We start from the raw sequence: 230,686 nt of genomic DNA, 5'->3' as shown, positions 1-230,686 counted from the left end.
ATAAAACAATATAGAAGCATGTTTGTGCCAACGGAGGAAAGGATATGCAGATGGTCGCTCATCGCCACCTTGCGTCGAAAATAGTTTCTATGATTGCAGCGAGTGCAATGTTAATAACAGGTTTTGCTGTTGTTGGCAATGCAAGCGCTAGTAGTGAGTCTAGTAATTCTCAATCTAGCAATCTAACTCTTAACCGTAAGGGTGTTATTGTTACTGCATTTCAGCAAAATTGGAAGAGTATTGCTCAAGAGTGCAAAACAACTTATGGTCCTGAGGGCGTGAGTTATGTGCAAGTGTCTCCTCCAAATGAGCATGTAAGGGGTGCTCAGTGGTGGACTTCTTATCAGCCTGTTAGCTACAAATTAAAGTCAAAACTCGGCGATGAAGATGGCTTTAAGAAGATGATTACTACTTGCAAGGATGCAGGTGTTGGAATTATTGCTGATGCTGTTATTAATCACATGACTGGTGCTGGTGACACTCATACAGAGGGTGTTGGTGGAAGCCAATATAGCGCTAAAGATCAGTCTTTCCCAGATGCTGGATATGAAAAGGATGATTTCCATCAAGATGCTAGGAATATTGAGCACTATAACAATGCGGAGGAAGTGTGGAATCGCAGGCTTGTTGGCTTGCTTGATTTGGATACATCAAAGCAGAATGTGCGCGAGACTTTAGGTAAGTACTTTGCTCATTTGCTAGAGCTAGGTGTTGCTGGCTTCCGTATTGACGCAGTAAAACATATTTCTCCAACAGATATGGCTGCGATTAAAGCTGAAGCTGCAAAACAATCTGGTAAAAATGCGGATGAGATTTGGTGGATGCAGGAGACGATTGGTGATCCTTCTGAAGCTAAAGAAATACAGCCAGATCATCATTTGAATGAAGGTGAAGTCAACGAATTCCAATATTCGTACCGATTAAAGAGTGATTTTTATGGCTCAATATCGAATCTAAAGAATATTACTGATGGACTTGTTACAAGCGATAAAGCTTCAATTTTTGTTACTAATTGGGATACTCCTCGAGAAAATTATGTGCGCACGCTTACATATAAGGATGGTCCTCGCTACGAGCTTGCAAACGCGTTTATGCTTGGCTACCCGTATGGGAATCCAAACATTTACTCGGGGTATAGGTTTGAGAATGGTCGTAAGGATGATGGTGCGCCTGGAGCGACTGAAGATAAAGTTGAAGATGTAGATTGTTCCCCAACAACTGGTTGGCAGTGCACTCAGCGTTGGACTTCTATTCGTGGAATGGTCGGTTTCTTTAAGGCTGTAAATGGTGCTCAAGTCACTAATTGGCAAGATGACGGCAATAATAACATTGCTTTTAGTCGTGCAGGCAAGGGATTCTTAGCAATAAACAATACGCCAAACGCAAAGAAAGTTTTGTATAAGACTGATTTGCCTGATGGTGAGTATTGCAACGTTTATGAGGCTGGAAATTGCTCTAAGACTGTTAAAGTTACAGATGGCAAAGTTGCTGCGACTATTGCTCCTTATTCTGCAATTGCTTTGCATGTGGATGCGCTTAAGGACAATATTTATGAAAAAGTAAAATCTAATACAGCACGTGACGAATCTGATCCAAAATACAATGTTGACGATGCTAAAGACCAGTCAACAACTGTCTATTTTAATGCTAAAAATAAAGCAGGTAATCCAAGCTCAGTAAATATTCATTATCAAATCGGCAATGATTCTTGGACTGCAGTTCCCGGTAGACCAATGCGCAAAGTTTGCGATGATTGGTTTGCAAGAACAATTCCTAATAATGGAAAACAAATTACTGCTGTATTTAACGACGGTGGAGATAGGTGGTATCACTTAAATAATTCAAATAATGGTAATTTTACTATTCCAGCTGGCGCAAAGAATTATGTAGTAGATGCAGATTTGAAAGGTTCTGAATCTGCTGAAATTCCTTGCAAAGCAGAATCTTCAAAACCTTCTGCATTAAAGACGAAGATTGTTATTCACTACAATCAAAAAAACACGAATAAAGGTGTCTATATTTGGGGTCTTAAAGATGCTCAAGGTAATGAAATAGATGGTGCTTGGCATAAGTTCAATGGTCAAGACGCTTTTGGTAAGACTTACACAGTTGAGGCTGATGGCACTTACGAGGGTGGAAAAGTTGGATTTATTATTACCACTAATCCAGGATCTGATAATAAAAATTGGCATAAGGACGGAGACAAAGATCGTAAGATTTGGCAAATCGAAGATGGTGTTGGCGAAGCTTGGGTTTACGGAGGAGATTCGAATACTTTTGCCGAACCTCCATCTGAAGTTGCTAACAAGCTTAATAACATTAAAACGTTAAACGTTACTGTTCACTACCGCAGAACAAACAAGGATTACAATGGTTGGAATCTTTGGACTTGGTATGGTAGTAATGATGGAGTAAAGCAAGATTTTACGGCTCATGATGATTTCGGAAAGATTGCAGAATATACGTTCCACAATGATTCTGGTGTAAAAGATCCGAAGTTTATTGTGCGCTATTCCATGCAAGGCAACGATTGGGTTTATAAAGATCCTGGCGAAGGCGATCGCCCAATTCCTGCAAAGGCAATCACTTTAAGCCAAGATGGTCAAACTGGTAACGCTGAAATCTGGCTTATGCAGGGAGATAGTAGAGTTTACTTAAGCCCAAACGTAATCAACACAAAGGCTAATGCTTTTAACGCTGATATTACGTCTTTTAAGGAATTTACTGTAAATGTGAGCGGCGACCCTTCAGAAGTAAAGAAGGAAAATGTTACTGTAACTGATGTTACAAGTAAAGATGCCAATAGCCACAAGCCAATAGATATTTCGCAAGTTGCTGTTGTAGATAATAAGATTGTAATCACTGCAAAGAACGAATTAGATCTTAAGAAAATGTATGAAATCAACATTAAGGGTGTTGGTGGAATGCCTAAGACAGTTTCTGCTTCAACTGCTAAAGGCTCTAAGATTGTTCGCACTGATGAGTTTGATCAAAAGTATGCGTACACAGGCGATGACTTGGGTGCTGTTGTAAAAGATGGTTCTACGACTTTCAAGCTTTGGGCTCCAACTGCTACAAAAGTGGAGTTAGTAACTTATAAGTCAACTGATGAAAAAGCACAAGAAGATAAAACGCAAGATCTGACTCTTGGTACAGAAGCTGGAAAGCTTGGCGTTTGGAGTATTACTACAGGTGATGCAAAAGCTGGCACTGCTTACACATACAAGGTTCATTTTGCAGATGGCACTGTAAATAATTCTCCAGACCCTTATGCAAAAGCTGCCGTTAGAAACGGAATGAGATCCGTTGTATTCGGTGGCAATATGGCAACACCTGTATCTCGTAAGGCATCGTTTGATAAGCGCCCAACTGATGCGACTATTGCAGAGATGAATATTCGCGACTTCTCAATTCACGAAAGTTCTGGAGTAGATGTTGCAAAGCGCGGAAAGTATCTTGGTGTAATCCAATCTGACACTAAGAATGGGAACAAGCCAACTGGTTTGGATTATTTGAAGTCTCTCGGCATCACTCACGTGCAAATCATGCCAATGTATGATTTTGGTTCTGTGAATGAAGATTTTAAAGTTGACTATGTAGAGAAGAACGACAAAAATAGTCCTCACCAAAACTGGGGCTACGATCCAATTAATTACAATGTTCCAGAAGGATCGTATGCATCTGATTCAGCAAATCCTGCTACTCGTATTACGGAGCTAAAGCAAATGGTTAAAGGCCTGCATGATGCTGGCTTGCGTGTGATTATGGATGTAGTTTATAACCATGTTTATAACGCGCAAAAGAACGCTTTTGGCCAAACTGTGCCAGGTTACTACTTCCGTTACAACGATGACGGCAGCTTGTCTAATAGATCTGGTTGCGGAAACGATACTGCTTCAGAGCGCAAAATGATGCGAAAGTATATTGTTGACTCTGTAAAGTATTGGGCTAAAGAGTACGGTATTGACGGCTTCCGTTTTGATTTGATGGGATTGATTGACCTTGAAACCATTAAGGAAGTGCGTGAAGCTGTTCATGCAATTGACCCGAACTCGATTATTCTTGGCGAAGGCTGGGATATGAGCCAATTGCCTTATGGAAACCGCACTATTCAGCCTAATGCGTATAAGCTTGCTGAAAATAATGGTGTTGCGTTCTTTAACGATTCCTTCCGTGATGCTGTAAAAGGCCAGGGAGATGATGGTGTTACTGGATTCGTGTCTGGAAACAGATATAGCGACAATCTGGTAATGCAAAATCTTTATGGCTGCCAGCCTGGAAACGCAAGCTGCACTGGTAGGCGCTACGCGAATGCTGGTCAGACTGTGCAATATGTTGAAGCTCACGACAATCTTAATCTTTACGATAAGTTGAAGAAATCCTTGCCTAATGAGACAGAAGAGAATCTTAAGAAGCGAGTAATGCTTGCTAATTCGCTTGTAATGTTTGCGCATGGTATGCCATTCTTCGAGCTTGGTCAAGAGTTCTTACGAAGCAAGAATGGTAATGCTAATAGTTACAATGCTGGCGACGGCGACAATTCCGTTAAGTGGGATTTGGTTAATAAGAATTCCGATGCTGTTGAGTACTTCAAAGAGTTGATAAAGCTAAGAAACGAGATTCCAGCGTTACGCGATTCCGAATATTCTGATGTTAATAAGAATATGCATTGGATTAAGAGCAGTGATGGAATTAATGCGTTTAGCGTTGATAGCAACAATAAAACGTATGTGTTTATTTTCAATGCTAATAGTAGTGAATCTACTGTGAATATTGGCAAAGGAAAGTATCGTGTGCGCATTGCCGATGGAAAAGCTAACAGCGATGAAGTATCAAAGTGTCCTGAAATTACTGTAGATGACAATGGAAATTACAAGGTTTCTGCTCTTTCTACTGCTGTGCTTGTGAAGGATGCTGAAAAGAAGGACGATAATCCTTTTGCAAATCTTAAGGCTGATGATGTTCTCAAATATAAGATGAATCCTTTAGATATTAATAAGTTGAAGGATGAATCTAAGCCTGGTACTCAGCCTGGTACGCAGAATTCAAATCCATCTACGCCTGGGCATGGGCAAACTCCTGGTACTGTGACTCCAACTCCTGAGCCTGGTCCAAAGCCGGCTCCTCATCCAGCGCCAGCTCCGGCACCTGGGCATGGGCAAACGCCTGGTCAAGTGACGCCTGCTCCTGCTCCGTCTCCTTCACCAACGCCTCAGCACAATCCGTCTGAGCATGAAACTCCGACTAAGCCAGGTCAGACTAAGCCAGGTCAGTCTAAGACTGAAACTCCAGCTGAGCATTCTGCACCAGCTAAATCTGAACAGTCTGAGACAGCTAACTCAAAGCAAACTCGTCAAGATAAGCAAAATCATTCTGCACCAGCTAAACCAGCAGAATCTGCTCCAGTGCCTGTTGCTCCACGAACAGTTCAGCAGCTTAATCCAGAATTAAAGGGAACTCTTAGTGTTGGTAACAATAACGTTGCAACTGCTGGAGTTGTTAACAGTGTGAAAATTAAAGTTGTGAACAGCGAGTTTACTGAGCGTTTGAAGCGTGATGGAGTAGTTTATGCTTACGCGTACATTTACTCGTCTCCACGCTTGCTTAAGGGTGCCGATGGCTCAAAGTTTGTTGCTGTTCGCATGGTGAATGGCAAGCCTCAATTTGATGCTCAATTCCCATCTGGGTACTCTGGTAAACACACTGTTTTGCTTGTAGACGAGCATGGAAAACAGTTAGCGTGGACGGATATTACTGTTGTTAACAATAGTAATTCGATACGTGATGGTTTCCATTTGAAAACTGGTAGTAGCGTTCTTACTGTATTTGCGGTATTTATTGTGCTTGCTTTTGCTGCAGTTATTGTTCGCTATAAAGTTGCATTTAGATAGATTTGTGACTTTGGGTTTTATGTTGTGCGGGCGCGACGACCTGCCTTTTCGCTTAAAGCGTAGCGCGAAAAGGCAATTCGGAGCGCTGAGCTTGCTTAAGGTTGAAAGCACGGTGTGCTTTCAACGCAAGCGAAGACGTTCGCGCGCTTAGACCGCGCGAACGACAGAGCCTGTCTTGTAGTGCGATTGTACTTAAAATACGGCGTGTCGCTATACAATCGCACTACAAGACTCCCGACTTTGTAGTCCGATATGCTATTTTGAGCTACAAAGTTTGGAAAATCGTTCGCGCAGATTAGCCGTGCTCTAGAGCAGTTAGGAAGTGAGTTCAATGATTGCAGGCATTGGTTCCGATGTTGTTAATGTTGCGGATTTTGCGCAACAAATGCAAGATGGCAATGGGTGGCGCTCGCTATTTTCTACGCGTGAGCTTAGGCAGTGCGCTATGCGAGCACACTTAAAAAACGACGCTGAGGCGATTCATGTTGCGGCTCGCTGGGCTGGTAAAGAGGCGGTTATAAAAGCGTGGTGCGAAGCGATGAGCACTCTTGGTTTGCAATATCCTTACACATTAGACAACACTCCTTGGGCAAGTATTGAGATTTTAGACGATTCGCATGGATGCCCAAGCGTTCGACTTAGTGAAGACGTTAATCAAAAGCTTCTAGAGTCATTACACGCGCCAGAGGCGACTAATCCGCATGAATCCGACAGCGCTAATGTAAGCGTTAATGGTGTAAATCGCGTAAATCACCCTAATTGGCATGTGTCTTTAAGTCACGATGGCTTAGTGCAAAATTCTTCTGCTATTGCACTTGCGTTTGTTGTTTTAGAGTTACGCGAGTCTTAATCATAAAACCTTAATCATGCGAACATGCAGCGAATTTTACGCATGAATGTGTATTCAATGTGCACTAAATGTGCAAATTTTCCGAGAATTGTACAATTTAGCGCGAGTGTCGAAAGTTGCTTTAGGTCTAAACAGTCTGTATAATTAATCGAGTTGCTGTTTTGCAAGGTAACTAATGGCTTGCAAAATTTGCATATTGCGGATGTAGCTCAATGGTAGAGTATCAGTCTTCCAAACTGATGACGCGGGTCCGATTCCCGTCATCCGCTCCACTTTTATTCTTACTTTTATTCTTATTTGATTCCATTTTGTTTTCATACACACATGTTTTAAGCTGTTTGCGCATGTTGGTATTGTTGTAACAGTTAAACACGTAAAACATGTGTCTGGAGGGATTTTGGGACAGTTTATTGTACGTGTAATTGCAAGTTTAGTTTCTATAGCAACAGCTCTTGTTGTAAATTCTGCTCCTGCGTTTAAGGTAGAAAATCGTTGGGATTTTAAGAATGTTGCTTCCAAAGTCGCAGATGTTGCAGATGGTGCAAATAATGCGGAATTGTCAGATAATGGCGCTAACACTGTTGAAGAAGATCAATTAAATGCGCTTTCTAATGGCGATTCAAGTAATGCATCTAAGTTGCCTAAAAAAGTGGCATCTTCCTTTACAAACAAAGACGAAGTTGTTTCTTCAAAGTATGCGATTGCAGATAATGGAGAATTAAAGTCACTTAAAACTGGCCAAACTGTTACCGACTCTAAGCTTGTTGGAACTAAAGATAAGCAGCCAGATCCACTCGCTAAAAGTAACGGTGAGCGTTTTACGCCTATAACTGTTGGCGATTTGCGAAAAGAGATAAAGCGCGAGAATTCGAGCAGTACTAATGCTGATTTTTCTACCACCAATAACACTCCGATTTCTAGCAAAAAGCGTGTTGAAAATAAGCGTTCTCTTAGAAGAAACAAGGTTGTTCTTATAAGCTCTAATCAAAAAAATCCCGAAGAAACTGACTCAAGCGAAAAGAGCCAGGAGTCACAAGCTTTAGAATCTAGAACCTCCACGTATACAACTTATGGCTCTGTGCGTAAGATTTCTTTGCCAACAAACGGCTTTGGCACTAGGTGGGGAGACTACAACGGAACTCAGGCATTCTATGATGGCAATGGAAGCCTGTTTGCGTACAACGCCAGTGGTGTGATTGATGTTTCCGAACATCAAAAAGAAATTAACTGGGCTGCAGCTAAGGCAGCTGGCGTAGAAGGCGCGATTATACGTATTAGTTACGGCTGGGAAAACGGCTACGATAAATACGCTTTGCGAAATATTAGAGAATGCAAGCGTTTAGGTATTCCGTTTGGAATCTACATGTATTCTTACGCCGAAAAACCAGAAGATGGTGCTAACGAGGGCGCAGACGTTGCAAGTCTTCTTAGGCGTGCAGGCGTTAGCCCAGGCGACCTTTCTTATCCTGTTTACTACGATCTTGAAAAATGGGTTTGGGCTGGCCACACTGCTCCAACTAGCCCATACGTTTACCAAAACATTGTTTCGTCTTGGTGGAATCAGCTGTATAACGCAGGATACACAAATCTTGGCATTTACTCGTATGCAAACTATTTGAAAGGCCCGCTTAATTCGCAATACATTCACGATCGAGCAAGTTGGGTTGCTAGCTACGGCGCAACTCCGCTATTTAACATTAGAACGGCGTTGCGCGGATGGCAGTACACGTCTAAGGCTCGCATATCTGGTATTGATGGAAATGTTGACGTTAGCGCGTTTGGAACTGGTCCAAATTCTCCAGTAACGCAAACTAGCGTAGACTTTACGTGGATTATTCGCAATAACGATATTGCTGTTGGAGCTGCTGTTACAGGCAATTTGAATAGACACTTGGAATATCGTTGGCTTTCTTACGATTTATCCACTAAGCAATGGAATACAATCTCTGATTGGAGTGTTGGCAATTGGGCATCTTGGGTAACAAGCAATGGCGATTATTGGCTTCATTGCGAAGTTCGCGATGCTTACACTTATAAGTCGCTTGGAACTAAAACAATTGCCTTCCACTACCAAGTAAACAATCCTGTTGAGCCTGAGTTTGTTGAAAAAACGATTGTTTCTGGAACTTACGCAGCTTGGCAAGGAAGTAGCGTTCTCTTAGGCGCTGTAACGAATAATCCTAGTGGATATACGATTATTAAGATTTACGATTACAACGCTAAGCAGTGGGTGAGCCAATTTAAGGGGCCGTGGGCTTTGTGGAGTCCTCATCCTGGAATCTATTGGACTCATTTCGAAGCGTATTCAAAAGATGGTAAGCTTCAAGACACTAAGACTTATGCTTTTGGAGTGTGATTCTTAATCTTTATGTAACTTTATGTAAAGATAGAAAAAGTCAGTAAATAAAATAAAAAGACCGTGCGTAAACAGCTCGGTCTTTTTGTTAAATTAAGTTATTAATTTATTTTACTAATCTTCAAACAAATCTTTAGATATAATAATGCGATTTTCAGCAACCTGCTTTAAGTGCTTGCCATAATTGCTTTTACCATATTTTTCTGCAGACTCAAGTAAACGTTCGCGACTAATCCACTGATTTTCGTACGCAATCTCCTCAAGCACTGCGATTGGCAGCCCTTGCGCTCGCTCTATTGTGCGCACAAATTCGCCCGCTTCGTAAAGCGAGTCCATTGTGCCAGTGTCTAGCCACGCGTATCCGCGGCCAAGAGTCATAACGTTTAGAGAGCCATTTTCTAAGTACATTTTGTTAAGGTCTGTAATTTCAAGCTCTCCGCGCGCGCTCGGCTTAACTTGTTTTGCAAACTCTGTAACTCTGGAATCGTAGAAGTATAAGCCTGTAACAGCATAGTTTGATGCTGGGTGTTCTGGTTTTTCTACTATGCTAACGGCCTTGTGATTTTCGTCAAATTCCACAACGCCGTATCTTTCTGGGTCGTCTACGTAGTAGCCGAATACTGTAGCGCCGTGTTTTACGTGTGCAGCGCGCTTTAGAATTGCTCCCAAGCCATTTCCGTAGAATATATTGTCTCCAAGAACAAGCGCGCAAGAATCGCCATTTATAAACTCTTCTCCGATTATAAATGCTTGAGCAAGTCCGTCTGGCGATGGCTGAACTTTGTAAGATAAGTTGATTCCAAATTGCTCTCCGCTTCCAAGCAGCCTTTCAAAATTTGGCAAGTCTTGAGGAGTAGAAATCACAAGAATATCTCGGATTCCAGCCATCATAAGCACGCTAAGAGGGTAATACACCATTGGCTTGTCGTAAACTGGCAAAAGCTGCTTAGACGTTACTGTAGTAAGTGGGTATAGGCGTGTGCCAGAACCGCCAGCAAGAATAATGCCTTTCATCTTTGAAACATCCTTTACTTGTTGTTTTGTTCAATTCTATTTACGTAAGATTCAAGCAAATCTTCCCAATCGCCTGGCGTAAATCCAGTGGACTCGATTTTTTGCAAGTCAAGTGCGCACTTGTGTGGTCTAGAAGATCCATTAGATATGCGCGTGTAATCGTCTACGCGGTTTGCTTCGATTTTGCTTGTGTCTACATTAAGTTGTGTAAACACTTTTTTAGCAATATCGTGCCAAGACGCGATTTTGCCAGATCCTGTAAGATTGTAGGTTCCGTATTCTGCGTTTGTGTCTAAAAGATGGAATATTCCTTTAACTAAATCGCTGGCAAAAGTGAGTCTGCCAGTTTGATCTATTGGTGCTTGAACACTAACAGATTCGCCATTTTTGCAACGGTTTGCAAAGTCAATCATGCGCGTTACAAAGTTTCGTCCTTCTCCAACAATCCAGCTTGAGCGAATAATATAATGTTGTGGAACATTTGCTACTAGAGAATCTGCAGCTGCTTTTGTTTCGCCGTACACGCCTAGTGGAGCAAAGTCTTCGTTTTCTTTGTGATTTTCTTGAGTGCCGTCAAAAACGTAGTCGCTTGAGATGTGCACAAGAGTAATGTGGTGTTCTTGCGCAATTTTTGCAAGATTTGCCACTCCTTTAACGTTGCTATTCCACGCGGCTCTTCGCCCTTGTGGCGTTTGCGCGCCATCTACAGACGTGTATGCTGCAGTGTTAATAATCGTTCCGTACAAATCCCAGTCGTAGCTGCTGTAATCGTCTTTATTTGCTATATCGAAGCTATCTAAGTCTACGTACTCAAATCCTTCTAAATCATGCTCTTTAGCATAGTTTTGTATTGCACGACCAAGTTGACCGTTGCATCCAGTTACAAGAGTGCGTTTTGGCGCCATTGGCTTTGCATCTTTTAGCATTGGATGGTGTAAGTCTGCTTCGCTGCGCTCGGATTCTTCGAGCGGTATTGGCCAATTAATGTGTAAATCTGGGTCTGCAAGGTTTACAAAAGTGTATGTTTTCTTTTGCTCTAGCGACCAATGTGCGTTTACTAAATAAGTGTATGCTGTGCCGTCTTGCAGTGCTTGGAAGCTGTTGCCTACGCCTCTAGGCACGTAGATTGCTTTGCTAGGGTTTAGTGTGGTTGTGTACACTTGACCGAAGCTTTGCCCTGGTCTTAAATCTACCCATGCGCCAAATACTTCGCCAGTAGCAATGCTTATGTATTTATCCCATGGTTCTGCGTGGATGCCTCTGGTTACTCCGCGTTTTTCGTTGAACGAAATGTTGTTTTGCACAGGTCCAAAGTCGGGGAGACCTAGAGCCGTCATTTTGGCGCGCTGCCAGTTTTCTTTGAACCATCCGCGGTTGTCTCCGTGCACTGGAAGATCGAACACGATTAAACCTGGAATATTGGTTTTTGTAACGCTTAGTTCTTTTTCAAATTCCATAGCATCCTGCAAATTCTTTATTTTTATTAGATTTATGACTATTTTTGGCTAGATTTGCAAACTATTACATACAAGTTGCATGCAATCTTCGTACAAGCAAGCTTGACTTTTATGCGATTCACTGTCCTTGTGCTTTATATTTCGCTTCGGTTGCGCTTTTAGCGCCTTCCCACCATGCTCGATTTTCTGTGTACCATTTGATTGTTTGCTCTAAGCCTGTTGTAAAGTCTGTGTGCTTTGGCTTCCATCCAAGCTGCGTTTGCAATTTTGTGCTGTCGATTGCGTAACGGCGATCGTGGCCTGGGCGATCTTTTACAAGGTCAAAGTCGTCTGCATCTTTGCCCATCATTTCTAGAATCATGCGCAAAACTGTTATATTGTTTTTCTCGCCATTTGCGCCAATCAGGTACGTGTTTCCAAGTTCTCCCTTTGTTAGGATTGTCCAAACAGCGCTGCTGTGGTCTTCAGTGTGAATCCAATCTCGCACGTTTAATCCTTGGCCGTATAGCTTTGGTCGAATACCCTCTAAAATATTTGTGATTTGTCGAGGAATAAACTTTTCAACATGCTGGTATGGTCCGTAGTTGTTTGAGCAGTTGCTGATTGTTGTGTGCAAACCGTATGTGCGTGTCCATGCGCGTACCAGCATATCGCTTGCAGCTTTTGTGGAGCTGTATGGGCTGGATGGGTGGTATGGCGTTTCTTCTGTGAACTTGGCTGGGTCGTCTAATGCCAAATCTCCGTACACTTCATCTGTGGAAATGTGATGGTATCGAATGCCGTACTTTCTAACTGCTTCTAGGAGTCTAAAAGTGCCTTCAACATTGGTTTTAAGGAATGGTTCAGGGTCTGCAATGCTGTTGTCATTATGCGATTCTGCAGCGTAGTGCACAATCGCGTCGTGCCCTGGAACAAGCTTATCTAAAAGCTCAGCATCGCAAATATTGCCGTGCACAAAATCAACTCTGTCTTCTGGCAATCCTGCAATATTTTCAATATTTCCGGCGTACGTTAACGCGTCTAGTACCGTTACGTGCGTTTCTGGGTGATTGTTCACTACGTAGTGCACAAAATTAGACCCAATAAAGCCACATCCGCCAGTTACAATTATGTTTTTTGGTTCAAAGTTTGTTGTGTTACTCATGTTTTCCATAATATCCTCTTATATGCCTTTTGCTTTTTAATTTTGATTATTGTTTAAGATTTTTGTTTATGCTTTATTGTTTAAGTTTTCTCGCATTGCGTTAAATGCTGGCTCGGCTTCACCGTCGTAAATCATGTGTGAATGAGACAGCACTATGCAGCGAGAGCAAAGTTGCTTAATTTGATCTTCGCTGTGCGAAACAATTACCATTGTTTGCCCTCGTTTTTGCTGTTCTTTAAGCCTAGTAATGCACTTGTGTTGGAAAGCTTCGTCTCCAACTGCAAGAATTTCGTCGATTAAGAATATGTCTGGATCGCTGTGCGCTGCTACAGAAAACGCTAATCGTAAGAACATTCCAGAAGAGTAGAACTTAACTTCTGTGTCCATAAAAGGCTCTATTTCGCTAAAGTCTACTATTGATTGGTATTTATCGTCTATTTCTTCTTTTGTCATTCCAAGAATTGCGCCGTTAAGATACACGTTTTCGCGACCAGTTAAATCGGCAGCAAATCCTGCTCCAACTTCGATTAGTCCTGCGATTCTTCCGCGCGCACAAACTTCGCCTTCGTCTGGTTGCATAACTCCAGAAAGCATTTTAAGCATAGTGGACTTTCCAGAGCCATTCATGCCTATTAGTCCAACAGTTTCGCCGCGTTTAATAGTAAAACTAACATTGCTTAAAGCTGTAAAGTTTTGCGTCTCGTGCTTTTTAGACGGCGGTGTTAGCAAGTTTACAATCGACTCTTTAATTGAATGATTTGCTCGCAGCGAGAATCGTTTAGTAACGTTAGAAACGCTTAACACAACGTCTTCTGGAAGTGTGTTATAAGGCTTATTCATATATAACTCCTGCTGCTCTTAAAAGTAAAATCCACAAAATCTTAGTAAGCTTAAATTTCTTGAGCAAACTTGCCTTCAAGATGTCTAAATGTAACTTCGCCAATAAGTAGTACAGCAAATGCAACTACAAGGCTTTCGCAAAGTCTTAAAGACCAAGCTCCTGCAAATTGGAAAGTGCGATCTGTGGCATTTAGCCAGAATCCGCGGTGGAATGCTTCAACGCTTATTGCAATAGGATTTGCATAATACATCTCTAAAACCCATCGTGGTGCGTGAGCTGCAACCATCTGCCACGTGTAGAAGCACGGCGCAAGCCATACAGCAACCATTGCTACCAAGTCTGTAATGTTTTCTGCATCTCTATAAAAAACGTTTATTGCTCCAAAGAATAATCCAAGACCAAAGGCAAATGTGCACACGCTAATAAATCCGATTATTGCCACTATTACGCCTGCAAAATCTGGAATCCACCCCATGCATAAGGCTCCGATTATAAGCACGATTACTTGTGGGAAAAAGTGCACAAAAGCAACTCGTAGCGATGCAAGTGGGAATAGTTCTCTAGGAAGATAGATTTTTTGTATTAAGCCAGCATTAGAAAGTATTGATCTTGTGCAATTAGAGAATGCTTCTACAAAAAAGTTTGTTACTATGATTCCGCTAAAAAGGTACAGTGGGTAGGCTTGAATTCCGCCTCCGCGGCCAAGTCCTAAGAAAATTCCCATTGCAACGTAGAACACTACAAATTGTGTTATTGGCTTTACGTACGTCCAAGCCATACCGAGCCAAGAACCGCGATATCTTATGCGTACTTCTTTTTTTACAAGTAAGTCAAGCAAATAAAGGTATCTTGGAATGTCAATCAGACCTTTGCTTCTACCAGGGTGATAGATGGCGTCAGACTTTGTTGTCATCGCTGCCTTTCTTACAAAATTTGCAGTGTGCATGCACGTATAACTTTGTTAAGTTTACATTTGGGGATTGATTTGTGCTAATAACTATCACGTGTTTTGTATTAGGTTGCTTTTGTTTATAGCTTTACTGTGCTTGGCATGTTTGAAAGTTTTTATACGCTGCTAAACTGAAAAATTATGAGTAAGCGAATTCTTGTTACTGGTGCTGGTGGATATATTGGTCGTCACGTTGTTAAAGCTCTTTTAGATGCAGGCGCTAGCGTAATTGCTTCCGACTTGCGTTTAGATGGTGTTGATGAGCGCGCAACGCGTATTGAAGCGAATATTTTTAGCGATGATGCTGATTTGTTCACAAAGCTTGGTTCCCCAGACGTTTGCTTGCACATGGCTTGGCGCAACGGTTTTAAGCATGCTGCAGACACGCACATGGAAGATTTATCGAACCATTACCGCTTTATTCGTATTATGCTTCAAGGCGGCCTAAAGCAGATTGCCGTTATGGGCTCTATGCACGAAGTTGGCTACTGGGAGGGCGCTATTGACGAGAACACGCCTTGCAAGCCAGCTTCTATGTATGGCATTTCTAAGAACGCTTTGCGTGAAGCTACTTTGCTTTTGGGCAAAGAGTATGATGCCACTGTTCAATGGATTCGTGCGTACTACATTGTTGGCGACGACGCTCGTGGAAACTCTATTTTCTCTAAGCTTCTTCAAGCGTCTCTTGAAGGAAAGAAGACTTTTCCGTTTACTACTGGAAAAAACAAGTACGATTTTATTAATGTAGACGTGTTGGCTAAGCAAATTGCTGCAACCGTTTTGCAAGATAAAGTAAATGGCGTAATTAATTGCTGCACGGGTGAGCCTGTTTCGCTTGCAGATCGCGTTGAGCGTTACATTCGCGAGAATAATCTTGATATTTCGCTTGAGTATGGCGCATTCCCAGATAGACCATACGATTCTCCAGCAGTTTGGGGAGATAATAGCAAAATCCAAAAGATTATGAGTGATTTTCTAAAATAGTTATTGCAAATCGTCACTTTTCTGGATTTTTAATGCTAAATTATGGTTTTTAGAAAGGATTAACATTGCGTGAAACATTGCAAAACGGCAAGCGTCCATGCATATATTTTGTTCTTCCTTGCTACAACGAGGAGCCTGTTCTTCCGCAGACTTCTAGTATTCTTTTAAGCAAAGTTACTTTTCTTATTGAAAATAAGATTATTTCGGATTCTAGCCGTATTCTTTTTGTGGATGATGGTTCTAGAGATTCAACTTGGAATATTATTTGCGATTTACACCAGTCGAATCCTTCGCTTTTTGGCGGTGTAAAGCTTGCGCATAATCGCGGTCATCAAAATGCTTTGCTTGCTGGTTTAACTACAGCATATAAATCGGGTTGCGATGCTGCAATTTCCATGGATGCTGATTTGCAAGACGATGTTGATGTTGTTGATCAATTTATTGCAAAATATGTGGAAGGCTACGAGGTTGTGTATGGTGTTCGCTCGTCTAGAGAAACAGACACGTGGTTTAAGCGCAACACTGCATTAGCTTTTTACAGTGTTTTTAAGTGGATGGGCGCAGAAACCGTTCCAAATCATGCCGATTATAGACTTATGGGCAAGAATGCGTTGAAAGCTCTTTTGGAATACAAAGAAGTTAATCTTTTCTTGCGTGGTATAGTGCCATCGATTGGCTTTAAGTCAACAAAAGTTGAGTATGTGCGTGGTAAGCGCAAAGCTGGTGTGTCTAAGTATCCGCTTAAAAAGATGATTTCGTTTGCTATAGATGGCATTACGTCTTTTTCTACTAAGCCTTTGAGTTTTGTAACATTTGCAGGATTCGCGTCTATTTTAGTTTCGCTATGTGTATTTGTTTACGTAATAGCTTCCGTTTTGCAAGGAAAAGCAGTTGCTGGCTGGGGTTCTGTTATGTTCTCAATGTGGTTTATTGGCGGATTGATTATGCTTTCAATCGGCATTGTGGGCGAATACATTGGAAAGATTTACATGGAATCTAAGCATCGCCCACGTTACGAGATTGAAACTACTATTTAGTAATATCTAAATATCTAACTCCTACTTAATGCTTATTTTGCACTGGTTCAGAGAATTTTACGACTATATACTTGTTATCTAAAACAGTAGTGCATTTATTCGAAGGCCAAGAAGGCAGATTTTGTACGGCCTCTTCTGCGTTTATATAAGCGGATTCTAATACAGGAGTTTCCATCTTAAATCCAGTAGCTGAGCGTATAAAACCAGCTTTTACCCATGTGCCGTGAAGAGTTGAGAATCCAATCTCAAACATTGATCGCCCAATAAGTTCAAGCTGATCTGACTTAAATTCGCTAGGATTGTAGTCCGATATGTGATTGCCAACAAATATTACTTTAAGCGGATTTTTATGATTTGCTTGTAGTACTTCTATTCTTCTAGCAACATCTTGAGCAATGTAATAGTCTCGGTTGTAAGTCATGTATTCCGTGTAATACAAGCGATTTACTGTAAACGACTGACTTAATCCAATAATTGCAAGAAGAACGCACGCAATAATCGTTGTTAAAGTCTTTTTACTAAATTGCGTAATGTAATGTAACAAATACATGCATGCAAAAGCGCCAGCAAGCGGGTATGTTAGTTCCGTTCGCGCTATTCCAGATGTGCCAAGTATTACGCTCATCATCATAGGGCTTGCAACTATAGCAATAGCAAAAATAATAGTAAAAGCGTTAAGCTCTTTACGAATCACTTGAACAATAGTTAATAACACTAAAGAGATTAATGCAATTGTTATAAATGCGCTATGGAATATTGTTCTTCCTAGATACATGCTTTTTGCATGCGAAAGTATAGTATGAATGATTTTTGTTATAGGGTCTTTACCCCAACGCATTTGTTCTTTAATGTACGGATCTGTGAATGTGTGGTTGGCGGCTATAACAATTTTGTTCAAAATCACATAGCATGCATAGCTTGCTATAAACACGCAAATATACGTAAAAACGTAGCTTACTATGTTCTTGAATTTGCACGCATAGTCTCCTTTAACCATTAGTGCAATCATGGCTGTTCCAGCAACAAAAACAGTAGTCATTGCTAAGTAGAGAGTAAAACCAAAAACTGCAAAAACAAAAGCCACTAATGCGTATGCTAAAAGAGTTTTAAGTTCTTTACGATTTTGGTACGCGTTATGCGCACACATAAGCGATATGCTAACAAACATTAGCGCACAAGCTACGTCATCTCCCATAAGCAAGAATCCAAGCATTTCTGCAAGAATAGGAGCGCTTATAAACGGAATCATAAATAAAGCTGGGTGGAATTTTGCGCCTAAATTGTGCGCTTTGCTAAACAAATATGCCCATGTTGTTGCGGAGGCAAAAAGTGCAAGAATCATTAAGATTCCAGCTAATGAATTGTTATACCAGTACCTTCCTGTAACGTACTTAAAAGCTAGCAATCCAAAGCGTTCTAGGCGAATCCAAGAATTGTAAAGAGCCTTAGATCTATAGATCATCTCTTCTGTGTCTATAGAAAAAGTGTTAGAAAAAGCTTTTTGACCGTATGCAATAATCAAGAAAATCGCGCTTATTGCAAGTTCTGCAACATTAGATTTGCAAAAATCAAGAAAGCCGTTAAAAGAATACGTTTTTTCTATAATTGCTCTAGTTGTGCTAGTTGAGTTGCTTTTTTTGCCGCATTTTGCAAGTGTAGCTGAATCTTGTAGTTGATTAGTGTTTAATTCTTTAATGCAACTAGAGTCTGCTTGATTCATACTACAATCCTTCTATGCGTTTAATCTACATGCGCTACTTACAATTGTATTATAAGATTCTATACATGCTCAACAAGCTATAAGGATTACGTTTAGTAGTACAATAGATATGATTTGTGCTGTTTTACCGATTAGTGTGCAATGGAGACGATATGAATCCTGCAATTTCCATAGTGGTTCCTGCGTATAACAAGGAGCCGTATATTAAACAGTGCATGGATTCACTTGTTAATCAAACTTTTAAAAACATTGAGATTATTGTTGTTGACGACGCTAGTACAGATAATACTTTGCAGATTTTGCGCGATTACGAGAAAAAAGATTCTAGAGTAAAAATTATTGCTAAGGCTTTGAATGGCGGATTGCACATGGCTCGTAAAACCGCTGTTAAGGCAACTAGCGGAGATTACGTTCTTTTTGTTGACGCAGACGATGAGATTGAGCTTAAAACTTGCGAAGTTCTTTACTCGTACGTTAGTAGCCATCCCGCAGATATATTGCATTTTGGTGTTTCTATTCATCCAGAAGGCAAATCGGACGAAGATTTTGCATACAGTTACGATCAAATGTATGCGCAAACCAATGGGGATCAATCGGGAGACAATATTATAAAATCGTCGTTCTCTAGTGATTTTCCGCATTGGATGCCTTGGAATGTTATAACAGCACTTTTTAAGGGTGATTTAATACGCGCTTCTTTTGAAAAAACAGTTTCTGCTAGACTCACTAAAGTTGAAGACGCATACGAATATTTTGTAACGGCATCTTCTGCTAAGACTTTGAAGGACTTAACAGCGTTCCGCGCGCTTAAATACCATATTGGCAGAGGAATTTCTGGAAGATCTAAAATAAGCGTTGAAAGATTTAGCACGGAACAGCAATACATTAAAGATGTTGTGAATGCTTTTTGCGATTTTGCTGGCGATTTTGTTGACGATTCCAACGGTGCTTTTGTTAATGATTCTTTCGACGATTGCGCGCTGGAAAGTCGCAAGCAAACCGTTGAAGAAGCTGCACAATGGTTTGATAATCGCGCTTTGAAAATAGTAAAAGATGAATTCTTTACAAGACTAAAAGTCGAGGATTTTCAAGAAGCCATAAACGCTGTTATTGAAACATGGGGATTAGAGCGCGCGTGCTTGATTGTGCTCGAAGAGCTTGTGCACCTTATGAATCAAGTTGTAGAAAGTGATTACACAATAAAACACGGTTCAGCGTGTGATGCTCTTCTTAACGTTTACCGAAACATTAAACCAGATAGTTTTAATGATTCACAGAACACAACTTATGCTGAGCAAGTAGACTTAATGTCTTTGCATATTATGCAAGTGAGTAAACAAAAATACGAAGAAGAACAAAAACGTTTGCAAATTGAAGAGCAAAAACGTTACGATGCAATGCCAGCTTATAAGCGTTTTGCAAAAAAGATAAAAAAGTCAATTAAAAACTTAACTAAACCAAATAATGATAAGTAAAAGTTAAAAAATAAATAAATTTGCGATTAAACAAATTACAAAATTACACAATAGAATAATCAAAGATAATTAAAGGTAAATCAGGAGATAACATGATTTTGGAAAATCCAAAGCGCTTGGGCATTTTCTTCTTCTACGATGCGCAAGGTCACGCAGACCGTTATGTGTCTACGTTGCTTGACGGATTTAAGCCATTCTTTAACGAGCTTGCGATTGTAGTTAATGGCAAAATCGACGAGCAAAGTGAGTCGATGCTTAAAAGCTATGCGAATAAGTTTATTTTGCGCGAAAACAAAGGTTTTGACGTGTGGGCGTACAAAACTGCAATGGACTCTTACGGTTGGGAGAATCTGGAAAAGTTTGACGAAGTAGTGTTATTTAACGCTACGATTATGGGGCCTGTTTATCCGTTTAGCGAAATGTTTAACGCTATGAACGCAAAAGACCTTGATTTTTGGGGCATAACAAAGTTCCATAAGGTTAATGGAGATCCGTTTGGCTACAGTCCGTACGGATATTTGCCAGAGCATATTCAATCGCATTTTCACGCATACAGAAAAAGCTTTATTCAATCTAAGGATTTTCAGGATTATTGGAATAATCTTCCACCAATCAACAGCTACTTTGAGTCGGTTGGATTGCATGAATCTGTGTTTACAAAGCGATTTGCAGATAAGGGTTACAAGTGGTCTGTATACGTTGATACGAGTGATTTAGAAGGCTACTCTTACGGTCCAATAACGTATGCTGCAAGGCAGATTGTGGAATATAAGCGTTGCCCGATTTTTAAGCGCAGGTCGTTCTTCCACGATTACTCCGACGTTTCTACGCAATCTGTTGGAAACCAAGCATTAGACTTATACGAGTATTTGCGTGATCACACCGATTACAACACGGATTTGATTTGGGAAAATGCTTTGCGAAGCATGAATATGGCAGATTTGATGAAGAATCTTCATTTGCGATACATTTTGCCGCAAAATCAGATTGTAGAAAACTCATCAACAGCTACTGCTAAGCCAAAAGTTGTGTTGTGCATGCACTTGTATTACATGGATTTGCTAGATAAAAGTTTGCACTATATTCAATCCATGCCGCAAGGATGTGACGTTATTTTAACTGTAGGATCGAAAGAAAACCAGCAAATCGTGAAACAACGCGTGAAACAACTTCCGTATAACGTAGACGTGCGGTTGATTGAAAATCGCGGTAGAGATGTGAGCGCATTCTTAGTGGGCGGCGGCGCAGATCTTATGAAGTACGATTACGTATGCTTTGCTCACGATAAAAAAGTCACGCAATTATCTCCTCGAAGCATAGGCGACGGATTCGCATACAAGTGTTTTGAAAATATTCTTGCAAGTAAAGAGTATGTGCAAAACGTTATAAATCTATTTGAAACGCATCCGCGACTTGGAATGGCAATGCCAACGCCGCCAAATCACGCAGACTACTTCCCAGGATTTACATACACTTGGGGTCCAAACTTTGAAGGCACAAAGAAATTCCTAGAAAAAACGTTAGGAATCAGCGTTCCGTTAGACGAAAATAAAGACGCTATAGCTCCGCTCGGCACAATGTTCTGGTTCCGTACGAAAGCACTGCACGGGCTATTGGATAGAAAGTGGACTTACGAAGATTTCCCAGCAGAACCGCTAAAAATAGACGGAACGTTGTTGCACTTTATAGAGCGAGCATACGGGTATGTGCCGCAAGCCAACGGATATTACGACGCATACATATTCTCCGACCACTTTGCGCGAATAGAAATGACGAATCTAGAATTCGATGTTCGAGAACTATCAAAATCTGTTAGCACGCCGTGGATTAAGCACAATTTGGAAGAAACTTGTAGAGAAGTAATGCGCGGAAAGCGCTTCCGCTACACTGTTTTAAGAGTGCTAAAAAGTATTGCAAAACGCGTATTTTATAAGGCTTTGTACATAGCTCAAAGAATTGTACACATTGGTCGTAAAGGTAAAGAAGATGAGTGATATAAGCGCAGATACATCGTTGCCAAAACTCGCGCGTGCAAAAAAACCGCGACTTTTCTACTTGGATTGGATTCGCGCAATAGCTGCGATTTTGATTGTTGTAACGCATTTTAACAATCCGTATTTGGAGCCTACGCGATTCTTTGTAAATAGGCCGTTTGGAATTTACATTGGTGGATTAGGAGTATCGCTATTTTTGATTATTTCTGGCGCCGCTCTTATGTACAACTACGGGGATAGAGAAAGCCTGGATTTGCGCACATTCTACACAAAGCGCGCAAAAACGTTGTATCCAATGTTTTGGGTGGCATTTGTAGTGGCGAATATTTTACTGTTTATTCGCAATAATGGCTATATTTTTGTACCAAGGCATAAGATAACAGCAATTTTTTCGCTTTTTGGAATGGATGGCTACGCTTCTGCATTCGGCGTAGGAACTTTTTATGTTCTAGGAGAGTGGTTCTTAGGGTTCATAATACTGTTTTACATAGTGTTCCCGCTTTTAAGAGTTGGCGTAAATAAAATGCCAATAGCAACTGTTTGCATTGTGTTGGCTCTATATGTTGTAACAGTTGTGTTCTTTATGTTTTACCAGATTCCACGAGTGCCGTCTGATATTCTTTTAACAACAAGATTGCCAGAATTAGTATTTGGCATGATTTTTGTAAAGTTTATTAAAAAAGTGCCGTCTTGGCTTGCTGCAATATCTTTTGTGATTCTTGCAGCACAACAATTAACGCATGTTTTGCAAGGCAATATTGCCGTTACGGTTGTAGGAATATTAGCATTCTTATTGCTATCTTATATTGGTGAACTTGTTAAAAGTTTTAAGCCATTAAGCGCGTGTACAAAGTTTATATCCGCATATTCGTACCCGATTTTTTTGGTTCACCACGTGTTAATAATGCAAGTGTTTACAGTAATATACCCAGTGTGGCTTAATCGCTGGCAAGCGTACGGATTGCTAATTGCAGAGTTTGTGGTGATTCTTGTGCTTTCTGTAATACTCAAGCGTTTTACAAACTTGATTGTGGGTTTTGTGAGCAAATATTTAGTGAAAAGTAGTAGCAAGAATAATGTTGAAAGTGCTGTGATAAATCGCAGTGATAATAGCAGCACGAATCGCAGTTTGGACTAACATGCATATTTGTGCAGGAATAATCACCTATAATCCAACTTTAACAGACGTAAGCACGTGTTTAGAAGCGCTATGCAATCAAGTAGAGCGCGTAATAATCGTAGATAATGCGTCTAAAAATGTTAAAGGCTTGCAAGAAGTTGTAAGCAAATACGCAAACGTGACTTTAGTTAAAAACAGTCAAAATATTGGTTTTGCAAAAGCATTGACGCAAGTGTTTGAATGGGCAAAATCGCAAGGTTTCAACTGGGTTCTAACGCTTAACGACGATTCTGTTGTGCCAAGCAACATGATTAGCGAATACAAGAAAATCCTGGAAAATCAGGGAAGTCTTGTAAATCAAAAAAATGCAAAAAATGCAAAAATCGCAATTGTATGCTCTTTGCTAAAAAACCGTTTAGACGGCACGATTTTACACAGCAAGTGTCACGAAGACGAATGCATAACGTCTGGAAGCTTAACAAGCGTAGAAGCGTGGGCTAAGATCGGCGGATTTGACGAATGGTTGGAAATTGACGGAGTAGACTTCGACTTTTCAAGGCGACTAGTGCGCGCTGGGTGGAAAATCGTAGAGTGCCAAAACGTTATAATGGAACACCAAATCGGCAAAGCGCGCTCAATAAACTTGATTATAAAACACCCAATCGTGTGGAATCACAACGCAAATCGCAAGTACTACATAGCGCGAAATATGCAAGTAGTGGACTACAAAATGGGAACATACTCGTACGCTAAGTCGTTGCGTGCAGTTGTGCGAGATATGATTTTTGTTGCGCTGTGGGAAAAGAATAAATTTGCTAAGATTCACGCGATGATACGCGGATTTAAGGATGGGCAGCAAAAGATTCGTCAAATGCGCAAAATCTCATCTTGTAAAGCAGAGCAGAACGCGGTTTGAAAGGATAGCAATGATAGCAATGGAAAATTATGCTAAAAACGAAAATCCGCTAGTTTCTATAATCGTGCCAGTCTACAATTCTGCAAAATATTTGAGCGGATGCGTGGACTCGATTCTTGCGCAAACTTACAAAAACATAGAGCTGATTTTAGTAGACGACGGATCCAAAGACGACTCGGGTAAAATTTGCGATTCATACGCATCAAAAGATTCGCGAGTTAAAGTAATACACCAACAAAATGGCGGAATATCGCGCGCGCAAAACGCAGGGCTTGATGCAGCAAGTGGGGAATTTATAGCGTTTGCAGACAATGACGATATTCTAGATTGCAAAAATATTGAGATTTTGTTAAACGCGCTTTTGCAAAGCGGAGCTAGCATGAGCAAAGCAAAATGGCAGCAATTTGGGATAAGTAGCTTAGAGCAGATTAAAAGAGAAGCTGGCTTGGGTGCGCGTGTCTTGGGTGCGCGTGGATTGGGTGCGCGCGGTTTGAGCGCGAGCGGATTAGGTACGGAAAAATCGCAAGCAACCGCGCGTTTAGAGAGCGCGACTCAAATAAAAATCGTAGAAAATCCGCTAAAAGCGTATCAAACTGTATTTTGCAAAATATTTAGAATAATCGGAAACAAGCTGGGCAAAAACAGCGAAGCGCTCTACTTTAACGAAGCGAATTGGTGCAGGCTGTACAAGCGAGAGGTTTGGCAGGGAGTGCGATTCCCAGAAGGAAAGTTTGCGCAAGACACGGCGATGGCAAGCGTGCTGTACTCGCGCATGAATTGCGTGGCACATGTGGACGAAGTGCTGTATTACTGGCTGCAACGCACGGATTCCGTAACGCATAAAATGCGAGACGCGGGCTTTTACCACGATCATATAGACGCAGTTCGAGCAAATTGGGATTTGTGCTTAGAGCACAACGTTTTGCCAGCAAGAAGCTACTACACAATGGTTGGGAATTTGCGTTACGAGCGATGCGCGATGAAAAGCGGAGAAAATACGCTTAATGGCGGAAAAAATAGCGACGCAGAAATCCAAAAAATATACGAAAAAAATTATGCTAAAGACGTAGAATTTGCTAAATCAGCTGTTAAAAAGCTTACGATTTTACAGCGCGCGCAATGTTTTACGATGGCGTGTGTTAGGAATCTTGAAAAAATAATCTACGATTGCAAAATCAAAAATATGAAGTAATGCAATTAAAAATATGAAGTAATGCAATTGAAAATCGAAGAGTAAGTGCAAATCAGAAAGCAAGAAATGAGTGGGAAAATGAGCGAATACCCAGATTTAGTAGTTGTTGGAGCAGGATTGTTCGGCTTAACCGTAGCTCAGCAGGCTGCAGAACGCGCTGGCGCTCGCGTTGAGATTATTGACGTGCGTAATCATATTGGCGGCAATGCTTACTCGTATTTTGACGAGCGAACGGGAATCGAAATTCACAAGTATGGTGCGCATCTTTTTCATACAAGCAATAAGCGCGTGTGGGATTATGTGAACCGCTTTACAACGTTTACTAACTACGTGCATCGCGTTTACGCAACGCATGATGGCGAAGTGTATTCGTTGCCAATCAACTTGGGTACGATTAACCAATTCTTCCACGCGCACTACACGCCAGAAGAAGCAAAGGCGCTTATTGCAAGCCAAGCAGGGGAGTTTGCTGGTAAAGATCCGCAAAACCTAAACGATAAGGGTATTAGCCTAATTGGGCGCCCGCTTTACGAGGCGTTTATTAAGAATTACACGGCAAAACAGTGGCAAACGGATCCTTCTAAGCTGCCTGCTGGAATTATTAAGCGCTTGCCTGTGCGATTTAACTACAATAATCGCTACTTTAAAGACACTTGGGAAGGATTGCCAGCGGACGGATATACGGCTTGGATGCAGCGCATGATTGATAATCCGCTAATTCATGTTTCGCTTGGCGTGGACTTTTTCGACGAATCGCAGCCGTTTAACAAGCGCGCGCTGGCGGAAGCTGGAGTGCCAGTGGTTTATACGGGTCCAGTTGATAGGTATTTTGATTACGCGCTTGGCGAGTTAAAGTGGCGTACTGTTGACTTTAAGGAAGTACGTTACCAGGAGAGCGACCATTTTGGCTGCCCAGTTATGAACTATTCGGATGCTGATGTTACGTTTACGCGCGCGATTGAGTTTAAGAACTTTAATCCAGAGCGCGAGGAGGTTTCTACGGAGGCTAGCGGCGTTGCTAGCGGCGATGCTGATTTTGTGCCAGGTAAAAGCGTGAAAGCTGGGGAGACTGTGGTTTGGCATGAGTATTCTCGCGCTGCAACTCGAGAAGATGAGCCGTATTACCCTGTGAATACTGAGGAAGATAAAGCCTTGTATGCGCGCTATGCGGAGCTTGCAGCAGCTGAGACGAACACTGTTTTTGGTGGGCGATTGGGAACGTACAGTTACTACGATATGCACAATGTGATTGATATGGCTTTGCGCGCTTACGAATCGCAAGTAGCGCCACTTATTGCGCGCTAAGCGTAAGTAAGGCTGTCGCAAGTAGGACTGGCGCAAAGTATATAGTACGAAAAAGGGTTCCAACCACTCATATTGGCTAGAACCCCTACTCGCGGAGAATACGAGATTCGAACTCGTGAGGCTGTTACACCAACACGCTTTCCAAGCGTGCGCCATAGACCACTAGGCGAATTCTCCACATCAATCATTGCGCTAAACACACAACAAAAGACAACTTAAATAAGATAACATAGTGTGCGGATAATGCAAAATCGCGCGTTGCGCGACGACCTACCTTTTCGCTTAGAGCGTAGCTCGCTAACGACATTTCTAACGTTTTTGCGATTCTCAAATCACCTCAATAGATTTATTGCACATACACTCCTTGCAATTGAGCGTTGTTGATTATGTGCGTGTTGTTGATTATGTGATAGTGTAGATTTTTTATATGTAGTAAGCGATTTGCGATTTGTGATTTGCGACTTACTGCATACGCGCAAAACTACAAGATTATTAGCAAATACAGGATTTAAGTTTAGAAGGTGTTTAGCATGGATGTTGGTTTTGTAAAGAATATCCAAAAAATAAAGCCTAAAAAGACAAATCCTGCAGTTGATCATAGTCCGCGCACAATGATGATTGGCATAATCTTAACAATTCTTGGCGGCGCGCTTTGGGGCACAAACGCTACTGTTTCTAAGATTCTAATGTCTAAATACCTTGTAAGTCCGCTGCAAATCGCGTGCGTTCGTCAGCTTGCTGCAGGCGTGCTTTTTGTAATCGTTGCCTCAATTGTTAATCGCAAGCAACTCGTTGGCGCATTAAGCACAAAAAAATCATGGCCAATGCTAGTCGTAACAGGTATTGTGTGCGTGCTTTTAACGCAAGTTGCGTATCTTTTTACAATCGACTGGACTAACTCTGGAACAGCTACCGTTTTGCAAAGCCTCAATCTTCTTTTTGTGCTTGTTTACGTGTGTTTGCGGTCAAAAAGAACTCCGACTTTGCGCGAAAACATTGGTGTTTTGCTTGCGTTTGCAGGAACTGCGCTTATGGCAACGGGCGGCAATTTTAGCTCGCTTTCGCTGCCGTTGATGGGACTTTTGTGGGGATTAGCAGATGCTGCGAGTACGGCGGCGCTTGCGATTATGCCAGTCAAATTGATTGCAAAATGGGGAAATCTTACTGTAAACGGAATCACGTTTATTATTGCAGGTCTTATTATGCTGCCATTTGTGAAGCCATGGCAAACAATGCCGCCTTTGGATTTGAGCGCGTATTTGCTGTTTACTTTTACGATTGTTGGCGGAACTTTTGGCGCATATTGGATGTTTTTGGCTGGCATTATGCGAGTTGGATCTGTGCGCGGAACGCTTTTGGGCGCAAGCGAGCCTGTTATGGCTGCAATCACGGCTGTTGTATTTACGGGAGCTGTGTTCTCGTGGGCTGATTTTGCAGGATTTGCGCTTATTTTTATTATGATGATTTTATTGAGGTGATTATGACGAATATTCAAGATGCACAAAACACGGATTTACAAAACCTAGATGCACAAAACCCAGTCAATCGCGTAGAGCAGATGTATGAGTACGGCTACCGAAAGTCAAACTACGGCCCAGATGAGCTTGTAACAGACGCGCACGGAAATCCAATCAGCGTTATTGATGCCATGCTAAGCGCGCAAGATGCAAGCACTGCGCAAACTCAAACTCCGCACTTGTGCTTCTATTCGCCTAGAATCCCAGGAAACACAGGATCTGCGATTCGCCTTTGCGCTGTAACGGGCACAATTTTGCATCTTGTAGAGCCGCTTGGATTTAATCTTCAAGACACAAAGCTTCGTCGCGCGGGTCTTGATTATCACGATATGGCACACGTTGTTATGCATCCGAATTTTGAAAACCTTGTTGAGTCAATGCCAAATTCTCGCATAATTGCGTTTACTGCAAACGCCACAAAACTTTACACAGATGTTGAGTATAAGCCGAACGATATTTTGCTTTTTGGGCCAGAGCCAGGAGATATTCCAGACCCAATGGATATTATGGCAGGCCCGCATGTTGCGGAACAGGTTCGCTTGCCAATGCGACCTTCGCTTAGAAGCTTAAATCTTACGAATTGCGCATCAATCGCCATCTATGAGGCGTGGCGTCAGCTTGGATTTGAGGGCGGAAAATAGTCATAAATAGCTAGAAATCGCCATAAATAGCCAAAAATAGTCTTAAAACTACTCATGCATTACAATGGTTAATATGCCTGTGTTAAAACGTAAACCAAAGCGGAAGATTAGTGCTGCGCGCCGCCGCATGTACATTCGCCGCCGAATCGTAGTTTGCGTTGGGCTGTTGGCTGTTTTAGCATTCTGCATTTTTTGCATAGTCAGCATTTTTAAGGGCATTAGCGCAATCGGAACCGCTATAAACAAACATTCAGACGTTACTCTATCTAAACAGCTTGTACCAGATCCAAGGCCTGTTGGAGTCATAAAAAAATGCAGTGCAAAAGACGTTAGAATCGAGCTATCTTCTTCGTCTCAAGCGGTTCCAATGGGTGGAACTTTAGAGTTTAACGCTCACATTGTTTACGAAGGCGACGATTCGTGCAGGATTGACGCTTCGAGCGGAAGAATGGTGTTGAATATAGGCCAAAGCGCAGGCGGTTCATCGCAAGCGGCTGGCGATTCTTCTGGCGCAAAAGGCGATAAGTCAAATAAGCAAAATAAGCAAGATAAATCGAATCAGTCTAATAAGTCGAAAGACAAGTCTGCACAAGCAGTTGTTCCGCAATGGCAATCAGATATGTGCATAATTCCACTCAAGCCGCTACTTATGGCAAAAGGCGATTCGTACGATAAAAAGTTTACTTGGAATGCAAACGCTACGATTGGCACGCCAAGTGGAGAAAATTGCGCGAATGACTCCGATTTGCCTAAAGTTTCGCGCGGAACGTACATTGCGCAAATCGAGCATAAGGACGTAGCAGGGTTGCAAAGCAATCCCGTGGTTATTTCTGTTCGCTAGTGCCTACATAAATGGCGCAAAAAGTCGAAGCGAAGGGGTAAAATCGTTTCTTTGTACACGGTGTGTCATATAGCGGGCATACTCAAGGAACCGAAGAAGGCGCCCGCAAACCCAAAATCGTTGATTTTAAGCGCGTTTGCCGCGATTTTCTAAAGCTCCCAAGGATTAAGAAAACTAGCTAGCGATAAAGGAACGTCCATTGGCTGCTGAACAAGCTACGACGAACACCACCAAAGTCATCGCGCGTGCCGACGAGCACAGCATTAAGTTGCACAAAGCGTCGGATCGTGTGAATTTCGGCTCCATTTGTGAGCCAATCGATGTGCCATACCTCCTCGGTGTGCAAACCGACAGCTTTGACTGGCTGATCGGCTCCGAGCGTTGGAAGAAGCGCGTCGAAGAAGATGAGGCAAATGGCACTCACACTGTGCCACACGTCTCTGGTCTGGAAGAAGTGTTCCAAGAGATTTCTCCAATCGAGAATTTTGCTGAGACAATGAGCCTCACATTCTCGGATCCATATTTTGAAGAGCCACGTCACACTGTGCTTGAGTGCAAAGAGAAGGATTACACGTATTCCGCTCCTTTGTATGTAAATGCAGAGTTTGAAAATGGCGAAACTGGCGAGATTAAGAGCCAGACTGTTTTTATGGGTGATTTCCCATTACAAACCCCACACGGAACATTCATTATTGGCGGCACTGAGCGCGTAATCGTGTCTCAGCTTGTGCGTTCCCCAGGCGTGTACTTCGACCGCACGCAAGATCGCACTTCCGATAAAGACGTTTTTGGTGCAAAAATCATTCCAAGTCGCGGAGCGTGGCTTGAGTTCGAGATTGATAAGCGCGATGTTCTTGGCGTGCGCGTAGATCGCAAGCGCAAGCAGTCTGCAATCGTATTCTTAATGGCAATTGGCATGACTAAGCCAGAAATTGCCGAAGCATTCCAGGGATATCCTCTTGTTCTCGACGCTCTAGAAAAAGAGCCAATCGATACTCAAGACGATGCTCTTACAGACTTGTACAGAAAGATTCGCCCAGCAGATACCGCAACTGCCGACGCGGGCCGCAATTTGCTCGAATCCTTCTACTTCAACACAAAGCGCTACGATTTGGCGCGCGTTGGTCGCTACAAGATTAATCGCAAGCTTGGTTTGGAAGCGGATTACAACGATCGCAGCTTGAATCGCGAAGACATTATTGCAACAATCAAGTATTTGGTTACTTTGCATGCTGGCGAAAAGACCTTCCCAGGCAAGCGCGATGGCGAAGATGTGCAGTTGCGTGTAGACGTAGACGATATTGATCACTTTGGAAATCGCCGAATCCGCCAGGTTGGCGAGCTCGTACAGAATCAGATTCGTACTGGTTTAAGCCGCATGGAGCGCGTTGTGCGCGAGCGCATGACAACGCAAGACGCTGAGGCGATTACACCACAGTCATTGATTAATATTCGACCAGTTAACGCTACGATTAAGGAGTTCTTCGGAACTTCCCAGCTCAGCCAGTTTATGGATCAAAACAATCCTTTGGCAGGCGTTACAAACAAGCGTCGTCTTTCGGCTCTTGGTCCTGGTGGTCTTTCTAGAGACCGCGCATCTATGGAAGTTCGAGACGTGCACCCATCCCACTTTGGTCGTATGTGCCCAATCGAATCCCCAGAAGGTCCAAACATCGGTCTTATCGGTTCTCTTGCAACCTTTGGTCGCATCAACCCATTCGGCTTTATTGAAACGCCTTATCGCAAGGTTGTTAACGGTCATGTGACTAACGAAGTCGAATATATGACTGCAGACCGCGAAGCCGAGCACGTTATTGCCCAGGCAAACCAGGAACTCGACGAAAATGGCAACTTCGTAGGCACGCAGGCACTTGCTCGCGTGGACGAAGAAGAAGCAGTCGATGTGCCTGTAAGCACTGTTGACTACATGGATGTTTCTCCACGTCAGATGGTTTCCCTTGGCGCAAGCTTGATTCCATTCTTGGAGCACGATGAAGGCCACCGTGCTTTGATGGGTACCAACATGCAGCGCCAGGCCGTGCCTCTTATTAAGTCGGAGCGTCCACTTGTTGGTACGGGTTCTGAATGGCGTGCTGCAGTTGATTCTGGAGACGTGATTCTTTCCGAAAAGCCAGGCGTTGTAACATACGTTTCTGCGGATATTATTCGCGTTATGAACGATGATGGAACTCAATCTAGCTACAAGCTTTCTAAGTTCCAGCGTTCCAACCAGACTACTTGCTACAACCAGGTGCCGCTTATTAAAGATGGCGAGCGCGTGGAAGCAGGAACTGTTTTGGCTGATGGCCCTGCAACAGACAAGGGTGAGCTTGCACTCGGCAAGAATTTGCTCGTTGCGTTTATGCCTTGGAATGGCTACAACTACGAGGATGCTGTGATTATTTCTCAGCGACTCGTGCAAGACGATACGCTTTCTTCGATTCACATTGAAGAGTACGAGATTGATGCTCGCGAAACCAAGCTTGGTGCCGAAGAGATTACTCGCGATCTTCCAAACGTTGGCGAAGACGCTATTGCAAACCTCGACGAGCGCGGTATTATTCGCATTGGTGCCGAGGTTGAAGCTGGCGACATTTTGGTTGGTAAGGTAACACCTAAGGGCGAGACCGAGCTTACTCCAGAAGAGCGCTTGCTTCGCGCAATCTTTGGCGAAAAGAGCCGCGAAGTTCGAGACACTTCTTTGCGCGTGCCACACGGCGAAACTGGTACTGTGATTGCTGTTAAAGAGATTACTCGCGAAGACGCTGAAGACGATGGCGATGAGCTTCCAAATGGCGTAAACCAGATGATTCGCGTGTACATTGCTCAGCATCGTAAGATTACGCAGGGCGATAAGCTTTCTGGTCGTCACGGCAATAAGGGTGTTATTTCCCGCATTTTGCCAGAAGAGGATATGCCATTCTTGGAGGATGGTACTCCAGTAGACATTATGCTTAACCCGCTGGGTGTGCCTTCTCGAATGAACTTGGGCCAGGTGCTCGAGCTTCACTTGGGTTGGATTGCTCACGCAGGCTGGGATATTAACTTGGATCCAGACCTTGAGGCCGCTTGGAAGAAGTACGTGCCAGAAGGCGCCGAGCACGGCGATCCATGCACTCCTGTTGCAACTCCAGTGTTCGACGGCGTGCGCCCAGAGACCTTGAAGGGTCTTTTGAGCACTACGCTTGCGGACCGCGATGGCAATAAGCTTGTTGGCTCCGACGGTAAGGCAACACTGTTTGACGGCCGCACTGGTGAACCATTCCCTAAGCCAATTTCTGTTGGTTACATGTACATCTTGAAGCTGCATCACTTGGTTGATGATAAGATTCACGCTCGTTCCACTGGTCCTTACTCTATGATTACCCAGCAGCCGTTGGGTGGTAAGGCTCAGTTCGGCGGCCAGCGCTTTGGTGAGATGGAAGTGTGGGCCCTTGAGGCTTATGGTGCTGCGTACACATTGCACGAAATGATGACCACAAAGTCTGATGACGTTGACGGTCGCGTGCGCGTGTATGGCGCTATTGTTAAGGGCGATAATCTTCCACCTGCTGGTATTCCTGAGTCCTTTAAGGTGTTGCTCAAGGAAATGCAGTCACTCTCCTTGAATGTTGAGGTGCTTAACTCCGAAGGAGTGGCAATCGACATGAAGGATGAAGATGATGATCCGGTGTCGTCTTCTGAAAATTTGGGCTTTAATATTGGTGCACGACCAGATTCGTCTGCCAAAGAAGACCAAGTTATTCAAGAACCTGAATACCAGTGATACAAGTGTTACAAGTGTTTTAATCACTAATCACTAATCACTAATCACTTTAAGAAACTTAGAAAAACAATTTCATGAGACAGGACGATAATAGTGCTGGACGTCAACGCATTTGACAAACTGAGGATTGGACTGGCCACTGCCGAAGACATCCGTAGCTGGAGCCACGGCGAAGTTAAGAAGCCAGAAACCATTAATTACCGTACCCTTAAGCCAGAGAAGGATGGTCTGTTCGGTGAGCAGATTTTTGGTCCTACTCGCGATTGGGAGTGCGCGTGCGGTAAGTATAAGCGCGTGCGCTTTAAGGGAATCGTGTGCGAGCGATGCGGCGTGGAAGTTACACGCAGCCGCGTTCGCCGCGAACGCATGGGTCATATTGAGCTTGCGGCTCCTGTAACACACATTTGGTTCTTCAAGGGTGTGCCAAGCCGCTTGGGATATTTGCTCGACATTGCTCCAAAAGACTTGGAAAAAGTCATCTACTTTGCAGCCTACATGGTTACTAAGGTAGATGAAGAGCAGCGTCACCAGGATCTTCCAGACTTGCAAGACGAGTTTGATACCGAGATTGGCAATCTTCGCAAGCGCCGCGACAACGAGATTGATGCGCGTGCAAAGAAAGCAGAAGAAGATCTTCACGAGCTAGAAGAATCGGGCGAGGCAAAAGGTAGCGCAAAGTCTAAGTTGCGTGCTGGAGCTGAGCGCGAAATGTCTGCTATCCGTACTCGCTACGACGAGCAAATTCAGCGTTTGAACGCAGTTTTCGATCGCTTTAAGGGCTTGCGTGCAGGAGATATGGAAGGCGATGTTGATCTTTGGCGAGAGATGGAAGACCGCTATGGCGATTACTTTGAAGGATGCATGGGCGCGGAAGCAATCAAGAAGCGCTTGCAAGACTTCGATCTTAAGTCTGCTGCTGTAGAACTTCGCGAAGAGATCGACAATGGTACTGGTCAGCGCAAGGCGCGCGCTTTGAAGCGACTTAAGGTTGTGAACGCGTTCTTGACTACTGGAAACAAGCCAGAAGCAATGGTTTTGGATGTTATTCCAGTAATTCCACCAGACTTGCGACCAATGGTTCAGCTTGATGGTGGTCGCTTTGCAACATCTGATTTGAACGATTTGTATCGACGCGTAATCAACCGTAACAATCGTTTGAAGAGGCTGATTGAGCTTGGCGCTCCTGAAATCATGCTTAATAACGAAAAGCGCATGCTTCAGGAAGCTGTTGATTCGCTGTTCGACAACGGTCGTCGTGGCCGCCCAGTAACTGGCGCATCTAACAGGCCACTAAAGTCGCTTTCCGATATGCTTAAAGGTAAGCAGGGCCGATTCCGCCAGAACTTGCTCGGTAAGCGAGTTGATTATTCTGGCCGTTCCGTAATCGTTGTTGGTCCAAGCCTTCGCATGCATCAATGCGGTTTGCCTAAGCCAATGGCGTTGGAGCTGTTTAAGCCATTCGTTATTAAGCGTTTGGTAGATCAGGGCTTTGCACAGAATATGAAGAGCGCCAAGCGCCTTGTGGATCGCGGAGATTCCGAGGTTTGGGGCGTGCTCGAGGAAGTCATCTCCGAGCATCCTGTTCTTCTTAACCGCGCACCTACGCTTCACCGCTTGGGTATTCAAGCATTTGAGCCAATCTTGGTTGAAGGTAAGGCAATCCACTTGCCACCACTTGCTTGCGCAGCATTCAACGCAGACTTCGATGGTGACCAGATGGCAGTGCATTTGCCACTTTCCGCCGAAGCTCAAGCAGAAGCTCGCAGCTTGATGATGGCATCCGACAACATCTTGAAGCCAGCAGATGGTCACACCGTTACAATGCCATCTCAGGATATGATTTTGGGCTTGTACTACTTGTCTACCGTAATCGACGGTGCAAAGGGTCAAGGCCGAATCTTCTCTTCGCTTGCAGAGGCGCAAATGGCGCTCGACAAGCACGAGATTGACATGCAAGCTAAGGTGTTAATTCGCGTTCCTGCAGACTTTGTTTTGCCAAAGGATTGGCAGCCTGCAGAGCTTAAGGTTGTAGACCCAGAGCCAGGCAGCCCAGATGTTGTGCGTGAAGAGCGCTTTAAGGATGGAACTGTTCTGTTTGCAACGTCTTGCGGTCGCGTGCTGTTTAATAGCACTCTTCCAGAGGATTATCCGTTTGTAAACCAGCAGGTTCCAAAGGGTGTTCTTTCTAAGATTGTTGACGACATTGCTACGCGCTATTCCACCGCTCAGGTTGCCGCAAGCCTCGATGCTTTGAAGGATCTTGGCTTTACGCGCGCACCTTGGTCGGGCGTTACAATGGCATTCTCCGATATTGTGCTTCCTCCAAATCGCGAGCAAATTGCGCAAGATTACGAGGATCAGGCTGCAAAGATCAACTCCCAGTACGATATGGGTCTTCTTACAGACGAAGAGCGTCGTCAAGAGTTGATTAACTTGTGGACAGAGTGCACCGATAAGGTTGCAGACGCAATGCGCGAGAACTTCCACGACGACAACAACGTGAATATCATGGTTCAGTCTGGCGCACGTGGTAACTGGATGCAGATTCGTCAGATTGCTGGTATGCGAGGCTTGGTGGCAAATCCTAAGGGTGAGATTATTCCTCGTCCTGTTAAGTCAAACTACCGCGATGGCCTTTCCGTGTTGGAGTACTTCATCTCGCAGCACGGTGCTCGTAAGGGCTTGGCAGATACCGCACTTCGTACAGCAGAATCTGGTTATTTGACTCGTCGTCTTGTGGACGTTTCTCAGGAAGTTATTGTTCGCGAAGAAGATTGCGGCACAAAGCGTGGCCTTGTTATGAAGATTGCAGACCGCGACGAAAATGGCAATTTGACGCTTGTTAAGGCTGCTGATGGTGGTCCATACTCGCGCTTGCTCGCTGCAGACGTGCTCGATCCTGCAGACGGCACAACAGTTTTGGCAAAGTGTGGAGACGCGCTTTCTATGGACGTTTTGCGCGATTTGGTTGCGCACGGCGTTGAAGAAGTTAAGGCTCGCTCCGTGCTTACTTGCGAATCTAAGCGTGGTGTTTGCGCAAAGTGCTACGGCTGGTCTTTGGCTACAAGCCGACTCGTGGATGTTGGCGAGGCTGTTGGTATTGTTGCAGCACAGTCCATTGGTGAGCCTGGTACGCAGCTTACGCTTCGTTCCTTCCACTCTGGTGGCGTTGCTTCGGCAAGCGATATTACGCAGGGTCTTCCTCGTGTTACCGAGCTTTTCGAGGCTCGTACACCTAAGGGCGAGGCTCCAATCGCAGAGTTCCCAGGCGTTGTGAAGGTAGAAGATACGGATCACGGCCGTCAAGTCACTTTGACTCCAGACGATACAACCGTTGAGCCAATCGTTTACCCAGTAACTCGCCGCGCTCCAATGCTTGTTAAAGATGGCGACCACGTTGAGGTTGGCACGCAGCTTATTGAGGGTTCTGTGGATCCTAAGAAGATTTTGCGAATCCTTGGTCCGCGTGCAGCTCAGGTGAATATTGTGGAAGAAGTTCACAACGTTTACCGTTCTCAGGGCGTTGATATTCACGATAAGCACATTGAGGTTATTGTTCACCAGATGCTCCGCCGTATTACGGTGATTGATTCTGGAGACACTGAGCTTCTTCCAGGTGAGCTTGTGGATCAGGCAAAGTTCCGCGAGGCAAATCTTGCTGCTGTTAAGAATGGCGGTAAGCCTGCTGCTGGTCGACCAGAGCTTATGGGTATTACCAAGGCTTCTTTGGCTACGGATTCTTGGCTTTCTGCTGCATCCTTCCAGGAGACTACACGCGTGCTTACTGAGGCTGCTTTGAGCCAGAAGGAAGATGATCTTAAGGGTCTAAAGGAGAACGTGATTATTGGTAAGCTCATTCCAGCTGGTACTGGTTTGGCGCGCTACCGTAATGCGGATGTGTCTGCGGATCCAGAAGTTCGTGACGCTATGTATCCAAATCTTGCTGTGACTGCTGAAAATAGCACTCCATCAAACTTTGGTGAAAGCGACATGGCAGATGTTGACTTCTCCAACATTGATTTTGGAGACATGAAGCTCGGTGATGATTTTAATCCAGATGATTATCTTGACGATCAAGGTGGTCAGAGTGATTACGATGATGACATTGAGTAATCATGTGATTGCTTAATTGGGTGATTGCTTAATCAAGCAAATCCACTTCGACTAGCCGTTGCAAGTTGTTTTACGCATCTTGCAATGGCTTTTTGTTTTCTGCATTTTTTGCAGAAAATGTTGCTCTAATCGGCGTGTCGAGCAACAAAATGCGGAAAATCGCGTGCTACGCTTTAAGCGAAAAGGCAGGTACTGTCGTTCGCGCGGTCTAAGCGCGCTGTAACGCGCGAGCGATAACGACTCGGTTTATGCGACACGCCGATGGCTGCCGTTTGCCAAAAAATTTGGAAAGAATTTTAAAAAAATTTGAGCAATTTTTTATTCTTTATAAGTCACAAAATCCCAGTATTTCAATAATACCGGGGGGGGGGTACTAAAAGCTTATTTTAGTAAGCTTTTGTTAGTATATTTTTTATTTTATTAAATGATATTCTTTTACTTATAAATAATTACTAGACGCGTGCTCTTGCGTGCCTGAAAACCTGGTGAGATGAATCTGTGATTCGCATTATTTATGTAAATCACGCTGGGGAGTCTAATCACGTGGGCGATTATTTGAAACACAAATTCTAATAATGCTGATTCCATAGAAGAGGGGAAACATGCGTTTAAAAACAAATTCACTAAAGCGCACCGTTGCTGTTTTGGCTGCGGTTTGCACACTCGGAACTTGCTGCGTTGCAGGCTCCGTTGCATACGCTGGAAATGACGGTGCAGGCACTGTGGTTGATGCAGGTGCAAACACTGCTGACATTAGTTCAACTTGCGGTGCTGCAGGTAACAAGACTAACTGCACTTCTATTACTATTCACAAGTACAATAGCCCTTCCTTAACTGCTACTGCTTTTAAGCCTAACGGAACTGATATGTCAGCTGCTATTAAAAACGAAGGAGTTAATAAGCCACTTAAAGGCGTTGAATTTACGCTTTACAAGGTTCAAAAAGATGGCAAAGATATTGATTTATCTAAGCCAGAGGGTTGGAAGAGTATTGAGGATCTTAAAGACCTTACTAAGGGTAACGCGGCAAGCTTCTTCACAGCTCCTCAAGGTAAAACTGCTAAGTTCACAAAGGTTAAACTTGGCGATGCTAAGGAAACCAATGAAAACGGTGTAGCCAGTTTCACGGATCTTTCAGAGAGTCTTTACTACGTTGAAGAAACTAGCACAGCGAAGGCTCAGATGGATTATGCTACTGAAGAAGGCAAACATGATTGGAAGCCTATAACTGTTACTGTTAAGACTGATCCATTCTTTGTGACTACGCCTTTGTCTCACAAGACTGATGATTCATGGGAATGGCTGTACAACGTTCATGTGTTCCCAAAGAACGATGTAAACAAAGAAACTCCTGCTAAGACTGCAGGGGATCCAACCAAGTATTACATTGACGATAATGGTAACACTGTTATTCCATGGAAGATTTCTATTCCTCTGTCAGCTCCTTCTGAAGGTAAAACGTATAAGAAGATTGGTTTCGTTGATTCTCTTCCAGCAGGATTGAAGTATTCAAGCGTAACTAACGTAATGCTTGTTAAAGTTCAAAAGAAGGCTGATGAAGGTAAACAGCCTACTTCTGTAGATATACCGTTGAGTCCTAAAAATGGTACTCAAGAAGGAAATTATGAAGCTAAGAACGATAATGGCAAAGTTACCTTTAACCTTACTGCAGCCGGTCTTAAAAAGATTGATGACATTGACAATTACACGTACACGTTGAAAGTCACTTTAAACACTGGTGTTACTAAGGGAACAAAGAACTTCACTAACTTTATTACTGGCTGGATTGATGACAGCAAGATTGGTGATGGCGACGAAAACAACCCATGTGTTCCAACTGAGCAAAATCCATGCGATGATAATCCTCACGGATCTTCTCACTTTGCTACCTTGAAAATCACCAAGGTTGCAATCAATGCTAAGAAGAAAAAAGATGAGCAATTAACCAATCAAACATTAAAGGGTGCTGAGTTTGCCGTCTATTCCATGAAGGATCAGAGCGCTGAGTTAACTGGTGTAACTACTGATAAATTGGATAAAGTTATGAAGGATAGCAACACTCAGTTAACAATGGTAACTGGCGAAGACGGAACAGCATCTGTTGATTTGTTCATTGCTAATGACAATAAGACTCAAAGTAGGAAGTACTGCTTAGTCGAGACTAAAGCTCCTGCTGGCTTCAAGAAGGATGAAACTCCTCATTGCTATGCAGTGAATGTTGAAACTAAGGATAATGTAGGGCAAGACGGTGTAGTTGCTAGCAATTCTCAAAAGATTGGCAACGATCAGGCAACCGAGCTTGACAAAATCCTCGACGCACTGCCAATGACTGGTGCTCGCGGCTTGGTGTTGCTCACTGCATTCGGCATTGTTGGCTTGGGCGGCACGTTGTTCTACATCATCACTCGTCGTCGCAAGGAACAAGAAGAAGCATAAGACTTATCTTGGTTTTGTGATTGTTTTGTGGTTTAAGTTGTATGCGAGTGTTTGCGTATTCAAGTGAGTGAATTGCACGGATTCGCGAATACTCGCATCGGCTTACAAAATCGCAAGTCAATCGCAAGTCAATCGCAAGTCAATCGCAAATAAAATTGCAAGTCAAATCGCAAAGCAATAATGCTCAGGTTTTTATTCGTCAACAGAATTATTGCAGTTAGGCACAAGCGGCGCGATAAGCTCAAATGGAAGTTTTCAAGAGCTTCTATAATTCCAGCAATTTTGCTAACCGCATCGTTTGCCTCGCTCTTATACCCGCATGCAGCAATGTGGTTAAGTCAATACCACATGTCGGAAGTAGCAGCGGAATACGCTAAGCTAATCACGCATGCTGTTCCGGCTCCGCATGAGCAGCTGCAACGTGCACGCGAGTATAATCGCCAGCTATCCGTAGGCGCAATATATGAAGCGAATACGAATATTCCAACATCTCATGGTGAAACGTCGGACGTTAGTCAAAACTATTGGGATCAGTTGAAGGCGAATGACGATGGTCTTATGGCTCGCTTGAGAATAAAGAAGATAGACCTGGATTTGCCTGTGTACCACGGTACGCAGGACGATACGCTTCTTAAAGGACTTGGGCATTTGCGCGGAACGTCTCTTCCAGTTGGTGGCCCTGGAACAAGATCTGTTGTTACGGGGCATCGTGGTCTTGCTAGCGCAGAGATGTTCACTAGGTTAGACGAAATCAACAAAGGTGACACTTTTACTTTTGAGGTTTTTGGCGAGATTCTAACTTACAAGGTGACAGAAAAAATTGTTGTAAACCCAGACGAAACAAAGAAGATTGCTGCAGTGCCTGGCAAAGATCTTGTGACTTTGATTACTTGCACTCCGCTTGGAATTAACACGCAGAGGATTCTTGTTACGGGGGAGCGAGTGGTGCCGACGCCTGCTGCAGACAAGTCTTTGCTTGGTAAAAAGCCAGATGTTCCGCGATTTCCGTGGTGGGCAGTTGGGAGCATTGCAAGCTTAATCGTGGTTTGCGGCTACATTTACTGGGCTGGTCTGCCGATTGTTAAGAAGAAAAAGAAGAATAATGATAAGCAGAACGGTGATAATGAGCATATTGACTCAAAAGAGTCGCAAAGACTTAGTCAGCAATCCTTTGAGTCGATTATTGATGGTTTTGCGCAGGGCAAGCGTCCGAAGGCTTCAAAGCTTAGAAAACTGAAAAATTAAAAGTTGATACGTTAATAAGTTAATAAGTTAATAAGTTAATAAGTTAATAAGTTAATACATTGATTGGCATGTGGAAATTAGAACACGAGAGTTTAGGTGGAACAATGAGAAGTATTTGGACGATTTTGCTAAGCGTTATCGTCTGGATAGGGCGTTTAGCTCAGCAGGCGACTAAGGCTACGCTTATTTGCGTGATTTCGGTTGCTATGTGGTTGCCTGTTTGCTTGACTGCCGAAACTGCGGTTGCTGCAGATAATGCTAATGCTTCTAGCGTTTCTAATAACTCCAATAGATCCAATAACTTGTCTGCTAATACGTCTTCTGCTGACGATGCTCAGGTTTCTGCATTCCAAAGTTTCCCTAATTTCAGTACATCCGTTACTTCAGAAAATCCGTTTAAAAAGTTCGGCTCTAATTTAGGTTTGGGTCTGCTTTCGCAGTACGGTTCGCAGTACGGTTCGCAGTACGGCTCGCAATCCGTCTCAGCCTATAAAAACAATTCCCCTCTTGAGCGCGCTGCCAAAGAAGCCCAAGCCCAAAACCGCGAAGCGCAAGAGCGCAGTGGTGAACGTGATTCTTACGAAGTTTATCATCCTGGCTGCGGTAAGGATTATGCTCGTGGCGAATGCTTTACTGTCGAAGGCGATGGTGCTGGCGCTCGTGCTACAAACGGCCACGATTTGGATGTAAACGCTAAAGGTTACACGCACAATTCTGGAACAGTAAACGGTGCTGTTGATTATCCTCGTGGACATTATGAGAATGGCCCTGTGCCTGAAGATCCTTCCGGAACTAACCACTTTGGTAAAACGTACTTCACGCCGTACCCTAGAGGCACGTATATTATGAAGCGTTTGCGTGATATGACTATTAGCCCGCAAGGTAACGGCATGGATGTGTATAAGTTACCTTTGGATGATGTTGCAGACTTTGTGTTTGTAAAGCGCACGCCTAAGCTTTCCGGCGGCGGCTTCGTATGGGATATAATTTTCAACATGGGTGGCCGCACGCAGGGTGCAGCTGATGCTCTTAACTACTTTACGGTTCCAAAAGGTCAGACTTTGGACAAGGGTAGCGAAGGTGGAAGGCAGTACATTCAGCGAGTCCTGTACACGGGTAGGGAAGAAACTGCAATGTACAAAAAGGAGGTAAAGCATATTGCTAACCCTCCTCGCGAAACTTGCTCATTCTCGTGGGATAATCCTAACGGTTTGTGCAGCAAGGAAGTGAAGAGTAGCGATTTTGCTCCGGGTGATGATCTTACCGCAGCTTGGGATAAGATGAGCGGCAGTGACGACAGTCAAAACGGAAACTATTCTAGACTTCTTCCTCAATCCATAAGTAGTGATGACTTAAATAGCGATAAAGTTATTGGTTCTTGCCGAGATGGATCTGGTTTAGTTTGCATTAGTTCTTCGAGTTATGCGGCTCCGGATGATGGCGTCCACAAGATTGCACCTAAGACAGAAGGTAGTTACGGGCGAGGATACTCTCCTGCGTACATGGCTATCGTAAAAAATCTTTACAAGTCTATAGAAACTGATACTCAGCGCGTCTTTAGTTTTGTGAATGAAGTTCATAAGGAATCTGGCGATTATGAAGTTCCTTACACTTATAAGATTCATTTCACTACCAGTACTCAGCCTGGGCACGAGAACGATTCGTTCTTCTACGCTGCAGGATCTTACTACGGCAGAAGGAATAATACTGCTTTTTACGGTCGGACTGATCCGTTTGGGAATAATTCTAAGTATTCGTTAATAAGTTTTGGCCGTAATCGTGGTAAGTATATGTATACCACTATGTACCAGCAGTGGTATGGTGCGCCGCGAATTATGGATGTTCAGGCGCCAAGGTGGCACTTCCTTAAGGGAACTGGTTTGGGGCCGTATAACAGCAATAATGGTAACTACCTTTCTAATTACGGTATTACGTTCTCAAGTGTTCTTCTGAATTTAGTAAATAAGCCTTTATATGATTCTCCTGCTATTCAAGTGAATGATAATATTCGTCTGCTCCCAGATTATTATTCTCATAATAACGGTTACGCTCGAGGCAATCAGTGGTTCCGTACTCCTGGTGTGGGGGATCACAATACTGTTGATTCAACGCCTGGAAGGCATAAGCTGCAACTAAAGTACAGTAACGATTATTATCGCATTAGTGAAACGCAGGATTTGTGGTATAGGATTATTACGCAAACGGACGTGTTTAAGCCTTTGCAAACTGAGGAGTGGATTGACGATAAAACAAGTCCAACTGCTCCAAAGTATTACAATTACGATAAGCCGCTTCCGAATCCTAAGACTTTCGTGCAATTTGTGAAAAATAGGGCGCATTTATACAAGCAGGTAATGGCTTTTGATCCTAACTTGTTCCTTCCTGTAAATACGAATATGTACGGCACTAACATAAAGTATGGTTCCGTACGGCAAGATTCTGGCAAAACTACGGCGTATCCTATTGACGAAACTTACAAAGATTCTAAAGACAACGACGCTAACGATAATCTTCGTAAAAACGCTGTGTACAACGTTGAATGGACCGACCAATGGGGTGAGCAGCCTCGTAAAAACACGTTGGAAGATGCGGATGTAAAAATTGCTGCAAAAGTGCCTGTTGTAAGTGTGCTAAATCCTTGCGCTCACTCTAAGATTTTGGATGAGCATAAGGATGAAATGAATAGGGATAGGTCCGCATCTAACGGTGATAGGTCCGCTGTTGCCGCAAGCATGCGTTCGGCTAATACTGAGCGGTCTGCGGACGTTGAAAACCGTGACGCTGCAACGTCTGCGTGCTGGCCTACTCCTCAGGATGCTACGAAACGCAATATTTGGTACATAAGTAACGCTCCAAAAAATGCAAAGCAGGGGGATGAATTAACAGACGCAGACAAGCAGGATGTTATAAAGAAAATCAATAGGCAGTACGGCACTTGGATGCGCAACAAGTATAGTGCGCAGTTGCAAGATGGCCGGGAACCTACAGTTTTGCCAAATGTTGTGTTTGTAAAGTACGCGAAGATTACGTTCTGGGATAACTCAACTACTGTTATACCTGTTGTGTTTGCTTATGTTGACTATGAGGATCCAAAGCTTGATGTAAAAGTGAGCGTAAATAATGGCGATGCTGAAGAAGTGCCAGAAGATGGTATGAGAATTGCTGTTGGAAGCAAAATTAAGTTCTGGGTTAAAGGTCATGACGATACGAAAATACTGCTTGGCGTTATGAAGCAGGATACGGTTAAGAAGTATGTTGGAGATAAGTTCCGTAATGACTTCAAGATGATTAATGACCCTAAGGTTGACGAAGACGACGACCCTGATCATAAAGGCGGCGGACACTTTAAGACTATAGACTACGACGATTTTAATCATGGTAGTAGTATGCCTAACACTGATAAAGATCAAGAAGGCTGGGTTCTAAAGAAAAAGTTTGAAAATGATCGTAGAGCTCAAGGCTCGCCTACTGTTGGAGTATTGGATCAGTCTGACAACGGCGGTATTCACGATCTTATATTCCACGGTTGGGATGCTGCAGGAAACTCAGTATTTAAGAAGATTAGGCTGATTATTGTTTCTAAAGATTATGGTTTGCCAAACGTTTGGTGGGATAAGCGCACGAAGGAAGTTGGCAATGGCGTAGATAAAAACGGACGTAGGGACACGAGTAAAGACTACAAGTATTACGTTGGGCGCGTAAAGCCGTGGGATGGGGATAAGCGCGTGCGCTCGATTATGGTGAGAATTTGGCCGCGCGGTAAAAACAAGCCTGTGGTTGATCCTGTACTAAGTAAAACTCATAAGAGTTTTGATGAAAAGTGTCCTTCAGATGGTAGCTGCTACGGCATTATTATTCAGAGAGACGGCCTAGGGAAGCCGTGGCATCAGGTGAATACTGATGGTAGAAGTAATAAGCCGAAGCTTATAGGGTCTCGACGCGCTAGGTCGGTTGATGCGGATAGGGCTGCTTTAGAGGACAGAGATGCAGCTGGAGATAAAGCGGCCGACGGCAAGGCAGATGATGGAAAATTGGCTGGCGACAAGACGGCTGAGGGCAAGGATAAAGATAAATCTAAAGCTGATAAATCTAAAGCTGATAACAAAGCGAAAACTGGCAACGAAAAAACTGATAATGCCAAACCAGGGGAGAACTCTACCCAAAATCAGCAAGGTAAGCAGGAACAAGGTCAGCAGCAGAAGTCGCAGAATTCAGAAAATAAGCAGGGTAAGCAGGATGAGCAAGCTAATAAGCCGCAAGCTAGCAACAAGCCTGCTTCTTTGAAGATTTCTAAAGCGACTAAGAAGAGTTCTAAGAAGAATGCTAAGAATAAGACAGCTAAGAAGAATTCTAAGAAGCGCAATGTTCCTGGAAGGCGCGGTAGTGTAAAGCTTGCAGTGCTTAAGGAAGGTGACGGCAAGAACGCTGATAGTGCCGGTAATAAACCTGAAAATCCGCAGAATGCTGAGCAAAAGTCAGAGCATAAGGACGAGCGTAAGACTGAGCAAAAGGATGAAAAGAATACCGAAAAGAATGCTGAGCAGAAGCAGAACGAAAAGCAGAACGAAGCAAGCGATTCTAATGCACCTGAAGAAGGAAATAAAGACGCTGAAAAACAGGATCGCAGCATTGATGACGATCGTGCTACGAGAAATCCAAGTGATAAACAGCTCAAAGAAAAGTACGCTAAGCGAGTGATTACGGATCTAAAAGGCAATATTCCTGGTTGCGATCCGGCAAAAGCTCCGGACGGAAGCTGCGAAATTACGTTCGACCCTCAAACCGGCGATATTACGATTCCGGAATACTTTGCAGAAATTGGCTCCAGAATTTATGTGGATGCTGGCATAACGGGAGACTCGGCAAAAGCTATGGACGAGGTCAAAACCAGCCTTTGGCAACTCACCGGAGTTTCGGAAGAATCCGACCCGCTTCCGTTGAAAATTACGTGGCCAAATGGCTTAGTGCAAGTAAGCCCGTACGAGTTAAACGACGCAGAAAAGGGAGCATTGCTTACTTGGATGCGTCACGACCCTAAGAATTACAGGCTTTTTGTCTACCGCGAGGAAGAAATCGGCATTAAAGGCGAAGATAAGTACGATACTTACAACAAGTACGATAAGTCTAGTAATAAATTCACTTACGCTCAAGGAGATAATAAGCCTAAGTATTCTTGCAAGGCGGAGGGTAAGCATAGTAGCGACCTGCAGTGGAAGCTGTGTCTAGACGGAGTTAGGGAACGCGGTCCAGATCCTAAAATGGATAACATTTCTAATATGGAGTATGCGAAGAAAACGCTTGTTCTTGAAAAGCTAGAAACAAGCGATAAAACTGAGCTGAACCCTGTTATGAATAAGGTGACGCGCTTCGTAGACATGCGCAAAGATTATACGTGGGAACTTAAAGGTACAAAGGTTGGTGGAAGGGAAAGTGACCCGGGCCTCGAAATGCGAGGAAACCAACAATACGGTACGCAGTATTTAGTGTACAAGTGGAATATCAACACTGGTAAAAGGCTTAACACGGATGCTGTGCTTAATTTAATTAAAGGCGTACCAAAAGCTCAAGATCCAAATAAGCCGCAACCTTCGCTTAGCAAAGTTCTTGACGGTTCGAAGAATAAGCATGATATTCTGTATGGTCCAGAAGGTAACGGAGGCTGGGACGGTAAGTTGCCAATACGCGGATTGAGTTTTGGTTATGCTCCTAATGATGGTACGTGTACTCCAGGCGGGTATAGCGACGATAATGTTGGAAAATGCCAGTGGGAAAACGTGCTTGATTTAGTTAAGTATACCCCGGATGAGCATGGTGGAAATCCTGGCTCTTTTGCAGACAACGTTGATGTGAACATGATTGATGAGACTGAAGTTCCTATTACGGATAAGCTCATAGACGCCGGAACAAAAGATGAGCGTAGCGAGTACACAATCCGTAAAGACTTCCTTATGCCTGGAGGAAAGTATTTTAACGGTCAAGCAGATAACGAAAACATTGGCGACATTATAACCGAGAATAAAGGCGTTAATTCGGTGAATGATTACGATAATGTGCCATATGTGCCCGGAGAAGGTGATCAGGAAGCTGCAGAAAGATACTTCAACAAGCGACCATTTATGCACGCGCAACTGTTCGTGCGTAACGGCCTAATAATGAACGATCTGCTACTGAGAAATAATGATTTTGATAAAAATGATGTAATACAGGACGTTACCACGAACGTAATTAACGTGTGGTTCATGCCTGTGGACGGCAAAAAGCCGACGATTAGTGCGAAGAAGTATGACAAAAATGGTAAGCCGTGGAATATTCATGGTGATTGCCTGATGAATCAAAACAACCATGGCCAGTGCGGATTGAGAAGTGGCGAAGATCCGCTCGATTTGGACAGAGTATGGTATAACCCGGCTTATAAGAGAGATAGCTACGGTAGTGTAGATAACGCTACTATACACTTAATTGATAATTTGAAGCTGGATGATGACTTCAATGCGTACGACAAGACTATACAGCCTGAATCAAAATATGAGAATGATGAACCGAAACCAAAAGAAGGTAAATCAAGTAAAGTTCTTGAAGATAATTTGCGCGTGAAAATTCTCGTTTGCAAGAGCACGGGCGGTAATAGTTACAATTGCGACGGAGCTAAGAGTCTCGAGTTTGTTAAACGTGGAAAAGAGTATATTAAATCGCTTCAAAGGTTTATTGAATCTAACAGAGGCAATAAGCCTGGGGACACTATATTCAAGATGGTTGCTTCAACTACAGATAGCGCCGGTAAAAATAGCGATGAAACTTCTGTAGGATGCTTCAGAGTAACGTGGAAAGAAGCGCCGGGGCCTAGCGTAGTTGCGTACGATGGAAATACGCATGACAAGCCAACTACTGAGAAAAATTGGCTTTATCAAAATGAAGGAGCTAATACTTCAGAGTTAAATAATGGAGTATTGGTACAGCCGTCACAGCAAATGTATGGTCGTGAGTATGCTGCAAAACGAATGGTTATTTACTTCCATCCTAGGAAGGAATACACCGTTGCGGCCAGCAGTGCAAACGGAGGCGCAAACGGAAGTACCGGTGGAAGTAATGAGCACTCCTACGACATTGGTAAAAAAATTGTAATGTGCTGGAGGCATAAAGGTCCGGCTATTGGCCGTAAATACTGGTTGCCTTGCGATGGGTACGATCCTGCAAAAGAAATAAGAGGATGGCATGGTGAAGACAAGTATAATACAAAAGGCCCAGGTATATACATTGATGCGTCTAATGGTGATGTTCGCTTCACGCCTAATTACTTGGAACCGGGCAGCGTAGTCCGAGCGCGCAGCCGTACAGGTTGGTATGCAGGACCATGGTCCCAAATGCCAGGTTTAAGAGACGTTGAAGACTCTGACGACAACCAAGACGCTAGAACTGGTGAAAAATCAGGCAATGTGCGTTCAATAGGTAAGGATCGTGACGCAGGTAACACAGTGGAGCTTGCTAAACAAGAGGATGATGATAACGTCCTTCCAATGGAATTAGCAAAAGAAAAGCCAAGCGAAGTGTGCAGGCCAGATAATGTTTCTGTAGATGCATGGTCTGCCGGCCATCATCCTTCCGACTGTGTGTACTTCGGCGTAGCCATGCACAGGCGTATTGTGCAAGTGCACCCAATGCTGCTAAGCGGCGACGAAAAGCACGCAATCAAAACCGAATTACACAAAGAAAACGGAAGTGGAAACTGGATTAAAAGCGATAGCGAAGCTACGTCAAACGACGAAATAATGCTAAGCCCAGGTCAAGCAATGGTGACGTTCAAGGAAAACGACTACGATACTAGCCATAATCCACACGTAGCTAAGCCGAACAACTTCCCTGAAGATAACTACGGAGGCCGAGCCGGGAATATACAAGACGTAGCCGTATTGACGCGCGGTTGGCGAAGCCGCATACTTGTGCCACTGCCTAGAATCAAGCAGATTACGCGATTTGCTCGACTTCGTGCGCCTGAAAACGTTGACAATACGAATGGCGATAAAGATAGCGCAGCCGACTATTTGGTTACGTGGGATAAGAAGCATCCGTACGTTAATAATCGAAAAGACGACCCAGGATTTAAGCTGTCTCCAGACGGAAAATCGCTGTTCTATCTATTCAACCTCGGCACTAAAGCGCCGTTTACACTTAACGACCTGCAGTCGGGAATTGTGCTGAAACCTAATACCGAAAGACTTAAGAAAGAGTGCGGTAAAGGTTACAACTTGTACGACTGCCAGCCGTCACTGCGCGAAGTAAAAGGTAGCAGCAAGGTTGATGGCGAGTATAGAGAAAACGGCGTTACTGTTGGCCAAAACGGTTACAAGATGATTGAGAACAACTTCTTTGTGTATACGCCGGAAAGTAATGGCAATACTAGCGGAAGTGGTGGTACTGGTGGTGCCGCTAATAGTGCTGCTAATAGTGCTGCTAATAGTGCTGGTGGTAACGGCGCTCCTAGCGGTGATAGCGAGCATAACACTTCACACTTAACGTCATACGTAAACATTATCGACATGACTTCTGCTAATTGGAGAGGTGACAGTACAGGCCTCAGTGGTGGCGGTGGTGACCATATTTCTGGTGGCGAAGGCAAAACTTACGAAGACAATGGTAATAGAGATGAAATTAGCTTCAATGGCATAGCTGCATGGGGTAGCTCTGGAGCTATTGCAACAGGCAGAAACGACTTCCATATTACAAAGAACGATAAGGTGTTTGCTAATCCGCAAAGCACTCAGCTGATGACTCTAGGTGATAGCTGGGTGAATAAGACGCTGCTCAACACGCGCGGACGAGATAAAAACAAGTACAACGCGGAAGGTGACAGCACCGACGAAGCAGCAATGCGCGTATACGTAATACCTGTTGATAACGTTGCACCAACGGTGAAAGCGGTTGGTTCGCTTAAGGGAACTACTGTTAAGAGCCCTTACGGCATTGATGTTAATAACATTGACTTTACGTTCAATACTGTTTCTGAAAGCGAGGCGAACAAGCATTCCGACTCTAGTGTTTTGCAAGAGGGTGGCAAAGAGAAGCTTATAGATGCTTACGACGACTACGATACGCGCGCAACTGTTAAGAAAAATCTTAAGGTGTACGTGCGTAGACTAAATGACGGTAATCCGCAGAATCCTGAGTCGGCTATTACTAAAGACGACGGAAGTGTTGATGTCAAAGCACTTAAGAATTTGCTTTTGCAAAACCACAAAACTGCAATATATGCTGTGTATGCTCAAACTGAAGATAACTCTGGCAATAAGAGCGAAGGCTATGGTGATAAATCTGCAATACTGGGCTACATACGCCTCGGCGGTATAAACGTTAAGCCAGTTCCACTGCCATTTACTGGTGGGCAAGCCGCTGTTATATACACGTTTATGTTTGGTGTGCTACTTGCAATGTTTATAGCATCGGGTGCATTCGGAAGGCGCGGATGGTTAACGTCTGTGCTAAGCGGAAACGGATTTAGTGGCGAGCTAACGTACAGCAAGCATTGCAATGTTTCGGCAGAACCGTTGCGCTGCGGCAGATTGTTTGACAATATGTACAAAAATCGCCATTGAATTTTGCACGTTTTGCTATTTCTAGATTGGAGTCAAGTATAGTAAATCTTATTTATGTAAAACGAAACATGTTTATATAAAAACAAAATAATCGAAGAACATAAATAAGAATTACAACTTATTTGAAAGCGAGATAAGAATGAGCGAAACACTAGTCCTAACGCGCAAAGATTACGTTACAAGAACCATAATTCGAGTTATTGCAATAGTTTCGTCCATTTACGGAATGGCAATGTCTTGGGATTCAATGGCGCTAACGTATTTTACGAATCTTTCTAACTTGATGATTTGTGCGGCGCTGCTCGGCTCGCTGATTTTAGACACGCGAAGTGCGCTTAAGTCTAAAAGCGATGAGCAGGGTGTGCAGGGTGTGCATGCTGAGCGCGCTGGCGGCTGGGTAGATTCAAAGCCAAACGTATGGTACGTTTTTAAGTTTATGATGACGATTTCGATTGCCGTCACGTTTACGCTGTATCTGTGCTTTTTGGCTCCTACAAACAAGCTCGGATTTGTTGGCGCGTACATGAACAATGGGTGCTCAAGCTTATGTGTGCATTTTATAACGCCGTTGCTCGCAATTTTTGACTTTGTTCTTTTTGATTACAAGTACAAGTCCAGCCGTGCGCACGTTTATTTTGCTACGATTCCGCCGCTCACTTACGTTGCGTACGCTGTTGCTCTAAGCGAGTTTGCTGGCGTGCGATGGGGAGAGCATGCTATGGCAGCGCCGTACAACTTTTTGAACTACAAAGCGCCTGCAGGGTGGTTTGGATTTGCGCCAAACACATTTAATTCCACTGCGCTTGGAGTGGGCGTTGTTTATTTGCTTGCCATTTTTACGCTGATTTTTATTGGCATTGGAATAGCATTTCTTGCGATTAAAAACGCTCGCGCTAAGCGACTTTCTAATCAACAATAGCGCGCGCGACGACCTGCCGGAGCGCTTAAAGCGTAGCGCGAATCGACGATTTCGAGCTGCATAATGCGCGAGAAATCACCTCGATTCGCTGAGCCGCTCAAACGTAAAGTCCAGTGGACTTTACGTGCGGCGAAGACGTTAGCGCGCTTAGACCGCGCTAACGGCACGACCTGCTTTTCCGCGTTTTGTCGTCTATGTTAACTTTTGTTCAATGTTTTGTTCATTTTTTGTAGTGCGTTTGTACCTAATTTATGGCGTGTCGTGATACAAACGCACTACACAAACAAATGAAACTGTAGTGCGATTGTATCTAATTTGGGCATTTTTTGGTACAAACGCACTACAAAGTTACATACAAACGCAAGCCAGTTGGTAGAATTGTGTTTATGTGTACGGAAGAATCTGCGCTGGCTGCTGTTCAATCGTTGCTAAATGGCACTCTTAAAAACGCGCATGAACGCAACACCAATGTTTTGCTTGTTTTTGGAGCACCAAACGCTGGCAAGTCAAGTTTTGCGCTTAGCGCGTTGCTTTTGGGTTTGCGTTTTGATTGGAGCGCGGCATCTGATTCGCCTTGCTCGCTCAATAATCGCGCTGCGCAGCTTTTGCTAAAAAACGCTATTCGTGGTGATATAGCTGTTGCTGCTGCTCAAAATCGCTCTACAGCTGCACGAATGTCGGATTACGTGATTCAAAACTTGGGTGTTTCGCATCAATCGCGCCCAGTTGGCACACTTTCCGCGCTTGCGTTTAGTTTGATTTCCGCGCGAAACAAGCTTTTTGGCATGCCTGCACCTAAGTTGCTTAATGGCGCTGAGCAAGATGCTCTTCTTCGTGAAGTTGTGCGCGTACACGTTAATCACGTTTTGCAAGGCGATAGTGGCAATTGCAAAGTTTGCGCTCTTTTTAGTGAGTATTTTGCTAGCGACTATTCCAAAGATTCTTCGTCTAAAGATTCTTCTAGCGATTCTTCTAAAGATTCTTGGATTTACACAATTTCTAAATTACAAAACGCGCAAAATAGCGAGGATTCGTATGATTCGCATGATTTTAGCGATTCGCTCGATTCCAATTACATCTCTAACATCTCTGTAAATAGCGCTTTTATTCATCAACTTCGAGATATGCTCGCGCGCTTAGACGAGATGGGCATTGTAAGCGATTCTGCGGAAAAAAATATGCTGAACAGTTTGGACTCGCAGCTTAGCGTTAACTCGGATTTTGTATCGTCTATTATTGTTAGCCGCATTAGAACTCAATGGAATTTGGCTTTTGCTCTTAGAAGCGAGTATGCGGATTGCGTGCGCAAAAAGTATCCGAACGCTTTTAGGCTTGATTCTTCTAGGCTTTTGGCAAGTGGCGTTCAAATTTTGAACGATATTTTTAATAATTTACATTGCAATAGTGCTAATGAATCTTGCGAATCTTGCGATTCTTCCCTTGAATTTTACGCTCTTAAACTCTTCCTTCCGCGCATGTTAGTTGTTGACGATTTTCACGACGTAACGCTTGCTGGCTTGGCTTTTCTTGAGTCGCTAGCGCGCTTGGGAGTGAGAATTGTTTTAACGGCAAATCCCGACGAATCCGTTCAATCCTTCCGCGGATCGTACCCAGATTACGTTGTTGAATCAGCGCAAAATGGCGTTATGCAAGCTGCTGTTTCTAAAATTTGCGATTATAAAGTCGAAGGATTTGGCGAAGATTTTGCAACACAGGCGTCGCAAGATATAAAGCGCAAAGAATCGCAAAATATACACGATTTTCTAAACCATTCCAATCGCTCAATTGCGCTAAATCTTTTTTCTGCGCGCGTTTCTCTTTCGATTGCTTCGCTTATGCCAACGCAAACGCCAATGGCCCGCAGGGCTTGGAAAATGGCCAATATTCAAGGTGCTTTTCCTATAGAAAAAATCGAATCAAATTCGCAAAAAACAGAAAATTCTTCGGTTTCTGGCGATTTGTACAGAACTCCTAGCCAAGAGATGGATTGTGTTATTTGGCAAATAAAACGCTCTCATTTAGACAATAAGATTCCTTGGAAAAACATGGCAATAATTGCGCACGATAATGCAACAGTTCGCGCGTTTGGAGAGCGTCTTAGAAAAGACGGAGTTCCTGTGCGCTATTCGAGTGTTACGCGCGCGCTTAGAGACGAGCCGTTTATTAAAGCGCTTTTTGCGATTATTGAGTTAGCGCAATTTAGCCAAAAAAGCGTTGACGATTTAGCAAAAAGCGTGCATTCGGGCAATTACACGCTTTATTCGATTGCGCATTTTGTTCGTTCTAGAATAAAGACGGTTTTGGAAAGCCCACTTGTGGATTTTGGCGACTACAATTGCGCAAGTTTGGCTGCTGTTGACTCGCTTATGCGCTCAATTTGTTCGCTTAGTGAAGTGATTTCAGGCGAAAACGCAAGTGATGTAAAGGCGAACGGTGTAAATGCAAGCGAAGAAAATTCGCCATTACACGGTCTTATAGAGCAATGGAAAGTGCTTAGCAATCGCCTTTTAAGCGCAAACGAGTCATCTGCAATTGAAAGTGCAAGCGTTACGGTTGATAATCGCGTTTTTAGCGCGAAACCAAACGCAAATAGCACGCAATTTAGCATTGAGTCGTGTTATCTTTTGATTCTTAAGTCGCTTATTGACGGCTGCTCTGCGGATTCAGGTGATTTAGGTGATTCAGAAAACGAAGAGGCTCAAGGCGCAAAGTCTACAGAAATCTTTTCTGTTTTGCAAAAAATGCGCCCAAACAGTGTTCATATGCGTGCGTTGATGCGCGTGTTTAATATTGTTCTAAGACTTTCTAAAAATCTAAAAAATAACCTTGAAAAAGTTAAAAACAGCGGAGAAAATCAAGTTAGCTACGTTTTAGGCAAGGCTTGGAATCTTTGCAATTGCGCTAAAAAGTGGCAAATTCAAGCGCTTAGCAACAATGATGAAGGCCGCGCGGCAAACGATAGGCTAGACGCTGCAATGCGGCTTTTTGAGTATGCGAATTCATTCTCGTATACGGTTGCGCAAGGCCAGCAGATGCCTAATGGAGGTTCGGCTGGCCCAACAATCGCGGAGTTTATTGATCAAGTTCGCCAAATGGAAATTGAAGCGGATTCGCTTGCAAGTGTGGCGCCTCTTCCAGACGCTGTGACTCTTACAACGCCTTCTGGTTCGGTTGGAAGACTTTGGGATTACGTGTGGATTCCTGCGGTTCAGCAGCGAGTTTGGCCGAATACGGCCGCTAGAAGTACTATGTTTGCTTCGGAAACGCTTGTTGATATTGTGCTAAATAGCAGGATTTTGAGTGGAGAAAGTGGCGATAAATCCGATAGTAGCGATATTAACGATATAACGTACTTCTTTGATGCGTATTCTAAAAATCCTAATGGCATTTGCGTAAGCGATAAACAAGCGATTTTTACTGGCGAACAGCGAAGTTTGCTAATGGCAATTACGCGCGCTCGCAAACATCTTTGCATAAGCGCGGTTAATAGTGATGATTGCGTTCCTTCGGACTTTTTGTACTACTATTTGCCAGAGATTTATTGGAGAAATCAAGACGGAAGCTGCGATTACACAGATTTTTGTGGCGATTTTGCGGCGGTTGATGCCGATGCAAGAGGTCTTGTTTGTGCGTCTAGAATCACGCTTGCTAAAGAGGAGTGTGGCTCTAATAATGGCCATAAAATGGCAAAAAATTCTACGATTCAAGATGCGTTAGATGCGTTAAATCTGCTTAAAAACAACGGAGTTGATGCAGCAAATCCAAATAATTGGGATTTTATGCGTAAAAATTACGATTCTGCGATTGATTCTGCGAAGTCAGAATCGCCAGCAACCGCAGAATCGCAAGAAGAATCGCCACTAAAATCACAAGAAAAATCACAAGAAAAGTCACAAGAAAAAGTCTCCACTAGTAAAAATCTTGTAACTCTATCTCCTTCAATGGTAGATAAACTTTGGTCTTGCCCAGTTTGTTGCCTTTTGGAAAGTAAATTTGCGGGGCCTGCCGTAGGAAGCACGGCAGCACAATTTGGTACGCTTATTCACGAAACTGCAAGGTGGGCAAGTCAAGATGAGCATTTAGACAACGATTATTTGCGCAAAAACTACCCACAGCTTCAAGCGTTTGTTAGTGGGTTTGTTGGCACTCGTGCGCAGGAATCTGCGGACTTTGATTTTTCGTTTGATTCGTTTAGTGCTTTGCAAAAAAAGGCGATTGAAGACGTTGCAAATAAGATGATTGAGCATTATTATTCGATTTGCCCAAGTGATTCTAGTATTTCTAACGTAAAAGACCGCTACCGTTTTATAAAAAACGATTTGAATGTTCGCCGCGCGCTTTACACGATTTCTCAATATTTTGTAGGCTCGCTAAACGGGCAAAATTACCCGATTCTTGTGCAAAAAGACGAAGATGGTGTTGTAACAAAGATTCTGCCTGCGCCAGAAAAGTCAAAAACAGCTAAGCCGACTATTGCAGATGTTCCTTTGGGTAGTCTTGAGGAAGCTTATTGCGAGTGCCAAATAAACGCCACTTTTGGCTTTGACGATATTCTAAACGCGTACAATCTTGCTGCTAAATCGCAAACAAGCTTGGAAGATCTTTATTCAATAATGGGATTTTTGGTAGGCGGATGGCCTAATGGCGGCTCATGCGATTTGCGCGTTAGAATCCAGGGGCGAATCGACCGCATGGAACTTAGAAAGTTAAACGACAACACGCAACAAATTCGCCTAATCGACTATAAAACAGGAAAAGTTCCTAAAACACAGCAAGTTTTTAACGATTTGCAACTTATTTGCTATCAACTAGGAATTGTTTTTTGCTCCGAAAACAACAAAGATTATGAGCAATTGCTAAAGCTTAAGCACACAAAAATCGCGCGAAGTGCGCTGTTCCACGTTGTGTACAAGGATTCTCCTGCGCAAGATAATGGCGTTGCGGAGAATATTTGTCAGCCTTCGCTGTTTGACGAAGATGGCTCGCTAAGCGCTAGTGAAATCATAAGTCGTTACAGATATTCTAACAATAATCGACTTTACGATCTTCCAAGCATTGATGAGCAAAATCCTGCGCAAGGCGTAAGTCAAAGTGCGTGGGCAGATTTTGTGAAATTGCCAATGCGCGCAAAATGGTCGCTTATGATGATATCTCGCGTATTTTTTGCCGCTGCTGCTGTTAAGTCAACAAGTTTTGCTGTAGAGCCAAAAGCGGATCATAAAAATTATTGTAGATGTTTAGACGTTTGCCCTGCGTGTGCAGAAAAAGTGGACACTGTTTACGAAGTGATTGAAGGTAAAAATGAGCAATAACAACGTTAGCGCCGTAAAATCCACGCCTAATAGTGCTCCGAGTTTAGAGCAAAAAAACGTTATAGAAGCGCCGATTAATCAAGACGTGCTAATTGTTGCTGGAGCTGGAAGCGGCAAAACGTACACTATGACTCGCCGCGTAATACATTTAATTAAAAGCAAAGTTCCACCAGAGTCCATATTGGGTTTAACGTTTACAAATAAAGCTGCTGCGGAATTGCTAAGTCGCGTTTCTTCGGAGGTTAGCGCAAGCGGAGCAAAGTCATTCTTAAAGCCAGAAGTTATGACGTATGACGCGTTCTTTCAATCAATCGTAAGAAGATACGGGCTTTTGGTTGGCTTTAATCAAAACACAATGCCATTAAGCGACGCTGGCGCGATGGAAATCATAAAAAGTATAATCGGAAAATATTTAGATAATCCACAAAATAACGCTAAAAATTTAAGTAAGCTATATAATTTTGACACTTTGTGTGCTGATGTTATTAATCTTTGTGCCGAAATATCGTGCTCGATGATTGGAGTAGATAGTATAGGCGAAACGTGCTCAAGCGTGCCTCAAGCTGTTCAAAAAATACGCGAGTGGAATAATGAGTTTGCAAAACATTTAAAAAATGTTATTGCAGATAGAAAAGTAGAATCACCACTTGCGTCAAAAGCTCCAGCTATTCCAAAATACAAAAAAGTCAAAAAAACGGCTGGAATGAGTGAACAAGACGTAGCGAAAGCGTCTACAGAAAAATTTAAGAATGCGTGCAAAAATTACGAAAAATATTGGGATGATTCGTGCTTGCAATTTTGCATAAATCTATACAACGCTTGCCTAAAACGAGACATTTTGCTAGATCTTGTTTTGCAATTTGACGCCGAAAAAAAGCGCGTAAATATGGCGCAATTTAGCGATTTTACGATTGCAGCTTATTATTTGGTTACGCATTTTCCTTCGATTTGCGCGCAATACAGGAATCAATATTCGCAAGTTCTTTTAGACGAGTATCAAGATACTTCTACAACGCAAGCAATGCTTATAAATACGCTGTTTTATGGCGGTTTTGATGCTGTAGAGGGGGGTCGCACGCATGTTATGGCAGTAGGCGACCCATTCCAAGCAATCTACTCGTTTAGAGGTGCTTCAACTGGAGCTTTTTGTAAGTTTGAACAAGACTTTAACATAAGCGCGCAAAACAAGTATTCGCTAACTGTTACGCGCAGAAATTCGCTGTTTATACTAAAAGTTGCAAACGCGCTAACCGAGCCGATGCGTGCGGAAAATGGCGATAATTCAACGCAAAACGCAAGTCGTAGATTTAGCAGCATTGACGATCGCGAAGTGCAAGTGGAAACTTTAAAGCCAAAAGATGATGCGCCAAACGGAACTGTTTGCGCGTTATTTATGCCAAATCAAAGCGAAGAAATTGATGCAGTTGTGCGATTTGCTAAAAAAATCGTTGAAAAATATGGCGAAAATCCGCTCGAACCGCAACTTGCGATTCTTTTTAGAAGTAAAGCAAAAATGCCACAATATGCTCAAAAGCTGGAGGATGCTGGTATTCGCACGAGCATAGTTGGCTACTCTTCGATTATTGAAAAGCCTGCTGTTAAAGACGTTTTAAGTCTGTTAAGAGTGATTCAAGACCACAGCGACTCCAATTCGCTTATGCGTCTTCTTGCCACTCCTCGTTTTGCGCTATCTACCGCGGATTTGGGTGTGTTGGCATCAATCGCAAATAGTGCGAATACGGAATATCTTTACAACGTGTACGCAGCGGCTGGTCTTGTTGAGGAGGGATTGCCTAGAAGTCAGTGGGATTGTGCTGTTCGAAATCTTAGAAATAAGGCAAATAGTGGGGAAATATCGGCGCAAGTCATAAATATTTATGGCGGAGTGTATTTGGCTGATTTGATTATGCGCGATTTTGGGGATTTTGGTAAGTCTGCGGTTGCTGGCGATTATTGGGTTAGCCAAATGCGAGAAAAGCTGAGCGCGCATGCATTCGCTGCCGTAAGCCGACTTAGTAAAATCCTAAATAAAGTTGATCGCGTGCAAAGAAATTCGCTAACAAGCGTTATGCAATCAGCTGTTGAAGCGCTTAACGTAGACATTGATAGCGCTGTTGGAGCGGCCTTAAAATACAAGGATTTTAGCAATCAAACAATGCTTAACGACATGCACAATGTGCTAGATTCGCTAAACGCGATTGTAGAAACGTATGTGCAAGAGATGGGCGAGTGGCAAGATGTTAGTTTGCGCGGACTAATCAATTGGATTGACTCAGCAAAAACGCTTGATCTGCAAGCTTCTAGAACAGAGCAAAATAGCGCGCAAGTTGTTTTAATGACAGTTCACCAATCAAAGGGTTTGCAATGGCCAGCAGTTGCTGTAGTTGGGCTAAACGAGGGCGCTTTTCCAAGTAATCAAGGCGATTCGCTAAAAGTTGATGATAATGGGCAAGCCAGCGCTCGCATACCGATTGAGTTTGCCGCAAGCGTGCCTTCTGCGTTGCGCGTGGATGCCAATATTTTGCCGCATTTTCCGCATACAGTAACGCGTGCCGAGGCAATGCATCCCCAAAAATCCATGCAAAGTTTAGATAGTGTACAAAAGATTTTTGACGAGATTAAGCCAAATAGAATCAAAGCTTTGTGTGATTTCGCGGCTGCTGTTCAAGAGGTGGATGCTGGCTCTGCGGTTGCTGGCGATTTTTTGAGCGAAGAAACTCGCAGTGTGTATAATGCGTATAAATCCCAGCAAAGCGTTGATTTTATGCCATTTACGCAAAGTGAGGAGCGCGGAATCCAGCTTCACATGGACGAGCGCCATCTTATGTATGTTGCTCTTACGCGCGCAAAGTTTGCAGCGCTTTTAACTGGTTCAGCAAATTCGGGAGATTCGGAAGAAAATGGGCGTAAGCGCGCCGCTTCGGTGTTTCTTAAGGAGTCGATGGAAGCTATAAAGTCGCTTAATGGTGTGATTGAAGTTAAAAAATGCGAGGCGGAAAATGCTGGCGATTCTGTGGATTCTGGCGATTCTAGTAATTCTGATGACTCTAGTGAAGACGTTTCCAGTGAAGACGTTTTTGGCTTTATTGCAGGCGATTTTGCTCATGAGTTTGCTAAAGATTTTGGAAAAATTAAAGTTCAAAGCGATTCTCGTGCTAAAGAAAGCGTGCTTGAATGGCCTTGTGCTTTGAGTGAAGATGTAGAAAATGCACTTCAAGAATCTGCAAAGCTTGTTAAGAGTGAAGATTTTGATGGCGATTTTGATGGCGAATCTTCCTTAATGTCTTCTCAAAAATCGCTTTATTACCGCGCAAAAGCGTTTGTTCAAGATGCCGATTTAACTGCGCAAAATGCTGGCGATTATTCACTAGAAGACTTGGCAAAAAAGGTGGAAAAGATTTCCAACGGATCTAGGCTTAACGTAACGTCTTTGCAAAAAATAAGCAAAGTTGCGCCTGATGTAAACGGTGCAAATTCCACAAACGCAAAAGATAGCGCTAGCGCGCGCGCAAACGATCGAGTTTACAACAATCTATTGGCTTGCATTCGACCAATTCCTTCCGTTTCGTCAATGGATGCAAATCTTGGCACCAAGTTCCACGCTTGGGCGCAACAATTTGTAGACTCTGCAGTACCTTCTAGCGCATCCGAGTGTGCTAAGTGGCAGTCAGTTGTAAAAAGCGGAACTTTGTTAGATGAGCAATTTATTCCTCAAGATCGCAAAGATTTGCTTTACGAGTTTAATCAAAGTCGCAAGAATGCGGACTTCGCTAATGATTTGTCCAAATCTCAAGACGCTCAACTAGACGAATGGAAGCAACGGCTTATAGAATCGCGTTGGGCAAAACGAGTGCCGCTTGCTGCAGAAATGCCGATTTTAATGCAAATCGATAATACGGAATTTGCAAATAGAATCATCAATGGCACTTTGGATGCTGTTTTTGCAGGAGGATTAGACGCTAACGACGAATCAAAACTCTATACAATCGTTGACTGGAAGACGGGTAAGCGACCAAAAAGCGCGGAAGATATTCGCCTAAAACTTGAGCAGCTTGACTGGTATAGGCTACTGCTTGCGCGCGCAACAAACGTTGATTTAAGCTGCATTGATGCCACTCTTTACTACGTTAGCGAGGCGCGTGCGGAAAATCGCGAGATTCACGCGCTGAGCAAAACTCGTGACGAGATTTTGAGTGAGGCGTCTTTTTAGAATCAACGTATTTGGTAATCTAAAAGTAGGGCATAAGCCGATTTAAGTTAGTAGAAGTAAAGTTAGTAAAAGTAAAAGAAGGACAAAATGACGGTTGAGTTTCGTCCAGTTAAAATTAACGACATTGACGCAATCGTAGAAGAATACGAGCGCACATGGGGGATTGCGAATGCTGTTGGAGCAGATGCTTCGCGCAATCTTTCTAGGCGATTTGTGCTGCACTATTTGGAGCCTTCTACGTACGGAACTGTTGCAACAATAAACGGCAAATTTATGGGACTTTTGCTTGCGCGCGTGTACGGAGATAAGGTGCTGTTTAAGCAAGTGCAGAAGATGCTAGAAGAGCAAGAGGCAAAGATGTCTAGCAAAGACGATTCTTTGCACGCAAAAGCATTGGATTCTGCGATTGGCATGGGCCAGATTGAGCGCAAGTTAGAGGCGATGAGCCATATTAACGACTTGACTCAGGCAGAGTTGGAGCTTTTTATTGTTTCTCCAGACGCTCGCGGGCACGGAGTCGGCGGCGGATTGTGGAAGCGCACAATGCAACATTTGCGCAGCCGCGGAGTGAACCGCTACTTTTTGCACACAGATACGGCTTGCGATGTTAGTTTCTACGATTATCACGGGCTTAGGCGAGATGCTACGTGGGCTAAAAAAGATCACGAAAAGTATGCGGATCGCGTAAAAGATCTTGTTGAGGACTTGTACATATACTCGGGCGAGCCGTTTGTAAACCGCACAAAACGCACGCATCAATCGCGCTGATTAACTCCGCTTTTTGTACCAAATTTGGCCTATCGTTCGCGCGGTCTAAGCGCGCTATTCCTCGCGGCTATTAGTAGCCGCTCGGCTGATTTGGCATGTAAAGTCCACTGGACTTTACATTTGAGCCAAATCACGCTTTGAAGGAGCTTGAAATGCGTTATGCAATTTCAAGCTCAGTCAAAGCGCTTTGCAGCGCAGAAGCAATGCTTCTGCCTTGAGCGGCTCAGCGCTCCGAATTGCCCTCGCACGCTACGCTCTAAGTGCTCAGGCAGGTCGTCGCGCGTACAAAGTGCGGAAAATAATACGCGTATATTCACTACATGAAGCGTCGTTTTTTCCGCATTTTGTTGCTGATTTTCGTGTGTAGAGCTACAAAAAGCGGAAGCGTGCGTAGATACAAAAAACCGCGGCAGACGAGTCAGTTAAGACCAGTCAACCGCGGTTTTTGTTTTATTTAGTTTTGATTATGCGCGACGATGGCGAGCGAAGTAAGTGCCGCCTCCGATTGCTGCGATTCCAGCAACAACAGTCGCTATAGCTGCAACAATCTTAATCGTAGTGCTGTTGGATGCGCTTTGTGCTCCGTTTTGTGCATCGCCCGATGCCTGAGCGCTCTTGGAATCTTCCTTGGATTCGCTCTTAGATTCGTTCTTAGATTCGCTCTTTGCAGAATCCTTTGCATCGTTCTTTGCATTATCCTTATTGGACTCGCTCTTAGCAGCAGAATCCTTAGCAGCATCTTGTGCTTTAGCAAGATCCTTGACTGCGGCCTTAGCACCAGCGGCCGCAAGTGCTGCTGCGATGCGGTTAGCGTGCGCAGCTCCTGCAACATTATTCGCCGCAACGCCATTAGCGTTCTGAGCATTTGCTCCGTTTGCGCCGTTTGCACCGTTTGCACTTTGCGATTGTGCAGCTGGAATAGCAGCGTTAAATCCAGGTTGCTCGTTTCCAAACAGATTCTTAGCGTATCCTGCAAGATACTGGTTGTACCAGTTGGAGTCACTACTAGAATCATAACTATTGGAGCTGGAATCATTGCTAGAACTGGAGCCAGAGTTAGAACCAGGCACTGTTGTATCTCCGCTTGGCGCAGGAGCAGGGGATGGTGTTGGTACTGGCGCAGGAGCTGGTGCTGGAACTGGCGCAGGTGTTGGAGGAGTCACTGGTGGTGTAACAGACTCTGGTGAAACTGTTTGCAGCTGTTTTGTGAGTTCTGTTGCAGACGTGCTGAGATTTTTAGCAGTATCTTGCAGTGCACTAACTTTTCCTGTCATAGTTTCTATGAAGGTGTCAAACGGTTTATAGGCTGCCAAGAATATTGCGTTGAGCTCTTGTATAACTTTTTCATCCTTAGTAGTTGCAGTTAAAGTTGTCTTCTTGGTTTCAAGATTCTTCTTTATCTTTTCAATCTTGGTTTTAGCTTCTGCAACAACTTCTTTAGCATGCTTAACCTTAGCTTGAGCATTTGCTACAGCAGTCTGAGCAAGTTTAATCTTCTCAACAACAGCTTTCTTTGCGTCTTCAACAGCTGCTTTTTCCGTCTCAACTTTTTCAGCAGCCTTTTGAGCTTTTTGGGTTGCTGCTGTAAACGCTGATTTATCTTGCTCTTGTGTTTTTAGAGCGCCTTGAAGAGCGTTCTGAGCAGCTTGAACTTTGCCATTAGCTTCAGTAACTTTCTGATTCTCAGTTGCAATCTGCGTTTCAAGAGTCTGAATCGTCTGCTGCAGAGTAGATACCTTATCTTTAGCTTTTTTAAGCTCGGTATCAGCTTGTTTCTTTGCAGCTTCAGCAGTCGCAACAGCTTTAGTTGCTGTATCAACATTTTCTTGAGCAGCCTTAACATTCTGAGTAAGTGTGCCATTAACTTCAGCTTGCTTATTGTCGGCAGCAGTGCGAGCTGTTTCAGCGTCAGTCTTGGCTCTTTGAGCTTCTGTCTTCAAAGTCTCGGCTTTTGCTTCCAAGCCTTGAAGAGCGGTCTGAAGCTGCTGAATTTGCTGATCGCGCTTCTCTTTGCTTTCTTGAGATGCTTGAGTTGCAGCCTGTTCAGCTGTTTGGGCTTCTTGCTTAGCTTTTTGAGCCGCAGTATTTAATTCAGAAACTTTTTGTACTAGGCTTTCCTTAGCCCTTGTATCTTCAACTAATTTTGCGTTAGCATCTGCAATTTTAGTATTTGCGTCTTTAACGTTTTTTACAAGAGATGTTACAACATTGCCTTTTGCGCTAGAGGAAGCAATTTTTGCGTTCAGTCCTTCGAGTTCAGAGCTAATTCTGCTAATCTCTTCAGCATAATCACTAGACTGACTCTTAGCCCAAGGAAGATACGACTTCACATCATGCTCGTAATCTTGTTTTGCATTTGGCCCCCATGCGCCAGTAGGATTTTTTGCATATTCTTGAACAAACTTCTCTATCTTTTCTATTTCCTTATCTAAATCATTTTTAGCATTTTCTATCTTTGTTTTTTGAGCTTGTAAATCATCCTTTTCTCTAGTTTGCAAAGGAGTATTTTCTCCATCAGGAGTCATATTCAAATCATACTGAACTTTACGAAGCTCATACTTAGCGTCAAATAGCTTCTTATTTTTCTCAGTAATCTTTGCAGATAGAGACTTCAAATTTTCTGCATTTGATGGCTCAAGTTTATTTGCTGAATCTCTCGTACCAGTAAGATTGGCTATGTACTCATTGAGAGATTTTGTAAACTCTTCTACACTAAGCTGCGATTTTTCTTCGCTTCCATGCCATACAACAACATTTTCACCATCCTCATTCAATGCGACGGAATTATTGCTATCGGCAAAACCGCAAGAATTAATTTTATTATCAACAAAGTTTAGGTAATGGCCAACTGCTGATTCAAAATCACTGTCAACTGCATCAGAACTATATGTTTGATGCATAAAATCGTAGCGATGAGCCTTTAAAAATTCTATATCTCTCTCAGAAAAATTGTGTTCCTTGTTATTCTTATCTTTGCATTTGCCTGTATTAATAGCCTCATCATAAATTGCTTTTTCGGCATCATACCAGCCATCCATTGCATTCTGGGAATTAGGTTTTGATCCATGTGTTCGTTTATTAGCATCATAGTTATCGAATGGACCCCATGCAAGATTTTCGGACGAATCCAAATATGGATGAGTATTCATAGATGAAGCTGAATTGTAATCAGCATGTTTTACAGAATGTTCAATAACAGCTCCTGAGTAGTATGAATTCACAATACTCTCAGCAATCATGCTAAGGTTCACGTTAAGAGCATTTAGTCCTATGCTGGTTCGCTCTTCGTTAAGAGGCTTATAATACGTTGCAGCGTCTTGCAAATTCTTTAAGGAATCAGCGCCGCCTACTCGCTTAAGCTTCACCAAATCCTTATACCACATTGGTGCTTTAATTGTGCGTCCTTTATGTGTTATTTCTCCTCCATCTGCAGTTTTTGTAACCGTGTCAGGGATAACAACATCTTTTCCAGTAAGTATATCCTTTGCTCTTTGAGCATCCTCGTATATAGCTTTACCTTTTGCAGAATTATCATTCTTATATTTTGAGATTATGTAATCTAGGAAACCGTCGAAACCTTTTTGAACATTAGCATCGAGTTTTTCGGTGTTAGCTTTGTTATAGGCGTCTTCAGCTTCTTTTGCTTCTTTTTCCGCTTCTTCTACTTTATCTTGAGCGTCTTTAAACTTCTTTCCGTCTTCATTTTGCTCAAGAGCAGTTTTTGCATTATTTAGCTTTTCAGTTTCGCTTTGTATTGTATTGTTATCATTTGCAATGTCATTTGTTTTTTGATTTAACTCGCCTTGAGCTTTAGTATAAGCTTCATGAGCTTGCTCTGCTTCGCCCTTAAGCTTCTTTACATTTGGATCTTCGTCTGCAGACTTATGCTCTTGCAAACGCTTTATTTCTTTGTTCTTTTCTTCCTTCTGGTTTTCGTTATCCGTTACAGCTTGCTCTGCTTCTTTTTGTGCTTGCTCTTTTTGATCAGCCTCGCTAGAAAGCCTATCTGCTTCTTTCTGAGCGTTCTCTTTATTTGTCTGAGCAGTTTGAAGTTCAGTATTTGCAGTATTTAGTTTGCCTTGTTCGATAGTTACATTTCCTTCAGCAGTTTTCTGCTGTTGAGTTTTAGTAGTAACTTCTTCGTTTGCAGTTCCAAGCTCGCCTTCAGCTTTGCCTTTTTCTTCTTTAGTTGCTTTCAGCTTATTTTCAGCAGCAGTCTGCTTTTCTTGCTCTTGATCAAGCACAGCTTTCTTGTCTTTAACTTCTTTGTCAGCCTTATCTACTGCAGTCTGCTGCTCAGATAATTCCTTATCAGCTTTACCTTTTTCTTCTTCAGCTGTTTTAACTAACTCTTTCTTGTTGTTTAAGTCTTTTTGAGCAGTTTTTACATCGCCATTAGCTGTATCTGCTTCCCCTTTTGCTTTGTCAGCAGCGCCTTGAGCTTCATTAACTTCTTTTTCAGCTTGCTCTTTTTCTGCATTAGCATCCTTGATAACTTTATCAGCCTCTTTTTGAGCTTTATCTGTAGCACTTTCTCCCTGCTGGCCTGCAGGAGTGCTGTCAGATTGACTCTGCTCAGAAGCACCACCTTGATTTGTGTTTACAGAATTTGTGCTTCCTTGATTTGTGTTTCCAGGTTGAGGATTTTTATTACCTGAATTGCCGTCAGGATTTGCGTTTCCGCCTTGTGGAGTCTGTACAACAGGTGTTGGATTTGTATCAGAATTTGGTGGAGTAACCGTTTCAGCATTGGCAACACCTGCCATGCCAAATAATGCAAGAGAACTTGCGCCTAAAGATATTGCTACGGCAAGCTTAGCGTTCATAACTAACCTCTCCTCTTTATAGTGATTTAAAAATCGTAGACTCTTCTGTTTAAACAAGATTTTGTGCGAGAATCGCAATTTTTTGTTCGCTTCCATTGCGATCTTTTTTAAACCTTGCTTCATACGAAAACAGTATACAGCTCTACGGGGGGGGGTATCAAGTTTTCAACGCGATTTTATCAAATACCTATGGATTAATTGTTTGATTGTTGTAGTGCTTAGACCGCGCGCGAGACGACCTGCCTAAGCATTATTTCCGCTTTTTGTTGCTGATTTTGCTGTTTTGAGCTACAAAAAGCGGAAGATTGATTGCGCAAATTAACTGCGTTTGCGCGTTACAATAATCCACCCAATTGACGCGATTGGAATAGCAATAAGCGTAGAAATCCACGGAACCATCATTCCGCCATGCGAACTCCACGCGTCAATCGCAAAGCCTGCAACCATTGATCCAAGAGAAGCTCCGACTGCAGATGCTGTTGGCAGCCAAGATAATCCTTCGGTAAGCGAATGCTCTGGAATTGTGTCTTTAACAATAAGATTTCCAGTTGCAAAAATAGGAGAAACGCATAGTCCGCTTAAAAGCTCAAAAATGCTTAGAAGCACAAGTCTATCTATGTTAATGTTCATAAGAATAAAGCCAATAGTAAGAAGGCTTAAAAACACAATTAGATGAGACCAATTAGATCCGCGGAATTTATGCGAGCCAAAAATAACGGCTCCAACTAAAGACCCGCATGCGAATAGTGCAAGTTGCAAACCAATTAAAGTGTCTAATCCTTGCGCGCGCATTGCTGCTGTAACAGATACGTCAAATGCGCTAAAACTCATGTTAAAAACAAGGAACATAACAACAAGCGGTATGATTCCGCGGTAAAGAAGCACGTTTTTAGGCTTATTTTTACGATTTTTGTTTTTGAGTTGTTTAAGCGAAAGCTTGTCGATAAGTTTTGTAGTGTTGTTGCTTTTTTGCGCGTTTTGTGCGTTTTGTGTATTTTGCACATTTTGTACATTTTCGCTTTGCTCGCTTATAGCGTTTTGTACGTCTTCGTCGTATTTAGGTGCGCTTTCTACTTGCACAACTTTAACAACCGCAGGTTGCGTGTTTTTAAGCGATAAGAACCAAGCTCCGCCTAGTCCGCTTGCTAGAACTGGCACAAAAAGCTGAGATACAGGGTGAACGCTAGTTGCAAGCCACGCTGCAAGAATTGGTCCGAATATAAACACAATCTCGTCAATTCCAGATTCAAGCGCATACGCAACGTTTAGTAGCGTGTCGTCGCTTTGACTTTTAAGTGTGTACGCCCAGCGAGTTCTAACAAGTGCGCCGAATGCAAATTGCGTAACGCCCATTAAAATTGCAAGCACAAAAAGTATTGGCAATGGCACACGTATTAGTGCTGCAAAAGCAAAAGATAGCATAGCTACAACTTGCACACTTAGAGCAAGTGTTCCAACTTTTCTTTGACCAAATCTATCAAAAAGTTTTGCGTATAATGGCGTTACGGCTGCTTGCGATAGCACGTATGCGGCGCTCATTGTTCCAGCAATAGTCCAATTGTTGTAAATGTGGTTTAATGCCAGAACGATTCCTAAACCCATCATCGAAATAGGCAGCCTTGCTATTGCTCCAGATATGCAAAACGCTCGTGTTCCTTCGAATGAGAACAATCTTACGTAGTTTGACATAGGCGAAGACTTTGGCTGCGCCGATTTCGATGACATATTCACTTCCCTTAAATTTGTATGCGCTTAACATGTTTAACATGATTAACATGATTGATTTTTGAGTGTCTTTCTAGTCTACATTATGGCGTCAAAGTTTGCCGATGTTGTTTTGTTTCTTCCCGACTTTGTACGTGTTTTAGGTCAAATTTGGTACAAAGTGCGGAAGGTTGTTCCGTGTTTTGTTGTTCAAAATGCTGATTAGAGCTACAAAATGCGGAAAAGTTTTCGCGCAGATTAGTCGCGTCTATTGCGATGTGATTGTTTTTACGATTTTTGCGATTGTATATAGCGATTATCTTTTGAAGAAAAGTATTGTAGAATTGTGTTATAGGTTTCAAACAAACTGGGAAGGCAAGAAATGTTTGGTTCACTTATTTGCTCGGCAGCTGGATTCGCTGACACTCAATCGGGTTCTGCAATACTTGGCTCCATGATTTTTGCAATCGTGGTTGTTCTTGTTGGTATTGGAATTAAGATTTGGAAAAAGTACGGCAAGCATTAGAGTATTAGAGTGCTAGAGCACTAGATTTGGCTTAATATTTTCGACTTTCATTTTTCGCGGCATTTTAAGACAGCCTTGTAAGGCAGTCTTTTAAGACGGTATTTTTGTGATTGCCATTTTTTGTTGCACGCGCGAAGTCGCAGTTTTGTAAATCCGTTGAGGCTTAACGCTACAATAGAGCAGATGAGTGATACAACGACGCAATCGACGGATGAGATTCTTGCAGAGATTGTAGACTCTGTAAAAATTCCTCAATCCCCAGATATAAACAATAAAAAGTCAATAAAAACTGTGAAAAAAGAAAATAAAACTACAAATAAAAATACAAAAACTAAAAAAACTAAAGACTCTGAATCAAGTAAGGTGAGTAGGGCATCTAAAGGATTTAAGTCTACTAAAAGCTCTAAAGCCACTTACAATGCGCTTCCACCAGTTGTAAACGATCAGCGAGAGGGCGCGCTTGTTGCGCCTCCAAAGTATCGCAAGGGGTCAATGCGAATCGTTCCGCTTGGCGGCTTGGGTGAAATTGGCCGAAATATGAACGTTATTGAATATAACGGCCATATTTTGCTTATAGATTGTGGTGTTTTGTTCCCAGAAGAAGAGCAGCCAGGCGTGGATCTGATTTTGCCAGACTTCCACTACATTCAAAACAGACTAGATAAAGTAGACGGGCTAGTTTTAACTCACGGCCACGAAGACCACATTGGCGGAGTGCCGTATTTGCTTAAAATGCGCCCAGATATTCCGCTAATTGGTTCTAAGCTCACTCTTGCGTTTGTTGAAGCAAAGTGCGAAGAACACAAGATTAAGCCAAAAACAATTCAAGTAGAAGGCCGATCAAAGCTAAAAGTCGGACCATACAATTTGGAGTTTATTAGCGTAACGCACTCGATTCCAGACGCTCTTGCTGTATGCGTAAAAACTCCTGCTGGAACGATTATAGATACGGGAGATATTAAGCTAGATCAGCTTCCATTAGACCATAGAATCACCGATTTGGTTGAATTTGGAAAGCTTGGCGAGCAAGGAATTGACCTATTGATGGCAGACTCCACAAACGCCGAGGTTCCAGGATTTGTTAAGCCAGAAACTTCGATTGGTCCAGCCTTGGATCAAGCGTTTGCTAATGCATCGCGCAAGATAATCGTAGCAAGCTTCTCTAGCCACGTTCACCGCGTTCAGCAAGTGGTAGATGCTGCGCACAAGTATGGCAGAAAAGTGGTGTTTGTTGGGCGATCAATGGTTAGGAATATGTCGATTGCGGCCGATCTTGGCTACTTGCATATTCCAGAAAATACTGTTGTAGATCTAAAGCAAGCAAAAGATATTCAAGACGATAAGCTTGTTTATATGTGCACGGGGTCTCAAGGCGAGCCGATGGCAGCACTTGGACGAATTGCAGACGGAATACACAAAGATATTACAGTTAACGAGTTTGATACCGTTATTCTTGCAAGCTCTTTAATTCCAGGAAACGAGCACGAAGTTTACAAGGTTATTAACAAGCTTGTGCAAATGGGCGCTCGCGTAATCAACAAAGACAATGCTGCGATTCACGTTTCTGGCCATTGCAATGAGGGCGAGTTGCTCTATTTGTACAACATTGTTAAGCCAAAGTGCGCTATGCCAATCCACGGCGAACACAGGCATCTTGTTGCAAACGGTTTGATTGCTGTTAAAACGGGCGTGGACCCTAAGAATGTTGTTTTGGCAGAAGATGGCGATGTTGTGGACTTGTACCACGGGAACGCCGCCGTTGTTGGCTCTGTTCCATGCGGGTACGTGTACGTTGACGGCGATTCCGTTGGCGAGCTTACAGACGAGGAGCTTGAAAAGCGCAGGATTCTTGGCACGGAAGGCTTTGTGTCTAGCTTTGTAGTGGTAAATACAGATAGCGCGGATGTTGTAGCTGGTCCAAAAATCTATTTGAATGCTGTTGCAGAAGACGAGTCTGATTTTGAAAAGATTCGTAGTCAGATTGTTTTCCAGCTTCAAGATGCTATGATGCACGGCGAGAAAGACACGCACAAGTTGCAGCAGATTATGCGAAGAACGCTTGGAAGTTGGATTGCGCGCGCTTTGCGTAGGAAGCCAATGATTGTGCCTGTTGTTGCGGATCTTGCGCAAAAGGATTAGTCAAGTGATTAGTCTGCGATTAATCAAAACTAATCAAGAATCAGAAAAATAGTCAAAAATATAAGAAAAAATATAAGAAAAAATAAAGGAAAATATAAGGAAATTAATATGCCAGGAGCAAATCTGACTCGCGTAGAAGCTGCGGAACGTTTTAGCGCTATCCAAATGCCAATTCACTACACTGTTGCGCTTGATTTAGGCAAGGGTGGCCGCGATTTTAAGTCGCACACAAAAATTGAGTTTGGTGCAAAAGTTGGTGGAACAAGCTTCCTCGATTTGATTGCAAACAGCGTTGAATCCGTTGTGCTTAATGGCGAATCTCTTGATGTTTCTAAGGTTTTTGCAGATAGTCGCATCGAGCTTGCAAATTTGGCCGAGCACAACACAGTAGAAGTCGTAGCAAATTGCCAATATTCCAACACGGGCGAGGGCTTGCACAGAAGCGTGGATCCTTCCGACGGCAACGTTTACCTTTACACGCAATTTGAGGTTCCAGACGCTCGCCGAGTTTATGCAGTGTTTGACCAGCCAGATTTGAAGGCAGTTTTTGACTTTAGTGTGGATGCTCCAGAAAGTTGGATTGTGACTTCCAACATGCCAGTTAAGAGCGAAACTGCGATTGAAGGTCGTGAAACTGAAGACGGCACTTTGGAAAATGGTGTTGTAGAAGGCATGAAGCGCTGGGTGTTTGAGTCAACTCCAAAAATGAGCTCCTACTTAACTGCGATTTGCGCAGGTCCTTACGCCGAATGGCACACGTCTTATAATAATGAGGACGGCCGTGTAGTTCCAATGGCAATGTACTGCCGTCAGGCACTTAAAGACGCGTTTGCAAAAGATGTTGACTACTTGTTTGACATTACAAAGAAGGGCTTTGCTTTCTACGCTAAGACTTGGGGAGTGCCATACCCATACGCAAAGTACGATCAGATTTACGTGCCAGAATACAACGCTGGCGCTATGGAAAACATTGGTATGGTTACCATTCGCGACCAATACGTGTTTGAGTCCAAAGTTACAGACGCTTATGCTGAGCGCCGCGTTGTAACAGTCTTGCACGAGCTTGCACACATGTGGTTCGGCGACTACGTAACTATGAAGTGGTGGAACGATCTTTGGCTTAACGAGTCTTTTGCTGAGTTTACGTCTACGCTTGCAACGGCTGAAGCAACCGAATGGCACGACGCTTGGAGCACGTTTAATTCTGGCGAAAAGAGTTGGGCGCTTAATCAAGATCAGCTTCCAACAACGCATCCAATCGTGGCTCCAATCAACGATTTGAACGACACTTCCGTCAACTTCGACGGCATCACTTACGCAAAGGGTGCTTCTGTTTTGAAGCAACTCGTAGCGTATGTTGGCAGAGAAAAGTTCTTTGAAGGAATTCACAATTACTTGAGCAAGCACGCTTATAGCAACGCAACTTTGGCTGATTTGTTGCACGAGTTGGAGCTTACAAGCGGACGCGATCTTAAGGCTTGGAGCGCGCAATGGCTTGAAAAGGCTGGAATTAACACGATTAGCACAGAAGTCGAAGAAGCAGGTGACGGCACTATTGCTTCTTTGCGCTTGCGTCAAAGCGCCCCAGTTGAGCATCCAGTTTTGCGCGCGCATCGCTTGGCTGTTGGATTCTACAATGTGGACGAAGCAAGTGGCGAAATTGTGCGCACAAAGCGAATCGAACTAGATGTTGATGGCGAAGTGACGGAAGTGGCGGAAGCGCGCGGATTGCAAAGGCCTGCGCTTATTCTTGTAAACGACGACGACTTGACTTACACAAAGTTGCGTTTTGACGAAAAGTCGCTTGAGTTTGCTGCAGAAAATCTTTACCGCTTTAAGGATTCTTTGACTCGCTCGCTTATTTGGCTTGCATTGTGGGATATGACTCGCGACGCAGAATTCCCAGCAGAGCGCTTTGTGGAACTTAGCCTTAAGGCCTTGGCAACAGAGCACGAATCAACTACTTTCCGCTATGCTCTTGGTCAAGTAAAGGTAACTGCAAGCCACTACGTGGTTCCTGAGCGTCAAGCAGAAGTTGCAAAGCATGTTGCTCACGAACTCTGGCAGTTGGCTTTGGCGGCTAACGCAGGCTCTGACGAACAGTTCCAGTTGCTAAAGGCTTATCTTGGATACGGCGAAGTTGGAGATAGTGAGTTTGTGCAAATCGCTAACGGATTGCTTGACGGTTCTGTGAGTTTGGAAGGCTTGGAAATCGACAACGACTTGCGTTGGAGCATTTTGATTGCTCTTGCAGGCGTGAACGCTTTGGACGAAGCTGGAATTGACGCGGAACTTAAAAAGCGCGATACTACCGAGAATCGCGAATACGCATACCAGGCTCGTGCTGCTCGCTCAACTGCAGAAGCTAAGGATTGGGCTTTTGAACAGGCTTTGCGCAATCTCAATTTAACTAATATGCAAATGGGTGCTGTTGTTGCTGGATTTGCAAGCACTGCTAAAGGTGATTTGGTTAAGCCTTACGTTGAGCGCTACTTTGCGGAAGTTGAGTGGATTTGGAAGAATCGCACATTCCACATGGCGGAAACTTTGATTGAAGGCTTGTATCCAAATTATGCGGATGTAGACGAGTTGGTTGAGCGCGGGCAAAGCTGGCTTGATGAGCATAAGGATGCCGACCTTGCTTTGCGTCGCATGGTGCTCGGCAAGCTCGATTCTTCTCGACGCACGCTTAAAGTGCAGCATTACAACGCTTCGCTCTAGTTTTTTGCAATAAAACAGCGATTTTCAATGTACATTCCTAATAAGAAAATAGGGAAATGTAGATTGAATCTAAGTTGATTAAGATTAAACTCAAGGAGTCGCAAGATGGCAGAAGATATGCATCAATCAACGCCAACAATACATGGCGAGCAACTAAACGCGGATGGCACGCAAAAAGCGCAAGACCGCGTAAACAATCGATCTTTGCGCCCAAATAGCGATTCCTTCAAAGAGTTTATGACTAGCGGCTGGGATAACCAGGAGCCACAAATCGAACCGCTTGAATCGTCGAAATACACACCAGCGCGTCTAGAGGCGCTTGGCAAGCGATTCCCAGGTGAGCGCCTTGTTATTCCAGCAGGTCAGCCAAAAGTGCGCAATAACGATTGCGATTACGCTTTTAGGCCAGACACAACTTTCGCATATTACACTGGCTTGGGTCAGGATTACGAGGCTGGCGCTGTGCTTGTGCTTGAGCCAGTGCAAGCAGGAAGCGATGAGGAAGCGGCTGGCAAAACTCACATTCCACAGCTTTTTGTGGCTCCTCGCGCAGACAATAGCACTGCAGCATTCTATAAAGACCCACACTACGGCGAATACTGGGTTGGCCCTCGCGCAGGACTTAAAGAGCTTAAGGCTATGACTGGCATTGAAACGCGCGATATTGCCGATCTTGACGACGCGATTGCAAAAAACGTTAGCGACGATAATAGCTCTGCAGAAAGCGTGCGCGTGCGAATTGTGCGCGAGTCGGATGTTGATTTAACTGCGCGCGTAGATGCACTAAGGGAAGCAAGCGGATTTAGCGACGAAGATGCAAATATTGCTGCAGACGATAAGTTGCACGAAGTAGCAGCCGAAGCGCGAATGCTTAAAGATGCCTACGAGATTGGCGAAATGCGCAAAGCTGTTGCTGCTACAAAGTTAGGCTTTGACCGCATGCTTACGCGTTTGCCTCATGCTTTGGGCAAGGAGCATTCTGAGCGCATGATTGAAGGCGCTTTTAACTCCGTTGCTCGAGAAGTTGGAAACGAAGTTGGCTACGATACAATTGTTGCTTCTGGCAAGCACGCTCCAATTTTGCACTGGATGCGCAACACGGGCGTGGTTTCTAGCGGCGAACTTTTGCTTATTGACGCAGGCGTAGAAGTCAATAGCCTTTACACAGCAGATATTACGCGAACTTTCCCAACCAATGGCAAGTTTACGGATTTGCAAAAGAAGCTTTACCAGTGCGTTCTCGACGCTCAGCAAGCTGGTTTTGAGGCTGCTAAGCCAGGTGCTACCTACAGCGATATTCACCACGCTTGCATGCGCGTGCTTGCAGAGCATTTGCACGAGTGGGGCATTCTAAAGGTTAGCGTTGAAGAATCGCTTTCTCCGCAAGGTCAGCAGCATCGTCGCTGGCATGCGTGTGGTGTTGCTCACCACTTGGGTCTAGATGTTCACGATTGCGCTCAAGCTCGCTACGAGGCTTATCAGGGTGCGAAGATTACTCCAGGAATGATTTTCACGATCGAGCCTGGCTTGTACTTTGCTGCCAATGATCTTATGCTTCCGCCAGAAATGCGCGGAATCGGAATCCGCATTGAGGATGATGTTTTGATGACGGAGAATGGTCCTGAGTGGCTTTCTATCGATATTCCTAAGCAAATCGAAGATGTTGAAGCTTGGATGGCTCAGCGCGCTGCTAAATAGTGTGCTGCTATCTAAACGGATTGTCTAGGATTGTCTAGGATTATTTAGAATCATCTAAGACTATCTAAATTAATTATCTAATCTTTACGCAATAATGTTGTTATAGCACTTAGTTGTTATAACAACATTACTTTATTGCGGCTTATGTGGCTTGTGTGCTGCATAAGCTTTATATGTTTCATGCGTTTTATACATTTATGTGTTTTATGCATTTATGTGACTTGTTGCAATAAAGATGTTGATTAACGAGTCGCAGCCAAAATCATCGATACTCTCGAAAGGAATACAATGACTAAGCCAATCGTTCTTTCACTTGGAGAACTACTGTGGGATTTGCTTCCCCAAGGAAAACGAGTTGGAGGTGCTCCAGCGAATTTTGCGTATCACGCGCAATGTAATGGTGCAGAAAGCTACGTTATTAGTGCTGTTGGAGAAGATTCTCTTGGTAATGAACTTGTTGAAGAAGTTGAAAAAGCAGGAATTAAGCACGTTATTCAGCGCAATGCTTGGCCAACTAGTACGGTAGATGTTTCGCTTAGAAATGGCATTCCAGAGTACACGATTGTGCGAAACATTGCGTGGGATCATATTGTTTATACGCGCGAACTTGTGGATCTTGTTAGCAAAGCAGACGCGATTTGCTTTGGAACTCTTAGCTTAAGATCGCAAGAAACGCACGATACTGTTTTGGAGCTTTTAAAGCATGCAAAGCCAAACGCCATGAAGTTCTTCGACATAAACATTCGTAGTGATCATTATTCAAAGGATTTGATTGACGCCCTTCTTAAAGAAGCAACTGTTTTTAAGCTTAACGATTCCGAGCTGCTTCTTCTTAGAGATATGTTCAATATTCGCGAAACTTCCGACAATGAGGCTTGCAGATGGTTCCAGGCTCGCTATGGTTTGGATTACGTGATTTTGACTGGCGGATCTACTTTTAGCGCAATCTTTACTAAGACGGGCGAAAGCTCTACATACCCAACTCCTCATGTGGAAGTTAACGACACGGTTGGTGCTGGCGATTCGTTCTCTGGCACGTTTACTGCAAGGATTTTAGCTGGCGATTCGCTTAAAGACGCGCATCGTGCTGCAATCAACACTGCTGCGTACGTTTGCACTCAAGCAGGAGCGTGGCCAGAGTACCCGAGCGAAATCCCAGACTATCTTTCTAAAGCAGGACTGTAGGCTGTAAAGAATATAAATAAAAGCTTCAACTTGTTAGTGAATTATGTAATTCCTAGACTCAAACGAGTTGAAGCTTTTTTATACGCCATTAAGGCGATTATTAGTGGGGCCTCAGGGGCTTGAACCCTGGACCGACGGATTATGAGTCCGTTGCTCTAACCGACTGAGCTAAAGCCCCACGCTAACAAAGTTAGCAACGACTAGATTAGCACACACCCATAAACGTTTAACACGCTGTTTAACACGCTACGATTAACGTGTTGTTTAGCACGCAAAGCGCATGAGTGCGCGCAAGACAAGTCGCAAGCAGCTTTAGAGCAAATAGCTACGCTACTACTTCTTGGTCTCTTCCAGAAGCAAAATTGCTTAAAGCTCCAGTCTTACGAACTGCAACGAATAGAAGCCAAGGAACAATGCCTGCAATCACAAAGCCGCTTATAAGCTCGCAAATCATGTGAATTGTAAGATAGTTTGCGCTCTTGCCCTGGTAAACCACAAACATTAAGTAAATGCCATATTCAAGAGCGGTAAGCGTGCCAGAAATTACGCTTAAAGTAAGATTGTACTTTTTGTAGCGAGCAATAGCAAAAGGAAGCTCGCTAAACACGGCTTGCAAAGCAGCGGAAGCAAGAACCATAAACGCAGAGTATTGCTGGCCAAGAATGTTCTCAAACACGGCGCCAACAACGTTTACGTAAATCGCAGCACCAGGCTTGCGGATTAAAAGGAGTGCAAGCGGGCCAGACATGTACCAAACGCCGTGCAAAATGCTGCCAAATCCAGGCAAAACCGTGCGCAAAATAGGGGAGATTTGTGAGAAGAACACAATGGTAAAGCCCCAGTAGATTATGCCAAACAAGGCGGCTAGAGCGGCGCCGAGCGATATATCTGCAACGCGCCATTTAAGACTTGCGATTGTTGTTGGTGCAGGATTTGCGTTTGCACGAGCCTTATCGGTTATTGGAGTTTCGGATTGTGCGGAGTATTGTGCGTTTTCTTCGCTTTGATTGTTTGCGGATTCGTTGTTTAGAATATCACTCATTAGTGTTCCTAACTATTGATTGCTGCGCATTGTAATTTCTTTGAGCGTTTCTCGACCTACGCAGCCTGGGCAGAAACGCCAACGTGTACTTTACCATTTAATCGCCACTAACACGCCTTTATGCGCTAGTTTTGTGCGATTTGTAACGTTTTTGATTATTGCAGAAATCTATAACGCGCTATAAAACCGATTATTCAACGCAAACTCTATTTCCGCTTTTTGTTGCTCGACACGCCGTAAATCAGGTACAAAAACACTACAGTTATTAATCTAGATAGTTGGAAAAATGAGCGAAACGTAAATCCGAAAACGTAAATCAAAAATAGGGGAGCACAAAATGTCGATGGAACATCCAAATCGCACCAATGAGCGAATTGTTGACGTTGAGCGAGATATTATGAGCCGCGCTCCAGAGCATAACAAGACAAATCTTGATTTAGATAGAATGCGCTTAATTCTTGATATTTTGGGGCATCCAGAGCAGTCTATGCACGTGATTCACATTACTGGCACCAATGGCAAAGGCTCCACGGCGCGCATGGCGGAGGCGATTTGCCGCGCGTACGGTTTGCGCACGGGTCTTTACACTTCGCCGCATTTGCAACGCGTAAATGAGCGAATTATGATTGACGGTCAAGAAATTAGCGATGACCAGTTTGTTGACGTGTTTGATCAAATGAAAGACATTATAAACATGGTTGACGCTCGCATGGATGCTGATGGCAAGCCGCGCATGAGCTTTTTTGAAGTGCTTACAGCTATGGCGATTTGGGCTTTTGCTGACGCTCCTGTAGATGTTGCTGTGATGGAAGTTGGCATGGGCGGCGAATGGGACGCCACTAATGTTATGAACGCGGATGCTGCGATTATTGGCCCTGTAGACATGGACCACATGCAATGGCTTGGAAACACGGTTGAAGAGATTGCGCGCACAAAGGCTGGCATTATTAAGCCAAATTGCACTGTGATTTTGGGGCCGCAGCCACACGAATCGCAGGTTTTGCCGATTATTCAAGAGGTGGCAAATCGCAATAATGCCAAGCTTTTGTGTGACTTTAGTGACGGCAGCGGCGAGCTAGAGGTTATTTCGCGCACTCCAGCTGTTGGCGGTCAAGTTGCCACTTTGCGAACTCCTAATGGCACTTATGAAGATGTTCCAATAGATAAGTTTGGCGTACATCAGTCGCATAATGCTTTGGCGGCGCTTGCTGCTGCGGAGGTTGTTTTGCCTGTAAATGGCGCTTTAGACGGCGATTTGGTTGCCGAGGCTTTGAGCCAGGTTAAGGTTCCTGGCCGAATTGAGCAAGTGCGTACTTCTCCAACGATTATTATTGACGGCGGCCACAATGTTAATGCTGCTGAGTCTCTTCGTAAAACAATCGAAGAAAACTATAATTTTGAGCAGCTTATTGGCGTTGTGGCAATGATGGCAGATAAGCAAGTTGAAGAATATTTAGGTGTTCTTGAGCCGATTTTAACTAAGATTATTGTTACGCGTAACTCTTGGCGCGACCGCGTTATGGACCCTAAAGACCTAGAGAAGATTGCGATTGGCGTGTTTGGCAAAGATCGCGTGATTCGCGTTGACGATCTTCCAGACGCTATTCAAACGGCAGTGAATCTTGTTGACGAAGACGATGAGCTTGGAGTGGGGTATGGGCATGGAGTGCTGATTTGCGGCAGCTTTGTTACAGCAGGAGATGCGCGCACTATGCTGATTGAGCGCGTTAATCCAGACTTAAAGAAGCCAAAGGATCAACGCGCTAACATTCATCCAAATCTTGCGGAATGACTTTAGCACAAATTGACTTGAGCTAAAGAGCCGCTAGCTTAATAGGCGCTTAGCTAAACTAGCTAAATAGGCGCTTAATAACAAGCGAATCGCTTTCGTAAGGAACGTGCTTGTTGTTGTGCTTAATCCAGCGCTCGTCGCCCTTTCCAATAATGAGGATTACGCTTAATAAGTCGTTATCTTCATCGCGTTTGCTGTGCTCGCTGCGCTCTCTAGCTTCGTTTACGCTGTGCTCAATCGCTTGCGTTCTATCGATTATTATTTGCGACTTAACGCTTGGGATTGTTATGCAAGATTGCATATCGTTGCAAATATCCATTGGATCTTCGGTGTTTGTGTCTTCGATTGTAAACACAAACTCGTCGATTCGATTTTGCGCAGCTTGAACAATCTCTTTGCGCCTGTCGTATGCTTTGTTTCCAGCAGACCCCGTAACAAGAGTCGTGTATAAACTCTGGCTTGCGTATCTTTCTTCAACAAAGTCCAGTAGCGCTTTTACAGAAACGTAATTATGCGCGTAGTCAACTATTGCAATCGTGTTGGATTTTGAATCCTTAAAAATCTCCATGCGCCCTGGAATTTCAACGTTTTCAATCGCGTGCAAAGCTTCAACATTGTTGATTAAATCTGGTTGCGCGTTTTGTGCAATTGCAATTGCAGCCAATGCGTTCTCGTAGTTAAAGTCGCCAGCAATCTTTAGATTGAATTTGTCTATAGCGCTGTAATTAGGCATGTCTTGATTTACGTACTCGCTAGCTTCGCCTTCTAAAATCGCAATACAATGCTCCTGTGAGCTTGGTAATTCTTGCGATTCTTGCAATTCTTTCAACCCTTGCGGCTCGGGTATCGCTACATATCTTGGCAAAACAAGCTCTGGGTATTTTTCGCTGTTTTCGTAAGGATGAATATCGGAATAATCGCTGCATTCTGGGCAATTGCAAGTGTTTCCGTCTAGTTCTTCTTTGTGTATTCTGGAAAAAGTCGTGACTTTTACGCCATTTTTTTGTGCGTCTTGAAGAAGCAAATCCGCATGCGCGCAATCCGCATTAAGCACAAGTGCATCCGTATTTTTTACGATTTGACGTTTGCAATACAAATAATCTTCAAAAGTCGGGTGTTCGATTGGGCTTATGTGATCTGGGCTAATGTTCAAAAATGCTGCAACATTAAAGTGCAATCCATACACGCGGTTGACTTTGTACGCTTGCGACGAAACTTCCATAACAAGGTATTTCATGCCATTTTCTACAGCTTGGCTCATCATTCTAAACGCGTCTAGGCTTTCTGGTGTAGTCAAGTCCGATTCAATATATGTTTTACCGTCTAAACAATTGTCTACCGAAGAGAATAGCGCAGCTTTGCCATTAGAATGTGCGTTCAAAATAGCATGAGTAAAGTATGCTGTGGTTGTTTTGCCTTTTGTTCCCGTAATGCCAATAGTCGTAAGCTTTTCTTGCGGATTGTTAAAGAATGCAGCCGAAAGTACGCTCATAGCTTTACGAACATCTGTTACAATCAACCCAACCGCATTAGTGTATTCCGCATAGCAATCCTGAGCAACGTATGCATTTAAGCCGTTTTTATCTGCGTCTTTAAGATATTCTGGCTTAAAATTGCCTTTAATAAAAAGCAAAGTGTTTGGCTTAATATCGCGCGAATCGTACGTTATGTGGCTGTATGGCTTTGAGTGGTCACTAAAATCGCTAGCATCTATTGACCAAGTTTGGTCGTTTTCGTGCGTTAAATCGTCATGTTTTTGCGCACTTTTATTTTGTATTATTTCTCGCAAAAGATTTTGCTTCAACAAAATATTGCATGCTTCGTCTAGAGATAATTTTTGTAAAGACATTTCGCTTTTCCGTGTTGTTTTCCGTGTTATTTTTATTATTTACGTTTTATTTTAGTTGATTTTATTTTATTTTAGTTATGCTTATTTGATGTGCGGTTGCTTGCGATTTTTTCGCGCGCAAATTGCACAAGAATCGCCATTAATCACAGCCAGCTTCCTTCGCTAGCTGGTCTTCCTTTAGACTTAAGCCAGCTATCAAAACTTAACTTCCACTTTGCGTAGGCGTCTCGCTGCCAATTCATAATCTCGCATAACTTAAGATTTGCAACGTTTTCGTGCAACTCACTTATAGGCTCAATCAAATCAACTGCAGCAACTGTATCTGCTGTAGCATCATGAAAATTGCCAATTGGCTCCACGCCATAAAACTGCGTTGTGTATGTAAGAGTGCGTTTGCCAGTGCGCTTAGAAATGGCTCTATCTATAACAAGAGGGTCTACAACAAGCATCTCGCCGCCATTAATCGTGCTTTTTGGGCGATTTTGCAAAGAGTCAAGACTCCATCTTTGCAAATCATGATTTAGCATTTTAACGTCAAAAGGCGCATTGTATGCAAGAAGTGGAATATTCTTGCTTTGTGCAAGGCTAATGGCTTTTCCAAGTAATTCGATTTCTTGAGTTGGTTCGCCTCCGTTTTCTTGCAAAAACTCGTTTGTAAAGCCGTTTACTTCGCTTGCTTTAGGGTTGATTTGCTTATGCGGGTTTACAAGCCACGTTGCAATAACGTCATTGTTATGCCCACGCGCTGGGTCTCTAAAAACGAGCGTTGCAGAGCATATTGAATCACTGCCAATAATTGCGCCCGTTGTTTCTGTGTCGAAGCCAAGCAGCATTGATTTGCACAATGTTGTGTTTTTATCTTGCTGCGGTGCTTTTTCTAGTGCTTCTAGCAACTCATCTATGTTCTTTGCCATGCAATAATCCTAGAATGCAGCGAAGACCCTTGCGTGCGTTTTTGAGTCGTTTGGTTGTTTGATTAAAAATCACGTAAACAAAAAACCCACGGTAATAAATCCGTGGGCTTTTAGTTACAAATTTATACGCAAATCAAACGTATTAAGCATTTGCATTAAGCATTTGGCCTTTTGCCGTGATTTGCTGCCTTTTTGCGGCGAGCCTTGCGCTTGCGTCCACGCATACCCATAATAAACTCCTAACGATTAAAATGAACAACCTTACGGATTATCGCACGTTGCCACGACGTTTGCTAGCTTTAAGCTAGAATATTTGCCACAGTTGCGTTAAGCAAGCTAACCAAATCGTTTGGATTTAGAACAACGTCTAGTCCGCGTTTTCCTCCAGAAACAAGAATCTCGTCAAAGTGCATAACGCTAGCATCCAACACAGTTTCGTGATGAGTGCGCTGACCAAATGGGCTGATTCCGCCAACAACATAGCCACTTTCTCGTTGAGCTACATCTGGGCTTGTCATGCTGGCTTTTTTGGCATTTACTGCGCTAGCAATTGCCTTCATGCTTAATCGAGCGTTTACTGGCACAATGCCGACTACGCGCTTTTCGCCTGTGTCTACCATAAGCGTTTTGCAAACTTGCTCTGCGTTTACGCCTAATTTTTGCGCTGCTTCCATGCCGTAGCCGTCATCCATGTGGTCTGCATCGTGCTCGTAGTCAACAACGCGGAATGTGATTCCAGCATTTTCTAGCTGTGCGATTGCTGGCGTTGCTTTGCCTGTTGCAGCATGTTTTTTGCCCATTTTTACCCCCGTGTGCAATGCGTTGCGAAAACCCCCTGCGATGAGTCACCGCAAGGGGTTTGTAGTTTTATTTAGCTTTATTTGTTTCGCTAATTTTACTCAGCAATCTCAGCGAAGTAAAGCAATGTGCGAATCATGTTAGCAGTAAAGCCATATTCGTTGTCGTAGAAGGTAACGGTACGAGCCAAGGTTACGCCGTCAACAGTGTTAACGTCGGTTTGAGTTGGATCGAAAACGCCACCGTGGGTATCGCCAATAATGTCGGAAGACACAATGCTATCGGCGTTGTAGCCAAAGTAATCGCAGTTTTCAAATGCCTTCTTAAAGGCTTCGTTGATTTCTTCGGTGGTTGCTGGCTTCTCGAGAACAGTAGTCAACTCGGTAACGGATCCATCTGGAACCTGAATACGCTGAGCATGACCCTGAAGCTTGCCATTAACCTCTGGAACAACCTTGCCGATTGCCTTAGCAGCACCAGTGGAGTGCTCGATTGTGTTGCAAGCAGCAGAACGGTTGTTGCGTGGCTTGGAGCCGCGTGGGCCGTCGAGAATCATCTGGGTGCCAGTGTAAGCATGGATAGTGGTCATAAAGCCAGACTTAATGCCCCAATTATCTTGCAAAAGCTTAACCATTGCAGCCATGGAGTTGGTGGTGCAAGAGCCAGCAGACACAATGTTGTCGGTTGGCTTTAAGATCTCTTGGTTTACACCAAACACAACGGTTGGGGTGGTTTCGTCTTTAGCAGGAGCAGAGATAAGAACCTTCTTAGCTCCAGCGTTCAAGTGAGCCTGGGACTTTTCTGCAGAAGTGTAGAAACCAGTGCACTCGAGCACGAACTCAACACCATCGTTCTTAACCCATGGAATGTTGTTTGCGTCTTTTTCGGCGTAAACCTTGTAAGTCTTGCCATCTACCACGATTGCGTCTTCGGTAGAAGTCACCTCAACTGGGGTGCCATCGTCGTGGCGGAAAGTGCCATGAGTGCTGTCGTACTTAAGCAAGTAAGCAAGCATTGAAGGAGTGGTCAGATCGTTGATGGCTGCGACTTCAATATCACCAGCTTGACCGCCACGAGCTTGAAGCTCAAAAATACGACGGAATGCCAAACGGCCGATACGTCCAAAGCCGTTAATACCAATCTTGACTGTCATGTGTGATCTCCCTTGAGTGAAACCTCAACGCACGGTTTTTGCGATTTTTCGCGATTTTTAACAATACGTTTTTGGTCTTCGTTATTTAAACTAACATGTTCATTTTAATGTGCGGCATGTACTACGTTAGTGCATCATTTTGTATTACACTTGCGCAACATTTTGCCTTGTTGCATCGCGCATTTGCGATTATTCGCACTACTTTGGCGCAACAGCTAGAGCGCTTGAAACGCTAGCGTTTACATCTCCCAAATCGCCAACTGGTCGCTTAAACCAGCTAACTTGCGGCAGTGGAGCGTCTATAGGGAATGTGATTACAAGAGTGCCTTCGTGAACGTCAATATGCGCAGGAGTGTCATTTAGTAATTCGTTGCTTAGGCCTTGAACGGCATCGCCATACATAGTTTCGTGCTGAAGTTGATATTTAAGCCCAATCTCGTTTACATCGTTAGAAACAGGCGTGTGTGAGAACACAGAAACCATTCGGCCTTCGGGGCCGCCTGACGCAGGAAAGTCAAGGGAACCGTTGTGAATTGCTGTAACAATCGTGCCGTCTCCATACAAGAATCCAATTCCGCCTCTAACTGCAAGTCGAACCATAAGCTGAATATTGGAAATCGTGTGATCAACGCGGCCACCTAAGCCGCCAAAAATATGGAATTCTCTAGAGCCTTTAGACCAGCCAACTTTAAGAGCAGAAAGCAAATCAGGGTCATCTTTTTCGGCAGGAAGTCGCGTAATCGCAGCGTCTGTTGGGAGTTTTAATCGCACGGAGTCAAAGTCGCCAATTAGAGCATCAACGTGTAAACCAAGTCTGCACGCATGATCCCAGCCACCATCGGCTGCAATAGTTAAAGCGCGATCAGGAACGTGTTCGCGCGTATGGTCGTAATAATCTCCAGCTGCTAAAACAACGCAGCGCTTCAAAGGCTCCATAGTCATATAATATCGCGCGCGTGGAATTGCGATTATATCGCGTGTTTTGTTGCGGCTTCTTGAGATTTAATGCGACTTGTTTAGTATTTTTGAGCATGGTTGATTATTGTCAAGGCTTCAAGTAGAATGAATATTTGGCTTGAGTAATCAAGAAAGTGGTATATCCCACCTGGAAGCCTAAAGGGTTTCGGGTTCATGACTTCGGTCACGTAGCAATATGCCTGCTATAGCGCTATTCTTAAGCGCATTTGATTGATGTTTGAACTTGAATTTATCTTTGACCTTTTGGTGCGCTGTTCCACTGTTTTAACAAGGATTGGAGTCATCATTAGCGACGAACCACGCATTAACGAAGAGATTCGCGTCTCACAAGTACGCCTTATCGGTCCGAAAGGCGAGCAGGTGGGTGTTATTGCGACCTCGGTAGCGTTGAACCTAGCAAAGGAAGCAAACCTCGATCTTGTAGAGGTTGCGCCTACTGCTAAGCCTCCTGTAGCCAAGCTTATTGACTACGGTAAGTACAAGTACAACGAGAAGATTAAGGCTCGTGAAGCGCGTCGTAATCAAAGTACGGCCGAGATTAAGGAAATTCGTTTCCGACTCAAGATTGACGATCACGATTTCGACGTTAAGAAGGGTCATGTTCTTCGATTCCTAAATGGTGGAGATAAAGTAAAAGTCACCATTATGCTACGTGGCCGCGAACAGTCGAGGCCTGTAGGCGGAGTTGAGTTATTGCGTAGGCTTGCAGATGAGGTTTCCGAAAGTGGAACCGTGGAGTTTGCCCCTAAGCAGGAGGGTCGTAACATAATAATGACTCTCGCGCCTAAGGGTAAAAAGATTCATACTCAGTCTGAGCAGCGTCGTAGAGGCGCTGAATCGCGCGCAGAGCGTCAAGCTCGTCAAGCAGCACGACTTGCGGCAAAGCAAGGAGCTCAGGCAGCGGCCGATGTGTCCGCAAAAGCTTCTGTAGAATCTGATCAGAATCATAAGGAGGGCAGCAATGCCGAAGATGAAAACTAATTCCGCAGCGTCCAAGCGCGTTCGCCTCACCGGCACTGGTAAGGTAATGCACGATGGTAGCGCAATGCGCCACAACTTGGAGCATAAGTCTGCTCGTAAGCGTCGTGCTTTGTCTGCAGATAAGGTTTTAGCTACAGCACAGAGCAAGAATTTGAAGGGCTTGCTGGCTAAGTAAGTGCAGTAAAACAAAGACGCAATTAAAATTTTTAAGAAAGCTGAGGAATACTTATGGCACGAGTAAAACGCGCAGTTAATGCTCACAAGAAGCGTCGCGTTGTTCTTGATAGGGCTTCGGGTTATCGCGGTCAGCGTTCCCGCCTTTATCGCAAGGCAAAGGAACAGCTGCTTCACTCATTTACTTATAACTTCCGCGACCGCAAGGCTCGCAAGGGCGACTTCCGCAAGTTGTGGATTCAGCGCATTAACGCTGCTGTTCGCGCAGAAGGAATCACCTACAACCGCTTTATTCAGGGCTTGCGCTTAGCTGGCATCGAATTGGATCGCCGCGCTTTGGCCGAGCTTGCTGTTAGCGATGTTGAGACCTTTAAGGCAATCGTCGAAGCTGCTAAGGCTGCTTTGCCTGCAGATGTTAATGCTCCAGTAGAAGCCTGATTTTAGTTTATTGGCTTTATTTGAGTGATTTAATCACTTTAAGCATTAAATAGCATTAAATATTAAGTCCGTCTTTTTAGGCGGGCTTAATTGTTTTTTGTGCATATATTATGCTCGTAACCTGGTTTTGTGTTTAATTATTAAGTGCTTAAGTCGTAGAGTGAAACTGTGGCGCGTCTAGCGCATTGCAGAGTAAAATAGAACACAGTGTGTTTTTTGAAATCTAATTGAAAGAGTCTGATTATGCCAAATATGTTCGGTACCGATGGCGTTAGAGGATTAGCAAATCGCGATTTGACTGCACAATTAGCGCTAGATTTAGGCGATGCTGCCGTTCGTGTTTTAGGAGAGGCAACGCATAGCAGCGATTCAAATAGCGAAGATACAGGGAAAAAGATGCACGCTAGGAGAAGGGCGCTGGTTGGTCGCGATACTCGCGTTTCTGGAGATTTTCTAGCGTCCGCGTTGGCAGCTGGCATGAGTGCAGGCGGATTTGACGTTATAGACGCTGGCATAATCCCAACTCCTGGCGTGGCCTTTTTAACTTCTGTGCTAAACGTAGAGATGGGTGCAGTAATATCTGCTTCGCATAATCCAATGCCAGATAATGGAATCAAGTTCTTTGCGCGTGGCGGTTTTAAGCTTCCAGACAGTAAAGAAGACGAGATTGAAGCAGTTTTAGGCAAGGATTGGCAGCGTCCTACGGGCAGCGGTGTTGGGCGAATCAGCCACGATACCACTACAGCTACAAATCTTTATATTGATCATCTTGTTTCTTCTGTAGCACCTTTAAGCAGTGAGTCTTCTACTCGTCCTAAGCCGCTTGCAGGTCTTAGAGTAGTGGCAGATTGCGCAAATGGCGCAACATCTGTAGTAGCTCCAGAAGCATTGCGCAGAGCTGGCGCAGAAGTGATTGTTATTAACGCTTCTCCAGATGGCTACAACATTAACGATCACGCGGGTTCCACGCATCCCGAGCAGTTGCAAGCCATGGTTAAGGCGTCTAAGGCCGATTTAGGAGTAGCTTTCGACGGAGATGCGGATCGCTGCCTTGCTGTTGATGAAAACGGAAACATGGTTAATGGCGACCAAATTATGGGCATTCTTGCGCGTTCTAAGAAGGCCGAAGGCAAGCTGAATCATAATACTCTTGTTGTTACAGTAATGAGCAATCTTGGATTAAAGCTTGCGCTAAAAGACATGGGCATTTCTACTGTTCAAACAAGCGTTGGAGACCGCTACGTTCTAGAAGAAATGCTTAGAGGCGATTATTCTCTTGGCGGCGAGCAGTCAGGGCACGTGATTAATCGCGAGTTTGCAACCACGGGAGATGGCACTCTTACAGCGCTTACGTTGTGCCGAGAAGTTGTGCGCGAAGGCAAGAAGCTTTCGCAAATGGCTGCCGACTTCCCACAACTTCCGCAATGCTTAGTCAATGTGCCGAATGTAGATAAGATGGCTGCTAAAACTAATGCTGCTGTTCTTAATGCTGTAGAGAAGGAAAGTGCGCTTTTGGGAGACACGGGTCGCGTTCTTCTTAGACCAAGCGGAACGGAGCCACTTGTGCGCGTTATGTGTGAAGCTGCAACGCAAGAGCAAGCAGATGAGGTTTGCGCGCGGCTTGCACAAGTTGTAACGGATAATCTTAAGCTGTAGTTTTCCGCGCTGTACCGCGCGAACGACATTCTCCTTATTCGGTATTGCGCGAGGTTTGAGTATTTCTCTCCTCGCAAGTGACGCGCACTTTTGCGTATAGTTTATGAATGTTAATATTCTAGGGTTTTAGGTTTTAGTACGGCGCTATTTATTGCTCGTAGAGAAATACATCAAACCTTCTGGATATCTAGGACTTTTGCGTGGCTTTCATCGCCGAGATTCTCGATTTTTCTTGCTGCTTCAGCGAATCACCATTTCATGCTGAGGTTCGCTTCATCCGCTGCGAAAAATCTCGAATCTCTACCTAGCTTGGCGTAACCTACGTAATGACACGACATGCCTTCGCGCATTTTCTTGTTCGACACGCTGATTAGGACTACAAAAAGCGGATAATCTTGATATACTAGCTCTTTTGGTATTGTTGTTAACATATATGCCATTAGCAATAGTCAAATTTAGATTTATAGAGTTAGAAGTTTTGTAGAATCGCCTTGTAAAGGAGTCCTATGTTTACGCATCACGCAAGTGTCGACACTAAGCTTAGCCGCGCAGTAGAGCGCCTTTTGGATTCTGCTACAGAAGATGGCGTTTTGTCGATTGTTCAAGCAGGGGAGCCTGTTTTAAGGCAGCGCACGGTTGCTTACGATGGTCAGCTTACGCGCGCAACGCTTAACAAGCTTATTTCGCTTATGCACAGCACTATGCTAGACGCTCCAGGAGTTGGTTTGGCCGCTCCGCAAATCGGTCTTGGCTTAGCGATTGCGGTTGTAGAAGATCACGTTAGGGATGACGAAGACGACCCTAGAGATATTGCGGAATTGCCATTTAGAGCTATTATCAACCCACACTATGAGCCTATTGGCACGCAAACGCGCAGTTTTTATGAGGGCTGCTTAAGCGTTGCAGGGTATCAAGCTGTTCGCCAGCGTTGGCTAGACATTCAAGCCACTTGGCAAGACGAGGATGGAAAGCAACATTCGCAACGCTTGCACGGTTGGCCAGCGCGAATCTTCCAGCACGAGACGGATCATTTGCGCGGTGAGCTTTACATTGATCGTGCTGAGATGCGCTCGCTTTCTAGTGACGAAAATCTTGAGGATTATTGGGCAGATGAAGCTGTTCCTGTAAACGCTGCTAGAACACTAGGCTTTGCGATTTAAAATAAAAGACGAATGCAAAATAAAATCCCCCACAAGTTTTCTTGCGGGGGATTTTATTAATCACAAATATCAGATATGGAAGTAAAGCTCGTACTCAAGTGGCGTTGGAGCCAAACGAGCCATATCCATCTCCTCATGCTTTAGATTAAGCCAAGTTTCAATCAAGTCGCTAGTAAACACATCGCCTTGCATAAGGAAGTCGTGATCTTCTTCCAAAGCTTGCAAAGCCTCGCCAAGCGAAGAAGGAACCTGCTTAATGCCGTCGTGCTCTTCTGGAGGAAGCTCGTAAAGATCTTTATCAACAGGAGCAGGAGGCTCAATGTGGTTCATAATGCCGTCTAAGCCAGCCATAAGCTGAGCAGAGAACGCCAAGAACGGGTTGCAAGAAGGATCTGGCGCGCGGAACTCAATGCGCTTAGCAGCAGGAGCCTCTCCAGCAAGAGGAATACGAATAGCTGCAGAACGGTTACGAGCAGAGTAAACCAAGTTTACAGGAGCTTCGTAGCCTGGAACCAAGCGGTGATAAGAGTTAAGCGAAGGATTTGTAAAAGCAAGCACAGAAGACGCGTGCTTAATCAAGCCGCCAATGTACCAACGCGCAATATCGGAAAGCTGAGCATAACCAGTTTCCGCATAGAACAATGGCTTGCCATCCTTCCAAAGCGACTGATGGCAGTGCATGCCAGTTCCGTTATCTCCAGCAATTGGCTTAGGCATAAACGTTGCAGCCTTGCCAGCCAAAGCAGCAGTCTCGTGAACAACGTACTTGTACTTCATTAAGTCGTCGCCAGCGTGAACAAGCGTGTTGTAACGGTAGTTAATCTCCTGCTGGCCTGCGCCGCCAACCTCGTGGTGGGAACGCTCAAGAATCAAGCCAACCTTTTGAAGATTGTAAACCATGTCGTCGCGCAAGTCTTGGTTGTGATCAACAGGTGGAACAGGGAAGTATCCGTGCTTTACGCGGTTCTTAAAACCAATGTTATTGCTGCCATCGTCTTCGGTGTCTATGCCAGAATTCCATGGAGCCTCGTTAGAATCCACCTCGTAGAAGGAACGCTGCATGTCGTTTGCAAAACGCACCTTGTCGAAAATAAAGAACTCTGCTTCTGGAGCAAAGCTTGCGGTATCGGCAATGCCAGTGGCCTTTAAGTAGGCTTCGGCTTTAATTGCAACTTGGCGAGGATCCCTAGAATAAGGCTCGTCTGTTACAGGATCCACAATCGAAAAAGCAACGTTCAAAGTCTTGTGCTTGCGGAATGGGTCAATGTATGCGGTGTCTACGTCTGGAATAAGCTTCATGTCTGATTCGTTAATAGCCTGGAATCCTTGCATAGAAGAGCCGTCGAAGGCCATTCCATCTGTAAATGCGCTGTTTAAGAACTCGCTTGCAGGCACAGTAAAGTGCTGCTGAACGCCAATCAAATCAGTAAATCGAACAGATACGTACTCAATGCCTTCTTGCTTAATCAAAGCCTCGGCATCTTCTTTAGTTTGCAAAGTGGTCATGCCACGATCCTTTCATAAAAATCTCAGTAAATAGTTTAGATTGTTGCATAAGATTTTGGATTTCAGCGACTCGACTATCTGGTTACGATTGTGTTACACGCTTTGTTGATTGTGTTACACGCTTTGTAAAGTACAATGGAATTTATGACAAATAAAGAAAACTACGAAAGCCGTATGGATAGCAACGGCACAAGCGCAAAAATCGACTTAGCTTCGATTTTTCCAGCTAAGGGAGATAATCGCAGGCCTCCTGATTGGCTAAGTCGCGCGCTTATGTATGCGGTAATCGCCGCGTTTGTTGCGATTTTTGTTTGGTTCGCGTGGGGAAGTATAGCTTTTATAGTTTTCGACGTTGTAATCTCCATTTTTATAGCGCTTGCAATAGAGCCACTTGTTGTGCGCCTTATAAAACACGGTTGGAGTAGGGCTTTTGCGTCTTTGGCAAGCTTGGTTGGGCTGCTTGTGGTTATTATTTTGCTGCTTGTTCTTTTTGGCAATCTTTTTGTGCAACAAGCTGTTTCCATGGTTCTTGGTTTACCTGATTTATACAACCAATTTGCGCATTTTGTGCTAAATTCTACTGGGTTTAGGATGCCGAATATCGAGCAGCTTGGAATGGAGATTTTGCGCAACATTCAAACATCGTGGGTTGTGGATTTTGGCGGTTTTGCACTTAACACCACCTGGGGTTTGATGGCCGCTTTGCTTGATTTGCTTACCATTTTGATGGTTACTTATTATATTTCGGCTGCAGGTCCTGCAATGCGCCGAAGTGTGTGCCGCCTGCTAAATCCTAAGTCTCAAAGGCGATTTTTGTTTATATGGTCGGTTGTTCAAGAGCAAATATCGAGCTTCTTGTTCTCGCGCACAATTTTGGCTGCGATTAATGCAACGGGTACTGCGGTTTTCCTAATATTTATGAAAGTTCCGTACTGGCTTCCGCTTGCGCTGTTTTGTGGAATAGTTTCGCAATTTGTGCCTACGATTGGTACGTATTTGGGCGGAGCTTTGCCAATCGTATTTGCTTGGGGTTCCAACGGTTTTGCGTCAGCATTGGCTGTTCTTATTTTTGTGACCATCTATCAGCAGATTGAAAACATGGTGATTTCTCCTAAGATTTCCGAAAAAACAATGGACTTAAATCCTGCTGTAGCATTTTTGTCGGTGTTGGTAATGGGTGCTGTTTTTGGGGCGCTAGGCGCATTTTTGGCGCTTCCTGTTACCGCCAGCTTGCAGGCCATTCTTAAGGTTTGCACAAAGCAATACAAGCTTGTTGATTCTCCATTAATGAACGATCCAAAGCCTAATCGCAAGTCGATTATGGTTACAAGTGTTGAAGCGATTGGTAATAGTTTTGTAAAGCCTGTTAAAGACAAGGTTCTTCGAGTTATGAAAGGCTCGTCTTCTAGAGTTTCGATTAATGAAGACATTATGTATTGGTATAAGCAAGCTTATGTTTCTTCTAGTGATTCTGGTGCTTCTTCTAGTGATGCTAGCGAAAGTCAAAATTCTAAAGAAGATTCTGGATACATTGAAACAATGGCGATTTCGCGCGATGTTCTAGATGCAGTTAATCGCGATATTGCTAAGAAGCGCGCGGAAAATGCGGATTTGGATAGTGGGCAAGCGGCTCGCGAATCGCAAGCAGCCGACGGGTTGCATGCAAATGCTAAAGATAAGTCGCAAGATAAGTCGCAAGCAAATAAATCTGCTACAATTCCAAACGAAAGTAAAAACAAAAAATCGAACACAAACACAAATCCACGAAGCGGGTGGAATAAATGATTCTTTTGTCTATTTTCGACGTTTTAGTAATCATAATCGGCGTGAGCAGCGTTATTTACCAAGGCGTTTGCGCAGTGGCGTCGCTTGTTGCAAAGCCAGTGGTATTTCCGAATGCTCCAATGGACAAGCATTACGCGGTTTTAATATCTGCGCGAAACGAGGAAGCTGTAATCGGGAATCTTATAGAGTGCATACAGCATCAAACTTATAACCAACAGCTAATAGATATTTGGCTAGTTGCCGACAATTGCACAGACAGCACGGCGCAAGTTGGAAGAAAGTATGGGTGCAATGTTATAGAGCGATTCGATAAGCAGCATATTGGCAAAGGTTACGCGCTTAGCTACCTTTTGGACCACATAATGGAGCTTGGAAAAGACAAAGATTACGACGCGTACTTTGTTTTTGACGCAGACAATAAGCTAGATTTGCACTATTTTGAAGAGATGAACAAGGGATTCCACGCTGGGTATCAGATTTTAACAAGTTACAGAAATTCCGTGAATTTATCGGATAATTGGGTATCTTCTGGGTCTGCATTGTGGTTTATACGCGAATCGCGATTTACTAACAATTCGCGCATGCTTTTTGGATCTAGTTGCCATGCAGGTGGAACAGGATTTATGTTTTCGCGCGAGATTATGCACAGAAATCGTGGGTGGAAGTTCCATCTGCTTACCGAAGATCTTGAGTTTACAATGGACTCGATTTTGCACGGCGACAAAGTGGGCTATTGCGGATCGGCGGTTCTTTACGACGAGCAGCCTGTTTCGTTTAGGCAAAGCTGGAGGCAAAGGCTGCGCTGGAGTAAGGGCTTTTTGCAAGTGTTTCGCTATTACGGAGCGGCTCTTATACGCCACGGAATTCGCGAGCGCGATTTTTCGTCGGTTGACTTTACGCTTATGCTTTGCCCGTTTATGGTGCTTGCGATTATTCGCCTTATACTCGGATTTATCTTTGCAGCATTTGGATTTGTTACGTGGGCAAGTCAGATTGATTCAACGCTTAGCTTTATAACAACTACTGTTACAAGCGTTTTGGGTATGATGGTGTTTGTTTCGCTTACTATTCTTGTAGAACACGATAAGCTTGGAGCTACTAACAAAGAGCTTTTTGCGTACGTTCTTAGCTTCCCGATTTTTATGCTTTCGTATGTGCCGATTGCGTTCCAAGCTGTGTTCTCTAAGAGCGAGTGGAAGCCGATTCATCACACTGGGCGGTAATTTTGCTGCGGTCTGCGCGAACGAAACGACCTGCCTTGTAGTGCGATTGTACCTAAAATACGGCGTGTCGCCATACAAACGCACTACAAACTTCCGCTTTTTGTAGCTCTAAACGGCAAAATCAACAACAAAAAGCGGAAATAGTTGACGCATTACGTAGCTCGAAGTTGTTGAATTGTAGTGAAAAATCTCGAATCTCTACCTCACTTAATGTAAACTATGCTGCCCTGTAGTGTGTTTATACGCAAGATATGAGATAATGGAATCCTTGATGTAAACGTGCGATTGCGCAATTAATGTGGCGCAATACGTGCGTTTATCTGTATGTTGCGAGGTTTATATGGTGGATTCTGTTCCAGTTTTTGGTGCAAACACTTATTCGAGCGATTCGAGTGATAGTAGTGCAGAAGTTTCAGCGGTTTCTATTCGCGGATTTGTTAAGACTTTTGGCAAGAAAGTTGCTGTAGATAATCTTTCGCTAGATATTCCAGCAGGCTCTTTCTATGGATTGGTCGGCCCTAATGGTGCTGGCAAAACTACTACTATTAAGATGCTTACGGGCTTGCTTATGCCAGATGCTGGCTCGGCTTCGATTTTTGGCAACGATGTTTGGAGCGATGTAAATAGCGCTAAGCGCGCAATCGGTTTAATGCCTCAAGCAGATGAGATTTTTAAGACGATTACTGGCCTTCAGCTTTTAACATACGCTGGCATGCTTCGCGATATGAGCCGCGCAGAATCCGTAAAGCGCGCAAACGACTTGCTTTCTGCTTTCGACTTAACAGAAGCTGCAAACACTATGGTTTCGGACTATTCAACTGGTATGACTAAGAAGATTTGCCTTGCAACAGCAATGATTCACAGCCCGCGCGTGCTTGTGTTGGACGAGCCTTTTGAGGCAGTGGACCCTGTTTCTAGCGCAAATTTGAAGGATATTCTAGCCGAGTATGTTTCTACTGGCGGCACTGTGATTATTTCTTCGCACGTTATGGAATTAGTTGAAAAAATGTGCTCGCATGTTGCGATTATTAACGAAGGCCACGTTGCAGCTTCTGGCACGCTTGAAGAAGTTGCTCAAGGCAAAGATCTTGAAGATCGCTTTATGGAGCTTGTTGGTGGACGTCATTCTGCTGCGCGCATTGATTGGCTTAACGGCGGCGAGTCTTATAACGCAACGCCAATCGCAAGCAACCACAACGCGTGAGCGAAAGGCGGTAAGTAATCATGTCCATGATTTTTACAATGGTTCGCCTTCGTTGGGCGCTTACTTTTTCTGTTATGCGAAAGTCAATTTGGCAAAAAATCGGCTTTGGTATATCAATTGTTTTTGGACTTGCGATTATATGCGCTCTTGGTTTTGCAGGCTGGGAAGCAGGAAAGTATCTTAATCCAGGAATGCTTGCAGACGCTAAAGATTGGCAGGAATTCCAATTGATTCCAATAATGATTGCGTCGATTGTGTCAATTTTTACGCTGTTTATAAACTTGTTTATGTTAGGCAGCGACACAACACTAAAATCGCGTAGTTTTGCGCTTTACGGTATTCCTCACGTAAAGCAGCAAGCTGGCATGCTTCTTGGCTCCCTTTTTGGAGCGATTTCAATAAGTTGCACAATCGCGCTTGCTTTGTGGTCTTTAGCGTACAGAAGCTTTGGAATTGTGCCGGTTTTAGTAAGCGTAATTGCGGCTCCGCTTTACGTTGCAACAATCGTGTCTTTAAGCAAAATGCTTATTGAGCTTTTGGACACTATTTTAATAAACAAGCGTTCAAGAAACATTTTTTACTTTGTTATTTTCGTAGCGTATATGCTTTTTGTTGCGTCAATGAATACGCATAGCCCCTCGTCAATTGTAATTTCGCTAGGTACAAGTTTCTGCGCTGTTTCCGCTTTTACTCCATTAAGCGCTGCTATGGCTTTGCCTCTTGACGTCATTAATGGCAATTGGCTTGCGCTTGTTATTCGCTTCCTTATTTGCGTTGTAACGATTGCTGCTTGCTTTGCAATCTCTGTATTTTGCGCAAAATTAGAGCCTAAGCTACTTCGCGGTGAGCAAAAAACAGTTGTTAAAACTAAGGGAATCGGCTTCTTTGCATCAGTTCCAGACAACATAGTTGGTGCGATTATTGCTCGAATTGTTAGCGTTATGAGAAGAGATATGCGTCAACTGTTTTTGCTTATTGCGCCGCTTTTTATGCTGGTAGTTGCAGGAGGAACTAGTTTTAATGCTAAAGGATTTGGTTCTATAGCACAGGACATAGGTGTTTCTGGCTGGATGATATATGCTGCGACGCTTATGGGAATGGTTGTTGGAAACAATATTGCATACGATGGAACAGCTTTTACTATGCATGCGATTATTGGCGTAAAAGGTTTGCACGATCGTTTAGCGCACGCAATAGTTTGGTCCGTGATTTGCGCTGTGTACTTTGCAATTCTTGGAATAGGGGTTTACGCTTTCCTTTTCTTTGTAGCAAATGTTCAGCAAAATATGAATGCAGTTATGTTCCAAACTCTTTCTCCAATTGGAGTAGCTTTTGCGACCATAGGCATTGGCTTAATTTCTTCGTGCATTGCAATGTACCCTGTAGCGTCAATCGAAAAGCCATTCTCTAGGCCGCAAGGAAGTGCTGGCGGGCGAAGTTTTGCAGCTATCGGCTTTATGCTTCTTTCTGTAGTTTGCATGATTCCTTCGGTTGCGGCTGTGATTGCGTTTATTATTCTTGCGCCGCAACTGCTGTGGATTGCATGCATTCTGTTCGTAGTGAACGGCGCAATTGTGCTGGTTGTTGGCGTAATTATTGGTGGCAAAGTGATGGATAAGCGCATGATTCGTATTGTAGAAAACTTGCGCAGATTTGCGTCGATTACTGCTTGAGTATTAATGCGCACGTAAGAGCTGCGATTTATGTGTGCAAGCGTATAGCTTATGTAGGCTTTATGTAGTTCTTATATAGTCTACATGGCTTGTATAGTTATACAGAGTTGCAATTAATCGGTAAAACAGGCGGCGTGCGCATGCAAGACGGTGAAAACGTTAAGAATCCAGATAATATAATCGAGATTCCCGAAGATGCTTTTACGTCTAAAGAATCAAGAGAAAAAGCTGGATTTACGTCTAGCTTAGGCATGCAAAAGCCGCCAAAGTCACGTAATCGCGCTGTTGTGTGCTTAATCGCAGCTGCAAGCGTTGTATCACTAATGTGCGGATACATTCTGTTTGATAGCAAAGATCTTTTGCAAAATCGCGATTTTATTCAGTCGCGAATGGCAATTAAAAACAATAAATCTTTGCAAGAGCTAAGCAGTCCAAAACCTAAGAAAATAGCGCATTACGCGTCTTTAATAAAGCAATTAGATAAAAACAAGCCAGTTGACAAAGCTGCTGCGGAAAAGGTTTTACAAACATTCCTTGAAAATCCCGCGCTTGGGCCAAATGCGGCGGCTGTTATAGCGGATGCAAACGGGAAGATTATTGCTGCAAAAAACGAAGATCTTGCTTTGCAACCAGCGTCTACAATGAAAACGCTTACAGCTCTAGCAGCCTCGCATACTTTAGACATGGCTTCAACGCTAGACACGCTGGTTTATGCAAGCTGCGACGAGAGTGGGAGTGCTGCGCGAATTGTCTTGCGCGGCGGCGGAGACATGCTGCTTGGGGCTGGGCAAAGCGACCCGAATCACGTAAACGGTAGAGCAGGTTTAGAAACTCTTGCAAATAAAACGGCTGCAGCTCTTAAAAAGCGGGGCGTTAAGATTGTTCAGTTTGCTGTTGACGATTCGCTGTTTGGCGCAAAAAGGTATCCTGATCTTATTAACGAGAACGACGAAGAAGGTAGATTCTACGCTCCAACTTCGTCTGTTGCGGTAGATGAGGGGCGCAATCGCGATTTTGCGGCGTGGGTTTCGTACGGAAACGACGCGGACGATACCGACGATTATCCGCTTTTAGACAGGCATCCTGCGGTTAGTACGGGTTTGATTTTTGCAAATTTGCTGCAAAAGTCTGGCATTGATGTTCGCGAATGGAAGGGTGATTCTGCAAAAATCACTAAGGCGGCTAAAATTTCTGGCGCAGACTCCATGCATGTTAGCTACAAAAAATCGCTTATTTCCGCCGATTTTAGCCAGATTGCGCGCGTTTGTTCTGCGCCGCTAAGCGAGATAATGGCGTATATGCTTAGGCATTCCGACAATTCCCTTGCGGAAGAGTTCGGGCGTTTAACTGCGCTAGCTATGCGTAAGTCAAATTCTCCAAAGGGTGCAACTTTGGCTGTGCAAGATGTTTTGCGCGATTTAGGTATTGATATAAACGGATTGCACATGTCGGATTGCTCGGGACTTTCGCCTAAATCCGCTGTTCGCGCGGTTACTTTGATTCAGGTTCAAGCGCAAAATCTTAAGGCGGGGCTTGGTGCTGCTGCAGCAGAAGGCTTGGCTTTGCCAGGCGTTTGGTGTACTTCTGCTAGAAAGCGTCTTGTTGATAAGTCGGCAGCTGGATTGATGCGTGTTAAAACTGGATTTTTGGGTGATGTTTCGTCTATGGTTGGCAACGTTTCTAGAAAGTCGGGAGGCGCGCTAACTTTTGCGGTTGTTGTTAATCCGCCTGGAGACGTTAACTACACTTATGTTGGCGTTAATAAGATGATGGCGGAGCTGACCAATCTTTAGTTGCTCGCGTCTTTGCTTGTTGTTGCGCGAGGTTTGAGTATTTCTCTCCTCGCAAGTGACGCGCACTTTTACGGATAGTTTATGAACGTTAATATTCTAAGGTTTTAGGTTTTGGGATGGCGCTATTTATTGCTCGTAGAGAAATACATCAAACCTTCTGAATATCTAGAACAATTGCGTATCTTTCATCGCCGAGATTCTCGATTTTTCTTCTTCATTCGATGAATCACCATTTCATGCTGAGGTTCATCTCATTCAGTGCGAAAAATCTCGAATCTCTACTTCACTTGGCGGAAAAACTTCCGCATTTTGTACCATTTTTGACCTAAATCACGTACAAAAAGCGGAAATATCGCGCGCGCGACGACCTGCCTTCAAGCTCGGTCAAAGCGCGCGTGCGTAAATCGTTATAGTATGCGATTTTCTGCTTGCTGCATATCCTCCTGGAAGAGCAATCTGCTTTTGGCCATGCCAGTTTGTTATTAACTCGTCGATTGATTCTATATGATTTGACGAAAAGCGTATTCCAGCAGCACTTAGCGCGCGAGCTACGATTCGCCGCCTAATCGAGATGTGGCTATTTTCTAGAGTCGCAAGTTTGATTTTGACTTTGCAATCCTCTTTTACAATCGCCTCTTTTTCTACAAGATTTACTTGCGAGTTTATGTAGTCTAGGTCGTCTTGAGCAAATTTCGCTCCTTTTGCAAGCAGCAAAGTCATATCTGAGTCAAAAAATCGCGAAATATACGGCATAAGTGTATGCCTGATTCTAGAGCGCAGCGGGTAGGATTTTGGCAGCTCAACATCGATTGGCGATGAATCGCCGTTTGTTGGATCGTCCCACCATTCAACGCCCAAATCCTTGCAAATCTGCGTGGTTTCAAGTCGCGTAAGATTAATTAGCGGCCGAGCAAATAGCACATTCTCCCTAACTGTAACGTCTTTCATTCCAGCCACGGCCTCCAAGCCAGCAGAATCGCGCAATCTCATTAAAACCGTTTCTGCTTGGTCGTTTGCTGTGTGTGCTAAAAGAACCGCCGCCGCGCGCAAATCTTTTGCAACTTCAATAATCGCAGCGTATCTAGCATCTCTGGCTGCGCTTTCTTCTCCCTCTTCGTTATCTTTAACTTGCACAGATTTAACAAATACGAGTGACTCGTCTACTCCAAGTTTTGCAACAGTTTTAGCAGCATTAAGCGCCACTTTGCTTGAGTCTTTTTGAAGATTATGATTTACGATTATTGCTGCGCATTGAATTCCTCTGCTTGCGCATACTTTTGATGCAAGCGCCGTTAGCGCAAGTGAATCGCGACCGCCAGAGCATGCGACCAACACAATAGGAGCGGATGGTAAAGTTGCGTGTTCGCCGTGTTGCAAGAATTGCGGGTCTTGCACGTTTAACCCTATGTTATTAAAGCAACGTTTTACTTGGCCGATTCCTTTGCGCCAACAAGATGAGTACACCATGCTTATAGTCTAAATCCTAATGTGTAAGTTGTAACATGTCCGTCATTCTCTTATGCAATTATAGTTAGCATGCAAGTTGCAGATATAAGAGATGATATTGATTACGAATTAATCAGCCACGAAGAGCTTATGAAGCGCATTCGCGAGGTTGCTGCTCAAGTTAGCAAAGACTACAAAAACCGCGATATTTTGCTTGTTGCAGTGCTTAAAGGCGCTGTAAACACGCTTGCTGTTTTCTCGCAGGAGCTTAGCCTTAACGCGCCGATGGACTTTATGAGTCTTTCTAGCTACGGCAGTGGCACTAAGACCAGCGGCCAGATTACGGTTCGCGAGGACTTAACTACAGATGTTCGCGGTCGAGATGTGCTGATCGTAGAAGATATTGTTGATTCTGGCAAGACTTTGGATTGGCTCGTTAAAGAGCTTAAGAGCAGGGGTGCTGCGAGTGTAAAGGTGTTTGCGCTTTTAACAAAGCCAGCTCGCCGAGAAGTGGAAGTAGATATTGCGTACACTGGTTTTGAGATTCCAGACGCGTTTGTAGTCGGTTTTGGCATGGACTACGACGAAAAGTACAGGAATCTTAATTCTATTGCGGTTCTTAAGCCTTCTGTATATGAGTCTTGATTGGTTCTTTATTAGCGGTCTTGATTAGATGGTTGCAATTGAGTAATCTTGATTGATTACATGCTATTTATTTAGCGATTAATTACAGCGATTACAGCGATTGCGCTTTGGTTGCTTGCGATTAGTAATTACATGTTTAGACGAGTGTTGTTAGTTAGAATCCTGAAAGGAGTCTGATTGTATGGGCGCTTCTCCAATGTCGCCTCGCGGACCTATGGGTGGACCTATGAAAAGTCCTATGGGAGGAAACGGCAACAATCCGTTCTTGCCTCCTAATTTTGGAAACAATTCAAATAAGAATAAGAATAAGAACAATAATGGCAATAAGAATAATGGCAATCCAAAGGATGGCAATAATTCCGATTCCAATCGTAAATTCTTTAAGTCGCCTTGGACTTGGATTGTTATTTTAGTTTTGCTTTCTGTAGCTGCATTCCAAATGTTTGTGCATAATGGTTCGCAAACAATCGACACTCAAGACGGATTAGAGTTGCTCGATAATCGTAGTGCAAATTACGTTGAGGTTATAGACAATAAGCAGCTTGTTAAGCTTACTCTAAACAATAAGTACGTTAAGTCAGATAAGCGAGATAAGCAAAAGCACGATTACGGAAAAGACGTTCAGTTCTACTACACGATTGCTCAAAGCAAGACAGTTGTGCAAAAGATTCAAAAGGCTAAGCCAGCAAACGGTTGGACTGTTAGCATACAAACTTCTAGCTTTTTCTCGTACTTGATTACGTCTATGCTGCCGATTTTGATTCTGCTTGGACTTGTTTGGTTTATGTTTGGCAGAATGGCAAGCGCAGGCGGCGGAATGCTTGGCATGGGTGGCGGCCGCGGCCGTGGAAAGCTTTTGGAAGGTCAGACTCCTAAAACTAAGTTTGCGGATGTTGCAGGAGAGCAGTCTGCAGTAGAAGAAGTTGAGGAGATTAAGGAATTCCTTAAAGATCCTTCTCGCTACAAGGCTTTGGGCGCGCGCATTCCGCGTGGCGTGCTGCTTTATGGCCCTCCAGGAACTGGTAAAACTCTTCTTGCGCGTGCTATTGCAGGCGAAGCTGGCGTTCCGTTCTACGCAATGGCTGGATCGGACTTTGTTGAGATGTTCGTTGGTCTTGGCGCGTCTCGCGTGCGCGAGCTGTTTGATGAAGCTAAGAAGAACGCTCCAGCAATCATCTTTATTGACGAGATTGACGCTGTTGGACGCCGCCGCGGAAGTGGCATGACTGGCGGCCACGATGAGCGCGAGCAAACTCTTAATCAGCTGCTTGTAGAGATGGACGGCTTCGATAACGACACTAATTTGATTATTATTGCCGCTACAAACCGACCAGATGTGCTTGATTCTGCGCTTTTGCGACCAGGCCGATTTGATCGCCAAGTGGCTGTAGAAGCTCCAGATTTGGAAGGCCGAGAGGCGATTCTTAAGGTTCACGCTAAAGGCAAGCCTTTTGTTCCAGACGTGGATCTTCACATGGTTGCTGTTAGAACTCCTGGATTTACTGGCGCGGATTTGGCTAATGTGCTTAATGAAGCAGCTTTGCTCTGCGCTCGCTCTGGCGCTCAGCTTATCGACAATCGCGCTATTGACGAGGCGATTGACCGCGTTCAGGCTGGTCCTAGAAAGAAGTCTAAGGGCATGGCTTTGGATGAGTTGCGTAACACGGCTTATCACGAAGGTGGACACGCGCTTGTTGCTGCTGCTTTGCATCACACGGATCCTGTTACTAAGGTTACGATTTTGCCTCGCGGCCGCGCTCTTGGATACACGGCTGTTATGCCAACTAGCGACCGCTATTCTCAGTCTCGAAACCAGCTGCTTGATCAAATGGCGTATGCTATGGGCGGCCGCACTGCGGAAGAGGTTGTGTTCCACGATCCAACTACTGGTGCTTCTAACGACATTGAAAAGGCCACAGCAATCGCTCGCAAGATGGTTGTTGAATATGGCTTCTCATCTAAGCTTGGCGCTGTAAAGTGGATGGATGCAGATCAAGATTCTTCTGGTTCTTTGGATTCTTTGCAATCGCGTAAGTTCTCTAATAAGACTGCGGAAGTGATTGACGAAGAAGTTCATAAGCTTATTGAAACGGCTCATACCGAGGCTTGGCAGATTATTAACAATAATCGCGATATTTTGGATGAGCTTGTTAGCAAGCTTCTTGTTAAGGAGACTCTTAACGAGAAGGAACTTGAGCAAATCTTCTCTAAGATTCGTAAGGCGCCAGAGCGCGATTTGTGGCTTTCTAATGCAGATCGCCCAGATTCGCCGCTTCCTCCTGTAGAGATTCCAGAAAGTTTAAAGAGGAATGTTGCAGGTGCGAGTTTAGAGAAGGGCGATAAGGATTCGGATTCTAACGCTTCTAAGGCTGGTGTTGCAGCGGATTCTGAAGCGCAAAAGTCGCAAGCAACCGCAGAAGTGCAAGCAACCGCAGAAGTGCAAGAATCGCACGAGTCTTCCTATGTCTCAAATATCGCAAATACTACAAATGCCCTAAATAGCCCAATGCAAACAACTGCTGTGGTTTCTATGCAAGGCAAAAAGAGCGATTCAACAATGCGCGCAATGCTAAACGTGTTAAGCGGACTTGAGTATAAAGATTCGCATAGTGTAACTCAAGTCGAAGGCGTTTCGGCGCTTTACCAGGCAAGCAATGCAAACGGTGAAGATTTTTGCGCGGTTGTAGTGGCGTCTACAACAATGAGCAATCAGGAATTTGCGCAAAGAATCGAGCAAATGCAACGCGATCAAATTGATGGCGATTCTGGCGATTCTGCCGATTCTGCCAGCTCTTTGGATTTGCGATTAAACGTTGTTGGAACCAGGGAATACGGCTTAGATAGCGCGTCTACAAAGTCAATGGATTCAATCAATCCTTTGCACTTAAGTGCTGCGCAATTGGAGCCGTGGATGCAAGTTGAGCCAGACGCTGCAATTGATGGCGAGCCAGTCTCTTACAAACTTGCGCTTTTGCAAGATGCTTCGCAAGTTGGCGTTTATTCTGAGCGCTGGATTATTGGGGAGTGCTGATGAAAGCTTACCGTACGCCTTGGTGGTATTTTGCGCTTGGACTGTTGTTTGGATTTATATTCGGCGCATTTTTGGTGTCGATTACAGAATCGAGCGCAATATCGCTTTCGGGCGCTCCGTGGATTGTTTTGGCTGTTATGATAATCGGCGGAATAGTAACGTTTGTTCTTGCTTGGCAAACGCATCAATACGCTACTTCTAAGCCAAAAGATCGCAAGCCTTTTAACATGCAAATGGCTGTTTCGGCACTCATGCTTGCAAAATCACTTGGAATGGCTGGCGCTATTTTAACGGGCTGGTATGCAGGTCAGATTTTTGTTTGCTGGCCGCACGCGGATATTCCGCTTTATTCCAACGTTATTCGCGAATGCGTTATTGCTGGAATCGTGTGCATTATAGACATGATTATTGGCATTGTTGGCGAATGGATGTGTCAGATTCCTCCAGAAGATGGAGCGGATTCGGCTGGCGATTCTGCGGATCGAGCGCAGAAAGCGGCGGCGGTTTAATGGCGTTTAGCTGCGATTAATGTAGAAAATGGCAACTAACGGCAACTAATAGCAATCAAAATTGCAACTAAAATAGCGGTTTAACAATTTTAAGAAAGGTATTACTTTGGCTGAATTTATTTACCAAATGATTAAGGCACGCAAGTCTTACGGAGATCGCGTAATTCTAGACGACGTTACCTTAAGCTTCTTGCCGGGCGCAAAAATTGGCGTTGTTGGCCCTAATGGCATGGGTAAATCAACGTTGCTAAAGATTATGGCTGGATTGGAAAATGTTTCAAACGGCGAAGCTTCGATTACGCCAGGCTACACTGTTGGCATTTTGCAACAGGAGCCGCCGCTGGATGAGACTAAAACCGTTGGCGAAAACATTAAGATGGCTTTTGGCGAGATTGCTCAAAAAGTTGATCGATTCAACAAAATCGGCGAAGAGATGGCAAATCCAGATGCCGACTTTGATGCATTGATGGAAGAAATGGGCAAGTTGCAAACGGAGATTGATGCAGCTAACGGTTGGGATTTGGATTCTCAGCTTGAGCAGGCAATGGACGCTTTGCAATGCCCAGACCCAGATTCGCCTGTTTCTGTGTGCTCGGGTGGTGAAAGACGCCGAGTGGCGCTGTGCAAGCTTCTGCTTGAAGCCCCAGATTTGCTGTTGCTTGATGAGCCTACAAACCACTTGGATGCGGAGTCGATTCTTTGGCTGGAACAGTTCTTGCACAAGTACGAAGGCGCTGTTATTGCTGTAACTCACGATCGCTACTTTATGGATAACGTTGCAGAGTGGATTTGCGAGGTGGATCGCGGCCAGCTTTATCCATACAAGGGCAATTACACTACTTACTTGGAGACTAAGGCCAAGCGTATGGAGATTCAGGGCGCTAAGGACGCAAAGCTTGCTAAGCGCCTAAAGAATGAGCTTGACTGGGTGCGCAGCTCGCCAAAGGCTCGCCAGGCAAAGAATAAGGCTCGTTTGGAGCGTTACGACCAAATGGAGCAAGAGGCACGCAATTCCAAGAAGCTTGATTTTTCGGAGATTCAAATTCCAGCAGGCCCACGCTTGGGATCGCAAGTTTTGGAAGCGAAGCATATTCACAAGGCTTTTGGAGATCGCGTGTTAATCGACGACTTGTCGTTTACATTGCCTCGTAACGGCATTGTTGGCGTGATTGGCCCGAATGGCGTTGGTAAGTCTACGCTTTTCAAGACGATTGTTGGTTTGGAGCCACTTTCTGGCGGCGAGCTTACAGTTGGAGACACTGTTAAGATTTCGTACGTAGATCAGAATCGCGCAGGCTTGGATCCAAATAAGAACTTGTGGGAAGCTGTTTCGGGAGGCCTTGACTTTATTGAGGTTGCAGGCGTTGAGATTCCTACTCGCGCATACGTTGCAAGCTTTGGTTTTAAGGGTTCGGATCAGCAAAAGCTTACGGGAGTGCTTTCTGGCGGCGAGCGTAACCGCTTGAATTTGGCTTTGACTCTTAAGCAGGGCGGTAACTTGCTGCTGCTTGATGAGCCTACTAACGATTTAGATGTTGAGACTCTTGAAAGCTTAGAGAACGCTTTGCTTGACTTCCCAGGATGCGCTGTGGTGGTTTCTCACGATAGATGGTTCCTTGACCGCGTTGCAACGCATATTCTTGCTTGGGAAGGCACCGACGAGAATCCTGCAAATTGGTACTGGTTTGAAGGTAACTTCCAAGCGTACGAGGAAAACAAGATTGCGCGTCTTGGTGAGGAAGCTGCTCGCCCGCATCGCTTGCACAGAAAGCTTACGCGCTAATCGCAAGTTGTGTGTTGCTGCGGCTGGCGGCTGGCAGCTAATCGCAAGCTGTTGTTGGCAAGTCGCTAATCGCAAGTTGCTGGTCGCAAATCGCAAGCTTTTAGCAGCAAGACACAGTCTGTTGGCGGCAAATCGCCTTGTAAAACGCTAAAGCAAATATCTTAAACGGTAGTCGCGCTAAAATCGTGTATTGAGCTAAAAAAGGAGTGCAAATGCCAATACTAGATAAAAATGATTCTGCTAAAGTTAAAGAATACGAGGACTTTGTAAAAAATTCTCCGTACACTAATGCAATGCAAGACATGGCATGGGCAAAGGTTAAAAACAACTGGTCTAGCGAATACGTTTATCTGGAAGAAAACGGCAAGATTACTGCTGCAGTGTCTATTCTTGGCATTAAGGCTGTAGACGATAAAACGCTGTTTTACGCTCCTAGAGGCCCAGTTTGCGACTTTTACGACGTTGAAACCACTAAAAAGCTAATCAACGAAGCAAAGCCACTTTTTGAAAAGTACAACGCATTTTTGCTTAGAATGGACCCTTGCGTTCAAACCGACGAGGCTCTTATAGAAAAGTACAGGGCAGCTGGCTACACGTTTAGAGGCCAGGGATTCCACCCTAAGTCTTACTCCAACCCGCTTCACGAGATTATGCTTAAGGTTGAGGGCAAAACCGAAGAAGAGCTTATGGCTGGTTTTAGCACTCTTACAAGAAGGCATATTCGTGCTGGCATTAAGGCTGGTGTTGTAACTCGCTGGAGTAGGTCGGAAGAAGACTTGCAAACCTTCTACGAGCTTACAAAGATTATGGCAAACAGGCATGGCATTAAATATAGGCCATTTGAATACTTTGAGCGCTTGCTTGCTGCATACCCGCAGATTGAGATTTGCACTTGCGAGTACGAGGGCGAGCCAGTTGCAAGCATGCTTTCGTTCCCATACAAAGACACTTTGTGGTACATTTACGGCGCAACGCAGACCATGCATGGAAAGGTTGCTCCAGGCTATACGTGTATTTGGAATTTGATTTTGCGCACTAAGGAGCTTGGCTTAACGTGGTTCAACATGGGCGGAACTTATTCGCTTAGCATGGACGAAGGCCTTTACTTCTTTAAGAACGGTTTTTGCAGGGCGAATGATCCGTTTACTTGGATTGGCGAGTTAGACGTTGTTGTTGACCAAGACGCTTACAAGAAGTTTGTTGGCAGGTGGGATGATTTGCCAGAGGCGAATCGATGATTTTGAGCTGCGTAACGCGCGAAAAATCACCTCGATTCGCTGAGCCGCTTAAACGTAAAGTCCAGTGGACTTTACGTGCGGCGAAGACGTTCGCGCGCTTAGACCGCGCGAACGATATTTCTTACTTAGCGTTGCGCGAGGTTTGAGTATTTCTCTCCTCGCAAGTGACGCGCTCCTTTACGGGGGTCTTATGAACGTTAATATTCCAAGGCCTCAGTATGGCGCTATTTATTGCTCGTAGAGAAATACATCAAACCTTCTGGATATCTAGAACTTTTGTGTGGTTTTCATCGCCGAGATTCTCGATTTTTCTTGCTCTCTCGGCGAGTCACCACCTTCGGCGCTGAGGCTCGCCTCTTTCGCTGCGAAAAATCTCGAATCTCTACCTAGTTAGGCGTAATCTATGTAATCTTGTGTGTGTAAGTCACATAAAATTCATCATACGAATTAATCTTAAATTGTATAAAACAATTAGTAGAATATGCCTTGCATAGTTATATGGATTTTGCGGTCTGGTTGGCGCATTAATCCAAAGAAAAAGATAATGGAGTAAGAGTATGTCTAAGAAGATTCGTGTAGTTAAGCACTATTCTGGCGTTTATTCTGGTGTTGGGGCTGATTCTCAGCCAGTTCTTTCAAAGAGTGTTTGCGCTGCAATGCTAGCTGGCGCAATGGTGCTCGGGGGGGGGGTATTCGTTTCCTCGCCTGCCTATGCTGACGGTTATGTAGACGGCACTGGCAACAATGTTTATTACGGTTTTAAGACTGATGCAAAATATGCCGAGGCTCATTTCAACATTGACGTTGAATATTACGATACCTTTGAGCACGCCAAAGCTGGCGGTACTGAAGGAAGAGATCCTCTTGGTAAATTTGTTCGCGTTCATTATATTTCTAATTGCCACGACAATGCTACAGCAGACGAATGGAAGTTCCGCCCTATGTGGTGGTTTGGCGTTCCTGCTGGTTTAAAAGATCCTCAAGATATTCAATTTAAGCGTATTGAAAAGTTAACAAAAAATGGCAAGGAGCAGGTTAAACCTGCTGGTTTTTCGCAATATATTACAACCGACGCACACGGTTATGGTGCAGTTTCGGACAAACATTTTAACAACCCTAAGCAATGGAATAATATTTCTAATTATTATTTTAGTGATGAAAATATTCTTGCCAGCAAAGGCTGGAAACAGCTTATGGGCTTGGGTACCAAAGGCAATAAAGGTTACGATAACACAGGCAATACCGCACAACAATGGAAAGAATATCAACAGCAAACTCAAGGTCTTAAGGGTATTTTTGTAGACTGGGAATCTGCTGGTCAGCGTTGGTATGATATGACCTACGTTTCCGAGATGACCGATGACGCCTGGAAAGAGCGCGATAAGAATCCGCTTCGTTTTGCGGCTGGTGTTTATCGCTTTGCAGGTAACTGGCACTATGCGGTTGGCCAAAAGCACAATACTCCAAAGATTGCGGACCATTTCAATCTTACTTATCCAGCTGTGACTAAGGTGAAGGATACCGAAAAGCTCACTGGTGGCGAACAGACAGCTGTTAAAGAAAAAATTGAAAATGCAAATAAAAATGCAAAGTATTACTCGGATTTGGTAGATAAAGTAGAAGTATCCGAAAAGGGTGTGGCTACTATCACCTTTAAAGATAATACGACTCGCACTATGCCAGCTAGCTTGCTTGTAACAAAAGATGAGACTGATAAAGATAAGTACAAGCCAACTTTGCCTGCTGCAACTCCTGTTGTAAATCCGAGCGCTTTGACGAAGGAAGATAAGGAAGCTGTTATTGCTGCGTTCAAGAAGGCGAACAAGGATAATAGTGATTTTAACAGCCATCTTGCTGAAACTGACGGAATTAAGTTTGATGATAATGGCACGAACCTTGTTGTAACTTACAAAGACGGCTCAAAGGCTACGATTCCTGCGTCTGAGCTTGTGTTCCAAGGACCAAAAATCTCCGATTGGGCACCTTACGTTGTGCCTGATGTCATGGAAGTCGACAACCTTCAACAGATTTCTGAAGAAGAAATAAACAAGATTATTAAGGCCTTTGATGATGCTAACACTGGCATAACGCCATACGATGAGGCAAAGGAAAATAATACAGGTAAGAAATCTCCTGTTACAGTTGACCAAACAACGGGTGATGCAACAATCAAGTGGAAAGATGGTTCTAAGACCACTATTGCTGCGTGGCAATTCCTAAAGCAGAAGCCAAAGCAAAACCCTGAGCCTCAGCCGCCTGCGCCTACCGCCGAAAAAGAGTTCATTGTTGAAGCGCCTTCAACCCAAACAAACGTCAACTTTGATCCTTTCAAGATGAAGGAAGAAGATTTAACAACTTATAAGAATGCACTTGATTCAGCTAAAACTGCGTTTAAGAAAAAAACTAAAGGTAAGGATGCTAAAGATAATTCAGAGGTAACTATTACCGATGTTTCGTATAGCGTGGTAGACGGTAAGGGTTACATTACGTTTAAGGCGGATAACTATAAAGACGCTACTTATCCAATGAGCGTATTCTTTAAGAAAGCTTCGGGTACGCAAACGCCTCAGCAGCCAGATACCACTTTGCACCATCCAGGTCAGATGACTGCATATAAGTATTATGTGGATCCAGTACAAGTAGATAACGTGAATTCTCCTTCGGCACAAGATCAAATTGCAGCGTTTAAGAAGTTCATTCAGAAGAACTATACCAACGTAAGCGAAAGTGATTTGAATACTGGCTCGTATTCTCTTAAAGAGAATAATACGCCTGTATCAGGTGTGACCAATATGCAACGATATGTTCAGGGTGAGCATAATGGCGTAGGCGTAGTAACGTTTAGCCTTAATCAGGACGGAACCATAGCTGTTCAAGGTTTTGAAACTGGTTGGAATAGCTCAGATAAACTATTTGATGTTCCTTTAACAGATTTGTATGTTAAAAAGAACAGCTCTCAACCTCAAAAAGACAATACGATTGACAATCTAAAGCAGCAAGCCAAGGATTTGCTAGATAAGCGTAAAAATACCGATAAGCTTTCTAACGAAGATTTGAAGCGCGCTGGCATAACAGATCCTGATCAGCTGAATGATGCCAAGATTGATGAAATAGCAAAGGGTCAAACAGCAGAGAAAGATCTGCGCGATCTTATTCGCAAGCTTACCGATGCCAAGAAGGCGGAGCGCAAGTACAATCCAATTCCTGAGATTGAAGTTATCGACCCAGAAAATCTGTCTGAAGATGATTTCAAGAAAGCTGCGGAAGCATTCTTGAAAGCCAATTACGATGGCACGGATTCACTAGCAGTAGATAAGGTGCCGTATACCGTTCCTACGAGTCTCAAGCCAAAAACAGATACCGTCTTAATGGAACCTGCATCCGATACTAACGCAACAGGTATTTCATCGATTAAATACACAAACAGTGATTTTAAGAAGCTTATTTTCAGTGACAAAAATAATCAACAGCTGTTTACCGTTTCTGTAACATACAAGAAGAAGGCTGAGACGCCTGCGCCAACGCCTGATGCACTTGCACAGATGAAAAAGGACGCTGAGCAGCAAATCGACCGTAATCCTAACTTGACCAAAGAGCAGAAAGAAGATTATAAGAAGCAGATTAGGCAAGCACAAACCCCTGATGCGATCAAAGAAATTCTGAAAAACGCTGCTGACAAGGGCAAGGAGAATGCAAACTCTAGCGACCCGAATACTCAGCAAACGATAAACAACAATAAGGGCGGCGGCGACGAAAAGAAGCAGCACGAGCTTGATGCTGCTAAAGAAGCTGCTAAGAAAGCAATCGACGCTCTTAAGAATTTGTCAAATGAAGAAAAGACGGAGTTTGAGAATCAACTTAATGGTGAAAACGTTAAGACTCCTGCAGACGTCCAGAAGATTGTTGATGCTGCAAAGCTAGCAGATGAGCTTAAGGGTGCTAAGGATGGAGCACAAAAAGAAAAGTTTGTGTTCCTTGACCACGGTACTGGTGACGATAAGCACAACGCCGCGGCTACTCACACTGAGGACGCTGCTCTCAACGAGTTGCTTGGCACTACGCCTGCAGAAGATTCTACGCTTGCAGATTTGGCTAAGAAGCTGAAGAAAGATTCTAATGCTACTGCAGAAGATATTAAGAATGCTCTTGCCGCAGCCAAGCGCCAGAATGCGATTAACGAAGAAAATGCCAAGAACGCTGGTATTGCGAAGCTTGATGCGCTTTTGCAGCAGCTTGAGGATGCTGAAAATGGCTTGAATGATACTCAGAAAGAAGCTGTTAAGAAGAAGGTAGAAACTGCCAAGACTGCAATCAACGGTGCTAAGACTTCTGTAAAAGATGCTAAGAAGCCTTCTGATATCAAGAATGCTGTTGGTGGAGTAAGCATCAAAGATGCTATGGATGCTATCAACGCGCAGGTGACTAACGCACAGAAGACAAATGCTAGTGATCCAAGTCAAACACAAAATGGAAAACTTGACGAGGAAAAGCAGAAGGCCAAAGAGCGGGTCAATGCTACTAATTTGTCTCAGGAAGAAAAGGACAAGTTCAATAAACAGATTGACGATAGTAAAAAGTCTGGCGACCCAACTGCTATTGCAAACCGTGCAGAAAAGGCCCAGAAGATTGCCGATGCTCTAAAGAAGATTGATGAGTTCAATCATCTTAATGATAAGCAGAAGGAAGCTTTCAAGAAGATTATTGAAGATACTGATGCTGGTAATCACAAAGATGATAATGGCAATGACACTGGTGTTGACGACATTGACGATGCGCTCGCTAACGCTGCAAACACCGATAATGCTATGGCTCGTCTTAAGGAGCTGAAAGAGATCGCTGATAAGTTCGCTAAGGGCGATAAGTATAAGGGTCTGCAAGACGGCGATGACAAAAAGAAAGCATTTGATGATGCTTCTACTGCTGCAGGCGCTGTACTTGATAAGGCTAATGGCGATGCTAAGGGCGCTGCCGAAGTCAACGATATCTACGCGGATCTTCTTAAAGCAATGCAAGCGCTTGACAACACAGTTAAGGGTGCAGGTGTTAAAACCGATGCTCTTGCTGCGGAGATTGGCTCTGATAAGGGCTTGAAGCCAAGTGAAACTGATCCTAAGACTCCAGGCGATTCTGTTTATACCACTGCTTCTGCAGATAAGAAAAAAGCATTTGATGACGCTTTGACTGCCGCTGAGCAAGCTTTGAAGACTGCAAACGACGATAATGCAAATTATAAGAAGGAAGGCACCACGCCGCGAACTCCTAAACAGGAAGCGGATGCTCAAAAGAAGGTTGACGAAGCTCTAGACAAGCTCATTAAGGCTCGCCTTGCTTTGGATGGCGTTAACACCAAGCCTCTTGAGAAACAAATCGCTAAAGATGCAGATATTAATAAGTCTGTAGAGTACACCAATGCTTCTGCTGATAAGAAGCAGGCGTACGACGAGGCTCTTCAAAAGGCTAAGGATCTTATCGATAAGCTGACCGGTAAGAAGCAGGCTAGCGCAGACGATCATCTTGACACAAAGGATGCTAAGCAGAAGGCTTTGGATGCAGCTCTTAAGGCGTTGAGAGACGCGGCTGCTGCTCTTGATGGCAAGACTACAGATCCAGTTCCGCCAAGCGGTGATGAAAATCCTGGCTCTGGTTCAGGTTCGGATTCTGGTTCAGGTTCGGATTCTGGCTCTGGCACTTCCACAAGCACGAGCGGTGGCGTTAATAAGCAGAATTTGATTAATCAGATTAATACCACCGAAAATCCAGGCGGTGCTAAGCCAGGCTCTGGTGCTGCTGGCACAAATCCAAGCACGCCAGGTGCAGGTGCGCAAGGCGCTGGTATGGGTGCTGTAGCTCCAGGCTCAGGCGCTGGTGCTGCTGGCACTGGCGCTGCGGGCGCAGCCAGTGCAGGTGTTGACAACAAGGCTGTAAACAACGCTGTAGAAAACGCTCCAGAAGTAAAGCAAGCGGATGCTGCTGTTAAGCAAGCTGCTGCTACGCTAGACGAAGCCTTGGCACAAGCTAAGCGTGTTGCTGCAGATCCGCATGCAACGCAAGCGCAAGTCGACGCTGCGGCAGCTAAGCTTGCGGATGCACGTAAGGCGCTTGCGGATGCTCAAGCCAATGCAGCAAAAGTGCGTGCAGCTGTTCGCAGCCGCGTTATAAAGGGCATGCGTTCTCGCGGAAATGCAGGCGTTGCTACGGGTGCAAACGTTGCGACTGCTGGTTTGATGGCAACTATGATTGCTGCAATCGGCGGAGCGTTTGTAACTCGCAGCATGCGCACAAAGCACGCTAATCGCGACTAGCGTTTAGTTGCTACTTATGTAGGTCGTCGTGCGACGACCTACATAAGCGCTTAAAGCGTAGCACGCAACATTTCCTATTTGGTATTGCGCGAGGTTTGAGTATTTCTCTCCTCGCAAGTCCCGTCGCTACGCTCCTCTTTTATTGCTCGTATAGAAATACATCAAACCTTCTGGATGCCTAGGACTTTTGCGTGGTTTTTTATCACCGAGATTCTCGATTTTTCTTGCTGCTTCAGCGAATCACCATTTCATGCTGAGGTTCGCTTCATCCGCTGCGAAAAATCTCGAATCTCTACCTCACTTAGTGTAATCATGTAGTGCGTTTGTACTGGATTTCGGTGTTTTTTGATACAAACGCACTACATGAAAGCGCCCATGCAAGCCGATTCGCAGCCCTCTTAAGCACTTGAACAATTGCGCATATCTTAAATACAGGGTTTTTGTGTGGGGTGTGTGCTAATCTCGGTTAGTTCATGACTTTTTATCGATTCGTCAATCGAATTGTTCAATCATAAAATACGAAAGGCTATTGTGCCACATACTCATTATGATGCGTTTGCTAAAACGCAAGGCTCTAAGAAAACTGCTGCTAGAAAATCGAATAGTAAAAAATCCGCTGTAAGTCAAAAAGATAATAAGAATTTTTCTAAAAAAGGCTATAAGTCCAAAGAAAATCCATTTGAATATAGAAGAAATCGTAAGAATAACGATTTTAACGCGCGTAAAGCACGCAATTGTAAGGCAGATAAAGCTAGAAGTCGCGCAAGAGAAAAAGCTTTGCAATACGAAGAGATGGCAATTCAAGAAGCTGAGAAGGACTTTGGAGAGAAGAGCTTTACTTCTCAGGACTTTAGCAAGCGCGATTTTGATAAGCGCGACTTTAAGAAGCGCGACTTTAAGAATCGTCGTATAAATAATCGTAATCAAAATAAGCAAAATTCATATAAGCAAAATCAAGAAATCACAAAAAACTCCGTAATGATCCCAGATACAGCTGTGGAATCACGCGAAAACTACAGCGATGACGTGACTTTTGCGCAGCTAGGCGTTCCGCAGCATTTGGTGGAAGTTTTGCGCGCAGACGGCAAAATCACGGCTTTTCCAATACAGCAGGCGACTTTGCCAGACTCTTTGCAAGGTGCGAACATTCTAGGACGCGGCCGAACGGGAAGTGGCAAGACGCTAGCGTTTTCTATTCCGCTTGTTGCGCGATTGGCTGAGAACTTTGTTGATTTAATCAACTCGGGTCGCGCTTCTAGAAAAAACAAGAATCGCAAAGAAGACGATATTCCAGCGCCTCACGCAATGATTTTGGCGCCGACTCGCGAGCTGGTGCATCAAATAGACGACGTAATCGCGCCTCTAGCGGCTGCTTACGGCATGAAAACTGTAACTGTTTATGGCGGCGTGCGTTACAAGCAGCAAATGGCGCTTCTTAAGCAGGGAGCGCAAATCGTAGTGGCTTGCCCAGGGCGATTAGAGGATTTGCTGCGTCAAGGCGCGTTAACGCTCGAAAAAGTGATGGTAAGCGTTTTAGATGAGGCGGACGAAATGGCAGATATGGGATTTTTGCCAGCCGTTACGCGCTTGCTTGAGCAGACTGATCCAAACGGCCAGCGCATGCTATTTTCTGCTACTTTAGATAAGCAAGTTGCGACTATAGTAAATCGCTTCCTGCCAAATGCTCTTGTTCACGCTGTGGATGACGCGGATTCGCAAGTAGACACAATGACACACTACGTTTTTGGAGTCTCTGCGGCAGATAAGTACGAAGTTTTGCGAAAGCTAGCTTCTGGCAAAGCGCGCTCAATATTCTTTACGCGCACAAAGTATCAAGCCAAGAATATGGCAAAGAAGTTTGTGCAACAGGGGATTCCTGCAGTTGACTTGCAAGGAAACTTGTCGCAAAATCAACGCGATAGGAATATGAGCGTTTTTGCTAGCGGAGATGTGCGCGTGCTAGTAGCTACGGATGTTGCTGCGCGAGGCATTGATATTAGCGATGTTGCGCTTGTTGTACAAACGGAGCCACCAGAGGACCCAAAGTCGTTCTTGCATAGGTCGGGGCGTACTGCGCGCGCAGGCGAGTCGGGCAATGTTGTGACTCTTGTGTTGCCGAATCAAAAGCGAATGGCTCACACTATGTTGAGGCGCGCTGGCATTAATGCTAAAGCGCAAGACGTTAAGCCAGAGTCGCCGATTTTGCAAGAGATTGTTGGCGATTTGGCAGATTTGCAAGAGGGTTGGAGCATGCCAGAGCCAGAGCAGCCAAAGCGCAAAGGTGGAGTCAAAGGCAGAGGCAGAGGTAGAGGACGCGGACGTTCGCATGATTCGCGCAGTTCGCAACGTCACGCATAATTTTCCGCTTTTTGTTGTTCAACACGCCGTAAATCGCTACAAAAAGCGGAGTTGTTTTCCCGAAAATGTTGTTCAAAATGCCGTTTAGAGCAACAAAAAGCGTCGGCTAACTAACTAACTAAGCGCGACTAAGCGCTGGCTAAATGCGCTACTTGCTTTGACCTTTGCCGAATGCGCGCAAGCGAATACCATTCCAATCTTCGCTAACTGTTAAAGGCGTTGCGGCGTTCATTCCAGCAGTCATTGCTGCTGCTTGAACAGTGCTCGAGCTTGGAGAACCAGCACGCCCTGGCTTAGGTGTTAAAACCCACATAGGTGCGTTGCTGTTCAACATGTTTGTTGCATCCATAATGGTGTCTGCTAGCTCGTCTTCATCGTCGCCGTCTCGCCACCAAATAATCACTCCGTCAACAGTGGAGTTGTAATCTTCGTCAACAAGTTCTTCGCCAGTCAATTCTTCGATATTGCTGCAAATCGCATCGTCAACGTCATCGTCCCACAGCCACTGCTGTACGATGTCTCCAGGTTGGAATCCAAATTCTTCTGCATGTTGAAAAGCTGTCTGTTCCACGTGACTCAATATATCAAAGCGTCAAGAATTTGCGCGACTCGCCCTAGCCGCGCGCACGGCACGCTGAGACACGCCTGGAAAATCGCCAGAAACCACAAAATCACTATATATAGTTTGTTTTTTATGTAAGTTGCCCTAGATATTGTGCATGCAATGGGTTATAGTAGAGCAAGTTGTTGCGAATCATAAGTCGATTTGCGATGCAAAATACACGGTAGATTGAGAAAGGTCTGTAGAATGCAGGTCTCTGATATGACTTTAGAAGATGCCACTTTGCAAGATGAACAAGCAGCCGCTTTGGGCGATTTTAATGGCGTCTTCAACGACTCTTCTAAGAAGTCTCGCGTGCAAGTCGAAAAGCGCGATGGCCGCGTTGTTGACTTTGACCCAATGAACATAATAATGGCCATTAAAGCTGCGTTTAAGGATTTGCGCAAAGAAGTTGGTCCTCAAGAAGAGCAAATGATTCGCGATATTACGGATCATATTGAGGCCGAGATTCAAGACCGCTACAATGGCCCTGCAAAAATCGAAGATATTCAGACTCTTGTTGAGCATGGTCTTATTGAAAATCACCTTTACGAAGTTGCGCGTTGCTACACAAGCTATCGCCTGAACCGAGATATCGACCGCGCTAAGGCAACCGATATTAACGAAGCTGTGAATCGCCTTGTAAACCGAGATGAGTCGCTTGTGCGCGAAAATGCCAACAAGGATTCCAACGTTTACGCTACTCAGCGAGATTTGCTTGCTGGCGCTGTTTCTAAGGCTTCCGCGTTCTCTATGCTTCCACACGCGGTTTCTAACGCGCACATGAAGGGCGATATTCACTTCCACGATGCCGATTATTCGCCATTTACGTGCATGAGCAATTGCTCGCTTCCAGATTTTGGCAACATGCTTGCTAAGGGATTTGCGCTTGGAAACGCAATGATGGATAGCCCAAAGTCGATTGGCACGGCGGCTACTCAAGTTACGCAGATTATTAAGGATATTGCAGGCGCGCAGTACGGCGGCCAGACTGTAAACCGCGCAGACGAGATGCTTGAGCCTTACGCTAAGTGCGATTACGACAAGAATCTTGCTATGGCTCAGGCGATGATTCCAGACTCTACGCCAATCGAAGTTGCTAAGGCCATGATTGACGGCCTTAAAGCCCAGGAGCCTAAGAATCTTCATTGCTCAGATAGGGATCCTCTTCCAGCAGACACTCCTTTTGACGAGAATTTGAGTGAGTTGGATCAGATTCGCGAAGTTTACGCAAAGATTATGACGCGCAAGGCGATTTACGACGCTATGCAAACAATGGAATATCAAATCAATTCCAACCGCGTTTCTAACGGCCAAACTCCGTTCGTAACTGTTGGCTTTGGTCTTGGTACGTCTTGGTTTGCTCGCGAAATTCAGCGTGCTATTTTGCTTAATCGCATTCGCGGACTCGGCAAGGATCGTCATACCGCAATCTTCCCTAAGCTTGTGTTTACTATTAAGCACGGTGTTAACGCAGATGCGGGCGACCCAAACTACGATTTGAAGCAGCTTGCGCTTGAGTGCTCTACAAAGCGCATGTATCCAGACGTTGTGTTCTACGAGAATATTGTTAAGATTACAGGCTCCTTTAAGGCTCCTATGGGTTGCCGATCCTTCCTTCAGGGCTGGATTGATCCAAAGACTGGCAAAGACGTGGAAGACGGCCGCATGAATCTTGGCGTTGTAACGGTTAATGTGCCTCGTATTGCGCTGGAGTCTCACGGAGACGTAAACCGCTTCTGGAAGCTTTTTAACGAGCGCATGGAAGTGGCGCATCAAGCTTTGCGATTCCGCATTATGCGTTGCAAGCAGGCAACTCCTGTAAACGCTCCAACGCTGTTCCGCTATGGCGCGTTTGGGCGTTTGGGCGCTAACGAGAGCGTGGATCAGCTGTTCCGCAACGAGCGTGCAACCGTGTCTCTTGGCTACATTGGTTTGTATGAAGCTACATCCGTGTTCTTTGGCAAGGATTGGATGCAAGATCATAGCTGGAATGAGGATGGCAAGCAATTTGCGCTTTCTATGGTTCGCCGCATGAATCAGCTTTGCCAGCAGTGGTCGAAGGCAGAGGGATACCACTACTCGGTATATTCCACTCCTGCTGAGTCTTTGACGGATCGCTTTAACCGCATGGATCGCCAGAAATTTGGCAGCATTGAAGGCGTTACAGATCACGACTTCTACACTAATTCCTTCCATTACCCAGTGTGGTTGCAGCCAACTCCTATGGAGAAGCTCCGCTACGAGGTTGACTTCCCGTACCTTGCTTCTGGTGGCTTTATTAACTACTGCGAGTTCCCATGCTTGCAAGCGAATCCTAAGGCTTTGGAGGCTGTTTGGGATTATGCTTACAAGATTGGCATTGGCTACTTGGGTACGAACACTCCGATTGACCATTGCTTTGTTTGCGGATTCCAGGGCGATTTTGAGCCAACGAAGGAAGGCTTCCGCTGCCCAGAGTGCGGCAACAGTGACCCAGATAAGTGCAATGTGACTAAGCGCACTTGCGGCTACTTGGGTAATCCTGTTCAGCGACCAATGGTTCACGGCCGCCACGAGGAGATTGCTCACCGCGTAAAGCACATGTCTGGCGAAACTGGTCATGTTGTTCTTAACAATGGCGAGTCTCGCGAGTGGTACGAGGAAACTAAGTAGTGCGTAGGATTGCGGCGTAAAATCGCGGAGCGTGTAATCGCGTAAAGTCGCAGCTTAAAGTCACATGAAGTCGCATAAAGTCGCATAAAATAAAGTAAAAGCTAGGCTAAATTACTAAAAAGGTTGGAACCATGGCTCGCATAAGTTTGCACGATTTTGCACCTGCAGACGTTAACCGCGGGCCTTGGATTCCAACCTCTCTTTCTAATAATCCGCGCGCAGGGCAGTGGTCCAGTGAGCGCATGAGCAAGGGCATGATTGCGGATTATAAGCGTTTTTTGATGACGGATGGCGAAGGAATCCGTTGCTCGCTGTACGTTTCTGGCTGCCCGTTCCATTGCGTTGAATGCTATAACGAGTCGATTTGGGATTTTCGCGCAGGATACCCATACACGCAAAAGCTTGAAGACCAAATTATGGAAGATTTGGCGCTTCCGTACGTGCAAGGATTGACTCTTCTTGGCGGCGAGCCGCTTCTTAACACTGGCATTTTGCTGCCACTTTGCAAGCGTATTAGAAGCGAGTTTGGAAATACAAAAGACATTTGGAGCTGGACTGGTTACACTTGGGAAGAGCTTATGCGCAAAGGCGAGACGCCAGATAAGCTTGAGCTTTTGCAATACATTGACATTCTTGTTGACGGGCGATATATGAAGGATCTTCACGATTCGCTATTGCAATTCCGCGGCTCTAGTAATCAGCGGATTATTGATGTGCCAAAGTCGCTGGAAAATCCAGCCGAGCCGCCTGTAATCTGGGAAAAGCTTCACGATCAAGAGCGTTTTATTCCATCAATCTATGGCAAGGATCGTGTAGTTGGCGAAGGTGACGCGAGTTAGCTAATGGTTGTTAGAAATAGCGATCTACAAGTCAGAAGTGATATGATTAAGCGTATAAATTCGTTTAATAGAGAGGTCGCATGAAAGCAAAATCGCATAAAAAACACAAGGATTACGCGCCTCATGCGTTTCGCACAATAATGCCGCTGTTAAAGCGCTATCGCATGCTTGGTGTAATCACGTCTGTTGCGATTTTTGTAGAAGCGTCTATGCAAATTGCGATTCCAACAGTAATGTCTAGTCTTATTGACTTTGGAATTGCCGCAAAATCCCAAAACGCTGTTAAATACTACGGCTTGCAATTACTCGCTTTTGCTGCAATATCAATGATTTTCGGCGTTATTTCTGGCGTTTGTTGCGCTCATTCTAGCGCTGGCTTTGGCAAAAATTTGCGATGCAAGATGTTTAGTCGCTTGCAATCGTTGAGTTTTTGCGATCTTGACCGTTTTTCTACTGGCACTGTTGTTACGCGATTAACTAGCGACGTTTCTAATATTCAATTTGCGTATCAAATGGTTATTCGCGCAGGCGTTCGCAGCCTTGTGATTATTGTTGCAGCGTGGTGGTTTACTTTTTGCATAAGCCCTTCTATTTCTTGGGTTTTTCTTAGTCTTATTCCAATTGTTGGCATTATTTGTGGTATTGGTGCCAAGATTGTTGCGCCCACTTTTGCGCGAATTTACGGCACAATTGACAGCATGAACAGCATGGTTAGCGAAAATTTGCGCAATATTCGCATTGTTAAGTCGTATGTTAGGGAAGACTACGAAAACCACCGTTTTAGGCGTATATCGCATAAGATTTACAGCTATTTTTTAAAAGCAGAGTATGTTCTAAATTGCAGCATTCCGCTTTTTAACCTGTGTTTTTATGCGTGTTTGCTTCTTATTGCGTGGATGGCCTCTAAGCAAATCGTTGCTTCGGGAAATAATCCTGCACTTGGCTTGACTACGGGAAATCTTGCGGCGCTGGTTGTGTATGCGTTGCAAATTTTGTTTGCGTTGGCTAATTTGGTTGTAATTTTTGTTATGACGGTTACTGCGCGCACGTCAATGCATCGTGTTGCAAATGTTTTACAATCACATAACAGTGAGTATGTTCATAAAAACCCGATTACAGAGCTTGCGGATGCTTCGATTTGCTTTAATAATGTTGATTTTGCGTATGATTTTGCTTATGATTCTGCGCGCGTAAATGGCGATTCGTCTTCGGTTGCTTGCGATTCGTCTAAAGGTAGTCAGGAAATTTTACACAACATAAATCTAAATATTCCTTCTGGCTCTACTGTTGGGATTGTGGGCGCAACGGGTAGTGGAAAGTCAAGTATTATAAATTTGATTGCGCGCATTTACGATGTAACAAAAGGCACTGTTTTTGTAGGCGGATCAGACGTTCGTTTTTATGATTCCAAAAGTTTACGCAACCAGATAGGAATTGTGTTACAAAAAAATATTCTGTTTAGCGGCACTATTGCGCAAAATCTTCGATGGGGCAACGAGAATGCGAGTGACTCCGACTTGCGCGAGGCGTGTAAAATCGCTTGCGCTCAAGAGTTTATAGACGATTTGCCGCATGCATATAACACGAATCTTGAGCAAGGCGGCAAGAATCTTTCGGGCGGACAAAAGCAGCGACTTTGCATTGCGCGCGCGTTGCTAAAGCGGCCAAAAATCTTGATTTTAGACGATTCAATGAGTGCGGTAGACGTTAAAACAGACGCCAAGATTCGCGAGAATTTAAGGCATTTTATGCCCGATTCCACGCAAATCATTGTTGCGCAACGCGTGTCTTCTTGCATGCACGCGGATTTGATTGTTGTTCTTAAAGATGGGCGTGTTGTTGCTAAAGGAAAGCATAGCGAGTTGATGGAATCGTGTGAAACGTATAGAAAAATGGCGATTTCTCAAAGCGCAAAAATGATTGAATCTAAAAACAGCGAAGGCAGCGAAGGCGTCGAAGGTAGCGAAGGCGGCAGGATTAACAATGAAAAATAATGAAAAGTCGCAAGAAAAGTCGCAAGAAAACTTGGCGCAAAAGTCTGCGCAAAAGTCTTCGCAAAAATCGCAAGAAAAATCCGCTCTAAATTGGCGCGTTCTAAAGCGCTTAGCGTCTTATATTATGGCTTACAAGATGCAAGTTTTTGTTGTTATTGCGTCAATTATTGTAAGCTCCATTGTTCAAGCTGTAAGCGCAATGTTTTTGCAATCGCTTGTAGACGCGTACATTTTGCCTCTAATTGGCAAGCGTAATCCCGATTTTGCGCCACTTTTGCGAATGATTGCAATTATGGCATGCGTGTGCGCTATTGGCGTGTTCTTTAGCTGGCTTTGGAGCAGGCTGGTTGTAAAAATCGCGCAAAGTGTAATGCGAAACCTTAGAAATCAAATGTTTAAGCATCATCAAGATCTTCCGCTTGGGTACTTAGATGCTCATGGATATGGCGATGTTATGAGCCGATACACAAACGACACGGAAGCGCTCCATGAAGCGATTTCTTGGTCTTTTCCCGACTCGTTTAGCGCGCTAATGTCTATTGCGGCTGCGTTTTGCGCGATTGTTTGGCTTTCGATTCCTGTTGCGATTTTTGTTGTGATTTTTACTGCAATTCTTTTACTTCTAGTGCGTTTTATGCTTAAGCGTTCGGGCAAGCTTTTTGTGCAATTCCAGGCAGCTTTGGGTGATTTGAACGAGTTTGTAGAAGAGGCGGATTCTGGTAGAAAAGTTATTAAGATTTTTAATCACGAGCGCGCGACGGTGGAAAAATTAAGCGATTTGGCTTCTCGCGTGCAAAAAATTTCTGCTAGCGCCAATTCTTACGCAAATAATGTTATGCCTGTGATTAGTAACGCGAGCTATCTTTTTTACGTTTTGCTTGCGATTTTTGGAGCGTGGGCTGTAAATGCTGGCGTGCCTTCTGCTGGGCTGAGTGGCGCGTTTGGCGGCGATGCATTGAATAATTCAAGCACGCTTACAATCGGCACGCTTATATCGCTTCTTACGCTTTCTCGCGCGTTTATAAATCCGATTGGCGAGATAACAATGCAATTAAATTCGCTTATGATGGCAGCTGCAGGCGCGAATCGCATTTTTGCGCTTTTAGATGAGCCTGTTGAAAAAGATGATGGAACAGTTAAGCTCGTTAAAATTCGCGCAAAAATCGTTGAGTGTTGTTGTGGAGATAGCGGAGATAGTGGCGATAGTGGAGATAAATCGCTATCAGATATTGATAAATCGCAAGTAAATCAAGTAGATTTTACAGCATCTAAACATTCTTATTTGCAAGTTTTTAACGAAGTAAGCGAAGATTCTTGCGGAAATAACGTGTATTGGGCGTGGAAAAATTGCTCTAAAAATTTAAGTGGTGGTTCTTCAGATTGTGGTTCTTTAAGCTCCGATTCTTGCGCAGATGCCCAAAAACACGCGATTTGCTCCAAAGACGGCGTGTACACGCTTGTTAGGGGAGATGTTCGCTTTGAAAACGTTACGTTTGGCTACGAGCCTTCTAAAACTGTTTTGCACAACATATCTTGGTATGCGCACGCGGGTCAAAAAGTTGCGCTTGTAGGTGCAACTGGAGCTGGCAAAACCACTATCGCCAATCTTCTTACGCGTTTTTACAACATTGCTGATGGTCAAATCTTGTATGACGGAATCGATGTTCGTAATATTTGCAAAAGTGATTTACGCCATGCTGTTGCAACCGTTTTGCAAGACGTTGGATTGTTTAGTGCAAGCATAATGGACAATATTCGCTACGGACGCCTTAATGCTAGCGACTCGGATTGCGTTGCTGCCGCCACTCTTGCGCATGCGGATTCCTTTATTTCTAAGCTGCCAGACGGCTATAATACGCGTATTAAAGACGGCGGAGCAGAGCTTTCGCAGGGCCAAAAGCAGTTGATTGCGATTGCGCGCGCTGCTGTTGCGAATCCGCCAGTTTTGATTTTAGACGAAGCAACTTCTTCGATCGACACGCATACGGAGGCGCTTGTGCAAAGCGCGATGGACGCTTTGATGCAAGATAGAACCGTGTTTGTTATTGCGCACAGGCTTTCTACAGTGCGAAACGCGGATGTGATTATGGTTTTGGACCATGGTCGCATTGTTGAGCGTGGGTCTCATGAAGACTTGATGAAAAAGCGTGGTGAATATTATCAACTTTGCACGGGTGCAATGGAGCTGGAGTAGCCAGCGTCGTGTTTGCTTGATATTCTGCGGCAACACGCCGAACGTGCTTTTGAACTTGCATTTTGGCGTGGATTCTGTAAGATAGTAACTCGGCTGTTCAATGGAACAAAGCCACGGCCCCGTAGCTCAGTTGGTTAGAGCGCCGCCCTGTCACGGCGGAGGTCACCGGTTCAAGTCCGGCCGGGGTCGCGATTAGTAAAGGCCCGGTTCGCCGGGTTTTTTATTCATCATGGCTCTGTAGCTCAGTTGGTAGAGCGAGCGACTGAAAATCGCTAGGTCAGCGGATCGATCCCGCTCGGAGCCACAAGTAAATAAATAAAAACTAAATAACAAAACGCGCAGCATTTTTGCCGCGCGTTTTTTGTTTATAAGCTAGTCAACCTGCTTAGTCAACTTGCTTCCACGATTCAACGTCAATATGATGGTTTGGATTTGCTTGCCAAGCTTCCCATGCGGATTCAACAATATCCTTAACGTTGTAGCGCGCATGCCACCCCATTTCTTCGTTAATGCGCTTAGTGCTTCCAATCAATTGTGGCGGATCGCCAGCTCTACGCCCTAAAATCGCCTCTCTAAATGGCAAGCCTGTAACGCGCCTAACTTCGTCTACAATTTGACGAACAGAAGTGCCTTTGCCTGTTCCAACGTTAAAAGCGTCATACTTGCGCTCATCGCGATCTAAATAAGTAAGCGCTGCAATGTGCGCGTCTGCAAGATCCGAAACATGAATGTAGTCGCGAATGCAAGTGCCGTCGGCAGTAGGGTAGTCGTTGCCAAAAATCGCAGGAGCTTTGCCTTGCTGCAACCTATCTAAAAGCATAGGAATCAGGTTCAAAATCGCAGGATCTTCTAGCTCCACAGGCCCGCATCCCGCAACGTTAAAGTAGCGAAGTGCGCAAAAACGAATTCCATAAGTGTGTTCGCAAGCGCGTGCCATCCACTCGCCAAAAAGTTTAGTTTGGCCGTAAGGATTAATCGGAAGCATTGGAACAACGTCTTCTGGCACAACTTCTACAGGCGGCTCGCCATACGTGGCTGCGCTAGACGAAAAAACAAGCTTTTTAGCACCACTTTGGCGCATTCCTTCTAAAACGTTAAGCATGCCATTAATGTTCTGCTGGTAGTACCAAAGTGGCTTTTCTACTGACTCTCCAACTTGCTTTCGCGCAGCAAAGTGAATCACAGAGTCAACGTTATTTTCCTTCATTATTTGCGCAAGTCGCGCTCCAGCGTCTGGGGAAGCAATGTCCATTCCGTAAAGTCGCGCGCCTTCAATTCTTGTAGGCTTTCCGTAGCTCAAATCGTCTACAACTACAACGTTTTGCTTTGCTTGGTGAAGAGCGTGTACAACGTGTGCGCCAATGTAGCCGCATCCGCCTGTAACTAGAATAGTCATTGTTTACCGTTTACCTTTCTTGCATATGCTGTTTTTGCATAATGTTATAGGGAAATTATAGCGCTTGAATCATATTGTGTTTTTGGCATTGTTTGTATTTGTTCCAGTGTTTGTGATTGTTGCAGTGTTTTGCGCGTTTGATATTATGCGATGAGTTGTGATTCAATCGCGTATGCAAGAAAATAAGGAAGATTGGCTAAAAATGAACGATTTTAATGTAGATAGTGCAAGTGACGATTTGCATAGTGGCCACTCTTTTGGCGATTTGACTGGTGATTTGACTGGTGATTTGACTGCTGGTGCGTATGATTGCGCGGTTGCTGGCGACTCTTCCAAACCTCAACAGCCTCACGCATCCGCTAGGGCGATTCTTTCTTTTGTACGAAGGTCTGCTAGGCTTGACGCGCGCTTAGAGAAAGCCAAGCAGCGCTACTCAAGCGCTTATTTGCTATGCATTGCGGATGGCGATGGGTCTTTGCGCGTAAAAAGCGATTTGTGTGTGGATTCGCAGTGGATTGAAGCCAATTGGGGCAATGCTAATCCGCTTATAGTCGAAATCGGATCGGGTCAGGGAGAAAATATTGTGGCGGCTGCTGCAGCAAACCCGAATACGAATTTTCTTGCGCTAGAAGTTTATGACCCAGGCGTAGCGCACACTATGCTTTTGGCTGGTAAGCAGGATTTGCATAATTTGCGAATTGCGCAAGTTAACGCTCCTGATTTTCTTGCAGCGTGCAAAAGTGGTGTTTTGGCAGAAGTTTGGACATTTTTCCCAGATCCTTGGCCTAAAATGCGTCATCACAAGCGCCGAATTGTTCAGCCTTCTTTGGCTAAGTCTGTGCATAATGCGCTTGTTGCAGGCGGAGTTTGGCGAATTGCTACAGATATTGAGGATTACGCATTGCATGTTCACGAAGTTATGGATTCTTTTGAAGGCTTTGAAAACGATGGCGATTTGCGTGTGAGCTTGCCGATTGAGCATGTTGGAAAGGGTAATGCGCAAGATGCTGCGGATTTGCCTCATGCGGATTTTGTGGAGTCGCGTCGCTTTGATGGGCGTGTTTTGACGAATTTTGAGCGCAAGGGATTGGAAGCTGGTCGCGTGATTCATGATTTTGCGTATGTTGTTAAAAAGTGAGTTGTGGATTTGATTGTTGAGCGTGGCGTGGCGTGTGGTGCGTTGCGTGTGGTGCGTTAGAATCGCGTTGTCTTCCTTCAACACGCCGTAATTTGCAAGAACTGCGCATGAGTGTTAATATCATATGGTTTGGTTAAAGCCCCCTTCGTCTAACGGTTAGGACACCAGACTTTCAATCTGACAACAAGAGTTCGACTCTCTTAGGGGGTACAAATTTTGCGCCGCTAGTTTTAGCGGCGTTTTTGTTATCTATGATGTTTACCTCTTGTGTGGTTATAGGCCAGAGTTATTAACTCTTGCGCTGTTCTTCGATACTCTTCGTGCGTGATTTGTGCTATAAAAGTCTTATGGTCTTTATGCGCAAAACAAAACACGTTCTTATGCGTGCGATTCGTGCTGTTTTGTGCAAACGTAATTATGTTGTTTCGGCTTTTGCGTCCGCATTGGTGATTTTCTTATTTGCGTCTCTAAGTGCTTGCACTCCTCAGGGCCACGCTGTTGGCGATAGCGGGCATTTGGACGACATTGTTCATGATGGCATTGATGTAGAAGACATAAAATTGTTTGTAGTTGGATCCAGGCAGGCGGCTCTTGATTCTAAGCTTTTGCATATGTGTGAGAAATCTGGTTTGCATGCATCATATACTTCGATTGCGGACGTCAAAAATGCTAATTTTGCTTCGCAAGCGGCAATTACAGACGCTTCAAATCATCCTGTGTCTATTATTTTGATAAACAATATTAATGTTGATAGAGCGGATCGCGTTGATTCTAGCGTTAAAAGCAATGCTGGTGGTGCGCACGTTGATCTAAAAGCTCGCAAAGCTTGGACTAATGCGCTTGAATATGCGCGTTCTGCTGGGATTCCTGTTGTGCTTGTTAATCCGCAGAATCCACCTAAGGACCGCACTTTGTATGCAGCAAAGCTTTATATTCTTAAGGATTTAGATGGCGAGAATTTGTTTGACGCAAATCTAATTAAGGGTTTCGATAAAATCCAACATTCTAGTCTTCTAAAAATCGTTCAATCTGTGATTGATAATACGCCTCACAGTAGGGATGTGGTTATAAATGACAAAGATTAGCGCTAACGTTACGAGTTTGCAAAAAATGCATGATTCGCAAAGCTCTACAAGCTCTACAGATTCTACAGATTCTGTGAATATCTCCGATTTCCCTGATTTGCCAGAGATTAGCGAACAAGGCTTAACGCAAAGCGAAGTTTTTGATGCTGTAAATCGCGGATTTGTAAATGTTACAAATAATCGCACATCTAGGTCCGTTCTTTCTATTGTGCGCGCAAACGTGTTTACTCTTTTTAACGCAATTATTTTTGCAGCAATGGTTGTTGTTCTTTCCACTGGCTCTTGGAAAGACGCTGTTTTTGGCTTTGTGATTCTTATTAACACGGGTATTGGTGTTGTTACGGAGTTGCGCGCAAAGCGTACGCTCGACCGTCTTTCGATTCTTGTTGCTTCCAAATCGATTGTTCGGCGCGAAGGCAAAAATGTTTATGTTGATCATAGCGGTATTGTGCTTGGTGATTTGTTGTGGGTTCGTTCTGGCGACCAGGTTCCTGCAGATGCAAATGTTGTTAAATCTTGGGGCTTAGAAATGGACGAGTCCATGCTTACGGGCGAGTCTGTTACTGTTCGTAAAGCTGCGGACGACTTTGTTTATTCTGGCTCTACTGCGGTTTCTGGCGTAGCTTTAATGCGCGTTACGGCTGTAGGAGATAACAGCTATGCGTCTAAGCTTGCTGCACAAGCAAAGGTTTATACAAAAACAATCTCCGATTTGAGTCGTGGAATTAACACGATTCTAAAGTGGATGACGATTGTTGTTGTTCCTCTTTGCGTTTTGCTTGTTTGGTCGCAAATCAATAAGGTTGGCGGCTTTGCTGTAGCTTTACAGTCGGGGCAGTGGAAGAGTGCTGTTGTTTCTGCTGTTGCTGGAGTTGTTGGCATGATTCCAGAAGGGCTTGTTCTTTTAACTTCACTTAACTTTGCTGTTGCTGCAATGCGTCTTGCGCGTAAAAAAACGTTGGTTCAGGAGCTTGAATCTGTTGAAACTTTGGCTCGAGTGGATTGCCTTAATCTAGACAAAACGGGCACTATTACGGATGGTGGAATCGCGTTTGTTGGTGTTGACTTGATTGGTGATGACTCGAATCGTTTGGTGAATCAAGCTTTGTTTGACTTATCTAACGAAGAAAATCCAAATGCTACAGGTTCTGCCATTATGGAAGGCCTTAAAAATCAAGGTGTTTCCTCTGCTTCTAGTGTTAGCGATCGCTTGCCATTTTCGTCTGCAAGAAAGTGGAGCGCAATACGCTACGCGCTAAAAGACGGTAGATTTGAAACGTGGTATATGGGTGCTCCAGAGGTCTTAGCAACTGCGATTTGTGCACGCAAATCTAGTGTTGTTTCTAGCGATTTGCACGGTTCTATTGCTCCAGCGGTTGCAGAAGGCGGAATCAGCGATTCTGCGGTTGCTGGCGATTCTCCTCTCGATAATTGCCATTTAACGGATTCGTTTAAGCAAATTTTGAATCGTGTAAACGAATACGCTCAGCAGGGTAATCGTGTTCTTCTTCTAGCTGTTGCTTATAGTGATTCTGGCGATTCTAATAACGCAACGTTCTCCAGTTCTCCAGTAGTGTCCACAAGCGCTCGCCCTGTTGCTTTAGTTCGATGCTCAGAGAAAATACGTGATGATGCTCGTCAAACTCTTGCTTGGTTTAGACAGCAAGGTGTTAGGTGCCGCGTTATTTCTGGCGATAATCCAACAACCGTTGCATCTGTTGCCGAAAAAGTTGGTCTAACTGGTAACTCAAAGCCTGTTTCTATGGACGCAAGGCAGTTGCCTAAAGATATAAATCAACTTGCCGAAGTTCTTGAAAACGTTGACGTTTTGGGTCGCGTTTTGCCAGATCAAAAGAAGGCGATTGTTCAAGCTTTGCACTCTAAAGGCCACGTTGTAGCTATGACTGGCGACGGTGTGAACGACACGCTTGCGCTCAAAGAAGCAGACTTAGGCGTTGCAATGGGTAACGCTGCTCCAGCTGCTAAGGCTGTTGCGCAAGTTGTTCTTGTTGACTCACGCTTCTCGCATCTTCCAGACGTTGTTGCTAGAGGTCGTCAAGTAATGGCAAACATGGAACGTGTTGCAGGACTGTTCCTTGTTAAAACCGTGTATTCTGCACTGATTTCTGCAGGTGTGGTTTTGCTCGGTCTCAATTTCCCATATTTGCCTCGTCACATAACCTATATCGGTTCGTTAACCATTGGTATTCCAGCATTTTTGCTCGCTTTGGCTCCTAATACAAGGCGCTACGTTCCTGGATTCTTGCATCGTGTTGTTCGTTTTGCTTTACCAAATGGCATAGCTGTTGCTGTGTCTGTTTTGGTTGTGTCCATTCTTTCTCCTTTAATGCTTGCGCGTGGTCTTGATTCTTCTAACGCTAACGCTTCTAGGCTTATTGTTGAATCTGTGCACGCTGTTGGTGTAACTCGCACTATTTGTGCTGTTACTGTTTTTGTGCTCGGTGTTGCAGTTTTGGCTACAGTTTCTAAGCCACTTATTTCTTGGCGTGGAATTATGGTCTTATGCTTTGCTGCTGCTGGCGTTATTGGTGCATTTATACCGTTTGTTGCGCATTTCTTTGATTTGCATGTTCCTGTGAGTGGAAATGCAATGTTTGTTATGATTTGCGCTGTAATTTTTGCCTTTGTTATCTGGTTAGTTTTGCATCTTGTTAGTCACTTGATTGAAGACTGGATTGATAATGTAAACGACGGTAGTGTTTTGCACTCTTATGATAGTGATCGTTGACGTAGCGTGTCGTGCCTACTAACAATTGTGCTTACAATAGATATGTGTTCAGTATTTTAGAAATGTTCTCGGTTGGTGTAGGTCCTAGTTCTTCACACACAGTTGGACCTATGCGCGCAGCGAATGCTTTTGTGACTTCTCTTCAAAAGAATGGAAAGCTTAAAGACGTTTCGCGTGTGCGAGTCACTCTGTATGGCTCCTTGTCTCTTACTGGATTGGGTCATGGCACGGATCGTGCATCGGTTGCTGGTCTTGAAGGTAACCTTCCAGACGATGTTGATACGGAACACATGATGACTATTCGCGAAGATTGTAAGAAAAGCGGAACTTTAACACTTGCGCATAGTCATACTATCGAATTTGACTACGATTCCGATGTTGTTTTTGAAAAGTGGCGGCGCATGGCTGCACATCCTAATGGCATGCGGTTTGTTGCTTTGGACTCCTTTGGTAATACTGTTGACGAACAAGTTTGGTATTCGATTGGTGGCGGGTTTATTCGCAAAGGCAATGCAAACGATAAGATGATTGGTTTGCATGACCGCGTTGATGAAAATGTGGAAGAAAGTGAAGATAAAACTAAAGATTCTAATCTTAAAGATTCTGAATCTTCTAGTGATTTGCGTGAAGACTCGTCTGTTCCATATCCTTTTACAACGTGCAAAGAACTTATCTCGATTTGCAAAAAAGAGCATAAGAGCATAAGTGACATTGTTTGGCAAAACGAACTTGCTTTGCATAACGGTAATTCCGAATATGTTCGTTCTTATTTGTTGCATGTTTGGGAAGTTATGGAAGAGTGTGTTGAACATGGATGTAACTCTAAGCAGCAGATTCTTCCAGGTGGACTTGAGGTTCATAGGCGTGCTCCGCGTATGTATGCTCGTCTTGCTGCAAATTCCGATATGCTTAGACAAAATCGTAGGCGAGCTGATTGCGCTCTGGAAGCTTCTGATTCTGCATGGGTAAATCTTTTTGCTCTTGCAGTGAGTGAAGAAAACGCTGGGGGTGGCCGTATTGTTACAGCTCCGACTAATGGATCCGCTGGTATTATTCCGGCTGTTTTGCAATACTATTGGCGTTTTGTAGACAGTTCTAGCGAGGAGGGAATAATAAAGTTCCTTCTTGCTTCTGGAGCTGTTGGCTATTTGTTTAAGCGCAATGCTTCTATTTCTGGCGCAGAAGTTGGGTGCCAGGGAGAAGTTGGTTCTGCGTGTTCTATGGCTGCTGCAGGCCTGTGCGAAGTTCTTGGCGGAACTCCGCAGCAGGTTGAAAATGCTGCCGAAATTGGTATTGAGCATCATCTTGGTCTCACTTGTGATCCGGTTGGTGGCTTGGTTCAGATTCCTTGTATCGAGCGCAATGCTATGGCTGCTAACACTGCTATTAACGCTGTTAGAATGGCTCTTCTAGGTGATGGCTCTCATATTGTTAGCTTGGATAGTGCTATTAAAACTATGAAGGAAACTGGCCAAGACATGATGTCTAAATATCGCGAAACATCTAAGGGTGGCTTAGCTGTGAATGTAGTTGAGTGCTAGTTATAGTCATTGCATTTATAGCTATTTTTATTGCATTTTCCTTAAGGATGTTTTGCATATTTGCTTGAATTGTGTTGCTATATTGTTATGCAAGTTATATGCGTATTGGCATAGGTAGCGGTTGAGTGCTAATCTAAAACACGCTATAAAATTGCAAAAATGTTATAATATTCAAAGTTTTTAATGAATAGTTTGTAAGTGTTAGTGGCTTTTTGCAAGCATTTACACATGTTTGTAAGGGATTATAAGAGGTTATAAAGGAGGCAAAATGGCACAGGATATGCCAGAAGTAGTTGCGGAATTTGGTACTACGCCAACGGTGACGTTCCCAGCGCTTGAGCCGCCAGCAGGGCTTAAGGTTGTTGAATTGGTAGAAGGCAATGGGCCTTTGGTTCGTGCTGGAGACACTGTTACCGTTAATTACCATGGCGTTGTTTGGGGAGCAAGTGAGCCTTTTGACTCTAGTTTTGCTCGTCATACTCCTGCCAGCTTTGGTATTGGTGTTGGTCAGGTTATTCAGGGTTGGGATCGTACTGTTCCAGGACATAATGTTGGTTCTCGCTTACTTGTTTCTATTCCGCCTGAGTATGGTTATGGTTCACGAGGTGTTCCGCAGGCTGGAATTGGTGGTTCGGACACCCTCGTTTTTGTGATTGATATTATTTCTACTCGCTAAACGCGAGTGATTGTTTTGTTGCTTTTATTCTTTATTCTTTGTTAAGGAGATTGCAAAATGGCTGAAGAAAAAGTAATTCTATTGACTAAAGAAGCCTACGATAAGCTTAAGGAAGAATTAGCTCATCGCGAAGGTGAATATCGTGATGAAATCACCGAGCGTATTGCTGCTGCTCGCGCCGAAGGCGATTTGTCTGAAAACGGTGGCTATCAGGCTGCTCGCGAAGAGCAGGGCAAGAACGAGGGTCGTATTAACGAGCTTATTGTTAAGCTACGCAACGCAAAGATTCTTGAGGCTCCAGAGGAAGGCCTTGTTGGCAATGGCTCTGTTGTTACTTTAGATCTTGCTGGTCGAGAGATGACTTATGTTCTTGGTTCTCGTGATATTGCTGTTGCTACCGATTACGATGTTATTAGTCCAGAATCTCCGATTGGTGCTGCAATTATTGGCGCTAAAGCGGGTGATACTGTTAGCTACTCTGCTCCAAATGGTCGCCAAATTTCTGTAACCATTAAGGATTCTCATCCACTCGCTTAAACAATGAATTTGTTTTAATAAGCGAGCACATACTTGTTATCTATCTATTTTCTCTAATCGCTGTGATTTAGAATCTATATGATTTATAGGTCACAGCGATTTTATTTATATGCTTATTTGTATCCGTTTAACAGTATCGCTCTTTAGTTGTTTTAATCTCGTAAATCTTGTAAATCTCTTAAATCATTAAATTTTTCTTAAAATGGTAACAACTTTGCCCATTATCTTTGCGTGAGACCCATCTATAGGGGAATACGCTGGATTGTGAGGCATAAGCCAAACGTGACCATTTTCTTTTCTAAACGTCTTTACAGTTGCTTCGTTATCTAGCAGTGCAGCAACAATATCTCCATTTGTTGCTTCATTCTGTTCTCGCACAACAACATAATCACCGTCGCAAATTGCTGCGTCAATCATTGAATCTCCATGCACTTCTAGCATGAACAGATTTCCGCTTCCAGTAAGTCTTTCTGGCAAACGCATAACATCTTCAACATGTTGTTCAGCTGTTATAGGTACTCCTGCAGCGATTCTTCCAACAAGAGGAACATCGTGAGAGTTTATCAAAGACTCACTGTTATACATGCTCACATCGATAGCTGATTGTTTTTCAAGCAATGCATGGGCTTTTTCTTTATTCTTTTGTATAAAATCTCCAATAACTTCAATTGCTCTACCTTTATTTGCACTTATTCGTATTAATCCTTTCATCTCGAGTGCTCGTAATTGATGTTTTACGGAAGAAGGACTTCTTAAGCCTACAGCTTCACCTATTTCTCTAAATGATGGAGGGAATCCATGTTCTTCGAGGCATTGCTGTATAGCATCCATGATTTTTCTCTGGCGATCTGTTAGTGGCTCAGCGTTGTGCGCCGCAGAATCACTAAGCTCGTTTTGGGTGGTATTCATGGTGTCTCCTTTCGTTGTTTTACATTCTAATACACTTTTCAAAAAAAATCAAACATATGTTCGACACGCCGTTGCATCTTTAGAACAAATGTGTCAAGATTAATACACTTGTTCGATAGAACAAATGTTCATATCAATTAAAACGTAAGAAAGGATAGTTATGTATAAGAACTTGAACTCTTCTAATGGTATTAGTTATTCAACACCAAATCGTGCCGCTTTGGCTAATAAGGGTTACAAAAAACGCAAAAATAAATTATTTATTCGTTTTATAGTTTTTTCTGCGTTAGTTTGTTTTGCTTGGATTATTTTTATGCCAAAGCCAGCTGTTTCAGCCGTATCAAAATCCTTTGTAACGTATACTGTTCGACCTGGAGATACCTTATGGAGTTATGCAAAATCCATAACAGATAAAAATGGCAATATTTCTGATTCTGTTGATTACCTTATGCAATTAAATAATCTTGATTCTACAGATTTAGAAGTAGGGCAGTCTATACGAGTACCTTTTATTGACGACTGATTTTGTTATTACAAATATTATTAGAATGGAGTATTTATGAGTTCGGATTATGAATATAATTCGTCAGACTCGTATGATTTGTTTGCATTATATTATTGCGATGATTCTGCATGTTTCAGTTGTAATGATCTAAGCGTTAAACCAATTGTTGAACCACTTGTTGTTATGGATGTATCTATATATCCATCTATTCGAGTGTTTTGCGATAAATTTTATAAAATATATGAGGAAAAATATGAAAAAATCGATTTATTTATATAAAACATTGAAATATATATAACATATTTAATTAATTTTTAGTATGCTGTATATATGCATTGTCCTTTTTGTAAGAATTCCGATACTAAGGTTATTGACACTAGAATCAGCGAGGATGGATATTCAATCCGTCGTAGGCGCGAGTGTCAGATGTGTGGTAATCGTTTTACAACAGTAGAAACTACGCAATTGCTTGTTATGAAGCGTTCTGGTTCTGTGGAACCTTTTGATAGGGCAAAAGTGGTTGCTGGTGTTGGAAAAGCTTGCCAGGGTAGACCAATAGATTCTGAGGAGCTAAAGACTCTTGGAATGGAAGTTGAAGCTGATTTACGCGCTCGTGGATTAGCTCAAATCACATCCGAAGATGTTGGAAAAGCAATATTAAAGCCGTTGCGTGAACTAGACGAGGTGGCGTATCTTCGTTTTGCTAGCGTATATCAGAATTTTACTGGTTTGGAAGATTTTGAACGTGCAATAGATGATCTTAAGAAAAGTAAGTGATTGTGCAATATTTTACATTGAGTGAACAATTTGTGAATGTTGCTGAATAAGTATAAGTTTGAGTATTTGAGTTTGTGTGAATGTTGATTTGCTGTTTGTTAGCGAATCGTTGAGTCTTAGAATAAATATGGTTATAGTGTGAGGGATAACCTGATTTGTTTGACCCAATTAAAGGGTCAAACAAATAACAAGGTTGTTAATAGTTGGGTTTACTCAGTACTTTTACTTCGCGATTATTACTTTGAAAAATTGGCGTCGTCTTGTGTGCGCAAGACAACAAGACGCTGTGTTGGTCTTGTCATTGCAACGTATAGATTTGCCGCTGCGCTAAGTCTGGATGCTGCTTCCTGCTCGATGGCAGAAGGTTGCATTAGAATTACCGCATCGTATTCCAATCCCTTAACATTTTCCGCATTGCAAACGCTAATTTGACTATCGTCAAAGTTTTGCTGAATTATGCGTGCATATTCCTTAGTTGAAAGATTCTTGCTAAGAGTATTTTTAACGATTTTGTTTGCATGCTTTATTAGTTCTTGAGGAACAATAATTGCTACGCGTCCGCTTCCGTCTTCGGAAACAAATTCGTTAAATAAGTCAATGCAATATTTAGCAAGCATATTATTAAGCTCATTTTGATTCTGAACCGTATGTGTAACAAGCGAATCTGGAACAGATCTAACTGCATTAACTGTTGATATATATAAGCCAGAATTATTTGCAACTTTTCCTGCAGCTTCAGAAACTTCTTTAGGATTACGGTAATTAATTGTTAGTTCATAAAGATCCCAGTTTTCGTTTCCAAACAATGAGCTCATGTTTTTTTGCCAACTATGTGTACCACCTAGAGAGGAGGTTTGTGCAACATCGCCAACAATTGTAAATGAGCGTGAAGGGCACCTGCGTATTAGCATACGCCAATCCATTGCAGTAAGCTCTTGCGCTTCATCTACAACAACATGGCCATAAGTCCACTCTCTATCAGACGCGGCAAGATTTGCAACCATACTTGCATCGTTACCTTGAATATTCTCAATAAGCATATCGGCGGTAATAATGCCATTTCCTATGCCATTTTGTGCAAGAGTATCGGAAGCATATTGCTGTTCTTCGAGTTTTTTACGAGCGAGAGCAGCGTTTTGTGCTTCAATCTTTGGATCTGGGCCTAGTAGCTCCATAGCTTCGTCAAGAAGTGGGATGTCGGACTGAGTTAAAGGACTTCCTTTTGGTCTAATCAATGCACGAATATCATTTTCACTTAACCAAGGAGCATATATGCGAAGTTGTTCAGGTTTAGAAAAGAGTTGGTCTATAAGCCAATTGGCATTCATAGGTAGCCAAGCAAGATTTAATGTAATCTTGAGCTTATTTTCCATTCTAAGTTGCGAAGTAATGTCAGATATTTCCGCTTGGGAAGGAACATAATCAAGTTGTTCTAGATACCTGTTTCTAAGCGAACTTATAACTGACTTTACAAATGTTTTACGCGCCTGGTTATGAGGCTGGTGTGTGCGCTGAGCGTCTAATTGTGCAAGCTCTATATCTTCCTTTTTTAATTGCACAGCAAAACCATTTATGCGTAGTGTTGGCAAATCTTTAGGAACGCGTATTCTTGCGCAAATAGCGTTTTGAATAACGTTTTTCATGCGGTACATTCCCTTAAGTTTTGCTGCATGAGGAGTGTCTTGCGTTGTTGCATGAATATTTGGGATTAAATCCGCTATAGTTCTGCTAACAACACCAGTTTCACCCAAAGATGGCAAAACTTGATCTATGTATCTTAAGAATGCGGAGCTTGGTCCTACAATCAAAACGCCTGATCTTTCAAGCTTTCTGCGATGCGTGTAGAGCAAGTATGCTGCTCTGTGCAAAGCTACTGCAGTTTTGCCTGTACCAGGTCCACCTTGCACAACAATTGTACGGTCAAGAGGAGCGCGAATAATGCGGTCTTGTTCTGCCTGAATGGTTGCAACAATATCCGTCATTTTTCCAGTTCTACGAGAACCTAGAGAAGCAAGCAATGCGCCTTCGCCAGTAAGTGTTCCTTGCTTAGACGCTTTGTTTACTTCGTCTGAATGAATATCTAGAATCTCGTCTTCAACTCCTACAACTTCTCGGAATTTAAGAGTTATGTGCCTGCGCATAACAATGTCTCCATGATTTGAAGGAGTCGCTTCGTAGAATGGTCTAGCCGCTTCTGCTCTCCAATCAGTTAAGATTGGGTCGTGATTTTCGCTTAGTAAACCGATTCTTCCAATGTAGCGCCTTATGCCTTCTAGGCTGTCTAGTCTGCCGAACACGAGTCTATCTTCTACAGCTCTAAGTTGCGTTAAACGATCTTCATACATTGTTGCAAAAGAATCTCGTTCTGTTCGCTGAGTTGGTGAGCCATGCGAGCCTGCAGCGCGTACAGAATCAAGCCTTGCTCGGATTGTTGAACGCAAGTTATCTAATCGACTGTAAGCGCAATCAACCGCTTGTTGTTCTTCGCTGAGTTGTGAGGAGTACGTAGACATTTGTGTCCGTTCTTCTTAAAAGTTGGGCTAAAACTAGGCGTTTAAGTATACCTCGAGGCTAATACACGTTGCATGTTTCCAATCTGAGTTAAAAAAAATATTATTTTTTTACAAAAAAGTGGGGATTTTTGGTGAGAAATGGGGTAAAATGGTGAATGATGTGCAAGTGGCATATTGCATGTTGAAAAGGAGGTGGATTTATGGCTAGTAATAATGCTGGCGCAAATGCGCAAGATAAAGCCAATTCCTCCTTTAATCATGCTCAAAATCCATCTGGTTATGATTCTCAAAATACGGCTCAAGCTAATGCTCAAGATGCGCATATGCCAATGCAAAATTCTCAAGCGTACGCTCAGCCTTATTATGTGATGCCGCAAATGCCGCAAATGTATCAAGCGCAGCAAATGCCTCAAATGCCTGTTATGCAGCCTGTTATGCAACCTCAACCTATGTCTTCGGCTTTTACATCCACTCCTTTGCCTCAAGACGCGGTTTTTGGTGCTAATAATTTGCAAAGTCAGGCTAATAATCACGTAAAGAATCCGATACTTCTTGGAACTTATTCTCCAAAAATAGATGCAAAGGGTCGTGTTGCTTTACCTGCAAAATTCAGATCCCAGTTGGGTGATGGTTTTGTTATGGCTCGCGGACAAGAGCGATGCGTTTATGTTCTTCCAATGCAAGAGTTTGAGCGTATTACAACTCAGATTCAGCTCACATCTATGAGTAATAAGTCTGCAAGAGACTACCTTAGAGTCTTCCTTTCTGGCGCTGTTGATCAGGAGCCAGATAAGCAAGGTCGTATAGTAGTGCCTCCAATGCTAAGGGATTATGCAAATCTTGGAGATGAGATTGTTGTAATTGGTGTTGGAACTCGCGCAGAAATATGGAACAAATCTTCTTGGAACAATTATCTTGCAGATAAAGAGCAAGATTATGCAGATATTGCAAATGATGTTCTTCCGGCGGTGGCACAATGAAAGATTTATCTACAATTCATGCGCCAGTGTTGTTGGAAGACTGCGTAGATCTTGTTTCTCCAGCATTAGATCACAAAGATTCTATTGTTGTTGATTGCACTCTTGGACTTGCGGGTCACGCAACAGCTTTTCTTAAAGCTGCTCCACTTGCAACTCTTATTGGAATAGATAGAGATAGTGAAGCTCTTGGCTTGGCGACAAAAAGAATGCGCGATGAAGGCTTAGAGAATCGTTTTATTCCAGTGCATGCTGCATTTGATGAAGTTGACAAAGTTCTTGAAGATTTAGAAATCGATAAGATTGACGCAGCGTTTATGGACTTGGGTCTTTCTAGTTTGCAAATAGACGAGGAAGATAGAGGATTTTCTTATTCTCATAACACAGCCTTAGATATGCGTATGGATACAACTCAAAGTGTTACTGCTGAAACCATTCTTGCTACTTATAGTGCATCCAGTCTTGCTCAAATATTCCGTGAGTATGGTCAAGAACGTTTTTCTGGGCCAATCGCAAGAAAAATAGTGCAAGTTAGACAAGAGAATCCAATAAAAACCTCTGGTCAACTTGTTGATTTAGTGGATCATGTTATTCCGCGTGCTCATCGTGCTCCAGGAAATCCAGCTAAACGAGTTTTTCAGGCTCTTAGAATCGAAGTTAATGGAGAGCTAGATAAGCTTTCTAGGACTCTGCCAAAGCTTGCTTTGCGCTTAAATAACGGCGGCAGAATTGTTGTTGAGTCTTATCATTCTTTGGAAGATATTACGGTTAAGCGTTTTATGAATAAAGGCTTAGAAGTAGATGTTCCAGCAAATATGCCAATTATTCCGCAAAGTGCAAAACCTTTCTTTAAGTCTTTAACTCGCGGAGCTATTAAAGCATCTAAAGAAGAAATTGCAAATAATACAAGGTCTTCTTCTGTTCGCTTACGCGCAGTGGAGCTTATTAGAGATATTCCAGATAGGTGGATTAAAGACTTTACAGCTATTGCTCAAGGAGAAGATTCATCTTTGCATCGTTCTTCTTCTAAAGCGAATTGTGTAAATAACAGCAAAGGAGGCAGGTTCTAATGGATAAGCCAAGTAAAAACCGTGCTTCTAGGATTGCTGCGTCTTATGCAAGTTCATCTGCTCCTGCTGGGCGAGTAAACGAGAAAGCAGCTGGTAATAATTCAAGGCAAAATCGCGTTTTAAAGTCGATTCCATTAGTGTTTAGTGCCTCTGACCGTAGGTCTTATACAGTAATGAATCACTTACATAGAGTTATAGAGTGGAGTAACACTCGTAAAGCTCCTCTTTTCAACTTGATTATTGTTGTTATTTTCCTTTTTGTTACGCCTACTACGTCTTTGTTATTGCGCACAAAAATGGCGGAGATATCTTTTGAACAAGCTGCCACTCAATCAAGTATCTCTAGGCTTCGTCAAGATGTGGAAACTGCGCAAACAAAGTTAGATGCGCTAGAAGCGGATCTTCCAGCAAAAGCACAAGATATGGGAATGATTCCACAACAGGGAGCAATAACAGTTGATTTAAGTGCTTATGCCAATAAAAAGAAGGCAGAACAAGCTGCTATTGAAGCTCAAAAAGCTAAGCCAGAGCAAGCACAGCAAAAACTTAAACAACAACAAACTAAACCAGATAAAACTAAATCAGACAAAACTAAACAACAAACTAAACAACAGCCAGAACAAAAAAATAAGGAGAAACATTGATGAACCGCCTAATCAAGCAACGTTTCGCCAAATACTCAGGCAAAATGAAAACAGTATTGTATTATGCCAAACTTGCTGGTAAAAAGTTGCGCTCTATTACAAGCAGAGTGAGCAAAATCAGCAAGAGCAGATTCAATACGAGTAAGTTGTACAGATCATACGGCAGTAATGCCGCGCGTTCTGGTTCTGGTTATGCTTCTTCTGGAGCTAATGCACGTTATGGCGCTCAAACTAGCGTTATACGAAACACGGTTTTTGCAAAAAAGTGTATTGCTGTTGCAATGATATTCGCGTTTATTGCGTCTATAGCAATAGTAAAGCTTAGCTTTATACAGTTAATCAATGCACGTTCTACTGCTCAGGCGGCGCAGGCAGAACGTAGCAGAACTCGTCCAATACTCGCTCGTAGAGGTCGTATTTTAGACGCAAACGGTACCGTTTTAGCTCAAAGCGTTGAAAGATACAACATAATCGCAGACCCTATGAACGCTCAGTCTTTTAAGCCAACTCCTTGCACAAAGCAAACTGCTGGGAATTGTCATGCAATTAATGGCAAAGATGTTGAAGGAACTGGCGCTGTTGCTGTGGCGCGTCTTTTGGCTCCTATTTTGCATATGAGTTCTGTTGAAATAGGCGGCAAGATTGCAGGCGTAGGACGTTACGCTGTTATTAAAAGAAATGTTAAGCCTTCTGTTAAGCGCGCAATAGACAAGCTTAATCTTTCTGGTTGTGTTTATGCAGAAAACAGTAGCGAACGCGTATACTCGAGTGGCCCTATTCTTGGTGCTTTAATCGGTTCCGTTAAAGACGCTGAAGAAAGCGCTCGCAAGGAAGCAAAGGGCAGAAGAGGAGAAATTGGCGAATCTGGACTAGAGCTTTCTCAAGATAAGGTTCTAACTGGTAAAGATGGTTATCAAAAATATCAGGGAAATAACGTTGGAAATGAGAAAATTCCTGGAACGGTAAGCGAATATAAAGATGCTGTAAACGGTAACGACATAAAGCTAACTATTGATAGCGATGTAGATTGGTACGTTAAGAAGGTTCTTCTAGATGGCATTAACAGGTATAAAGCTGGATGGGGCGTTGCTGTTGTTCAAGATATTCGCACTGGAGAAATCGTTGCTCTAGAAGATAGCGATAGTATTAAAGCTGGTTCTGCCGAAGCTAGAGCATCTGTTTCTAAAGCTGTTAGCCAAGTGTTTGAGCCAGGCTCCATTGGTAAAGTTTTCTCAGTTGCAGGCATGCTTCAGACGGGCGCGCGCTCGTTATCAGATAAGTTTGCTGTTCCAGGAAGCATTGATAAGCAAGGTCAGCTTTTCCACGACGCTCATAATCATGGTGTTATGAGACTCACTTTGGCAGGCATTTTGAAGGAATCTTCTAACGTTGGATTGATTATGGCTGGCGAAAAATATCCAAATAACAAGCGTTATGAGTTTTTGTCTAAGTTTGGAATTGGACAATATACTGGATTAGGCTTGCAAGGAGAATCTCAAGGTTTGCTTCCGAGTGTTCAATCGTGGGATGGTCGTAAGCAAAACACTGTTTTGTTCGGTCAGGGTTATGCAGCAAACGCTTTGCAAATCACTAATGCTATATCAACAATCGCAAATAAAGGCGTAAGACTTAAGCAATCGATTATCAGGTCTGTAATTGATCCTCAAGGCAGAGTTACTGAGCGCAAAAGGCCAGAAGGCACTAGGGTGTTGGATGAGCACGTTGCTGATCAAATGTTAAACGCTATGGAGTCCACTGCAGAGTATTACGGTAGCTACATATCTGTTAATGGATATCGAATTGCTGCAAAGAGTGGTACTGCAGAAGTTGCTGGATTTGGCGGAGCGCTTAGCTCTATTGTTGCAGACTGCGCAGCAATATTGCCTGTAGATAATCCACGTTTTGCAATAACTGTAGCATTAAGCAATCCAGAAGGTACATTCGGTGTTTATACTGCGGCGCCTATTATAAAAACAATAGGCGAGTTCCTAATGCAAAAGTACAACGTTCCAGTATCGACTCCTCGCACCGATCCTATTGCTGTACAATGGTAATAGATAGCGAACGAGGGCGAGTGCGAGTATGAATGCTGTTGATGAATTTTCTAGAACAAGAGTAACTCTTGGTTTTGCTGCACAACAATACGGTTTTGAAGTAATACCATCTTTTGCTTCTGGAATAACAATTACGTCTTTAGCGTGTGATGTTAGGAATGTTAAGCCTGGGTGTCTTTTTATTCCTGCAAATCGCGTAGATAAAAGACAATTGGAAGCTGCTAGAGATGCTGGAGCATACGCAGCAATGGTTACTCCAGAGTTTAGATCCGAAGCGATGAGCGTTGGTATTCCACTTTTAGTTTCTTCCAACAATCCAGTAACTTTGGGCAAACTTGCTTGCGATGTTAATAATGACCCATCTTCTTTTATAGCGACTTTTGCGGTTGCTGGCGATGATGATGACGAAGTCTATGCAAACGTTATACGATTAGCTGATTTTCTTCATATGCTTGGCAATCCAATTGGTGTTATAAGCGCTGCGGGGTCTAATTCTCTTCAGCGAGAATTGGATTTAGAATATCCGCTTGGAATAGTGGATATTCAGCACAATTTGTCGGTATGTGTAGAAGATGGTGCTGCAGCTGTTGTTATAGCGCTAAATTCTGCAACTCTTAAAAAAGACGCTTTGCAATCTGTAAACATTGATGTTCTTGGAGTTGAAAGCAATAATGCGCTCGCAATGGCAGGAAGTCTTGATTTGTATAAGTCAGATTCCAGTTCGCAAGCTATTGAACGCAGTGGTGGCGATTTGGCATATGATTCAAGCTTGGCAAATTCAAAAGATAAGTCGCAAGCAAGCGGCACATTAGAAGCCAAATCTAAAGTGGATGCTAATTCAGAAGATTCGCAAAATTCGCAAGATTCGCATGAGTCTAAGTCTAAAGAATCATCGGAATCACTTATATATAGTAATAAAAAAGATGATTCTAAGATTGATTACAAGAACGATTCCAAGATTGACGAATCAAGCATAAAATCTGCGCGCCCTGTAATGAGTTTTTATAATTTGCAACAAAGGTATGGATTTATAAGTCACGAAAGATCTTATTGTGTAATGCGTTCTAGGGAATCCGATGAGTTAGCTGCATTAGCAGATCAAATCGGCGGCAAAAGTGTTAGTAAACATCTTTCTCTTTCAATCGCAATGGTTCTTGCTGCTGGTGTTAGAAGAGGAACAATTAAGAGCGCGTTGCGAGTATCTCACGAACTAAAATAGAAACCAATATTTAAGAGCAGAAAATGTTTTCAATAGAGCAAAATAGCAAGCAAAATAGCAAGCAAAATAAAATTACAGACACTGTTTTTACGCAAGATAGCACTCGTATGATGCCTATGAGCATTAAAGAGGTGGCAGATGCTGTTAACGCAAGCGAGCTTTTATGTGGTTCGTCTGCATCTTGCGATTCTGTAAAAAGCACCGATATTGTTAATTTCGCTACAAGTGATTCGCGTAACGTTGCTTGCGGAGCGGTATTTATTGCTATAAAGGGCGAGCGAGTAGACGGACACGATTTTGTTCAAAAAGCAGCTCAACTTGGAGCCAAAGCTGCGATTGTGGAACATGCTGTTTTGCTAGATGAAAGTGTGCAAAACAAGATTGCTCAAATCGTTGTTAAAAATTCGGTTGAAGCGCTTGGGCTTTTAGCAAAACATAATTTAGTTCGCCGCCGCGCGTTAAATACGCCGTTTAGCATTATTGGCATAACTGGTTCCGTTGGAAAAACTACCACAAAAGATATGCTTAATGCTTTGCTTTCAACGCTTGGCAATACAGTTGCGCCCGTTGGGTCTTTTAATAACGAGATTGGATTGCCATTAACGTCTTTGCGCGTAAACGAGAATACGCGATTCCTTATTGCGGAGATGGGTGCAAATCATGTTGGAGAAATCGCAATGCTCACAACTATTGCGCCTCCAGACTTATCGGTTGTGCTAAAAGTCGGTGTTGCTCATTTGGGTGAATTTGGATCTGTAGAAAAAATTGCGCAAGCTAAGAGTGAGATTGTTAGGGGACTTTTGCCTCATGGTGTTGCAATTTTGAATGCAGATGATTTTCGCGTTGCGTCTATGAACAAGCTGGCTGATCAAGATAAAGTTCGCTGGTTTGGCTTAAATGCTGATAATAATGGCAATTTTGATGCATCGAATAATGGTAATTATCAATTGCGCGCGCAAGATATTTCTTTAGACGAAAGTGGTTGTGCAAAATTTACGATTATCGAAAGCGAAAAAATCGCGACTAGTGAAAAAATCGCGACTAGTGTAAACATCGCGACTAGCGAAAATAGTGCAACACTACATCTTGCGCTTCCTGGCGCGCACAATGTTATGAATGCTCTTGCTGCATCAAATGTTGCACGATATTTTGGAATGAGTCTTAAAAATATTGCTCTAGTTTTGAATAAAGTTTCGCATATTAGCCCGCATCGTATGCAAATTTCTGTTATTTGCAAAGATGATAAAAAGTTTACACTTATTGACGATTCATTTAATGCAAATCCAGACTCTATGAAAGCAGGAATTGACGGATTATGCTCTTATGAGTCCGATGATTCTTCTAATTCCGCTAACTCTTCTAACTCCGACGATTCTGCAGATTCTGCAGATTCTGCCGATTCTGCCAAATCTTCATCCACTAAACTTTTTAGAATCGCTGTTTTAGGCTCAATGTTGGAACTTGGAAAAGACGAATATAACATGCATGAGTCTATAGGAAAATATGTTGCACAAAAGAATATTGACGCAATAATTTCCGTTGGATCTTCCACGAGTGAAAAATTAGATGAATTAGCTTCTTGCATAGCTAAAGGTGCTAGAGATAATTGGCAAAATAACAGAAATAACAGAAATAACATTGTAAATAAGTATCAAAATAACAATGTTGATTCTAAAAACAACGTGTACTTTGTGCATGATTGTATTGAGGCGAATAATATTGTTTGGAGTCTTGTGGGTGAGCATTCTAGTACTGTTGTGTTGTTAAAGGGGTCTCATGCTTCGGGGCTGAGTGTTTTGGCTGAAAGCTGGGCTAAACTTAGTAAGAGTCTTAACGCTAGCCTTAACAAACATACGGAGGTTAACCTGTGATTGCGCTTATTGTGGGAATAGTGGTTTCGCTAATAGTCACTATTGTTGGCACGCCGCTTTTAATCCGCTTAGTACACCGATTAAATTACGGACAATACATTCGCCAAGACGGTCCGCAATCACATTTAGTTAAGCGAGGCACGCCTACAATGGGCGGTGTTGTTATTAATCTTGCTGTTGTGGTTGGGTGGGCTGCATCTGCTTTGTACAGGTATTTTTCTGTTGGCAGAACGCCTTCTTGGTCTGCAGTTCTTGTTCTTTTTGCAATGCTTTCAATGGGCTTTTTAGGTTTTATTGATGATTTTGCAAAGGTTAGAAAAAAGCAAAATCTTGGCCTTTCTGTGCGAGCAAAGTTATTTGGTCAGATTATTTTTGCAAGCATTTATGCGCTTTTAGCTCTTATGCTGCCAACTCAGTCGGGCATTGCAAGCGCTCAGCCTGGCATGAGTTTTATAGAAAAGCCATTCTTTGATTTTTCTATGTTTGGCAAAGCAATAGGAATTGTAATTTTTATTATTTGGGTAAACTTTTTAATGGCTGCATGGTCTAATGCAGTAAATCTTACAGATGGATTAGATGGTCTTGCTGCTGGATCTTCTATGATTGCCTTTGCAGGATATGCACTTATCGCTTTTTGGGAAAGCTACCATGTTAAAGGCGGCGGTCACTTTGGATTCTCTTATGCTGTATCGGATCCGCTTGATTTAACAATTATTTCTGTTTGTGCTGCCGTTGCTTGCTTTGGATTCTTGTGGTACAACTCAAATCCTGCTCAAGTGTTTATGGGAGACACTGGTTCATTGGCTTTAGGTGGCCTTTTTGCTGCGCTTTCCATTGCTACTCACACAGAGTTTTTGGCTGTTATTTTAGGCGGACTGTTCGTTGTAGAAACTTGCAGTGATGTGATTCAGGTTGGCTGTTTTAAGTTAACGCATAAGCGCGTGTTCAAAATGGCGCCAATTCATCATCATTTTGAGCTTGTTGGATGGGCAGAAGGCAAAGTTGTTGTTCGTTTTTGGATGATTGAGCTTATGTTTGTTCTGTCTGCGTTGATGACGTTCTATGCGGATTGGGCAGGCCGTTCTGGATTGTTGATTTAGGGTGATTATATGAGCAATGTTGCAAATGATTTGTGCAAGGAGTTCTCTTTGCACAATGAGTTCCCGTTCCATAACGTTCTTGTAGCAGGATTAGGCGTTTCTGGCATAGGAGCCATGGAAGTGCTTAAAACTGTTGGCGCTAATGCGATTAGCGCAGACGAGCGTAAGGAAGAGGCACAAATCCACGATTTTTCTAAAATCGATTGGAATACGATTGATGCTGTTGTAACATCGCCAGTTTTTAACCCTAGAACGCCTTTTATTCTAGAGGCTCAAAAGCGCAATATTCCAGTCATCAGCGAAGTGGAGCTTGCGTGGCTTGTGCGCGTAAAGTCGCTTAAAACAAATCTTCCAGCTGCATGGATTGGAATTACTGGAACAAATGGAAAAACATCTACAACAGAGATGACTTCCGATATGCTTACAGCTTGCGGTCTAGATGCTCCTGCAGTTGGCAACATTGGCAAGTCTGTTTCTTATGCTGCGCTAGAAAAAGAACACGACGCGTTATGTGTTGAATTAAGCTCCTTCCAACTTCATTTTACTAATTCCTTAGAGTTGGATTGCGCTGCGATTACTAATATTGCGGCTGACCATTTGGATTGGCACGGTGGCATTGAAGCTTACGCAAAAGATAAGTCGAAAGTTTTTAATGGCGTTAAAAAAGCGCTTGTGTACAATGCTCAAGATTCACGAGTTAGCGAATTAGCAAAAGTTGCACAAGTCAAAGATGGTTGTAAAAAAATTGGTTTTACACTTTGCGCGCCAAAATGCGGAGAAATAGGCGTTGAAAATGGTTGGATTGTAGACAAAAGTGGCGTTTCTGGCGCAAAAGTTGGTGATCCAGTCAAAATAGTAGCGCTAAAAGAACTAAAACACTTATGCGAGCCAGATGGAAGCGTGTATCCTCATCTTCTTGCAGACGCACTAACTGCGCTAGCTCTAACTCTTGGCTTAAAACAAGACGTTGAAAATGCAGTTAAAGCATTGTGCAACTTTGCTCCAGGAGGGCATAGGATTCAAACTGTTGCAACGTTAAATGCTAAAGATAGTCTTCCAGAACACGCGATTCGTTTTGTTGACGATTCAAAAGCTACTAATGCTCATGCTGCTGCCGCCTCTATTTCTAGTTTTGGCAAAAAATCCGTAATTTTGATTGCTGGAGGTCTTGCAAAAGGTGGCCATTTTGAAGATTTAGTTGATCAAAATCGTAGTATTATTAAGGCTGTTGTTGTTATTGGACTAGATCAAAAGCCGATTGTAGAAGCGCTTAATTCTAAAGGCCAGGGTATTCCTGTAACAATAGTTTCTGCGAATGGCGAAGGTTTCGAATCTTTTGATTCTGTAGATGATCGCGTTCTTAAAGAGGTTGAGAACTCGCCAGTTCTTAGCGCGGATTCTACTTTGGGTCAAAAAGTTATTTCTACAGCTGTTCAAGCTGCTGGAAGGTACGCGCAGCCTGGAGATGTTGTTCTTCTGGCACCAGCATGCGCTTCTATGGATCAATTTGTTTCTTACGCAGATCGTGGCAATCGTTTTGCTAAAGAATCTGAGCGATGGGTTAAGAGCCATGAATGAGAACAATAAAAAAGCTAGCTCATCAAGTTCTAGAAGCCCTAAAAAGCTTAAAAAACGCGGTTTTGGCATTTTTGGCAGTAAAGTGGAGTCTTCAAATAATGCTTTTGGCGTTAAAGAAACATTTAGTGATAATACAAAGGCTTTTAAGCAATACGTTGGTATTCGCAGTATTTTTAACCCATTGTGGTGTCTTTTTGGACTAAGAATATCTGTTGTAATATTAACCGTTTTTGGCTTATTTATGGTGTTTTCAAGCTCGTCGGTAACGATGATTACTTACGGAGCTGGCCCTTGGGGTTCTGGAATGAGCCAACTGTTTTATTGCGTTATTGGTCTTGCTGGATATTTGATTTTTTCACATCTTCCTGTTGATTTTTATAAAAGCAGGATTATTACCATTTACGCAATATCGGTTTTTATGCAATTTTTGACTTTTGTTCCAGGCATTAGGCACGAGGTTAATGGTAATGCTAGCTGGATTAAAATAGGCCCGCTTACAATGCAACCAGCGGAAATCACCAAACTTGCTATATGCATTTGGCTACCAATGGCACTTATTCTTGCAAAAAAGGCGTATAAGCGTGTTGCTATGCGCGCCTATATTCCAACAGTTGTAGCTTTGGGTGTTTCTGTTCTTTTAGTTGTTGCAGGCAAGGATCTTGGTACAGCTCTTATTATTTTGCTTATTGCTGTTGTGGCGTTTTATGTTGGAGGATTCCCTACAAAATGGCTTGTTGTGGCCCTTATAACGGCTTGTGCAGCAGTTTTATTGCTTGTTGTGACTAGCCAAAATCGTATGCGTCGTATTCTTGCTACGATTCATGGATGCGATGCAAAGTCGATTAGAGGCGTTTGTTTTCAGTCGATTCATGCGCAATACGCAATGGCGTCTGGTGGAATAATGGGAGTTGGCATAGGTAATTCTAGAGAAAAGTGGAATTATTTGCCGTATGCTCACAACGATTTTATTTTTGCAATCATTGGTGAAGAGATGGGCTTTATTGTTGCTTCTTGCGTAATCCTTCTTTACATTGTAATTGGCTGGTGCTTGCTAACTTCTGCCTTGCAATCAACAAATAAGCTTGTTTCAATATCTCTTATTAGCATTGCTACTTGGATTGTTGGCCAAGGACTAATAAACATTTTGGTTGTTGTTCAGGTTTTGCCAGTTATGGGCGTTCCTATGCCATTTGTTTCTGCAGGTGGATCTTCTCTTGTTATGTGTCTTCTTGCGATGGGTGTTGCGGATAGTTTTATTAAGAGCAATCCGAACATAAAATTTGGGAATAAATGGTCATTAAAGCGTGCAAAATCGCGGCAGCAAAGTGGTGATTAATCCGCTCAATATATAAACAAGTGTTAATCAAAAACAAGTATTAATCAAAATTGGGAAAGCATTATAGAATTATAAAATCCGCTTTTCGTAAAAGTTTTGTTTAATTTATATTTAATTGTTAAGTCATATATTAAAGTTTTAAGTAGATTAGTTCTGATTGGGATTTATGATTGGGATTATTAAATAAGCAGATTGAGGTGGCTGAATTGGTGCAAGATCAATATAAAGATAGCAATTCTTTGCATGTTGTTCTAGCAGGTGGGGGCACTGCTGGTCATGTTAATCCTCTTCTTTCTGTAGCGCATGCATTAAAAGATTTAGATGAGTCGGTAGAAATCAGTGTTATTGGCACTAATGCTGGTTTAGAAAAAACGCTGGTTCCTAAAGCGGGGCTGCCATTAGACGTTATTGAAAAAGTCCCATTCCCTAGAAAACCTAATCTTTACATGCTTAAGTTTCCTTTTAAGTGGATTCGCGAAACGCGAAAGGTTGCTAAGATTCTTGAGAAAAGGCATGCGAATATTGTTGTTGGATTTGGCGGTTACGCGTCTGCGCCAGTTTATGCACAAGCACATAAAATGCATTTGCCTATTGTGATTCATGAGCAAAATGCGCGTGCTGGAATGGCAAATAAGCTTGGAGCGCGTTGGGCAAGCATGATCGGGTGCGTTTACGATGGCACTGGTTTAATCGCAAGGGCGGCGTCGAATAGCAAAGCTATAAGAGTTGGTCTTCCTCTTAGAAAATCCATATCCGATTTATGCGCAAAGATTACTCAAGACATTGATTTAGCTAGATTTGAAGGCGCTAAAAATCTTGGACTAGATCCTAGCAGGCCGATTATTCTTGTAACTGGCGGGTCTTTGGGTGCTAAAAGCATTAACGAAGCTATGTCTATTGCTGCTGGCGATTTACTCAAATGCGCGCAAATCGTTCATCTTACGGGTAGCGGAAAATCTAAAGAAGTTAAAGATAATGTTGCGCGCTCGGCTGGTCTTAATCAAATAAACGACATTAAGCCAGAGCATGCAGGACTTGGTGATTACCATATTTGCGAATATTTAGAGCGAATTGATTGGGCTTTTGCTTGCGCTGACTTGGTGATTTGTAGATCGGGAGCAGGCACTGTTGCAGAAGTATCTGCGATTGGCGTTCCAGCAGTATACGTGCCTCTTCCAATTGGAAACGGTGAGCAGCGATTTAACGCACAACCTGTTGCAAACGCAGGGGGAGCAATTATTGTAAACGATTGCGATTTTAGCGATGATTGGATTCGCGCAAACGTGTTGAAATTGCTTAATAACCCAGACGAGCTTTGCAAGATGCGCGAAAAGGCTTGGAAATACGGCATTCGTAATGCTGCAAGAGTAATGGCAGAGCATATTCTTAAGATTGCAAAAGAAAGCAAAAAATAATCATGGAAATTAATATGAATCCTATTTGTGCTGCTTTTAGTAAAGATCAAACTGTAAATTCTTTAGGTTCGGTGCATTTTATTGGCATTGGCGGCGCTGGAATGAGCGTTTTAGCAGAGATGTTGCACGAAGAAGGCGTTAGTGTAAGCGGATGCGATAGTAAAGAAAGTGACCACACAAGTCGCTTAGAAGAACTCGGCATAAATGTGCAAATTGGTCAAAGTGCAAGCCATGTAAAAAATGCAGATATTCTTGTGTACTCTAGCGCGATTAAGCCAAATAATCCAGAAGTAGTGGCGTCTGCGCAAAATGGCGTAAAACTTGTTCACAGAAGTGACATTTTATCTTTACTTTTAAGCTCTAAAAAAGGTGTGACTGTTGCGGGGGCGCATGGTAAGACTACAACAAGCTCTCTTTTGGCTCATATTTTGAAAGTTTGTGGTAAAGGCGATTTAGCAGACCCGAGTTATGCGATTGGCGGTTCGATTCAAGCGCAGGGCGGCGGCGAGGTTGACGGAGGTCATGCTGGTTACGGAAGTGTTATGGTTGCGGAGGCGGACGAATCCGACGGCAGCTTTGAAAAATACAATCCATACGTTGCAATTGTTACAAACGTAGAAGCGGACCACCTAGACCATTATGGAAATGCGCAAAATTATCGCGCAGCGTTTGTTGAGCATTTAAGCCACGCTCTAGGATTTATTGTGATTTGTGCAGACGATGATGGCGCTCGCGCTGTTTTAGAGGATTTAAGCGATGATTCTCTTAAAAAAACAATCGCATACGCAAGTAGTAAGAATAGTGTTTCTTGCTTAAGTAATAGAGTAAAAAGCCTTGTAAAGTTTGCGTTTATTAATCACGAAAGCGAGCAGACGGGTAGTGGTAGTGAGTCGTTTGCTATTGACTTTAACGGCGATTCTATAAGCGTTAATCTTATGATTCCAGGCTTACATAATGCTAGAAATGCGTGTGCTGCGATTATTGCTGCAATGCTTTTGGGTATGAATCCTAAAGATGCTGCAGATGGAGCTTCGAGCTTCCTTGGTGCTTCTAGAAGATTTGACATTCGCGGATGTGTTGGCGGAGTAACGGTTGTAGACGATTACGCGCATCATCCTACAGAGATTGACGCTCTTTTGCGCGCCGCAAGAAGAAGGTATCCAGATTCTACGATTCGCGTGCTTTTCCAGCCACATCTGTTTTCTAGGACGCGCTCTTTTGCGCGCGAATTTGCTTCTGCTTTATCTCTTGCAAACGATGTTATTGTTACAGGCATTTTCCCAGCTCGAGAAAATCAGGAAGATTTTCCAAATATTCACGCTTCGACTATTGTTAACGCAGCTAAAGAATGTTCGCTTAATTGCAATATTGAAGCTGTAGAAGACATGAAAGATGGCGCTTTAATGCTTGCTCGCCGAGCTAATAGTGGAGATGTACTTTTTACGGTTGGTGCTGGAAGCATTACCACTATGACGTCTGTTATGCTAGAAGAGTTACGCTTAAAGCAATAAGCTAAATGGGCAATAATGTCGGCAAACAAGCGATAATAAGCAATCTGTAAAGTCGCAAATAAAGTAGTAAATAAAGTAGTAAATAAAGTCGCGTATAGATGCAAGTGGAAGTAGGTGAGTGATAGCTATGGGTCGAATGATTTTTGGCAAGTCTGCAAGCAATGATGAATCCAATGAGCCTAATAATCCTAATGAATCTGCTAGCTCTATTAAGCATACTAGGTCTATTACATCCACTTTTGCTGCAAGCGATACTTTTGCTGCGACTGATAATTTCCCTAAGTCTGATAATTTCCCTAAGTCTACTAATTTTTCTAAGTCTACTAATCTTGATGCGCATAAAAGGTCAATTCAATCCAATCTAAACTCACAAAATTCTACAAGATTAGCTAAAAATGATTTATCTAATAGCAAAAAAGCGACTACGAGTAGCTCGTTAGAAAATCAATCTTCTAAAAATGCTTTTGTAGATGCAAGAAGACTTTCCGTAGTTGATTTTGTAAAGCAAACGTTAAAGTCTAGTTCTGGTCCTCTTGGAATTGCATCTAGACCTAAAGTAATAGATTTTAGCGCTCGCGAAAAAGAAAAGAATTTTGCTAAAATACGTACCATTTTGCTGCGATTTGCCTACGCTTTTCTTGCGTTTGCATTAATCGCTTTGCTTTGTTGGATGCTGTTTTTATCTCCATTTTTCCGTCTTGATTCTAAAAATATACGCATTTTTGGCTCTAACGAATGGGTGAGTGAACAGAAAATCGCGTCAATTGCGTCTAATCAGGTAGATAAGTCACTGTTTTTAGTTTCTTCTCAACAAATAATTGAGCAATTAAATAACATACCCGGCGTAACAGAAACAAAGGTTGTAAAGCAATTTCCGCACGGTTTGCAAATAACTGTTCGTGCGCAAAAGCCTGCTGCAATGCTTAAAGCAAAAGATGGCGAAAAACTTACGGCTGTAGATGTTAAGGGTAGAGTCTTAAACGCTGTTCAAAACGTTTCTACTAGCGGAATACCAGTTATAGAAGTTAGTGACGTTAGTAAAAGTCTAAACAGTAGAGCTGTTAAGGAAGCGTTGAAAATTGTAAGCTCGCTTTCTCAAGATTTTAGGTCTCACGTTATTCGTGTTAGTGCAAAAACGCAGGATTCTGTTGAAACAGAGGTTTCTTACCCTGGTCCAAGCGGAGACGTTCATAGGATTGTTGTTTGGGGAGATTCTTCGGATTTGGAGCTTAAAAAGGCGATTGTGGAAACGATTATTAGCGATCCAAGTAAAATCGGCAATCGTCAGCTTTTGGATGTTTCTGCTCCTGCAAGGCCGATTCTTAAATAGTTTGCTTGAGTAGCTTGTTTAAGCGGTTTTTTAATTGTCAAGCAAATGTGTATAATAATAGTTTGTGTGTGCCAACGGCGTGCCTTATGTAATAGGCGTGCTGGTTGGGATATCCCAAGTGCCAAAGATAGCGCGCAGTAATGTGCGTCTGGAGGTGCAAGGGCCATCGGGCCGGTGGACTGTGGCTTTTCTCTTTAACCGATTCAGGTTTAAGGTGTGCTGCAGTGCTGCGGTTTCACCAAATAGAAGACATTAATGAATCGGAGAACTTAAGTTGCCTACGATTGAACAACTCGTCCGTAAGGGACGTCAGGCCAAGCCTAAGAAGTCAAAGACTTTGGCCTTGAAAGGTAGCCCGTTGCGTCGTGGCGTGTGCACTCGTGTGTACACAACCACTCCTAAGAAGCCAAACTCTGCGCTTCGTAAGGTTGCTCGTGTGCGCCTCAGCTCGGGTATTGAAGTAACCGCCTATATTCCAGGCGAAGGTCATAACTTGCAGGAGCACTCCATTGTGCTTGTGCGCGGTGGCCGTGTGAAGGATCTCCCAGGTGTGCGTTACCACATCGTGCGTGGCGCTCTCGATACCCAGGGTGTTAAGGACCGCAAGCAGGGTCGTTCCCTGTATGGAGCAAAGAAGGCGAAGTAAAACATGTCACGTAAAGGACCTGCAAAAAAGCATCAGCTGCTTCCTGATCCAATCTACGGCTCGACCGTCGTGGCTCAGTTGATTAACAAAATTCTTCTCGATGGCAAGAAGTCCATTGCAGAAAACATCGTCTACACCGCTCTTGAGCAGGTGAAGGCAAAGACCGAGCAGGAGCCAGTTTCTGTTTTGAAGCGCGCTCTCGATAACATTCGTCCAAGCCTCGAGGTTCGTTCCCGCCGCGTTGGTGGCGCAACCTACCAGGTGCCAGTCGAAGTTAAGCCTGCTCGTGCAAACACTTTGTCGTTGCGCTGGCTTACAGACTTCTCCCGCGTTCGTCGTGAGAAGACTATGGCTGAGCGTTTGGCTAACGAAATTCTCGATGCCTCCAATGGCTTGGGTGCTTCTGTAAAGCGCCGCGAGGATACCCACAAGATGGCAGAAGCAAACAAGGCTTTTGCTCACTATCGCTGGTAATCCACAAGATAATCGGTATCTTAAAGAGCTAAGGATAATAATATGGCACAAGATGTGCTTAACGACCTTAATATGGTTCGTAACATCGGCATCATGGCGCACATCGATGCTGGTAAGACTACTACCACCGAGCGTATTCTTTACTACACTGGTAAGAATTACAAGATTGGTGAAACTCACGATGGCGCTTCTACCATGGACTTTATGGCGCAGGAGCAGGAACGCGGTATTACTATTCAGTCTGCTGCAACCACTTGCTTCTGGCAGCGTCAAACCCATGACACAGATGACCGCTATCAAATCAACATCATCGATACACCAGGACACGTTGACTTTACCGCCGAGGTAGAGCGTTCTTTGCGTGTTCTCGACGGTGCTGTTGCAGTGTTCGACGGTAAGGAAGGCGTGGAGCCTCAGTCCGAAACCGTTTGGCGTCAGGCAGATAAGTATAGCGTTCCACGTATTTGCTTCATCAACAAGATGGATAAGTTGGGCGCAGACTTCTACTATTCTGTTAAGACCATTAAGGAAAAGCTTGGCGCTAAGCCACTCGTTATTCAGCTTCCAATCGGCGCTGAAAACGACTTCCTTGGTGTTGTTGACTTGATTCGTATGAAGGCTTACGTCTGGAATGACGTTAAGGACGATATGGGTGCTCATTACGACACCGTTGACATTCCTGCAGACTTGCAAGAGCGTGCAGAAGAATATCGTGCCGAGCTTATGGATCAGGTTGCAGAAGCCGACGAAGAGTTGCTTGAGAAGTATCTTGAATCGGGAGAGCTTTCCGAAGAAGAAATGCGCGCTGGTATTCGCAAGCTTACTATTGCTCGCGAAGCCTTCCCAGTAACTTGCGGTTCTGCATTTAAGGATAAGGGCGTTCAGCCAATGCTGGATGCTGTTGTTGACTTCCTTCCAAGCCCAGAAGATGTTCCATCTATTAAGGGCTTTGATCCAAGCGACGAATCTGTTGAGATTGATCGTAAGCCAGTAAATACAGATCCATTTGCTGCATTGGTCTTTAAGATCTCCACTCATCCGTTCTACGGCAAGCTTGTGTTCGTGCGCGTGTACTCTGGCGAAGTTAAGCCAGGCGATTCCGTGTACGATTCCACTAAGAGCAAGAAGGAACGCGTTGGTAAGATCTTCCAGATGCACGCAGATAAGGAAAATCCTGTAGATTCTGCAGAAGCTGGAAACATTTACACCTTCGTTGGTTTGAAGAACGTTAGCACGGGTGACACCTTGTGCGACGAGAAGAGCCCAATTTCCTTGGAATCCATGACATTCCCAGATCCTGTTATCGAGGTTGCTGTGGAGCCAAAGACTAAGGCAGATCAGGAAAAGATGAGCTTGGCCTTGGCTAAGCTTTCCGACGAAGATCCTACCTTCCAGGTTAAGACCGACGAAGAATCTGGTCAGACTTTGATTTCTGGTATGGGCGAGCTTCAGCTCGACATTATTGTGGATCGTATGCGCCGCGAGTTCAAGGTTGAAGCGAATGTTGGTAAGCCACAGGTTGCTTATCGCGAAACCATTCGCAAGGCTGTTATGAACCAGGAATACACCCACAAGAAGCAGACTGGTGGTTCTGGTCAGTTCGCAAAGGTTTTGATGAACTTCGAGCCAATCGATCCAGAATCTGGCGAAGTCTATCAGTTTGTTAACGAGGTCACTGGTGGCCACATTACTAAGGAATTCATTCCTTCCATCGACGCAGGTGTGCAGGAAGCTATGGAATCTGGCGTTTTGGCTGGCTTCCCAGTGGTTGGCGTTAAAGCAACCGTTACCGACGGTCAGACTCACGACGTTGATTCTTCGGAAATGGCCTTCAAGATTGCAGGTTCCATGTGCTTCAAGGAAGCTGCTCCTAAGGCTCACCCAGTAATCCTCGAGCCAATTATGGCCGTGGAAGTTCGTACTCCAGAAGAGTACATGGGCGACGTTATGGGCGATTTGAACTCCCGTCGTGGAAACATTCAGTCTATGACCGACGCTACTGGCGTTAAGGTTATTGACGCTAAGGTTCCACTGAGTGAGATGTTCGGCTACATTGGTGATCTTCGTTCCAAGACTCAGGGACGTGCAATGTTCACCATGCAAATGGACTCTTACGCGGAAGTTCCAAAGGCTGTTTCGGACGAGATTATTAAAGCCCAGCGCGGCGAGTAAAAGCGCACGCTACTTCGGTGTTTTGTGTCCCTAGTCAACGCTAAAATTTCGTACGTTGACTGGGTTCTGGCACCGAAGTGGCACCTAACCCAGAAACCCAGTAAATATGTAGCTAGAGGCTTCACATAAGAGTGTGAAGCAAACTACGAGACGTCCAGGAGGACAAACACATGGCAAAGGAAAAGTACGAGCGTACTAAGCCGCATGTTAACATTGGTACCATTGGTCACGTTGATCACGGTAAGACTACCTTGACCGCGGCTATTTCTAAGGTGCTTCATGGCGAATATCCAGATCTGAACCCTCAGTATGACTTCGATCAGATCGACGCCGCTCCAGAAGAGAAGGAGCGCGGCATTACCATTAACATCGCCCACATCGAGTATCAGACGGCTGCACGCCACTATGCTCACGTGGACGCTCCAGGCCACGCTGATTACGTTAAGAACATGATCACTGGTGCCGCTCAGATGGATGGCGCAATCCTCGTGGTTGCTGCTACCGACGGCCCAATGGCTCAGACCCGTGAACACGTCTTGCTTGCTAAGCAGGTCGGCGTTCCAAAAATTCTTGTTGCTTTGAACAAGTGCGATATGGTTGACGACGAAGAGCTTATCGACCTCGTTGAAGAAGAGGTTCGTGACCTCCTCGACGAAAACGGCTTCGATCGCGATTGCCCAGTCATCCGTACTTCCGCTTACGGCGCTTTGCATGATGACGCTCCAGATCACGAAAAGTGGGTAGAGACCGTCAAGGAACTCATGAAGGCTGTTGACGAGTACATCCCAACCCCAACTCACGATCTTGACAAGCCATTCTTGATGCCAATCGAAGATGTGTTCACCATCTCCGGTCGTGGTACCGTTGTCACCGGTCGTGTTGAGCGTGGTAAGCTCCCAATCAACACCCCAGTTGAGATTGTTGGTTTGCGCGATACTCAGACCACCACCGTCACCTCTATCGAGACCTTCCACAAGCAGATGGATGAGGCCGAGGCTGGCGATAACACTGGTCTTCTTCTTCGTGGTATCAACCGTACCGACGTTGAGCGTGGTCAGGTTGTGGCTGCTCCAGGTTCTGTGACACCACACACCAAGTTCGAAGGCGAAGTTTACGTCTTGACCAAGGACGAAGGTGGCCGTCACTCGCCATTCTTCTCCAACTACCGCCCACAGTTCTACTTCCGTACCACCGATGTTACTGGCGTTATCACCTTGCCAGACGGCATCGAAATGGTTCAGCCAGGCGATCACGCAACCTTCACTGTTGAGTTGATCCAGGCTATCGCAATGGAAGAGGGCTTGACCTTCGCAGTTCGTGAAGGTGGCCGTACCGTTGGCTCTGGTCGTGTGACCAAGATTCTTGCCTAGTATTTTCGATTTTCTAATCTGAAGATATTAGCTAAGGCTTAGAAAAGACCCCATGAGGAAACTCGTGGGGTCTTTTTGTATTCTATTGAAGAATTGCACATAGATCGTTGTGTGTCGTTTTGTGTGTCGTTTTGTGTTCTTTGAATTTTTATCTTTTTATAATCATCGCAAAATGTTTACTTTTGTGTTTTAAGCGTTATTGTGCAAATGAAGAAAGCGCCTCTAATATTCAGATTTTTGTTGGAATACAGGAAGAAATCATATATGAATCATATTTGTGTAATTAAAAATCTAAATACGAAAAAACCCAAGCCGCAAAGCTTGGGTTTTGTTTGTGCCCCCTCAGGGATTCGAACCCTGGACACGCTGATTAAGAGTCAGCTGCTCTAGCCAACTGAGCTAAAGGGGCGTTGGCGTTTTCTTGAGCCGAGTAATAACTATACTCAGAATCGCTTTATTTGCAAGTTACGGCGTGTCGTGTTTTGTGTGCTTTAGGTGCTTGTTGCGAATCTTTTAAACTTTTGTTGTCCATCTTCTAAAAGAAACTTGGTATATGCCTTTGCTAAATATGACGCTTTTTAACCACGATTCTGGCGATTCTAAAAATAACAACGTTAATCAAAATGAAGTTAGCCAGAATAATGCTAGTCAAAATGTTTACGACAGCCAAAGCAGTACTACACAGCGCACGCTACCTTTGCGTGCAAGCGAAACAAGTGCAGAAAATCCTTGGCCAGTAAGCGTTATAAGCCAAAAGTTCCATGGTGCTGTAGAAAAGTGGCCTGCGGCTTGGGTAGAAGGTCAGATTGTTGAAATCAACATGAGAAGGTCTACGTCTGGCTACGTAACGCTTAGAGATAGCAACGAAGACGTTTCAATCTCCATAATGGGCTTTAGCAAGTTTGTTCAGCAAGCGAAAGATTTGCGGCAGGGCGATAGGGTAGTTGTTCACGGCAAGGCAGATATTTGGGTAAAAGCAACACGATTGAGCTTTGTTGCCGACGAAATTAGGCGTGTTGGTGCTGGCGACTTAAAAGCGCAAATAGATGAGTTGCGCAAAAAGCTTAAAGGCGAGGGCTTGTTCGACGCGGAAAATAAGGTGCCGCTTCCCGAGTTTCCAAAGTGCATTGGTCTGGTGTGTGCGCCTCAAGCTCGCGCAGAGGGCGATGTTATTACAAACGTCAATTTGCGCTGGCCTGTAACGCGTTTTAAGGTGGTTCACGCGCATGTTCAGGGTGTGCAATGCCCAGCGGACGTTATTGCGGCCATTAAGCAGCTAGACGCCGACCCAGAGGTTGATGTGATTATTGTTGCGCGCGGTGGCGGCAGCTTTGAGGATTTGATTGGATTTTCGGACGAAGGTGTGGTTCGTGCTACGGCTGCTTGCGTAACTCCGATTGTTTCTGCGATTGGTCACGAAGACGATTGGACTCTTATTGATTTGGCGGCAGATATGCGCGCCTCTACGCCTACAGACGCAGCAAAGCGCGTTGTTCCAGATGTTAACGAGCAATGGCAGTTAATTGATAACGCCTTGCAACACGCGCGCATGAGGATTTCTGCGCGAGTTAGCAACGAGATTCAGCTTATTGAGGGATATGCGAATAGGCCAAGTATTACTCAGCCAACCACTATGTTGGAGCCGCATGAGTTGTTTGTTCAGCAAGCAATTGAACGCATGAGACATGGTTTGGTGCGGTTGCTGGACGACGCTAGTTTGACTGTTGAAAAGGCACATGCCAGCATTACAGCTCTTAGTCCGCAATCAACGCTTAATCGCGGTTACGCGGTTGTGCAAATTAGCGGCGGGAAAGTGTTGGACGATTCTAGTCGTGTAAAAACTGGCGACGATATAACAGTTACTCTTAAAAGTGGCTTGATCACAGCTAATGTTACATCTGTAGAAAAGTCGTAAAGTTGTAAAGTCGTAAAATCTAAATATCTTAAAAATAAAAACGCAAAAATCTTAAATAAAAAATCTTAAATAAAAAATCTTAAATAAAAATTAGAAAAGGATGATTATGAGTGACGAAACTACGCGCGCAAATGGTGCAAAAGTTGATGCGATTAGCACGCTTAGCAGCGAAGAGCGAGCTGCGATTGACGCAATGCCTTACGAAGAGGCGCGCGAAAAGCTCGTGCAAGCTGTTAAAGCGCTTGAGGCTGGCGGTTTGACTTTAGATCAGTCTATGCATCAATGGGAGCTTGGAGAGGCGTTAGCAAAGCGTGCGCAGGGCTTGCTTGCATCGGTTCGCGCTAAGCTTGATGCTGCTCAAGCGGAGCAGTCTGCTACGGCTGCAACTGCTGGAACGCAATCAAATCTTGAATCTTGAGCATGTTATAGCGCGTAAACCACGCTATAGTGTATAATTGCCATTTGTTGCTTTGCAAGAAGCGTGCGCATGTTTCGTTTTGCGTGTTGCGCGCTGCAATCAACTAAACTGCCTCGGTAGCTCAGTGGATAGAGCACCACTCTCCTAAAGTGGGTGTCGTCAGTTCGATTCTGATTCGGGGCACTTTTCTTTCCCCAATGTTAGGGGATAGTGTTAGATTATTTCTAACTTAAGCGATGATCCGTTATCGGCGGGGAGTTTTCGGAAGAACGGCGAGGATTCGTAAGATTCTTGCTTATTAGAACCGACGGGGTTGGCCCGCATAGCCAAACACGAGAGGCTGCAAGAGTTGTATAAGCATTTTTGCAGCAAGCGAGGTGGTACCGCGGCAGTAACTGTCGTCCTCGCAGGGAAATATTCACCCTGTTGAGCGAGGAGAGCACAGTGAGCGAATCCACTAGTCCAGCCGCAAACGCATCCGAAAATACGTCTACAAATAACGTATATCCAAAGGCAAGTGTTTCTGTATCAACGCAAGAAAACGCTGGCGCGCAAGTTGCACCAAATCCTTCCTTCCCAAAGCTTGAAGAGTCCGTTCTTCAATATTGGGATGCAAATAACACTTTCCGCAAGTCAATCGAATATCGCCCGTCTGGCAAGGGTAGCCAGAACGAGTTCGTGTTCTTCGACGGCCCTCCATTCGCAAACGGTCTTCCTCACTACGGTCACCTTCTTACAGGTTATGCAAAAGACGTTGTTCCGCGCTATCAAACCATGCGCGGACGCAAAGTAAACCGCGTTTTTGGTTGGGATACTCACGGTCTTCCAGCAGAGTTGGAAGCGCAGAAGGAACTTGGCATTGAGTCGGTTGATCAAATCGAAAAAATGGGCATCGCAAAGTTCAACGATGCTTGCCGTGCTAGCGTTTTAAAGTACACGAACGAGTGGCAAAACTACGTACATCGTCAGGCTCGCTGGGTTGATTTCGAGCGCGGCTACAAAACGCTGAATATTCCATATATGGAATCCGTAATGTGGGCGTTTAAGCAGCTTTACGATAAGGGCTTGGCTTACAAGGGCTACCGCGTTCTTCCGTACTGCCCAAAGGACCAGACTCCACTTAGCGCTCACGAGCTTCGTATGGATGCGGATGTGTACCAAAACCGCCAGGATACCACTGTTTCCGTTGCTGTTAAGCTTCGAGACGAAGATGACGCTTACGCAGTATTCTGGACCACCACTCCTTGGACAGTTCCAACAAACTTCGCAATCGTAGTTGGCGCAGACATTGACTACGTGGAAGTTCGTCCAACTGAAGGCAAATTCGCAGGCAAAAAGTTCTACATTGGTAAGCCTTTGCTTGGATCTTACACTAAGGAACTTGGCGAAAACTACGAGGTTGTGCGCGAGCTTAAGGGCGCTGAAATGGCTGGCTGGCGCTACTACCCAGTGTTCCCATACTTTGCTGGCGAATCTGCGCTCGCTGAGGGCGGCACTCCAGGTCCTAATGCTTTTACGATTTTCACTGCAGATTATGTAGACACTGCAGAAGGTACTGGCCTTGTTCACCAGGCTCCTTACGGCGAGGACGATATGAACACGCTTAACGCGCACGAGATTCGCAGCGTTGACGTGCTCGACGCAGGATGCAAGTTTACAAGTGATTGCCCAGATTACGAAGGCTTGTACGTTTTCGATGCCAACTTGCCAATTTTGCGCAACTTGCGTGCAGGAGACGGTCCGCTTGCTCAAATGCCAGAAGATCAGCGCGCGTTGCTATTCCAAGAAAAAAGCTACGTGCACAGCTATCCTCATTGCTGGCGTTGCGCAACTCCGCTTATTTACAAGCCTGTTTCTAGCTGGTTTGTTTCTGTTACAAAGATTAAGAAGCGCTTGCTTGAGCTTAATCAGCAGATTAATTGGATTCCTGGAAACGTTAAAGACGGCCAGTTCGGTAAATGGCTTTCTAACGCTCGCGATTGGTCGATTAGCCGTAATCGCTTCTGGGGTTCGCCAATCCCAGTGTGGGTGAGTGACGATCCAAAGTATCCGCGCGTAGACGTGTATGGCTCTTTGGATGAGCTTAAGGCTGATTTTGGCGACTATCCTCGCGACGACGATGGCAATGTGAATATGCATCGCCCATATATCGATCGCCTTACTCGACCAAACCCAGACGATCCTACTGGAAAGTCGCAAATGCACCGCATTACGGACGTTCTTGATTGCTGGTTTGAGTCTGGTTCTATGCCTTTTGCACAGTTCCATTATCCTTTTGAAAATAAGGACTTCTTCGAAGAGCACTTCCCATGCGATTACATCGTTGAATACATTGGTCAGACTCGCGGATGGTTCTACACACTTCACATTATGGCCACGGCTCTATTTGATCGCCCAGCTTTTAAGAACGTGATTTGCCACGGCATTGTGCTTGGTTCCGACGGTCAGAAGATGAGTAAGCATTTGCGCAACTACCCAGATGTTAATGGCGTTTTCAACGAATACGGTTCGGACGCAATGCGATGGTTCCTTATGTCTTCGCCAATTTTGCGCGGTGGCAATTTGATTGTTACTGCAGACGGCATTAGGGATACGGTTCGTCAGGTTATGCTTCCAGTTTGGAGCTCTTACTACTTCTTCACTTTGTATGCTAACGCTGCAAACGGTGGCAAGGGCTACGATGCTCGCATGCTTCGCGCGGACGAGGTTGCAAGCCTTTGTAACATGGATCGCTACTTGCTTGCTCGCACGCGTTTGCTTGTTGAGCGCGTAGAAAAGTGCTTGAACGAGTTTGCGATTAGCGATGCTTGCGCTGCAGTTAGCGACTTTATTGACGTTCTTACTAACTGGTATATTCGCGGCAGCCGTGACCGCTTCTGGAATGAAGACGAGACTGCTTTTAACACGCTTTACACTGTGTTGGAAGTGTTTATGCGCACGATTTCCCCTCTTGCTCCTATGGAAGCGGAGGCTGTGTGGCGAGGTCTTACTGGCGGCGAATCCGTGCATTTGGCTGATTGGCCTTATTTGGTTGAGCCGCAAATGCTTTCAGATGGCGAGAAGAACCCTAAGGCTGGCGAAGTCACTGAGCTTGGTGCTGTTCTTGCTCACGACGATGCTTTGGTTGCTGCTATGGATAAGGTTCGCGAGGTTGTTTCTTCTACGCTTTCGTTGCGTAAGGCGGAGCAGTTACGTGTGCGCCAGCCGTTAGCAAACTTGACAGTTGTTGCAGAAAATACTGATGCTGTTGAGCCTTACGAGCAGGTTCTTGAGCGCGAGCTTAATGTTAAGAATGTTACATTCTGCACTTTGGAAGACGCAGGCGACCACGGTTTGAAGATTGTTCACGAGCTTAAGGTGAATGCGCGCGCAGCTGGTCCTCGTTTGGGTAAGCAGGTGCAATTTGCTATTAAGGCTTCGAAGAGTGGCGATTGGCGTGTTGACGGCTCTGGTGTTCCTGTTGTTAATACTCCAAACGGCGAAGTTGCGCTTGAACAAGGCGAATATGAGCTTGTAAATCGCGTTGAGTCTTCGGATGCTCAAGTTGCTGCAAATACTGCTTCTGCTGCAATGCCAACTGGTGGCTTTGTTATGCTAGATACTGCTTTGACTAGCGATTTGCTTGCGGAAGGTTACGCTCGCGACGCTATTCGCGCTGTTCAAGATGCTCGCAAGGAGAACGGTTTGGATATTAGCGACCGAATCGCTTTGACTTTGAGCGTGCCAGCTGTGGACGTTGCTAAAGTTAATCAGTTCCGTGACTTGATTGCCGAAGAGACTTTAGCTACAAGCTTAGAAGTTACTGAGGCTGATTCTAGCGCAACTGAGCTTAGCGTAACTGTTAAGCGTGCGTAAAAGCTAAGTATTGTATAGTGTGCCTTCGCGTTATGTAGTTAGCGCGGAGGCAATTTTATTTTGGATATATAAGCAATTAGGCATTTATTTGTTTTGTGGCGTGCGTTTTGTTTGTCTTCGGATTTCGACTAAGTGTAGGCGAAATCGGGGTCGCGCTTGCGTGGAAAGCGTATTAGCTTTCCACTTTGAGCAAGCGCTATCGCTCTGTTCCTCACGGCTATTAGTAGCCGTTCGGCTGATTTGGCACATAAAGTCCACTGGACTTTATGCTTGAGCCAAATCACGCTTTGAAGGAGCTTGAAATGCGTTGTGCAATTTCAAGCTCAGTCAAAGCGCCCATGCAAGTCGATTCGCGCTACGCTCTAAGCGAAAAGTGAGGCAATGCGACACTCCGATTTCCATACCTTCCTATAGATTTGTTATAACAACAGTACAAATTTACTCATGTTTGTATTTGTCAGTTTTATAAGAAAACATGCAACACTTTGGGCATAAATTCGCCATTGCATTAGTGGGGACGCTCCATATGTGCGCAGCGCAGTGGGCATTGGTAAACTCGTGGTACTTAGCTACTAGGTTTATCTCTGCCACTGCTTGCGTTTCACTAAGAATTTCTACACGCGCAACCTTATTGACTCCGTTTTGTAAAGCTTATGTTTGTGCTAAAAAGTAACATAATAAGAGTCTATTAGGAGGTTTTTATGACTTCATGCGCTCCAATTGGTGTGTTTGACTCAGGGCTTGGTGGCATTTCTGTAGTTCGTCAACTTCACGCATCTATGCCTAATGAGCGCATTGTTTATTTTGGCGACTCTGCAAACGCGCCTTATGGCATAAAAACTCCTCAAGAAGTTCGAGATCTTAGTTTTAAGATTGTTGAGCATTTTGCAAGTCTTAATGTTAAAGCTGTTGTAATTGCTTGCAATACTGCCACTTCTGCTGCTGTAAAAGATTTGCGCGCACATTACAATATGCCGATTATTGGCATGGAGCCTGCTCTTAAGCTTGCTTGCGATTTGGGTGGCGGCAAGCCTCAGCGCGTAATCGTTGCAGCTACGCCTTTAACTCTTAGAGAGCGCAAGTTTGCAGAACTTATGAATCGTTTTACGCAAAATCACAAGATTTTTTCTAGACCGTGCCCAGATTTGGTAGAAATTGTGGAAAATGGCGATTTAGGCAATAAAAATATTGTTATGAGCGCTTTGCACAAATATTTTGATTCTTACGATTTAACGAATATTGATTCAGTTGTTTTAGGATGCACTCATTTTGTGTTTTATAAAAGCTACTTCCGTGAGTTTTTGCCTGATTGCGTGAAGATTGTAGACGGTAATGATGGCACTATTCACCATCTTAAAAGCGTTTTAGAGTCTAGCGATTTGCTTGCGCCAATCGAAAATAGTGGAAGCGTTCTGCTTACTAACTCCGATTCAAGTAATCGTATTGCTAAGCTATCTCAATCGTTACTTAATGGTGATTTCTGATTGAAAATTAAATTGCGACTTATTACTTGCGACTTTACTTGCGACTTAAGCAAATATGGCATTTCCGTATTTGCCTAAAATAAGCAATACAAGAGTAAAAATCCAAAGCAAATCCACAATTAAATCGTAATTTAGTCGGTAGTAAGCGCTTAAAATCTTATTTTTTAATCCAATCTCTTGCACACTAAATGTTGCGTGTGTAAGTGACATAAATTGCAAAGTTGTGCAAAACATTAAAACAAGGCACCATGGGCAAAGAATTTGTATAACAAACATAGATTGCGTAAACAGCCAATAAGCGTACAAGAGTGCGCATAATCCACCAATCCAGCTAAAAGTTGCTAGCCATTTTGGAAGTTTTACTTTTGCTATTCCAACTACAGCAAGCGTTACGAAAACGCTTTCTGCTGCAATTCCAAAGAAAGCATTAGGGAAGCTTAGTTCGCCAAATCTTATGAATTCCGCTTGCCAAGATTGAGCCACTTTAGAGCACGAAACAACGGTGTTTACGTCGCATCCAAGCGCTTTGTGCGGTGCGCGTGCAAGAGCTAAAGTTTCGGAAGAAAGTATTAGCGATGTTAAAAGTGCAATTGCGGATGAAATAAGCATAATCATGTAAACCCAAGCGGCAGAATGTCGCCAAGAATTCATGCGATTATTGTGGTTACCCATAAACACTCCTCAAAGCGCTAATGTATTTAGATATTGTTTAGACTTAAAACGTTACATGCCACAGTTTACGATAATTATATGACTGTAATAGGTAGTAGTGCGAATAACGATTTTAATTTGGATTCTAAATCGCAAGATTTAGGGTGGGATTTGCATTGTCATACTTTATATTCCGATGGCACTAAAACTCCAAAAGAATTAGTAGATGAAGCTAAAAATCTTGGTCTTAGTGGAGTAGCTATTAGCGATCATGATACTACTGCTGGTTGGCATGATTTTGAAGAAGCTGCTAAAAACGCTGATTTTCCAGTTATTTTTGGATCAGAGATAACATCTGTAGAGGGGAATATATCGGTTCACATGCTTGCTTATAACTACAATCCAAATGACGAGTGCATTAATGAAATGTTTGCAACTACAAGAAAACGCCGATTGGAACGCACGCGCAAAATGGTTGACCTTATGTCGCACGATTTTCCGATTACTTGGCAAGATGTTCTTGCTCAAGCAGGACAAGGTGAGCTAACTACGATTGGTCGCCCGCATATTGCAGACGCTCTTGTTGCTGCAGGCGTTTTTGAAACAAGGTCGCAAGCTTTTGCAGGTCCTGTTGCTCCACGCGGCCCATACTACATTCCAACGCCATCTCCAAGTGTTGATGAAGTTATTAAAGTTATTAAACACGCTGGGGGAGTAAGCGTTATTGCACATCCTGCGGATTATAGCAGGAATCTTGTTATTCTTTCGGACTCTCAAATAGAACACTATGCAAGCGTTGGTCTTAATGGATTAGAAGTATATCATCGTGGAAACTCTTTAACGCAAAGACAAAGACTATTGGAGTTAGCAAAAGACTTGAATTTGCTTGTTACTGGTGGCTCCGATTGGCATGGAAGTGGCAAGCCAAATAAAATCGGAGAAGAAACAACAAGTTGCAATGTTGTTTCTAAAATCCTAAATTACCAGATGAATTAAAATTGCGCTGTTAAAACGTTATAAACGTGTTAAGTGTTCTAGCAGTGTTCTAGCAGCGTTCTAGCAGCGTTAAAACGCGTTAAAACCAACGGTGTGAGTTGGCGTATCTCCTATAATCGCGTATGCAAAAGAGTCTGCCATAATAAAAATTTTTCGATTGTTTTTATCTGTAAGATTAATCGCCTTTTCGTCTTTAATAGCGCTTTCAATAATGTTTTGTATATCTTGCTCGCTTTGATCGCTTTCAAAGCTAATAGTGTCTTTTACGTGCTTAACGCCAATTGTTACCTTCATTTTTATTCCTTAATTGTTTTCGCTGTTTTCGGTATTGTTTTCTAGTTTGTTTTTTGCGTCTTTAATAGCAAGTTCTGCATCTTTTAGCATTGGAATAATAATCGTTGCTGGCTTATCTGAATCTTCAGTTTTATTGCCATTATTTTCATTATTGCCATCATCTTCATTATTCTTGCTATTGGTGTCATCACTATTTTCTGCATCAGCATTATTGCTACTGTTGGATTCGTTGTTTGAATTGTTATTTGCATCGTTAGATTTACCAACGCTGCTTATAACTTGCGTTTCTAAGCCGTCTGCAATAGTGGCGGTTTTAGTGGCAGCTTCAGTGGAATTAGTGTTGTCGTTTATAGTTATAGTTTGTTCGTATGTATTATCTTTATAGTCTTTTTGATCTTCTTGCTTGAGTGTTACAACAGTTTTTTCGTTAGTAGCATCCGAAGATATAGTATCGTCTTTAACAACATCATCTTTAATAGAATTATCTTTAACAATATCGTCTTTAACAATATCTCCTACAGTAAGAGAAGACGCTGGATTTGCGCTATTATTGTTTTGATTTGCGCTTGCTGCTCTAGAATTATTTATGCGAGTAAGCTCGTGAGCAAGACGTTCCACTTGCGCTTTAAATCTCATTATTCCAGTTGTATCTGCGCGTTGCAAAGCTTGAATAAAGTCTCCAACTTGCTCCATTTGCAACCAAAGATTTGCTCGAAGCATAATCATGCTGTCTAATCTAGACCCAAGTATTCTTCCATACGCACTTAGCAAAGCGTTTCTATGCTGCTCGTTAAGCTTTGCAAAAATCCACGCTAAATCGCGAGCAGGATCGTTGATTTGCATGCTTTGCCAATTTGTTATAGCTGTAATCGTGGAGCCAGAAAATAGAAAATCACCATCTTTGAATCCGCCGTGAACTGGGCAAGTGTCGAATGACCACAATCCATCAGTTTCTAAAACTCTAGACCAATTGTCTGTTATTTCTGTAGGAATATGGCCTGCCTGACGCAATCTTTTAATCCAAGACGTTAATTGCGTGCGAATTTGACCAGTAGTAAAGGAAGGATAATCGCTTTTAGTTAAAAATGACGGACTTAGTCTATGAATCGCGCCTATTGCCGTTCCAGCGTTTACGCAATCATCTGTTGTAAGAAGACTTAATTCTCTTGCATTTCCGTTTAGATGATTACAAATAAGTACTGTTGGATTGTTAAAATCAGCTTCTCCTATGGAGCCAAAATGTAATTCGCTTTGACTTTGATTATTAGTAGAATCTTGTTGATTTGCTTGGTTTTGCTGGTTAGTTTGATTTGCCTTATTTGAAAGCGACCCAGGAACAAACTTAAGCATTTCTTCGTGAGCAAATCCAAGAGCCGCAAGCCCCTTAGTTTTTTGCAATACCCATGCTGCTCGTGCTCTGTCGTGCAAACGTTTTTGACCTTTAGTGTTAGAGCTAACAAAAATGTCGTAAAGGCTGCCCGAAACGTCTTGAATAACAGCGTGAGATATGCCAGCAGCGGCATCGGTGGCGTTTGCCTGCTCGCTTTGGCGCGTTCCGGCGAATTGTACTTCTGGCATGACCGATGAGGCCAGCGCTACCAACTTGAATCTGCTTATCTGTGTCACAGTTCAACATTAATACAAAGCAACGAGATATAGCTAAATAGCCTTTAACCACATTAGCGTTTTATGCTTTTATTTTTCTTTAATTGTTGTAACAATAGAATTATGATTTCTACTCAAGAGTCTTTAGAAAGCAAAAAGCGCGAATCTAACGAAAATCATGGTAAAGATTATGCTCAATCTTTGCTAGAAGGTTTAGATGATTCTCAACGCAAAGCAGCAATGGCGTTACAAGGGCCAGTGCGCATTACTGCATGCGCTGGAGCAGGTAAGACTCGCACTATTACACGAAGAATCGCGTACGCGTGTGCAAAAGGAGAGTGGGACGAAAATCGCGTTTTAGCTGTTACTTTTTCTGTAAAAGCTGCTAAAGAAATGCAAAATCGCCTTAAAAAATTAGGCGTAAATAATGCAACTGTTGCAACTTTTCATTCCGCAGCTTTACAACATTTAAGACGAGTTTGGAATGACGTTTGCGAAGCTCCTTTTCCAAATATAATGGATGATCCAAAAAGCGTTACTGAGCAAGCATTAAGTCATTACACGGATTTTGCAGATATGACTTCTGCGCAAATAAGAGATATTGTTGCAGAAATCAACTGGGCAAAAGTTAGTCTTATTGCGCCAGATGATTACGCGCGCGCATATTCTTGCGTTAGTCGAGATCTTCCTGCAGCTCTAGACGTTAATCAATTTGTTGAAACATATAAAGCTTACGAGTTAGAAAAAAACACAAGGAATCTTATTGATTTTAACGATTTGCTGCTTCTTGCGTGCCACATTTTGCGTGCTTTTCCTAAAGCATGTGAGAAAATACGTAGCAAAATCGGCTGGGTTACTGTTGACGAGTATCAGGATGTTTCTCCTCTTCAACATGAGCTTCTTAAATGTTGGCTTGGCAATAATCGAAATATTTGCGTTGTCGGAGATCCTGCGCAAACGATCTATTCTTTTGCAGGAGCGAGCAGCTACGATTTACTTGAATTTCCTAACGAGTTTGCGCCGCTTTGTGCAGACATTAATCTAAATACGGATTACAGATCTACGGAACGTATTGTAGGGCTTGCTAATCGGGTTCTTTCTAAGTCTGCTTTTAGATGTGATTATTTAAGACTTGTGTCAAAAAATAAGGGTGGCGCTCGCGTTACTAAAACTGTTTACAACACGGATTACGACGAAGCTGTTGATGTTGCTCAACGAATTTATAATGCTGTTAAATCAGGCAAAGCGTGCCCTACAGATTTTGCTATTCTAACTCGCACTAATGCTCAACAGAATATATTTTGCAAAACTTTGGGTGATTTAGGAATACATTTTTCTGTTAGAAAAGATGCTGGTTTGCAGATTGATGTTTTAGAAAACAATTTTGAAGATTCAAACGCTAGCGATTTGAGTGATTCAGAAAAATACGTCGAAAGTGGCGATGCAAAAGACATTGACTTTGCAAAAGAAAGCGAAAGCGAGCGCGAAAAAGTAGATTTAATCAAAAAATCTTTACTTCCTGTAACGATTTCTACGATTCATGCATCTAAAGGCTTGGAATTTAAGCACGTGTTTTTAATCGGCTGCAGCGAAGGCTTACTGCCATTTGGAAGCGTTAATAGAACTCAAGATGCAGACGAAGAAGAGCGCAGACTTATGTATGTTGCAATAACGCGCGCAGAAGCAACCTTGCACATATCTTATGCAATTTGCAAAGACTATGGCAACGGAATGCAAAGGTCTGTAAGCCACTTTTTAGAATAAATGCATTTATGCAATTGTTCTAACGTAAATAGCTTATAAATTAGTTTGTGACTTTATTCGTCGCTTTTTTGTTGATTAGAATCTGTGCCAGAGTCTTCGCCAGAATCCTTGCCAGAGTCTTCTTCGGAGTCTTCTTTAGAGTCCGCATTAGAATCTTGGTTTGAGTCTTGCTTATTGTTCTGGGTGTCGCTGTTATTATCGCTAGATGCCAATAATTTACTTAATTCGTCGTCCCAATTAACGTCTTTAAGTTTTTGCTCTAAATCGTCACTGTTCTTAAAATCTTCTAAATCAAGCATATTCTTGCTTAATTCTTCTAGATTAACGTTTGCTAAATTATTGCTATCTGTTTGTTCAGATTCTTTTTTAGTTGTGTTATCGCTATTTTGACTATTCGTATTGTTTTGACTATTAGTGTTGTTTTCGTTATTTTCGTTGTTTTTATTGTTTTCGTTACTTTTATTTACTTTATTAGTATCGTCTTTATTATCTTCTTTATCTTTATTATCCTTAGTATCTTCTTTATCTTCGCTAAAATCTGGTAATTCTGGCAAAAGATCTGGGTGGTTCCACATAGCATCGCGTTCCTCAATGCCTTTTTCGTTTGTAATCGCATCCCACATTGCAGCAGCTTCGCGCATTGCTCTAGGACGCAACTTTAATCCAGTTAAAGCTTGGAAAGTCATTTCGGAAGGGCCGCCTGCAGCGCGTTCTCTCCTAGTCATCTCTCTAAGCTGCTCAATGTGTGGAATGTGTGCCATTCCAGCACGCCAAATAACGCAATCAACCCAACCTTCACTAAGTGCAAGAAGTGTTTCTAATCCTTTTAATGCTTGTTTTTGACCTTCTGTATCGTTTCTAGCAATATTACATAAGTCAACAGCTCCCGAAATAGACTCTGGGTTCATTCCTTCAATATCTCTAAGCTGTTCTTCCATAGCGCTTAAGTCGATAGAAATTCCAGCTGCATACTTTATTATTAGTGCTTCAAAACGAGGCATAAGCCAAGGTGCAGACGCAAACAATCGTGCGTGAGCAAGCTCTCGCAATGCTAGATAATTCATAACTTCGTTAATGTCTAATCCCCACTTTTTTGCGTAATCTATGCAATTGTAAGGAACAAGACCGCCTGCAGGGTTTTTAAGAAGTGAAATACCTTGATCAAAGCTTCCGCGAATCTCGTGAGATAAATTTCCAGCAGCATATCCTAATTGCATTGCAAAAGACGTGTTAGCAAGAAGGCTCATCATTTGTTCTGGCTTTTTTACGCCATCTGGCATAGGTATTGGCATAACGCCGTCGTATAATCCTTCTACTTCTAAGTCTTGGTCTTCTCCAAATTTTTCGGCAATAACATCCGAAAAAGCGTTACTAACCGATTTGGCAACAGGATTTGCAAACTTAATCCACGAATCTATAGTTCCATTAACCCAGTCTTCTCTTGAAAGAACATCGGGGGTTCCAGATACTGGATTTAGATTGCAATTCGCGTCTAGCCATAAGTTTGCTTCACTTAGCGCTCTTCTTGTTGCATCTGCAACTTGTGCGTTTACTGTACCGCCGTCTCCAGTTGCTTTTTGGCAAGCAAGCAATTGAGCAAGTCTTTTATTGATTGGACCTTCTTTAAGTGTTTCCGTCATCTCAAAAGGCGTGTTTAAGCCGCCATTGGCAAAGGCACTCATTAACGAATGAACTTCTTCTGGAGATGGAAGGCCTCCGTTTGAACATCTTGTAAGAATGTCATCGCGAACTTCAAAAGGAAGATTTTCAAAGTTAGACCAAGCTCTTTCTCCTTCTTCGGGGCCAAAGCAGCTAACAAGCCATTGGTGAATTTCTTCTTCGCTCATATTCAATCCTTATGAAGTTTGTACCTAAGTTAAATATATTTGCGTATATTTTATGTTTGTTTACATAGTTTTTAACTATACAGTTTTAACCACGTATAAAAGATTCTACTCGATACATGGTGATTTTTGCTAATAAATTAATAATGTGTATAACTTTTTCAAATTTTTTCAAAAACCGCATCTTGTGAGGGTTCTTAGAGTGTAGGTTATGCACATTTACATATACTATTAATTTTATGCATAATAAGATTCTTAATAAGATTACGTACGTGTTTAATAAAATCAATAAAAATATATTCACTACTCTTAAAAATACTGTTGGGGATCTTATTGAATATTTTTCCGCTAAGTCATTTAGGTATTTTGTTGGGTTATTTATTGTAGTTATGTCGATTATCGCGCTTTTTCTACCAAGTGCATACGTTGTTGAAGAACCTGGGCCAACTCAAGATGTTCTAGGAAAGTCTTTTGGAAAATATGTGATTAATGTTAAAAATGGCGCTGTTAAGAATACTGACTATAAATCTTCGTCAAAAAGTGGAAAGCTTCTTTTAGTAACAGTAAATACGTCTGGAATACCAGGTTACGAGATTCCAAATATATATGCGATTGCATCTTGGTTTGATTCTAAAAAGCAAGTTTTACCTAGAGAAGTTCTTGTTCCAGTAAATCAAAACGCAAGCGATTATAAGAAAGAAACAAATAAGCAAATGGCTTCTTCGCAATCTTCTGCGCAAGTGGCGGCTTTGGATTATGCGAAGAATCATCTTAATGTGAATGTAAAAAACGTAAAAATTAAGTTGCATATAGACGATATTGGTGGACCTTCTGCAGGCATGATGTACGCTTTGGGTATTTTGAACAAGCTTACAAACACAGATTTGGCTGGTGGAAAAATAATCGCTGGAACGGGAACCATTGATAACTCTGGGAAAGTTGGTCCGATTGGCGGTATTCGATTAAAGATGATATCTGCAAAAAGAGACGGAGCTAAATGGTTCTTAGCGCCAAACAGCAATTGCAATGAAGTTGTTGGGAATATTCCGCAAGGCTTAAAAGTTGTAAGCGTAAAAACATTGGATGACGCATACAAAGCGTTAGTAAAAATAAAGGCTGGGAAAAATCTAGATTCTTTAAGAACTTGTAAAGCGGAAAGTGGGCGATGAGGGACTCGAACCCCCGACATCCACCGTGTAAAGGTGGCGCTCTAGCCAGCTGAGCTAATCGCCCGCTTGAAACAAGATACAGTATGGTGTGTACTAGAACGTTGATTTGTGTTTTAGGCGTGTTTTGCGCATATATCATTTGCGTGTTTTGCGTGTTTTTTGTTTATGCGTCTTAACAATCGCGTAAAGTGTATTGAATACGAATCTGTTCAGGAGGTCTATTGTTTATGGCGAGTAAACCTGATACCGCGCGTAATTCTTCGGGTATTGAGCGTGTAGGTAAGCGCAAGAAGGGTTACAGCGTAGAGCAAGTTAATGATTTTCTTGAGCGTGCTCATTCTTTGTATGAATCTAGCGACATTAGTCTTACTCAAAAAGATATTCAAGACGTATCTTTCGATCTAGAAGATGAAGGATATGCCATTCCTCAAGTAGATGCTGCTCTTTCTAGATTAGAGCGTGCAGTTGTAGATAAGACTACGCAGTACGAGATTTCTAATCGCGGCAAGGTTGTTTGGAAGGCGCAAGCAGACGAAGAATATAGAGTTTTGCTTTCTCATTCCCAGCGCGATTATAAAATGCGCTTTGATTCCGCGCAATCGCGTAAGCCTTCTTACGATAAAAAACAAGTAGACAATGTTGTAAATAAGTCGCTAGATAAGATTGCTGTTCTTCTTGGATATAATCCAGTTTGGGGAAGCAGTTTAAGTGATTTAGACAAAATTGACGCAATGTTTGTTTCTAATGTTCTGTTTACTCAACGTTCTGGAAAACGAGGATATGACGAGCGTCAGGTGGATTATTATCTAAATGCTTGCGTTCGCTTATTAAGCAGACTTGAGTCTTATGATCGAGTTGCTAAGTATACAGACTTTGATCCTAGTGATTCTGTTGATTCTGCTAATTTTGGCGTTTCTGCTAAGTCTAATAATGATTTACAAGAAAATGTTGTTTCTAAAACATCTTCTGCGCCTAGTGCTGTTGAACCTAGTGCTGTTGAACCTAGTGCTGTTGAACCTAGTGCTGTTGAACCTAGTGTTGTTGCGCCTAGTGTTGTTGCGCCTAAGGCAGCTCCAGCTCCCTCTCCATTAATGCCTCCAGCAATTCCTCCATCTATTCCTGTTGAGCATCATGCACAGAAGGCGATTTTTACTCCTCACTCTGTGAGTGTTGAAGCTAGTGACGATACAGACGACGAAATGTCGCAAGCGTCTACTGTTATGCCTCCAGCATTCCCTCCGTCTTATGCTCCTAATGCTGCTTCCAACAATTTTGCTACTAACAATAATGATTTTGGAAAAGTTAAAGATGCAGAAAAGAAGGAAGATAGCGCGAATGTTGTTAGTGCGAATGCTGATGGTGTAAATAATGCAAATGCTAACAATGCAAGTAATAACAATGCAAATGATTCTAAATCCATTGGAGATTTGAATCTTTCACTTCTTGCTTCGCCTAAGTTCGAGCCTTCGCAAAGTCTTAATTTAGATATTCCAGATCTTTCGTTCCCTGTTATGAACCATTTTGACACTTCGGTTGAAGATTCTTCTCGCGAAGCAAATAATGATTCATACGATTTTGACGATACTGGCGAATCTAATTTTGGCGGATTTGTAAACCCAAATCATAATTAATAATCTATTTTTCACTTAGATTTAGGGATTATACAAGCTAAGAGTTATTGATTAATGCCGTTATATAACGATGAAGCTGTTGTTCTTAAGACTTTTCCTCTTGGGGAAGCTGATCGAGTTATTGTTATGCTCACTAAAAAGCATGGCAAGGTTCGAGCTGTTGCAAAAGGTGTAAGGCGGTTAAAATCTAGATTTGGTGGGCGCTTAGAGCCATTTATGCGAGTTAATGCACTTTTTGCAACTGGCAAAACTTTTGATGTTATTTCTCAAGCGGTTTTAGTTTCGCCTTATGCTGGTAGCATTTGTGCGGATTACAATCTGTATAGTTGTGCTAGCATGATTGCAGAGATTGCGGACGATTTAGTCTCGTCTTGCGCACAATATTCGGATTCTTGCTCACAATACAATCTTCTTATAGCTGCTTTATCTGCTCTTTCTAAAAGTTTACATAGTGCTGAATCAATCGCGCTTTCGTACGTTTTAAGAGCATTGCAATTAGCTGGATGGTCTCCTAGGTTAAATGAGTGCGTTATTTGTTCAACACGCAATGATTTAGACTATTTCTCTGCAGCTAGTGGTGGAGTTATGTGCTCTAAAGATCATGCTTTAGAGTCTATTAAGTGCAATGATTTAGCGCGTTTTCAAATGATTTCATTAATTAATGGCGATTGGCAAAATTTAGACGGAACAAGTATAGACGATTTAACATCTAAATGCGTTGAACAATGGTGTGAATATTGGTTAGAAAAGCCTATTAGATCTATGCGTTTAAGCGAAAAAAATTCTAATTCGCTGTATTTTGATTAGAGTTTCTATTATCTTAATGAGTGATTTTGTTAATTTTATGTTTGAATTTTATAAAATTTGTCCTCGCTGTCTGATGCAATATGAATGATATCAGGCACGGGTGCTCTTTTAAGAGCTGAGAAGATTACTGTCTAACCGTTTAACGTGAATCGGGTAATGCCGACGTACGGAGTTTTCTGCAGGGTCGCCTTTGTTTGATTGGTTAAAGATGAAAGGAGACCCTAATGGGTGCATCTGTTGAAGAAGAGACCGTGCGTCCATCCTTGCGCTGGAACGTGGCTGATGTTACGCTCACGGTTGTTATTGCTGTAGCTTCTGGTATTATCTTCTGGGGCATCGGCTTGATTAGTGAGCCTATTTCTGCTGCTCTTAAGCTTATTCCAGTTCCAGGCGTTAGCGCATTGTACTATGGTTTGTTCTACTTCGCTGGTCCTTTAGCTGCTATTATGGTTCGCAAGCCAGGCGCTGCACTATTCGGCGAGTTTATTGCTGCAATGGTTGAGTTGACTGTTGGTAGCCACTGGGGCGGTATTGGTACCGTTCTTCCTGGCTTTGTTCAGGGCTTGTTTGCTGAGTTTGCATTCTTGTTTGTTATGTATCGCAAGTGGAACGTTGGTTTGACTGCACTTTCTGGCGCATTAGCTGGTTTGGGTGGAATCGTTTCAACCTATCCGTTCTACTACGCAGGTGTTCCAATCTTCGGCGCATTCATGATGATTCACACACTTTGCAGCATGATTTCTGGTGCTGTAATTGGTGGTGTAGTTATGTGGTACTTGTACAAGGGTATTGCTGCTACTGGCGCATTGAGCCGTTTTGCTTCTGGCAAAGAAGTACGCGCTTAAGTCTTAACTTTTGCTAGTAAGATTTGATTTGTGGGCGGGGAATTACCTCGCCCACTTTTGTAAAGTCGCAAATAAAAGTGGCAAATAAAGTCGCAAGTTAGCAGCGCGCAAAAGTCGCAAATAAAAGTCAAAATAAAATCACAAATCACTATAAAACAAAGGAGTTAATATGCTAAGAGTACGTCTTGAATATGTGCATCCATGGACGAATCACGCAGGTATGTATCTTGCAAGAAAGCGCGGATTGTACGCACAATACGGATTAGATGTAGAGTTTACAAGCACAGATACGGAGCGCGGAGATGTTCCAGCATGCTTGGAGCGCGGAGAAGTAGACATAGCTCTTGTTCGCTTAAATCAGCTTTTGGCTCATCAAAATGGTGCAAATAAGCTAACGTCATTTGCTGTAATGAATCAATCGCAAATTGGTGGAATCATAACAAATAAGAACACGGGTATTACGCGATTCAAAGATCTAGAAGGAAAGCGCGTAGTAATCCCTATGGGTGTTAAGCGCTTATACACGGAGCTTCAGCAGGCGGTTGCTGCCGACGGAGGCGACTTTAGCAAGCTGATTACAATTGACCCAGGCCCATGGGAGCCAGACATTCGAGCTGTAGAACGCGGAATGTGCGATGCATTCATTAACGTTGCTTGGTGGGAGCCATACCAGGGGTCGCTTCCATTTGACCAAGTTGTTGTTCTTCCATTTGATTCTATTGGCGTAGCTCCGCATCATTCTTACTATGTTTGCGCTCGCCAAGAGATGATTGAGCGAAATCCGCAATTAATACGCAACTTTGCAAGTGCAACAGTTAAGGGCTATGAGCTTGCAGGAAAAGACCCGCAGGCTGGCGTTGATGCTTTGCAAAATGCGCTTTGCCATATTAGCCCAGAGGCTTTGCGCGCCTCGCTAGACGAAGTGATTCCGTCTTGGTACGACAAGAATGGTCGTTGGGGTACAGCAGACATGGCTTTGGTGGAAAACTACACTCGTTGGATGGGTGAAAATGGCCATTTGAGCGTGCCTCTTGATTGCGCGCTAAAGAGCCTAGAAAGCGGATGCGTAACAAACGAGTATTTGCCAGAATAGTCGGTCAGCATGTGCTTGAATCGCAAGCATAATAACGATTGCAAACGCAATTACAATCGCAAATAAATATCACAATTCAATGAACCTGTGGCAATAATTGGAGCGAATATGGAAAACGAAAGCAACGACCCTCAACTAGATATTGTTGCTCAAAGATGGGCAAATGTTGATTTAGATGAGGCAAATATTGTGTGTTCTCTTTTAGAGGATCCGCTAGAAGCTGATTGCGTTTTAAGCCATAGTTTGCGCCCGATGGCTGCAGGTTCATTGATTCGTGCGCATTACAAAGATGATTCGCCAAAAAAATCGCAAAATTTAGACGTTTATATTAAAAGATGCAGCACAAAAGTTAGGCAAGCAAGCACAATTAGGCCGTATCATCGTTTTGCTGAGCATCTTTTACAAAACAAAATAAGCACTCCAAAATACTTGTATTTTAATAAAAATAGCGAGACTTTAGGTTTAGAAAAGAATACTTCTGGCGATATTTGTGGCGATATTTACGTAGACGGCACTCTTCTTGTAATAGGTGATTGCGCTTACGAAGTGACTTTAAAAGCTAGCGGAGAAGATAGATACAAAGACGCGTACACTTGGGATCCTCCTAAAACGTGTGAAGAAGCCAAAAATCTTGGAGTAATGATGGCAAAAATCGCCTTAGCTTCGCAAAGTTTTGACGAGCCAAATTCTAAGGAAATCAACGCTTTTCAATCAAGATTTAGTCTTTGTGCAAGCGAAGATGTGCAAAATGATGCAAAAGTTTGGTTGGAAAATAGACCCGATTTAGCGAAATTCTTAAAAGAGCAGAATCGTGATTTTGTAAAAGATTTAAGTGAATTTGCTCCAACATGCAAAAAAATTTACGATTTGGGGTATGCGAATCTAAAAAAGCAGTGGACTCATGGAGATCCGCATATATCTAATTTTATGTGGGAAGGTAGCGCTCCAAGCGCAGTATTTGACTTTGGAATGGCGTATAAAAACACAGCAATCTACGATTTGGCAATGACTTTAGAACGTAACACAATTCAATGGGTAGATATTGCGAATGGCAAAAAAGATTCATTTAGAACGGACTTAGTTAAGTCAATTTTGCAAGGATATGCTAGCGTTCGACCGTTAACATATATTGAAAAAGAGCTGCTTCCGCTTGTTTTATCTGTAAGTCAAATCGAGCAATGCGTAGAATTTGTAGACTATTACTTAAAGTCAAATGGATCTTACGATTTTAAGATTTGGGGCTACGATACTGGATTCTTAGAGCATGCTAGATGGTACAAATCTTGCTTTGGGAAAAGATATTTGAATTATCTAACAGAAGTTTTGCAAAAAATATAGCGGACTTTTTAGTGTGCTTTTTAGTGTGCTCTTTAGTCAATCTTTGCAAAACGCTTTAGCTATTCGTTCAATGGGGTTGTTAGATTTTAACTATGAGTTTTGAAAACGTTGACTACACTTCGTTAAATATTCCAGCAGCTCCATTTAGTGATACTAGCCGTGTGCCAGATTTCCCTAAAGGTAAAGTTCCTCGCCATGTAGGCGTGATTATGGACGGCAATGGCAGATGGGCCAAAGAGCGCGGAATGATTCGCACCGAAGGGCATAAAGCGGCGGAACCAGTGGTTTTTGACACTATTGCAGGAGCCATAGAAGCAGGTGTTCGCTACTTGAGCTTGTACACGTTTTCTACAGAAAATTGGAAAAGATCTCCTCAAGAAGTGCATTTTTTGATGGGATTTTCTAGAGATATTATTCACCGCAGAGTTGCGCAAATGAACGAGTGGGGAGTGCGCGTGCGCTGGGCTGGAAGACGGCCGAAATTGTGGAAGTCTGTTATTGACGAGTTGGAAAAAGCTCAAGAGATTACAAAAAATAACACTACGATTGACGTTGTTTTTTGCTTAAACTATGGTGGTCGCGCGGAAATCGCAGACGCTTGCGCGGCAATTGCTAGGGAAGTTAAAAGCGGCAAAATTAAGGGCGATCGCATTAGTGAGAAGATGATTGCAGAACATTTGTATAATCCAGATATTCCAGATTGCGATCTTGTGATTCGCACTTCGGGAGAGCAGCGCACAAGCAACTTTTTGCCTTGGCAAGCGTCTTATGCGGAGCTTGATTTTGTGCCAGAACTTTTCCCAGATTATGGTCGCGAAGCGTTGTGGAGGTCAATCGACCGTTATGCGCATCGCGACCGCAGATTTGGTGGCGTAAAAACCGCTTAAAACAGTTAAAACGCTTTAAGTTTATTTAAGCTTACTTGTTTTCGCGTTCTTCAAGAATCTTGTCTACAAGAGCAGCTTTTGCGTCTATTTGGCCGCTAAAACCAGGACGAATGTCTAGTTTTAATATAACGCCTGTGCGGTAGCCTTTTTCAACAAGAACCATAGTTGCATCTTTTACAACGCGCATAACGTCGTCGAATTCACCTTCGATGTTTGTAAACATTGCGTTTGTTTCGTTTTTTAATCCAGAATCACGAATCACTTTAACGCAATCTGCTACGTATTCGCTAAGTTCTTCGCCAACTCCGCTAGGAGCAATGCATAATGCTGCAACTGTATTAGTTTTGTGGGAATTTTTGTTATTGCAAGTATCGCAAGTCTTGTTATCGTTAGTCTTTTCAACATTGTTTTCGCTCATTTTAGATCCTTTCAAAATGCAAATGTGTGTTCAAAATTATGCTTACACTTTATTGTATTCGCTTAGCTTATATATGTTGCCTTATACGTTTATGTAGCTTTATACGTTTCTATTAGCGTCACAGGGTTTTTCTATAATAAACACCGTTTCACCCGAATTTTCTAGATTTACGAAAAAGGTGTATTGTGGCTGTTTCAAAACTTGATGAAGTTGTGTCGCTGGCTAAGCGTCGTGGATTTGTGTTCCCAGCTGGAGAGATTTACGGCGGAACTCGCTCCGCGTGGGATTATGGCCCTTTGGGCGTTGCATTAAAAGATAATATTAAGCGCGAATGGTGGCGTTATATGGTCACTACTCGTGGCGATGTTGTTGGCGTAGATACGTCTGTTATTTTGCCTTCTCAAGTTTGGGTTGCGTCTGGTCACGTTTCTGTATTCAATGATCCTCTTATTGAGTGCTTGAATTGCCATAAGCGCCATCGTGCAGATAAGTTGGAAGAGTCTTATGCCGAAAAGCATGGCGACAAGATGCCAGAGAATGGCTTAAAAGACATTGCTTGCCCAGATTGTGGTACTCGCGGAAATTGGACGGAGCCTCGCGATTTTAACATGATGCTTCGCACGCATTTGGGGCCAGTAGAAGACGAAAACAGCTTGCATTACTTGCGACCAGAAACAGCGCAGGGTATTTTCGTTGATTTTAAGAACGTTATGACTTCTACGCGTCAAAAGCCGCCATTTGGCATTGCAAACATTGGTAAGTCTTTCCGTAACGAGATTACGCCTGGAAACTTCATCTTCCGCACTCGCGAGTTTGAGCAGATGGAAATGGAGTTCTTTGTAGAGCCTGGAACCGATGAAGCTTGGCATCAGTATTGGATTGATACTCGCGTAAATTGGTATGTTGATTTGGGCGTAAAGCCAGAGAATTTGCGCATGTATGAGCATCCTAAAGAGAAGCTAAGCCATTATTCCAAGCGCACTGTAGATATTGAATACAAATTCGGATTCCAAGGATCTGACTGGGGAGAGCTTGAAGGCATTGCAAACCGTACCGACTACGATTTGTCTGCTCATGCTAAGCATTCTGGCGAGGATTTGAGCTACTTTAACCAGGCAACTGGCGAAAAGTACGTGCCTTACGTTATTGAGCCTGCTGCTGGCCTTACGCGCTCGCTTATGGCGTTCTTGGTTGATGCTTACGACGTTGACGAGGCTCCAAACACTAAGGGTGGAGTGGATAAGCGCACTGTTCTTAGACTTGACCCTCGTTTGGCTCCTGTTAAGGCTGCTGTTTTGCCATTGAGCAAGAAGCCAGAATTACAATCGGTTGCTCAAGATTTGGCTGCGGATTTGCGCCAGCATGATTGGGTTATTGACTACGATGAGGCTGGCGCTATTGGCCGCCGCTATCGCCGCGAAGACGAGATTGGTACTCCTTTGTGCGTAACAGTTGACTTCGACACTTTGGAAGATCACGCTGTTACAATTCGCGAGCGCGACACTATGCAACAAGAGCGTGTTTCCTTAGACAAGGTTGCAGATTACGTAGCAAGCCGCATTAATGAAAAGCGCGTTAAGTATCCGCAAGGTCCTGTAGAGATTGTTGGCACGCGTGCTGCAGATGGCGGTGTGGATGTTTCTAAGGAAGGCGGCGTTGACGAGTCGCAGCCTGTAAAGATTGCTCAAGCTGGCGGATTGTACTAATAAGTATTTAGTAAAAAGTCGCTAGTAAAAAGTCGCATAAAATTGCTAGCAAAATCGATAGCAAAAATATTAAAGTGAACGGAGTTAAAGCAATATGGATTTTTCTATTAAACCAGTAGATTTAGGGAAAATTCATATTGCAACTCCTGTTGTTTTATCTCCAATGGCTGGTATTACTAACTGGCCTTTTCGCGTGATTTGCCGAGAGTACGGGCCAGATGGCTTGTATGTTGCAGAAATGATTACTGCACGCGCACTAGTTGCAAGAAATCCAAAAGCCTTGCGTTTATGCCGTTTTGCGCCTAGTGAAAAAGTGCGTTCTTTGCAACTTTACGGAGTAGATCCTTTAATTGTGGAGCAAGCTGCTCGAATTGTTGTTGACGAAAATATGGCAGATCACGTTGACTTAAACTTTGGCTGCCCAGTTCCTAAAGTCACAAGGCGTGGTGGTGGTTCTGCTCTTCCTTGGAAAACAGATTTGCTTCAAGAGATTTTGCATCGCGTTGTAAGCGTGTGTAATCCAGCGGGAATCCCAGTTACAGCTAAATTCCGCGTTGGAATTGACGAAGATCACGAGACTTTTATGCAAGCTGGCCATATTGCGCAAGAAGAGGGATGTGCGGCTGTCACTTTGCATGCGCGTACGACTGCAGAATATTATGGTGGCCATTCCGATTGGAGCCGTATTAGCGAGCTTGTAGAGGCTTTAGATATTCCTGTTTTTGGCAATGGCGATATTTGGGGCGCGGATGACGCTCTTGCAATGTTTAAAGAAACAGGGTGTGCAGGCGTTGCAATTGGTAGAGGCTGCCAGGGGCGTCCTTGGATTTTTGCTGATATTCGTTCTGCTTGCAATGGCAGCGATAATCGCGTTAATCCAAGTCTTGGCGAAGTTTGCAAGGTGATTTTAAGGCATTTGGAGCTTCTTGTTGATTTTTATGATGGCGATGAGCGAATGGCAGTTCATGACTTGCGAAAGCATATTGCGTGGTATTTGAAAGGCTTCCCAGTTGGAGGAGGAACTCGCAAAAGCTTTATGGAATGCGAGTCTATTGATGACGTTCAACGCAATATTGATGCGTTAGATTCGTCACTTAAGCTTCCTGAGCAGATTTTAGACACGCCGCGTGGTCGAGTTCGTTTTGCTAAAAAAGTTCATTTGCCATATGGCTGGTTGGATTCAAGAATTACTACTAGCGATGAGCGCAAAGAGCTTTTTGGCAATGATCCAATGGATGCCAGCTACTAGCGTTTTTCTAGAGTTTTCTAGGGTTTTGTGGCTGTTAAAAATGGCCTCTAAACTATTGCTTAATGTTCCAAACTTTTGTTGATAAAACGCCTTGAATATTTGCGTATAGCACGGTGTATTATCGAATCGGTGACATTTTTTAAGTTTTTATTTGTAAAACGTCGCCATTATCGAGCGTTTTGCGCTAAAGTATTGCGTAAAACGTGCGTGTGAGTGACAGGAGACAACGGTGAGCGAGATTGCCCAGACTGACAATTTCAACGACAAAACCATAATCAAGGTAGTCGGCGTCGGTGGAGCCGGTGGTAACGCCGTCAACCGAATGATCACCGAGGGTTTGCAGAACGTAGAATTCGTAGCTATCAACACTGATGCTAAGGATTTGTTGCGTTCCGACGCTGATGTAAAGATTTCATTATCTGATGCTTCAAGTCGTGGTCTCGGTGCTGGTGCTGATCCAGAAAAGGGTGCAAAAGCTGCACAAGATCATCAATCCGACATTGAAGAAGCATTAAAGGGCGCCGATATGGTGTTCGTAACTTGCGGCGAGGGCGGTGGAACTGGTACAGGTGCAAGCCCAATAGTTGCGCGAGCTGCACACCAGCAGGGTGCTTTAACAATCGCAGTAGTTACGCGTCCTTTCGGGTTTGAAGGCCCTCAGCGTGCTGCATCGGCAAAACTTGGTATTGAAAATCTTCGTAAAGAAGTCGATGCTTTGATTGTTATTCCAAACGATCGTTTGTTGGAAATTTCAGATCGAACTATCGGAATTATTGAAGCTTTTAAGACGGCAGATACCGCATTGCTTGCAGGCGTGCAAGGTATTACCGATTTGATTACCATGAATTCTTATATTCATGTTGATTTTTCGGACGTTACCGCCGTTTTGCGTGGTGCGGGAACCGCGCTGTTTGGAATTGGCGCTGCAAAGGGAGAAGACAGAGCTACTCAAGCTGCTGAAATTGCTATTAGCTCCCCATTGCTTGAAGAGAGCATTGAAGGCGCTCACGGTGCTTTGATTAATATTGCAGGTCCAAGCGATTTGAAGTTGCAAGAAGCAAGCGCTGCAACAGAACTTGTTCGCAAGGCAATTCATCCAGAAGCCCAGATTATTTGGGGTCTTTCTTTGGACGATTCTTACGGAGACGAAGTTCGCGTTACGGTTATTGCAGCTGGTTTTGATTCCCACCCTAAGGTGGAAGACGATAAGGCTGGTGCTTTTGTAGATATGCAAGCAGGAGTTGATTCTGTTGCCCCAGCTCAGTCAACAACTCCAGTCGCATCTCCTGCAAAGCCTGTTGTTGCTGAAGAATCTTCGCATCCTGTTTCTTCCATGTTTGATTCTGTTGCACCAAGCCAGAATTATCAAGCATCGGCTTCTAAAGATAAGCCTCAAGACGAACCAGACGAATTGGATATTCCTGATTTTCTACGTTAAGCATAGCGATAGGAGGGCAGCTTAATGGCTGGCTTTATGAAGAACATGATGTCTTACGTAGGCATGAGTGATGTTCAAGACGACGATGATTTCGTTGATTCTCAAGCGCAAGAAACTTCGTTTGACAACGATCGCAACGTTGCTCCTATAAGTCTGCATAATTCAGAATCGCAGTTGGGTAATGGCACTTCTTCTCGTGCTGGAGCAGTCCGCATGAGTCGCATTACAACGATTCATCCAAAGTCTTATGACGATGCTCAATTAGTTGGGCGTGCGTTAAGAGATGGAACTCCAGTTGTTTTGAATCTTACTGGTGTTAGTGAATCTGTTGCGTATCGCATTGTTGACTTTTCTGCTGGAGTTGTGTTTGGTGTTCGTGGGTCTATTGAGCGAGTAACGCCAAGAGTGTTTCTTCTAAGTCCTTCGCAAGTAAACATAAAGGTTGAAGACGCTCCTAATGGCGGTTCTGCTAGAGAATTGTTCTCGTAAAGATACAAGCTTAGTAGCAAAGACCGCTTATAGCATTTGCTTTATGCGTTATTTAGATTTAAGGCAGAGTCTCTTTGAGATTTCTGCCTTAAATTATCTAATATCAATTATCGAATAAAAATTATCTAATAACAAAAATCTTCTTAACTTTTATTGTGATGATTGTTTACTTGTGAAAGTTTTAAGAAAGTTTATTTACGGAAGTGAGTTTATGATTTTTAACAGCTTAATATTAATCATTAATCTTTTTCTAAGCGCATACTTAACAGTTCTATTTATTCGCGCAATTTTAGACTGGATTCCAATCGTATTCCATTCATTTAGTCCAAATGCGATTGTTAGAAAATTTGCTCAAATCGTATATTATTTAACGGAACCGCTTTTAAGATTTGCGCGTAGATTCATACCACCCGTAAGGCTTAGTAACATAAGTTTAGACGTAAGTTTTATGGTTGTTTACTTTTTGATAATTGTTTTACAAGTGATTTTATCTATGATTTATTAAGATTTTTGTTTTATTAAGACTTTAAGAATGTTTACTATACGCGCGAAATCGCCACTATTCTTAAATGATATTCGTATTATTATCTATTAATCACATTATTTACTAAACATTTACTAAACGTAAGTCTTCATAATAAAAATAAGTCTGAATAATAAAATATTGGCAGATTTCGTAAAAAATAATTACTTTTTACACAATTTTTTCTATGGACGTGATAGCATCGAAGAGATATATCAAAAGGGCTGCGCGCCCAAAAGTGAGGTGTAATGCATTATGGCTCTGTTAACGCCTAAAGACATTCGCGAGCATACCTTCCAAATCGTTAGATTTAAGGGAGGCTATGACGTTGACGAAGTTGATGACTTTTTAGATCAGGTTACAGAAACAATCGAAGCGCTTGGTCAGCAGGCCGTGCAAGGACTCGGGGCTTCTACGCAGTCTCTTGGCGCTGATGTTGCTAGCTTAAACAATAAGATTGCAGACTTAACAAATCAGGTTGAATCTTTAACTAAAGAAAATAATGATTTGCGAGAAGCATCCAGCAATGCAAGCAAGAGTGATAACGATCTTGCAGCAAAGCTTAAGGAAGCGGAAGAAAACAACCGTGCATTGAGCGAGCAAAATCAGCAGCTTAAGGAGCAACTGGATGGATTGGGTGCTCAAGTGGATCAGCTTACCGCTCAAGCTGCAAATGCAGATAATGCTAAGGCAGACGCTGATAAGAAGATTCAAGAAGAGCTTGAAAACGTTACGCGCGAGCGCGATGACTTCCGTGCAAGCAGCGAAAACTTGGGTCGTGAGCTAGAAGAGGTTCGCCAGCAGCTTGTTGTAACTCAGCAAGAAAATGCTAAGGTTCAAGATCTTAACAAGCAGCTCGAGGAATCGCATAAGCGAGAAGAACAGCTTCGCGAGCAAGTTTCTAAGATGGAACCAAGCACAGAAACTGGTAGCTTGCAAAAGATTGCAGGCGCGGGTGCGGAAGCTCAGGGCTCGGAGCCAGAGCGTGCTACTGCTATGTTGACTCTTGCAATGCAATTGCACGATCAATACGTAGACAAGGGCAAGGCAAAGGCTCAGCAGATTGTTGAAGAAAGCCAGGCACGCTATAACGAGATAATTGCCAAGGCAGACGAATACTCTGGTCGCACGCACAGCGAGGCTGACGAATACAATAAGCAAACTCGCGGGGATGCGGATGATTATTCGGTGCGTACTCGCGGAGATGCCGATGCTTATGCGGCTCGTGCTCACAACGAGGCAGACGCTTACTCGGGCAAGGTTCGTCAAGCTGCGGATGACTACTCCAAGCAAACTCACGATCAAGCTGATCAATACGAAGCAGAAGTTCAGCACAGAGCTGCGGATTACGATTCCACTACTCGCACTTCTGCAGACGCGTATGCTCGCCAAGTACGTGAGAATCTCGAGAAGCAAACTAAGGTTATTGAAGGAAACATTCAAAGCCTTAAGCAGTTTGAAACTGAGTATCGTACTCGCTTGACCGACTTCTTGGGTCAGCTTGTTGCTCAAGTTTCCGACGAAAACACGTATACATCTATGGAAAATCAAGATAAGCAGGATAAGTAGTATTTACTAGTATTTAGTAGTATTTACTAAATCCCTTTAGATTGGAAAATACATTGACGCATATTTATGTGCGTGTAGAACGGCTGCGTAATCGCGCAGCCGTTTTTGCACTGATTGCTTTTATTGGCGTGGTTTTAGACCGAGTAACCAAAATTTGGGCTTTAGCAGCGCTTAGTGGTGGAAAAAACATTGAGATTCTTCCACACTTGCTCTCTTTTACTCTTGTTAGGAATCCTGGAGCATCTTTTGGCTTAGGCTCTTCTTTTACTTGGGTTATTAGCGTGTTAGCTTGCGCTGCTTGCGGTGCTATGACTGCTGTTATTAAGCACACGAAATCCTTATATTGGACTATTGCGCTTGCTTTAGCTTTTGCTGGAGCTTTTGGAAATCTTATTGATAGAGCGCAATATGCTCAGGGCTTTTTGAACGGAAAAGTCGTAGATTTTATAAACTACGGATGGTCCGTTGGAAATGTTGCAGATATTGAGCTTATGTTTGCAGGAATCGCAGTTATATGCCTTATTTTGATTGGGATTCCTCTTATAGAGCGCGCTGATGAGTGATATTCGTTTTACAGTTACGAGTCAATTTGCAGGATGTAGGTTCGACGTATGTTTGTCGAAGCTTATGGGAGTATCGCGTGCAAACGCAATATCGCTAATCGATAGTGGCAAAGCAAAAATCTTAAATAGAAAGTCGCAAAAATCATCTATTTTGCAAGAATCAGATGTGATTGTTGTAAATAAAGAAGACGATTGTGCTTGTGATTGTGCTTGCGATTGTGCTAGTGCTCGCGATTCTTCCAGTAATGCTCAAAGTAAGCCTTCTATATGCGATTTGGAAATCGTATATAACGATGACGATGTTGTAGTAATAAACAAGCCTGTTTCTGTTGCGTCTCACGCAGCAAAAGGGTGGAACGGGCCTACTGTTCCAGAATGTCTAGAAGACGCTGGGATTAAAATAAACACAACGCTTTGCGACGAATCACGCAAAGGAATCGTAAGCAGGTTAGACGTTGGAACAAGCGGCCTTATGCTCGTTTGCAAAACGGATTTTGCGTACGAAAAGATGAAGCAGCAATTTGCTAGTCATAGTGTTAAAAAAACTTATACGGCATTAGTGCAAGGAAATTTGGAGCAAAACAAAGCGACTATTGAAGCTCCGATTGGAAGGTCAAAAGTATCTGACTTTAGGTTTACTGTAACCAAAAATGGCAAACCAGCTGTAACACATTGGGATGTTTTGGAGCGCTTTGGAATTGCAACTTTAGTTAGCGTAAATTTAGAGACGGGTAGAACTCACCAAATACGCGTGCATTTTTCTTCGATTGGTCATCCATTAGTGGCGGATAAAATGTATGGAGCAAACCCAAAACTCGCAGAAAAACTAGAGTTACAACGCCAATGGCTTCACTCAACTAAGCTAGAATTTAAGCATCCTAGAACAGGAAAATTAGTTAAGCTTGAATCGAAGTATCCGCTAGATTTGCAACACGCTTTACAAGCCGTGCGACAATTATAAAAGCGAGCATATTTAGCAAAACAGGTCATATTGCATCTATAAAATAGCAAGCATGACTAGGCCAGAAACAAACTTTGTACATTTGCATAACCACACGCATTATTCGCTTTTGGATGGTGCTTCAAAGATACCAGACCTAGTAGCGAGTGCAAAAGAATTGGGTATGCCAGCTATTGCTATTACAGACCACGGCAATATGCATGGCGCGTACGAGATGTGGAGCACGGCTGTAAAAGCTGGGATTAAGCCGATTATTGGAATCGAAGCTTATGTGACTCCAGAAACAGCCAGACAAGACAAAAGCCGAGTTCATTGGGGAACGGACGCGCAAAGAAGCGACGATGTTTCTGGCGGTGGTTTGATTACTCACATGACAATGTGGGCCGAAAATGATGAAGGCTTAACAAATTTGCTTAAAGCATCGTCTATAGCCAATTTGGAAGGTCTCGTTATGCGATATCCTCGAATGGATAAAGATGTGCTTTCAACGTATTCTAAAGGTGTTATAGCGTCTTCTGGATGTCCGTCTGGAATTATTCAAACGCGTCTTCGTTTGGGTCAATTTGATGAGGCTTTACGCGCTGCAGGTGAGTTCCAAGATATTTTTGGTCGAGATAATTTCTTTATTGAGCTTATGAATCACGGGCTTTCTATTGAAACACGCGTTACAAAAGATTTGCTTGAGATTGCTAAAAAGTTGAATGCTCCTCTTCTTGCTACTAACGACTTGCACTATGTGCACGAAGAAGATAGAGAAGCGCAAGATGCAATGCTTTGCATTAATTCTGGATCTCGCTTAGATGATCCAAATCGTTTTAAGTTTGACGGTTCTGGCTATTATTTGAAGTCTGCTGAGCAAATGCGTGAGCTTTTTAAGGAGTTTCCAGAAGCTTGCGATAATACGCTTGAGATTGCGCGCCGTTGCAATGTTATGTTTGATGACGGCGAAGATGGCGCTTTTATGCCGCAATTTGATTGTCCTAAAGGGTGGGATGAGACTTCGCTATTCCTTAAAAAAGTTGAAGAGGGTTTGGAACGCAGATACAACAACAATGTTCCAATGGAAGTCTTAAAACAAGCAGACTACGAGTGTGGCGTTATATGCCAAATGCAATTTTGTGGCTACTTTTTAGTTGTTGCAGACTATATTAATTGGGCAAAAGAGCACGGGGTTATGGTTGGCCCTGGACGAGGAAGCGCTGCAGGAGCAATGGTGGCTTATGCAATGGGCATTACAGAGCTTGACCCAATGAAGCATGGTTTGATTTTTGAACGATTCTTAAATCCGGAGCGCGTGTCTTTGCCAGATATTGACGTTGACTTTGACCCAGAAGGTAGAGCCAAAGTTTTGGAATACGTTGGCGAAAAATATGGAAAAGACAAAGTAGCGCAATGCGTGATTTATGGCACGATTAAAACTAAGCAAGCTCTTAAAGATGCTGCTCGAATAATGGGTTATGAGTTTTCTGTTGGAGAAAAAATTACAAAGATTTTGCCTCCTGCAAAAAATGGCAAAGATATGAGCTTGCATGAAATTTTTGACGAAAAGTCAAAGAGATACGCGGAGGCTCGTGAGTTCCGTGAGATGTACAAGGATGACCCAGATACAAAGCTAATTACAGAAGAAGCAAAGGGTATTGAAGGCTTGATTCGCCAAACGGGTGTGCATGCTTGTGCAACGATTATGGGTTCGGAGCCTATTACAGATACGTCTCCTCTTTTGGAGCGCACTGATGGCACAATTACAACAACTTTTGAGTATCACACTTGCGAAACTCTTGGCCTAGTTAAGATGGATTTTTTGGGTCTTTCTAACTTAACTGTTATTAGGGATACTATTCGAAATGTTGAGAATAATCGTCATACAAAAATTGATTATACGAAAATACCTTTAGACGATAAAGAAACTTACAAACTTCTTGCAAGAGGAGATACTTTAGGAGTTTTCCAGCTTGATTCCGACGGTATGCGTGCGCTTCTTCGCACTCTAAAACCAGATAACTTTAACGATATTTCTGCTTTGATTGCGCTTTATAGGCCAGGTCCTATGGATATGGATTCCCATACAAACTACGCTAAGCGCAAGAACGGTTTGCAAAAGATTACGCCTATTCACCCCGAAGTTGCAGAGCCGCTAAAAGATGTTTTAGGCGAAACTTATGGTTTGATTGTGTACCAAGAGCAGGTGCAATCTGCTGCGCGTATTTTAGCAGGGTATAGCCTTGGCAAGGCAGATGTTTTGCGTAGAGCTATGGGTAAAAAGAAGCCAGAAGTGTTGGCTAAAGAGAAAATCCCGTTCTTTAAAGGTATGCAAGAGCATGGGTATTCTAAAGAAGCTGCTCAAGCTGTGTGGGATGTTTTAGTTCCATTCTCTGGTTACGCGTTTAATAAAGCTCATTCTGCTGCATACGGTTTGATTTCATATTGGACTGCTTACTTAAAAACGCATTACCCGATTGAATTTATGGCTGCGTTACTCCAAAACGAACGTACGAATAAAGATAAGACTGCACTGTATTTGGGTGAAGCAAGGCGCATGGGAATTCGCATTTTACCTCCTGATGTTAATGAATCAGTATTAGAGTATTCTGCTGTAGGCAATGTTGTGCGATTCGGTCTTGGAGCAATTAGAAACGTTGGAGATAAAGCTGTAAAAGATATTATTGCTGAACGTGAATCTTCTAGAGGACGTTTTGTGAATTTCAAAGATTTCGTTAAAAGAGTTTCTTTCGATGCTCTTAACAGAAGGCTTGTTGAATCTTTGATTAAAGCTGGAGCTTTCGATTCTATTGATCCTAATAGGCGTGCTATTTGGGAAATTTGTGGACAAGCGATAGATTCCGTAATACCTATTAAGCGTAGGCAATTGGAAGGTCAGTTTGATTTATTCTCTAGTATTGATGAAGATAATACAGATAATCTGTCTTTAGGCGATGCTGAAATAAATGTTCCTGATGTAGAAGAATGGGATAAAAAAACAAAGCTAAACTTTGAGCGTGAGATGCTTGGACTTTATGTTTCTGATCATCCTTTGAGCGGTCTTTCTGCTGTTTTAAGTAGCTTGAGTGATATGAGTATTGCTGAATTGATTGATAAAGCAAAAACTATGAATGATCGCACTAAAGTGACTTTAGCTGGTCTGATTACTGGTGTAGATAGACGTGTTTCTAAACAAGGTAATGCGTGGGCAATAATCACATTGGAAGATATGGAAAGTTCCATACAATGTATGTTTTTCAGCAAAGCATACGAAGCTGCTGCAAATGATTTTGCGATTGATCAAGTAGCTCAAATTCGAGGTGAAGTTGAGGTTCGCGATGAAACAGTTTCTTTGCGTGGTAAATATTTTGAAATACCTTCTTTGGAATCTATAGATTCAAGACCTCTTAATATTGTTCTTCCTAATATGAGTATCGATAAATCTAAATTAGACAAGTTGAGTTCTATATTATGTGAGCATCCTGGGTGTTGCGAGGTAAGACTTGCTTTGATTGACTCTAAGGGGCGCGCAAAAGTCTTAGCTTTTGGAGATAGATTTAGAGTTAAGCGAGATATGTCACTTTTTGCAGAGCTAAAAATATTGTTTGGCCCAGCTTGTTTGCCAGGCGCCTAAAATAAGTGCCTAAGATAAGCTAATCGCGTAGAATATTCTTAGAGTGTTTTAGAGTGATTTTAAGCGTTTTAAGAAGTGGTAAAGATAAGTAAAGATAAGTAAAAATAAGGCTTTTTGATTTAGAAGGTAAAAAGATATGTGTGAAAATAACGACGATTTGAATAAAAGCAATAACGTTAGTGATAATAATGGCGTTAATGGCAATAATGGCGTTGGCTACAATGATTCCAACGATGTTCGTACTTCTTTTACCGATAAAGAGCTGGAAGATGCATTGCTTGGTTTTGAAAAAGAGTTTAGCGAAGAGCAAAATCGTGATTCAATCGATGATGCTGTAAAAAAGATTGAGCAAGCAGATTTTGAAGAAGATTTGCAAGGTTTGCTTGGAAAAAAGGCAAAGTGCGCGCTGTTCTTAACAGCTATAGAGCCAGGAGAGCTTCTTGCATCTTTTTGCAAAATGGCTGGAGTTAATGCGGATTGTTTTAACGACGAAAATGGTGGAGTCGCAGTTTTACGCGATTTAGACGAAGACAATCCAGAAAAATCAGTTAAAAAATTTACCGACTATTTTCGTGGAATGCCTGCTGTTCTAATGGTAAATCGCGCTAATAAGATTGATGCAAAAGTTTATGAATATAATCGAGGCGTTTTAGACGTTGTTCCTCCTATGATTCTTGCAATGGCTGCTAGATGTGTTGAAGACCTTATGATTTGTTACTCAAGTGTTAAAGATCTTAAAGAATCTGGGATTGAAGTTACAAGTACAGATGATTTAAGCGATGATCAAGCCAAAGAGATTTTTTATAAATATGGCAAAAAGATGTAATACACGTTAAGTAGATTGCTACTAGATTGCTACATTAAAAATAAGTAAATTCATGCTCATAAAACTAAATAAAAGTGAAAAGTAAGAGATAATATAATAATTAATCTCTTAAATATTAGTTAAAGAGTATGAGAGAAAAACACATAGTTACACACTTAAATTGATTGGACTGTAGATATGGATAGACAGCAAGAATTCGCTTTGCGTACAGTTGAAGAGCGTGACGTTCGTTTTATTCGACTATGGTTCACGGATGTTCTTGGAACTCTTAAATCGGTTGCTATTGCTCCAGCAGAGCTTGAAGCTGCGTTTGAAGAGGGTATTGGCTTCGATGGTTCTGCGATTGAAGGTATGACTCGCGTTTTAGAAGACGACATGATTGTTAAGCCAGATCCTTCGACTTTCCAACTTTTGCCATGGCATGGCGGTCCAGAAGGTACGGCGCGCATGTTTTGCGACGTTCTAACGCCAGATGGGGAGCCGTCTCTTGGAGATCCGCGTCATGTTCTTAAAACTGCGCTCGCAAAAGCTAAAGAAAAAGGCTTTACTTTTTACGTTCATCCAGAAATTGAGTTTTACTTATTTGAAGCGCAAGACGATTGGTCTAAAACACCTGTTCCTATTGATGAAGGCGGGTATTTTGACCACGTTCCAAGAAGTTCGGCAATGGACTTTCGTCGTAGTGCTGTGAGCATGCTTGAACAGATGGGTATTTCTGTTGAGTATTCTCACCACGAAGGCGGTCCTGGTCAAAATGAGATTGACTTAAGATATGCAGACGCTCTTACTACTGCAGATAACATTATGACTTTCCGCACTGTTGTTAAGGAGATTTCTCTTGAGCGCGGAATGTATGCGAGCTTTATGCCTAAGCCGCTAACTGACCAGCCTGGTTCTGGTATGCACACGCATTTAAGCCTGTTTGAAGGAGATTCCAACGCTTTCTACGAGGCTGGCCAAGAGTTTAATATGTCGCTTATTGCGCGCCAATTTGCGGCTGGTATTTTGCATCATGCTGCAGAAATTTGCGCTGTTACAGATCAATACGTCAATTCTTACAAGCGCTTGTGGGGTGGGGCGGAGGCTCCTAGCTATGTTTGCTGGGGTCATAGCAACCGTTCTGCGCTTTTGCGTGTGCCGCAATATAAGCCTGGCAAAGGTAATTCTTGCAGAATGGAGTTTCGCGCGCTCGACCCTGTTGCGAATCCGTATCTTGCATACTCTGTTTTGTTGGCTGCTGGCTTAGATGGCATCGAAAAGCAAATGACTTTGTGCGATCCTACTAGCGACGACGTTTGGGAGCTTACGGATGCTGAACGTCAAGCTATGGGCATTCAGCCTCTTCCTGAGTCTTTGGATGAAGCTTTGAAGATTATGGAGAAGTCTGATTTTGTGGCTAGCGTACTCGGCGAGCATGCGTTTGAATACTTCTTGCGCAATAAGCACAAAGAGTGGGAAGAGTATCGTCGCCAAGTAACGCCTTACGAGCTAGAGAAATACTTGCCTAGACTGTAGGTTTTGCAACGTATTTGCGAATTTAGTTTGTGTTGGCTATTAAAATCGCGCGATGTGCTGTGGCGGCGTGTCGCGCGATTTATTTTTAGGTTTTTCTTTGATTATTTTTTAACATTTTTCGCAAAATTTTTTCATATTGTTATATCTGAATGTTTATGTTTGAATGCTAGTTTCTAAGCATAATTTAAACGTTTGTTTATTTAATTTAACTTTTGTTGGCAATTGAAACATTTTATAACAAAAATCGCAAACTATTGCACAATAAAGAAACAATGATATATCTAAAATTATCCAATTGTAATGTTGATTTTCAAAATTATGATAATAGAATTTTTGCTTGGTTGCATTTGAATAATTTTGAAAATATTCGCGCAATCCATGATTTACAACGACTGTAAAATCATGCCAAATACACAAAGGGAGGTAACTCAAGTGAAGAAGCTGATTCTTGATCTTGATACTGGTGTTGACGATACTCTCGCTATATCTTATGCTCTTGGAAGCCCAGAAATGGAGCTTATTGGCATAACTGGCACGTATGGTAATGTTTTAATGGAGCAAGGTGTTCGTAACGCGCTTGCAATCACAGATTTACTTGGGCATCCAGAAGTAAAAGTTTATAAAGGTCTTTCACACGCAAGCACAAAAGATTCGTTTGAAGTGCTTCCAATATCTGCTTTTATTCATGGTGACAATGGAATTGGCGATGTTGAAATTCCAGATTCTCCTCGCAAAGCAGAAGATGAATCCGCTGTTGATTTCATTATTGATTCCGTAAAGAAATATGGCAAGGACTTAGTGTATGTTCCAACTGGTCCAATGACCAATATTGCTGCTGCATTGAAGAAAGCTCCAGAAATCAAAGACGAAATCGGAAAGATTGTTCTTATGGGCGGAGCGCTTACCATTCATGGAAACGTAAACGCTTGGACCGAAGCGAATATATCTCAAGACCCAGATGCTGCAGATGTACTATTCCGCTCTGGTGCTCCAGTAACAATGATTGGTTTGGATGTTACTTTACAGACTTTGCTTACCTACAAGGAGACAAAGCAATGGCGTGATCTTAACACCAAGGCTGGCAAGTTCCTTGCAGATATGACTGATTTTTACATCAAAGCTTATGAAACAACGGCTCCACACCTTGGCGGATGCGGTTTGCATGATCCTTTGGCAGTGGCTGTAGCTGTGGATCCAACACTTGTTACAACGCTTCCAATCAATATGCAAGTTGATGTTGAAGGCCCAACTCGTGGACGCACAATTGGTGATGTTACGCGCTTGAATGACCCTGTTAAGACAATGCAAGTTGCTGTTGGTGTTGATGTTCCACGATTCTTGAACGAGTTTATGACGCGTATTTCTGGCTTGGCAAAAATCGCTGGCTGAGATCATATTGTTGGCGTTGTGCAACATTTTGCGACCTTCTACGCTTCTTGTTGCACAACATGCTTTATGCGTAAATGTAAAAATTAAAAATATTTATTGATCGGATTATTATGACTGAAATTGCAAAATCTACTGCGGTAGATCCATACGAGGATCCAAAAACCCGCGACAAAGTGGCGATTTACTCGCTAATTTTACTTCTTATAACCTTTATTCTTGGAACATTGTGTTTGCAAGGATTTAATCTTGTATTCGACCAGATTGGCAAGGCTGTTGGTGCCCCTGATCAAGCTTCGCTTATTACAAGCTTGCCAATTATTGTTCTAGGTATCGTGTGCTTTATATACGGTTCTCTAGGTGACTTTGTTTCTCTTCGCAGACTTATAACAATCGGTCTTGTAACACTGTTTGTTGGTTCCTTGTTTGGTTTTATTGCAAACTTCTTCTTCACTCCAAACTTGTGGACTGTTATTATTGCTCGCATTATGCAAACTGCTGGTGAACAGGTAGCAGGTTCTTCCTTCCTTGTTATTGCAACTAAGTATTTGCGCAATGATTTGAAAGTTATTTTCTTTGGACTCTTTACTGCCGCATATCAGCTTTCTGCTTCTATCGGCGTATTTGCTGCTGGTCTTTTAAGCTCTATCGCTTGGCAATATTTGTTCCTTATTCCTGCAGTAACCATTCTATTCCTGCCAGTACTCGTTAAATGCTTACCGACTAAGAACGGTATTGGTGGAAAGATTGATAAACTCGGCTTTACCATATTCGGTATTGCTGTGACATTGTTGACTTTGTTCTTCTCGTACAAGGCATGGGGATTGTTGCTTGGATCCATCGTGCTGTTTGTTGTGTTTGCTGGATACATTATGAAGGCAAAGAACCCGTTTGTAACTCCTGCATTCTTTAAGAATAAGCGTTGGCTTTCGGGCATTGTTTTGATATTCATCTTCTACTTTACAAACTACTGCATGCCTCCAATTTACAATGTAATTGGCGGTGCTTTATACAAGATGAATACTTCTCAGGTTTCTTCTTACCTTGTATGGGCATTCGTAGTAGCAGCAGTGTTTGGCACTTGCTCTGGAACAATTATCGGTTTCATTGGACGTAAAGCTGGTATTATTACAGCTGCTGTTCTTATGATTCTTGGATGGGTTGGTGCTGCTGTATTCATCAATTCTGGGTTCCTTACATTAACACTGTGCGCATGCGTTTACTACGCTGGGTGCGGACTTATGTATTCGCCAATCGTTTCTACTGTTCTTAGCGCATTGCCTGTTGAAGAGTCTGGTCGTGGCTGCGGTATGAACGATTTGGTTATGAATGTTACAGCATCAATCGGTATTTCTATTTTCAGCGGATTCTTTGCTGGAAATCTGTTCAAAGGATTCTCCTTTGCGAATATTCAAGGATTAGCTGCAGGCTATTCTAACTTGCTTATGATGGGCGCTATTGTAGCCTTCATAGGTTTGGTGGTTTACATAGTTCGTAGCGTTATGGTTAAAGAGTAATTATTATTTACTCAATATGTTAGTGGTCACTATCTTGCAGTCATCTTTGGCTGCGTGGATAGTGACCACTTTTGTATTATTTTGCTTTTGTGCTATCAAATCTTTTTCATACGCTGAATACTAATTGGGTATGCTGTTCCAAGCTCTTGCGCCCAAAGAGAAACGTAGAATTCTTCGCACATCCACTTTAGTTTTTGCGCCTTTTCTTGAGCCTCATCTCTATTAGGCCCTGCAGGCAAGCTTTCTGCTCTCTTTTGAGCTTCTAACACAAGCTTATGAGCTTCATCTGCCTGCCAAGCCCATTGAACATCTCGATTTTTGTCTAACTTAGCTTTGTTAAGTCGAATCAAATCCGCATGTAAGTAGCGCTCTATTGAACTAAGTGCGCCAGAATCTGCTTTTGCAATAAATCCAGGAAAAACAAGCGAAGATGCATGTTCTTTAATCGATTGAAGAACACTAAGCATTGGCAAGTCGGCTTTGCCGCTAACAGCAGACTCGACTTTAGCAAATCGCTCCAAAATGGCAATAACACTGTGTGCAACGCTATAAACCGTGTCTTCGTAAACTTCGGCAATATTGCCAACGGCTTCTTTAAGTTCAACATCGTTAGTAATTTTTTGTGTATTTGGTATAAGGCGCTTAATAGCTGCCATTTGCAAATCTTGAGCCAAATCTTTAGAAGATTTATAAGGTGCAGAAGCAAGTAGCAAAGCCTCGCTGCCGAGCCATCTAGATGTAATGCGCTTATCGTCTAAAATAAGCATGTTAAGCGCGCCTTGCCAAACCATTTGAGATCTAGAAAGATTAGTTGCTCCAGACTTGTGTAACAAATCTGCTCTCTCAACAACATTTCCAGCTTGTGCAGCTTTAATCGCTTTGCTATTAACAACATTTAATGCACACTCTTGAGCTGATTTTGCAAAGCGATGCTGAAGGCTTATTAGCGACTTATCTGTTCCTAAAACAGTAGGCTTAATGCGCTTGTTGCTTTGATTATGCGAATTGTTTTGATTAGGTTTGTTTTTATTAGTTTTGTTTTGCTCAACGCTAAAAGTTACGCGCAAATAAGGAGATAGTCGTTGTAGCTGATCTTCGCTTAAAACTTCTGGGTGGATTTGTGCTCCAACAACATTAATCGCAGCTTTAGTAAAGACTTCGCTAAAGTCTTGCCAAATAAAATCTTCTTGTGGATTCTCATTTATTCCTGGAAGATAATCGTAGTTTTCGTCAATCCACTCGCGGATTTTACGAGCAGTATCTGGAGCTGGCACGAATTGCACGCGCAAAGTCTTAGGAAGAGACTTAATCATGCCAATAATAAGCTCGTCTAATAAGCCTGGCACATTCCAAGTAAACTCTTGAGGCTTAAGTCGCAAAAGCGCATGAAGTGGAACGTGTACGGTTACGCCATCTAAAGGATTATGCGGATCGTAAATGTAGCTTAAGCGCAAATTAATTTTCTGGCCGTCTGTTCCAATCGTATGCCAAGTATCGGGGTAGTCTGCTAAATCAGTGTCATTTGCGTATTGCAAGCGCTCAACACAATCTGGGTTAAAATCAAGAAAATGTGGGTCTTGAAGCCTATAATTTTTCCACCATTTAGCCAAATCTGCAATGGTCGTAGCTTCTTGAGGAAGTTTATTATCGTAAAAAGTAAACAAATCCTCGTCGTTTACAGTTTCGCTTGCTTGCCTAGTGCGATTTGTTTGATTATCGGCATCGTTCAAAACGTTAATATTTGAGGAGATAAAATCGTTGAATGGAAAACGCTGTTGAACGTTTCCTTCGACTAAGCCTTGACGAATCATCAATATTCTAGATTCGTAAGGATTGATTTTAGACCATTGAACAGTGCGATTTTGCACAATAGGCAAGCCGTATAAAAGCACTTTCGATTGAGCAATTGCAGCACCTTTGCTTGCGCTCCAATGAGCATCTAAATATGTTACGCGAGTAAGGTTCTTAGCTAAAGACTCCGCCCAAGCAGGGTCTATTTGCGCGCAATACCTTGCCCAAAGTCTAGAAGTTTCAACTAATTCCGTACACATAATCCAAGAAGGAGTTGTTTTAGAAACAGATGAAGATGGGAAGATTGCAAACCTTGTGCTTCTAGCGCCTTGATAATCGTTTTTTGCCATTTTTTTAGCGCGCTTAATGGCACGAATTTTGGCTGTTCCGCGAAGTCCTGCAAAATCCGAAGCCTTAGGCTCGCGAATAACTTGCATGCCAATCATAGAAAGCAAGCCAGAAAGCATAGAAGCGTGGATTCCTTGATAATCCCAAGTGCAACAAAGACTGTGAGCTGCTTGTTGATTATTTGGCAATTGGCGTATTTGCAAAGACGCGCGTTTAATCGGCAGCGCTTCGCCAACATTATAATGAAGCTCCTTGCATAAATCTTTAAGCTGATTAACTAAATCTTTCCACTGTTTTAGGCGTAAAAAGTGGAAAAATTCCTCTTTGCAAAGTCGCCTTAGCGCGTTGTTGCTGATTTCGCCATCCGCCTGGAATATGCGATCCCAAATATTCAATGCTGTTAAAAAGTCGCTTAACTCGTCTGCATAACGATTGTGTAATCTATCGGCTTCCTCGCGCTTGTCTTCGGGGCGCTCGCGCGGATCTTGCAAACTCAAAAATGCAACAATCACAAGAATCGCAGCTAAAGTATTAGGCGTAGTGTTTCGCGCAGCTTCAATAATCATGCGTCCAAGGCGAATGTCAATTGGAATATGACTAAGCTCGCGGCCAATTCGAGTCAAGCTTATAACACCAGATTTTCTACTTATTGCACCAAGCTCACTAAGCTCGTTAAAACCGTCGCTTACAGCCTTAATATCTGGAGGATCAATGAATCCAAAATTCGTTATATCTTCGCCGGTTTTAGCAACACCAACAGAGAGCATGTGTAAAACAACAGCACCAAGTGAAGTGCGCAAAATCTCGGGATCGGTAAAGCGCGGGCGAGTATCGTAATCTTCCCTAGAATACAAGCGAATAGCAATGCCGTCTGCGATTCGCCCACAACGTCCAGAACGCTGATCCGCGCTTGCTTGAGAAATAGGTTCTATAGGAAGACGCTGAACTTTGGCAGACTTAGAATATCGCGAAATTCTAGCAAAACCAGGGTCTACAACGTAGCGAATATCAGGCACTGTAAGAGAAGTTTCTGCAACATTAGTGGCGATTACAATGCGCTGATGCGTGTGATGCTCAAAAACGCGATGCTGGTCTTTAGAAGAAAGACGTGCAAAAAGTGGAACAATCTCAATGGCGTCACTGCGATTCATGTCGCTTGTGCGCGCACCAAAATAAGAACGCAACGATGCTTCAAACTCGCGAATATCGCGCTCGCCAGAAGCAAAAACCATAATATCTCGCGCGCCTTGAGTGTGTGTTGAATGAATCACAAGTTGAGCGCATGCGCGAGTTACAGCAGAAGAAATGTCTTCATCGCAAATATCTTCTCGATTGCTTTCGTTAGATTGGCTTTGCGCAACGCTTTCATCGTCCATAGCAATATCTGCAAAACCTGGAACGTGCTTCATAAGCGAAGGTGCGCTTCCAAGCGGCTCGTAAAGTACGCGCACGGGGTATGTTCGCCCGGAAACCTCTATAACAGGAACTTTAATATGCAAAGCTTGCTCAAAATGGTCTTTGAACTTTGCAGAATCGATTGTTGCAGAAGTAATAATAAGCTTTAAGTCTTTGCGCTTTGGCAAAAGAGTTGTTAAATATCCAAGCAAAAAATCAATGTTTAGGCTGCGCTCGTGAGCTTCATCAATAATAATCGTGTCGTAGCGTGTAAGAAGTGGATCGCGCTGAATTTGAGCAAGCAGAATACCGTCTGTAACTATGCGAAGTTTTGTTTTAGATGAGCTTTCGTCGTTAAAGCGCACTTGGTAGCCGATTTCTTCGCCAAGCTTAACACCCATTTCGTAAGAGATTCGCTCTGCAACTGTGCGTGCAGCAAGCCTGCGAGGTTGCGTGTGAACAATTTGCTTTCCGCGACCGCCTCTGCCAAGTTCCAAAGCCATTTTTGGGATTTGAGTGGTTTTGCCAGAACCAGTTTGACCAGATACGATTACAACTTGCGACTCTTTAATAGCTTCAATAATCTGGTTGCGTGCGGAACAAATCGGCAGTTCACTAGGATAGTTGAATTTCATGTTCAATCCTATTTTCTTAAGACTTCTATAATCCTGTATCCCTTAGAGCTTGCGTATTTTTCAACGCTAAAATCTTCCCCAAGATTTTTAGAAAGCCAAGGGATTAAGGAGTCGGAGCCAAGATTTTTTTGAACAACTAAATAAGCAGCTCCACCAACTTTTAAGCGAGGAAGCCACGTGAGCAAAATATTGTGCAAAACGTCTTTTCCAACGCGGATTGGAGGATTAGACCAAATAAGATCAATGTTTTTAGATGAATCTTCTTTTAGCGCATCTTCTACAAGATAAGTGTGAATGTTATTTAATCCAGCATTCTTAGCGTTAATATTAGTAAGCTCTAGAGCGCGCTCGTTAACGTCTACAGCGTAAATTTGCGCATTAGGGGATTCAAAACCTAAAGCCAAGCTAATAGCGCCCCAGCCGCAACCGATGTCGAAAAATCGCCCATTTTCTGGGGGTTGTGGAGCGTGTTTAAGAAGAACTGCAGTTCCTAAATCAAGTTTAGAAGAGCTAAAAACTCCGTTAGAAACTTGCACGCTAACTTCTTTGCCTCGCAAATCAACTTGCAAAGTTCGTCTTAAGTCTAAAGAATTTGGATTAGCGGAAAAATACTGTTCGCCGCTAGTCTTAGATTCTTTAGCATTTTTGTTTGTTTTAGTAGCATTAATGCTGCTCGTCTTTTTAGTTTTATTAAAAGTGTTAATAGTCATTTTAGTGTTGGTTAAAAATTATGTCTTCTAGATTCACAATAATAAAACAAACGTTGTAAATCGCGTATTAATAAAGGATTTAACGTAAGTAGTTAAAGAAAAATAGCAAAGGGCATAGTTTTGGTAGATACTTTAGCAAATAGTGATTTGGCAAGTGGTGATAATAATATGCCCGAGCATAAAAATGAGCATAAAGACTTTCTTTCAGGCCATAGTGAAGTTCTACTAGACGATGCAAACGCTGATTTCGGTGAGCAAATCCATAACGAAGCTTGGCAAGAGCGCGAATCAAGAAACGCGTTAAAACGAGTTGCTGGTCTTGGAGAATTACAAGACGTAACCGAAGTAGAGTACAGAAAACTAAGGCTGGAACGCGTTGTTTTAGTAGGCGTGTGGTCTAGCGCTCGCGGAACTCTAAGCCAAGCAGAAGAGTCTCTTAGAGAGTTGGCAGCACTTGCTAAAACAGCTGGAGCAGTAGTGTGCGACGGCATGTTGCAGCAAAGATACAGACCAGATGCAGCAACGTATGTTGGTTCTGGAAAAGCGCGTGAACTTGCAGCGGTTGTAGCTCAAAATGATGCGGATACGATTGTTGTAGACGACGATCTTCCACCAAGCCAGAGAAGAGCTTTGGAAGACGCTACTAAAGTCAAGGTTGTAGACAGAACGGCTGTTATTCTAGACATTTTCGCTCAACATGCAACAAGCAGGGAAGGAAAGGCACAAGTCGAGCTTGCTCAGCTTCAATACATGCTTCCGCGACTTAGAGGTTGGGGTGCTGCTCTTTCTAGGCAGGCTGGTGGCCGCGCTGCTGGAGACGCTGGAATAGGCTCTAGAGGCCCTGGAGAAACAAAAATCGAAATGGATAGGCGCGCAATTAGGAATCGAATTTCAAAATTGCGTCACGACATTGCGCTAATGGCACCAACTCGCGAGACAAAGCGTGGATCTAGGCGTCGTCAAGATATTCCAACCGTTGCTGTAGTGGGGTATACAAACGCTGGAAAATCTTCGATTATAAATAGACTTACTGGCTCTAAGGAGCTTGTAGAAAATGCGCTTTTTGCCACTTTGGATACTGCTGTTCGAAAGTCTTTAACTAAAGATGGTCGCGCGTACACGCTTGTAGACACGGTTGGTTTTGTGCGAAGGTTGCCAACTCAGCTAGTGGAAGCGTTTAAGTCCACTTTGGAAGAGGTTGGCCAAGCAGACGTTATTTTGCACGTTGTTGACGGTTCTCACCCAGACCCTGTTTCTCAAATTGAAGCAGTTAACGAGGTTTTAGCTCAAATTGACGGAGTAGAAGACATTGCGCAAATTATTGCGTTTAATAAGTCGGATGTTATGCAAGAGCCAATGCGTTTGCGCTTAAAATCTTTGTATCCTGATTCTCTTATTGTCTCTGCGCAAAGTGGCGAAAATATTGAGCATCTAAAAGCGCGCGTAGAAAATTTGTTACCTTCGCCACATGTTCACGTTAAAGTTAAGCTTCCTTATAGTGATTATTCTGGATCTTTGCTATCTAAAGTTAGAGAAAATGGCATTGTAAAATCAGTGGAATATAAGGATTCTGGCATAGAATTAGATGCTTTTGTTGGAGATTCTTTGGCTGCAAAACTTATGCAAATTGCGCTTTAAACAAAATTCCTTAGGTGTGATTAAAGTAAAAACTGTTCATGCATATATCTCTATTGTTAGAGCAGCCCTTATATTTTGAGTTATTTATTAGCTAGAGGGTTGACTCTGTTTTGTGGAAAAGGGGTTTTCTAATGGTGAATTCTCAGGTTAAGCCAACAAAGCTTGCGATTATTGGTGCTGGCGCAGTAGGTTCTACGCTTGCGTTTGCTGCTGCTCAGCGCGGTGTTGCTCGTGAAATTGTGCTTGAGGATATCGCTAAGGAACGTGTTGAAGCAGAAGTGCTCGATATGCAGCACGGTTCTAGCTTCTACCCAGCTGTTTCTATTGCTGGCTCCGACGATGTTGAAATTTGCCGCGATGCCGATATGGTTGTTATTACTGCTGGCGCTCGTCAAAAGCCTGGTCAGACTCGTTTGGAGCTTGCAGGTGCAACTATCAATATTATGAAGTCGATTATTCCTAATGTTGTTAAGGTTGCTCCAAACGCAATTTACATGCTTATTACAAATCCTGTTGACGTTGTTACGCATGTTTCTATGAAGCTTTCTGGTCTTCCTGCTAATCAAATGTTTGGATCGGGTACAAACCTTGATTCTGCACGTTTGCGCTTCCTTATTGCTCAGCACACTGGTGTGAATGTTAAGAACGTTCACGCTTATATTGCTGGCGAACATGGCGATTCCGAAGTTCCACTTTGGGCTTCTGCAACTATTGGTGGCGTTCCAATGTGCGAGTGGAATGCTCTTCCAGGTCATGAGCCATTGGATGAAGCTAAGCGCGAAGAGATTCATCAAGAAGTTAAGAACGCAGCTTACAAGATTATTAACGGTAAAGGCGCTACAAACTACGCTATTGCAATGTCTGGCGTAGATATTGTTGAGGCTGTTCTTCGCGACACCAACCGCATTTTGCCAGTTTCTTCTTTGCTTGAAGACTTCCATGGAATCTCAGACGTTTGCATGTCGGTTCCAACTTTGTTGAACCGCAACGGCGTAAATTCTCGCTTGAATACTCCAGTTTCGGATCGCGAGCTTGCTGCTTTGAAGCGTTCTGCAGAGACTCTTCGTCAAGCTGCGGCACAATTTGGATTCTAATTAGTTTTTGCTTTATGATTTAAGCGTTTATGCGTTTATGCTTAGCTGTTCGTAAAGCGCTAATTACTAAGATTTAAGTCTTGAAAGTCGCTCCTTCAATCATTGTTTTGGGGGAGCGGCTTTTAAGTTATAAATTTGATTAAAAGGTGATTTTGAATGTTGAATCATAAAAGTCTTGGAACAGATTTTGCGCTAATGCGTGATTTTGAAGATTTAAGGCTCCAATTTCCGATTTTAAGTCGCAAAGTACATTCAAAACCCTTGATTTACTTGGATTCTGCAGCAACTTCTCAAAAGCCGCAAGTTGTAATTAATGCCGAAAACGAGTTTTATAAAACGATTAATGCTGGCGTACATAGAGGCGCGCACGAGTTGGCAGCGCTTAGCACAGTTGCGTTTGAACAAGCGCGCGCAAAGGTTGCAAAACTCGTTGGTGCTTGTAGCAAAGAAGGAAGCGAAGAGATTGTTGTTACGCCTGGTGCTACAGGAGCGCTGAATCTTCTTGCCACTTCCATTGGAAACGCCACTATTAACTCTAGGTTAAATCGCCCTGGTTTTGCGGAAGATAACTTAACTTTGCGCCAGCATTTTGTGATTAATGAGGGCGATAATATTGTTGTTTCTCGTGCAGACCATCATTCAGTTTTATTGCCATTCCAAGAGCTTGCGATTCGCTCTGGCGCGGAGCTTCGATGGATCGATGTAAGTGAAGATGGTCGCGTGCGCGCAGACGCGGATTATTTGAGTACTGTTATTGATGAGCGCACGAAAATCGTTGCAGTTACGCATATTAGCAATGTTACGGGCGCAATCACGGATGTTTCGCCGATTTGCAAGCGCGCGCACCAGGTTGGGGCGATTTTTGTTCTTGACGCTTGCCAGTCCGTTCCGCATATTCCAGTTGATTTTCACGCGCTAGATGTTGATTTTGCAGCCTTTAGTGCTCATAAAATGTACGGTCCGACGGGAGTTGGGTTCTTGTATGGTCGCCGCAATCTTTTGAACGCTCTTCCGCCAGCCAATTTTGGTGGATCTATGGTGGAGCTTGCGTGGCTTAACAAGCCAGCGCAATATATGCAAGCGCCTTACCGTTTTGAGGCGGGAACTCAGCCAGTTGCACAAATGGTTGCTGCAGGAGTTGCAGCGGATTGGCTTTGCTCGTTGGGCATGAATAGAGTTGCAAAGCATGAGCAGGAACTTGCTGAAGAATTGCTTAAATTGCAACATGTTCCAGGAGTTCGCGTGCTTGGCCCGCTTGATTTAAGCAAGCGCATTGCAACGGTTTCTTTTGAAGTTGAAGGAGTGCATCCGCATGACGTTGGTCAGTTTTTGGATGCGCAAGGAATTGCGATTCGCGTTGGGCATCATTGCGCTCAACCGATTCATCGCCATTTTGGCGTGTACGCTTCGAATCGCGCGTCTGTTGGAGTTTATAACACAATCGAAGAAGCTCGCGAATTAATCGAAGCTGTTTCCCAAGTTCGCGCATATTTTGGCGCATAGTCGTAATATTTTAATGCAAGGAGAGCGCATGTTTGATGTGAGTTTTGATGATGACGGTAACGGTGCAAGTAGCGGATTAGAAAGCATGTATCAAGAAGTGATTTTAGATGCTGCTAGAAATCCGCACGGAAAGGCGCATTTTTTAAGCACGGAGAGCCTTTCTAAAGCAGAGTCGCAAGCAACCGATGAGCTAAAAAACGATTCTAATATAAAAATTACAAATCATCACGAAAATTGTGCTGTAGAAGCTAGTAAAGACTATGCATTTGGGGAATCTCATCAATTTAATCCAACTTGCGGAGATGAGGTTACTATGCACGTGGAACTCGCTAAAAACGTTGATAATTCAAGCAATGCGCTTATAAAAAGTATTAAGTGGGATGGTCACGGTTGCTCAATTTCGCAAGCGAGTCTTTCGATTATGGTTGATTTGGTTGAGGGAAAAACTGTTGCGGATGCCTTGCGATTAGCCGCTCTTTTTCACAAGCTTATGGAATCTAGGGGAGTGGGATTAAAAAACGAGCAAGACGAAGATGAGTTGGAAGATGCAATGGTTTTTCAAGGCGTTTCTAAATATCCAATGCGAATCAAGTGTGCGTTGCTTGCGTGGGAAGGCTTAAAAGACGGTATTGCAAAGGCTATTGAGGCTTTATAAAATCGTATGTAGCTTTATAAAATCGCGTTGTAACACTTAAAAAAATCGCGTTGTAACACTTAAAAATAAGGAACAAGATGGCAGAAAATCAAGCAGAATCAACTCTTAGCGCAAACAATATTGGGCGCGTAAGCGAGGAAGATATTCAAGAGGCTTTGCACAATGTTGTGGACCCAGAGCTTGGTATTGATGTTGTTGATTTGGGCTTAGTTTACGGGATTGAGATTGACGAGCTTGGTCGCGCGATTCTTACGATGACGCTTACGACGCCTGCTTGCCCGCTTACGGATTTGATTGAAGACGAGTGCGCGAGTGCGCTTGTTGGATTAGTGGACGAATTTAGGATTGATTGGACTTGGAAGCCGCGTTGGAGTGTTGAAAATATTACAGAAGATGGGCGCGCGCAGCTTGAGGCGCTTGGTTATAATTTGAACAATTTGCCTGCTAGCTTTGGCGCTGGGGTTGGTGTTTCTGGCGTTGGTGTTGGGGCTCCTGGTGCTTCTGGCGCTTCTGGAATGTCGTCCTATATTGGCGGAATTTCGCCAACCGAATAATTTAGGATTTTTAATGATTTGCACAGAAGATTTTTCGCCTAATTGCAATGATTTTAAGAATAGTGACGATTGCAAGAATGGTGATAATTTTATTAAGAATAGCGACGATTATTGCGATTTGTGCGCGCAAAAAATTATTGAAAACGGCATAACAGATGTTGTTTTTGACTTGCATCTTCTTGTTGATTGGGATGCGCGCCGCACATTGGAGTCAGATTACCCAGATTATATTGGCGAAGTTCTGTTTAGTTACGAGCCAGAATGGGGTTTTGAGTTTCACGAAGCTTTGCGAGAGGCTGCATGGAGCAGCCAGCGCGCACTGGAATCGTTTAGTGAGCATCACGGTCCTGCTGTAACTTGGCTTTATCGCCTGTATTTTAAGAATTTTTCACGCGGATTTTTAGGGGAGCGAGCGCGTTTTGCGTCTTTTGATCGCGATTTGATTGCAAAAGGTGTGCGCGTTTGGGCGTTGGGAAACGCTTCGCAAGAGTGGATTGATTGCGCGCGCGCAACTTGCCCAATACTTGGCGAGATAAATGGCGTTAGTGCATCTTGCGAATCTCATTTGCGCAAGCCGAATATTATGATTTATAGAGATTTTTTGAGCAAAAATGGTTTGAACGCATCTTCTACTGTTTTTGTTGAATCGGATTTGCGTAGCTTAAAAACTGCGCAAAGAATCGACTGTGCATTTGCAAAATTATTTACGCTATAGTTGCCTCAACATTTGTAAATATTTATCAATAGTTATTTGAATTTGTCAATGTTTGTCAACAGTGTCAATACTTGACTTATAAACATTTGTTATTTTTACGTTTTTCAGTCCTAAATAATCACCTATGTGCAACTTTTTAGCTGCATTTACTTGCAATTGTGCGTTATTTGTATAATAATAAAGCACAAAAGCAAGTTTTTAATAAGTGTTTGTTATCTATAAAATGATAATTCTTTTGGGAATAACCCAATTTTTTGATAGGTTGATGAAAAATTATAGCCCCTCTATTCATTACGTTATGTAAAGAAACGCGCACCAGCGGGTGACTATTCGAGGGACTCCTTAAAATTCTATCAAATTAGAATAATGTTAGCAACATACTGTAGTGCTTGTCGCTTTTAATCTGCGTGGAATCGGCAACCTTAAACAAGTTTTTTTATAAGCAAGTTAACTAGTGTGCGTGCTCTGCCGCTTCAAGCGAATCGTAACCATACATGTGCACAGTATTCGTAATAATCATTTGCGTAAGATTTAGATTTTTTGCTGCTAAATCTTCTATAAAAGCCTTATATTTAGCAAAAGTATCATCAGAATACGTGCTTAATTCTCCTCGCAAATACGTTTCAAAAGAAGTATTTTCTTCTGTATCTTCGCTTGTTTTTAGAACGCGCATTGCAAGACCTAAATGAGGGTAGTGATTGCGAAAATCGTCGGCCCACTTAACTTGCGTTAAAATAATCTTCTCTTGCTCGCTTTTTCTAGGCTCTAAAATCGGCTTAATATAAGGCTTAATCGTGCGCTCAAAAATTTCTGGCGCAGTGGACCCCATCATTCTTGCATATTTTTCTGTTATCAAATTTCTGCCATTGCTTTTTGCGCGCTCAAGATCTTTTTTATAAGATTCTTGCAAATCCAGAGGCCAAGTCAAAAATTGGCTCATTCGCATAATGTGGAATGTTGGCCAGTTTCCTTGACAATTCGCGCGTCCGCCTTCGTTTTGCGTAAGCTGGAATTGCTGCCATTCTAGTCTTGTAATTTCTTCTGCAATTGTGTGATTTTTGCTGTCTATTTGCGTTATTTGCGCGTTGTCTTCTTTGCTAATCATTTTTAATCCTACCGATTTTAGTTCTAGTAATCTTTTATACTATCTCTGATTAGGGTTTGCTGTGTTAATCTAGCTTTTCGAATTTCACGAGTTTTAATTTTCACGAGTTTTACAAGCTATGCAAGCATGCATCTTTTTGCTTAATATGTGCTTCAACATACGGGCGTTGCCATTCTAAAAATGTTTCATTGCAATCGCTTAAGCTTTGATATTTAAGCTCTTCCACTACTTCGTTGCACACGTTTTGAATAATCTCGTTTATTTTAGATTCGGCTTCGCTGCTTCCTTTTGTGCCTTCGCCAAATCCGATTCCACCAAAGCACGCCGCGGAGCTTAGTCGCATAAGCGATTCAAGCTGATTGCACACGTTTGAAAGTCTAGACGCCATTCGCGCGCTGAGCTTGCGTAAAGCTGCAAATTGCCACTTATAATATGGCAAATATCCCGCACTTATTGGGTTATTTAGCAAAAATACGATTGACGCGCTTGCACGCACGAACTCGTTTATAGAAAGCCACGCTGCAGCTCCGTCTTTTCGCGCTAGCATTCGTGGAACATTGTATTGGCCTGCTTGAGCCATCATGCCAAGCCTTCTGGAGATTAGCGAGATTCTCACATCGTCTGGCATAAGCTTAAAACTTTGACGAGTTTTGCTAAATTCTCCAAGTGGGTCTGCAAAAATTTGGCCGTTCGTAGCTGCAGCAAGTGTTGACTCGTTTAGCGAAAGCCATAAATGCGGCTCGTCTTGGCTTGGAGCAGTAGCAAATCCTGTTATGTTTTCAAAAAACTCAGATGTACTAAATACTCCGACTCGCTTGCTGCTTTCGCATGATTTAGCGCGCGGCGTTTCTTCGCGAGAGCCAAATCCAGCGTATTCTTGCGGCAAATCGTTGTAAGCTGCTTGCAAACACTCGCCAATCTTTTTGTAGTCTTCATCTGTAAGCCATAAGCAGAATCCTGGGCCAAAATCGTGGTCGCGCGAAATCTCGTCGTCAAATCCGTAGCATTCCGATCCGTGGCCAACTAATCCTGCGGCTATGCGGTTTTTGTAGTCCCTAAATTTTGGTAATTCCAGTAGTTGCTTTCCGTAAGTTTGCCAATATTCTTTTGCAAGTTGCATGCCGTTTTTTATTTTTGGATTATCTTCTGCTTTTTTAATTTTATTTGACTCTGGCTGCAGATCATCGGTTGCTGGCGATTTTTCCGCAGCACACTGAATCGCATCCGCCACGCCACTCGCCGTAAATTTTTCTGCTGCCTTCTGTGCTTGCTGCAAATTTTCCAACGTAATCGCGTACGACTCGCTATCTTTTCCGTAGCATTGTGCTATTAAATCTAGAGCTTCGCTGTATGCGTCTACAGCGTCTGAATACTCTTTTCGCGCGTATTGAACTTGAGCATATCCAGCTAAAGCAGAAGCGTAGTGCGGTTGATTTTGGTTATTTCCTGCAATGTACATGCGAATACTAGTTGAAGCGTGTTCAAAAGCAGAGTTAAGGATAGTGGATTTGCTGTTTGTGCTTTCGCTGTTTGTGTTTGCGCTGTTCTGCGAGCACTCCTGCAAAATCGCAAGCGCAAGATTCGTGTGAGTTGCTGCTATATCTATGTCTGTTGAAGGATTGATACTCGATTTTTGCAATATGTCTAATGCTTCTTCAAGCTGATCTATTGCTTCTTTAATTTTGCCTGTTTCGCTGTAAAGCATTGAAAGATTGTTGTGAAGGGCAGCGAGTTTTCTATCGTTTGGTTTTAGTGTTTTCGATGATTCTTTAAGAGCTTTAGAATATATTTCTGTTGCGCGCTCATAATCGCCAGCTGCGCGAAGGCTAGTAGCAGCGTTTATAAGCGTGGTTGTGCCAGCTTCACTGCCTGCTAGTTGCATTTTATTTGAAAGTTTTAGCGCATTATCAATGATTGGCTTGTTTTTTGCGTATTCTCCTCGAGACCTATAAAATCCCATCAACTCGTTTAATACAGATAGTTGCAATGCTTGAGCGTTTGATTCTTCTTGGTTTGATTCTTCTTGGTTTGTTGTTTCTTGGTTTGATTCTTCTTGGTTTGTTGCTTCTTGGTTTGCTTTTGCTTGCGATTGGTTTAGAGCGTTTAGCAAGTATTTTTCGATTTCTTGCGCGCTTGCGTGATTAGCAAACATACTGTCTAGTTCTTTATACAATTGCGAAACGCTTAACATTTAAGCCACCTTGCTTCTTGCGATTAAATTCCGTTTTGCTCACTACTCAATCATACAGATTTATGCGTTTAACAGAGAATTACGCGTTTATAAGAGTGTTGCAATACGCGCGATTGTGCAAAAATCAAAAGTCGGGCTGGTGGGATTTGAACCCGCGGCCTCTTCGTCCCGAACGAAGCGCGCTACCAAACTGCGCTACAGCCCGATGTTATTGTGTGAATTCATCTTACGAATGCACGATGCAACTACATTCACAATCGTGCAAGCAATACTACAATAACTTGGTTATAATAGCGTGAACTTGCTACAAAATATAATTGTGTGTCGTTAGTGTGTGTCGTTAGTAAATAAATTTTTTGAGATTTTATTAAAAATTTACTTTCACTTTTTATGGCTTGCATGCGATCTGCAATATTTGCAAAATCATGTCGCTTTTCGTAAATAATTTTGTATAACTTAATAAAATAGTAAAAATTTTTACTGTAAATCTATTTTTCTTCCGAAAACAGAAAAATATAAATATTTATATAAAAATGTGTATTTGATGTAAAAATGATTTGCGCAATCGACTAAATAATGCAATAAAACGCATTTGCGACGCGCTTAGCTGTATTACCTAGTAGCTACAATTAGCGTCTATGAGTGACACGAATACTACAATGCTTGCCGCGCAAAACGCCGCAGCAGAAAATGACGCAACAGATAACACCAACGAAATCGACACCGTTGAGCATGCCGAAATGCTACTCGCGCAAGACGAGGCTATTGCAAAGCGCGTAAACGAAGGTGCAAGCCTAGATGAAGCAATTGATCCAAGCAATAAAGAGTTTGGTCCTCTTGCACACCCAGAGCAGGTGCAAATGCGCGTTGCAAAGCGTGCGATGATGCTTAAGGAAGGCGTGCAACCATACCCAGTGCATCTTAACGTTACAGATACAATCGAAAAAGTGCGTGCCGATTTCGACGGCAAGCTTCAAGCTGGCGAAGAAACCGATACCGAGGTTGGTATTGCTGGCCGCGTTCTCTTCTTGCGTAATGCTGGCGGCTTGTGCTTCGTTAAGCTTGCTGCAGGAGATGGCACTACGATTCAGGCAATGGTTTCCAAGAAGGAAATTGGCGAAGAATCCATTAAAAGCTTCAAGCAGATGGTTGATTTGGGAGACCATTTGTATGTTCGCGGTCGCGTGATTTCTTCTAAGACTGGCGAGCTTTCCGTATTCGCAACTGAGTGGGCAATTGCAGCTAAGGCTTTGCAGCCGCTTCCAGCTTTGCATAAGGAATTAAGCGACGATACTCGCACTCGCAAGCCTTATATTGGCATGATTGCAGACGAGAAGATTCGCGATATGGTTCGTAGGCGTTCGCATGCTGTGGCTTCTCTTCGCCGCACTTTCGACAGCCACGACTTCCTTGAGGTTGAGACACCAATGTTGCAAACGGTTCATGGCGGTGCTGCTGCTCGTCCGTTTACAACTCACATGAACGCTTTCGACATTGATCTTTACTTGCGTATTGCTCCAGAACTTTTCCTTAAGCGCTGCTTGGTTGGTGGAATTGACCGCGTGTTTGAAATCAACCGTGATTTTAGAAACGAAGGCGTGGACGCAACTCACGCTCCAGAGTTTACAATGCTCGAAGCCTACCAGGCTTACGGCACTTACGATACGATTGGCGCTCTTACTAAAGAGCTGATCCAAAAGGCTGCGCTAGACGCATTCGGCTCCACTAAGGTGACTTTGCTTAATGGCGAAGAGTACGATTTTGGCGGCGAATGGAAGCAGATTACCATGTACGGCTCGCTTAGCGAGGCTTTGGGCGAGGAGATTACGCCAGAAACTTCCGTTGAGCATTTGGGCGCAATCGCAGATAAGCTTGGCGTTGAGCGCGACGAAGTGGAGAATCACGGCAAGTTGGTTGAGCACTTGTGGGAGCACTTCTACGAGGATAAGCTTTATGAGCCAACATTTGTGCGTGACTTCCCAGTGGAAACCAGCCCTCTTGTTAAGGGTCACCGCACAAAGCCAGGAATGGTTGAAAAGTGGGATTTGTATGTGCGCGGCTTTGAGCTTGCAACCGGCTACTCCGAGCTTAACGATCCTGTTGTGCAGCGCGAGCGCTTTGTTGCTCAAGCTAAGGATGCTTTGGCTGGAGACGTTGAGGCAATGGATATTGACGAGGACTTTATTGAGGCTCTCGGCGTTGGTATGCCTCCTGCTGGCGGCATGGGAATGGGTATTGATCGCTTGCTAATCGCGCTTACGGGCGCAACCATTCGCGAGACGATTACGTTCCCACTCGTAAAGCCACTTCGCTAGTTGTGATTATCGCTAGTTGTATTAGTTATAATCAGTTGAATTAATCTTAAAAGTCGTTGAATGCTATTCAAGTGTTCGGCGACTTTTTTGATTAAATTTTTCGTGTTTGTTTACTTTTTGTAAGTAGTCGTACGAAACGAATAGACTAGGTAGTTATGACATATAAATTAGTATTGCTCCGACATGGTCAGAGCGCATGGAATAAGACCAATCAGTTCACTGGTTGGGTTGATGTACCGCTCACTGAGCAGGGTGTTGAGGAAGCTAAGCATGGTGGCGAGCTTCTTAAAGAGAAGAACGTTCTTCCAGACATCGTGTTCACTTCTTTGCTTCGTCGTGCTATCAACACCGCGAATTACGCGCTTGACGCAGCCGACCGCTTGTGGATTCCAGTTCGTCGCAGCTGGCGTTTGAACGAGCGTCACTATGGCGCTTTGCAAGGCAAGAACAAGTCTGAGATTCGTCAGGAATATGGCGATGAGAAGTTTATGATTTGGCGTCGTTCTTACGCAACTCCACCTCCACAGATCGATCCAAACGACGAGTATTCTCAAACGAATGATCCTCGTTACGCAGGCGACCCAGTTCCAGAAACTGAAGCTTTGGCAAACGTTGTGACTCGCGTAACTCCTTACTGGGAGTCCGATATTGTTCCAGAGCTTAAGTCTGGCAAGACTGTAATGATTGCAGCTCACGGCAACAGCTTGCGCGCAATCGTTAAGATGCTCGACAACTTGAGCGAAGAAGAGATTTCCAAGGTTAATATTCCAACGGCTATTCCTCTTCTTTACGAGTTGGACGAGAACTTTAAGCCAATCAAGCCTCGCGGCGAGTATTTGGATCCAGAAGCTGCTGCTGCTGGTGCTGCTGCCGTGGCTGCTCAAGGTCAAAAGTGAGTTTGATTAGCTTAAGTTAGCTTAATTATCTTAAATTAACTTAAATAAAAAGTAGGTTTGCAAAATTAATTGCAAGCCTACTTTTGTTTTACAGGCTACGTTTTAGGTTTCTATTCAAAAATCGTGTTCTACGCCACTTGTGTTTTATGCTACAACTGTGTCTTTGTCTGGTTCTGGCTTCTTAGTTGGGTCAAATCCCGAAACAATAAATACAACTTGCCTTGCTGCAGCAACTGAATGATCGCCTATGCGTTCCATGAATCTGCTTAGAAGCACCAAGTCAATCAACTGTTTTCTAGTGCCGTTCCAATCTTCGCCTTCTACAAGAGCAAAAATATCTTCGTGCAACTTATCCATTACGTCGTCGCCGTGAATAATTGCATCTGCTACATTAACGTCTCTATTTGAAAGCATGTCTGTTAATTGACCTGCAAGAACATGCAAAAAGTCAACCATTTTTTCAACAGTTTCTTTTGCTTGACTTGGTATTGCGCAATCAGGCCAATTTCTTCTTGCGATTTGCGCAACGTGACTTGTTAAATCGCCCATGCGCTCAAAAGTTGCAGCAAGCCTCATAGTTGCAACTACTTCTCGCAAATCTGTTGCAACTGGATTTTGACGTGCAAGCAATATTAAGCATTGATCTATAACGTTTGCTTCTAGTGCGTCTAGCTTTGCGTCGTTATCTATAACCGTTTGCGCAGCTTCTAAGTCTGCGTTTACTAGAGCGCTTCCAGCATCGTTCATGGCTCTTGCAACAAACTCTGCCATGCGTTCAATGTTTAATGCAACTGCCTTCATCTCTTCGTTGAAAATCACTCGCATGGTGTGTCCTTTCTTGCGTTCAATCGCGCTAAATTGCCTTGGAGCATATTCGCGTTTGTTTAGATTGCCCTAATCAAGTATAGACTACTGTGCGCACGTGCGTTAAACGTATTAGTCGCTTAAATGTGAGCGCGTTAGAGTATTCTTTAAGAGTATGCTTCAAGATTCGCCATATTCGCCTTTAGTGGTGTTTGTTGTTTTTGCTTTGATTGCACTTTGTGTTGCAATTGTTGTGGTTATGTTTGCTTTTGACTTTGTTCTATCAACATTTCGTAATGTTTTTGTTCCGTTTTTTGATTCTACTTTTAGTCGTATTTTTATGACTTTTAGACGTGGTTTTAAGCGCATCTTTCGCATCATTTTTCATAAGAAAATGCAAAAAGTTTTAGTCGATTCCGACTTTGATTCCGATTCCGACTTTGATATAGACGATAGTTCCGAAGACATTAGCTCCGACGCTTGCGCTGTTTTAGCTATGCTTCCAGGAGCTACGATTGTTGTTGATAAAAATAACGACGTTTTGCGCGCAAGTTCGCAAAGCTACACTCTTGGAGTTGTTTTAGACGATTCGATTGTTCAGCCGCGCGTTTTACAAGCTGTAAATAATGTGCGATCTTCTGGAGGCTATGAAAGTTTTGATTTAGTGACTTTTACTCCCAAACAATATGTAACAATTAGTGAAGATAACGATTTTTATGTAGATAATTTAGATAATGTAGATAATTTAGATAAAACTTCGTATTTACAATCTTCGGCTGCTTTCGATTCTTCATCAACACAATCTAACGATTCAGCGCCTAATCCTTCTACAATTTCTAGACCTAATTGGCTTAATATTACAGTTGGAAGTGTTGGAGCAGGAAAAGTTATTGTTATTATAAACGATTCCAGCGCGGAGCATCTTTTTGAGCAAACGCGTAACGATTTTATAAGCAATGTCTCCAATCAACTTATTAGCTCAACACGCATGATTTCCAGCCTTACTAATGTTTTGCAAAGCAAAGATGTTAATGCAAGTCGTATTAAAGATATTGCTGCGTCTGCTCAAAAATCGTCTAAACACTTGGAACATATGTTAGAAGATTTGCTTCTTCTTATGCGAGCGCAAAGTCCTATTGATGCTTCAAAAGCTAGTGTTGTAAACGTTTTGAGAGTGTTGGAAGATGTTAAAAATCTTGTTTCTTCTCTTTCGTCTAGTAAAAATGTTCGCGTAATTATTAAAGCAGATTCTTCACTTAATGTTTTAGCGGATTCTAGTCAAATAAGCAGTGCAATTAGGAAACTTGTTGAAAACGCTATTATCTATTCTCATAAAAATAGTGTTGTTGCGCTTTGTGCTTTAAAGTCAGAAGATAATCGATTTGCTGTGATTCGCGTTGTTGATTCGGGAATTGGAATCCCTCTAAAAGATCAGCCGCGTATTTTTGAACGTTTTTATAGGTCGAGTAATCAAAATGACTTTAGTAAAGACGGCGTTGGATTGGGTCTTGCTATTGCTAAGCACGTGGCTCTTACGCATCACGGTAGCATAACATTGTGGAGTAGGCCTGGGCAGGGAACTACTGTTAATTTTGCTATTCCGCTTGCAAAGTAGTGTGCAAAATAGTTCGCTTAATCGTATTAAGCGTTTTACTTTCCTAGTCTTCTATAATCCCAGCGATCAAAGTGTTCCCAGATTAAAAGCAAAATTCCAATTACAAATCCACTAAGGCAAATTGCAGCAAAGAACCACAATAAAAAGTGTAAAATCGCAAGAATAACTGTGATTAATGATGCTATGAGCCAAATAATCGTTCCAGTCATAAATGCTTTGCACAAGTCCACGCGTAATGGCTTTGGTGCTTCTTTGCGTGCATCTGGATTAATAATTGGTGCTAGCTTCATATAATTAACCATACATCTTTGCGTGTTCAATATCAATTTTAAGAATTACATTGCGTATTGTGTTGCGTATTGTGTTGCGTATCCGTACCACATTGTATTCTTTAGATTTGTAAGTGTGAATTTGTGAATACATTTAGAAGATTTTAGGAGCGATTTTATGAAGCATGCTGAGCATGGTGCTAAAGCAAAGGGGCGGTTTAATTCGCCTTTTATGCTTTTTACTTCTGTGCGCGGTTCGCATGCATCTTCTAATAATCGTGCTGCAGCCGTTTTAGAAAATAATGGTGCTGTTGTAAGTCTAAAAGATATAAATCAAGAATTTTCTGTTTCTTTGTCTCGTCGCCAGCTTCGTTTAGCACGCGTTGCTAAAGAACGTAAGAATCGTATGATTATTTCCGCTTCTTTGTTTGCATTAGTCGGAGCTGCTTTAACTTCTATGACGTTGAACAAGCCTAATAACATGGATTCTTTGTCTTCTAAACCTTATTCTTCTAAGTTGAGTTTTGTAGACGATTCTTCTGATCAAGCAGCATCTCGTTCGAGTATGCGAGAAAGCATTAATCGCGCTAATAAATATTTGAACTTTAGCAGCGCAGTTGCTGGCCTTGAATCTGATTTAAGCGCATTTTCTACTAAGTCTTCTCATAAGTCTAAGTGGGATTTGGGTTCTAATTCCGATTTTAAGGTGTCGGAAATGTCTAAGTCTGCAGCAAATAATCCGAATGTTGCTGTTTTCTTGGATTCAGATGCAAAGATTGTTCCATCTGGTTTTAATCCAAATCACGATTCTGGCGATTCGGGAAATGCTTACGAATTTAGCCAATGCACTTGGTGGGTTTATGTTCGCAGGCATCAGCTTGGCCTTCCAGTTGGCTCCAATATGGGAGACGGATGGATGTGGGGCTGGACTGCTCGTAAGCTCGGTTATTGGGTAGATAATACTCCTCGTCATGCTGGAGACATAATGGTGTTTGGCCGCGGTCAGGCTGGAGTTAACCGCGCTTATGGCCACGTTGCTATTGTGGAAAAGATTAATCAAGATGGTTCTATAGAAACATCTGAATCTAGCGCCGAATATCATGGTAGAACCTATTCAAGAGTCGTTAGCGCTAAAGATGCTTCCGCTTTTGAGTTTATTCACTACTAAATCTTTTAAGCATTACTCGCATAATATTAGATTCATCAACTTTTGTTGGTTTACTACGCGTTTTTAGGTGCTTTGTATTGTTAATGTGTTAACATCGCTAGTGATGGTTGAGCAAAAGATTAATCAAAATATTAAACAAAATAAGATTTTTTCTTCTATAGTTGCGGGAGCTGTATGCACAACTCTTCTTGCTACTATGGTTCCTTTTGCTTGTGCTTATGCAGAAGAGTCTGCAGTTACTTCTACGCGTTCCTTCCCTAAAGTCACATCTGTTAAGCGCGATTTATTAACAGAATCTACTTCTACAAGCGTTGATTCTAATTCGCATTGGGGCGGGATTGAGTCTTTAAATGTTCCTCAAACTAAAAGTGCTGCAGAGTTGGCTGCTCAGGCGGCTGCAGAAAATGCTCGTAATGCTGCTCGCAATAATGATGGCGATTACGATTCCGCTGCAAGCCGTTCTGGTGTTAGAGGAACATCACAAAGCTATTTTGTTGCTCCTCCAGATGGTTCTTCTACATCGGCAATGCTTAATTTTGCTGCTCAATTCTTAAACAAAGTGCCGTATCGTTCTGGTGGAACAACTCCTGCTGGCTGGGATTGCTCTGGCTTTGTGCAATACATTTTTGCAAATATGGGTGTTTCTTTGCCTAGAACTTCTGGCGCGCAAGCAACAGTTGGTACAGCTGTTCCAAGTCTTGCTCAAGCAGCTCCAGGAGATATTATTGCAAATGGTACTCACGCTGCGATTTACGTAGGCAATGGAATGGTTATTAATTCGCAATACGGCGGAACAAAATATAGCCCTATTCCTTATGTTTTTACATCTGCTTATTCCATTCGCCGAGTTTTTTAGCATAAGTTTTTGGCGTAAGTCGCAAGTTGTTTAGCGTAAGTTATTTAGCGCAAGTTTTTTTGGCGTAAGTCGCAAGTTTTTAGCGCTAATTTGAAAGTTGTGAGTCATAAATTACAAATCTTCTGTGTTGCAATAGACTCAAAACAATTAAACGGCTATTGTAGTACTTAAGTAAAGATTGCAAAATTCGCGCAATGCTAGGAGGATCTAGATGACACAGAATGTTATTACACAAGAAAAAGCTGTTCTTGTAGGCGTTGATGGTTCTCATGCAAGCTATAAGGCTGTTTGGTGGGCGTCAAACTACGCTAAGCATGCTGGATTGCAACTTCAAATTGTTTGCGCATACTCTTTGCCAAGTTATGCTGCTGTGTCTTTTGATGCAACTTACACTGCCATCGGAGACGATAATGTTGCTCATCAAGACGCTCAGGAGATTCTTTCTAAAGCTAAAGCTGTAGCTTTAGAGCAGGGTGTGGATGCAACAACTTTGATTGTTACTGGCGACCCGTCTTCTGTATTTGTGGAGCTTTCTAGAAACTATCAACTTATTGTTATTGGAAACCGTGGTAAAGGCGGATTAGCAGAGCGTTTACTTGGCACAACAAGTTCTTCGCTTCCAGCATACGCTTATTGCCCAATTGTTGTTGTTCCATATACAGATGATGATGGTCATAGAATCCACTTGAACAATAAGATTTCTAAGATTGCTGTTGGCTCCGACGAATCTAAGTGGGGATTAAAAGCGCTTGAGATTGCTGCAGATTTGGCAGATAGTTGGAATGCTCAATTAGATGTGATTTCTGCTGTTCCTAGCGTTCAAGGAGCTGAGGGAGATACTGCAGTTATGGGGTCTTATATGGAAGATCTTGACGAGCGCGTAAAGCCGATTTTGCAACGCTTGCCAAACCTAAAGATTCATCGTTCTGTAGTTCCTGGTTCTGCTGTAAACGCTTTGACTCAAGCTAGCTTAAACAACGATTTGGTTGTTGTTGGATCTAGGGGCAGGGGTGGATTTACTGGTCTGCTTCTTGGTTCTATTAGTCAAGGTTTGCTTCAGCATTCGTCTAGACCAGTGTATGTGGTTCCGCGCAAGTATGTGGAACTAAGCGCTGCGCAAGTAGCTCAGCAGTCTATGGCGAGTAGCAATGCATCGCCTATTGACTCTATTAATGGTGTTCATAAAGTTGATGTTCCAAAGGCTGGTGTTGAAGAAGCTAAGCAAATTGAGCAAACAATCGATCCGCTTCACTAAAGTAGTAACGCTAAGTAGTAACGCTAAGCGCTAAAACATAAATCGCGTATAAGGCACTAATTGTGTTTTATACGCGATTTTTTCAAACTTGTATTGTTAATATGCTTTTAGTTTTTCTTAAGCAAGAACCGCGCGCGTCTTTCTTCTCGAGCAGCGCGCTTTTTAGCAAGCTCTTGATTGTTAATGCTAATTGCACGCTCATAAATCTTAATTAACTCTTGAGCTTGCTTTTTAAAGTCATTGTTTTTTGAATATTCAAGAACATTTGCTTTTAGCTGCTCTTGCTCTTCTTTGCTCATATTAAGAACGCGGCTAAACACTTGCTTAAAGTCTTCTTTAGAATCCCATTGGTAACCATTTTTGCCACTAATAATTTGATTTTCATTAGGAGCGTCGTGCTTAACAAGCGCAAACAAGCCAGAGGCCATTGCCTCCAGCATAGAAAGCGAGTGCATCTCCGATAAGGAAGCGGTAGTGTAGTAATCCATTGCGTGCAAATATTTAGGAATTTGCGTGTGTTCAATAGGGCCTAGAAGGTAGATTCTATCTTCAAATCCTTTGCTTGCTACCTTATTGCGCAAGTCCTCTAAATCAGGGCCTCCGCCAATAACAACAAGTCGAGCTAAATCGCGCGGAAAATCGCAATACATAAAGTTGTCAATCAACTCGCTAATGTTCTTTTCGGCGCCAATTCTTCCAACAAAAACAAACAGCTTTGTAGAATCTGCAATGCCGTATTTTTTACGGAATTCTTCTCTAAAAGCAATTCGTTCTGGTGTTGGCAAGAACTTTTTGTATTCAACGGCATTGCTAAGAACAACAACCTTTTTATCAACTTTTTGGCGGTCAATATAAGCTTGAGCCTTAGCAGACATGCTCGTAATAATTGTTGCGTTTTTAGAAAATCGCGTAAAATATTTTGCCGATATATTCCTAGAAAACTCAGTAAAATGCTTTAGACCAATGTAAAACAGGAATTTATCGTATTCGGTGTGTAGCGTGTAAACAACAGGAACATGCTCTTTTTTGGCCACTTCTAGGCCTATTTCTCCAATGCCAAATTCGTTTTGAATGTGAATAACATCTGGCTTAAAGTTAATCGGGAACTTTTTGCGCATGTTTCCAATTGGAATTGCAACCCTATACTTGTAAAGCTTTTTTAAAAGAATGCCTGGAACGTACACAACGCCGTCTACAAGCTTGGTTTTACGTTGTTTTTCGGAGCCAACTGTAACAACAAGAACCTCATGACCAAGTTCCTCGTACATTTTTTTAAGCATGTAGGATTGTGTTGCTACGCCGTTTATGTATGGTGGATACGTTTCTGTAAAAATCGCGATTTTCAAAGTTTCCTCCGATTACATAAATAGCTTACATAAATAGCTCTAACAACGTTAAAAGTGTAGCATTGTGTTTAGCATTGTGCCACAAATTGTTATTTTTTGCCACTTTAGTGGCGTTTTTGAATCATCGGCTAGTGGCCATTTTTCCGCGTGCTAAGAGCGCTGGTGCAAATCTTCCCATTAATGCCGAATATTTACGCTAACTTGTACAAGTGCTCCGCGCTCAAGAGTGTGCTTAACTGTGCAACCCTTGCTAATATGCTTTTCCATACGCTCTTTTAGTGCTTGTGCATCTTCGTTAGTTAGTGCAGGCTTTGCGCTTGTAGCGTCTACTGTTAAGTCTTCTTGGAATCTTAAGTAAGTTCCTTCTTCTGGGTCGTAAGTGCCATTTACAACTACACGCGCGCCTTTTCCTTCTCCAATCGCATGCTCAACAGCGTATTGGCTGCTTAAAGCTGTGCAACCAGCTAGAGCTATTTGCATTAGTTCTACGGGAGAAAATTGCCCTTCGCTTTTGCCAAATTTTAGTGTTGCTCCGTCTTCGCTTTTTGCAATCCAAGAGCCGTCTTCTAAACGCTCAACCCATATTCTTCTAGCCATTTTTGCTCCTTTGCGTTTGTTGTGCTTAGCTAAAACAATTATATAGAGATGCACAGTATAAGTATATTTGCACATGCATTGGTAGTGTTGAATTTAGCTAATGATAGAATAAACGTATGGCTTTAACTCAACAAGAACTTGCAAATTTGCGTGCGCGCGTGCCGCAAAAACCAGTGTCTAATATTCCTACTCCTTACGAGGATTTGGTTAGAAAAATCTTTATGGAAGGCACATTAAAATCAGATCGCACTGGTACTGGAACAATATCTCTTTTTGGTCAGCAAATTCGCTTTGACTTAAGCAAGAGTTTCCCGCTTATAACAACAAAAACCGTGTTCTTTAAGGGGCTTGCGTACGAGCTTCTTTGGTTCCTTAAAGGCTCTAGCAATGTGCGTTGGTTGCAAGAAAACGGTGTGCATATTTGGGATGAGTGGGCAGACGAAAATGGCGATTTAGGGCCTGTTTACGGCGTTCAGTGGCGTAGTTGGCCAGCTCCAACCGAGCAAAATCCAAATCGCACAATCGACCAGATTGCAAACGTTATGGATCTTATTAAGAATCATCCAGATTCTCGTCGAATGATTGTTAGCGCATGGAATCCTGCAGAAGTAGAGAATATGGCTTTGCCTCCGTGTCATTCGCTTTTCCAGTTCTATGTTGCCGATGGCAAGCTTTCTTGCCAGCTTTACCAGCGTTCTTGCGATATGTTCCTTGGTGTGCCATTCAACATTGCTTCTTACTCGCTTTTAACAATGATGATGGCTCAACAAGCAGGATTAGAACCGGGAGAGTTCGTGTGGACGGGCGGCGATTGCCATATTTACGATAATCACGTAGAGCAAGTGCTTGAGCAGCTTTCGCGCGAGCCGTACCCGTATCCGCAGCTTGAGATTCGCAAAGCTGATTCTATTTTTAGCTACGACTATAGCGATTTTAAGGTTGTTGATTATAAGCATCATTCTACGATTAAAGCTCCTGTAGCTGTGTGATTTTACTTTATTTAGTGATTGATTAGTAGGCTTACTTAGGAGTTTTATGACTAACAATATTCCCGTTCGTTTAATTTGGGGGCAAGCATACGATTTTGAAGGCCGTACAGGCGCTATGGGCGTTAATGGCGGTATGCCTTGGCGACTTTCCCCAGATTTGCGCTATTTTAAGGCAATGACAATCTCTTGCCCAGTAATAATGGGCAGAGGAACTTGGGATTCTATGCCAGAAAAATTTAGGCCTCTTCCTGGTCGCGAAAATATTGTTGTTTCTAGGAATCCAGACTTTAATCCAAATGGAGCAAAAAGTTTTACAAATATTGAAGACGCAATATGCTACGCAAAAAAGTGGATTGAAGATAATCCTATTGAGCTTGTAGATTCTTTGGATTTGCCAAAAGATGGCAGAGCAATTTGGATTATTGGTGGCGGAGCAATTTTTAGAGAAGTGATTAAGTCACAAATTGTTGACGCATCTTATGTAACTCAAATTGACGCTAGAGTAGAAGCAGATACGTTTGCTCCAAACATTCAAAAACTTGTGGATGATGGATTGTGGAAAGTTGCGCGCGATGGCGATTGGCAGGAATCGCCTATAAAAGTTGGCGAAAAACAATTCAATACAAAATATAAGTTTATGGTTTATGAGCCAGTTAAATCTAAAAAATAAGCTAGATTAAGGATATGTATGGAATCTTTAAGCAAAATTCACGTAGATGCTAAGCATCCGTATGTTGTTATGACAGTTTGCACGGGGAATATTTGCAGATCTCCAATGGCAGAAATTGTTTTGCGTAACGAGTTTAAGCTTAGAGGATTAAGCGATGTTGTTGCTGTAAAATCGTGTGGCGTAAGCGACGAAGAATATGGAAATCCGATTGATAGGCGTGCGCAAAAAGAGCTTAAAAGTAGGGGATATTCTTTGCCGTTAAGCCATTTTGCGCATAGGATTGAGCGAGACGAAATAGAAGAGACGAATCTTTTTCTTCCAATGACTGCTTCGCATATGCAATCTTTGCTTAGGATTATTCCGCCGCAAAAGCGTAGTCTTGTTCACATGTATAGGTCGTTTGATCCGTCTTTAGAAAAGCCACAAGCTGGTCGCGAAGCTGTTTTAGATTTGGCAGACCCTTGGTATGGTGGTCCTAAAGAGTTTGAGATTGCAATGGATCAAGTGGAGGAGTGCGCTCCCTACATTGTTGATTGGGTTCAGTCGCGTATAACGCGAGAATAGTATTTGCATATAAATCGCCAGTAAAATCGCGTATAAATATATTAAAACCAGACGAACCGCTTGGAACGTCTGGTTTATTTTATACGCAAAACTTAAGAATTTATTTTCCTCTTAAAGCTCTGCGGCTCACGCGTGGAGCATGAGTTGGGTCAATTCCCTTTGGAATTCCAAACCCTAGCTTTCCTTGCAAAGTGCGTAAACGGTCGTTTAGAATCGCAAGCTCTGTTTTAGTTAGGAAGAATCTGCGATTTGGATGAATTGCAGCAAGAGGAGCAAACTTGTGATTTGTAGGAATCAAAGTTTTAGACTTTAGAACTTTACTCCTTAAATCCTTAAGCTTAACTTGATTTTGGCCATTTCCAACGCAAATGCGGTAAACAGGAATATTGGATCCAGCTGTAACACTTTTAATAGCATGCTCTTGGCGTTCCATAGCATGAGTTAGGCGTTCGTAATTGCCTTCTCCAACAAGAAAGATTCCGTTAAAACCAGTTCCACGCCAAATCGCATCTTTGGTGCGAGGATCAACCCATACTGGCTGTTGTGGGAAAGTAAAACCACCTTTATTGATTGCGCTTAAAATTCCAGCTGCAGCTCCAGGCTTACCTTCTAGTTTTGCGTATCCAACTTTATCTGCGCGCTTTGTTAGAACAACAGTAAAAAGCAAAAGACCAAGCATAAGCGCTGTTACAATCATCATAATCCACGTAAAAATGGACCAGCGTAAAATAGCGCCAGCTATAACGCATAACACTACAGGGGCTACAAAAGCCAAGCCAAGCCAAAGCGGAAGCTGCTTATCTTCTGTATACGTGTACTTGTAAATGCGCACAATTTGTGAAATCATGCCCGATTTCTTAGTGTTCTTTGACTTTTCGTTTGCCATTTTGCGTTTATCCCCTATACGATATTCGCGTTAATTTTGTTTTGTGCTTATTGCAAGGTTTTCTACAACGGGTTTACTACCACATTTGTGCCACTATTACTTAAGTAGCCTTAAGTAGCATGCTACAAACACACATTTCTATAAATCATATCTTTGTTGGTATACTAGCGTTTTACTTTGGCCAATTACCGCGTTTTGGCGTGCTCGGCTTTGGTAGCCTCCATCTGCGCATTTGTATTGCGCGACTGCAAGCATACATTGCAGACCTAGAGCTTTTAGCAACAGCAGCTTGGCCGTACCTTTTAACAAGTTCTTTTCTAAGTTTTCGCCACATTATTAAAACGTCAATAATTGCAGCAAAAAGATACGCGTAAAGAATAATCGCAAGCGCAAAATAAAGAGCAATATACTTAGTAGACAAGAAGTTTTGTGTAAAGAAGATGCAAATCATAATTACGATTGCAAATGGAACGAAAAACTCGCCAATATTAAAGCGTGCGTCTACGTAATCGCGAATATAAACTCTCCAAGGAAGCTGCTCCGACTTTGGCATATGCGCTAAATCGCCATTTTTCATAGCTTCGTATTGTGCGTTTTCTCTTTCGCGCAATCGTGCTCGCGCAGCCTTTGCGCTAGCTTTTCTATCGGTTGGAACTAGCGGCCTAAGATTTTGCGCTGCAGCTTCGCTTTGCTTTGGAGTTGGAGCGTTTTTTGTGCGAGTTTTTGCCTTATTTTCTACTTTATTTTCGCTATTTTCATTGGCTGCTGATTTATTGCCATTTTGCGCATTATTATCAGCATCTTTTTTTACAAATGGATTCCATGTCATGTTTGCAGATTACCCAACAGACTAGACGCGTTCCATAGATTTTGCTGGCTGTTAATGTTGTTAATAGTGTGATAGTGGTTAGATAGTAGTTAACCGCTTGACTATTTGTTTTGGCTATTTGTTTTAAGGAGATTTGTATGGCTAATCTTAATGTGGAAGATGTTAAGAATCGTGTTAGCGCTGCGTGGAATGATGTTATATCCGTTCTTAGTAAAAAGATAGAGCTTGGAGCTGTTTCTGCTAAAGGCATTACTGGGGATCATATGCGCGCTTCGGCTGAATACGTTGCTGGAGTATTGCGCGAAGTGGGCGTTAATGCTCGCGTTGAGCAGTCTCAAAATCCAGATGGCACTCCAGGCGCATTCGAGGTTGTTGGATCTAGAATTGTAAATCCAAATGCTCCAACTGTTTTGCTCTACGCTCATCACGATGTTCAGCCTGTTCCAGATGCAAGCGAGTGGAACACGAATCCTTTTAAAGGAACCGAGATAGATGGGCGCTTGTATGGTCGCGGCAGCGCGGACGATGGCGGCGGAATTGCCATTCACTACGGTGCTTTGCGCGCTTTAAGTGAAGATTTAGGCGTAAACATTAAAGTGTTTATTGAAGGCGAAGAGGAGATGGGCTCTCCAAGCTTTATTCCTTTTATTGAGTCTCACAAAGATGAGTTTGAATCCGATGTAATTATTGTTGCAGACTCTGGAAATTGGTCTGCAGAAATTCCAAGCCTTACAACTAGCTTGCGTGGAAACACTACTGTAGACGTTAAGGTTAAGGTTCTTAATCATCAAGTTCACTCGGGTCAGTTTGGTGGACCTATTTTAGATGCATACACGCTTGCTTCAATGCTTGTTGCTTCTCTTTACAACAAAGACGGCGATTTGAATGTTCCTGGAATTGAATCGCAAGAGCCTGTTGGTGGCTTGCAACGCGATTTAGACGAATCGCAAGTTAGAGCCGATTCTTCGGTAGTGGATTCATACAAGCTTGCAGGAACTGGATCTTTGGCTTCACGAATGTGGACTAAGCCAAGTTTGACTGTTATTGGAATGGACGCTCATCCAGTAGAGGAAAGCTTTAACGTTATTGCTCACGAGACACGCTTGCGACTTTCGCTTAGAACTGCGCCTTGCCAGCGTCCTGAGGAAGCGCAAAAAGCATTGAGTGACTTTTTGGTTGCAAACGCCCCATTTGGGGCAGAGGTTACTGTAGAGCCTCTAGATAATGGCATGGGTTGGGCTATGGATCCAAATGCAATTGCAACTAAAGATGCGCTCGCTTCTATGAAAGACGCTTTTGGCGTGGATCCTATTAACAAGGGCGAAGGTGGTTCGATTCCATTTATTCCAGAATTGCAAAGAATCTTCCCTAAGGCTCAAGTTTTGGTTACGGGTCCAGAAGATCCAAAGTCTAATGCTCACAGCCCAAATGAGTCGATTTCTCTTTCTGGCTTGAAGTCAAATATTGTAACGGAAGCTTTGCTTCTTAGCCGTTTAGCGAAGTAATAAAGCAGTGAAGTAATATTGTAAGTTTTAACTCGCGCATAAAGTACCTAGATATATGTATTTTGTGCGCGAGTCTACACAATGCCGTAAAATTTTCACTCGACACGGGTGCTTTGCGTTAATTCGTAAAGCTGAGAGAAACCGCTTGAACGTGAATCCAGGTAATACTGGCGCACGGAGATCTGTTTTTCCCGTGCCTAAAAGTAAAAAGGCACAATCATGTCAACAAGCGTCTTCTATGCATATAGCAATTAAATGCTGTATGCTGTTTAGATTTTTCTAAGCAAGTAGGCGTTTTGGGATTGTAGGATTTGCTAAGATTCTAAGATTTGTTAAGATTCTAAAAATCTATAGTAAAGTCTAATAATCCTAAAAATAATTTAATAAATAATTAAATAAAAATCATTGCCATAAAGGATTTGCTATGCCCGATGAATCTAAAACGCAGGTTTTGAACAATACTAACCAGCACAAAGCTGAAACTTTCCTTCCATCGGCTTTTAGTGCTGCTCAGTTGCGTTTTGAGAATTGGGGTTATCGTCATGCCTCTCGCAAAGCGTTTGCTGTTCGTGGTTTGAACCTGACTATTGAAGCAGGGCAGAGAGTATTGCTATTAGGAGCATCGGGCATAGGCAAGTCCACTATTCTTGAAGGTGCTGCTGGATTAATCGGCAGCGATATTATTCTTAAAAGTGATTCAAGCGATAAAAATAG

The 230,686-nt window shown here is 43.2% G+C and carries 153 protein-coding genes, 10 tRNA genes and 1 riboswitch (1 of these 164 cut by a window edge); of the genes, 122 read left to right on the top strand and 41 right to left on the bottom strand.

Features of this window, described 5'->3' with window-relative positions; genetic code table 11:
- Positions 1 to 50 precede the first annotated feature (50 nt).
- The 4 genes from pulA (at position 51) to HXT30_RS04635 (ending at position 9,097) form a co-directional block, all read left to right on the top strand.
- Positions 51 to 5,891 carry a type I pullulanase gene (pulA, locus tag HXT30_RS04650; RefSeq protein ID WP_422111408.1) on the top strand — a complete coding sequence of 1,947 codons (5,841 nt, stop codon included), beginning with the start codon at positions 51 to 53 and terminating at the stop codon, positions 5,889 to 5,891.
- A 331-nt stretch (positions 5,892 to 6,222) separates the two neighbouring features.
- On the top strand, positions 6,223 to 6,741 hold the full coding sequence (locus HXT30_RS04645) for a holo-ACP synthase (RefSeq protein WP_016636206.1): 519 nt from the start codon (positions 6,223 to 6,225) through the stop codon (positions 6,739 to 6,741).
- A gap of 198 nt (positions 6,742 to 6,939) precedes the next feature.
- A tRNA-Gly gene (locus HXT30_RS04640) sits at positions 6,940 to 7,013 on the top strand.
- 125 nt (positions 7,014 to 7,138) lie between these two features.
- The gene (locus HXT30_RS04635; RefSeq protein ID WP_422111407.1) at positions 7,139 to 9,097 is read left to right on the top strand and encodes a GH25 family lysozyme; all 1,959 of its coding nucleotides are present in this window, start codon (positions 7,139 to 7,141) and stop codon (positions 9,095 to 9,097) included.
- 114 nt (positions 9,098 to 9,211) lie between these two features.
- On the opposite strand, the gene rfbA is transcribed toward HXT30_RS04635, so the two are convergent.
- The 5 genes from rfbA to HXT30_RS04610 all read right to left on the bottom strand — a co-directional run bounded on the left by rfbA (position 9,212) and on the right by HXT30_RS04610 (position 14,466).
- Positions 9,212 to 10,111, bottom strand: coding sequence for a glucose-1-phosphate thymidylyltransferase RfbA (gene rfbA / locus HXT30_RS04630; RefSeq protein ID WP_422111406.1), 900 nt, complete (start codon positions 10,109 to 10,111; stop codon positions 9,212 to 9,214).
- Positions 10,112 to 10,125: 14 nt separating this feature from the next.
- The gene (locus HXT30_RS04625) at positions 10,126 to 11,568 is read right to left on the bottom strand and encodes a sugar nucleotide-binding protein (protein WP_422111405.1); all 1,443 of its coding nucleotides are present in this window, start codon (positions 11,566 to 11,568) and stop codon (positions 10,126 to 10,128) included.
- A 118-nt stretch (positions 11,569 to 11,686) separates the two neighbouring features.
- On the bottom strand, positions 11,687 to 12,721 hold the full coding sequence (gene rfbB / locus HXT30_RS04620; protein WP_004129905.1) for a dTDP-glucose 4,6-dehydratase: 1,035 nt from the start codon (positions 12,719 to 12,721) through the stop codon (positions 11,687 to 11,689).
- A 57-nt stretch (positions 12,722 to 12,778) separates the two neighbouring features.
- Entirely contained in the window at positions 12,779 to 13,450 is a 672-nt protein-coding gene (locus tag HXT30_RS04615) for an ABC transporter ATP-binding protein (protein WP_422111845.1), read from the bottom strand.
- A gap of 152 nt (positions 13,451 to 13,602) precedes the next feature.
- A complete protein-coding gene (locus HXT30_RS04610) occupies positions 13,603 to 14,466 on the bottom strand; it encodes an ABC transporter permease (protein WP_004112141.1) in 864 nt (287 codons plus the stop codon).
- 177 nt (positions 14,467 to 14,643) lie between these two features.
- Between HXT30_RS04610 and HXT30_RS04605 the strand changes: the two genes are divergently transcribed.
- Both HXT30_RS04605 and HXT30_RS04600 read left to right on the top strand, forming a co-directional pair.
- Positions 14,644 to 15,486, top strand: a complete 843-nt coding sequence (locus tag HXT30_RS04605) for an NAD-dependent epimerase/dehydratase family protein (protein ID WP_422111404.1) — start codon at positions 14,644 to 14,646, stop codon at positions 15,484 to 15,486.
- 65 nt (positions 15,487 to 15,551) lie between these two features.
- Complete coding sequence (locus HXT30_RS04600; protein WP_422111403.1) at positions 15,552 to 16,523, top strand: glycosyltransferase family 2 protein; 972 nt, start codon at positions 15,552 to 15,554, stop codon at positions 16,521 to 16,523.
- Positions 16,524 to 16,548: 25 nt separating this feature from the next.
- Here the strand turns inward: HXT30_RS04600 and HXT30_RS04595 are convergent, their stop codons facing one another.
- Complete coding sequence (locus HXT30_RS04595) at positions 16,549 to 18,243, bottom strand: glucosyltransferase domain-containing protein (protein ID WP_422111402.1); 1,695 nt, start codon at positions 18,241 to 18,243, stop codon at positions 16,549 to 16,551.
- Positions 18,244 to 18,395: 152 nt separating this feature from the next.
- Between HXT30_RS04595 and HXT30_RS04590 the strand changes: the two genes are divergently transcribed.
- The 6 genes from HXT30_RS04590 (at position 18,396) to HXT30_RS04565 (ending at position 26,245) form a co-directional block, all read left to right on the top strand.
- The gene (locus tag HXT30_RS04590; protein ID WP_016636198.1) at positions 18,396 to 19,718 is read left to right on the top strand and encodes a glycosyltransferase family 2 protein; all 1,323 of its coding nucleotides are present in this window, start codon (positions 18,396 to 18,398) and stop codon (positions 19,716 to 19,718) included.
- 92 nt (positions 19,719 to 19,810) lie between these two features.
- On the top strand, positions 19,811 to 21,712 hold the full coding sequence (locus HXT30_RS04585; protein ID WP_422111401.1) for a rhamnan synthesis F family protein: 1,902 nt from the start codon (positions 19,811 to 19,813) through the stop codon (positions 21,710 to 21,712).
- Positions 21,705 to 22,850 (top strand): acyltransferase family protein, encoded by a 1,146-nt coding sequence (locus tag HXT30_RS04580; RefSeq protein ID WP_422111400.1) that lies wholly within the window; start codon positions 21,705 to 21,707, stop codon positions 22,848 to 22,850. The genes HXT30_RS04585 and HXT30_RS04580 overlap by 8 nt, the downstream gene beginning before the upstream one ends.
- Before the next feature lies 1 nt (position 22,851).
- Positions 22,852 to 23,748, top strand: coding sequence for a glycosyltransferase (locus HXT30_RS04575; protein WP_422111844.1), 897 nt, complete (start codon positions 22,852 to 22,854; stop codon positions 23,746 to 23,748).
- A gap of 19 nt (positions 23,749 to 23,767) precedes the next feature.
- On the top strand, positions 23,768 to 24,940 hold the full coding sequence (locus HXT30_RS04570) for a glycosyltransferase family 2 protein (protein ID WP_422111843.1): 1,173 nt from the start codon (positions 23,768 to 23,770) through the stop codon (positions 24,938 to 24,940).
- Positions 24,941 to 25,018: 78 nt separating this feature from the next.
- On the top strand, positions 25,019 to 26,245 hold the full coding sequence (locus tag HXT30_RS04565) for a UDP-galactopyranose/dTDP-fucopyranose mutase family protein (RefSeq protein ID WP_032839440.1): 1,227 nt from the start codon (positions 25,019 to 25,021) through the stop codon (positions 26,243 to 26,245).
- 92 nt (positions 26,246 to 26,337) lie between these two features.
- Here the strand turns inward: HXT30_RS04565 and HXT30_RS04560 are convergent.
- Positions 26,338 to 26,422, bottom strand: a tRNA-Ser gene (locus HXT30_RS04560).
- Between the two features lie 353 nt (positions 26,423 to 26,775).
- Here HXT30_RS04560 and HXT30_RS04555 point away from each other — a divergent pair.
- The 12 genes from HXT30_RS04555 (at position 26,776) to HXT30_RS04500 (ending at position 61,599) form a co-directional block, all read left to right on the top strand.
- A complete protein-coding gene (locus HXT30_RS04555; protein WP_004129941.1) occupies positions 26,776 to 27,723 on the top strand; it encodes a DMT family transporter in 948 nt (315 codons plus the stop codon).
- A 2-nt stretch (positions 27,724 to 27,725) separates the two neighbouring features.
- Positions 27,726 to 28,403, top strand: coding sequence for a tRNA (cytidine(34)-2'-O)-methyltransferase (locus HXT30_RS04550; RefSeq protein ID WP_422111399.1), 678 nt, complete (start codon positions 27,726 to 27,728; stop codon positions 28,401 to 28,403).
- 64 nt (positions 28,404 to 28,467) lie between these two features.
- On the top strand, positions 28,468 to 29,244 hold the full coding sequence (locus HXT30_RS04545; RefSeq protein WP_421778796.1) for a peptide ABC transporter permease: 777 nt from the start codon (positions 28,468 to 28,470) through the stop codon (positions 29,242 to 29,244).
- A gap of 199 nt (positions 29,245 to 29,443) precedes the next feature.
- Positions 29,444 to 33,010 (top strand): DNA-directed RNA polymerase subunit beta, encoded by a 3,567-nt coding sequence (gene rpoB, locus HXT30_RS04540; RefSeq protein ID WP_060785614.1) that lies wholly within the window; start codon positions 29,444 to 29,446, stop codon positions 33,008 to 33,010.
- Between the two features lie 93 nt (positions 33,011 to 33,103).
- Positions 33,104 to 37,123 carry a DNA-directed RNA polymerase subunit beta' gene (locus HXT30_RS04535; protein ID WP_415701722.1) on the top strand — a complete coding sequence of 1,340 codons (4,020 nt, stop codon included), beginning with the start codon at positions 33,104 to 33,106 and terminating at the stop codon, positions 37,121 to 37,123.
- Positions 37,124 to 37,725: 602 nt separating this feature from the next.
- Positions 37,726 to 39,558: a SpaH/EbpB family LPXTG-anchored major pilin gene (locus tag HXT30_RS04530; protein WP_422111398.1), complete on the top strand. Its 1,833-nt coding sequence runs from the start codon at positions 37,726 to 37,728 to the stop codon at positions 39,556 to 39,558.
- A gap of 180 nt (positions 39,559 to 39,738) precedes the next feature.
- On the top strand, positions 39,739 to 40,803 hold the full coding sequence (locus tag HXT30_RS04525) for a class C sortase (protein WP_422111397.1): 1,065 nt from the start codon (positions 39,739 to 39,741) through the stop codon (positions 40,801 to 40,803).
- 104 nt (positions 40,804 to 40,907) lie between these two features.
- A complete protein-coding gene (locus HXT30_RS04520) occupies positions 40,908 to 50,390 on the top strand; it encodes a hypothetical protein (protein ID WP_422111396.1) in 9,483 nt (3,160 codons plus the stop codon).
- Between the two features lie 139 nt (positions 50,391 to 50,529).
- The gene (locus HXT30_RS04515) at positions 50,530 to 51,309 is read left to right on the top strand and encodes a hypothetical protein (protein WP_422111395.1); all 780 of its coding nucleotides are present in this window, start codon (positions 50,530 to 50,532) and stop codon (positions 51,307 to 51,309) included.
- Positions 51,310 to 51,695: 386 nt separating this feature from the next.
- Positions 51,696 to 56,621 (top strand): PD-(D/E)XK nuclease family protein, encoded by a 4,926-nt coding sequence (locus tag HXT30_RS04510; protein ID WP_422111394.1) that lies wholly within the window; start codon positions 51,696 to 51,698, stop codon positions 56,619 to 56,621.
- A complete protein-coding gene (locus HXT30_RS04505) occupies positions 56,611 to 60,831 on the top strand; it encodes an ATP-dependent DNA helicase (RefSeq protein ID WP_422111393.1) in 4,221 nt (1,406 codons plus the stop codon). Before HXT30_RS04510 ends, HXT30_RS04505 begins: the two co-directional genes overlap by 11 nt.
- An 87-nt stretch (positions 60,832 to 60,918) precedes the next feature.
- Entirely contained in the window at positions 60,919 to 61,599 is a 681-nt protein-coding gene (locus tag HXT30_RS04500) for a GNAT family N-acetyltransferase (RefSeq protein ID WP_422111392.1), read from the top strand.
- Between the two features lie 464 nt (positions 61,600 to 62,063).
- On the opposite strand, the gene HXT30_RS04495 is transcribed toward HXT30_RS04500, so the two are convergent.
- Together HXT30_RS04495 and HXT30_RS04490 are read right to left on the bottom strand one after the other, a co-directional pair.
- A complete protein-coding gene (locus HXT30_RS04495; protein WP_422111391.1) occupies positions 62,064 to 66,425 on the bottom strand; it encodes a hypothetical protein in 4,362 nt (1,453 codons plus the stop codon).
- Between the two features lie 318 nt (positions 66,426 to 66,743).
- Positions 66,744 to 68,150 (bottom strand): MFS transporter, encoded by a 1,407-nt coding sequence (locus HXT30_RS04490; RefSeq protein WP_422111390.1) that lies wholly within the window; start codon positions 68,148 to 68,150, stop codon positions 66,744 to 66,746.
- A gap of 361 nt (positions 68,151 to 68,511) precedes the next feature.
- Between HXT30_RS04490 and HXT30_RS04485 the strand changes: the two genes are divergently transcribed.
- The 5 genes from HXT30_RS04485 (at position 68,512) to HXT30_RS04465 (ending at position 76,398) form a co-directional block, all read left to right on the top strand.
- Positions 68,512 to 68,655: a hypothetical protein gene (locus tag HXT30_RS04485; protein WP_016839219.1), complete on the top strand. Its 144-nt coding sequence runs from the start codon at positions 68,512 to 68,514 to the stop codon at positions 68,653 to 68,655.
- A 183-nt stretch (positions 68,656 to 68,838) separates the two neighbouring features.
- Complete coding sequence (locus tag HXT30_RS04480; RefSeq protein ID WP_422111389.1) at positions 68,839 to 70,794, top strand: ribonuclease J; 1,956 nt, start codon at positions 68,839 to 68,841, stop codon at positions 70,792 to 70,794.
- Between the two features lie 108 nt (positions 70,795 to 70,902).
- Entirely contained in the window at positions 70,903 to 73,515 is a 2,613-nt protein-coding gene (pepN, locus tag HXT30_RS04475; RefSeq protein ID WP_422111388.1) for an aminopeptidase N, read from the top strand.
- 117 nt (positions 73,516 to 73,632) lie between these two features.
- Positions 73,633 to 75,213: an aminopeptidase P family protein gene (locus HXT30_RS04470; protein ID WP_422111842.1), complete on the top strand. Its 1,581-nt coding sequence runs from the start codon at positions 73,633 to 73,635 to the stop codon at positions 75,211 to 75,213.
- Between the two features lie 288 nt (positions 75,214 to 75,501).
- The gene (locus HXT30_RS04465) at positions 75,502 to 76,398 is read left to right on the top strand and encodes a carbohydrate kinase family protein (protein WP_422111387.1); all 897 of its coding nucleotides are present in this window, start codon (positions 75,502 to 75,504) and stop codon (positions 76,396 to 76,398) included.
- A 104-nt stretch (positions 76,399 to 76,502) separates the two neighbouring features.
- On the opposite strand, the gene HXT30_RS04460 is transcribed toward HXT30_RS04465, so the two are convergent.
- Together HXT30_RS04460 and HXT30_RS04455 are read right to left on the bottom strand one after the other, a co-directional pair.
- A tRNA-Ile gene (locus HXT30_RS04460) sits at positions 76,503 to 76,576 on the bottom strand.
- Positions 76,577 to 76,723: 147 nt separating this feature from the next.
- Positions 76,724 to 77,440, bottom strand: coding sequence for an ECF transporter S component (locus HXT30_RS04455; protein WP_016636392.1), 717 nt, complete (start codon positions 77,438 to 77,440; stop codon positions 76,724 to 76,726).
- A gap of 337 nt (positions 77,441 to 77,777) precedes the next feature.
- On the opposite strand from HXT30_RS04455, the gene HXT30_RS04450 reads away from it, so the two are divergent.
- Complete coding sequence (locus HXT30_RS04450) at positions 77,778 to 79,232, top strand: bifunctional folylpolyglutamate synthase/dihydrofolate synthase (RefSeq protein ID WP_422111386.1); 1,455 nt, start codon at positions 77,778 to 77,780, stop codon at positions 79,230 to 79,232.
- A gap of 58 nt (positions 79,233 to 79,290) precedes the next feature.
- Here HXT30_RS04450 and HXT30_RS04445 read toward each other — a convergent pair whose 3' ends face one another.
- The 6 genes from HXT30_RS04445 to HXT30_RS04420 form a co-directional block, all read right to left on the bottom strand.
- Positions 79,291 to 81,081: a UDP-N-acetylmuramoyl-L-alanyl-D-glutamate--2,6-diaminopimelate ligase gene (locus HXT30_RS04445; RefSeq protein WP_422111385.1), complete on the bottom strand. Its 1,791-nt coding sequence runs from the start codon at positions 81,079 to 81,081 to the stop codon at positions 79,291 to 79,293.
- A gap of 143 nt (positions 81,082 to 81,224) precedes the next feature.
- Complete coding sequence (locus HXT30_RS04440) at positions 81,225 to 81,995, bottom strand: exonuclease domain-containing protein (protein ID WP_422111384.1); 771 nt, start codon at positions 81,993 to 81,995, stop codon at positions 81,225 to 81,227.
- A 155-nt stretch (positions 81,996 to 82,150) separates the two neighbouring features.
- Positions 82,151 to 82,225: a 50S ribosomal protein bL37 gene (locus HXT30_RS04435; RefSeq protein ID WP_369803150.1), complete on the bottom strand. Its 75-nt coding sequence runs from the start codon at positions 82,223 to 82,225 to the stop codon at positions 82,151 to 82,153.
- A 69-nt stretch (positions 82,226 to 82,294) separates the two neighbouring features.
- Positions 82,295 to 82,795 (bottom strand): Cys-tRNA(Pro) deacylase, encoded by a 501-nt coding sequence (gene ybaK / locus HXT30_RS04430; RefSeq protein ID WP_004130002.1) that lies wholly within the window; start codon positions 82,793 to 82,795, stop codon positions 82,295 to 82,297.
- Between the two features lie 95 nt (positions 82,796 to 82,890).
- A complete protein-coding gene (gene gap, locus HXT30_RS04425; RefSeq protein ID WP_016636398.1) occupies positions 82,891 to 83,946 on the bottom strand; it encodes a type I glyceraldehyde-3-phosphate dehydrogenase in 1,056 nt (351 codons plus the stop codon).
- A gap of 198 nt (positions 83,947 to 84,144) precedes the next feature.
- Entirely contained in the window at positions 84,145 to 84,882 is a 738-nt protein-coding gene (locus HXT30_RS04420; protein WP_080649649.1) for a thiamine diphosphokinase, read from the bottom strand.
- A gap of 255 nt (positions 84,883 to 85,137) precedes the next feature.
- On the opposite strand from HXT30_RS04420, the gene infC reads away from it, so the two are divergent.
- The 5 genes from infC to HXT30_RS04395 all read left to right on the top strand — a co-directional run bounded on the left by infC (position 85,138) and on the right by HXT30_RS04395 (position 89,333).
- On the top strand, positions 85,138 to 85,905 hold the full coding sequence (gene infC / locus HXT30_RS04415; RefSeq protein WP_016636400.1) for a translation initiation factor IF-3: 768 nt from the start codon (positions 85,138 to 85,140) through the stop codon (positions 85,903 to 85,905).
- A complete protein-coding gene (gene rpmI / locus HXT30_RS04410) occupies positions 85,886 to 86,080 on the top strand; it encodes a 50S ribosomal protein L35 (RefSeq protein WP_004112988.1) in 195 nt (64 codons plus the stop codon). The genes infC and rpmI overlap by 20 nt, the downstream gene beginning before the upstream one ends.
- 53 nt (positions 86,081 to 86,133) lie before the next feature.
- A complete protein-coding gene (rplT, locus tag HXT30_RS04405) occupies positions 86,134 to 86,517 on the top strand; it encodes a 50S ribosomal protein L20 (RefSeq protein WP_004114536.1) in 384 nt (127 codons plus the stop codon).
- 243 nt (positions 86,518 to 86,760) lie between these two features.
- Complete coding sequence (gene glmM, locus HXT30_RS04400; RefSeq protein ID WP_004132710.1) at positions 86,761 to 88,173, top strand: phosphoglucosamine mutase; 1,413 nt, start codon at positions 86,761 to 86,763, stop codon at positions 88,171 to 88,173.
- 506 nt (positions 88,174 to 88,679) lie between these two features.
- Positions 88,680 to 89,333, top strand: coding sequence for a peptide deformylase (locus HXT30_RS04395; RefSeq protein WP_004130015.1), 654 nt, complete (start codon positions 88,680 to 88,682; stop codon positions 89,331 to 89,333).
- A gap of 69 nt (positions 89,334 to 89,402) precedes the next feature.
- Here the strand turns inward: HXT30_RS04395 and glnA (HXT30_RS04390) are convergent, their stop codons facing one another.
- Positions 89,403 to 90,839, bottom strand: a complete 1,437-nt coding sequence (gene glnA / locus HXT30_RS04390; RefSeq protein WP_016819218.1) for a type I glutamate--ammonia ligase — start codon at positions 90,837 to 90,839, stop codon at positions 89,403 to 89,405.
- Between the two features lie 144 nt (positions 90,840 to 90,983).
- On the opposite strand from glnA (HXT30_RS04390), the gene HXT30_RS04385 reads away from it, so the two are divergent.
- The 5 genes from HXT30_RS04385 to HXT30_RS04365 all read left to right on the top strand — a co-directional run bounded on the left by HXT30_RS04385 (position 90,984) and on the right by HXT30_RS04365 (position 98,517).
- Positions 90,984 to 92,624 carry an AI-2E family transporter gene (locus tag HXT30_RS04385; protein ID WP_422111383.1) on the top strand — a complete coding sequence of 547 codons (1,641 nt, stop codon included), beginning with the start codon at positions 90,984 to 90,986 and terminating at the stop codon, positions 92,622 to 92,624.
- A complete protein-coding gene (locus HXT30_RS04380) occupies positions 92,621 to 93,847 on the top strand; it encodes a glycosyltransferase family 2 protein (protein WP_004130024.1) in 1,227 nt (408 codons plus the stop codon). The genes HXT30_RS04385 and HXT30_RS04380 overlap by 4 nt, the downstream gene beginning before the upstream one ends.
- A gap of 340 nt (positions 93,848 to 94,187) precedes the next feature.
- On the top strand, positions 94,188 to 95,051 hold the full coding sequence (locus HXT30_RS04375; RefSeq protein WP_415694662.1) for an ABC transporter ATP-binding protein: 864 nt from the start codon (positions 94,188 to 94,190) through the stop codon (positions 95,049 to 95,051).
- A 20-nt stretch (positions 95,052 to 95,071) separates the two neighbouring features.
- Positions 95,072 to 96,724 carry a hypothetical protein gene (locus HXT30_RS04370; protein ID WP_422111382.1) on the top strand — a complete coding sequence of 551 codons (1,653 nt, stop codon included), beginning with the start codon at positions 95,072 to 95,074 and terminating at the stop codon, positions 96,722 to 96,724.
- A 140-nt stretch (positions 96,725 to 96,864) separates the two neighbouring features.
- The gene (locus HXT30_RS04365; RefSeq protein ID WP_422111381.1) at positions 96,865 to 98,517 is read left to right on the top strand and encodes a D-alanyl-D-alanine carboxypeptidase/D-alanyl-D-alanine-endopeptidase; all 1,653 of its coding nucleotides are present in this window, start codon (positions 96,865 to 96,867) and stop codon (positions 98,515 to 98,517) included.
- A 384-nt stretch (positions 98,518 to 98,901) separates the two neighbouring features.
- On the opposite strand, the gene tilS is transcribed toward HXT30_RS04365, so the two are convergent.
- The gene (gene tilS / locus HXT30_RS04360; RefSeq protein WP_422111380.1) at positions 98,902 to 99,984 is read right to left on the bottom strand and encodes a tRNA lysidine(34) synthetase TilS; all 1,083 of its coding nucleotides are present in this window, start codon (positions 99,982 to 99,984) and stop codon (positions 98,902 to 98,904) included.
- A gap of 69 nt (positions 99,985 to 100,053) precedes the next feature.
- Between tilS and hpt the strand changes: the two genes are divergently transcribed.
- The 7 genes from hpt (at position 100,054) to HXT30_RS04325 (ending at position 115,829) form a co-directional block, all read left to right on the top strand.
- Positions 100,054 to 100,608, top strand: a complete 555-nt coding sequence (hpt, locus tag HXT30_RS04355) for a hypoxanthine phosphoribosyltransferase (RefSeq protein ID WP_422111379.1) — start codon at positions 100,054 to 100,056, stop codon at positions 100,606 to 100,608.
- A 181-nt stretch (positions 100,609 to 100,789) separates the two neighbouring features.
- The gene (gene ftsH / locus HXT30_RS04350; RefSeq protein WP_422111378.1) at positions 100,790 to 103,639 is read left to right on the top strand and encodes an ATP-dependent zinc metalloprotease FtsH; all 2,850 of its coding nucleotides are present in this window, start codon (positions 100,790 to 100,792) and stop codon (positions 103,637 to 103,639) included.
- Complete coding sequence (locus HXT30_RS04345; protein WP_422111377.1) at positions 103,639 to 104,148, top strand: DUF3180 domain-containing protein; 510 nt, start codon at positions 103,639 to 103,641, stop codon at positions 104,146 to 104,148. The genes ftsH and HXT30_RS04345 overlap by 1 nt, the downstream gene beginning before the upstream one ends.
- A gap of 106 nt (positions 104,149 to 104,254) precedes the next feature.
- On the top strand, positions 104,255 to 105,931 hold the full coding sequence (ettA, locus tag HXT30_RS04340; RefSeq protein WP_004130043.1) for an energy-dependent translational throttle protein EttA: 1,677 nt from the start codon (positions 104,255 to 104,257) through the stop codon (positions 105,929 to 105,931).
- Between the two features lie 212 nt (positions 105,932 to 106,143).
- A complete protein-coding gene (locus HXT30_RS04335; RefSeq protein WP_422111376.1) occupies positions 106,144 to 107,169 on the top strand; it encodes a lipid II:glycine glycyltransferase FemX in 1,026 nt (341 codons plus the stop codon).
- 557 nt (positions 107,170 to 107,726) lie between these two features.
- Positions 107,727 to 113,471 carry a GA module gene (locus tag HXT30_RS04330; protein ID WP_422111375.1) on the top strand — a complete coding sequence of 1,915 codons (5,745 nt, stop codon included), beginning with the start codon at positions 107,727 to 107,729 and terminating at the stop codon, positions 113,469 to 113,471.
- 531 nt (positions 113,472 to 114,002) lie between these two features.
- Complete coding sequence (locus HXT30_RS04325) at positions 114,003 to 115,829, top strand: DEAD/DEAH box helicase (RefSeq protein ID WP_422111374.1); 1,827 nt, start codon at positions 114,003 to 114,005, stop codon at positions 115,827 to 115,829.
- A gap of 148 nt (positions 115,830 to 115,977) precedes the next feature.
- On the opposite strand, the gene HXT30_RS04320 is transcribed toward HXT30_RS04325, so the two are convergent.
- A complete protein-coding gene (locus HXT30_RS04320) occupies positions 115,978 to 116,400 on the bottom strand; it encodes a DUF3052 domain-containing protein (RefSeq protein WP_101896648.1) in 423 nt (140 codons plus the stop codon).
- Positions 116,401 to 116,637: 237 nt separating this feature from the next.
- Between HXT30_RS04320 and nrdD the strand changes: the two genes are divergently transcribed.
- From nrdD to HXT30_RS04290, 6 genes are all read left to right on the top strand, one after another.
- The gene (gene nrdD / locus HXT30_RS04315; protein WP_422111373.1) at positions 116,638 to 119,085 is read left to right on the top strand and encodes an anaerobic ribonucleoside-triphosphate reductase; all 2,448 of its coding nucleotides are present in this window, start codon (positions 116,638 to 116,640) and stop codon (positions 119,083 to 119,085) included.
- A 131-nt stretch (positions 119,086 to 119,216) separates the two neighbouring features.
- A complete protein-coding gene (gene nrdG, locus HXT30_RS04310; protein ID WP_422111372.1) occupies positions 119,217 to 119,924 on the top strand; it encodes an anaerobic ribonucleoside-triphosphate reductase activating protein in 708 nt (235 codons plus the stop codon).
- Positions 119,925 to 120,004: 80 nt separating this feature from the next.
- Positions 120,005 to 121,918 (top strand): ABC transporter ATP-binding protein, encoded by a 1,914-nt coding sequence (locus HXT30_RS04305; RefSeq protein WP_422111371.1) that lies wholly within the window; start codon positions 120,005 to 120,007, stop codon positions 121,916 to 121,918.
- Complete coding sequence (locus HXT30_RS04300; RefSeq protein WP_422111370.1) at positions 121,908 to 124,112, top strand: ABC transporter ATP-binding protein; 2,205 nt, start codon at positions 121,908 to 121,910, stop codon at positions 124,110 to 124,112. The genes HXT30_RS04305 and HXT30_RS04300 overlap by 11 nt, the downstream gene beginning before the upstream one ends.
- 115 nt (positions 124,113 to 124,227) lie before the next feature.
- A tRNA-Asp gene (locus HXT30_RS04295) sits at positions 124,228 to 124,301 on the top strand.
- 42 nt (positions 124,302 to 124,343) lie between these two features.
- A tRNA-Phe gene (locus HXT30_RS04290) sits at positions 124,344 to 124,416 on the top strand.
- Positions 124,417 to 124,497: 81 nt separating this feature from the next.
- Here HXT30_RS04290 and galE read toward each other — a convergent pair.
- Positions 124,498 to 125,508 carry a UDP-glucose 4-epimerase GalE gene (galE, locus tag HXT30_RS04285; protein ID WP_016635764.1) on the bottom strand — a complete coding sequence of 337 codons (1,011 nt, stop codon included), beginning with the start codon at positions 125,506 to 125,508 and terminating at the stop codon, positions 124,498 to 124,500.
- Between the two features lie 172 nt (positions 125,509 to 125,680).
- Between galE and trmB the strand changes: the two genes are divergently transcribed.
- The 7 genes from trmB (at position 125,681) to HXT30_RS04250 (ending at position 133,234) form a co-directional block, all read left to right on the top strand.
- Positions 125,681 to 126,646: a tRNA (guanosine(46)-N7)-methyltransferase TrmB gene (gene trmB, locus HXT30_RS04280; protein WP_016635765.1), complete on the top strand. Its 966-nt coding sequence runs from the start codon at positions 125,681 to 125,683 to the stop codon at positions 126,644 to 126,646.
- 138 nt (positions 126,647 to 126,784) lie between these two features.
- Positions 126,785 to 126,856 (top strand) — tRNA-Glu (locus HXT30_RS04275).
- A gap of 137 nt (positions 126,857 to 126,993) precedes the next feature.
- Entirely contained in the window at positions 126,994 to 127,731 is a 738-nt protein-coding gene (locus tag HXT30_RS04270) for a hypothetical protein (protein ID WP_016635767.1), read from the top strand.
- Between the two features lie 25 nt (positions 127,732 to 127,756).
- On the top strand, positions 127,757 to 130,480 hold the full coding sequence (locus HXT30_RS04265) for an HAD-IC family P-type ATPase (RefSeq protein ID WP_422111841.1): 2,724 nt from the start codon (positions 127,757 to 127,759) through the stop codon (positions 130,478 to 130,480).
- A 62-nt stretch (positions 130,481 to 130,542) separates the two neighbouring features.
- Entirely contained in the window at positions 130,543 to 132,021 is a 1,479-nt protein-coding gene (locus HXT30_RS04260; protein WP_032817010.1) for an L-serine ammonia-lyase, read from the top strand.
- A 268-nt stretch (positions 132,022 to 132,289) separates the two neighbouring features.
- Positions 132,290 to 132,697 (top strand): FKBP-type peptidyl-prolyl cis-trans isomerase, encoded by a 408-nt coding sequence (locus HXT30_RS04255; protein WP_004130076.1) that lies wholly within the window; start codon positions 132,290 to 132,292, stop codon positions 132,695 to 132,697.
- A 57-nt stretch (positions 132,698 to 132,754) separates the two neighbouring features.
- Complete coding sequence (locus HXT30_RS04250; RefSeq protein ID WP_016635771.1) at positions 132,755 to 133,234, top strand: GreA/GreB family elongation factor; 480 nt, start codon at positions 132,755 to 132,757, stop codon at positions 133,232 to 133,234.
- Between the two features lie 186 nt (positions 133,235 to 133,420).
- Here the strand turns inward: HXT30_RS04250 and lexA are convergent, their stop codons facing one another.
- Positions 133,421 to 134,143 (bottom strand): transcriptional repressor LexA, encoded by a 723-nt coding sequence (lexA, locus tag HXT30_RS04245; RefSeq protein ID WP_016635772.1) that lies wholly within the window; start codon positions 134,141 to 134,143, stop codon positions 133,421 to 133,423.
- Between the two features lie 160 nt (positions 134,144 to 134,303).
- Between lexA and HXT30_RS04240 the strand changes: the two genes are divergently transcribed.
- Both HXT30_RS04240 and nrdR read left to right on the top strand, forming a co-directional pair.
- On the top strand, positions 134,304 to 134,666 hold the full coding sequence (locus tag HXT30_RS04240) for a LysM peptidoglycan-binding domain-containing protein (RefSeq protein WP_016635773.1): 363 nt from the start codon (positions 134,304 to 134,306) through the stop codon (positions 134,664 to 134,666).
- Positions 134,667 to 134,978: 312 nt separating this feature from the next.
- Entirely contained in the window at positions 134,979 to 135,425 is a 447-nt protein-coding gene (nrdR, locus tag HXT30_RS04235) for a transcriptional regulator NrdR (protein WP_032812895.1), read from the top strand.
- Between the two features lie 236 nt (positions 135,426 to 135,661).
- Here the strand turns inward: nrdR and HXT30_RS04230 are convergent, their stop codons facing one another.
- The gene (locus tag HXT30_RS04230; protein ID WP_032817014.1) at positions 135,662 to 137,938 is read right to left on the bottom strand and encodes an AAA family ATPase; all 2,277 of its coding nucleotides are present in this window, start codon (positions 137,936 to 137,938) and stop codon (positions 135,662 to 135,664) included.
- 200 nt (positions 137,939 to 138,138) lie between these two features.
- On the opposite strand from HXT30_RS04230, the gene mraZ reads away from it, so the two are divergent.
- The 16 genes from mraZ to tuf all read left to right on the top strand — a co-directional run bounded on the left by mraZ (position 138,139) and on the right by tuf (position 158,705).
- Positions 138,139 to 138,918, top strand: coding sequence for a division/cell wall cluster transcriptional repressor MraZ (gene mraZ / locus HXT30_RS04225; RefSeq protein WP_422111369.1), 780 nt, complete (start codon positions 138,139 to 138,141; stop codon positions 138,916 to 138,918).
- On the top strand, positions 138,915 to 139,985 hold the full coding sequence (gene rsmH / locus HXT30_RS04220) for a 16S rRNA (cytosine(1402)-N(4))-methyltransferase RsmH (protein WP_422111368.1): 1,071 nt from the start codon (positions 138,915 to 138,917) through the stop codon (positions 139,983 to 139,985). The genes mraZ and rsmH overlap by 4 nt, the downstream gene beginning before the upstream one ends.
- Positions 139,985 to 140,629, top strand: a complete 645-nt coding sequence (locus tag HXT30_RS04215) for a hypothetical protein (protein ID WP_422111367.1) — start codon at positions 139,985 to 139,987, stop codon at positions 140,627 to 140,629. The genes rsmH and HXT30_RS04215 overlap by 1 nt, the downstream gene beginning before the upstream one ends.
- Positions 140,629 to 142,683: a peptidoglycan D,D-transpeptidase FtsI family protein gene (locus HXT30_RS04210; RefSeq protein ID WP_422111840.1), complete on the top strand. Its 2,055-nt coding sequence runs from the start codon at positions 140,629 to 140,631 to the stop codon at positions 142,681 to 142,683. Before HXT30_RS04215 ends, HXT30_RS04210 begins: the two co-directional genes overlap by 1 nt.
- 28 nt (positions 142,684 to 142,711) lie before the next feature.
- Entirely contained in the window at positions 142,712 to 143,902 is a 1,191-nt protein-coding gene (locus tag HXT30_RS04205) for a UDP-N-acetylmuramyl peptide synthase (protein WP_410294211.1), read from the top strand.
- A gap of 23 nt (positions 143,903 to 143,925) precedes the next feature.
- Positions 143,926 to 145,773 (top strand): UDP-N-acetylmuramoyl-tripeptide--D-alanyl-D-alanine ligase, encoded by a 1,848-nt coding sequence (locus tag HXT30_RS04200; RefSeq protein WP_422111366.1) that lies wholly within the window; start codon positions 143,926 to 143,928, stop codon positions 145,771 to 145,773.
- On the top strand, positions 145,770 to 146,873 hold the full coding sequence (mraY, locus tag HXT30_RS04195; RefSeq protein ID WP_016831776.1) for a phospho-N-acetylmuramoyl-pentapeptide-transferase: 1,104 nt from the start codon (positions 145,770 to 145,772) through the stop codon (positions 146,871 to 146,873). Before HXT30_RS04200 ends, mraY begins: the two co-directional genes overlap by 4 nt.
- 9 nt (positions 146,874 to 146,882) lie before the next feature.
- A complete protein-coding gene (murD, locus tag HXT30_RS04190; RefSeq protein ID WP_422111365.1) occupies positions 146,883 to 148,451 on the top strand; it encodes a UDP-N-acetylmuramoyl-L-alanine--D-glutamate ligase in 1,569 nt (522 codons plus the stop codon).
- Positions 148,444 to 149,787: an FtsW/RodA/SpoVE family cell cycle protein gene (locus tag HXT30_RS04185; protein WP_020757202.1), complete on the top strand. Its 1,344-nt coding sequence runs from the start codon at positions 148,444 to 148,446 to the stop codon at positions 149,785 to 149,787. The genes murD and HXT30_RS04185 overlap by 8 nt, the downstream gene beginning before the upstream one ends.
- 209 nt (positions 149,788 to 149,996) lie before the next feature.
- A complete protein-coding gene (locus HXT30_RS04180; RefSeq protein WP_422111839.1) occupies positions 149,997 to 151,202 on the top strand; it encodes a UDP-N-acetylglucosamine--N-acetylmuramyl-(pentapeptide) pyrophosphoryl-undecaprenol N-acetylglucosamine transferase in 1,206 nt (401 codons plus the stop codon).
- Between the two features lie 2 nt (positions 151,203 to 151,204).
- A complete protein-coding gene (gene murC, locus HXT30_RS04175; RefSeq protein WP_422111364.1) occupies positions 151,205 to 152,713 on the top strand; it encodes a UDP-N-acetylmuramate--L-alanine ligase in 1,509 nt (502 codons plus the stop codon).
- A gap of 127 nt (positions 152,714 to 152,840) precedes the next feature.
- Complete coding sequence (locus HXT30_RS04170) at positions 152,841 to 154,043, top strand: cell division protein FtsQ/DivIB (RefSeq protein WP_422111838.1); 1,203 nt, start codon at positions 152,841 to 152,843, stop codon at positions 154,041 to 154,043.
- Positions 154,044 to 154,317: 274 nt separating this feature from the next.
- A complete protein-coding gene (gene rpsL, locus HXT30_RS04165) occupies positions 154,318 to 154,689 on the top strand; it encodes a 30S ribosomal protein S12 (protein ID WP_003813881.1) in 372 nt (123 codons plus the stop codon).
- A gap of 3 nt (positions 154,690 to 154,692) precedes the next feature.
- Entirely contained in the window at positions 154,693 to 155,163 is a 471-nt protein-coding gene (rpsG, locus tag HXT30_RS04160) for a 30S ribosomal protein S7 (RefSeq protein ID WP_004127577.1), read from the top strand.
- Positions 155,164 to 155,205: 42 nt separating this feature from the next.
- The gene (fusA, locus tag HXT30_RS04155) at positions 155,206 to 157,335 is read left to right on the top strand and encodes an elongation factor G (RefSeq protein WP_020757198.1); all 2,130 of its coding nucleotides are present in this window, start codon (positions 155,206 to 155,208) and stop codon (positions 157,333 to 157,335) included.
- Between the two features lie 170 nt (positions 157,336 to 157,505).
- A complete protein-coding gene (tuf, locus tag HXT30_RS04150) occupies positions 157,506 to 158,705 on the top strand; it encodes an elongation factor Tu (RefSeq protein ID WP_415694684.1) in 1,200 nt (399 codons plus the stop codon).
- A 335-nt stretch (positions 158,706 to 159,040) separates the two neighbouring features.
- Here the strand turns inward: tuf and HXT30_RS04145 are convergent.
- Positions 159,041 to 159,114: transfer RNA gene (locus HXT30_RS04145), tRNA-Lys, on the bottom strand.
- A 144-nt stretch (positions 159,115 to 159,258) separates the two neighbouring features.
- On the opposite strand from HXT30_RS04145, the gene xseA reads away from it, so the two are divergent.
- The 5 genes from xseA (at position 159,259) to murI (ending at position 166,377) form a co-directional block, all read left to right on the top strand.
- A complete protein-coding gene (xseA, locus tag HXT30_RS04140) occupies positions 159,259 to 160,620 on the top strand; it encodes an exodeoxyribonuclease VII large subunit (RefSeq protein WP_422111363.1) in 1,362 nt (453 codons plus the stop codon).
- 106 nt (positions 160,621 to 160,726) lie between these two features.
- A complete protein-coding gene (locus tag HXT30_RS04135) occupies positions 160,727 to 161,038 on the top strand; it encodes an exodeoxyribonuclease VII small subunit (RefSeq protein ID WP_004132640.1) in 312 nt (103 codons plus the stop codon).
- A 110-nt stretch (positions 161,039 to 161,148) separates the two neighbouring features.
- Positions 161,149 to 161,221: transfer RNA gene (locus tag HXT30_RS04130), tRNA-Arg, on the top strand.
- Between the two features lie 261 nt (positions 161,222 to 161,482).
- The gene (gene ileS / locus HXT30_RS04125; protein WP_422111362.1) at positions 161,483 to 164,893 is read left to right on the top strand and encodes a mupirocin-resistant isoleucine--tRNA ligase; all 3,411 of its coding nucleotides are present in this window, start codon (positions 161,483 to 161,485) and stop codon (positions 164,891 to 164,893) included.
- Between the two features lie 701 nt (positions 164,894 to 165,594).
- On the top strand, positions 165,595 to 166,377 hold the full coding sequence (gene murI / locus HXT30_RS04120; RefSeq protein ID WP_422111361.1) for a glutamate racemase: 783 nt from the start codon (positions 165,595 to 165,597) through the stop codon (positions 166,375 to 166,377).
- Between the two features lie 45 nt (positions 166,378 to 166,422).
- Here murI and HXT30_RS04115 read toward each other — a convergent pair whose 3' ends face one another.
- A complete protein-coding gene (locus HXT30_RS04115; protein WP_422111360.1) occupies positions 166,423 to 167,049 on the bottom strand; it encodes a vitamin K epoxide reductase family protein in 627 nt (208 codons plus the stop codon).
- Between the two features lie 78 nt (positions 167,050 to 167,127).
- On the opposite strand from HXT30_RS04115, the gene HXT30_RS04110 reads away from it, so the two are divergent.
- Positions 167,128 to 168,024, top strand: coding sequence for a PHP domain-containing protein (locus tag HXT30_RS04110; protein ID WP_016787355.1), 897 nt, complete (start codon positions 167,128 to 167,130; stop codon positions 168,022 to 168,024).
- Between the two features lie 69 nt (positions 168,025 to 168,093).
- On the opposite strand, the gene HXT30_RS04105 is transcribed toward HXT30_RS04110, so the two are convergent.
- Both HXT30_RS04105 and HXT30_RS04100 read right to left on the bottom strand, forming a co-directional pair.
- Positions 168,094 to 168,318 (bottom strand): DUF3107 domain-containing protein, encoded by a 225-nt coding sequence (locus tag HXT30_RS04105; protein ID WP_004130375.1) that lies wholly within the window; start codon positions 168,316 to 168,318, stop codon positions 168,094 to 168,096.
- Between the two features lie 9 nt (positions 168,319 to 168,327).
- Complete coding sequence (locus HXT30_RS04100; protein WP_422111359.1) at positions 168,328 to 169,896, bottom strand: phosphotransferase; 1,569 nt, start codon at positions 169,894 to 169,896, stop codon at positions 168,328 to 168,330.
- Between the two features lie 150 nt (positions 169,897 to 170,046).
- Here HXT30_RS04100 and HXT30_RS04095 point away from each other — a divergent pair, with 150 nt between their 5' ends.
- On the top strand, positions 170,047 to 171,687 hold the full coding sequence (locus HXT30_RS04095; protein WP_421778827.1) for an ATP-dependent helicase: 1,641 nt from the start codon (positions 170,047 to 170,049) through the stop codon (positions 171,685 to 171,687).
- A 53-nt stretch (positions 171,688 to 171,740) separates the two neighbouring features.
- Here HXT30_RS04095 and HXT30_RS04090 read toward each other — a convergent pair whose 3' ends face one another.
- Positions 171,741 to 173,534: a zinc-dependent metalloprotease gene (locus HXT30_RS04090; RefSeq protein WP_415701774.1), complete on the bottom strand. Its 1,794-nt coding sequence runs from the start codon at positions 173,532 to 173,534 to the stop codon at positions 171,741 to 171,743.
- A gap of 236 nt (positions 173,535 to 173,770) precedes the next feature.
- Here HXT30_RS04090 and HXT30_RS04085 point away from each other — a divergent pair, with 236 nt between their 5' ends.
- The gene (locus tag HXT30_RS04085) at positions 173,771 to 174,700 is read left to right on the top strand and encodes a PDZ domain-containing protein (RefSeq protein ID WP_422111358.1); all 930 of its coding nucleotides are present in this window, start codon (positions 173,771 to 173,773) and stop codon (positions 174,698 to 174,700) included.
- Here HXT30_RS04085 and HXT30_RS04080 read toward each other — a convergent pair.
- Positions 174,691 to 174,764 (bottom strand) — tRNA-Val (locus HXT30_RS04080). The genes HXT30_RS04085 and HXT30_RS04080 overlap by 10 nt on opposite strands.
- Positions 174,765 to 174,927: 163 nt before the next feature.
- On the opposite strand from HXT30_RS04080, the gene HXT30_RS04075 reads away from it, so the two are divergent.
- From HXT30_RS04075 to HXT30_RS04050, 6 genes are all read left to right on the top strand, one after another.
- A complete protein-coding gene (locus HXT30_RS04075) occupies positions 174,928 to 176,331 on the top strand; it encodes a DivIVA domain-containing protein (RefSeq protein ID WP_422111357.1) in 1,404 nt (467 codons plus the stop codon).
- 54 nt (positions 176,332 to 176,385) lie between these two features.
- Positions 176,386 to 177,138 (top strand): DNA repair protein RecO, encoded by a 753-nt coding sequence (recO, locus tag HXT30_RS04070; RefSeq protein WP_020973338.1) that lies wholly within the window; start codon positions 176,386 to 176,388, stop codon positions 177,136 to 177,138.
- Between the two features lie 86 nt (positions 177,139 to 177,224).
- A riboswitch (TPP riboswitch) is annotated at positions 177,225 to 177,326 on the top strand.
- A gap of 36 nt (positions 177,327 to 177,362) precedes the next feature.
- Positions 177,363 to 177,983, top strand: coding sequence for an ECF transporter S component (locus tag HXT30_RS04065; protein ID WP_422111356.1), 621 nt, complete (start codon positions 177,363 to 177,365; stop codon positions 177,981 to 177,983).
- A 169-nt stretch (positions 177,984 to 178,152) separates the two neighbouring features.
- A complete protein-coding gene (locus tag HXT30_RS04060; RefSeq protein WP_004122192.1) occupies positions 178,153 to 179,076 on the top strand; it encodes an ABC transporter substrate-binding protein in 924 nt (307 codons plus the stop codon).
- 108 nt (positions 179,077 to 179,184) lie between these two features.
- Positions 179,185 to 180,414 (top strand): phosphotransferase enzyme family protein, encoded by a 1,230-nt coding sequence (locus HXT30_RS04055; RefSeq protein ID WP_422111355.1) that lies wholly within the window; start codon positions 179,185 to 179,187, stop codon positions 180,412 to 180,414.
- A 92-nt stretch (positions 180,415 to 180,506) separates the two neighbouring features.
- On the top strand, positions 180,507 to 181,301 hold the full coding sequence (locus tag HXT30_RS04050) for an isoprenyl transferase (RefSeq protein ID WP_248899302.1): 795 nt from the start codon (positions 180,507 to 180,509) through the stop codon (positions 181,299 to 181,301).
- A 31-nt stretch (positions 181,302 to 181,332) separates the two neighbouring features.
- On the opposite strand, the gene HXT30_RS04045 is transcribed toward HXT30_RS04050, so the two are convergent.
- Positions 181,333 to 181,719: an MTH1187 family thiamine-binding protein gene (locus tag HXT30_RS04045; RefSeq protein ID WP_004132604.1), complete on the bottom strand. Its 387-nt coding sequence runs from the start codon at positions 181,717 to 181,719 to the stop codon at positions 181,333 to 181,335.
- 185 nt (positions 181,720 to 181,904) lie between these two features.
- Between HXT30_RS04045 and HXT30_RS04040 the strand changes: the two genes are divergently transcribed.
- The 13 genes from HXT30_RS04040 (at position 181,905) to HXT30_RS03980 (ending at position 199,074) form a co-directional block, all read left to right on the top strand.
- Entirely contained in the window at positions 181,905 to 183,425 is a 1,521-nt protein-coding gene (locus tag HXT30_RS04040) for a glycine--tRNA ligase (protein ID WP_016635707.1), read from the top strand.
- 94 nt (positions 183,426 to 183,519) lie between these two features.
- Positions 183,520 to 184,674 (top strand): tRNA dihydrouridine synthase DusB, encoded by a 1,155-nt coding sequence (dusB, locus tag HXT30_RS04035; protein WP_020973342.1) that lies wholly within the window; start codon positions 183,520 to 183,522, stop codon positions 184,672 to 184,674.
- A gap of 229 nt (positions 184,675 to 184,903) precedes the next feature.
- Positions 184,904 to 186,112, top strand: a complete 1,209-nt coding sequence (ftsZ, locus tag HXT30_RS04030) for a cell division protein FtsZ (protein ID WP_128831823.1) — start codon at positions 184,904 to 184,906, stop codon at positions 186,110 to 186,112.
- Between the two features lie 24 nt (positions 186,113 to 186,136).
- The gene (locus tag HXT30_RS04025; protein WP_422111354.1) at positions 186,137 to 186,601 is read left to right on the top strand and encodes a cell division protein SepF; all 465 of its coding nucleotides are present in this window, start codon (positions 186,137 to 186,139) and stop codon (positions 186,599 to 186,601) included.
- Positions 186,602 to 186,812: 211 nt separating this feature from the next.
- Positions 186,813 to 187,106 (top strand): YggT family protein, encoded by a 294-nt coding sequence (locus tag HXT30_RS04020; RefSeq protein WP_422111353.1) that lies wholly within the window; start codon positions 186,813 to 186,815, stop codon positions 187,104 to 187,106.
- A 273-nt stretch (positions 187,107 to 187,379) separates the two neighbouring features.
- A complete protein-coding gene (locus tag HXT30_RS04015) occupies positions 187,380 to 188,693 on the top strand; it encodes a DivIVA domain-containing protein (RefSeq protein WP_016787380.1) in 1,314 nt (437 codons plus the stop codon).
- Positions 188,694 to 188,761: 68 nt separating this feature from the next.
- Positions 188,762 to 189,256, top strand: a complete 495-nt coding sequence (locus HXT30_RS04010) for a signal peptidase II (RefSeq protein WP_415701892.1) — start codon at positions 188,762 to 188,764, stop codon at positions 189,254 to 189,256.
- Positions 189,249 to 190,217: an RluA family pseudouridine synthase gene (locus HXT30_RS04005; protein ID WP_422111352.1), complete on the top strand. Its 969-nt coding sequence runs from the start codon at positions 189,249 to 189,251 to the stop codon at positions 190,215 to 190,217. Before HXT30_RS04010 ends, HXT30_RS04005 begins: the two co-directional genes overlap by 8 nt.
- A gap of 52 nt (positions 190,218 to 190,269) precedes the next feature.
- The gene (gene dnaE / locus HXT30_RS04000; RefSeq protein ID WP_422111351.1) at positions 190,270 to 193,830 is read left to right on the top strand and encodes a DNA polymerase III subunit alpha; all 3,561 of its coding nucleotides are present in this window, start codon (positions 190,270 to 190,272) and stop codon (positions 193,828 to 193,830) included.
- A gap of 136 nt (positions 193,831 to 193,966) precedes the next feature.
- Positions 193,967 to 194,656 (top strand): hypothetical protein, encoded by a 690-nt coding sequence (locus HXT30_RS03995; RefSeq protein ID WP_422111350.1) that lies wholly within the window; start codon positions 193,967 to 193,969, stop codon positions 194,654 to 194,656.
- A gap of 177 nt (positions 194,657 to 194,833) precedes the next feature.
- Entirely contained in the window at positions 194,834 to 196,171 is a 1,338-nt protein-coding gene (gene glnA / locus HXT30_RS03990) for a type I glutamate--ammonia ligase (RefSeq protein WP_004132594.1), read from the top strand.
- A 432-nt stretch (positions 196,172 to 196,603) separates the two neighbouring features.
- Positions 196,604 to 197,560: a nucleoside hydrolase gene (locus HXT30_RS03985; RefSeq protein WP_422111349.1), complete on the top strand. Its 957-nt coding sequence runs from the start codon at positions 196,604 to 196,606 to the stop codon at positions 197,558 to 197,560.
- A gap of 110 nt (positions 197,561 to 197,670) precedes the next feature.
- Positions 197,671 to 199,074 carry an MFS transporter gene (locus tag HXT30_RS03980; protein WP_016827368.1) on the top strand — a complete coding sequence of 468 codons (1,404 nt, stop codon included), beginning with the start codon at positions 197,671 to 197,673 and terminating at the stop codon, positions 199,072 to 199,074.
- Positions 199,075 to 199,169: 95 nt separating this feature from the next.
- On the opposite strand, the gene hrpA is transcribed toward HXT30_RS03980, so the two are convergent.
- Both hrpA and HXT30_RS03970 read right to left on the bottom strand, forming a co-directional pair.
- Positions 199,170 to 203,243, bottom strand: coding sequence for an ATP-dependent RNA helicase HrpA (gene hrpA / locus HXT30_RS03975; protein ID WP_422111348.1), 4,074 nt, complete (start codon positions 203,241 to 203,243; stop codon positions 199,170 to 199,172).
- 8 nt (positions 203,244 to 203,251) lie between these two features.
- Positions 203,252 to 203,953: a class I SAM-dependent methyltransferase gene (locus HXT30_RS03970; RefSeq protein WP_016808737.1), complete on the bottom strand. Its 702-nt coding sequence runs from the start codon at positions 203,951 to 203,953 to the stop codon at positions 203,252 to 203,254.
- Between the two features lie 168 nt (positions 203,954 to 204,121).
- Here HXT30_RS03970 and hflX point away from each other — a divergent pair, with 168 nt between their 5' ends.
- The 6 genes from hflX to HXT30_RS03940 all read left to right on the top strand — a co-directional run bounded on the left by hflX (position 204,122) and on the right by HXT30_RS03940 (position 210,112).
- Positions 204,122 to 205,591: a GTPase HflX gene (gene hflX / locus HXT30_RS03965; protein WP_422111837.1), complete on the top strand. Its 1,470-nt coding sequence runs from the start codon at positions 204,122 to 204,124 to the stop codon at positions 205,589 to 205,591.
- A gap of 131 nt (positions 205,592 to 205,722) precedes the next feature.
- A complete protein-coding gene (locus HXT30_RS03960; protein WP_004130300.1) occupies positions 205,723 to 206,685 on the top strand; it encodes an L-lactate dehydrogenase in 963 nt (320 codons plus the stop codon).
- A 156-nt stretch (positions 206,686 to 206,841) separates the two neighbouring features.
- The gene (locus tag HXT30_RS03955; protein WP_422111347.1) at positions 206,842 to 208,188 is read left to right on the top strand and encodes a SufS family cysteine desulfurase; all 1,347 of its coding nucleotides are present in this window, start codon (positions 206,842 to 206,844) and stop codon (positions 208,186 to 208,188) included.
- 28 nt (positions 208,189 to 208,216) lie between these two features.
- Positions 208,217 to 208,843 (top strand): Fe-S cluster assembly sulfur transfer protein SufU, encoded by a 627-nt coding sequence (gene sufU / locus HXT30_RS03950; protein ID WP_422111346.1) that lies wholly within the window; start codon positions 208,217 to 208,219, stop codon positions 208,841 to 208,843.
- A gap of 77 nt (positions 208,844 to 208,920) precedes the next feature.
- On the top strand, positions 208,921 to 209,397 hold the full coding sequence (locus tag HXT30_RS03945) for a metal-sulfur cluster assembly factor (RefSeq protein ID WP_016635688.1): 477 nt from the start codon (positions 208,921 to 208,923) through the stop codon (positions 209,395 to 209,397).
- A 13-nt stretch (positions 209,398 to 209,410) separates the two neighbouring features.
- Positions 209,411 to 210,112 carry an HAD family hydrolase gene (locus HXT30_RS03940; RefSeq protein WP_422111345.1) on the top strand — a complete coding sequence of 234 codons (702 nt, stop codon included), beginning with the start codon at positions 209,411 to 209,413 and terminating at the stop codon, positions 210,110 to 210,112.
- A 451-nt stretch (positions 210,113 to 210,563) separates the two neighbouring features.
- Here the strand turns inward: HXT30_RS03940 and HXT30_RS03935 are convergent, their stop codons facing one another.
- From HXT30_RS03935 to HXT30_RS03925, 3 genes are all read right to left on the bottom strand, one after another.
- Positions 210,564 to 211,217, bottom strand: coding sequence for a DUF4125 family protein (locus HXT30_RS03935; RefSeq protein ID WP_422111344.1), 654 nt, complete (start codon positions 211,215 to 211,217; stop codon positions 210,564 to 210,566).
- Positions 211,218 to 211,326: 109 nt separating this feature from the next.
- Positions 211,327 to 213,408, bottom strand: a complete 2,082-nt coding sequence (locus HXT30_RS03930) for a DUF4037 domain-containing protein (protein ID WP_422111343.1) — start codon at positions 213,406 to 213,408, stop codon at positions 211,327 to 211,329.
- A gap of 131 nt (positions 213,409 to 213,539) precedes the next feature.
- Positions 213,540 to 213,613, bottom strand: a tRNA-Pro gene (locus HXT30_RS03925).
- Between the two features lie 433 nt (positions 213,614 to 214,046).
- Between HXT30_RS03925 and lysS the strand changes: the two genes are divergently transcribed.
- Entirely contained in the window at positions 214,047 to 215,723 is a 1,677-nt protein-coding gene (gene lysS, locus HXT30_RS03920) for a lysine--tRNA ligase (protein ID WP_415701795.1), read from the top strand.
- 155 nt (positions 215,724 to 215,878) lie between these two features.
- A complete protein-coding gene (locus HXT30_RS03915) occupies positions 215,879 to 216,619 on the top strand; it encodes a phosphoglyceromutase (RefSeq protein WP_004130287.1) in 741 nt (246 codons plus the stop codon).
- Positions 216,620 to 216,763: 144 nt separating this feature from the next.
- On the opposite strand, the gene phoU is transcribed toward HXT30_RS03915, so the two are convergent.
- Positions 216,764 to 217,444 carry a phosphate signaling complex protein PhoU gene (gene phoU, locus HXT30_RS03910; RefSeq protein ID WP_415701796.1) on the bottom strand — a complete coding sequence of 227 codons (681 nt, stop codon included), beginning with the start codon at positions 217,442 to 217,444 and terminating at the stop codon, positions 216,764 to 216,766.
- Positions 217,445 to 217,598: 154 nt separating this feature from the next.
- Between phoU and HXT30_RS03905 the strand changes: the two genes are divergently transcribed.
- Positions 217,599 to 219,038: a sensor histidine kinase gene (locus HXT30_RS03905; RefSeq protein ID WP_422111342.1), complete on the top strand. Its 1,440-nt coding sequence runs from the start codon at positions 217,599 to 217,601 to the stop codon at positions 219,036 to 219,038.
- A 35-nt stretch (positions 219,039 to 219,073) separates the two neighbouring features.
- Here HXT30_RS03905 and HXT30_RS03900 read toward each other — a convergent pair whose 3' ends face one another.
- Entirely contained in the window at positions 219,074 to 219,328 is a 255-nt protein-coding gene (locus HXT30_RS03900; protein WP_162862689.1) for a DUF2530 domain-containing protein, read from the bottom strand.
- Between the two features lie 157 nt (positions 219,329 to 219,485).
- Between HXT30_RS03900 and HXT30_RS03895 the strand changes: the two genes are divergently transcribed.
- The 3 genes from HXT30_RS03895 (at position 219,486) to HXT30_RS03885 (ending at position 222,586) form a co-directional block, all read left to right on the top strand.
- Positions 219,486 to 220,475 carry a CHAP domain-containing protein gene (locus tag HXT30_RS03895; protein WP_422111341.1) on the top strand — a complete coding sequence of 330 codons (990 nt, stop codon included), beginning with the start codon at positions 219,486 to 219,488 and terminating at the stop codon, positions 220,473 to 220,475.
- Between the two features lie 103 nt (positions 220,476 to 220,578).
- On the top strand, positions 220,579 to 221,331 hold the full coding sequence (locus HXT30_RS03890; protein WP_016805276.1) for a C40 family peptidase: 753 nt from the start codon (positions 220,579 to 220,581) through the stop codon (positions 221,329 to 221,331).
- 211 nt (positions 221,332 to 221,542) lie between these two features.
- On the top strand, positions 221,543 to 222,586 hold the full coding sequence (locus HXT30_RS03885) for a universal stress protein (protein WP_016635970.1): 1,044 nt from the start codon (positions 221,543 to 221,545) through the stop codon (positions 222,584 to 222,586).
- 107 nt (positions 222,587 to 222,693) lie between these two features.
- Here the strand turns inward: HXT30_RS03885 and HXT30_RS03880 are convergent, their stop codons facing one another.
- Together HXT30_RS03880 and HXT30_RS03875 are read right to left on the bottom strand one after the other, a co-directional pair.
- Entirely contained in the window at positions 222,694 to 223,932 is a 1,239-nt protein-coding gene (locus tag HXT30_RS03880; protein ID WP_415696489.1) for a glycosyltransferase, read from the bottom strand.
- A 177-nt stretch (positions 223,933 to 224,109) separates the two neighbouring features.
- Positions 224,110 to 224,529: an OsmC family protein gene (locus HXT30_RS03875; RefSeq protein ID WP_422111340.1), complete on the bottom strand. Its 420-nt coding sequence runs from the start codon at positions 224,527 to 224,529 to the stop codon at positions 224,110 to 224,112.
- 116 nt (positions 224,530 to 224,645) lie between these two features.
- On the opposite strand from HXT30_RS03875, the gene HXT30_RS03870 reads away from it, so the two are divergent.
- The 3 genes from HXT30_RS03870 to HXT30_RS03860 are packed head-to-tail and all read left to right on the top strand — an operon-like array spanning position 224,646 to position 226,752.
- Entirely contained in the window at positions 224,646 to 225,518 is an 873-nt protein-coding gene (locus tag HXT30_RS03870; RefSeq protein ID WP_422111339.1) for a thymidylate synthase, read from the top strand.
- A 46-nt stretch (positions 225,519 to 225,564) separates the two neighbouring features.
- Positions 225,565 to 226,188 (top strand): dihydrofolate reductase, encoded by a 624-nt coding sequence (locus HXT30_RS03865; RefSeq protein WP_422111338.1) that lies wholly within the window; start codon positions 225,565 to 225,567, stop codon positions 226,186 to 226,188.
- Between the two features lie 18 nt (positions 226,189 to 226,206).
- Positions 226,207 to 226,752 carry a low molecular weight protein-tyrosine-phosphatase gene (locus HXT30_RS03860; protein WP_004130272.1) on the top strand — a complete coding sequence of 182 codons (546 nt, stop codon included), beginning with the start codon at positions 226,207 to 226,209 and terminating at the stop codon, positions 226,750 to 226,752.
- Between the two features lie 100 nt (positions 226,753 to 226,852).
- Here the strand turns inward: HXT30_RS03860 and HXT30_RS03855 are convergent, their stop codons facing one another.
- Positions 226,853 to 227,638: a DUF4191 domain-containing protein gene (locus HXT30_RS03855; protein WP_248899285.1), complete on the bottom strand. Its 786-nt coding sequence runs from the start codon at positions 227,636 to 227,638 to the stop codon at positions 226,853 to 226,855.
- A gap of 172 nt (positions 227,639 to 227,810) precedes the next feature.
- Positions 227,811 to 228,467, bottom strand: a complete 657-nt coding sequence (locus HXT30_RS03850) for a DUF3043 domain-containing protein (protein ID WP_016635977.1) — start codon at positions 228,465 to 228,467, stop codon at positions 227,811 to 227,813.
- A 137-nt stretch (positions 228,468 to 228,604) separates the two neighbouring features.
- Here HXT30_RS03850 and HXT30_RS03845 point away from each other — a divergent pair, with 137 nt between their 5' ends.
- Complete coding sequence (locus tag HXT30_RS03845) at positions 228,605 to 229,972, top strand: dipeptidase (protein WP_422111337.1); 1,368 nt, start codon at positions 228,605 to 228,607, stop codon at positions 229,970 to 229,972.
- A gap of 424 nt (positions 229,973 to 230,396) precedes the next feature.
- Positions 230,397 to 230,686, top strand: the start of a protein-coding gene (locus tag HXT30_RS03840; RefSeq protein WP_422111336.1) for an ATP-binding cassette domain-containing protein. Its footprint extends 2,374 nt past the window's final position; 290 of the gene's 2,664 nt are visible here — the first part of the coding sequence; the start codon lies at positions 230,397 to 230,399; its stop codon lies off the right edge, out of view.

The organism is Gardnerella sp. DNF00571G, assembly GCF_049262695.1.
Classification (GTDB): Bacteria; Actinomycetota; Actinomycetes; order Actinomycetales; family Bifidobacteriaceae; genus Bifidobacterium; species Bifidobacterium piotii.
The sequence above is the reverse complement of the archived record's forward strand: the minus strand, read 5'-3'. Positions and strand labels throughout refer to the sequence as shown.

Bases quoted from the DNA above. Each gene is read 5' to 3' on its own strand.
- rfbA (WP_422111406.1), bottom strand. From the start codon at position 10,111: ATGAAAGGCATTATTCTTGCTGGCGGTTCTGGCACACGCCTATACCCA.
- glmM (WP_004132710.1), top strand. From the start codon at position 86,761: ATGCCAAATATGTTCGGTACCGATGGCGTTAGAGGATTAGCAAATCGC.
- HXT30_RS03935 (WP_422111344.1), bottom strand. From the start codon at position 211,217: ATGATTAGCAAAGAAGACAACGCGCAAATAACGCAAATAGACAGCAAA.
- HXT30_RS04090 (WP_415701774.1), bottom strand. From the start codon at position 173,534: ATGAGCGAAGAAGAAATTCACCAATGGCTTGTTAGCTGCTTTGGCCCC.
- HXT30_RS04250 (WP_016635771.1), top strand. From the start codon at position 132,755: ATGGCTGAAGAAAAAGTAATTCTATTGACTAAAGAAGCCTACGATAAG.
- murI (WP_422111361.1), top strand. From the start codon at position 165,595: ATGACTTCATGCGCTCCAATTGGTGTGTTTGACTCAGGGCTTGGTGGC.
- recO (WP_020973338.1), top strand. From the start codon at position 176,386: ATGCCGTTATATAACGATGAAGCTGTTGTTCTTAAGACTTTTCCTCTT.
- HXT30_RS04135 (WP_004132640.1), top strand. From the start codon at position 160,727: ATGAGTGACGAAACTACGCGCGCAAATGGTGCAAAAGTTGATGCGATT.
- HXT30_RS03885 (WP_016635970.1), top strand. From the start codon at position 221,543: ATGACACAGAATGTTATTACACAAGAAAAAGCTGTTCTTGTAGGCGTT.
- dnaE (WP_422111351.1), top strand. From the start codon at position 190,270: ATGACTAGGCCAGAAACAAACTTTGTACATTTGCATAACCACACGCAT.
- HXT30_RS04595 (WP_422111402.1), bottom strand. From the start codon at position 18,243: ATGAATCAAGCAGACTCTAGTTGCATTAAAGAATTAAACACTAATCAA.
- HXT30_RS04185 (WP_020757202.1), top strand. From the start codon at position 148,444: ATGAATGAGAACAATAAAAAAGCTAGCTCATCAAGTTCTAGAAGCCCT.
- HXT30_RS04455 (WP_016636392.1), bottom strand. From the start codon at position 77,440: ATGAGTGATATTCTAAACAACGAATCCGCAAACAATCAAAGCGAAGAA.
- HXT30_RS03845 (WP_422111337.1), top strand. From the start codon at position 228,605: ATGGCTAATCTTAATGTGGAAGATGTTAAGAATCGTGTTAGCGCTGCG.
- HXT30_RS04465 (WP_422111387.1), top strand. From the start codon at position 75,502: ATGACTAAGCCAATCGTTCTTTCACTTGGAGAACTACTGTGGGATTTG.
- HXT30_RS04515 (WP_422111395.1), top strand. From the start codon at position 50,530: ATGAGCGAAACACTAGTCCTAACGCGCAAAGATTACGTTACAAGAACC.
- fusA (WP_020757198.1), top strand. From the start codon at position 155,206: ATGGCACAAGATGTGCTTAACGACCTTAATATGGTTCGTAACATCGGC.
- nrdG (WP_422111372.1), top strand. From the start codon at position 119,217: ATGGCTCGCATAAGTTTGCACGATTTTGCACCTGCAGACGTTAACCGC.
- ftsH (WP_422111378.1), top strand. From the start codon at position 100,790: ATGGGCGCTTCTCCAATGTCGCCTCGCGGACCTATGGGTGGACCTATG.
- glnA (WP_004132594.1), top strand. From the start codon at position 194,834: ATGGATAGACAGCAAGAATTCGCTTTGCGTACAGTTGAAGAGCGTGAC.
- pulA (WP_422111408.1), top strand. From the start codon at position 51: ATGGTCGCTCATCGCCACCTTGCGTCGAAAATAGTTTCTATGATTGCA.
- HXT30_RS04505 (WP_422111393.1), top strand. From the start codon at position 56,611: ATGAGCAATAACAACGTTAGCGCCGTAAAATCCACGCCTAATAGTGCT.
- HXT30_RS03905 (WP_422111342.1), top strand. From the start codon at position 217,599: ATGCTTCAAGATTCGCCATATTCGCCTTTAGTGGTGTTTGTTGTTTTT.
- HXT30_RS04115 (WP_422111360.1), bottom strand. From the start codon at position 167,049: ATGGGTAACCACAATAATCGCATGAATTCTTGGCGACATTCTGCCGCT.
- murD (WP_422111365.1), top strand. From the start codon at position 146,883: ATGAGCAATGTTGCAAATGATTTGTGCAAGGAGTTCTCTTTGCACAAT.
- HXT30_RS03860 (WP_004130272.1), top strand. From the start codon at position 226,207: ATGGAATCTTTAAGCAAAATTCACGTAGATGCTAAGCATCCGTATGTT.
- infC (WP_016636400.1), top strand. From the start codon at position 85,138: ATGTTTGAACTTGAATTTATCTTTGACCTTTTGGTGCGCTGTTCCACT.
- gap (WP_016636398.1), bottom strand. From the start codon at position 83,946: ATGACAGTCAAGATTGGTATTAACGGCTTTGGACGTATCGGCCGTTTG.
- HXT30_RS03945 (WP_016635688.1), top strand. From the start codon at position 208,921: ATGGCAGAAAATCAAGCAGAATCAACTCTTAGCGCAAACAATATTGGG.
- HXT30_RS03960 (WP_004130300.1), top strand. From the start codon at position 205,723: ATGGTGAATTCTCAGGTTAAGCCAACAAAGCTTGCGATTATTGGTGCT.
- HXT30_RS04590 (WP_016636198.1), top strand. From the start codon at position 18,396: ATGAATCCTGCAATTTCCATAGTGGTTCCTGCGTATAACAAGGAGCCG.
- HXT30_RS04065 (WP_422111356.1), top strand. From the start codon at position 177,363: ATGGGTGCATCTGTTGAAGAAGAGACCGTGCGTCCATCCTTGCGCTGG.
- HXT30_RS04550 (WP_422111399.1), top strand. From the start codon at position 27,726: ATGACGAATATTCAAGATGCACAAAACACGGATTTACAAAACCTAGAT.
- murC (WP_422111364.1), top strand. From the start codon at position 151,205: ATGGAAATTAATATGAATCCTATTTGTGCTGCTTTTAGTAAAGATCAA.
- rsmH (WP_422111368.1), top strand. From the start codon at position 138,915: ATGAAAGATTTATCTACAATTCATGCGCCAGTGTTGTTGGAAGACTGC.
- HXT30_RS03900 (WP_162862689.1), bottom strand. From the start codon at position 219,328: ATGAAGCTAGCACCAATTATTAATCCAGATGCACGCAAAGAAGCACCA.
- HXT30_RS04545 (WP_421778796.1), top strand. From the start codon at position 28,468: ATGGTTAATATGCCTGTGTTAAAACGTAAACCAAAGCGGAAGATTAGT.
- HXT30_RS04380 (WP_004130024.1), top strand. From the start codon at position 92,621: ATGATTCTTTTGTCTATTTTCGACGTTTTAGTAATCATAATCGGCGTG.
- HXT30_RS03995 (WP_422111350.1), top strand. From the start codon at position 193,967: ATGTGTGAAAATAACGACGATTTGAATAAAAGCAATAACGTTAGTGAT.
- phoU (WP_415701796.1), bottom strand. From the start codon at position 217,444: ATGCGAGTGATTTTCAACGAAGAGATGAAGGCAGTTGCATTAAACATT.
- HXT30_RS04645 (WP_016636206.1), top strand. From the start codon at position 6,223: ATGATTGCAGGCATTGGTTCCGATGTTGTTAATGTTGCGGATTTTGCG.
- HXT30_RS04300 (WP_422111370.1), top strand. From the start codon at position 121,908: ATGAAAAATAATGAAAAGTCGCAAGAAAAGTCGCAAGAAAACTTGGCG.
- glnA (WP_016819218.1), bottom strand. From the start codon at position 90,839: ATGACCACTTTGCAAACTAAAGAAGATGCCGAGGCTTTGATTAAGCAA.
- HXT30_RS04240 (WP_016635773.1), top strand. From the start codon at position 134,304: ATGTATAAGAACTTGAACTCTTCTAATGGTATTAGTTATTCAACACCA.
- HXT30_RS03940 (WP_422111345.1), top strand. From the start codon at position 209,411: ATGATTTGCACAGAAGATTTTTCGCCTAATTGCAATGATTTTAAGAAT.
- HXT30_RS03955 (WP_422111347.1), top strand. From the start codon at position 206,842: ATGTTGAATCATAAAAGTCTTGGAACAGATTTTGCGCTAATGCGTGAT.
- HXT30_RS04230 (WP_032817014.1), bottom strand. From the start codon at position 137,938: ATGTCTACGTACTCCTCACAACTCAGCGAAGAACAACAAGCGGTTGAT.
- HXT30_RS03930 (WP_422111343.1), bottom strand. From the start codon at position 213,408: ATGTTAAGCGTTTCGCAATTGTATAAAGAACTAGACAGTATGTTTGCT.
- HXT30_RS04270 (WP_016635767.1), top strand. From the start codon at position 126,994: ATGGTCTTTATGCGCAAAACAAAACACGTTCTTATGCGTGCGATTCGT.
- HXT30_RS04395 (WP_004130015.1), top strand. From the start codon at position 88,680: ATGTTTACGCATCACGCAAGTGTCGACACTAAGCTTAGCCGCGCAGTA.
- hrpA (WP_422111348.1), bottom strand. From the start codon at position 203,243: ATGAAATTCAACTATCCTAGTGAACTGCCGATTTGTTCCGCACGCAAC.
- HXT30_RS03895 (WP_422111341.1), top strand. From the start codon at position 219,486: ATGAAGCATGCTGAGCATGGTGCTAAAGCAAAGGGGCGGTTTAATTCG.
- HXT30_RS03870 (WP_422111339.1), top strand. From the start codon at position 224,646: ATGGCTTTAACTCAACAAGAACTTGCAAATTTGCGTGCGCGCGTGCCG.
- hflX (WP_422111837.1), top strand. From the start codon at position 204,122: ATGCCCGAGCATAAAAATGAGCATAAAGACTTTCTTTCAGGCCATAGT.
- HXT30_RS04210 (WP_422111840.1), top strand. From the start codon at position 140,629: ATGAACCGCCTAATCAAGCAACGTTTCGCCAAATACTCAGGCAAAATG.
- HXT30_RS04060 (WP_004122192.1), top strand. From the start codon at position 178,153: ATGCTAAGAGTACGTCTTGAATATGTGCATCCATGGACGAATCACGCA.
- HXT30_RS04075 (WP_422111357.1), top strand. From the start codon at position 174,928: ATGGCGAGTAAACCTGATACCGCGCGTAATTCTTCGGGTATTGAGCGT.
- HXT30_RS04555 (WP_004129941.1), top strand. From the start codon at position 26,776: ATGGATGTTGGTTTTGTAAAGAATATCCAAAAAATAAAGCCTAAAAAG.
- HXT30_RS04520 (WP_422111396.1), top strand. From the start codon at position 40,908: ATGAGAAGTATTTGGACGATTTTGCTAAGCGTTATCGTCTGGATAGGG.
- HXT30_RS03970 (WP_016808737.1), bottom strand. From the start codon at position 203,953: ATGACTATTAACACTTTTAATAAAACTAAAAAGACGAGCAGCATTAAT.
- HXT30_RS04205 (WP_410294211.1), top strand. From the start codon at position 142,712: ATGAATGCTGTTGATGAATTTTCTAGAACAAGAGTAACTCTTGGTTTT.
- HXT30_RS03980 (WP_016827368.1), top strand. From the start codon at position 197,671: ATGACTGAAATTGCAAAATCTACTGCGGTAGATCCATACGAGGATCCA.
- rplT (WP_004114536.1), top strand. From the start codon at position 86,134: ATGGCACGAGTAAAACGCGCAGTTAATGCTCACAAGAAGCGTCGCGTT.
- HXT30_RS04365 (WP_422111381.1), top strand. From the start codon at position 96,865: ATGCAAGACGGTGAAAACGTTAAGAATCCAGATAATATAATCGAGATT.
- mraZ (WP_422111369.1), top strand. From the start codon at position 138,139: ATGGCTAGTAATAATGCTGGCGCAAATGCGCAAGATAAAGCCAATTCC.
- HXT30_RS04335 (WP_422111376.1), top strand. From the start codon at position 106,144: ATGCCAATACTAGATAAAAATGATTCTGCTAAAGTTAAAGAATACGAG.
- galE (WP_016635764.1), bottom strand. From the start codon at position 125,508: ATGACTATTCTAGTTACAGGCGGATGCGGCTACATTGGCGCACACGTT.
- HXT30_RS04525 (WP_422111397.1), top strand. From the start codon at position 39,739: ATGCTCAGGTTTTTATTCGTCAACAGAATTATTGCAGTTAGGCACAAG.
- HXT30_RS04370 (WP_422111382.1), top strand. From the start codon at position 95,072: ATGTCCATGATTTTTACAATGGTTCGCCTTCGTTGGGCGCTTACTTTT.
- HXT30_RS04510 (WP_422111394.1), top strand. From the start codon at position 51,696: ATGTGTACGGAAGAATCTGCGCTGGCTGCTGTTCAATCGTTGCTAAAT.
- sufU (WP_422111346.1), top strand. From the start codon at position 208,217: ATGTTTGATGTGAGTTTTGATGATGACGGTAACGGTGCAAGTAGCGGA.
- HXT30_RS04565 (WP_032839440.1), top strand. From the start codon at position 25,019: ATGAGCGAATACCCAGATTTAGTAGTTGTTGGAGCAGGATTGTTCGGC.
- HXT30_RS04605 (WP_422111404.1), top strand. From the start codon at position 14,644: ATGAGTAAGCGAATTCTTGTTACTGGTGCTGGTGGATATATTGGTCGT.
- HXT30_RS04330 (WP_422111375.1), top strand. From the start codon at position 107,727: ATGTCTAAGAAGATTCGTGTAGTTAAGCACTATTCTGGCGTTTATTCT.
- rpmI (WP_004112988.1), top strand. From the start codon at position 85,886: ATGCCGAAGATGAAAACTAATTCCGCAGCGTCCAAGCGCGTTCGCCTC.
- HXT30_RS04445 (WP_422111385.1), bottom strand. From the start codon at position 81,081: ATGTCTTTACAAAAATTATCTCTAGACGAAGCATGCAATATTTTGTTG.
- HXT30_RS03865 (WP_422111338.1), top strand. From the start codon at position 225,565: ATGACTAACAATATTCCCGTTCGTTTAATTTGGGGGCAAGCATACGAT.
- HXT30_RS04440 (WP_422111384.1), bottom strand. From the start codon at position 81,995: ATGGCAAAGAACATAGATGAGTTGCTAGAAGCACTAGAAAAAGCACCG.
- dusB (WP_020973342.1), top strand. From the start codon at position 183,520: ATGGATTTTTCTATTAAACCAGTAGATTTAGGGAAAATTCATATTGCA.
- nrdD (WP_422111373.1), top strand. From the start codon at position 116,638: ATGCAGGTCTCTGATATGACTTTAGAAGATGCCACTTTGCAAGATGAA.
- HXT30_RS04045 (WP_004132604.1), bottom strand. From the start codon at position 181,719: ATGAGCGAAAACAATGTTGAAAAGACTAACGATAACAAGACTTGCGAT.
- HXT30_RS03890 (WP_016805276.1), top strand. From the start codon at position 220,579: ATGGTTGAGCAAAAGATTAATCAAAATATTAAACAAAATAAGATTTTT.
- HXT30_RS04305 (WP_422111371.1), top strand. From the start codon at position 120,005: ATGAAAGCAAAATCGCATAAAAAACACAAGGATTACGCGCCTCATGCG.
- HXT30_RS04215 (WP_422111367.1), top strand. From the start codon at position 139,985: ATGGATAAGCCAAGTAAAAACCGTGCTTCTAGGATTGCTGCGTCTTAT.
- HXT30_RS04385 (WP_422111383.1), top strand. From the start codon at position 90,984: ATGACAAATAAAGAAAACTACGAAAGCCGTATGGATAGCAACGGCACA.
- HXT30_RS04500 (WP_422111392.1), top strand. From the start codon at position 60,919: ATGACGGTTGAGTTTCGTCCAGTTAAAATTAACGACATTGACGCAATC.
- HXT30_RS04100 (WP_422111359.1), bottom strand. From the start codon at position 169,896: ATGCCAGAAGTACAATTCGCCGGAACGCGCCAAAGCGAGCAGGCAAAC.
- rfbB (WP_004129905.1), bottom strand. From the start codon at position 12,721: ATGGAAAACATGAGTAACACAACAAACTTTGAACCAAAAAACATAATT.
- HXT30_RS04495 (WP_422111391.1), bottom strand. From the start codon at position 66,425: ATGAACGCTAAGCTTGCCGTAGCAATATCTTTAGGCGCAAGTTCTCTT.
- trmB (WP_016635765.1), top strand. From the start codon at position 125,681: ATGCAAGAAAATAAGGAAGATTGGCTAAAAATGAACGATTTTAATGTA.
- HXT30_RS04050 (WP_248899302.1), top strand. From the start codon at position 180,507: ATGAGTTTTGAAAACGTTGACTACACTTCGTTAAATATTCCAGCAGCT.
- HXT30_RS04095 (WP_421778827.1), top strand. From the start codon at position 170,047: ATGATTTCTACTCAAGAGTCTTTAGAAAGCAAAAAGCGCGAATCTAAC.
- HXT30_RS04490 (WP_422111390.1), bottom strand. From the start codon at position 68,150: ATGTCATCGAAATCGGCGCAGCCAAAGTCTTCGCCTATGTCAAACTAC.
- tuf (WP_415694684.1), top strand. From the start codon at position 157,506: ATGGCAAAGGAAAAGTACGAGCGTACTAAGCCGCATGTTAACATTGGT.
- lexA (WP_016635772.1), bottom strand. From the start codon at position 134,143: ATGAATACCACCCAAAACGAGCTTAGTGATTCTGCGGCGCACAACGCT.
- HXT30_RS04005 (WP_422111352.1), top strand. From the start codon at position 189,249: ATGAGTGATATTCGTTTTACAGTTACGAGTCAATTTGCAGGATGTAGG.
- HXT30_RS04470 (WP_422111842.1), top strand. From the start codon at position 73,633: ATGCATCAATCAACGCCAACAATACATGGCGAGCAACTAAACGCGGAT.
- HXT30_RS04200 (WP_422111366.1), top strand. From the start codon at position 143,926: ATGTTTTCAATAGAGCAAAATAGCAAGCAAAATAGCAAGCAAAATAAA.
- HXT30_RS04375 (WP_415694662.1), top strand. From the start codon at position 94,188: ATGGTGGATTCTGTTCCAGTTTTTGGTGCAAACACTTATTCGAGCGAT.
- HXT30_RS04585 (WP_422111401.1), top strand. From the start codon at position 19,811: ATGATTTTGGAAAATCCAAAGCGCTTGGGCATTTTCTTCTTCTACGAT.
- HXT30_RS04025 (WP_422111354.1), top strand. From the start codon at position 186,137: ATGGCTGGCTTTATGAAGAACATGATGTCTTACGTAGGCATGAGTGAT.
- HXT30_RS04265 (WP_422111841.1), top strand. From the start codon at position 127,757: ATGCATGATTCGCAAAGCTCTACAAGCTCTACAGATTCTACAGATTCT.
- HXT30_RS03850 (WP_016635977.1), bottom strand. From the start codon at position 228,467: ATGACATGGAATCCATTTGTAAAAAAAGATGCTGATAATAATGCGCAA.
- HXT30_RS04085 (WP_422111358.1), top strand. From the start codon at position 173,771: ATGCATAATAAGATTCTTAATAAGATTACGTACGTGTTTAATAAAATC.
- HXT30_RS04260 (WP_032817010.1), top strand. From the start codon at position 130,543: ATGTTCTCGGTTGGTGTAGGTCCTAGTTCTTCACACACAGTTGGACCT.
- HXT30_RS04015 (WP_016787380.1), top strand. From the start codon at position 187,380: ATGGCTCTGTTAACGCCTAAAGACATTCGCGAGCATACCTTCCAAATC.
- HXT30_RS03915 (WP_004130287.1), top strand. From the start codon at position 215,879: ATGACATATAAATTAGTATTGCTCCGACATGGTCAGAGCGCATGGAAT.
- HXT30_RS03875 (WP_422111340.1), bottom strand. From the start codon at position 224,529: ATGGCTAGAAGAATATGGGTTGAGCGTTTAGAAGACGGCTCTTGGATT.
- HXT30_RS04485 (WP_016839219.1), top strand. From the start codon at position 68,512: ATGTTTGGTTCACTTATTTGCTCGGCAGCTGGATTCGCTGACACTCAA.
- HXT30_RS04110 (WP_016787355.1), top strand. From the start codon at position 167,128: ATGACTGTAATAGGTAGTAGTGCGAATAACGATTTTAATTTGGATTCT.
- HXT30_RS04450 (WP_422111386.1), top strand. From the start codon at position 77,778: ATGTCGATGGAACATCCAAATCGCACCAATGAGCGAATTGTTGACGTT.
- tilS (WP_422111380.1), bottom strand. From the start codon at position 99,984: ATGGTGTACTCATCTTGTTGGCGCAAAGGAATCGGCCAAGTAAAACGT.
- HXT30_RS04580 (WP_422111400.1), top strand. From the start codon at position 21,705: ATGAGTGATATAAGCGCAGATACATCGTTGCCAAAACTCGCGCGTGCA.
- hpt (WP_422111379.1), top strand. From the start codon at position 100,054: ATGCAAGTTGCAGATATAAGAGATGATATTGATTACGAATTAATCAGC.
- HXT30_RS03855 (WP_248899285.1), bottom strand. From the start codon at position 227,638: ATGGCAAACGAAAAGTCAAAGAACACTAAGAAATCGGGCATGATTTCA.
- HXT30_RS04625 (WP_422111405.1), bottom strand. From the start codon at position 11,568: ATGGAATTTGAAAAAGAACTAAGCGTTACAAAAACCAATATTCCAGGT.
- ybaK (WP_004130002.1), bottom strand. From the start codon at position 82,795: ATGGGCAAAAAACATGCTGCAACAGGCAAAGCAACGCCAGCAATCGCA.
- HXT30_RS04020 (WP_422111353.1), top strand. From the start codon at position 186,813: ATGATTTTTAACAGCTTAATATTAATCATTAATCTTTTTCTAAGCGCA.
- lysS (WP_415701795.1), top strand. From the start codon at position 214,047: ATGAGTGACACGAATACTACAATGCTTGCCGCGCAAAACGCCGCAGCA.
- HXT30_RS04055 (WP_422111355.1), top strand. From the start codon at position 179,185: ATGGAAAACGAAAGCAACGACCCTCAACTAGATATTGTTGCTCAAAGA.
- HXT30_RS04170 (WP_422111838.1), top strand. From the start codon at position 152,841: ATGGGTCGAATGATTTTTGGCAAGTCTGCAAGCAATGATGAATCCAAT.
- HXT30_RS04420 (WP_080649649.1), bottom strand. From the start codon at position 84,882: ATGGAGCCTTTGAAGCGCTGCGTTGTTTTAGCAGCTGGAGATTATTAC.
- nrdR (WP_032812895.1), top strand. From the start codon at position 134,979: ATGCATTGTCCTTTTTGTAAGAATTCCGATACTAAGGTTATTGACACT.
- HXT30_RS04575 (WP_422111844.1), top strand. From the start codon at position 22,852: ATGCATATTTGTGCAGGAATAATCACCTATAATCCAACTTTAACAGAC.
- rpsG (WP_004127577.1), top strand. From the start codon at position 154,693: ATGTCACGTAAAGGACCTGCAAAAAAGCATCAGCTGCTTCCTGATCCA.
- HXT30_RS04255 (WP_004130076.1), top strand. From the start codon at position 132,290: ATGGCACAGGATATGCCAGAAGTAGTTGCGGAATTTGGTACTACGCCA.
- HXT30_RS04345 (WP_422111377.1), top strand. From the start codon at position 103,639: ATGAAAGCTTACCGTACGCCTTGGTGGTATTTTGCGCTTGGACTGTTG.
- pepN (WP_422111388.1), top strand. From the start codon at position 70,903: ATGCCAGGAGCAAATCTGACTCGCGTAGAAGCTGCGGAACGTTTTAGC.
- HXT30_RS04480 (WP_422111389.1), top strand. From the start codon at position 68,839: ATGAGTGATACAACGACGCAATCGACGGATGAGATTCTTGCAGAGATT.
- xseA (WP_422111363.1), top strand. From the start codon at position 159,259: ATGCCTTTGCTAAATATGACGCTTTTTAACCACGATTCTGGCGATTCT.
- HXT30_RS04570 (WP_422111843.1), top strand. From the start codon at position 23,768: ATGGAAAATTATGCTAAAAACGAAAATCCGCTAGTTTCTATAATCGTG.
- HXT30_RS04530 (WP_422111398.1), top strand. From the start codon at position 37,726: ATGCGTTTAAAAACAAATTCACTAAAGCGCACCGTTGCTGTTTTGGCT.
- HXT30_RS04105 (WP_004130375.1), bottom strand. From the start codon at position 168,318: ATGAAGGTAACAATTGGCGTTAAGCACGTAAAAGACACTATTAGCTTT.
- HXT30_RS04610 (WP_004112141.1), bottom strand. From the start codon at position 14,466: ATGACAACAAAGTCTGACGCCATCTATCACCCTGGTAGAAGCAAAGGT.